Origin of the sequence: Flavobacterium panacagri, from assembly GCF_030378165.1 — a bacterium.
GTDB classification, from domain to species: domain Bacteria; phylum Bacteroidota; class Bacteroidia; order Flavobacteriales; family Flavobacteriaceae; genus Flavobacterium; species Flavobacterium panacagri.
In genome coordinates, this window is the sequence record NZ_CP119766.1 from 3,460,291 (window position 1) to 3,690,976 (window position 230,686).

181 protein-coding genes, 1 pseudogene and 1 riboswitch (2 of these 183 running past the window's edge) are annotated in these 230,686 nt (G+C 34.6%); of the genes and pseudogenes, 85 read left to right on the plus strand and 97 right to left on the minus strand.

The annotated features are described in order from the left end of the window. Together P2W65_RS15305 and P2W65_RS15310 are read left to right on the plus strand one after the other, a co-directional pair. Window positions 1-1,624, plus strand: the 3' portion of a protein-coding gene (locus tag P2W65_RS15305; RefSeq protein ID WP_289658756.1) for a heavy metal translocating P-type ATPase. 374 nt of this gene lie to the left of the window's left edge; the window shows 1,624 of its 1,998 coding nt (coding positions 375-1,998); the start codon falls outside the window, past its left edge; it ends in the stop codon at window positions 1,622-1,624. A gap of 90 nt (window positions 1,625-1,714) precedes the next feature. Beyond that, window positions 1,715-2,982, plus strand: a protein-coding gene (locus P2W65_RS15310; RefSeq protein ID WP_289658758.1) for an IS3 family transposase whose coding sequence is annotated in 2 segments (ribosomal slippage) — window positions 1,715-2,054 and window positions 2,054-2,982 — 1,269 coding nt in all. Because the reading frame shifts where the segments join, the coding sequence is not laid out codon by codon here. Between the two features lie 56 nt (window positions 2,983-3,038). Here the strand turns inward: P2W65_RS15310 and P2W65_RS15315 are convergent. The 15 genes from P2W65_RS15315 to P2W65_RS15385 form a co-directional block, all read right to left on the minus strand. Continuing rightward, window positions 3,039-3,437, minus strand: a complete 399-nt coding sequence (locus tag P2W65_RS15315) for a tautomerase family protein (RefSeq protein WP_289658760.1) — start codon at window positions 3,435-3,437, stop codon at window positions 3,039-3,041. A gap of 61 nt (window positions 3,438-3,498) precedes the next feature. After that, on the minus strand, window positions 3,499-4,149 hold the full coding sequence (locus P2W65_RS15320; protein ID WP_289658762.1) for a VOC family protein: 651 nt from the start codon (window positions 4,147-4,149) through the stop codon (window positions 3,499-3,501). Window positions 4,150-4,360: 211 nt separating this feature from the next. Then, window positions 4,361-4,975, minus strand: a complete 615-nt coding sequence (locus P2W65_RS15325) for a hypothetical protein (RefSeq protein ID WP_289658764.1) — start codon at window positions 4,973-4,975, stop codon at window positions 4,361-4,363. 91 nt (window positions 4,976-5,066) lie between these two features. After that, window positions 5,067-6,209 (minus strand): cytochrome-c peroxidase, encoded by a 1,143-nt coding sequence (locus tag P2W65_RS15330; RefSeq protein WP_289658766.1) that lies wholly within the window; start codon window positions 6,207-6,209, stop codon window positions 5,067-5,069. 222 nt (window positions 6,210-6,431) lie between these two features. After that, complete coding sequence (locus tag P2W65_RS15335) at window positions 6,432-7,898, minus strand: hypothetical protein (RefSeq protein WP_289658768.1); 1,467 nt, start codon at window positions 7,896-7,898, stop codon at window positions 6,432-6,434. Next, on the minus strand, window positions 7,885-9,345 hold the full coding sequence (locus P2W65_RS15340) for a RagB/SusD family nutrient uptake outer membrane protein (protein WP_289658770.1): 1,461 nt from the start codon (window positions 9,343-9,345) through the stop codon (window positions 7,885-7,887). The genes P2W65_RS15335 and P2W65_RS15340 overlap by 14 nt, the downstream gene beginning before the upstream one ends. A gap of 4 nt (window positions 9,346-9,349) precedes the next feature. Further along, window positions 9,350-12,703, minus strand: a complete 3,354-nt coding sequence (locus tag P2W65_RS15345) for a SusC/RagA family TonB-linked outer membrane protein (protein ID WP_289658772.1) — start codon at window positions 12,701-12,703, stop codon at window positions 9,350-9,352. A gap of 16 nt (window positions 12,704-12,719) precedes the next feature. Further along, a complete protein-coding gene (locus P2W65_RS15350) occupies window positions 12,720-13,826 on the minus strand; it encodes a FecR family protein (RefSeq protein WP_289658774.1) in 1,107 nt (368 codons plus the stop codon). A gap of 67 nt (window positions 13,827-13,893) precedes the next feature. Next, a complete protein-coding gene (locus P2W65_RS15355; RefSeq protein WP_289658776.1) occupies window positions 13,894-14,493 on the minus strand; it encodes an RNA polymerase sigma-70 factor in 600 nt (199 codons plus the stop codon). Between the two features lie 989 nt (window positions 14,494-15,482). Beyond that, window positions 15,483-16,835: a DUF3526 domain-containing protein gene (locus P2W65_RS15360; protein ID WP_289658778.1), complete on the minus strand. Its 1,353-nt coding sequence runs from the start codon at window positions 16,833-16,835 to the stop codon at window positions 15,483-15,485. Between the two features lie 2 nt (window positions 16,836-16,837). Further along, the gene (locus P2W65_RS15365) at window positions 16,838-18,280 is read right to left on the minus strand and encodes an ABC transporter permease (protein WP_289658779.1); all 1,443 of its coding nucleotides are present in this window, start codon (window positions 18,278-18,280) and stop codon (window positions 16,838-16,840) included. A 5-nt stretch (window positions 18,281-18,285) separates the two neighbouring features. Continuing rightward, the gene (locus P2W65_RS15370; protein WP_289658781.1) at window positions 18,286-20,583 is read right to left on the minus strand and encodes a TonB-dependent siderophore receptor; all 2,298 of its coding nucleotides are present in this window, start codon (window positions 20,581-20,583) and stop codon (window positions 18,286-18,288) included. A gap of 14 nt (window positions 20,584-20,597) precedes the next feature. After that, window positions 20,598-21,293, minus strand: a complete 696-nt coding sequence (locus tag P2W65_RS15375) for an ABC transporter ATP-binding protein (RefSeq protein WP_289658783.1) — start codon at window positions 21,291-21,293, stop codon at window positions 20,598-20,600. 192 nt (window positions 21,294-21,485) lie between these two features. Beyond that, window positions 21,486-21,836, minus strand: coding sequence for a hypothetical protein (locus P2W65_RS15380; protein ID WP_289658785.1), 351 nt, complete (start codon window positions 21,834-21,836; stop codon window positions 21,486-21,488). Window positions 21,837-21,974: 138 nt separating this feature from the next. After that, window positions 21,975-22,406: a DUF1810 domain-containing protein gene (locus P2W65_RS15385; protein ID WP_289658787.1), complete on the minus strand. Its 432-nt coding sequence runs from the start codon at window positions 22,404-22,406 to the stop codon at window positions 21,975-21,977. Window positions 22,407-22,801: 395 nt separating this feature from the next. On the opposite strand from P2W65_RS15385, the gene P2W65_RS15390 reads away from it, so the two are divergent. After that, on the plus strand, window positions 22,802-23,551 hold the full coding sequence (locus tag P2W65_RS15390) for a 4-hydroxy-tetrahydrodipicolinate reductase (protein WP_289658789.1): 750 nt from the start codon (window positions 22,802-22,804) through the stop codon (window positions 23,549-23,551). Between the two features lie 149 nt (window positions 23,552-23,700). Here the strand turns inward: P2W65_RS15390 and P2W65_RS15395 are convergent, their stop codons facing one another. From P2W65_RS15395 to P2W65_RS15410, 4 genes are all read right to left on the minus strand, one after another. Continuing rightward, window positions 23,701-24,447, minus strand: coding sequence for a succinate dehydrogenase/fumarate reductase iron-sulfur subunit (locus P2W65_RS15395; protein WP_289658791.1), 747 nt, complete (start codon window positions 24,445-24,447; stop codon window positions 23,701-23,703). A gap of 143 nt (window positions 24,448-24,590) precedes the next feature. After that, window positions 24,591-26,501 carry a fumarate reductase/succinate dehydrogenase flavoprotein subunit gene (locus tag P2W65_RS15400; RefSeq protein WP_289658793.1) on the minus strand — a complete coding sequence of 637 codons (1,911 nt, stop codon included), beginning with the start codon at window positions 26,499-26,501 and terminating at the stop codon, window positions 24,591-24,593. A 91-nt stretch (window positions 26,502-26,592) separates the two neighbouring features. Further along, complete coding sequence (locus P2W65_RS15405) at window positions 26,593-29,508, minus strand: PQQ-dependent sugar dehydrogenase (protein WP_289658795.1); 2,916 nt, start codon at window positions 29,506-29,508, stop codon at window positions 26,593-26,595. Window positions 29,509-29,701: 193 nt separating this feature from the next. After that, a complete protein-coding gene (locus P2W65_RS15410) occupies window positions 29,702-30,073 on the minus strand; it encodes a winged helix-turn-helix transcriptional regulator (protein WP_289658797.1) in 372 nt (123 codons plus the stop codon). Between the two features lie 105 nt (window positions 30,074-30,178). Between P2W65_RS15410 and P2W65_RS15415 the strand changes: the two genes are divergently transcribed. After that, window positions 30,179-30,790 (plus strand): FMN-dependent NADH-azoreductase, encoded by a 612-nt coding sequence (locus tag P2W65_RS15415; protein WP_289658799.1) that lies wholly within the window; start codon window positions 30,179-30,181, stop codon window positions 30,788-30,790. 177 nt (window positions 30,791-30,967) lie between these two features. Here the strand turns inward: P2W65_RS15415 and P2W65_RS15420 are convergent, their stop codons facing one another. After that, the gene (locus P2W65_RS15420) at window positions 30,968-32,245 is read right to left on the minus strand and encodes an acetyl-CoA C-acetyltransferase (RefSeq protein WP_289658801.1); all 1,278 of its coding nucleotides are present in this window, start codon (window positions 32,243-32,245) and stop codon (window positions 30,968-30,970) included. Window positions 32,246-32,487: 242 nt separating this feature from the next. On the opposite strand from P2W65_RS15420, the gene P2W65_RS15425 reads away from it, so the two are divergent. Continuing rightward, window positions 32,488-34,890, plus strand: coding sequence for a TonB-dependent receptor (locus P2W65_RS15425; RefSeq protein ID WP_289658803.1), 2,403 nt, complete (start codon window positions 32,488-32,490; stop codon window positions 34,888-34,890). A 381-nt stretch (window positions 34,891-35,271) separates the two neighbouring features. Here the strand turns inward: P2W65_RS15425 and P2W65_RS15430 are convergent, their stop codons facing one another. The 4 genes from P2W65_RS15430 to P2W65_RS15445 all read right to left on the minus strand — a co-directional run bounded on the left by P2W65_RS15430 (window position 35,272) and on the right by P2W65_RS15445 (window position 38,823). After that, window positions 35,272-36,294 carry an LLM class flavin-dependent oxidoreductase gene (locus P2W65_RS15430; RefSeq protein WP_289658805.1) on the minus strand — a complete coding sequence of 341 codons (1,023 nt, stop codon included), beginning with the start codon at window positions 36,292-36,294 and terminating at the stop codon, window positions 35,272-35,274. Between the two features lie 43 nt (window positions 36,295-36,337). Then, entirely contained in the window at window positions 36,338-36,745 is a 408-nt protein-coding gene (locus P2W65_RS15435; protein ID WP_289658807.1) for a DUF1634 domain-containing protein, read from the minus strand. Further along, window positions 36,732-37,568, minus strand: a complete 837-nt coding sequence (locus P2W65_RS15440; RefSeq protein ID WP_289658809.1) for a sulfite exporter TauE/SafE family protein — start codon at window positions 37,566-37,568, stop codon at window positions 36,732-36,734. The genes P2W65_RS15435 and P2W65_RS15440 overlap by 14 nt, the downstream gene beginning before the upstream one ends. Before the next feature lie 262 nt (window positions 37,569-37,830). Then, the gene (locus P2W65_RS15445; RefSeq protein WP_289658811.1) at window positions 37,831-38,823 is read right to left on the minus strand and encodes a helix-turn-helix domain-containing protein; all 993 of its coding nucleotides are present in this window, start codon (window positions 38,821-38,823) and stop codon (window positions 37,831-37,833) included. A 136-nt stretch (window positions 38,824-38,959) separates the two neighbouring features. On the opposite strand from P2W65_RS15445, the gene P2W65_RS15450 reads away from it, so the two are divergent. From P2W65_RS15450 to P2W65_RS15465, 4 genes are all read left to right on the plus strand, one after another. Beyond that, the gene (locus tag P2W65_RS15450; protein WP_289658813.1) at window positions 38,960-41,320 is read left to right on the plus strand and encodes a TonB-dependent receptor plug domain-containing protein; all 2,361 of its coding nucleotides are present in this window, start codon (window positions 38,960-38,962) and stop codon (window positions 41,318-41,320) included. Window positions 41,321-41,345: 25 nt separating this feature from the next. Beyond that, complete coding sequence (locus P2W65_RS15455; RefSeq protein ID WP_179003486.1) at window positions 41,346-42,611, plus strand: DUF4374 domain-containing protein; 1,266 nt, start codon at window positions 41,346-41,348, stop codon at window positions 42,609-42,611. Window positions 42,612-42,811: 200 nt separating this feature from the next. Continuing rightward, on the plus strand, window positions 42,812-44,731 hold the full coding sequence (locus tag P2W65_RS15460) for a tetratricopeptide repeat protein (protein ID WP_289658817.1): 1,920 nt from the start codon (window positions 42,812-42,814) through the stop codon (window positions 44,729-44,731). Between the two features lie 93 nt (window positions 44,732-44,824). Beyond that, on the plus strand, window positions 44,825-45,217 hold the full coding sequence (locus P2W65_RS15465) for a hypothetical protein (RefSeq protein WP_289658819.1): 393 nt from the start codon (window positions 44,825-44,827) through the stop codon (window positions 45,215-45,217). Window positions 45,218-45,292: 75 nt separating this feature from the next. Here P2W65_RS15465 and P2W65_RS15470 read toward each other — a convergent pair whose 3' ends face one another. The 5 genes from P2W65_RS15470 to P2W65_RS15490 form a co-directional block, all read right to left on the minus strand. Next, window positions 45,293-45,727, minus strand: a complete 435-nt coding sequence (locus P2W65_RS15470) for a DoxX family membrane protein (RefSeq protein WP_289658820.1) — start codon at window positions 45,725-45,727, stop codon at window positions 45,293-45,295. Window positions 45,728-45,908: 181 nt separating this feature from the next. Further along, a complete protein-coding gene (locus tag P2W65_RS15475) occupies window positions 45,909-46,958 on the minus strand; it encodes an alpha/beta hydrolase (protein ID WP_289658822.1) in 1,050 nt (349 codons plus the stop codon). A gap of 32 nt (window positions 46,959-46,990) precedes the next feature. Beyond that, on the minus strand, window positions 46,991-47,404 hold the full coding sequence (locus P2W65_RS15480) for an OsmC family protein (protein WP_289658824.1): 414 nt from the start codon (window positions 47,402-47,404) through the stop codon (window positions 46,991-46,993). Between the two features lie 77 nt (window positions 47,405-47,481). Next, the gene (locus P2W65_RS15485; RefSeq protein WP_289658826.1) at window positions 47,482-48,354 is read right to left on the minus strand and encodes a helix-turn-helix domain-containing protein; all 873 of its coding nucleotides are present in this window, start codon (window positions 48,352-48,354) and stop codon (window positions 47,482-47,484) included. A gap of 51 nt (window positions 48,355-48,405) precedes the next feature. Then, a complete protein-coding gene (locus P2W65_RS15490; protein ID WP_289658828.1) occupies window positions 48,406-48,966 on the minus strand; it encodes a GNAT family N-acetyltransferase in 561 nt (186 codons plus the stop codon). Window positions 48,967-49,511: 545 nt separating this feature from the next. On the opposite strand from P2W65_RS15490, the gene P2W65_RS15495 reads away from it, so the two are divergent. The 5 genes from P2W65_RS15495 (at window position 49,512) to P2W65_RS15515 (ending at window position 54,269) form a co-directional block, all read left to right on the plus strand. Then, window positions 49,512-50,525 carry a zinc-binding alcohol dehydrogenase family protein gene (locus P2W65_RS15495; protein ID WP_289658830.1) on the plus strand — a complete coding sequence of 338 codons (1,014 nt, stop codon included), beginning with the start codon at window positions 49,512-49,514 and terminating at the stop codon, window positions 50,523-50,525. Window positions 50,526-50,675: 150 nt separating this feature from the next. After that, the gene (locus tag P2W65_RS15500) at window positions 50,676-51,062 is read left to right on the plus strand and encodes a DoxX family protein (protein WP_289658832.1); all 387 of its coding nucleotides are present in this window, start codon (window positions 50,676-50,678) and stop codon (window positions 51,060-51,062) included. Window positions 51,063-51,373: 311 nt separating this feature from the next. After that, window positions 51,374-52,111, plus strand: a complete 738-nt coding sequence (locus P2W65_RS15505) for a CPBP family intramembrane glutamic endopeptidase (RefSeq protein WP_289658834.1) — start codon at window positions 51,374-51,376, stop codon at window positions 52,109-52,111. Window positions 52,112-52,392: 281 nt separating this feature from the next. Continuing rightward, the gene (locus P2W65_RS15510) at window positions 52,393-53,562 is read left to right on the plus strand and encodes a sensor histidine kinase (protein WP_289658836.1); all 1,170 of its coding nucleotides are present in this window, start codon (window positions 52,393-52,395) and stop codon (window positions 53,560-53,562) included. Next, window positions 53,562-54,269, plus strand: a complete 708-nt coding sequence (locus P2W65_RS15515) for a LytR/AlgR family response regulator transcription factor (protein WP_289658838.1) — start codon at window positions 53,562-53,564, stop codon at window positions 54,267-54,269. Before P2W65_RS15510 ends, P2W65_RS15515 begins: the two co-directional genes overlap by 1 nt. A gap of 381 nt (window positions 54,270-54,650) precedes the next feature. Here P2W65_RS15515 and P2W65_RS15520 read toward each other — a convergent pair whose 3' ends face one another. Then, window positions 54,651-58,577 carry a hybrid sensor histidine kinase/response regulator transcription factor gene (locus P2W65_RS15520; protein ID WP_289658840.1) on the minus strand — a complete coding sequence of 1,309 codons (3,927 nt, stop codon included), beginning with the start codon at window positions 58,575-58,577 and terminating at the stop codon, window positions 54,651-54,653. Window positions 58,578-58,967: 390 nt separating this feature from the next. On the opposite strand from P2W65_RS15520, the gene P2W65_RS15525 reads away from it, so the two are divergent. The 10 genes and pseudogenes from P2W65_RS15525 (at window position 58,968) to P2W65_RS15570 (ending at window position 72,802) form a co-directional block, all read left to right on the plus strand. Then, complete coding sequence (locus P2W65_RS15525; protein WP_289658842.1) at window positions 58,968-61,997, plus strand: SusC/RagA family TonB-linked outer membrane protein; 3,030 nt, start codon at window positions 58,968-58,970, stop codon at window positions 61,995-61,997. A 16-nt stretch (window positions 61,998-62,013) separates the two neighbouring features. Continuing rightward, a complete protein-coding gene (locus tag P2W65_RS15530; protein ID WP_289658843.1) occupies window positions 62,014-63,537 on the plus strand; it encodes a RagB/SusD family nutrient uptake outer membrane protein in 1,524 nt (507 codons plus the stop codon). An 85-nt stretch (window positions 63,538-63,622) separates the two neighbouring features. Then, window positions 63,623-64,798, plus strand: a complete 1,176-nt coding sequence (locus tag P2W65_RS15535) for a glycoside hydrolase 5 family protein (RefSeq protein ID WP_289658845.1) — start codon at window positions 63,623-63,625, stop codon at window positions 64,796-64,798. A gap of 292 nt (window positions 64,799-65,090) precedes the next feature. Further along, the gene (locus P2W65_RS15540) at window positions 65,091-66,125 is read left to right on the plus strand and encodes a glycoside hydrolase family 43 protein (protein WP_289658847.1); all 1,035 of its coding nucleotides are present in this window, start codon (window positions 65,091-65,093) and stop codon (window positions 66,123-66,125) included. 228 nt (window positions 66,126-66,353) lie between these two features. Then, window positions 66,354-68,162, plus strand: a complete 1,809-nt coding sequence (locus tag P2W65_RS15545; RefSeq protein WP_289658849.1) for a glycoside hydrolase family 2 protein — start codon at window positions 66,354-66,356, stop codon at window positions 68,160-68,162. 230 nt (window positions 68,163-68,392) lie between these two features. Beyond that, window positions 68,393-69,415, plus strand: a complete 1,023-nt coding sequence (locus P2W65_RS15550; protein ID WP_289658851.1) for a glycoside hydrolase family 43 protein — start codon at window positions 68,393-68,395, stop codon at window positions 69,413-69,415. A 24-nt stretch (window positions 69,416-69,439) separates the two neighbouring features. Beyond that, window positions 69,440-70,621 (plus strand): annotated as a pseudogene (locus tag P2W65_RS15555) (aldose epimerase family protein). Window positions 70,622-70,822: 201 nt separating this feature from the next. After that, complete coding sequence (locus tag P2W65_RS15560; protein WP_289666198.1) at window positions 70,823-71,806, plus strand: glycoside hydrolase family 43 protein; 984 nt, start codon at window positions 70,823-70,825, stop codon at window positions 71,804-71,806. A gap of 148 nt (window positions 71,807-71,954) precedes the next feature. Then, window positions 71,955-72,368: a 3-hydroxyacyl-ACP dehydratase FabZ family protein gene (locus P2W65_RS15565; RefSeq protein WP_179003502.1), complete on the plus strand. Its 414-nt coding sequence runs from the start codon at window positions 71,955-71,957 to the stop codon at window positions 72,366-72,368. 8 nt (window positions 72,369-72,376) lie between these two features. Continuing rightward, window positions 72,377-72,802 carry an MgtC/SapB family protein gene (locus tag P2W65_RS15570; RefSeq protein ID WP_289658854.1) on the plus strand — a complete coding sequence of 142 codons (426 nt, stop codon included), beginning with the start codon at window positions 72,377-72,379 and terminating at the stop codon, window positions 72,800-72,802. A 141-nt stretch (window positions 72,803-72,943) separates the two neighbouring features. On the opposite strand, the gene P2W65_RS15575 is transcribed toward P2W65_RS15570, so the two are convergent. Genes P2W65_RS15575 through P2W65_RS15590 form a run of 4 tightly spaced genes read right to left on the minus strand, consistent with a single transcriptional unit; the run spans window position 72,944 to window position 87,439 of the window. Beyond that, the gene (locus P2W65_RS15575; protein ID WP_289658856.1) at window positions 72,944-74,371 is read right to left on the minus strand and encodes an OmpA family protein; all 1,428 of its coding nucleotides are present in this window, start codon (window positions 74,369-74,371) and stop codon (window positions 72,944-72,946) included. 12 nt (window positions 74,372-74,383) lie between these two features. Continuing rightward, entirely contained in the window at window positions 74,384-74,872 is a 489-nt protein-coding gene (locus tag P2W65_RS15580; RefSeq protein ID WP_289658858.1) for a tetratricopeptide repeat protein, read from the minus strand. A 12-nt stretch (window positions 74,873-74,884) separates the two neighbouring features. Next, on the minus strand, window positions 74,885-75,808 hold the full coding sequence (locus tag P2W65_RS15585) for a PorP/SprF family type IX secretion system membrane protein (protein WP_289658860.1): 924 nt from the start codon (window positions 75,806-75,808) through the stop codon (window positions 74,885-74,887). 54 nt (window positions 75,809-75,862) lie between these two features. Further along, window positions 75,863-87,439 (minus strand): PKD domain-containing protein, encoded by an 11,577-nt coding sequence (locus P2W65_RS15590; protein WP_289658862.1) that lies wholly within the window; start codon window positions 87,437-87,439, stop codon window positions 75,863-75,865. A 367-nt stretch (window positions 87,440-87,806) separates the two neighbouring features. Between P2W65_RS15590 and P2W65_RS15595 the strand changes: the two genes are divergently transcribed. Beyond that, complete coding sequence (locus tag P2W65_RS15595; RefSeq protein WP_289658864.1) at window positions 87,807-88,193, plus strand: DoxX family protein; 387 nt, start codon at window positions 87,807-87,809, stop codon at window positions 88,191-88,193. A gap of 171 nt (window positions 88,194-88,364) precedes the next feature. On the opposite strand, the gene P2W65_RS15600 is transcribed toward P2W65_RS15595, so the two are convergent. The 3 genes from P2W65_RS15600 to P2W65_RS15610 all read right to left on the minus strand — a co-directional run bounded on the left by P2W65_RS15600 (window position 88,365) and on the right by P2W65_RS15610 (window position 91,531). Beyond that, the gene (locus tag P2W65_RS15600) at window positions 88,365-89,423 is read right to left on the minus strand and encodes a BamA/TamA family outer membrane protein (RefSeq protein WP_289658866.1); all 1,059 of its coding nucleotides are present in this window, start codon (window positions 89,421-89,423) and stop codon (window positions 88,365-88,367) included. A gap of 122 nt (window positions 89,424-89,545) precedes the next feature. Beyond that, complete coding sequence (locus tag P2W65_RS15605) at window positions 89,546-90,742, minus strand: FAD-dependent oxidoreductase (RefSeq protein ID WP_289658868.1); 1,197 nt, start codon at window positions 90,740-90,742, stop codon at window positions 89,546-89,548. Between the two features lie 30 nt (window positions 90,743-90,772). Next, the gene (locus tag P2W65_RS15610; RefSeq protein WP_289658870.1) at window positions 90,773-91,531 is read right to left on the minus strand and encodes a helix-turn-helix domain-containing protein; all 759 of its coding nucleotides are present in this window, start codon (window positions 91,529-91,531) and stop codon (window positions 90,773-90,775) included. 330 nt (window positions 91,532-91,861) lie between these two features. On the opposite strand from P2W65_RS15610, the gene P2W65_RS15615 reads away from it, so the two are divergent. Next, window positions 91,862-92,404 carry a hypothetical protein gene (locus P2W65_RS15615; RefSeq protein WP_179003511.1) on the plus strand — a complete coding sequence of 181 codons (543 nt, stop codon included), beginning with the start codon at window positions 91,862-91,864 and terminating at the stop codon, window positions 92,402-92,404. Between the two features lie 47 nt (window positions 92,405-92,451). On the opposite strand, the gene P2W65_RS15620 is transcribed toward P2W65_RS15615, so the two are convergent. From P2W65_RS15620 to P2W65_RS15630, 3 genes are all read right to left on the minus strand, one after another. Further along, window positions 92,452-92,916, minus strand: a complete 465-nt coding sequence (locus tag P2W65_RS15620; protein ID WP_434783340.1) for a transposase — start codon at window positions 92,914-92,916, stop codon at window positions 92,452-92,454. Window positions 92,917-93,051: 135 nt separating this feature from the next. Then, complete coding sequence (locus P2W65_RS15625) at window positions 93,052-93,429, minus strand: hypothetical protein (protein ID WP_179003513.1); 378 nt, start codon at window positions 93,427-93,429, stop codon at window positions 93,052-93,054. A 268-nt stretch (window positions 93,430-93,697) separates the two neighbouring features. Then, complete coding sequence (locus P2W65_RS15630) at window positions 93,698-94,330, minus strand: NAD(P)H-dependent oxidoreductase (protein ID WP_289658874.1); 633 nt, start codon at window positions 94,328-94,330, stop codon at window positions 93,698-93,700. Between the two features lie 109 nt (window positions 94,331-94,439). On the opposite strand from P2W65_RS15630, the gene P2W65_RS15635 reads away from it, so the two are divergent. Next, window positions 94,440-94,796 carry a winged helix-turn-helix transcriptional regulator gene (locus P2W65_RS15635; protein ID WP_167365435.1) on the plus strand — a complete coding sequence of 119 codons (357 nt, stop codon included), beginning with the start codon at window positions 94,440-94,442 and terminating at the stop codon, window positions 94,794-94,796. A 154-nt stretch (window positions 94,797-94,950) separates the two neighbouring features. On the opposite strand, the gene P2W65_RS15640 is transcribed toward P2W65_RS15635, so the two are convergent. The 3 genes from P2W65_RS15640 to P2W65_RS15650 all read right to left on the minus strand — a co-directional run bounded on the left by P2W65_RS15640 (window position 94,951) and on the right by P2W65_RS15650 (window position 96,718). Next, complete coding sequence (locus P2W65_RS15640) at window positions 94,951-95,424, minus strand: MarR family winged helix-turn-helix transcriptional regulator (RefSeq protein ID WP_179003516.1); 474 nt, start codon at window positions 95,422-95,424, stop codon at window positions 94,951-94,953. Next, window positions 95,421-95,912, minus strand: coding sequence for a GNAT family N-acetyltransferase (locus tag P2W65_RS15645; protein WP_179003517.1), 492 nt, complete (start codon window positions 95,910-95,912; stop codon window positions 95,421-95,423). Before P2W65_RS15645 ends, P2W65_RS15640 begins: the two co-directional genes overlap by 4 nt. A 212-nt stretch (window positions 95,913-96,124) precedes the next feature. After that, entirely contained in the window at window positions 96,125-96,718 is a 594-nt protein-coding gene (locus P2W65_RS15650; protein WP_179003518.1) for a hypothetical protein, read from the minus strand. Between the two features lie 219 nt (window positions 96,719-96,937). Here P2W65_RS15650 and P2W65_RS15655 point away from each other — a divergent pair, with 219 nt between their 5' ends. Next, the gene (locus P2W65_RS15655) at window positions 96,938-97,831 is read left to right on the plus strand and encodes a YybH family protein (protein ID WP_289658879.1); all 894 of its coding nucleotides are present in this window, start codon (window positions 96,938-96,940) and stop codon (window positions 97,829-97,831) included. Between the two features lie 31 nt (window positions 97,832-97,862). On the opposite strand, the gene P2W65_RS15660 is transcribed toward P2W65_RS15655, so the two are convergent. From P2W65_RS15660 to P2W65_RS15670, 3 genes are all read right to left on the minus strand, one after another. Next, window positions 97,863-98,282, minus strand: a complete 420-nt coding sequence (locus tag P2W65_RS15660; RefSeq protein ID WP_289658881.1) for an arsenate reductase ArsC — start codon at window positions 98,280-98,282, stop codon at window positions 97,863-97,865. A gap of 132 nt (window positions 98,283-98,414) precedes the next feature. Further along, window positions 98,415-98,885 (minus strand): DUF6428 family protein, encoded by a 471-nt coding sequence (locus P2W65_RS15665; RefSeq protein WP_289658884.1) that lies wholly within the window; start codon window positions 98,883-98,885, stop codon window positions 98,415-98,417. Window positions 98,886-98,940: 55 nt separating this feature from the next. Next, on the minus strand, window positions 98,941-99,267 hold the full coding sequence (locus P2W65_RS15670; RefSeq protein ID WP_289658886.1) for an ArsR/SmtB family transcription factor: 327 nt from the start codon (window positions 99,265-99,267) through the stop codon (window positions 98,941-98,943). A gap of 214 nt (window positions 99,268-99,481) precedes the next feature. On the opposite strand from P2W65_RS15670, the gene P2W65_RS15675 reads away from it, so the two are divergent. The 8 genes from P2W65_RS15675 to P2W65_RS15710 all read left to right on the plus strand — a co-directional run bounded on the left by P2W65_RS15675 (window position 99,482) and on the right by P2W65_RS15710 (window position 109,863). Continuing rightward, window positions 99,482-100,774: a thioredoxin-like domain-containing protein gene (locus P2W65_RS15675; RefSeq protein ID WP_289658888.1), complete on the plus strand. Its 1,293-nt coding sequence runs from the start codon at window positions 99,482-99,484 to the stop codon at window positions 100,772-100,774. A gap of 88 nt (window positions 100,775-100,862) precedes the next feature. Then, window positions 100,863-101,065, plus strand: a riboswitch (cobalamin riboswitch). A 109-nt stretch (window positions 101,066-101,174) separates the two neighbouring features. Then, the gene (locus P2W65_RS15680) at window positions 101,175-103,223 is read left to right on the plus strand and encodes a TonB-dependent receptor (RefSeq protein WP_434783341.1); all 2,049 of its coding nucleotides are present in this window, start codon (window positions 101,175-101,177) and stop codon (window positions 103,221-103,223) included. Further along, the gene (locus tag P2W65_RS15685) at window positions 103,220-104,365 is read left to right on the plus strand and encodes a YncE family protein (RefSeq protein WP_179003525.1); all 1,146 of its coding nucleotides are present in this window, start codon (window positions 103,220-103,222) and stop codon (window positions 104,363-104,365) included. The genes P2W65_RS15680 and P2W65_RS15685 overlap by 4 nt, the downstream gene beginning before the upstream one ends. Before the next feature lie 4 nt (window positions 104,366-104,369). Then, on the plus strand, window positions 104,370-105,653 hold the full coding sequence (locus tag P2W65_RS15690; protein ID WP_289658893.1) for a cell surface protein: 1,284 nt from the start codon (window positions 104,370-104,372) through the stop codon (window positions 105,651-105,653). A gap of 38 nt (window positions 105,654-105,691) precedes the next feature. Further along, a complete protein-coding gene (locus tag P2W65_RS15695) occupies window positions 105,692-106,930 on the plus strand; it encodes a PKD domain-containing protein (RefSeq protein ID WP_289658895.1) in 1,239 nt (412 codons plus the stop codon). 4 nt (window positions 106,931-106,934) lie between these two features. Next, entirely contained in the window at window positions 106,935-108,149 is a 1,215-nt protein-coding gene (locus tag P2W65_RS15700) for a hypothetical protein (RefSeq protein ID WP_289658897.1), read from the plus strand. Window positions 108,150-108,180: 31 nt separating this feature from the next. After that, window positions 108,181-109,128: a DUF4465 domain-containing protein gene (locus P2W65_RS15705; protein ID WP_289658899.1), complete on the plus strand. Its 948-nt coding sequence runs from the start codon at window positions 108,181-108,183 to the stop codon at window positions 109,126-109,128. 96 nt (window positions 109,129-109,224) lie between these two features. Then, on the plus strand, window positions 109,225-109,863 hold the full coding sequence (locus tag P2W65_RS15710) for an NAD(P)H-binding protein (protein ID WP_289658901.1): 639 nt from the start codon (window positions 109,225-109,227) through the stop codon (window positions 109,861-109,863). On the opposite strand, the gene P2W65_RS15715 is transcribed toward P2W65_RS15710, so the two are convergent. Beyond that, window positions 109,850-110,215, minus strand: coding sequence for a carboxypeptidase-like regulatory domain-containing protein (locus P2W65_RS15715; protein ID WP_289658903.1), 366 nt, complete (start codon window positions 110,213-110,215; stop codon window positions 109,850-109,852). The two genes, P2W65_RS15710 and P2W65_RS15715, sit on opposite strands and share 14 nt — an antisense overlap. Window positions 110,216-110,217: 2 nt before the next feature. Then, window positions 110,218-110,778 (minus strand): hypothetical protein, encoded by a 561-nt coding sequence (locus P2W65_RS15720; protein WP_289658905.1) that lies wholly within the window; start codon window positions 110,776-110,778, stop codon window positions 110,218-110,220. A 358-nt stretch (window positions 110,779-111,136) separates the two neighbouring features. Here P2W65_RS15720 and P2W65_RS15725 point away from each other — a divergent pair, with 358 nt between their 5' ends. The 5 genes from P2W65_RS15725 to P2W65_RS15745 all read left to right on the plus strand — a co-directional run bounded on the left by P2W65_RS15725 (window position 111,137) and on the right by P2W65_RS15745 (window position 117,044). Beyond that, the gene (locus P2W65_RS15725) at window positions 111,137-113,122 is read left to right on the plus strand and encodes a GAF domain-containing hybrid sensor histidine kinase/response regulator (RefSeq protein WP_289658907.1); all 1,986 of its coding nucleotides are present in this window, start codon (window positions 111,137-111,139) and stop codon (window positions 113,120-113,122) included. Between the two features lie 78 nt (window positions 113,123-113,200). Continuing rightward, the gene (locus P2W65_RS15730) at window positions 113,201-113,566 is read left to right on the plus strand and encodes a response regulator transcription factor (protein WP_179003532.1); all 366 of its coding nucleotides are present in this window, start codon (window positions 113,201-113,203) and stop codon (window positions 113,564-113,566) included. Continuing rightward, entirely contained in the window at window positions 113,566-114,780 is a 1,215-nt protein-coding gene (locus P2W65_RS15735; protein WP_289658910.1) for a YaiO family outer membrane beta-barrel protein, read from the plus strand. Before P2W65_RS15730 ends, P2W65_RS15735 begins: the two co-directional genes overlap by 1 nt. 1 nt (window position 114,781) lies before the next feature. After that, a complete protein-coding gene (locus P2W65_RS15740; protein WP_289658911.1) occupies window positions 114,782-115,603 on the plus strand; it encodes a hypothetical protein in 822 nt (273 codons plus the stop codon). A gap of 10 nt (window positions 115,604-115,613) precedes the next feature. Then, window positions 115,614-117,044: a glycosyltransferase family 2 protein gene (locus tag P2W65_RS15745; RefSeq protein ID WP_289658912.1), complete on the plus strand. Its 1,431-nt coding sequence runs from the start codon at window positions 115,614-115,616 to the stop codon at window positions 117,042-117,044. A gap of 109 nt (window positions 117,045-117,153) precedes the next feature. Here the strand turns inward: P2W65_RS15745 and P2W65_RS15750 are convergent, their stop codons facing one another. Together P2W65_RS15750 and P2W65_RS15755 are read right to left on the minus strand one after the other, a co-directional pair. After that, window positions 117,154-119,565 carry an ABC transporter permease gene (locus tag P2W65_RS15750; protein ID WP_289658913.1) on the minus strand — a complete coding sequence of 804 codons (2,412 nt, stop codon included), beginning with the start codon at window positions 119,563-119,565 and terminating at the stop codon, window positions 117,154-117,156. A gap of 4 nt (window positions 119,566-119,569) precedes the next feature. After that, the gene (locus tag P2W65_RS15755) at window positions 119,570-120,280 is read right to left on the minus strand and encodes an ABC transporter ATP-binding protein (RefSeq protein ID WP_289658914.1); all 711 of its coding nucleotides are present in this window, start codon (window positions 120,278-120,280) and stop codon (window positions 119,570-119,572) included. Between the two features lie 283 nt (window positions 120,281-120,563). Here P2W65_RS15755 and P2W65_RS15760 point away from each other — a divergent pair, with 283 nt between their 5' ends. Beyond that, window positions 120,564-121,913 carry a sigma-54-dependent transcriptional regulator gene (locus tag P2W65_RS15760; RefSeq protein WP_289658915.1) on the plus strand — a complete coding sequence of 450 codons (1,350 nt, stop codon included), beginning with the start codon at window positions 120,564-120,566 and terminating at the stop codon, window positions 121,911-121,913. 1 nt (window position 121,914) lies between these two features. Beyond that, a complete protein-coding gene (locus tag P2W65_RS15765) occupies window positions 121,915-123,258 on the plus strand; it encodes a sensor histidine kinase (RefSeq protein WP_289658916.1) in 1,344 nt (447 codons plus the stop codon). A gap of 478 nt (window positions 123,259-123,736) precedes the next feature. Here P2W65_RS15765 and ilvD read toward each other — a convergent pair whose 3' ends face one another. Next, a complete protein-coding gene (gene ilvD, locus P2W65_RS15770; protein WP_289658918.1) occupies window positions 123,737-125,428 on the minus strand; it encodes a dihydroxy-acid dehydratase in 1,692 nt (563 codons plus the stop codon). Between the two features lie 60 nt (window positions 125,429-125,488). After that, window positions 125,489-126,058, minus strand: coding sequence for a Crp/Fnr family transcriptional regulator (locus P2W65_RS15775; RefSeq protein WP_289658920.1), 570 nt, complete (start codon window positions 126,056-126,058; stop codon window positions 125,489-125,491). A 198-nt stretch (window positions 126,059-126,256) separates the two neighbouring features. On the opposite strand from P2W65_RS15775, the gene P2W65_RS15780 reads away from it, so the two are divergent. Together P2W65_RS15780 and P2W65_RS15785 are read left to right on the plus strand one after the other, a co-directional pair. Further along, complete coding sequence (locus tag P2W65_RS15780; RefSeq protein WP_289658922.1) at window positions 126,257-126,853, plus strand: biliverdin-producing heme oxygenase; 597 nt, start codon at window positions 126,257-126,259, stop codon at window positions 126,851-126,853. A gap of 5 nt (window positions 126,854-126,858) precedes the next feature. Further along, entirely contained in the window at window positions 126,859-129,138 is a 2,280-nt protein-coding gene (locus P2W65_RS15785; protein ID WP_289658924.1) for an ATP-binding protein, read from the plus strand. Window positions 129,139-129,243: 105 nt separating this feature from the next. On the opposite strand, the gene P2W65_RS15790 is transcribed toward P2W65_RS15785, so the two are convergent. Continuing rightward, window positions 129,244-130,131, minus strand: coding sequence for a DMT family transporter (locus P2W65_RS15790; RefSeq protein ID WP_289658926.1), 888 nt, complete (start codon window positions 130,129-130,131; stop codon window positions 129,244-129,246). Window positions 130,132-130,313: 182 nt separating this feature from the next. Next, window positions 130,314-130,832 carry a GNAT family N-acetyltransferase gene (locus tag P2W65_RS15795; protein WP_289658928.1) on the minus strand — a complete coding sequence of 173 codons (519 nt, stop codon included), beginning with the start codon at window positions 130,830-130,832 and terminating at the stop codon, window positions 130,314-130,316. A 250-nt stretch (window positions 130,833-131,082) separates the two neighbouring features. On the opposite strand from P2W65_RS15795, the gene P2W65_RS15800 reads away from it, so the two are divergent. Then, window positions 131,083-131,946: a LysR family transcriptional regulator gene (locus P2W65_RS15800; protein ID WP_289658930.1), complete on the plus strand. Its 864-nt coding sequence runs from the start codon at window positions 131,083-131,085 to the stop codon at window positions 131,944-131,946. Window positions 131,947-131,949: 3 nt separating this feature from the next. Here P2W65_RS15800 and P2W65_RS15805 read toward each other — a convergent pair whose 3' ends face one another. The 7 genes from P2W65_RS15805 to P2W65_RS15835 all read right to left on the minus strand — a co-directional run bounded on the left by P2W65_RS15805 (window position 131,950) and on the right by P2W65_RS15835 (window position 140,794). Continuing rightward, window positions 131,950-132,396 (minus strand): GNAT family N-acetyltransferase, encoded by a 447-nt coding sequence (locus tag P2W65_RS15805; protein WP_289658932.1) that lies wholly within the window; start codon window positions 132,394-132,396, stop codon window positions 131,950-131,952. A gap of 214 nt (window positions 132,397-132,610) precedes the next feature. Beyond that, on the minus strand, window positions 132,611-132,937 hold the full coding sequence (locus P2W65_RS15810) for a DMT family transporter (protein ID WP_109193059.1): 327 nt from the start codon (window positions 132,935-132,937) through the stop codon (window positions 132,611-132,613). Window positions 132,938-133,010: 73 nt separating this feature from the next. Next, window positions 133,011-133,571, minus strand: a complete 561-nt coding sequence (locus tag P2W65_RS15815) for a Crp/Fnr family transcriptional regulator (protein WP_289658937.1) — start codon at window positions 133,569-133,571, stop codon at window positions 133,011-133,013. Between the two features lie 161 nt (window positions 133,572-133,732). Then, complete coding sequence (locus P2W65_RS15820; protein ID WP_289658939.1) at window positions 133,733-135,211, minus strand: TolC family protein; 1,479 nt, start codon at window positions 135,209-135,211, stop codon at window positions 133,733-133,735. Between the two features lie 192 nt (window positions 135,212-135,403). Then, entirely contained in the window at window positions 135,404-138,520 is a 3,117-nt protein-coding gene (locus tag P2W65_RS15825) for an efflux RND transporter permease subunit (RefSeq protein ID WP_091495115.1), read from the minus strand. A gap of 49 nt (window positions 138,521-138,569) precedes the next feature. Then, the gene (locus P2W65_RS15830; protein WP_289658944.1) at window positions 138,570-139,661 is read right to left on the minus strand and encodes an efflux RND transporter periplasmic adaptor subunit; all 1,092 of its coding nucleotides are present in this window, start codon (window positions 139,659-139,661) and stop codon (window positions 138,570-138,572) included. A gap of 821 nt (window positions 139,662-140,482) precedes the next feature. Continuing rightward, the gene (locus P2W65_RS15835) at window positions 140,483-140,794 is read right to left on the minus strand and encodes a helix-turn-helix domain-containing protein (protein WP_289658946.1); all 312 of its coding nucleotides are present in this window, start codon (window positions 140,792-140,794) and stop codon (window positions 140,483-140,485) included. Window positions 140,795-140,945: 151 nt separating this feature from the next. Here P2W65_RS15835 and P2W65_RS15840 point away from each other — a divergent pair, with 151 nt between their 5' ends. The 10 genes from P2W65_RS15840 to P2W65_RS15885 all read left to right on the plus strand — a co-directional run bounded on the left by P2W65_RS15840 (window position 140,946) and on the right by P2W65_RS15885 (window position 154,476). After that, window positions 140,946-142,604 (plus strand): T9SS type A sorting domain-containing protein, encoded by a 1,659-nt coding sequence (locus P2W65_RS15840; protein ID WP_289658948.1) that lies wholly within the window; start codon window positions 140,946-140,948, stop codon window positions 142,602-142,604. A gap of 64 nt (window positions 142,605-142,668) precedes the next feature. Then, window positions 142,669-146,040 carry an RHS repeat domain-containing protein gene (locus P2W65_RS15845; RefSeq protein WP_289658950.1) on the plus strand — a complete coding sequence of 1,124 codons (3,372 nt, stop codon included), beginning with the start codon at window positions 142,669-142,671 and terminating at the stop codon, window positions 146,038-146,040. A gap of 7 nt (window positions 146,041-146,047) precedes the next feature. Beyond that, window positions 146,048-149,638: a DUF6443 domain-containing protein gene (locus tag P2W65_RS15850; protein WP_289658952.1), complete on the plus strand. Its 3,591-nt coding sequence runs from the start codon at window positions 146,048-146,050 to the stop codon at window positions 149,636-149,638. A gap of 5 nt (window positions 149,639-149,643) precedes the next feature. Continuing rightward, window positions 149,644-150,171, plus strand: a complete 528-nt coding sequence (locus tag P2W65_RS15855; RefSeq protein ID WP_289658954.1) for a hypothetical protein — start codon at window positions 149,644-149,646, stop codon at window positions 150,169-150,171. Next, on the plus strand, window positions 150,168-150,683 hold the full coding sequence (locus P2W65_RS15860; protein WP_289658956.1) for a hypothetical protein: 516 nt from the start codon (window positions 150,168-150,170) through the stop codon (window positions 150,681-150,683). Before P2W65_RS15855 ends, P2W65_RS15860 begins: the two co-directional genes overlap by 4 nt. A 202-nt stretch (window positions 150,684-150,885) precedes the next feature. Next, window positions 150,886-151,341, plus strand: coding sequence for a hypothetical protein (locus P2W65_RS15865; RefSeq protein ID WP_289658958.1), 456 nt, complete (start codon window positions 150,886-150,888; stop codon window positions 151,339-151,341). Beyond that, window positions 151,341-152,126, plus strand: a complete 786-nt coding sequence (locus P2W65_RS15870) for a toxin-antitoxin system YwqK family antitoxin (RefSeq protein WP_289658959.1) — start codon at window positions 151,341-151,343, stop codon at window positions 152,124-152,126. Before P2W65_RS15865 ends, P2W65_RS15870 begins: the two co-directional genes overlap by 1 nt. Window positions 152,127-152,372: 246 nt before the next feature. Further along, the gene (locus P2W65_RS15875; RefSeq protein WP_289658961.1) at window positions 152,373-152,822 is read left to right on the plus strand and encodes a UCP033725 family protein; all 450 of its coding nucleotides are present in this window, start codon (window positions 152,373-152,375) and stop codon (window positions 152,820-152,822) included. A 145-nt stretch (window positions 152,823-152,967) separates the two neighbouring features. Further along, a complete protein-coding gene (locus tag P2W65_RS15880) occupies window positions 152,968-153,327 on the plus strand; it encodes a nuclear transport factor 2 family protein (RefSeq protein WP_289658963.1) in 360 nt (119 codons plus the stop codon). Window positions 153,328-153,438: 111 nt separating this feature from the next. After that, window positions 153,439-154,476, plus strand: coding sequence for a succinylglutamate desuccinylase/aspartoacylase family protein (locus P2W65_RS15885; RefSeq protein WP_289658965.1), 1,038 nt, complete (start codon window positions 153,439-153,441; stop codon window positions 154,474-154,476). A 2-nt stretch (window positions 154,477-154,478) separates the two neighbouring features. On the opposite strand, the gene P2W65_RS15890 is transcribed toward P2W65_RS15885, so the two are convergent. The 11 genes from P2W65_RS15890 to kaiC form a co-directional block, all read right to left on the minus strand. Beyond that, window positions 154,479-156,206, minus strand: a complete 1,728-nt coding sequence (locus P2W65_RS15890; protein ID WP_289658967.1) for a tetratricopeptide repeat protein — start codon at window positions 156,204-156,206, stop codon at window positions 154,479-154,481. A gap of 306 nt (window positions 156,207-156,512) precedes the next feature. Further along, the gene (gene pgl / locus P2W65_RS15895; protein WP_289658969.1) at window positions 156,513-157,229 is read right to left on the minus strand and encodes a 6-phosphogluconolactonase; all 717 of its coding nucleotides are present in this window, start codon (window positions 157,227-157,229) and stop codon (window positions 156,513-156,515) included. Next, on the minus strand, window positions 157,210-158,751 hold the full coding sequence (gene zwf / locus P2W65_RS15900) for a glucose-6-phosphate dehydrogenase (protein ID WP_289658971.1): 1,542 nt from the start codon (window positions 158,749-158,751) through the stop codon (window positions 157,210-157,212). Before zwf ends, pgl begins: the two co-directional genes overlap by 20 nt. A 32-nt stretch (window positions 158,752-158,783) precedes the next feature. Continuing rightward, entirely contained in the window at window positions 158,784-160,193 is a 1,410-nt protein-coding gene (gnd, locus tag P2W65_RS15905) for an NADP-dependent phosphogluconate dehydrogenase (RefSeq protein WP_289658973.1), read from the minus strand. 954 nt (window positions 160,194-161,147) lie between these two features. Beyond that, the gene (locus P2W65_RS15910; protein ID WP_289658975.1) at window positions 161,148-162,224 is read right to left on the minus strand and encodes a calcium:cation antiporter; all 1,077 of its coding nucleotides are present in this window, start codon (window positions 162,222-162,224) and stop codon (window positions 161,148-161,150) included. A 321-nt stretch (window positions 162,225-162,545) separates the two neighbouring features. Next, the gene (locus P2W65_RS15915) at window positions 162,546-162,881 is read right to left on the minus strand and encodes a winged helix-turn-helix transcriptional regulator (RefSeq protein WP_289658977.1); all 336 of its coding nucleotides are present in this window, start codon (window positions 162,879-162,881) and stop codon (window positions 162,546-162,548) included. A 95-nt stretch (window positions 162,882-162,976) separates the two neighbouring features. Beyond that, a complete protein-coding gene (locus P2W65_RS15920) occupies window positions 162,977-163,381 on the minus strand; it encodes a response regulator (RefSeq protein WP_289658979.1) in 405 nt (134 codons plus the stop codon). A gap of 1 nt (window position 163,382) precedes the next feature. After that, on the minus strand, window positions 163,383-164,639 hold the full coding sequence (locus P2W65_RS15925; protein ID WP_289658981.1) for a sensor histidine kinase: 1,257 nt from the start codon (window positions 164,637-164,639) through the stop codon (window positions 163,383-163,385). A 1-nt stretch (window position 164,640) separates the two neighbouring features. Continuing rightward, entirely contained in the window at window positions 164,641-164,940 is a 300-nt protein-coding gene (locus P2W65_RS15930; RefSeq protein ID WP_289658983.1) for a circadian clock KaiB family protein, read from the minus strand. 3 nt (window positions 164,941-164,943) lie between these two features. Next, complete coding sequence (locus P2W65_RS15935; protein ID WP_179003574.1) at window positions 164,944-165,237, minus strand: circadian clock KaiB family protein; 294 nt, start codon at window positions 165,235-165,237, stop codon at window positions 164,944-164,946. A gap of 5 nt (window positions 165,238-165,242) precedes the next feature. Beyond that, complete coding sequence (gene kaiC / locus P2W65_RS15940; protein WP_179003575.1) at window positions 165,243-166,916, minus strand: circadian clock protein KaiC; 1,674 nt, start codon at window positions 166,914-166,916, stop codon at window positions 165,243-165,245. A 326-nt stretch (window positions 166,917-167,242) separates the two neighbouring features. Between kaiC and P2W65_RS15945 the strand changes: the two genes are divergently transcribed. Then, window positions 167,243-167,986, plus strand: coding sequence for an SDR family oxidoreductase (locus P2W65_RS15945; RefSeq protein WP_289658986.1), 744 nt, complete (start codon window positions 167,243-167,245; stop codon window positions 167,984-167,986). A gap of 355 nt (window positions 167,987-168,341) precedes the next feature. Continuing rightward, window positions 168,342-169,310 carry a hydrogen peroxide-inducible genes activator gene (locus P2W65_RS15950; protein WP_289658989.1) on the plus strand — a complete coding sequence of 323 codons (969 nt, stop codon included), beginning with the start codon at window positions 168,342-168,344 and terminating at the stop codon, window positions 169,308-169,310. Between the two features lie 113 nt (window positions 169,311-169,423). On the opposite strand, the gene P2W65_RS15955 is transcribed toward P2W65_RS15950, so the two are convergent. The 8 genes from P2W65_RS15955 to P2W65_RS15990 all read right to left on the minus strand — a co-directional run bounded on the left by P2W65_RS15955 (window position 169,424) and on the right by P2W65_RS15990 (window position 175,601). Then, on the minus strand, window positions 169,424-170,197 hold the full coding sequence (locus tag P2W65_RS15955; protein WP_091132399.1) for an alpha/beta hydrolase: 774 nt from the start codon (window positions 170,195-170,197) through the stop codon (window positions 169,424-169,426). A 176-nt stretch (window positions 170,198-170,373) separates the two neighbouring features. Further along, window positions 170,374-170,790: an OsmC family protein gene (locus P2W65_RS15960; protein ID WP_289658993.1), complete on the minus strand. Its 417-nt coding sequence runs from the start codon at window positions 170,788-170,790 to the stop codon at window positions 170,374-170,376. Between the two features lie 313 nt (window positions 170,791-171,103). Next, window positions 171,104-171,547: a GNAT family N-acetyltransferase gene (locus P2W65_RS15965; RefSeq protein WP_289658995.1), complete on the minus strand. Its 444-nt coding sequence runs from the start codon at window positions 171,545-171,547 to the stop codon at window positions 171,104-171,106. A 31-nt stretch (window positions 171,548-171,578) separates the two neighbouring features. Beyond that, window positions 171,579-172,955 carry a hypothetical protein gene (locus P2W65_RS15970; protein WP_289658998.1) on the minus strand — a complete coding sequence of 459 codons (1,377 nt, stop codon included), beginning with the start codon at window positions 172,953-172,955 and terminating at the stop codon, window positions 171,579-171,581. Between the two features lie 296 nt (window positions 172,956-173,251). Further along, the gene (locus P2W65_RS15975) at window positions 173,252-173,581 is read right to left on the minus strand and encodes an ATP-binding protein (RefSeq protein WP_289659000.1); all 330 of its coding nucleotides are present in this window, start codon (window positions 173,579-173,581) and stop codon (window positions 173,252-173,254) included. Beyond that, window positions 173,562-174,164 (minus strand): hypothetical protein, encoded by a 603-nt coding sequence (locus P2W65_RS15980; protein WP_289659002.1) that lies wholly within the window; start codon window positions 174,162-174,164, stop codon window positions 173,562-173,564. The genes P2W65_RS15975 and P2W65_RS15980 overlap by 20 nt, the downstream gene beginning before the upstream one ends. Continuing rightward, entirely contained in the window at window positions 174,151-175,119 is a 969-nt protein-coding gene (locus P2W65_RS15985) for a restriction endonuclease (protein ID WP_434783342.1), read from the minus strand. Before P2W65_RS15985 ends, P2W65_RS15980 begins: the two co-directional genes overlap by 14 nt. A gap of 254 nt (window positions 175,120-175,373) precedes the next feature. Continuing rightward, window positions 175,374-175,601: a hypothetical protein gene (locus P2W65_RS15990; RefSeq protein ID WP_289659006.1), complete on the minus strand. Its 228-nt coding sequence runs from the start codon at window positions 175,599-175,601 to the stop codon at window positions 175,374-175,376. A 466-nt stretch (window positions 175,602-176,067) separates the two neighbouring features. On the opposite strand from P2W65_RS15990, the gene P2W65_RS15995 reads away from it, so the two are divergent. The 6 genes from P2W65_RS15995 (at window position 176,068) to P2W65_RS16020 (ending at window position 181,511) form a co-directional block, all read left to right on the plus strand. Continuing rightward, window positions 176,068-176,481 carry a cupin domain-containing protein gene (locus P2W65_RS15995; protein ID WP_289659008.1) on the plus strand — a complete coding sequence of 138 codons (414 nt, stop codon included), beginning with the start codon at window positions 176,068-176,070 and terminating at the stop codon, window positions 176,479-176,481. 380 nt (window positions 176,482-176,861) lie between these two features. After that, window positions 176,862-177,848, plus strand: coding sequence for an alpha/beta fold hydrolase (locus P2W65_RS16000; protein ID WP_289659010.1), 987 nt, complete (start codon window positions 176,862-176,864; stop codon window positions 177,846-177,848). A gap of 106 nt (window positions 177,849-177,954) precedes the next feature. After that, window positions 177,955-178,365, plus strand: coding sequence for an organic hydroperoxide resistance protein (locus P2W65_RS16005; RefSeq protein WP_289659012.1), 411 nt, complete (start codon window positions 177,955-177,957; stop codon window positions 178,363-178,365). Between the two features lie 119 nt (window positions 178,366-178,484). After that, window positions 178,485-179,222 (plus strand): DUF1223 domain-containing protein, encoded by a 738-nt coding sequence (locus P2W65_RS16010; protein WP_289659014.1) that lies wholly within the window; start codon window positions 178,485-178,487, stop codon window positions 179,220-179,222. Between the two features lie 521 nt (window positions 179,223-179,743). Next, window positions 179,744-180,763 carry a sensor histidine kinase gene (locus P2W65_RS16015; protein WP_289659016.1) on the plus strand — a complete coding sequence of 340 codons (1,020 nt, stop codon included), beginning with the start codon at window positions 179,744-179,746 and terminating at the stop codon, window positions 180,761-180,763. Continuing rightward, complete coding sequence (locus P2W65_RS16020; RefSeq protein ID WP_289659018.1) at window positions 180,744-181,511, plus strand: LytR/AlgR family response regulator transcription factor; 768 nt, start codon at window positions 180,744-180,746, stop codon at window positions 181,509-181,511. Before P2W65_RS16015 ends, P2W65_RS16020 begins: the two co-directional genes overlap by 20 nt. A gap of 206 nt (window positions 181,512-181,717) precedes the next feature. Here the strand turns inward: P2W65_RS16020 and P2W65_RS16025 are convergent, their stop codons facing one another. The 3 genes from P2W65_RS16025 to P2W65_RS16035 form a co-directional block, all read right to left on the minus strand. After that, entirely contained in the window at window positions 181,718-182,116 is a 399-nt protein-coding gene (locus tag P2W65_RS16025) for a DoxX family protein (protein WP_289659020.1), read from the minus strand. Between the two features lie 480 nt (window positions 182,117-182,596). Beyond that, a complete protein-coding gene (locus tag P2W65_RS16030) occupies window positions 182,597-183,658 on the minus strand; it encodes an NAD(P)H-dependent flavin oxidoreductase (RefSeq protein WP_289659022.1) in 1,062 nt (353 codons plus the stop codon). A 7-nt stretch (window positions 183,659-183,665) separates the two neighbouring features. Further along, complete coding sequence (locus tag P2W65_RS16035) at window positions 183,666-184,040, minus strand: nuclear transport factor 2 family protein (RefSeq protein WP_289659024.1); 375 nt, start codon at window positions 184,038-184,040, stop codon at window positions 183,666-183,668. A gap of 259 nt (window positions 184,041-184,299) precedes the next feature. Here P2W65_RS16035 and P2W65_RS16040 point away from each other — a divergent pair, with 259 nt between their 5' ends. The 8 genes from P2W65_RS16040 (at window position 184,300) to P2W65_RS16075 (ending at window position 195,327) form a co-directional block, all read left to right on the plus strand. Beyond that, window positions 184,300-185,133 (plus strand): universal stress protein, encoded by an 834-nt coding sequence (locus P2W65_RS16040; protein WP_289659026.1) that lies wholly within the window; start codon window positions 184,300-184,302, stop codon window positions 185,131-185,133. A 34-nt stretch (window positions 185,134-185,167) separates the two neighbouring features. After that, on the plus strand, window positions 185,168-186,211 hold the full coding sequence (locus tag P2W65_RS16045) for a beta-ketoacyl-ACP synthase III (protein ID WP_179003588.1): 1,044 nt from the start codon (window positions 185,168-185,170) through the stop codon (window positions 186,209-186,211). Window positions 186,212-186,253: 42 nt separating this feature from the next. Then, a complete protein-coding gene (locus tag P2W65_RS16050; protein ID WP_179003589.1) occupies window positions 186,254-187,357 on the plus strand; it encodes a sensor histidine kinase in 1,104 nt (367 codons plus the stop codon). Further along, window positions 187,354-188,109, plus strand: a complete 756-nt coding sequence (locus P2W65_RS16055; RefSeq protein ID WP_289659030.1) for a LytR/AlgR family response regulator transcription factor — start codon at window positions 187,354-187,356, stop codon at window positions 188,107-188,109. Before P2W65_RS16050 ends, P2W65_RS16055 begins: the two co-directional genes overlap by 4 nt. A gap of 614 nt (window positions 188,110-188,723) precedes the next feature. After that, on the plus strand, window positions 188,724-189,857 hold the full coding sequence (locus P2W65_RS16060) for an efflux RND transporter periplasmic adaptor subunit (protein WP_289659031.1): 1,134 nt from the start codon (window positions 188,724-188,726) through the stop codon (window positions 189,855-189,857). A gap of 31 nt (window positions 189,858-189,888) precedes the next feature. Continuing rightward, on the plus strand, window positions 189,889-193,044 hold the full coding sequence (locus tag P2W65_RS16065) for an efflux RND transporter permease subunit (RefSeq protein ID WP_289659033.1): 3,156 nt from the start codon (window positions 189,889-189,891) through the stop codon (window positions 193,042-193,044). A gap of 2 nt (window positions 193,045-193,046) precedes the next feature. After that, window positions 193,047-194,456, plus strand: coding sequence for an efflux transporter outer membrane subunit (locus P2W65_RS16070; RefSeq protein ID WP_289659035.1), 1,410 nt, complete (start codon window positions 193,047-193,049; stop codon window positions 194,454-194,456). Between the two features lie 88 nt (window positions 194,457-194,544). Further along, the gene (locus P2W65_RS16075) at window positions 194,545-195,327 is read left to right on the plus strand and encodes a hypothetical protein (protein ID WP_289659038.1); all 783 of its coding nucleotides are present in this window, start codon (window positions 194,545-194,547) and stop codon (window positions 195,325-195,327) included. A 43-nt stretch (window positions 195,328-195,370) separates the two neighbouring features. Here P2W65_RS16075 and P2W65_RS16080 read toward each other — a convergent pair whose 3' ends face one another. The 10 genes from P2W65_RS16080 to P2W65_RS16125 form a co-directional block, all read right to left on the minus strand. After that, a complete protein-coding gene (locus tag P2W65_RS16080) occupies window positions 195,371-195,877 on the minus strand; it encodes a hypothetical protein (RefSeq protein ID WP_289659039.1) in 507 nt (168 codons plus the stop codon). A gap of 94 nt (window positions 195,878-195,971) precedes the next feature. After that, window positions 195,972-196,829 carry a helix-turn-helix domain-containing protein gene (locus P2W65_RS16085; protein WP_289659042.1) on the minus strand — a complete coding sequence of 286 codons (858 nt, stop codon included), beginning with the start codon at window positions 196,827-196,829 and terminating at the stop codon, window positions 195,972-195,974. A gap of 443 nt (window positions 196,830-197,272) precedes the next feature. Beyond that, window positions 197,273-200,068 carry a M16 family metallopeptidase gene (locus tag P2W65_RS16090; protein ID WP_289659044.1) on the minus strand — a complete coding sequence of 932 codons (2,796 nt, stop codon included), beginning with the start codon at window positions 200,066-200,068 and terminating at the stop codon, window positions 197,273-197,275. Between the two features lie 232 nt (window positions 200,069-200,300). Then, window positions 200,301-202,898 carry an alpha/beta hydrolase family protein gene (locus tag P2W65_RS16095; RefSeq protein ID WP_289659046.1) on the minus strand — a complete coding sequence of 866 codons (2,598 nt, stop codon included), beginning with the start codon at window positions 202,896-202,898 and terminating at the stop codon, window positions 200,301-200,303. Window positions 202,899-202,922: 24 nt separating this feature from the next. Continuing rightward, window positions 202,923-204,899 (minus strand): redoxin domain-containing protein, encoded by a 1,977-nt coding sequence (locus P2W65_RS16100; protein WP_289659048.1) that lies wholly within the window; start codon window positions 204,897-204,899, stop codon window positions 202,923-202,925. A gap of 11 nt (window positions 204,900-204,910) precedes the next feature. After that, the gene (locus P2W65_RS16105) at window positions 204,911-206,266 is read right to left on the minus strand and encodes a RagB/SusD family nutrient uptake outer membrane protein (RefSeq protein WP_289659050.1); all 1,356 of its coding nucleotides are present in this window, start codon (window positions 206,264-206,266) and stop codon (window positions 204,911-204,913) included. A 17-nt stretch (window positions 206,267-206,283) separates the two neighbouring features. Beyond that, window positions 206,284-209,844 (minus strand): SusC/RagA family TonB-linked outer membrane protein, encoded by a 3,561-nt coding sequence (locus tag P2W65_RS16110; protein WP_289659052.1) that lies wholly within the window; start codon window positions 209,842-209,844, stop codon window positions 206,284-206,286. Between the two features lie 176 nt (window positions 209,845-210,020). Then, on the minus strand, window positions 210,021-211,073 hold the full coding sequence (locus P2W65_RS16115) for a FecR family protein (protein WP_289659054.1): 1,053 nt from the start codon (window positions 211,071-211,073) through the stop codon (window positions 210,021-210,023). A gap of 75 nt (window positions 211,074-211,148) precedes the next feature. Beyond that, window positions 211,149-211,694, minus strand: coding sequence for an RNA polymerase sigma factor (locus P2W65_RS16120; protein ID WP_289659056.1), 546 nt, complete (start codon window positions 211,692-211,694; stop codon window positions 211,149-211,151). Window positions 211,695-211,988: 294 nt separating this feature from the next. Then, the gene (locus tag P2W65_RS16125; protein WP_289659058.1) at window positions 211,989-213,527 is read right to left on the minus strand and encodes a tetratricopeptide repeat protein; all 1,539 of its coding nucleotides are present in this window, start codon (window positions 213,525-213,527) and stop codon (window positions 211,989-211,991) included. 607 nt (window positions 213,528-214,134) lie between these two features. On the opposite strand from P2W65_RS16125, the gene P2W65_RS16130 reads away from it, so the two are divergent. From P2W65_RS16130 to P2W65_RS16170, 9 genes are all read left to right on the plus strand, one after another. Beyond that, window positions 214,135-214,596, plus strand: coding sequence for an isochorismatase family protein (locus tag P2W65_RS16130; RefSeq protein ID WP_289659060.1), 462 nt, complete (start codon window positions 214,135-214,137; stop codon window positions 214,594-214,596). A 100-nt stretch (window positions 214,597-214,696) separates the two neighbouring features. Next, window positions 214,697-215,068 carry a hypothetical protein gene (locus P2W65_RS16135; protein ID WP_289659062.1) on the plus strand — a complete coding sequence of 124 codons (372 nt, stop codon included), beginning with the start codon at window positions 214,697-214,699 and terminating at the stop codon, window positions 215,066-215,068. Between the two features lie 291 nt (window positions 215,069-215,359). After that, window positions 215,360-216,271, plus strand: a complete 912-nt coding sequence (locus P2W65_RS16140; RefSeq protein ID WP_289659064.1) for a hypothetical protein — start codon at window positions 215,360-215,362, stop codon at window positions 216,269-216,271. A 4-nt stretch (window positions 216,272-216,275) separates the two neighbouring features. Then, window positions 216,276-218,255 carry a TonB-dependent receptor plug domain-containing protein gene (locus P2W65_RS16145; RefSeq protein ID WP_289659066.1) on the plus strand — a complete coding sequence of 660 codons (1,980 nt, stop codon included), beginning with the start codon at window positions 216,276-216,278 and terminating at the stop codon, window positions 218,253-218,255. 5 nt (window positions 218,256-218,260) lie between these two features. Beyond that, window positions 218,261-218,629, plus strand: a complete 369-nt coding sequence (locus tag P2W65_RS16150; RefSeq protein ID WP_179003609.1) for a hypothetical protein — start codon at window positions 218,261-218,263, stop codon at window positions 218,627-218,629. A 250-nt stretch (window positions 218,630-218,879) separates the two neighbouring features. Further along, the gene (locus P2W65_RS16155; protein ID WP_289659068.1) at window positions 218,880-219,746 is read left to right on the plus strand and encodes an MbnP family protein; all 867 of its coding nucleotides are present in this window, start codon (window positions 218,880-218,882) and stop codon (window positions 219,744-219,746) included. A gap of 161 nt (window positions 219,747-219,907) precedes the next feature. After that, window positions 219,908-220,924 (plus strand): cytochrome-c peroxidase, encoded by a 1,017-nt coding sequence (locus P2W65_RS16160; protein WP_289659070.1) that lies wholly within the window; start codon window positions 219,908-219,910, stop codon window positions 220,922-220,924. A 192-nt stretch (window positions 220,925-221,116) separates the two neighbouring features. Continuing rightward, the gene (locus P2W65_RS16165; RefSeq protein ID WP_289659072.1) at window positions 221,117-222,601 is read left to right on the plus strand and encodes a DUF1254 domain-containing protein; all 1,485 of its coding nucleotides are present in this window, start codon (window positions 221,117-221,119) and stop codon (window positions 222,599-222,601) included. 104 nt (window positions 222,602-222,705) lie between these two features. Next, window positions 222,706-224,325 (plus strand): arylsulfatase, encoded by a 1,620-nt coding sequence (locus tag P2W65_RS16170; protein ID WP_289659074.1) that lies wholly within the window; start codon window positions 222,706-222,708, stop codon window positions 224,323-224,325. A 70-nt stretch (window positions 224,326-224,395) separates the two neighbouring features. Here P2W65_RS16170 and P2W65_RS16175 read toward each other — a convergent pair whose 3' ends face one another. Next, a complete protein-coding gene (locus tag P2W65_RS16175; protein ID WP_289659076.1) occupies window positions 224,396-226,000 on the minus strand; it encodes a class I SAM-dependent methyltransferase in 1,605 nt (534 codons plus the stop codon). Between the two features lie 398 nt (window positions 226,001-226,398). Between P2W65_RS16175 and P2W65_RS16180 the strand changes: the two genes are divergently transcribed. After that, on the plus strand, window positions 226,399-226,698 hold the full coding sequence (locus P2W65_RS16180; RefSeq protein WP_289659078.1) for a hypothetical protein: 300 nt from the start codon (window positions 226,399-226,401) through the stop codon (window positions 226,696-226,698). 18 nt (window positions 226,699-226,716) lie between these two features. Here P2W65_RS16180 and P2W65_RS16185 read toward each other — a convergent pair whose 3' ends face one another. Both P2W65_RS16185 and P2W65_RS16190 read right to left on the minus strand, forming a co-directional pair. Continuing rightward, complete coding sequence (locus P2W65_RS16185) at window positions 226,717-227,211, minus strand: hypothetical protein (protein ID WP_289659080.1); 495 nt, start codon at window positions 227,209-227,211, stop codon at window positions 226,717-226,719. An 86-nt stretch (window positions 227,212-227,297) separates the two neighbouring features. Then, a complete protein-coding gene (locus P2W65_RS16190; RefSeq protein WP_289659082.1) occupies window positions 227,298-228,143 on the minus strand; it encodes a chromate resistance protein ChrB domain-containing protein in 846 nt (281 codons plus the stop codon). A gap of 122 nt (window positions 228,144-228,265) precedes the next feature. Here P2W65_RS16190 and P2W65_RS16195 point away from each other — a divergent pair, with 122 nt between their 5' ends. The 3 genes from P2W65_RS16195 (at window position 228,266) to P2W65_RS16205 (ending at window position 230,488) form a co-directional block, all read left to right on the plus strand. Beyond that, on the plus strand, window positions 228,266-228,856 hold the full coding sequence (locus P2W65_RS16195; protein WP_179003617.1) for a Crp/Fnr family transcriptional regulator: 591 nt from the start codon (window positions 228,266-228,268) through the stop codon (window positions 228,854-228,856). Between the two features lie 65 nt (window positions 228,857-228,921). Continuing rightward, window positions 228,922-229,341 carry a hypothetical protein gene (locus P2W65_RS16200; RefSeq protein ID WP_289659086.1) on the plus strand — a complete coding sequence of 140 codons (420 nt, stop codon included), beginning with the start codon at window positions 228,922-228,924 and terminating at the stop codon, window positions 229,339-229,341. A gap of 49 nt (window positions 229,342-229,390) precedes the next feature. Further along, window positions 229,391-230,488, plus strand: coding sequence for a hypothetical protein (locus P2W65_RS16205; RefSeq protein ID WP_289659088.1), 1,098 nt, complete (start codon window positions 229,391-229,393; stop codon window positions 230,486-230,488). A 28-nt stretch (window positions 230,489-230,516) separates the two neighbouring features. Here the strand turns inward: P2W65_RS16205 and P2W65_RS16210 are convergent, their stop codons facing one another. Continuing rightward, a protein-coding gene (locus tag P2W65_RS16210; RefSeq protein ID WP_289659090.1) for a hypothetical protein crosses the window boundary here: on the minus strand, window positions 230,517-230,686 show its 3' end. 631 nt of this gene lie beyond the right edge of the window; 170 of the gene's 801 nt are visible here — the last part of the coding sequence; the start codon falls outside the window, past its right edge; its stop codon occupies window positions 230,517-230,519.

The following is a 230,686-nucleotide window of genomic DNA, read 5'->3' on the forward strand; positions in this document are numbered from 1 at the left end:
TGCCATTGGCGAATATCCAGAAGGTGTTGCAGTGATGCTGTTTTACACCATTGGAGAAACCTTTCAGGGAATGGCGGTGACTCGAGCAAAATCGAGTATAAAAAGTCTTTTGGACCAGCGTCCAGATGAGGTAAATGTGGTAGAAAATAATACTGCTGTAAAAGTTAAGGCAAAAGAGGTGCAGATTGGTGCGGTCATTCAGCTGAAAGCGGGTGAAAAACTGGCTTTGGACGGCGAATTAGTATCAGATTCGGCTTCGTTTAATACGGCAGCTTTAACTGGCGAAAGCAAACCAGATACGAAAAAGAAAGGCGAGACTGTTCTGGCCGGAATGATAAACGGAAATACCATTGCATTAGTAAAAGTAACAACCGCTTATAATGACAGTAAATTGTCTAAAATTTTAGAGCTGGTACAAAATGCCACTACCAAAAAAGCACCTGCAGAATTGTTTATTAGAAAATTTGCAAAAATCTATACGCCAATTGTAGTATATCTGGCAATTGCGATTTGTTTGGTTCCCATGCTTTTTGTAGACCACTATGTTTTTTCGGACTGGTTGTACAGAGCTTTGGTTTTTCTGGTAATTTCTTGTCCTTGTGCGTTGGTCATTAGTATTCCGTTAGGTTATTTTGGCGGAATAGGGGCAGCAAGTAAAAACGGAATCCTTTTTAAAGGGAGTAATTTTTTAGACAGTATTTCGACGATTCAGAATGTGGTGGTAGACAAAACGGGAACTATGACCGAAGGCGTTTTTAAAGTGCAGGAAGTCATTATAAAACCGGAATTGGATCAAGAGGAAATCCTAAAACTGGTTAATGCTTTAGAAAGCCGAAGCACGCATCCTGTTGCTACTGCGATTCATAATCATGTAGGACAAATTGATCCTTCGGTTGAATTGAAAGATATTGAAGAAATTTCTGGTCACGGATTAAAAGCTTCTTTTAATGGAAAAGATTTATATGTTGGTAATTTTAAGCTTCTCGATAAATTTAATATTCCATATGATATTGATCCTTCGTCAATAGTTTACACCACGATTGCCATTGCGTATGATGGAAAATTTGCAGGTTATTTAACTATTGCCGACGAAATTAAAGAAGATGCAAAAGAAACCGTTGCTAAACTAAAAGCGTTAGGTGTAAAACTAACCATGCTGAGCGGTGATAAAACCAATGTGGTTCAGTTTGTGGCTGAGAAATTGGGAATTACAAAAGCTTTTGGGGATTTGCTTCCAGAGGATAAAGTCAATAAAGTAAACGAAATTAAAGCCAAAAACGAAACTATTGCTTTTGTTGGAGATGGTGTTAATGATGCGCCTGTAATTGCTTTAAGCACGGTAGGAATTGCAATGGGAGGTTTAGGAAGCGACGCTGCAATTGAAACCGCTGATGTGGTGATTCAAGATGATAAACCTAGTAAAATTGCCATGGCAATTAACATTGGAAAACAAACCAAAAAAATCGTGTGGCAGAATATTACTTTGGCTTTTGTGGTAAAAGCTTTTGTATTAATTCTTGGCGCTGGCGGATTGGCCACCATGTGGGAAGCTGTTTTTGCTGATGTTGGTGTGGCGTTGTTAGCGATTTTCAATGCGGTTAGAATTCAGAAGATGAGGTTTTAAAAAATATAAAAGCCCAATTCAAATAAATGAATTGGGCTTTATTTTTCGAATGTCTCGTCCTAAAAAAAGTTGACTATAATTAAATAAATTATGTCAATAGAAAGAGAAGAATTAAAAAAAGTATGCGCCCCTAAAATTTACAGTGAGGTCTTCAAAAAACAAGTTGTAAAAGAATTTGAACAGGGTTTGTTCACAAAAGCGGAACTTCGCCGACGTTATAATATTTCTGGAAACAGCTGCATACCGCGTTGGTTAAAAAAATATGGTAAATTTACATATCAAGATAAATTAACCATCGGACGTCCAATGAAAGACCCTCAATCTCAGCGTATAAAAGAACTTGAAGCACAATTGGCTAAAAAAGAGCAGGAATTATTAGTCTTTAAAAAATTTATTGAAATAGCCGAACGTGAGCTAAAAGTCGAAATTGTAAAAAAGTCTGGTTCCAAGCAGTCCAAGAAATAAATCATATCTACAGGATTAGTCCATGTGAAATATGCAGATTGTTTGGATATAGTAAGCAGGCTTATTATAAAAGAAAATCACTTTTATTAAAATCAGATTTAAACCAGGAGAATCTCAGATGTTTAATAATGTCCGTGCGCCAAAAACTTCCAAAAACCGGAGGCAGAAAATTATATTACATGCTTAGGGATGATTTAAAGAAGCATCAAATAAAAATTGGCAGAGACAAATTATTTGATTTTCTACGAGGAGAATATTTGTTAGTTCCTAAAGTTCGAAGATATTATAAGACAACAAATTCAAGGCATTGGATGCGCAAATATCCAAACTTAATTAAAGAAGCAGAGATTAACAGACCCGAACAGATTTGGGTTGCGGATATTACCTATCTTAGAACTAGAGAGAAAACACATTACCTGCATCTAATAACTGATGCTTATTCCAAGAAAATTGTCGGTTACAATTTATCAGATAATCTAATGGCGAGTTCCACATTGGAAGCCTTAAAAATGGCTGTTGCCAATAAAAATAAAGATAGTAATCTGATACATCATTCAGATAGAGGATTGCAATACTGCAGTAAAGAATATACGGAGTACTTAATTAAAAATAATATTCTAATAAGCATGACTCAAAGTTATGATCCTTATGAAAATGCAGTTGCAGAAAGAGTAAATGGTATTTTGAAAGAAGAATTTGGACTGTTTGAAACCTTTGAAGATTTTAAAGCCTTAAAAAAACAGGTTCAGGAATCTATCTTGTTTTACAATCAAATCAGAGTACATTTATCAATAAATATGCTTACTCCAAATCAGGCACATTTACAAAATCAAGTTAAATTGAAAACATGGAAAAAAATAAATCGGAACAAAAGAAATCTTGTTCCGATTTAATTAATTTTATAGTATATAATCTAGTCAACCTTTTTCAGGACAACTCAGAATTTGGATTATTTTTTCAAATGCTTCTGTTCCTGAATTTCGCCATTTCCAAAAGACCAATTTTCCAGTCCATTATTTTCCAAAAGAATAATAATGACATTGTTAATTAGAATTGGTGTAGTCGAAGCAATTCGTGTCGCAATTTGATGGTATAATTTCTTTTTTTGCTCTAGTGTTCTTCCTTGTCCTGCCGTTATTTGAACATAAATGATTTCATCAGAATGTGAAATGCCAAGGTAACTTTCAGGATATTTGATTTGATGCGTTTCTAGTTCTTCAATTACATGAAAATAATCGGCCGCGGGAATATTAAATTCCTGGATTAAAGATTGATGAATGGATTCTGAAATGTTATTTTTTGTTTCCAGCGAAAGTTTTTTCGGAAGACTGATACGTACGAATGGCATTTTTGATATTTTTAAATTAGTTGTTTAGCGGAAGGCAATCTTTCAATAAAAATAAGAAATTTTAGAATTTAAGAGTAATACTATTTCCATAGTTTTGTAATCGAATTTCGGTTTTGTTGCTTTCAGAAGGCGTTTGGGTTGGATACCAATTTCGATTGGGTCTTACCATAATCAGTAAACCTTCATCGTCTCCAATTGCAGCAAAAGCTTCGCTATTTGTGTTTTTAGTAAAGAAATTTAAATCATATTTAGAGATCAATTCATTTCCCAATTCCAATGGATTTTCATTTACAATTCCGATTTCGCTAATATTTAAAATAGATTTAGAACTAAATGCTTTGTTCTCTGAATTATCAAGATCATGACGGGCAATGAACTCTAATAAATTACCGTTGTTATCATAAAAATAGATAGCATGAGCATTCCAGTTCTCAAAATTGGTAATAACATTTTGATCTTCAATTACGATTAAATCTGTTTTGTTACGGCACCATTCAACGGCTTCATCCAATTTGTTTTCAGGAATATTAAAAGCAAAATGATAAATAGATTGGAAGCTTGGTTCTTCGACGAATTTTAGAATGGAATTTCCTGCCTGAATGCTAACTGAACCTGTAGTTTTTTCTATGATGGGAAGTTCTAGAATATCTTGATAAAAAGCAGCTGTTTTTTGAATATTGCTGGTCTGAATTTGTATGTGTTCTAATTTCATAATGGAATTTTTTATAAAAGAAAGAGCTTCTTTTTTGTTACCATCAAATTTAAAAATTCGATGCATGACAATGATTAAACCATCATTTTATGCTTCGATGAAAGTATAGTAAATTACTATTTTAAAATAGGGTTGGAAATAAAAAAGCCCGTTTCAATTAAGAAATGAGCTTTAGAGATTTGCCTATTTTTGGGGCAATTTGCAAATCGATTTATTTTTTTTGTTTATTATGTTCTTTCTGATGATTGTTTTTAAGCTCCATAATTTCAGGATTATATTTAAAAGCAAGTGAAAGCAGTTGTCTTGTCGGTATCATCATTAATTCTTCTTTTCTATATTGCTCAAATAATTTGGTTCTAAGATTTTGGATTTCAGACGCTACTTTTGGATCGTTATTTAGAAAAAGTTCCTGAAGGCGGTAAGGCATTTTTATGTTTAGCTTTTTTGCTAATTCTAAAACTTCATTTTCGTTCATCCAGATATGATACCCCACTCTTTTCCACTCATAATTGATTCTGTGTCCTGAAATTCTCACGGTATCCCAATCATCAAATTCAGCCATTAAAACAATATCCAGAGAATCTTTGTATTTTTTTATTTTTTCGGGATTCAAGTTATAATCCTTAACTATCTTGGCATAAACCTCTTCAGGAATTTTAATTTTAAAAGCTTTGTCCAGATATTTATAATCATAACTTAGGAAATCAATTTTAGAAATAGAATCAATTTTTAAGTCTCTTTTCTGTGACATTTCTTTAGTAAATTCCTGAGCAAATGCTATGTTGCAAACTAAAAAAAGAATAATTACAATGTTTAATGATTTCATGATGAGATATTCAAATTAGTAATTCTAATAGATATTATTCTATAAAATGACTTTCTTTTTTGCTAAAGAAAATAATAAGAGGATTTACATTTTATTTAGGCATTTCAGGGTAAATAATTCTTCTCGTTGGCGTACTTAAAGTTTCAATAAATGCCAATAAATCACTTATTTCTTCTTTACTCAAATCCAATTTTTTTAGCATCGGATCTGATTTTGGAATTAAAGAATCTCTTGCTGTTCCAAGATATTTTTTCTGAACAGGAGAAGGATTTCCTAAATTGTACAATTCCACAACATCCAATAAAGTAGGGAAGTGTCCATGGTGCATCCAAGGTTTCGTGTTTACCACTTCGCGAAGTGTTGGTGTTCTGAATTTGCCGATATCTTTTACATCTTTAGTAACATTATAACGACCGAAATCTTCGTTTTTGGTACCAAATAAAGTCTGTCCGTCATTATGAAACTGATTATCGCTGAAATAAGGCGTATTATGACAATTGATGCATTGCGCCTTCGTTCTAAACAAATGCATTCCTTTTACCTGTTGATCGGTATAAATATCTGCTTTTCCGCTTACAAACTGGTCAAATTTACTTTTCGGACTGTTGATCGATCTTTCGAAAGTCGCAATGGCGTATTGTATTCGTTCTAAAGTCACTTTTTTATCTCCAAAAGCGGCCGTAAACAACGAATTGTAGCCTTTAATTTTGGCAATTTTATCAACAGCAATCGTCAATTTTTCATTCATTTCTAACGGATCAGCAACAGGAAACTGTGCTTGATCTTCGAGACTTGAAGCGCGTCCGTCCCAAAATAGGGAAGTTGCATAGGCCGAATTTAAAATGGTCATCGAATTGCGTTTTCCAGTCTGGCGATCGTGTCCAAATGAACGCGTTAAATTATCTGTCCATCCCAATTCTGGATTATGACAGGAAGCGCAGGCAATTTGGCCGCTTCTCGATAATCTTGGATCAAAAAACAAAATCTTTCCCAGACTCTCTTTTTCCTTTGAATAGGGATTATAAGCAGGATAAGGCACCGCAGGAAGTACGCCAATATCCTGAAATTTAGATTTATCAATACTTTCATGCAGTTCAGCGGCTGGCCATTTTGAAGCATCTCCGCTGGAATATAGTTTTCGTAACTCTTGAATATCAATATAATCGGAGCCTTCGGCTGTTTTGTACGCCGATAATGCGAGCAGGAATAAGATTGGTAAGATTAATTTTTTCAACTCTTTTGTTTTTTTGTTTTTATTTTTTTGATTTGTTTGAAGTTTCAGGTTTCAGGTTTCAAGTTGCAGCAGAACGTGAAACCTGAAACTTGAAACTTGAAATCTGAAACCTGAAACATTTTTTTTATGCCAAAAGCTTTGTCAAAGTTTTAAACTTTGACAAAGCTTGAAAAGTTCCAGACTGTCAACTGCGACTGAACACTAAAATCTGTACACTGAACACTAAAGCGTAACTTCTTTAGGACACGGAATACTCAAAGCAGCCGGTTTAGGATAAGTTCTATTGTTGTACATTCTGTATTGCGTAGAAACAGTTCCTCCAAAAAGTTTCTCGTTGGTTAATTTTAGTTCAAATGAGATTTCATACAAACCATTGCTGATTTCTTTATAAGTTCCATCACCAGAAATAGCGATTACATGTGTGTTTGTAGCGCTCGACCCAATTGTAATATCTTGTGGTATTACTAAAACCGTTCCTTCGGTTTTGCTTGTTCCATTTGCTGGGAAAAACTCTAGGGCAGAAGTAATATTAAATCCAGGAGAAATGGCGGCCGAGTTGCTTTCGTTAGAAAACCATCTTTTTAAACCAAAAGAGTTTACAGTATTGGTTCCTGTAGCAACGTTAAATCCAATTTTGAATGCATCATGATACACATCATCATTTGGATTTGCTGTTCCTTTATCACTGTACAAAATAGCATTTTCATTGTCTTTTGTCACTACAACTGGAAAAGTCAGAGCGTTAAAAGTCTGCCATGTACAATTTCCGTTATTATTAAACCAATGTTCTCCATAAGTCAAATAAAAAGCATTTGTTGGGTCTGTAAATTTAGAAGCCGGATTTGCTTGAATATCTCTTGGTGATTTTATTGGTTTTACAACAGTCAAAGTAAGATTACCTGTTGCATTGTAATTGGTTGTATTGACCAAAGTAATTTTGGATTCATAACGTGCATCGTCGTTTTGAATGTCTTCCAACAAAGTTAAATGGTAAGTTATAGAACTTCTGTTATCTCCGTAATCATCATGAGTCAAAGAATACTCGAAACCATTTTGAAATTTGAAGATCGAGACTTTTTCAATTTCTTCAGGAAAGAATCCATTTGGAAAATTTACTTTAAAATCGATAGTTTCGCCAACTTCACCTTGTACGACGTATTGGTTTACGGGAAAAGTATAGTTGGTTGAAATCGTTCCTAGTTCAATTTTAAAAGTATCATTAAGATATTCTGTGTTTCGATTTCCAATATGAATTTCAGGATCTGATACTGTTTCTAATTTTAAGGTAATACTTTGTTTTGCCGACCATCTTTTATCAAAAGAAACTGCAATAGTATCTGTTAGTTTAGTCCCTTGAAATGTTAATTGATTAACAGGGTTTACAGTAAAACTTTCGTTATCACCAGTTGACGAAACAGCACTAAAATTGGCAGTCACGGCATTTTTTAATGATTGCGCTGTTAAGGCTACAGGGATTTTTAATGTTTTGACAGAACTGTTTGTATAGGTAGATTGCGGCACCAAAGAACCATTTACCGTAGGATATTCTAAAGGTGTATTATCAGCTTTTACCAAAAAATTAAAACGGATAAATGGATCAATTTCAGAACCTAATTTATAATCGTCTTTTGAACAAGAAGCTAATAAAGATGCGGTAATTACTATTGCGAATGTCTTAATAAGATTCATTTTGTTTTAAATTAGGGTTAAGGTTAGTATTATAAGTTGGTATTGGCAGTACATATTTTAATGACGGATAAGTCAAACTACATACATTGGCAATACAGCCGTCATTTCTAGAAATGTCTCTATGGTTTCGGGCAATATCAAAAAACAAAAAGCCTTCAAAACATAATTCTTTTCTTCTTTCTAAAAAGATATTCTCTTTTAGATTGGTTGTATTGGTTAATAAACTTGCATTTGAACGAGCTCTGATGGTATTAATATCGGCCATTGCTAAATCTGCTCTGTTGGTTTCTGAAGCAGCTTCTGCACGAATCAAATACATTTCGCTTAATCTAAAGGCTACGTAACCAGCGTTGTTTTGATACTTTCTTGTGAAATTGTAATTAACACCTGTAAGTACACCATTTACCAGAGTTTGTAAGGACTGCGTAAGGAATAATTGTTTTCTTAAATCGTTGTTTTCGTATAAATTAATCAAATCATTTGAGGCAACATACTTTTGGTAACTTGTAGCAGAGGTATATCCAAAAACTTGTGACATTGAAGATGAGGCAGCGCCTTCTGTATCTTTTGGAGTAGAAAACTCCAGTAAAATTTCAGAAATAGGAAGATCAGCCTGCGCCCATTGCGCTACATAATCTGCGGAAGCAGATAAAGCAACACCTGAAGTTGTAATCACATCGTTTGCAACATCATAAGCATTATTCCAATCCCCTTTTTGAAGATAAACTCTAGCCAATAAAGCTTTTGTACTATTACGATTAAATAAGGAATAAGTCGCTCCCGGTAGAAGAGATGCTGATGAATAATCAGTAATAGCGGTTTCCAAATCTTTTATAATTAACGTGTATACTTCAGCAACAGTTTTTCTGGATGGATATTGGATTCCAGCTTTGATAGATGCTGTATTATAAACGATTCCTAAATGAGAAGCATCTGGAGTATATTTATAATCCTGACTGTAAACTAGTGATAACAGAAAATGTGTATAAGCTCTAATCGTTAATGCTTCGGCCATAATTTGATTTTTCTCTTCATCTGTTGCATCATTTAATCGAGGAGTGTATTCTAAAATCAAGTTCGCCTGATTGATAATATCATAACTTCCGTCGTAGAATGGTTTGAAATTACTTGTCAAAGCCAAGTCATCAAAAGAATAAACCTGCTCAAGATTTGCTGGTGGAGAAATCTGGCCTCTATTTCCTCCAGTTATTGTTGGCGTAAATTTTATATTTCCTCCTTGTAAGTCGGCATAAGCCGCATAACGTTCGCCTCGCAAATTGGCTTCAAGTTCCGTATAAAGTCCTGTCAAAGCTTGTAAAACACCTTTTTTGTTTTGTAAAAGTTCGTCTATAGAAGTTTGTGTTCCGGGTTCTTGTTCCAAAAAGTCACTACAGCTTTGTAATGAGAAAATCAGGAAAAATAGAGATAGATATTTTGAATATTTCATGGTCTTAAAATTTAGCATTAACTCCTAATGAGATTGTTCTTGCCTGTGGATAAGTAAAACGGTATTCTCGAATTCCGTTCATTCCTTTCGGAGCTTTCTCTTTGTACCAATAGGCCACATTCGTAGCATCAGCAAAAACAGAAAGATTGTCTAGGAAAGTATTTTTTAACGGTACATTATAGCTTAAATTAATATTGCTGATTTTGATATAAGTAGCGTCATAAACATATTTGCTTAAATTAGATAAAATAGGAGAGGATGTTACGGCAGATTGTGATACGATATCTCCTGGATTTCTCCAATGATCATAAGCATTTACAGAAAGGTTTCTGTTTAATGTATTAGAATATTTATCGACCAAAACATCAGAAACTAAGAAATCACCACCAATTTGATAATCCCCTCTAATAGATAAACTTAGATTGTTGAAAAATGTAAAGTTGTTGTAGAAACCTCCATACGCATCAGCTTGTTTGTCTCCAATTGGCACCCAGTCAGCAATAGTATACATATCATTGTATGTTTTAGCATCGTATATTTTACCATTTTTTTCGATAAGATCTCGACCTGTCGCAGGATCTACTCCAACCCATTTGATTCCCCAAATAGTACTGTTGCTATAACCAATTTTTTGTGCTAAAGCTAAATTGGCTAGAGAATAGTCACTTCCTAACCCTTTTAGATCTGTTACTTTACTGTCTACAGTAGAAATGTTGAATACTGTTGTCCATCTAAAAGCATTACTTTTTATCCATTTAATTCTTGTAGTCAATTCAAAACCTTTATTGTACATGCTTGCAGCATTTAATTGTACAGAGCTGTATCCTGTTTCAGTAGGAATATCTCTTGTCGTAATCAAATCGCTTTTGTCGTCATAATAATATTCTACTGTTAGTTCAATCCTATTGAAAATATTAAAATCAAATCCAGCATTGAATTTTGTGTTTTTCTCCCAGCTTAAATGACCATTTGGAGCTTCAGTAGGTGTGGCTCCAATTCCTCCATTGTATCTGTTTTGCACCACATTATACAATCCTTTAGATCTATAAGAACCAATTCTAGAGTTACCTGTAGTTCCGTAGCTGGCCTTTAGTTTTAAGAAATCAATCCATGAATTAGATTTAAGGAAATTCTCGTTGCTGATAATCCATCCAGCACCAAGCCCGCCATTATTAGCAATATCTGTATCGTCACCAAAAACAGAACTCTGATCACGACGATAGTTAGCTAATAAATAATAACGTTTTTTATAGTTATAATTTATCTGAGAAAACATTGAAACTCTAGAGTTATAACTAATTTCACTTCTATAGGATTGTCCAGCTTTAGATTCATCAACATTTGGCGTAGCAGGATTATCATCTCGAATAGCATCTGTAATTTTATTGATGGTCGCCGGATTTACGAATCCAACTCCAGACGAGTAATCAAAATTGGTTTTATCTTCACTTAATTCAAAACCAACAACACCGTCTATAGCATGATTTTCTGTAATATCTTTATTAAACAACGCTTGTCCCTGCCAGTTCCATTTTGTTGAATTTCTTTCGTTTAGAAGTCGGCGTCCCCAAGCAGGGTATAAAATTCCATTAAGCGTAAAAGAACCAGTAAACTGACCACTTTCATTTGCTCCAGAAAAGTAACGATCTTGATCCTTATCGCTGTAATCTATACCAAAAAGAGTAGAAAATCTAATATTGTTATTCAGTTTATAAGATAAATTTAAACTACCTAAAAGACCAAAAGTCTGAGTTTCATTTTTATTCTGCTCGATCGCCGCTAGCGGATTTCCTCCAGTTGAAGCAATTAATCCCATATTTGAATAGGAGCCATCTGCATTATAAGGCGAAATGGTTGGCAGATAAGCAAAGCTGTAAAAAATGTTTGGCGCATCTTTTTGTACAAAGCTTGGATTCAGCATTAAATTAATATCCCATTTTCCAGAGTTGTATCCTAAATTAATTCCAGCATTTAACTGTTTGGTCTCGTTACCAAGCTGTGGCTCATCAATTTTGGTATAGCTGACATTTGTTCGGTACGAAAATTTTGATGTAGAACCCGAAACGTTAAAATTGTATTTGTTGTAAATACCTGATTTATTCAATAAGTTAAACCAATCTGTATTAACACCATTGTAAGTTATTGGAGCATAATTTGTAGTGGTGTTTTTTAAGTATTCATTTCTGATCTCAGTATATTGTTCGCCATTTAAGTATTTAATTTGGTTAACAGCAGAAGAAACCCCTAACTGATTTGAGAAACCAAATTGTGTTTTCCCTTTTCTCCCTTTTTTGGTTGTAATTAAAATTACACCATTTGCACCATCAGCACCATAAATACCTACGGCAGCAGCATCTTTTAAAACCGAAATAGTTTCAATGTTTTCTGGTGCAATTTTCATTAAAGGATTGGCTAGATTTTCAGAATACATACCGCTTCCGTCAAAATCACCGCTGTCAATAGCGTATTCTTCACTCATTACAACACCATCAACAATAATTAAGGGCTGAGAGGAAGTACCTGTAATAGCACCATTAAGAGAGGATAAAGTACCTTGTCCACGAATATTAATTTTAACAGGGCCACCAACTCCAGAAGTATTTTCAACTAATACACCCGCAATTTGACCAGTAATCATTTTGTCAAAACTTTCAGAAGCTTGTTCTACAGCAATGTCTTTGGCTTGCAGAGTAGAAATACTTCCTACAATTTCTTCTTTTAGTTTTGTTGTACCGTAAGAAGAAGTAACTATAACAGGATTCAATTCATCGGTTACTTCCTGAAGGTAGAAAATAAAATCTTTTTTATATTCTGCCTTTATAGACTGCGTTTCCATTCCTAAAAAGCCAACTTCAAGCACCTGGTCTTTAATGTTGCTTCCTTTTAGTTCATAAACAAATTTTCCGTTATAGTCCGTTATAGCGCCCATTCCGGTTCCTTTAATACGGATTGTGGCTCCCGGAAGCGGCTGTCTGTCTTTTGCGCTGTAAACGGTTCCTTTTATAATTCGATCGGTTTCCTGTACATCCGAATTAGATTGGTCAACAGGTGTAGCATCGGTTAATAAAACTTGCTTTTTCTGAATATAATAGGAGATATTTGTGCCTTTTAATAACTTTTTTAAAGTAGTTTCCAAAGAAGCATTATCCACATCAATATCGGCTAACTGCTCTGCATCTATTTTTTTAGCATTATAAATAATTCTAAAATCAGATTGTGCTTCAATCGATTTGATAATTTGGCTTATAGGTTTGTTTTTGACATGTAAAGTAATGGTTTTGTTTTGTGCAAAACCTTTAAAACTGGATATAAGGAGGGCTAAGAAAAACAGAATTTTTCTTAAGTTATTGGGTATCATTAAAGTCATGTTTTATTTAGTTATGGAAAATAGGTGTAATCGTAATTGTTTTTTGTTCAATAGAATAATTAAAAGGCGTGTCACGTTTTAGAAGATCTAAAATGTTCTCGACACTAGACTCACTGATTTTAATTGAGCCGGTAAAATTCTGTTTGGCCAAAACAGCATTTTCGTTGATGATTTCAACGTCGTAGGTGCGCTCAATTATTTTTGTAATCGTAGAAAAGGGGGTGTTGTTGAAGGCAAGTTCACCTTGTGTCCAAGCTTCGTAAAAAGAAGTATCAACGCTTTTCGTTGTAATTTTCTTAGACTGATTCTGCCAGACAGCCATTTGGGAAGGCTTTAGCAAAACAGTATTTAAAGGATTTTCTTTTTCAGACATTTTAATGCTTCCTTCAACCAAAACACTGCTCACGGTTTTGTCTTCAGGATAAGCACTTACATTGAAACGCGTTCCAAGAACTTCAATTTCAACCTGATCTGAATGTACAATAAACGGATGCTGCTTGTCTTTAGCAACTTCAAAAAATGCTTCACCGGTTAAATAAACATTTCTATTTCCGCTTATACCAAATTGCTCAGGATAACGTAAAGTAGTTCCTGAATTTAAACTTACAAGGGTACCGTCTGAAAGTTTAAGTTTAAAAGTTTTTCCGTACGGAATTTTTAAGGTATTGTATAAAACGTCTTTATCCTGAACTTTTCCGAAATAAACAATCTGATCAGGGAATTTTCTGGCAACCAGTTCGCCTTTATCATTCACCAATGTATTCAGATTCTTTTCGGTAAAAAATTCTAAACGGCCATCGCCTAATTCCAGAACAATTTCTTTTGAAACAACTGTTCTTTCATTAAAATAAAAAGCAAGTTTTCCTAAACCAAATAAAACAACAAGAATGGCCGCGTATTTAAAATACGTTCTTATTTTATTTTTTGGTTGTAATGCAACAACTGGAACTTCACGTGAAATAGTTCCAGAAAGTGCTGTTAAGGCCAAAGTCTTTTTTAAAGTTATAAATTGCTTTTTGTTTTCTTCTGAGGCTTCAATCCACTCAAAAAGTTTTTCAACTTCTTGTTCTGAAGCTTCATTGGATAAGTATTTATAAATGAGTTCCGATGTCATAAATGCGTTTTTAAACTTCTCGCTATTGTTAGTACACTTCAGAATTAAAATACCCTACCTTTTATTCTTAATTATTATAAATAAGGATAAAAATTAAAAATAAATAATCGGATAATTTGGTCTTTAAAATCTTTAAAGCCTTTGTCATATGGGCTTCTACGGCTTTTAAAGTCACTTCCATTTCTTCGGCGATTTCTGCATTTTTTTTATTCTCGAAGCGTTTTTTGATAAAAACTTCGCGGGTTTTTGGAGGCAGTTCGCTGATGGATTCCTGAATAATGCGTTCTAATTCTGTTAATTCTAGAGTGTCAAATTGAAGAGAATTTAAAACTTCGATATCTAATTCTCTTTCTTTGTGGTTAAGGAGGTCATTCTTGAATTTATCTTTCACTTTGTTGTGACGAATTAAATTCAAGCATTTAGATTTGGCGTAGGTAAACAAGAAAGCTTGAACTCCGCCTAGAGATTCAACACTATCTTTGTTTTGCCATAGATGTAGCAGGGCTTCCTGAGCTAGATTTTCAGCTTCGTCTTGGTCATAAATAAACTGAACGCTGAAAGATTGGATTCTCCTAAAGTATTTGTCGTAAAAAAAAGTATAAGCAGTCTCGTCGCCTTCCTTAAAGGAAATGAAAAGATCTAATTCGAAACTGTTATTATGGTTCATTAAACAAAATTTACTTTGAAAAGCAATATTAAGTAAATTTTAAAAACTACTTGTATCTGCTAAGAAAGCGGCAAATATAAAAGTTTATTTATATTAATTCTAAATAAAATAAAATTAATGAATGTTTGAAGAAATTTTATTCAGAATAGGTTTATTTTAGAGTAATTCGTATGATACGTTGGGCTGATTTTACCGCAAAGTTCGCAAGGTTTTTTTGATAAGGTGGATGTTCTCTAAACGCAAAAGTTCGCAAAGCTTTATGTAGAACTTTGCGAACTTTGTATTTGAAGAATATAATTTAAAAACTTAGCGACCTTTGCGTATCCCGATAGCTATCGGGATTGTGCTCTTTGCGGTTAAAAAAAACTTTCGAACTTATTTTTTTGCCACAGATTAAAAGGATTAAAAATGATTTAAACCTGTGCTAATCTGTGAAATCTGTGACTAAATAAATTTAAAATGCAGATTGAAATTCATTGTGTTGATTTTACCGCAAAGAACGCAAGGTTTTTTTTGATATGATGGGTTTTATAGAAACGCAAAAGTTCGCAAAGCTTTGTGTGAAAAACTTTGCGAACTTTTTTGCCACAGATTAAAGGATTAAAATTTGTGTCTAAAATTAAGTGTAGGGCACAAATTCATTGTGTTGCGTTGATTTTTACCGCAAAGCACGCAAGTTTTTTAATATGCTTTACTTTATAAGAGCGCAAAAGTTCGCAAAGCTTTGTGCGATAAGCTTTGCGAACTTTGTATTTGAAGAATATAACTTAAAACCTTAGCGACCTTTGCGTAAATCTTAGCGCTCTCTGCGTTAAAAAAACTTATTTTTTTCGTTACAGATTAATATTCATTGCGAAGAAATTCTTTGCGTTCCAATGGTTGAAACCATTGGCTATGTTTACCATCTTTGTGAACTCTCACAACAAAGTTTATTCTCAAAGCTTAAGAAAAACTTTGCGACCTTTGCGTAAATCTTAGCGTCTTTGCGGTTAAAAAAAAGCTTTGTTGTTAAAATTCCGCCAACCAAAACCAATCAATACTAAAACGAAAAGCAATAAAGGTAAGAACGCTTTTAAAAAGCTGATTTCTGTTGCATCTTTAAATGTTTCAACTTTATAATTTCCCCATTTTTGTTGATTAACGGCTTCATTTTTAAATATTTTCGGATAAAAATGCAGACGAAGTTTTTCATGAAATTGCGTTGTTTCTTTTAAAAACAAAAGCTGGTTACGTAAATCCGATTTCGCAATATCGTTTAACTGAATCTGAGTATGAAGCGTTGGAATAAACTGTGCAATCAATTCGCTGGCACGGTTTCGCTGTTCCAATTTGGCGTACAATTCCTTAGACTGCACTGCCGATTCGTCGTCGCCCATTTGCTGCATGGCAAAATACCAAAGCCAGCTGAATTCTTTATCTGCTGGAATCTTATACTCCCGAAACTGCGGATAATGTTTATAAAACTTTTCCATCGTTTCATTTTTATCCATGTCCCACTTTTCATGATAGGCATTACGCTGTTGTATAGTGAGTTCCAGCGCTTCAGGAATTTTGTATTTATTTACAATAAAAGCATTAATTCCAGCAGGAACAATAATGATTAAAAACAGCCAGATTGTTAGTAATGAAACAGCATTAACGTTAGAATGCATTTGCAGGGAAACAATGAAAAAACAAACCGCAAACCAAAATAATATATACAGAATTCCGATTCCGAAGAAAATAAAAAAGGACTGATCTAACGGAATATTTAAGAACAAAACAGCAGTAAATAGCAAAACCGTAAACAAAGCGATCAAACTCAAAATCCTTACATAAAATAACTGCAAAATGTATTTGAAAGTATTCTCACTTTGCGTTGCCACAATTTTCCAGGTACCACTTTCTTTTTCTTCTGAAATTACATTATAAGAGAAAGCAATAATCAGAAGCGGAAATAAATAAATCAGCACAAAACTAAAATCGATATTTCCGGACAAAAGATTGTTTGGATTATTGAGTTCTGCATCGTATTTCTGACCTTCTAAACCGCGAATGGTAACGTTTTGAATAGAAGGATTAACATCGCGCTGTCCAATCGCTAAACTGTTTATAGGCAAAGTAGTATTGACCAAAGAAAATTTGATGTAATACAACAAAAGACCGATTTCGTCTTTATGAAACGCCGCATTTCTGGCAATATGTTCTTTTTGATAAATCGTTGCTTCCTGAATGCTTTTTTCTTGTTTATCCTGAAACTGTTTTCCAATTAAAAGACTAATAAAACCGATGCATAACAGGAAAAGCAATCCAATTTTGGTTCCTTTTGACCGAATGAAATTTTTGAATAATAATGACAGCATAATTATATAGCTTTAAGTTTATGAGACGCGATTCTGATTAAGATAAAAAGTACCGCAATCCAGAGCAAAATTGAAATAATGGAGACGATTTCGTTTTTAAGCACCGTTCCAATTTTTTCAGGTTCATAATGAAATTCTTCCACATCGGCCCAATGTTCTTTTCCAATAATTTTTGGCTTATCTGATTTTGTATTGCTGATGTATTTGATCTGCAAAGCATTCATTTTCTGAGCCATTGCATAACGATAATCTTCGGCTTGTTTCTGGAAATCGATATACGATTCGTAATCGGTATTCGACAATCCCATCGATAAATTTTTGATGGCGATATACGGATTCAGAAAAGAAACCGTCTTAGAAAAGCTATTTTGTTTTTTGTAAATCTTTAAAAGTTCGGCTAAATGTTCGTTGTAAATTCTGGAACTTATCTTTTCGCCTTCAGTCATAATGAATCCTGAATAATTGAACGGAAGTTTTTGCACTGAATCGACTTTATAAGCCGTAAGCAAAGAATCTTTAATTGCTTTATAATGAGGATCGTTCGGATTATGACTGTCTCCTTGTTTTAGAATATCTTTTTCGATATCGCTGTTAAACTGGATTTTAGAAGGCGCTTCGTAAATATAAGCACCAATGGCCTGCGTAGTTCTTGGCAGAATAATGGTAAAAAGCAGCCAAATACCAATAAGAGTAATCAAAGCTTTTTTGGATGTTTTGCTTATCGCCGAAATTAAAACAGCAATCACACAGAAGAATAGGAGATAAGCCAGATGAAAAAGGATAAACAAAATCATTTTTACCGTTTCGTCTGCTGTTATTGAAAAGTTTTGCAAAAAAAGCCAGACTAAAACTAAAACAATAATAGTTGGGATAAAAAGAAGCATAATAACGCTTGCAATTCCTAAAGTTTTTCCAACCAAAAGCTGTTTCCAATTGATTCCCTGAGTTAAGAGAATTTTTAAGGTTCCGTTTTCACGTTCGTAAGCAACGGCATTAAAACCTAAAAAGAAAATTAAAAGTGGTAATAAAACCTGCAAAACCATAGCAATACTGATTTCTCCGAAACGAAGCATACTGTTTGAAAAACCAGCTTCAGAGAAATTGGCAGTGTTTTGTTTGTGTGCTTCAAGGAAAATAGCATTTCCAAAGAAAGGTTCCATTCCGAATTCAAAAACACTTAAAGGTGTACTTTTTCTAAAAGCAAAATTGCCGTAATGCGCCATTCGATGCGGATTTTTATCTGGATTTTTTAACCAGTCTTCTCGAGATTCATGCTGGTATTTTTCGCTGGTTTCGTTTTGGCTTTTGTAATTGTCCCAGCCTGTAAATGCAGCGTACAAAAGCAAAATGCCAATAAAAATGGTAATAATATATACCGCAGGATTTTTAAAAACAGATTTTTTAAAATGCCTGGCTATAAGAATTTCGGATTGTAATATTTTCATATCAATTAAAATCTATAAGTTACAGTGAGATTTACGTTTCGCGGACTTCCCGGAAACAATCTCAAATAATTTTGTGCGCCCAGCCAGTAGGTTTTATTTAGAAGATTTCCAGCGTTTAAAGCAATCTGCATATTTCCTCCGTTAGGTTTGTAATAAAGAGCAGCGTCAAAAATGGTAAAATCGGGAAGCGTAAAATCTCTGGTAAACCAAGGCACTTTACTGCTTTGGTACTGCATTCCCAATCCAATTCCGAAATCGTCTAAAGCAGAATCAGAAGCAAAATTGTAACGTGTCCATAGGTTCGCACTGTTTTTTGGCGTATTCTGTTTTCTCTGACCAATTAATGCAAGATTGGCGTCATTAGTAATTTCAGCATCAATATAACTGTACGAAGCATTAATCTGCCAGTCTGGAGTAATGTATCCAGCGAGATCGCATTCGAAACCACGACTTCTTTCAGAACCTCTGGTTACTAACAAATCAGGATTTGCAGGATCATTCGCATTCATCAAAATATTACGCTGATTGATTTCATAAACGGCTGCGTTAAAACTTACTTTGTTATTGAAGAAAACCGCTTTCATCCCAAACTCTTTCAAATCACTTTCCAAAGGTTTAAAAAGACTTCCGCCAGGTAAACTTCCTGTTTGGGGCATCAAAGTTGTCGTATTCGATTGAGGCTGATAACCTTCAAGATAAGTTGTGTAAACATTTATGGCATTATTAACAGCATACGTAATCCCAATTCTAGGCAGTAAAGCCGATTTTTTAACCGTTAACTCATTATTGGTTTCGTAATTCGTAATATCTTCAAACCATTCATTTCTTAATCCCAATAAAAAAATGAATTTATTCCACTGAATCTGATCCTGAATATACACAGCATTTGTTGTAGTTAATGCTGATGGAAGCGCCGTACGAACATTTAAAACATAATCCTGCGTATTTCTTAAAGCATACGACGGATTGTTTAAATCAAAGAAATTGACATTAGGTTTTGGTAAAACAACGCCATTTACCGTTACAGTTTGATAATTGGAAGCGTTGGCAGGAACAAAAGTATTGGCAACCGTTCCATCGTTTAATAAATAACCTCTTGCTGCATTTTGTCCGCCGCCTTTGTTTTTATTCCAGCTGCTTAAATCATATCCTGTTAATAGTTTATGATTCAGCTTTCCTGTTTTAAAATCAAAATTGAAATAAGCACTCAAATTATCAATATCCCAATATTGCTGACGTTGCACAAACTGCATCATAGCAAGACTCGTAACAGGCTGATTGTTCATGTCTACGGCAAAAGCATTGTTAGTGCGGTGTTCCTGAAGATTTTCTGTCCAGGTTTGTTTCATGTACGAAGCATTAAAACCCACTTTTGAAGAAAATTTATGTGCAAAATTGGTCATCAAAATCATTTCTTTTGACTTGAAAAAATCGCCCGAAGCTCCTAAATTTAAACTGATTGGCGTTTTGTTTAAATCGGTTTTTCCAGCAACAGCACCAAAAATAGGCTGTCCGCGGTCTAAAACTCCAGTCATGTCGCTTAAAATCAATTCGGTATTAATGGCCGTTTTTTCATTTGGAATATAACTGAAAGACGGAGAAATCAGGAATGATTTATTGTTTACCAAATCACGATACGATTTTGCCTCCTGATACGCTCCATTGACACGATATAAAAGTGTTTTGGACTCATTTAAAGGCCCTGTAAAATCTAAAGTTCCTCGTAAAGTGCTAAAACTTCCAACAGAAAGGCTGACTTCTTTTCGGTCAACTGCCAAAGGTTTTTTGGTCACCATATTGATACTTCCACCTGGATCTACAGACGAAAATGTTGCGCTCGAAGGCCCTTTGATTACTTCAACACGCTCAATATTACTCGTTAAAGGCTGTAGAAAGTAATATTGTCTCGTTCGCATTCCGTTAATAATTTGCCCTTCTTCATTCTGGCTGATGCCTCGAATCGTATATTGATTGTAATAACTCGCCGGAATGACACCGCTTGTCATTTTTACAACGTCTGCCAGATAAATAGCGTTTTTATCCGCAATTAATTCTTTGGTTATAGTCGAAATGGACTGCGGAATATCTTTATTTAATGTTGCGGTTTTAGTTGCAGAAAAGGAATAATCGCTGTTGTACTTTCGCGTTGAGCGCCCAATAATTTCAACAGTCTGCAATTCATTTCTTTTAGATTCCAGTTCCAAAGAATCCTTAGAAATGCTGTCTCTGACTTTTCCGCCGTTTTGTGCTTTTACAACAGAAATGGTACTTACTATAAACAGTAAAGAAAGTGTATGTTTCATTGAAATATAGAAAACTAAACGGTTTGTAAATACAAATCTTCCAGCTCGTTAGCCGAAATTTTATCCGCTTCGATAACCGTTACAAGATTTCCCTGTTTCATAATTCCGATATGCGAAGCCACTTCACGCGCTCTGAAAATATCGTGAGTTGCCATTAAAATTGCCGTTCCGTCTGCCGAAAGTTCTTTTAAGATTTGAGAGAATTCATTTGAAGCTTTTGGGTCTAAACCGCTTGTAGGTTCGTCCAGCAAAAGCACTTTGGCTTTTTTGGCAATCGCAATCGCAATTCCCACTTTCTGTCGCATTCCTTTAGAATAACCGCCTAAATTTTCATCATGCGCTTTAACTTGTAACCCTGCTTTATTTAAGAAATAAGTCAGTTCTCCTTTTGAATACTTAAAACCTGCAAGCGAAGAGAAAAATTTAAGGTTTTCTAAACCCGTTAAGTTTGGATAAAGCATTACGGTTTCTGGTATATAAGCCACAAATTCTTTAGTCGTTTTTGCGTTTAAAGTAACCGGAATATCATTGATGGTCAAAAATCCTTCGGTAGGTTCTATAAAACCTAGAAATAAATTAATTGTAGTCGTTTTTCCGGCGCCATTCTGCCCTAAAAGAGCAAATATTTCGCCTTCTTTGATCGTTAAGTTTAGGGAATTTAAAGCAGTATAATCACCATATTTTTTGGTGAGATTTTCAGCTGTAAGCATATTTTTGTATTGAGTTTAAGTTTTAAATAAAAGTGGTTTCATGACACAGGTTTAAACTGCATCAATAAAAAATAATTAAGAAAATGGATTGAGGTTTACAGAGGTTCATTCGCGAAAGCGTAAAGACATTACTTTCCCTTTCAATCGAACAGAATGAAAAGAGTTTGGTAAACTTTATAAATCAAAGTAAACTTAGAATAGAGCAGGAGGAGCTCTTAAGGCAAATAAACTGCCTTTGAAGAAAGTTGAAACCGATTTGGTGTAAACGAATACAGGTTTGATTTCAATTTGTACTTTCTGAAAAATTACAGCTTCAAATGTATTCGGAATGTAAGTGCTGAATGCAAAATGACAAATATGACATTTGGTATCTACATCGTGGCTGTGGGTTATTTCCTTTTGATTGGCACTGATATGATGCTCGCAAGGCTTTTCTGAAAGCTGTTTAAAAACATGTTCATATGAATGTATGGTCTGAAATAGCATTGCACACAATACTATAAGAGACATCAAGAAATTTACAGTTAGAATCCTCTTCTTCATTCCAAATAAACAGCTGGTTTTTTAGTGGTATTAAAAACGCAACAGTGTTGCAAAGATAGAGATCTCATTTTGAAATACTGTAAATCCAACTTTATTTTTTTGAAAAGTTTGTTTGTAAACCCTTATTTCATGCCCGTTTTACAGGTTACTGTACAATAATTGCAGGGTGTGAAAATCAGAAGCCCCGTCGAAATACTTGTGCAAAACTTCCTGAAAAACAGGTTCGCCGTTCTGAACGCTGGCAAATAAAGTCATCGAAGATTTTAGGTTTTCAATATCATCATTTACAAATATTTCGTCGACCGTTTCCTCTTTTTTGATTAACTCGGAAGTGATTTCAACCAGATGTTTGCCTAAAATAGGATGTTCCAGAAAAGCAATCGCTTCATCGGCATTTTTGATTTCGTAAAATTTGGAAGTATCGCTGGAACCCATTCCTTTTATCTGAGGAAATACAAACCACATCCAAGGAGATTCCTTTTTACCATTTTTAATTTCGTCTAGAGCGGTCAAATATAATTTGTTCTGCGCATCTAAAAAACGAAGCAGTTCATTATTGTTGTAGGCCATTACTTACTGATATTTTTGGGTGCTATCAGGTGATAAATCTACTGAAAATATATTTACTTGTATGTTATGTAATTCTTTTTTTTAACAGTGTTTTCAACTAAAAAAGTTAAAAAATAATTATTAGAAATTTGAGGCTAAATTCTAACAAAATGAATTGGATTTAAGAAGAGCAGTTTTTCAACAATAATTATGCTTTAATAGAAAAAATCGTACTAATAATTTATTTTTTTGTTATAAAATATAGTTTTAATTCGTGATTCTGTTATGATTTTCCTATTTTTACTAGACTGGCAGTTTGATAACTGTTGTAATGAATTAAAATTTCAATTGATATTTACCACTTAAATATCAATTATTCTAATCGGGCAATTCGCTCACATAAAAAACAAATGCTTATGAAAATAGGATTAATCGGATTCGGAAAAACTGGAAAATCAGTAGCTTCAATATTATTAGAAAATAAAAATTTCTGTTTAGAATGGGTTTTAAGACAAAGTACCGTTTTAGAACACAGATCAGTTCCAGAATTTTTTGGAGTACAGTCAGACGAACCCGGCTTAATCTATTCTAGTTCCAAAACTTCTATAGACGAATTACTGGAAAAACACCCAGTTGATGTTATTATTGATTTTTCTTCTAGTGAAGGGATTTATACTTATGGAGAAGTTGCAGCCAAGAAAAATGTAAAAATCATTTCGGCTATTTCACATTACAAAGAGAAGGAATTAGATTTTTTGAAGAAATTGTCTAAGAAAACAACTGTATTTTGGTCGCCTAATATTACTTTAGGTGTTAATTTCTTATTGTTTGCATCTAAATTTTTAAAGAAAATTGCGCCATGGGTTGATATTGAAGTGAATGAAGAGCATTTTAAAACCAAACAAGGAACTTCTGGAACTGCTGTAAAAATTGCTGAAGCTTTAGATGTAGATAAAGAAAATATCAATTCGGTTAGAGCAGGAGGTATTGTTGGAAAACACGAGGTTATTTTTGGATTTCCTTTTCAGACTGTACGTTTAATTCACGAATCGATTTCGAGAGAAGCATTTGGAAACGGAGTTATTTTTGTTGCTGAAAATCTTAAAGAGAAGGAAAAAGGATTGTACAATTTTGAAGATATTTTGACGCCTTATTTTACGGTTTAGTTTTTTTTGGAAGACGCTAAGGCGCAAACTTTATTCTCATTTTTTGTCATTTCGACGAAGGAGAAATCACACTCGTATTTACACAAAGAGAATCGCCAATCTTTGTAGAGTTTCTAGTGTGATTTCTCCTTCGTCGAAATGACAAATAATTACTTCCTAAAAGCCAAAGCTTTCATATATTCTAAATTCATTTTAGCAATCGAAAGTACAGAAATTCCCTGCGGACATTCGATTTCGCAGGCTCGGGTGTCGGAACAGGCACCAAAACCTTCCTGATCCATTTTTTTGACCATTGTTAGGGCACGTTTAGATGCTTCTACTTTTCCTTGCGGTAGTATGGCTAAATGTGTTATTTTGGCTCCTACAAACAAAGCTGCGCTTGCATTTTTACACGATGCTACACAGGCTCCGCATCCAATGCAGGCTGCGGCGTCAAAGGCTTCTTCTGCGGTTTCGTATGAAATCGGAATGCTGTTGGCTTCAGGTGCTTGTCCAGTAGAAGCCCCGATAAATCCACCAGAAGCAATAATAGAATCAAATGCTTTTCGATCAATTTTTAAATCACGTAAAACGGGGAAAGCTTTGGCGCGAAAGGGTTCTATATAAATGGTGTCGCCATCTTTAAAACTTCTCATATGAAGCTGGCAGGTTGTAGTATTTCTTAAAGGGCCGTGTGCTCTTCCGTTAATCATGACACCGCATTGTCCGCAGATTCCTTCCCGGCAGTCGTGATCGAATTCTACTACACGTTCGCCTTGCTGGATTAGATTTTCATTTAAAAGATCCAACATTTCAAGAAAAGACATATGTTCTGAAACTCCATCAATTTCATAATCTGTCATTTCTCCTTTTGATGAAGCATCAAACTGCCGCCAAATTTTTAGATAAAGTTTCATGGTATTTATGTTTTTGGTTTGTTGTTTGTTGTTTGTTGTTTGTTGTTTGTTGTTTGTTGTTTGTTGTTTGTTGTTGCCCTTAGTTGTCAGTTTTAGTTTTTTTGTTGTTTATTTTTTTTTACTCTTAACCTATAACTCCTAACTTATTTATAACTTCTTACGGCAAGTTCAACTGCTTCGAAGACTAAAGGTTCTTTATGGAGTTCTGGTTCATTGTTTTGTCCTTTCCATTCCCAAGCCGAAACGTAGCAGAATTCTTCGTCATTTCTTACGGCTTCTCCATCAGGAGTTTGGTATTCTTCTCTGAAATGGGCGCCGCAGGATTCTTCACGTTGTAAGGCATCATAGCACATTAATTCGGCTAATTCTATGTAATCAGCAATTCGGCCTGCTTTTTCGAGTTCACTGTTTATTGTATTATCGCCTGTAATTCTGAGGTCTTTTTCGAATGAAGCTTTTAATTCCCTAATTTCAATTATGGCTTCTTCCAAATTTTTTCGGCTTCTGGAAAGACCGCATTTTTCGTATAGAAGACGACCGATTTTTTTATGAAAATAATCTGCTGAAAGTGTTCCATTGGTGTGCAAAAAACGATCTAATTGTCTTCTGACAGCATTTTCAGCTTCTTCAAAAGCAGGATGTGAAATATCAAATTTTGTTGCGTTTAATTCGCCAGCTAAATAATTTGGAATTGTATAGGGAGCAATAAAATAGCCGTCTACACAAGCTTGAAGCAATGAATTTGCACCAAGACGATTGGCACCATGATCGGCAAAATTAGCTTCGCCTAAAGCAAATAAACCCGGAATTGTAGTCATTAATTCATAATCGACCCAGAGTCCGCCCATCGTAAAATGTGCCGAAGGAGAAATAAGCATTGGTTCTTTATAGGCGTTTATTCCTGTAATCTTTTCATACATCGTAAAAAGGTTACTGTACTTAGCTTCGATTTTGTCTTTTCCCTGAGCTTTTATGGCATCTGAAAAATCTAAATAAATGGCATTTTTCATTGGCCCGACGCCATGTCCGGCATCAATTCTTTCTTTAGCAGCACGTGACGAAATATCTCTTGGCGCTAGATTTCCAAATGAAGGATAACGGCGTTCCAGATAATAATCTCGTTCTTCTTCAGGAATTGCATTGGCATTTCTGTCATCATTTGCTCTTTTAGGAACCCAGATGCGTCCATCATTTCGAAGCGATTCTGACATTAAAGTTAGTTTTGATTGATTTTCACCATGCTGCGGCAATGAAGTAGGATGAAACTGAATCCAGCTGACACCAGCCATAAAAGCCCCTTTTTTGTGCGCTCTCCAAACGGCAGAACTATTACAGCCCATTGCAAGAGTAGATAAATAATATACTTTTCCGTAACCGCCTGAAGCCAGTACAACAGCGTCAGCCACATGACGTTCTAATTTTCCTGTTTCGAGATTTCGGGCTATTATTCCTTTGGCTTTGCCATCGATAACAACTAATTCAAGCATTTCGTGGCGCGTATACAATGCAACTTTTCCTAAAGCGGCTTGTCGTTCTAAAGCTTGATAAGCACCCAATAAAAGCTGTTGTCCAGTTTGTCCTCTAGCATAAAAAGTTCGCGAAACCTGAACTCCACCAAATGATCGATTGTTTAAATAACCCGCATATTCTCTTGCAAAAGGAACTCCTTGGGCTACAGCATGGTCAATTAAAGCTGCAGAACATTCGGCTAAACGATAGACATTGGCTTCACGTGATCTAAAATCGCCGCCTTTAATGGTATCATAAAACATTCTGAAAGTACTGTCGCCGTCATTTTTGTAGTTTTTTGCAGCATTTACACCACCTTGCGCAGCGACAGAATGTGCCCGTCTAGGAGAATCCTGAAAACAAAAAGACTTAATATTATAGCCTTGTTCTGCTAAGGATGCCGCGCATGAAGCGCCTGCAAGCCCTGTACCAACGACTATAATAGTAAGCTTTTTTCGATTTGCCGGATTTACCAGTTTGGCTTTCGCTTTATAAGTATTCCATTTTTCTGAAAGTGGTCCTTGGGGTATTTTTGATTCCATCATTTTTAATGTTTTAAAATGAATTGATACAAAATTGTAAAAGCAACGATACTTTAGGGACTCTAATATACTATAAAAATCTTATAAAATAAAATTATTGTTTACTGATTATCATGGATTTAGTGATTACATCTGATTTTATAAAATAAACTCCAGAAGGATATTCAGAAAGTGAAATCACATTTCCTGCGCCTTGTTTAATTTTACTTCCAGAAACAGAATAAATAGTCCATTCCATTTCCCTTGACAAATGAAATATTCCTTTTGAAGGATTAGGATAAACGATGATTTTGCTGGATTCTTCATTAGGATTTTCCACTCCAAGATTACAAGTATGTACTTCGTAAGTAACTTTTTTAGTGTTATTTCCGTTTGAATTGTTTACGGTTAAGGAAACGTCTCTAGTTCCTTCTGTAGAAAAAAGGACAGTATGCGGTCCAATTCCAGCTGCGGTTTGCGGTTGTGCTCCAGTTCCAAAATCCCATAAATAAGAATCGACAGTACCAACTGAAACTGAGGTAAAAGTTACAGCAGTATTCAAACACCCCATTTGCGGACTGAATTCAAAATCGGCAATAGGAGCAGCGGTACTTCCAGAAAGCACGAACTCCATTTTATTGACATTGATATCATTTTCCTCAAAGTATAAAGTAATTACATGCGTTCCTTGTGTCAAAGTAACGTTTGGAATTGCAACAGTCTGCCAGTTCTGAAAACCTCCTGTATTGGGTATGTTGACAGTTCCTGTAACATTTGTGCCATCTACTTTCAAATGTAGTTTTCTGGTGTTGTAAGGAGTGGCAATTCTTAAATTTATCGTGTAAGTTCCTGTTGTATTTACTTTTGCGGTATATTTTAGCCATTCATATTTAACTACATACGCCAGATTGAAGCCACCTTCGTTACAAGCCTCAGTTCCAACGCGGTCGCCTGGTCTGTAAGCCGTATCTCCGCCGGCATTGATATCGAAAATAGCTTCTGGACCAATATCATAATTTTCTGCTTCAATTATGCCGGGTATCTGGGCAATTATTCCCTGATAAGGTGCATTTTGAAGAGTAGTTGGAGTATAAAATGCCGTATAAGTAATGGTTCCTGTCGCTGGCGCTTTAAAGGTTTGATTAGCCGTTCCGCCTTGACTCCAATGATCGAAATCGTAACGAATATTTCCAACATATTGTGGAGTTGGTGCGTTTAGTGTTTGTAAAGCAGCATTGGCTACCACTTGTTTTGTAGAAGGCGTCGTAATAGGTTTTTGATTGAATTCTAAATTAAGCGGTACTGGTGAACTAGTAGCTGTAACATCAACCAAATTCGGTTTAATATCTACAAAACTTGTCGCAGTCAATCCGTTGCTGTCGGTTACTTTTACCGTGAATCTATACCAGACATTTGGTGTTTTTTCGCCTTGGTTAGAAGCTGTGAAATTTCCTGATTTTATACCCTGCGGACTTGCTCCTGGATGTGAATGTCCTGCTCCTGGAATGTCTTCATGAAAAAGATCCATGCTCCAAGAAAAGGCACTTGCTGGAAGTACTCCGTCTTCAACATCGTTTGCTGTCGCTTCAAAATAAACAACATCGTCAGCATTCCATTTTAATGCTGTTAACGGAGAAGTGATAGATACTGTAGGTGCATTGCTAAAAGGAATTACGGTTAATACTGCCTGATTACTGGTTACATTTCCAGCGGTATTAGTAACCACAACTCTGTAATTTCCAGCATTTGCATTTGTTACACTTGGAATAGTATAACTCGCGCCAGTTGCTCCATTGATGTTAGCATTGTTAAACTGCCATTGATAGGTTAAACCAGTTCCACTTGCCGAAACCGTAAAAGTTACTGGTTTCGTTTCCATTATAGATTGAGAAAGAGGGTGATTTACAATCGTTGGCGCAGCAGTTGCTATATAATCCAACTTGATTAACGAACCGTTGTTTCCATAAGCACAATAATAAATGTAGCCATCATTTCCTAACATCATTCCAAGGGCTTGTTGTTGAGGAGCGGTAAAAAAGACTGCTGAAACGGGATCAGCTACATTTGGATCAAATGACCTGATTTCTGTTCGAACAAAATCTTTAATGATAAACTTACCTTCCAGATTTGGATAACGAGATATTGTCGGATTATAAAGCACGCCATTGGTCAAGGCATTTCCAATACTTCCTGTGGCATACGTAAAGATTGGATTAGTAAATAAGTTAGTTTCGGTTTGTTTTCCGTCGCCTCCCTGCGGATGTCCCCAAGCATAATTGCGAATAGTTGGATTACTGATTTCGTTTACTTCTTCCCATGAAGTTCCAACATCTAAAACATATAGTTTGTTTACAGTTTCATTAGGAACTAATCTCCAGGGGTTTCTGAAACCATATACCCAGATACTCTGTCTTTGTATAGAACCGCTTCCATAGTATGGATTTCCGGGAGCAGGCTGTCCATCTTCTGTTAAACGAAGAATTTTTCCTTTATAAGTATCTAAATCCTGAGAATTGATATTCAACTGGCTGTCGCCAACAGTTATATAAAGATATCCTTTAAAGAATTTTAAGTCACCACCATTATGAAATCCATCGCCAATTGGCTCCAAAAGCAAGATTTCTTGTCTGCTTACCACCTGATTGTTGGCATCAATCTTAATTCGTTCAATTCTATGACGAATTACGTTTGTATCATTTATGGAATAAAAAACGTAAATGTAGCCGTTTGTAGCAAAGTTAGGATGTAAAGTAAGTCCAAGTAAACCTTGTTCTTTGTCTGTAACGGTTGTTACGGTAAAAACGGTAGATACAGCATTGTTCTGAAATACTTTTACAATACCAGCTCTTTCGGCTATAAAAATTCTTCCATCAGAAGATTGTTCCAAAGCGAGTCCTTCTTTTATTACCGCTGTAGGAGCTAGGTTTTGTGTAATATATTGTGAGTAGGTTAGTGAGTAAACGAATAAAATAGCAATAAGGAATAAATGCCTAAATCGTTTTTGGGTTTTAAGGAGTAGATTTTTTTTCATAATTATTCAGAAATTTTATTGATTTTGGGGTAATCAAATTTAATTCTTTTCTGTATAATTGATTGAAAATCAAATGTTATGTTTTTTTATTATAGAAATTATGATGTATCCACTACCAGTAAATCAGTGGAATTACAATTTTTATGTAAAGTTTTTGTAGTGTTTTAAGTCCTAAATAAAAGACCATGAAAAACTATTTCCCGATGATTTCTTTTCGATGTAAAGTTCCCCACTCATTTAATGCACTAATGACTTTATATAAAGTATGACTGTGTTCTGTTCTGGCATATTCAACAGTTGGAGGGAATGTATCATAAACAGTTCTGGTGACCAGTTTATTGATCTCTAAATCTTTAAGTTCTTTAGAAAGCATTTTGTCTGTAATTCCGTTTATATCTTTAGAAATTTCCTTAAAGCGTTTTGGTCTGTTTGATAAGGCAATCAAAATGGGCAGTTTCCATCTGCCGCTTAAAACCTCCAAGGCATCTCTTACGGGTAATAATGCAGCAAGACATTCTTCTGGCTGACAGTCCATTTCTTTTGTTAGTTCGCTCTTTGTTTTCATATATACTGTTACTATCCTCAAGTATAGCACTATCCTCTAGGTTAGTACTATAAAATGGATAGCAAATGTAGATAAGTTTGTATCGTAAAACAAACAATATAAATTATGAGCCAGAAAATTCTACAAATAATTACCAGTACAAATGGAGAGAACTCGTTTAGCAATCAATTATCAAATGCAATTATTGAAAAGTTAGCTGGAATCCATTCAGTTACAGAAATACAAACACTTGATCTGACTAAAACACCATTGCCATATTTGACTAATTCACATATCAGCGCAGTTTATACGCCATTAGAATCCCATACGCCAGAACAAACAGCTGTACTAAAATATTCAGATGATGCCATACAAACTCTATTAGAATCAGACATACTTGTAATTGGAGTGCCGTTGTATAATTTTGGGATTCCAGCGGTTTTAAAAGGATGGATTGACCAAGTTGCAAGAGCAGGAAAAACTTTTAGTTACAGTGAAGAGGGGCCAAAAGGTTTGGTTACCAATAAAAAGGTCTATCTTTCAATTGCTTCAGGGGCGATATTTTCTGAAGGTTCATATAAAAGTTACGACTTTTCTGAATCTTATTTAAGAGCTGTTTTAGGATTTTTAGGAATGACAGATGTTACAACCTTCCGAGTTGAAGGAACAGCAATTCCTGATTTTGCAGCAAATGCTTTACCAAAAGCTTTGTCTTCTGTAGAAGAATTTGCTTTTTAAAAGTTTAAAGACTAATACTAAACCAGACAGATTTTTAAAATCTGTCTGGTTTGTTATAAAAAAGTAATCTGCCGGATCTGCTGAATCTGCGGGAGTATTTTTTTTTGGCTCACAGATTTAACAGATTTAGCAGATTATTTATAAAACAAAATGCTTTATAAGTAAAACAACTTAAGATTACTTCTCAATTATCATAGTTACTCCCTGGCCTCCGGCAGCACAAATAGAAACTAAACCTTTTCCAGAACCTTTTTCGTTAAGCAGTTTTGCCATTACACCAATAATTCTTCCTCCAGTTGCGGCAAAAGGATGCGCAGCTGCTAAACTGCTTCCTTTTACATTGAGTTTTTCTCTATCAATTGCCCCTAAAGTTTTCTTTAAACCAATAGATTGGCTGAGTTCGGGGCTTTCCCATATTTTAAGGGTTGCCAAAACCTGTGCAGCAAAAGCTTCGTGAATTTCATAATAATCAAAATCCTGAAGAGTTAAATCTGCTTTTTCCAGCATTCTAGAAACAGCAAATACAGGAGCCAATAAAAGATTTTGTTGATTTTTAACATATTCAACAGCTGCAATTTCGGCAAAGGTGATATAAGCCAAAATGGGAAGTCCTTGTTCTTTTGCCCATTCTTCGCTGGCTAAAAGAATACAAGAAGCACCATCTGTAAGAGGAGTAGAGTTTCCTGCTGTCAAAGTACCATTAACTTTATCGAAAGCAGGTTTAAGTTTAGCTAGTTTTTCAATCGTAGAATCTCTTCTTAAATTATTATCTTTTTCTAATCCGTTGAAAGGAGTAATCATATCATCAAAGAATCCTTCATCGTATGCTTTTGACATATTCAGATGGCTTTTTAAGGCAAATTCATCTTGTTCTTCTCTTGCAATTTTGTAATGTTTTGCCGTAATTTCGGTATGACCACCCATTGAAAGTCCTGTCTGGGATTCTTCATTTTTAGGAACAAGCGGACTTAAATCTTTTGGGCGAAGTTTTAAAAAGGTTTTAATCTTAGCGCCTAAAGATTTTGCCTGTCTGGCTTCTAAAAGAATTTTTCTAAGTTTTTCACTAACGGCAATAGGCATATCACTGATAGAATCAACACCTCCTGCAATTCCAGATTCAATTTGCCCTAAAGCAATTTTATTCGCAATATAAACAGCACTTTCAATTCCCGTATCGCATGCCTGTTGTAAATCACAAGCAGGAGTTGCAGGATCAAGGCTCGTTTTCATTACACATTCACGGATTAAGTTGTTGTCGTAGGTGTGTTTTATTACAGCACCACCGGCAACTTCACCTAATAGTTTTCCTTTTAAATTGTATTTATCAATTAGTCCGTTAAGAGCGGCTGTCATCATTTCTTGGTTTCCAACATTGCTGTAGGCGGTATTTGCTCGTGCAAACGGAATTCTATTGTAACCTACAATGGCTACTTTTCTTATTGTATTAGGATTCATATCGGTAAGGTATTGGTTAAATCTGTCTTTGGATTTTTGCAACATAAAGATAGAAAGAGAATTTGTTCTACAGCTTAATGTAGATTAATATTATCAAGAAATAACTTTAAAAATGGCTTTTGTTCTATTATTTTCTCGCTAATTGACTGTAAATTGTTATATTTATTTAGAATGATTTAAAATAATTTGGATAAGTTAAGATTTGAATATACTTTTGGGGCTTTAATTTTAATCAAACCAAAATGAAAATAGTTTTTAATAAAAAAGTGTATTTTTTTGCATTGCTTTTGACTTCATTAAACATGATGGCACAGGATTTTGGAAAAGTAGCAGGAAAAATTACTTTAAGCGGTAATAAACCCGCAGAAAATATTGCTGTTGCTTTAAAAGGAACAAAATATTCAGATGTTACCACCGTTTCTGGACAATATGAAATTACAAGAGTAAAACCAGGTACTTATACAATTGTGATTAGTGGTATTGGTATTCAAACAATGGAAGATAAAGTTATTGTTACTTCGCAAAAAACTACAACTAAAAACTTTTCACTTTCTGAAAGTCAGGAGGATCTTAATGAAGTAGTTATTACAAAAAATAAATACAAACAGGACAAACCTTCGATGTCTTTACGTCTTCAGACTCCAGTTTTAGAGATTCCTCAAAACGTTCAGATTGTAAGCGGACAAACCTTAAAAGATCAGCAGATTACCAGTATGAGTGACGGAGTAATTCGTAATGTGAGTGGTGCAGTTCGTTTGGAGCACTGGGGAGATTTGTACACTAATATCACTATGCGTGGTTCTCAAATTCAAGCTTTTAGAAATGGCTTTAACGTAGTTTCTTCTTTCTGGGGACCATTAACTGAAGATATGAGTTTTGTAGATCATATCGAATTTGTAAAAGGACCAGCTGGTTTCATGCTTTCCAGCGGAGATCCAAGCGGACTTTATAATGTGGTAACTAAAAAACCAACGGGAATTACAAAAGGTGAGGTAAGTGCTATTGTAGGAAGCTATGATTTCTACAGAGTAAGTTTAGACCTTGACGGAAAATTAGATAAAAAGGGAAAACTATTATACCGTTTTAACGGAGCTGCACAAAAGAAAGGTTCATTTCGTCCATATGAACATAATGACCGCTATGTAATTGCACCAGTAATTTCATATCAATTTGATGACAAAACAAAATTGACATTTGAGTACAATTTTCAGTATGCAAATATGACAGAGGTTGGTTCTTATTATGTATTTGGACCAAAAGCAGGCGGTTACGCTACTATGCCACGTAATTTTACTATGACAGCACCAGGTTTACCTGATACCAATATTCAAGATCATAGTGGTTATTTGCAATTTGAACATAAATTTGATGACAACTGGAAATTAACAGCACAGACTTCTTATTTTAAATATATTCAGCAAGGTTACAGTTCATGGCCATCCGCTGTAGGTCCTGCAACTACTGCAAATGGAGATATTGCAAACGGAGAAATTATTAGAAATGTGGGCATCTGGGATGCAGATAGTAATATGTTTCTAGGACAGATTTTCGTAAATGGTAAATTTAGCACTGGAGCGGTAAGTCATAAAGTTTTAGGAGGAATAGATTTAGGAGATAAAGATTATGCTGCAGATTGGGGACAATCTCATGATCTTGATACCGCTGCTAATCCTTTTAATATTTATAACCCAAATTACGGAACTCCATCAAACGGTTTCCCACAATTTGATCATGATACGCCACTTAGCCAAAGAGCTGGAGGACTTTATGGTACAAAATATGCTGCGGGTTACATTCAGGATGAACTTGGTTTTTTTAGTAACAGATTAAGATTAACCCTTGCAGCGAGGTATACATGGATTAGCCAGACTAGTAGCTATGAGACAGAACCAAACGAGGATAGTCATATAACACCTCGTGCAGGTTTAAGTTATTCTATTACTAACGATTTAGCGGTTTATGGATTATATGATCAAGCTTTTACACCTCAATCAGGGGTTGTAAGAGATGGAGAATTAAAACCATTAACAGGTAACAACGTCGAATTTGGTATCAAAAAAGATTGGTTTGATGGTTCATGGAATACTACCTTATCTGCTTATAGTATTCTGAAGAAAAATGAATTAACTTCAGATCCGTTAAGTACTCCGCAGAATCCAACTAAAATTGTTTTAGGAGAAAAAAGAGCTCAAGGTTTTGAATTTGATTTAAGAGGAAAAATATTTGATGGTCTTAACCTGATCGCAAATTATGCCTTTACAGAATCTACTGTGACGAAATCTAATGTAAGTGGAATTAATGTAGGCGATGTTGTTCCTGGATATTCAAAACATACAGCAAATGCTTGGCTGAATTACACTGTTCAATCGGGTAAAATAAAAGGATTAGGTGCTTCAATTGGGGGAACTTTCCTTGACGGACGTGAGACAGATACTTGGGGCGAAGGTCTTCAAAGATTACCTTCTTACTTTAAGTTAGATGGAGGTCTATCTTACGAAATCGGAAAAGTAAAAGTTACGGCAAACGTATTTAATATTTTAGATAAATATCTATACAGCGGTTCTTACTACGAGTGGTTGCAAGCTTACTACTGGCAGGCAGAAGCAGGAAGAAACTTTAGAGTTGGTGTGACTTATAAATTTTAAAGGTGCTAAGGTTCTGAGAAGCTAAGATTCTAAGGTTTCAAGGTTCAGAGGAACAAAAGAACAAACAATTGATATCTATAGATTTATGAATTGCCTCCAGTTTTAACTGGAGGTAATCGATAAATAGAGAGAGAAAGGCTTTAGCCAAACTAATAAAGTTTGGCTAAAGCCTTTTCTGTTTTCTTCTCTTTTTTTATCCATCTAAAGCTGGATGCTATTCAATTGTTGAAATAATAAATAGCTGCTTAATCTGCTAGAATCATTTTAATCCCGATAGCTATCGGGAGCGTAAAAATTTAATTACAAATATTATTAAAATAGAAATAAATAAAAAATCCTTTTAATCTATGTATCCCGATAGCTATCGGGAGTGGCAAAAGATTATCCCTTTCTAATCAATGGAATTAATTTTGTTCCAATTAATTCGATTGCGTTCATTAATTGTTTGTGTGTTAGTCCAGCATTGTCCATTTGGAAGGTAAAACGGTCAACTCCTCCAAGGGCTTCGCTGTGGCGAAGGATTTTCTCTGCAGCTCTTTCCGGACTTCCAACAATTAAAACGCCTAAATCATCAATTAATCCGTCAAATTTGCCTTTTGTTACGGGTGGCCAGCCTCTTTCATATCCTAATTTTGTCCACAATTCGGCATAACCTGGATAGTATTCTTCGATTGCACTTTCTGTTGTGGTTCCAACATAGCCAGGCGAGTGTAATCCTACTTTTAGTTCATTAGGTTTATAACCAGCAGCTTTTCCTGCTTCTCTATATAAATCAATTAAAGGTTTAAAACGATGTGTTTGTCCGCCAATAACTGCAACCATTAACGGAAGTCCAAGAGAACCCGCTCTAATGAAAGATTCAGGAGTTCCTCCAACGCCAAGCCAGATTGGTAGTTTTTCCTGTAAAGCTCTTGGATAAACTGGTAAGTCATTTAAAGCGGGACGAAATTTTCCTTCCCAAGTTACAAACTCATGATCTCTAATTTGTAAAAGCAGTTCCAGTTTTTCTTTAAAAAGAGCATCATAATCTCTCAAATCATATCCAAAAAGCGGATAAGCTTCAATAGCAGAACCACGACCAACAACAATTTCGGTTCTTCCTTTCGAAATCAGATCCAAAGTAGCAAAGCTTTGGTAAACCCGAACAGGATCCGCCGCACTTAAAACGGTGACAGCACTTGCTAAACGTATATTTTTTGTTCTTGCCGCTGCCGCACTCAAAATAACGGCAGTTGCAGAATCCAGAAATTCTTTTTTATGATGTTCTCCAATTCCAAAAACATCAAGACCAGCCTGATCTGCAAATTCAATTCTCTGCAATAACTGCTCCATGGCATCAACACTACTCAGCGTGTTGTTGTCGCCATACATTGCCGAAGCAAAACTGTCTATTCCTATTTCCATAAATGCTATAAAATTTCAATGTCAATATAAAATCTATAATTTTCTAATGAGAAAAACCGAATGAGATACTGATAATAATAATGACAATTACAATTAAAGTAATGCCTACATATAAATAATCTTTCTCCAATAAAAATGAAAAAAGCGATAGTAAAACTCGCAAAACAGGAGTTAAAAACAGTAAAATAATCCCTGTGAAGATTAAAGATGCACCGTCTCCGCTAATGGCTCCATGGTAAACTGCAGCGATTACTTCAAATATATTTCGGTCATTTTCTTTAAAAACAGAATAATCTTCAATCTGGCTTCCGTGGTTCATTAAATAAACAATTCCACCAATAAAAGCTACTGATAACGAAATCCAAACACCATAACGAAGTAAGTTTCCGATAATGGTCTGAAAGTCTTTTTCTCCAAATTTTTCTTCTTGTACCATATTAGATTTTTCCATTTAGTCCGTTATAAATCATGTTTACTGCCAAAACAAAAATCAGGCAGGCAAAAAATACTCTTAATTTTTTCGGATTTGTTTTCACTAATATTTTAGCGCCAGCCATTGCTCCAAACAAAACGCCAATTACAACCGGCATACAAATTCCAGGTTCGATATATCCTTTCTGAATATAAATTACGGAACTTGCCATTGCGGTAACACCCATCATAAAATTACTGGTTGTAGTAGAAACTTTAAACGGAACTCGCATAATATTATCCATTGCAATTACTTTAAAAGCACCAGAACCAATTCCGAGTAAACCAGACATCATTCCGGCAACGCCCATCATACTGAAACCGCCAATCACGTTTTTGGTTCCGTATTTTATGATTTCTCCGTTGTGTGCAGGATAAGTTCCATCCAACTTTAGTTTTTTAGCCAATGGACTAGATTCTAAAACAATGTGTTCTTCTTTCTTGCGAAGTGAATTAATTGCTGAGAAAATCAACGTTAGTCCAAATAAAACTGCAATAAATGAAGTAGGAGCAACGGTAGAAAGTAAAGCTCCACAAACTGCACCAATTGTAGTGGCAATTTCAAGAAAAATTCCCATTCTCATATTAGTAATTCCTTCTTTTACATAAGCAGCGGCAGAGCCGGAAGAAGTTGCAATTACCGAAACCAAAGCGGCTCCAATGGCATAATGAATATCGACTCCGAGAAGAATTGTGAGCAGCGGAATGATTATAATTCCCCCGCCCAAGCCTGATAATGAACCGATAAAGCCTGCTAAAAAGGCACCCAGAATCATAATCAGTGTAAAGGTAAGTATTGTCATTTAAAATATGTTTTTGTAATTGCTAATTTACGAATACATATTTGTTCATGACCTTAAATATGCCTTAAAAATGCTTATGTTTTTATAGGGATTTTTTTAACCGCAAAGGGCGCAAAGATTTTTTTATGCGAGGTTATAAAAAAACGCAAAGTTCGCAAAGCTGTATATTGACAAAGCTTTGCGAACTTTGCGTTTGTATTCGCAATCTTGAGTAAAAATCTTTGCGCCCTTTGCGGTTAAATTTTTGTTTGGAAATGCCTGACTAAACCTTCAATCTCAGCTTAGTAGGCGGATAACCAAATATCCTTTTAAAAGCAATACTAAAATTAGAAACATTCTGATACCCCGAGAGAAGGCTGATTTCCTGAATGGAAAGCGAAGTGTCTGTTAGAAAATGCCTCGCCTTATTCATTCTGATTTCCTGCAGGTAACCAAAAACAGTATCGCCAAAAACGGTTTTAAAACCTTCTTTTAGTTTAGTCTGGTTCACGCCGACTTTTCGCGCTAGTTCGACAATCGTAAACGGATTATCAATGTTTTCACGAATCAGCTGCGCGGCAAATTTTATTTTATCAATATCATCGCTGGCTAAGTTTCTGGATTGTTTTTCGATGTCTAAATTATGATGACTTAAAGCAATAAGTTCATAGATTTTAGATTCCATATAGATTTTTCGGGTCAGACCGCGGTAAAAACAGTTTTTGATGTCTTCTATAACGCTGAATATTTTAGCACTTATTTTGATTTCGTTTTTAGCTAAAGCGTTGCTATTATTTTTTTGAATATTATTAAGGAAACTGTCCATTACTTTAGATTCTCCTTCGTATTTAGTCAATACATTTAAAGGGAGATGAATGTCAAAAGTATTGTACACAATATCTTTTTTGAAGTCAATTTTGGCATGATTGTCTTCGGCAGAAAGAAAAGTAATATTACCCGACATCGGAGAAGCATAACCTTTTGAAGAACCAGGATTTATGTATCCGATTTTCTGATCTGTAAGGTTGAAATGCATCTCTAACAATGAAGAATCTCCATGCCCAGAAATCGCAACATCATCATGTAGTTGATAGTTTCCCTGAAGAATGGATAACTCTTCTGTAATAGTATGTTCGTGGAATAAAATATCGCCTTTAGGTGTGACAAATTTGATGTCTTTTTCGTGCTGAAGTACTGTTTCAGGCAGTTGTAGTTCTGGTTTTTTATCTATTTCTAGAAAATCCACAAAATCATCTGAGTCAATTTTAAATGCCATCCTTTATACTTCTAAATTCATAATTAAAACTTCCACTTTCATAAATGCATCGATTGGTAATCAAATACTTTTGCACTGCAAATATAATTTATAATAAGTTTAAATAAAAACAGCTTTGACATTTAAATTACACCTTATGTTTATGTTTCTGGTTGGCTTGTTCGGTGCAAATGCTTGTCCAGTATATATTCATATTGAAGATAATCTTGGAAATCCTGCTTCAGGTTTAACCGTTTTGGTTAACAATAAATCAATGGGAATTAGTAATAATTCCGGTGTTTTCGAACTTTCTCTATCCGACGGAAATTATACCATTGAAATCGTAAAAAATGATATCATAAAATCGAGAAAGACCGTTTCTGTCGTATGTGGTCAGGACAATCATTTTACATTTCAATTAGATTCATCCGACAGTGATTCGGCAAATTTAAAAGAAGTTACCATACAAAACAAAAGCGTAAAAAAACAGATTGAAGAATCTCCTTTTTCGGTTCAAGTAATTGATTTTAAAAAGCAGTATGATAAAGCGGGGGATGTCGGCGATTTTTTGAACCGAGCTTCGGGAGTAAAAATAAGAACTAACGGAAATATCGGCTCTCAAGTTCAGGTCAATCTGGGCGGACTTCAGGGAAAAGCGGTTCGTATTTTTAAAGACGGAATTCCAATTGAATTGTTTGGACACGGTTTCAGCCTTGGAACAATTCCTGTAAATATGCTGGATCGTGTTGAAATTTACAAAGGGGTTATGCCTGTTTATCTGGCTTCTGACGCTTTGGGCGGAGGCGTGAATCTGGTTACTAGAACTTCTAATAAAGATTTTGCTGAAGTATCGTATGAAATTGCTTCTTTTAATACACATCGTGCGACAGCCAATTTATATCTTCAAAATAAAAACAATTTCTACGGAGGTTTTAATGGTTCTTTTAATTATTCTGATAATAATTATAAAGTAAATGTCCCAATTCAAAATGCTACCAATGAGGAATTTAGAAATGTAAAACGTTTTCACGACATGACCAGATCCAATTATGGAGAAGCATTTGTGGGATTAAAAGAAAAAACATGGGCAGATGATCTTCGTCTGACTTTAATTTATTCTGATTTCTATAAGCAGATTCAAAACGATGCCAGTATGGTAAGTGTTTATGGACAGGCTTTCTCAAAAGAACAGAATTACACGGGAATGATCAATTACCGCAAGAAATTCTTTGATGATAAGCTTAAAGTAAATTTCCTGACGAATTACAGTCATTTTAATACCAAATTTATTGATACTACTACAGTTCGTTATAATTGGTTAGGTGAAGTGATTGCTGAAAACATGCAACCGGGAGAGATTAGAACAGGAAACAATCAGCGAATGAAATACAATTTTGTTTCTTCAAGATTGAACTTGGAATATGAACTTTCTGATCGTAATTTTTTAGAATTCAGTCAATTGTATTATTCCCAGAGAAGAAAAGGAAGCGATCCTCTTGGAGCAGTTTCTATAATCGACGGAGTTGATGTTTTGACCGTTCCGGCAACTTATCGAAAAGATAATATGGCATTCGCCTGGCGTTCATTATGGCTTGATAAGAAATTAGAAAGCATTGTAGCAGCCAAATATTATCATTATTATACAGATGGATACACAACTGATAATTACGGTTTTGCATGGAAATCTTCAAAAGATGACAGTCAGTTTGGCTATTTAGGAGGACTAAAATGGGAAGAGAACAATTATTTATTGAAGTTTTCTTATGAATATGCAACACGTCTTCCAGATGAATATGAAATTTTTGGAGATGCGAGATTAGTAAAAGAAAATCTAGATCTTAATCCTGAAAAAAGCCATAATCTGAATTTAAATGGTCAGTATTCTATCCTAAAAGAAAACAGCAGTTTGACCTTTTCTGCCAATTTATTCTATAGAAAAGTTCAGGATATTATTTTTCTAGAATTGGATATTCCGTTCAACCGATACATTAATTATGAGAATTCAGAAATAAAAGGTTTTGAGTTTGAAACCAATTATGCTCCAGCAAAATGGCTGAATACAGGATTTAATGTAACCTATCAAGACATTCGAAGAGTTGGAATTAAAGAAGCTGCTTTTAAATATTTAAATGATTCTAGAGTGCCGAATATTCCGTTTTTGTTTGGAAACTTTTGGGCGAATACTTTCTTCGGAAATTTATTCGAAAAAGGCGACAGCTTAAATTTTACTTGGAATGCTAATTATACACATAGATTTTTCTTAGTTGAAATTCCAAAAAATCAGGAACCGCCTTTATTTGGTTCCGTAAAAGATTTTCAAACCTCATTGATTATTCCGAGAGACGGCAGAATAGGGCAGTTTTCTAACGATGTTGGTGTTTATTATCATTTTGCAGATAAAAAAACAACGGTTTCAGCTGAGTGCCGAAACATTGGAGATGTCCGATTGTATGACAATTTTAACGTGCAGCGACCTGGAAGATCATTCCATCTTAAACTAGTTTATAATTTTTTTTAAATAAAACCAATAAATCAGATCAACTATGAAAAGAAGCAACTCACTTCGTTCAGTACTGGCAGGGATAGCTGCTTGTATGCTTTTATTTTCTTGCAGCAGCAATGATGATAATAATACTCCGGACAACGGAAACTCAGACGATACTTTGCCAAAAAATGAAACTTGGATTATATACAACGGTGCTGCTAACTGGAGCGGTGGTGTTTATGCCTTAAAAGACAATAAATCAAGAGAAATCAACCTTTCTGGATTACCGTTTTTACAGGTAACTTCTTCTTTAGGTGGAAGAGTATTTGGAAAAAGCCTTTTTAAAGTAAATGACGTTTCTAATGCAAAACAAGGAATTAATAAAATGGGACTTGATGCAACTGGAAAAGTGGTAGATCAAGGATTTTTAGCATCTCTTTCTAATGCTTACGAAACAAACTATTTAGTAGCAAGTGCAACAGAAGGTTACTATTGGGATAAAGTAAGAGGTGGATTAAAATTACAGAAATTCAATCCAACTACTATGGAAAGAACTGGGGAAATTGATTTTTCTTCACTTTCAGAAGGACAGCCTTTAGAATCTATCGGGCAATTAATCATTGCAAAAAGAGAAAATAAATTATACCTAGATTTATTATTAGGAGATAAAGCAGCAGGAAACTGGCAGGTAACTCCTGTAGTAAAAGAAGTAGCTATTGCAGTTTATGACTTGACTACAAACAAAATCGAAAACGTAACTAAAATGGGAACTACAACCAATTTAGGTGTATTTATTGACCACGTTTTATGGAGTTTAGACGAAGTTACAGGAGATTTATATTTTGCTTCTGTTGGTGATATGAAAACACAGCCAAGTGATTATTCTTCAAAAATCCTTAGAATCAAAAAAGGAGAAGTTAATTTTGACACTACATTTGCACTTGACATGAAGTCTTACCAATTCCCAGCTGAATTCAACAGACTTTTTGCTTATAACAATAAAATCTATACTACAATTCCATCAAGAGCGGTTTCTTACTATGGAGGTGGACAGCACGGAGTTAGATACAGAGACGATGTTTGGTTCTGGAATGAAATTGATGTAACGACTAAAAAAGCAACTCGTTTGAACATTCCACCAGATAATTTCTATACAACTCAAAATCCATTCTACCACAACGGAGATATCTATTTCTTATCCAACAGTACTTCAGATGGTTTTTCAGGAGTTAATCAATACAATCCTGTTACAAAAGAAATTAAAGAAACTTTCCGTCTAAAAGAAAGCGGAAGAATTCAAGGATTTGATATTATCAAAGACTAATTATTTTGCTTTAAAATATTAGCCCTAAATACTATTTTTTTTTACAGAAGTGATTTTTTTTAAGTCACTTCTGTTTTTTTTACCCATGACAGATTGAGCACAAAAAAAAATAATTATGGATTTATTAAATCACTATTTATAATGACATTCTACTTTTGACGAACTTCTACATTTGATTTTTCAATTTAAAAGAAAATCAAATGATGAAAAATTATCGTTCGTATCAAAAAGTTGAACCTGTTTATTTCAGTGGAGAAATATTCTTTCCTGTTGGGTTGCTTTTTGCTGCTTCTCTTATAACTTATGGGTTGCTTTATTTTACAGGATTTTGGCCGGCACTTTTTTTTAATGTGGTTATTGCTTGGTGCGGTTATTTTTATATGTATTATTTCGGAAGATCCAATTCTAAAATTACTTTTGAATTTATATCTGGCGTTTTTCTAATTATTGCTCTTTTACTTTTTGTCGATTATGGAGTATATGTTTTAGTACAATATCAAAAAACGAGAATTTTTAGCAGACTTTATTTTACTGTCTGGCTTGCAATTTTAATTGGAGTACCTATTAGTTATTACACCTATTATTTTGGTTCACATTATTATAAGAAAGTAAGTTTAGCAGATAGGTATTTTAAAACCTATTTCAGCATATATCATGACAGAGAACTTTTAATGCATATTGATTCTGTTGCATTTGTAAACCCTTTTAAAACACTTATTTCTGATATTAAAATTGAAAACAACAACTGTTTCTATTCTGATGAAGAACTGGCAGAAATGGATAGGGCTTCTAAATATTATTACTTGCAAAAATCAGCTTTTTCTGGATTGATTCATATTCCTTTTGGAGCAGATCAGTTTGAAATTTCGTGGTTTTCTTTTGTTGAAGATAAACAATACAAAGTCAATGTGCCGTTTCCAATTGAGGAGTTAAAATTGGAAGAAGAAAAATATCCATTAGACGAACCTAAAAATATAAGAGGAAAAAAATCTAAGCGAATTTATCTTCATATTTATCAAAAAGGAGCCTTTAAATTATATACAGAAGATCAGGTTTTACTGGACTTCATTTCATCAGAATCCATGGAAATTGATCAGGAAGAAAAGAAAGAAAAAGTTATAACAAATATCTATTCTCATAAATATTATAATAACAAAAAAAGGTTTTTTGAACTTTTAGAGTCTATTAAAAACTCAAATGCAATTGAAGAACGCTTTAAACTGAAAGACAAACAAGTAGTTTGGAATTTAGAATTATCAGGTTTAGATCAGCGCCATTATCTTGAAATTTTGGGTGCTGATTTTAAAACGATTAAAATAGAAAAAGAAGAGTTTTCACAAATTTTTCTCAGATCGCTTCCTAAAAGAATGACTTTTGTTTTTCGAGGATCATATTTGTTTCCGTGGCTCACCTTGCATATTGATATCCAAAAATTAAATCAATGTATAGAAGAACTTACGAGCTATAATTCAGAAAATGCTATTACTTTTTCTCTTGATTTTAAAAGTTTAGGTGCCGATTTAGCGTTTTATGTTTTTGGAAACAAAAAGAAAGTTCTATTTACCGATTGGGAAATGGTGATTGATGAAAATAGAAAAAAAGAAATGGACGAAGAAATTCTGGAAAAACAGGAAGATGAAACCAAAAGAAGACTTTTAAACGAAGGCTGGGATTTTGTTTTTAGTAAAAATTATAAAGGCGCTCAAAAAAAGTGCGAAGAACTTTTAGCACTTGATTCTAGTTATGGATTTGCTTATTTCCTTGAAGCACGATTATTATGGTATACAGAAGGTTTTGAAGCTTGTTACAGCAAGAGAAACTATTTTTTTGCGAAGACCGAACATGAACCTGCAGCTTTGGCACATCTCTACAATAGTTTCGGCTGTATTTTAGATTTGGAACTGTGTTATGAAGAATCGCTTCAGTATTTTGAAAAAGCAATTGAAATCAACCCGAAAGAACCTATTTATGTTTGCAATCTTGGCGAAATGTATTATAAACTTTTAGAACCTGTAAAAGCATTAAATCTGGCGAAAAGAGCAAAATCAATGGGATACGAATCGGATATGCTGACTGAAATATTGAACAATAAAGGAAAAATAGATTTGATTAATCATTAATTATAAATAAAATCAAAATCACTATAAATAGTGATGTACGACAAAAAAGACAGAAATACATTTGTCAGAAATAATTAACAATTAAAATCAGATATGGGATTAGCAGAAAAACGTTTAGCAGAATCTATTAAAATAGAAAAACTTCCAGCTTTTGAAGCAAAATTAAAGGAAAGAGCTGGTTATGATATTAAAGTAGATATTGATTGGAATACTTTTACAGCTTATGATGAATATCCGTTGTCACGATTGGATATTATTTTTGACGATGTAGAATCATTCGTTAAAAAAATCTGTTCTGATGATATGGGGAAAGAAGCACTGCAGGATAAAATGAATACTATTCATTTGACCAATTCAGAAAATAATGATGATGTTAAGATGGAATTGAAAGAGGACACTTTGTTTTTAACGGTTCAATTAGTACAGTCCTCTTTTAGTTCACAAACTGATTCACAAATAGCTAATTATGTAGAGGCTCTTTTATAAAGAGTTATGGTTTTTACATTTTTTGGGGGCGGAAGAGATAGAGCAATCTATCTCTTTTTTTATTTTGGAGGCGAATTATATTCTATTATCAACGGCAAAAGCTGTTTTACCAATATTAGCAAGCAAAAGTGCCGCAGCAACGCTTGTCCAAACCGAATAATCAAAAGGCGCTTTTACCGAAACAGAAACCGCCATTGCAAACCCGAAAAAGAATAATAGGAAAGCGGTTCCTAAAGCTGCTATTCTGGTTTTAAATCCAAACAATAACAACAGACTAAGTACAACTTCTAGAACTGTTGCGGCCGCACCTAAAATTTCCGCTGTGGCTTTGTTTGCGTAAGGATTTAATGTGTTGGTGTAAACTACAAAGTTCTCCCAATTTCCCCAAGCTACGCCGTTTGAGCCCGGCGCTCCCCAGATTCCAAATCGATCAGCTACGGCTGAAAGCATTGTGATGGCTAAAACTATTCTTAAAATTAAACCTGCTTCTAATATGGTTATGTTTTTCATTCTGATTATTAATTTTTATTTCAATTTTCTTCAGCAAATTTTATCTTAGTAAAGATAAAAATCGTCAAGTCATTTTTTTAATAACGACAGAATCATCGCCAAATTGTTTAAAATAAACGACAAAATGCATAAAAAAGGGATAGATGTTAATCTATCCCTTTTTCAATTTGCTTTGAAATTCTTATTTCAGTGTCGTTTTGATTACAATGCCAGCTTGTTGTACGGCTGTTTGAATAGCTGGTACATGGGCAATCGGATTTAAAAGTCCATAATCGTGGATCAAACCGTTATATCTCGTTAAGGTTACAGGAACTCCAGCTTCATTAAGCTTTCTGGCATAAGCTTCTCCTTCATCTCTTAAAACATCGTTCTCAGCAGTTTGAACTAGAGCAGGAGGTAAGCCTTTTAATTCTGTTAAACTAGCTTGTAATGGAGAAGCATATTTTTCTGTTCTTTTAGCAGTATCAGGTAAATAATTGTCCCAGAACCATTTCATCATATTTTTAGTTAAGAAACGTCCATTGGCATATAAATTATAAGATTCAGTTTCAAAATTAGCATCCGTTACAGGCCATAATAAAACTTGTAATTTAATATGAGGGCCTTTTTTATCTTTCGCCATTAAAGTAATAGCGGCAGTCATGTTACCACCCACGCTATTTCCAACAACAGCTAGGTTTTTCCCATCTACTCCAATTTCTTTTCCATTTTCAGCTACCCATTGTGTTGCAGCATAAATTTCGTTAATCGCAACTGGATATTTAGCTTCAGGTGATGGCGTATAATCAGGGAAAACTGCCACTGCGCCACTTTCTACAACCAAATCTCTTACTAATCTTCTATGAGTAGGATAATCTCCTAAAACCCATCCACCGCCGTGAATAAAGATAAATACTGGTGCATTTGCTTTTGCTCCTTTAGGTTTAGTGATATGAATTTTTACTTTTAAGCCGTTCTGAGAAATTACTTTTTCAGTTTCTTCTATACCAGAATAATCCACTTCTACTGATTTCTGAGCGCCTACTAAAACATTTCTTGCATCTGTGACAGATAATTGTTCTAATGGTTTTCCGTTACCTGAATTTAATGCATTTAAAAAGCTGCGGACTTCTGTAAAGATTTCCGGGTCATTTTGTCCTTTATATGGTCTTTCTTGTGCCATAGCTATTGTATTTAGAGTTAATAATGTAACTATAAATATACCTCTTTGTATGGATTGTATTGTTTTCATAATGTATGTTATTTGTTATAAGATTTTGATGTTTAGTTGATTAAATTTGCCTGTAAAACAATTTCGAAAGAAAAAGCCTGGCTTACCGGACACGTTTTTTCGGCGCCCTGAGCAATTTTTAAAAATTCTTCTTCTGTTATTCCCGGAACTTTAGCATTTAATACTAAAAGAGATTGAGTAATCTTTCCGTCGTTTAAAGTAATAGTTGATTGAGTGGATAATTCCTCAACTGTGAAACCTGCTGTAGTTAAGTCTAAGCTTAGTTTCATAGTGAAACAGCCAGCGTGAGCAGCTGCTAATAATTCCTCAGGATTAGTTCCGATTCCGTCTGCGAAACGGCTGTTGAAAGAATATTGAGTATTGTTTAATACGGTACTGTCTGTAGTAAGAGTTCCTTTTCCGGTTTTAATGTCACCGTTCCAAACGGCTTGTGCTTTACGTTTCATATCTTTATTGTTTTATCATATATAATTTGATAGGACAAAGATATGGCGGTAATAAGCCTCTGAAAATGGATAAAAGTCTATTCTAATTGTACATTTTTCCCTTGAAGGTATTTTTTCTTGAAATTAGACGGAGTGTCGCCAACTTTATTGGTAAAAAGTCGGTTAAAATACGCCGGATCTTCATATCCCAGCTGATAGGCAATCTCTTTTACACTTAAAGAAGAATACCCCAAAAGCCTTTTAGCTTCCAGAATAATGCGGTCTTTTATAATATCGTTAGGCTGTGTTAATTCCAAACGATTGAATTTGTTTGAAAGTGTTTTAGGAGCAACACCCAAAATATCTGCATAATCGGCAACGGTATGTTTGGTTCTGAAATGAATTTCAACCAATCGGCTGAAATCCCTGAAGAAATCCATTTCTTTAGTAGATTCTTCATTTAAAACTCCCAATTGCTGAATTTTCCAGATTCGCGTGGCTTTAATAATAAGTTGTTTCAAATACGTTCGAATCATTTCTTCCTGCGAAGAATCAGGCGAAACAAACTCTTCGTGAATCTGATTGAAAATGCCTTCAATAAACAAAACCTCTTTGTCTGGTAAAGTGGTCATGGGCATTTCGAATATATTATTGAATAACAATCCGTCGCAGGCTACTTCAGCATCATGAATCTGTACACAATAAAAATCACGATTATAGTACATAAAATAACCCTGCTTTTTTCCTTCCTTATTAATCTGCAGATATTGATTGCTGTTGATGAAAAACAGGGAAGGACTTTTGGTTTGGTATTGTTTAAAATCAATCGTAACCTGATAATCTTCCGGCAGATATAAGACCTTTATATAAGCTTTGTATTCGTCACTATTAATTTCTTCGACTGTTTTCTGGTTCAGAATCAGAAATCCCAGTTTTTTATAATTCGATTCAAATACAGTATTAAGGTTCATTGCGATTGGTTTTGGATTAAAAATACAGATTTTCTTTGGCAGAGCCGAATACTAATTGGGACTTATTTGAAGATGTTCGAGTCTTTTACCAACCAAAGTTTTTTCGCCCACAATTTTAAATCCGAGTTTCAGATAAAGATTTTTCGCCAACGGATTATCTTCTTCCACCAATAAACCTAAAGTCTGTTTGTTTTGATGGACATATTCATTAATTAGAAAAACAAGCAATTTAGAACCAATTCCTTTTCCCTGATGATTTGGGTTTACGCCCAAAGAATCGATATAAAATTCACCGGCACGTGTTTCAAATTCCGGATCAAATTCCGGATTATAATGTGCTCTAACGTATTCTATAATTGGATTTCGCAAAGCTTCTATATCAGAACCGTTGTAAACATTGACTGCACCAATGATTTCGTTGTTTTCCTCGGCCACAAAACAATTCTGATAAGAATACTGATTGCTTTCTCTTTCGATGAAATATTCCAGGAAGTCTTTCGCGGAAGCGTAATCTTTCTTAGCTAAAAATTTATAGACAATATCTTCCATTGCTAATAATAATATAGGTGCAATATATTTAGAATCGGATTTGTTGGCTTTTCTGACATTCATGTTAAGAAATTTAGATGTAACAAATTTAAAGTTTTATTTAAACACATAGAAGCTTAGCTTTCACCATTGCTGTTTTACACTCAATCTTCTCATCCTTCCTTCGTGATAAACAGTGGGGGAGACTATGTGTGAAAAAATATATTCTCCCGCAGATTCTGCAGATTTAGCAGATTAATTCTGGAAACATCTGAATAATCCGCTAAATCTGCGAGAAAAAGAATTCTATCTAAATAGTCAATATATTTTCACGTAGATTTATAAGGATTTGAGCAGATTAAAAAAGATCTATGTTTATCTGCTAAATCTGCAGAATCTGCGTGAAACAAAAAATCTTAGTCTCTTTAAAAAAAATATATTTCTCCCGCAGATTCGGCAGATATTGCAGATTTGAATTGGAAATATCTGCATAATCTACTAAATCTGCGGGAGAAAAAAACTTTAGCCCTTTGAAAAAAATATACAAATTTTGCCCCAACTTATACCAACATTAACATTCAAACAGCGACTATCTTTGTTACTATATTTTAAACTAAAAATTTAAAACAATGAAAGCAATAGGATTTAAAACCTCATTATCTATAGAAGAAAAAGACAGTTTCATGGAATTTGAAACTGCGAAACCAATACCCGGAGCACACGATTTATTGGTAAAAATCGATGCCATTTCAGTAAATCCGGTCGATTTTAAAATTCGCCAGAGCGCTGCAAAAGATACTATTTTGGAAACACCAAAAATTATCGGCTGGGATGCTGTCGGAATTGTACAGGCAGTTGGCGAAAAAGTCACTTTATTTGAAGTAGGCGATCTAGTATATTATGCCGGAGATATTACCAAGCAAGGAAGTAATGCCGAATTTCAGATTATTGATGAAAGAATTGTCGGTAGAAAGCCAAAAACACTCAGCGCTGAAGAATCAGCTGTAATTCCGTTAACCGCTTTAACGGCTTGGGAAATTCTGTTTGACCGAATCAGAATTAATGCTGACAAAGACAAAGGAAAATCAATTTTGATCATTGGAGGCGCTGGTGGAGTGGGTTCGATTGCGATTCAATTGGCTAAGAAAATGGCAGGATTAACAGTTATTGCAACTGCATCGCGTCCTGAAACTATTGATTGGTGCAAACAACAAGGAGCCGATTTTGTGGTTGATCATAAAGATTTAGTGGCATCGGTAAGAGAAGCAGGTTTTGAAAACGTTGATTTTATTCTGGATTTTGTAGACACCAATGCTTATTGGGATACCATGGTTGAATTAATTAAACCTCAAGGACATATCGCTTCGATTACAGGAAGTGCAGAACCTGTAGTTTTGAATAAACTGAAAAGCAAAAGTGTTTCTTTTTCCTGGGAATTGATGTACACCCGCTCTATGTATCAAACAGAAGACATGGTAGAACAACATAATATTCTCAATATTGTTGCTGATTTGCTGGACGATGGTATATTGAAAACAACTCTAAAAGAAACCTACAACGGACTTACAGCTGAAAATTTGAAAAAAGCACATCAGCGTTTAGAATCGGGAAAAACAATTGGTAAAATTGCCATTAAATTCTAAGAAGTTCTTTTTTAAGGACTTGCGTTTATTGATAAATATTATTTAGAATAATTTTAAATAGTATTATTTTGATGTCAACAATTTTTGTATTTTAGCCGAATTACAAGCCTAATTTGTATTTCATTTTTTAAAACCCAAAACAAAATTGTTATGATTTCAAAAAACACAGACCTTGGATTATTACTAATAAGAATCAGCGTTGGAGGTTTAATGCTTTTCCACGGAATTTCAAAAGTGCTTCACGGAATTTCTTTCCTTGTAGACAATATGGGCGCATTTGGATATGCTGTTTATATTGGTGAAGTTTTAGCACCATTAGCTATTTTAGTAGGTTTCCGTACTAGAATAGCAGCAGTTCTTCTTGCCTTTACCTGTATAGTAGCGATTGCTGTGGCACACGCTCAGGATATTTTCTCGATTAGCGAACACGGAGGATATGCTAATGAACTCTTGATGCTTTATCTTTTAGGTTCGATTGGATTATTCTTTACAGGAGCAGGAAAATATGCTGTTTCTAAAAATAATAAATGGGACTAGTTTATTCATTTTACAAATAACAAAAGCTCTAAATTTCGATTTAGAGCTTTTTTGTTTCAAGCGTGAAAAATTGTATTATAAAGATTTATATACAAAATAGAGAATCTTTGCAAACTTTAAAATAAAATGAACTACCTAAACCTTGCGTTCTTTGAGAAAATCTTTTGCGAACTTTGCGTTACAAAAAAACTAACTTCTATCGGATAAAATTACATTTTCACCGAGCAGATACTATGTTCTACCGATCACAATTTTAATTAATATACTCTAGATATACTTTTGATTCCAATTAAAACCTTAAAATCAAAAATATGTCACCATTATCACCGTTTATCTGGATCGTAGTTATTTCGCCACTTCTACTATTGGCCTATTTTAAAACAGAGAAATCAAACCTTAAATATGTAGCTTTTTTTATTCTTTATTTTTTGGCGGATATATTTTTACAACAATATGGAAAAGTAGTATTGCCACTTGATTTTATTGGTTTGAAGTTCAATTGGTCAGGAAAAATCCTGAGCTTAATTTTAGGTTTGATTGTTATTTTTTCAGTTTCCAAAGAAGAGAGAATCAAAATCGGATTTACCTCGAAAACCAATTCAAAAACACAATTAAAGTTTGGATTGCTGTTTTTTCTGGGATTCACTTTATTTGATTTCGTTTTTAAAATGATCTTATTTCCAAAAGGCGGAACATTCGATTTAGAAACTTTTCTTTTTCAGGCGACAATGCCGGGCTTAACAGAAGAAATTGCTTTTAGAGGGATTTCTTTATGGCTTTTAAATAAAGCTTTTGCGCCAAAATGGAAGTATCGCGGAATAGAATTTGGCTGGTCGTTTGTCATTATAACCGTTTTATTTGGAGTAGGGCACGGAATGGTTTTAGATCAGGATTTGCATTTAAAGTTTGATATTATAACCATAGTATATTTAACGCTGATTTCGTCTTTAAGCGTTGGTGTTTTAAGATGTTTTTCAGGGAATCTGATTTATTCTATTTTAGGACATAATACGATAAATTTGATAAATGCTTTAATTAGAATTTTATAATTTTTTGTGTGGATTATTTTTAAACACATAGAAACATAGTCATTTGTTTGTCTAAAAAAGAATAGAGAAAGAAACTAGTTTCTCACACATAGATGCACTTAAAGATAATGAAGCTTTGTCAAAGTTTAAAACTTTGACAAAGCTCTGTACGCAATACTATGTGTATTTTAAACAAGTGAAACGCCTTTAACCTAAAAGAAAAACTATGTTTCTATGTGTTTAATATTATACCAACAAGAAAAAAATAAATTATATTTGAAACTGCTTTACAACTGTATTACATGCCAAATACCACAACTGCTTCGGGCTATTTTTTAGATAAAATAGCGTCCTTAAACTTTGATCTGTTTTTTACCAAAAGAAATCGAATTTTACTACATGTTTTAATGTGGCTTGGATTTTCTGTTTTACTGTTTTTGAGCTATGTAATCGGTTATCATTTGGTTTATTCTGATGCCGTTCCGCTTACAATCAGAATGACTTTGGTTAATATCATTGTCTTTTATATGTTGTTTTATCTGTTGCTTCCAAAGATTTTTTCGGGAAGCAAAACCAAAATTATAGTGCTTTTAATCTTGGTTTTTCCGATTTCGATCTTTCTTTGGATGGCTTCAACGTACTTTATTTCCCTTTTGTATTATGCTTTAGGTCTTGAAGTTGATTTTGGAGAATTAAAAGGCGTAATCAAAATGAGTGCAGAACAGACTTTTTTGGAAGCTGTTTCCTTAAAAAGAATGCTTTCGCAGACGATCATTATTATCTCATTGCTTTCTCCTTTTTGCTTTGCTAAAATTCTGGTTGAAATTGTAAAACTCTACCACAAGAAATTTCAGGTAGAGAAAGAGAAAATGGCATTGGAAATTCAGAACATTCAAATGGAAAAGGATTTTCTGAAAGCGCAATTAAATCCGCATTTTTTATTTAATACTTTGAATAATTTATACGGATTAACGGTTAGGAAAGACAATCTAGCGCCAGAAATTATCCTGAATCTTTCGGATATTATGAGTTATACTTTGTATGAATCAAATACTGAAATCGTTCGCCTAGAGAAAGAACTGGATTTTATCCAAAATTATATCGCTTTAGAAAAGATGCGTTATGCTGATGAAGCCAATATTCAGGTTAATATTGAAGGAGAAAACCAAACAGCTGGACTTTTTATTGCGCCGTTACTGACTTTTACTTTCATTGAAAATGCTTTTAAATACGGATTAAAAAGCACTCAAAATGCCTTTGTAAAACTGGATATTAAGATTGAAAACAGCACGTTTTGGTTCAGTTTAGAAAATGATGTTGATGAAAGTTTTACAACGGATAATTTCGGCGGAATAGGAGTAGAAAACGCCCGTAAACGTCTGGAATTATTGTATCCGAATCAATACGAATTGGAAATTGAAAATCAAAAATCTTCCTTTAAAGTCGATTTAAAAATAGTTTTAAGAAAGTAATGGAAAAGTTGAAATGCATTGTCGTAGATGACGAACCGATTGCTAGAGATATCATAGAATCTTTTATCAGCGAAATTCCTTTTCTGCAATTGGAAGCTTCATTTGGAGAACCTTCAAAAGCTTTAATGCACCTGCAGGAAAATACAATTGATATTGTGTTCAGTGATATCGAAATGCCCAAATTTACAGGTTTAGAACTGGCACAAGCGCTTACAAATCCTCCTGTCATTATTTTTATAACCGCGCACCGCAATTTTGCTTTGGACGGATTTGAAACCGGTGCTTCAGATTATCTGGTAAAACCCGTTCGTTTCGATCGTTTTTTAAAAGCGGTAAATCGCGCCAAAGAATACCTTTCATTAAAGAAAACAGCTTCTGTACATCAAATCAATTCAGATCGCATTTTTATTAAATCGGAAGGAAAACTGATTAAGATTTTATTGAATGAAATCCTTTATGTAGAAGCGCAGGACGATTATTTGAAATTTGTCATTAACGGCGGATCTTACATGACTTTAGGGACTCTAAAAGCAATGGAAGAAGTTTTGAAACTCCCGATGTTCTTTCGCGTCCAGCGTTCTTTTATCCTAAATCTTGAATCGGTTAGAAGCTTAAATGGAAATAGAATCGAATTGATTGATGGAAAGAACATTTCTGTGGCTTTGAATAAAAAGGAGGAATTGTATTTGTTGTTAGGGATTAGATAATTTTTTTTAACCGCAATCCCGATAACTATCGGGGGCAAAGGATTTTCGCAAAGAAACGCAAGGTTTAGTTATTACATTTTATTTTAAGTTCGAAGAGAGATAACTAAAAGCTCCAATTTTCAAACATAGACCGCGGTTTCAACCGCGGGGACGTCCAGATATGCATTGTGTTATATACATTGTGTTCCTGCGGTTGAAACCGCAGGCTATATTTTAAAAACATTCTGTACTTAGTTTTTTATAACTCTTTACTATTCCTTAAAGTTTGTCATTGCAAGAAACTCAACAAAAATTGGCAATTAAACTATTGCTATGTGTTTTGATGTAAATGAAATGCCTTTTTGCGTTAGTAATATCTATGTTTCTATGTGTTTAAAATAATTAACGATTCGTCTGAATATAATCCGATGGCGACATATTGAAATGTTTTTGGAAATTTCGCCCAAAGCTCGTTTGTGATTTGTAACCTACCATTTCTGCGATTTCGTACATTTTATAATTTTCATTCAATAATAATTCCGCGGCGCGTTTTAAGCGAACAATATTAATCAGTTCGTTTGGACTTAAATTCGTAATATCCTTAATTTTTCGGTATAAAGTCGAACGGCTCATATTCATGATTTCGGCAAGCGATTCTACACTTAAATCCTGATCGGTGATGTTTTTCAGGATTTCATCGTCGAGTTTTTTTAGGAATTTTTCATCCGTTTTATTGTGTGCGATGCTTTTAATGTGCGAAAGGGGAGAACTCGCATAATAATTCATAATCTGTCTTCGGTTTTCGATTAGATTATTGGCCTGCACTTTTAAGTAATCCATAGAAAATGGTTTCGCGATATAAGCATCGGCGCCCACTTCAAGTCCGTCAATTTGTGATTTGAGCGAGTTTTTCGCAGTTAATAAAATAACGGGAATATGACTCGTTTCCAGATTGGTTTTAATGGTTTTGCACATCGTAATTCCGTCCATAATTGGCATGGAAACATCGGAAATTACGAGTTGGATGTTTTCGTTATGAATGATTTTCAGTGCTTCTTCGCCGTTTTCAGCCTTTAAAATAGCGTAAGTTCCAGCCAATTCAGTAGTAATAAAACTCAAAAGATCTTCATTATCTTCTACAACTAAAATCTGTGCTTTTTCGTTTTTGACTTCAACAGTCTCTTTTGGGATTTCGGTTTCTTCTTCCTCTTTTTTAGAATCGGCATAAAGCATAAATTCCTGTTCCTGATGTAAGGGAACGGTCAATTCAAAAATGTTATAATTTAAATCTTCAACTAATTTCAAATTTCCGTTATGCAATTGTGCCAGCGAATGCGCTAGCGAAAGCCCAATTCCAGTTCCCGAAGCTGTACTGCTGTCATCCACTCTAAAGAAAGGCTCGAAAATTTTATCTTTTAAATGAATCGGAATCACATTTCCGTCATTTTTTACAATTAGAGTCAGTTTCTTTTCATCTCGAAACAAAGAAATGATGACTTTTTCGTTTGAGTATTTGATAGCATTATTGATGAGATTGCTCAAAATCTTTTTGAAAGCTTCTTTGTCTACAAAAGCAAAAATATCTTTTTCGCCCAATTCCAATTCAAACTGAAGTCCCCGTTCTTCAATTAACTGACTGAATCTTAGATGAAAATTTCGAACCATCGACGAAATATTCGCTTCTACAAAAGTCAGTTTCAAACCGCCAATTTCCGATTTTCTAAAATCCAATAATTCGTTAACCAATTTCAATAAACGGGAAGTGTTTTTCTTCATGATCGAAAGATGCTGGGGTACTTCTTTCGATTCGTATTCCATGCCTAAAAGTTTCTCCAAAGGCCCTTTTATCAAAGTCAAAGGTGTTCTGATTTCGTGCGCTACATTCGTAAAAAAATCAATTTTAGCCTGATAGATTTCTTTTTCTTTTTCGTCATTCAAATGCTTGATTTTGCGGTTATTCTTAATCTGAGTCAGGTTTTGAGAATAACGAATGATGTAGTAGAATCCAGCGCAGATTAATATGAAATAAAGAATATAAGCCAAAGTACTCGCATAAAACGGTGGCAGAATCGTGATTTTCAGTTTCACTTCCTTACTCCAAACGCCAAAACTATTTAAGGATTTCACTTTAAAAACATAATCGCCCGGAGCCAGTTCAGTAAAGAAAACTTTATTGTTCCTGCCCAGATAAACCCAGTCGTTATTGACATTTTCCAATTGAAACCAATATTCGGTCAATTCTGGCGCGGTATAGTTTAAAGAAGCAAATTCGAGATTAAATGAAGACTGACTGTTGTTGAGTTCCAATTCGTTCAGAAACGAAATTGATTGCGAAATAGGCGAGTCGGGACTGTTTACTTCAATATCCTTATTATTAATCTGAAGATTGGTGATATAAATAAAAGGAGTGTATTTGTTCTTTGTAAAATGCTTCGGATTAAAACTGATCATTCCGTTGAGGTTTCCAAAATACATATCACCATTTGCATCTTTAAAAGCCGAATTGTAATTGAACTGATCGCTCAATAAGCCATTTGCAGTGGTAAAAATCTTGATGGTTTTATGATCCGGGCCAAATTTCACCAAACCTTTAGAAGTCGTCAGCCATAAATTTTTAGCATCGTCTTCTAAAATGGAATAGAAAACGTTGCTTGGCATTCCGTTTTTGGTCGTAAACTTGGTAAAAGTGTGTTTTTTACGATCCACCAGATTTAAACCGTTTTCAGTCGCAATCCATAAATTTTTGGAACTGTCTTCAAAAATAGCATTCATGGTATTGTTGCTAATTCCGTTTGGGTTTTTATAATCATATGTAAAAACCTCTTTCTTTTTGGTTTTTGGATTATAAAACAACAAACCGTCGCGATAACTTCCCGCCCAAAGATTACCATCGCTGTCTTCTTTAAAATTGGTATAATGAAAAGTCTCCGGAAAGAATTTCAGGATTTCAAAATTATCAGCCTGTTCATTATAACGGTAAAGTCCAGATGTAGTCACGACAATCAGATCGTTATTTTTCATTTCATAAAAAGAAAAAATAAAGTTGCTGTGCAGCCCGCTTCCATCATTAGCACTATAATGTTTTAAAACCTTGCCGGAATTTCGATCCAAAACATCTAGGCCATGCTCAAAAGTTCCGACCCAGATTTTATCTTTTCTGGGCATTAAAGCATGAATATTATAATAAGAAACAGGGTAAGACGTAAATTTTTGTGTTTTTGGATTAAAACGATTTACGCCCGCATCTTCCGTTCCAATCCACAAATCGCCGTGATCATCTTTGTGAATTTCTCTGACAGCGCTTCCGCTAATAGAATTCTGGCCTTCCTGCGGAAAGTATTTTTTAAACTGGGTATATTGTTTTTGATGGTAATTGACACCGCCAAAATAAGTTCCAATCCAGACACCATTTTCCTTATCAATTAAAATAGAGTAGGCCGCATTATCTGAAATTGCGTACGGATCATTATAATTCTTTTTAAGATTAATAACAGTTTTTGTCTTTAGATTATAAACATAAACACCGGATTCGCTGGCAATCCAAAGTTCATCGTTTCCTCTTTTTTTGAACTGACGTACAAAAACGGGTTCTTTAATGTCAGATTTAAGTTCGTTTGTCGTTTTGTTTTTTCTATTGTAAATCAGAATTCCGTCGTCTTGTGTTCCAATTACGATGTTTTCGGGATCAACAGCATAAATTACCGTAATTCTGAAATTAGCTTTATTCGCTGGCGGATTTAAGGTAATATTTTCAAAAGAATGATTTTCTTCTGAATAATGATAAATCTTATTTAAAGAAGAAGCCCAGATTTCTCCTTTATAATCTCTTGTTATAGAAGTAGAAACAAAATATTTATTCGGATTAAAAGTGGTCGTTTCTTTTTTATTTGGTGCATACTTATACAAAATGTTGCCAGAAATGAACCAAATGTTGCCTTTTAGGTCGTGATTGATGTCATTGATACGATCATTGATGGCTTCATTTAAAATGGAAAAATGATCTTGTTTTTTATCATAATGGTACAAACCTTTATCTGTTCCGACCCAAATCGTACCATTATTTTCATGAAGTGACTGAATATAATTGCTTCCAAGACTATGGATCGGGTCGCCATTGCTTCTATAGGTCTTAAAACGATAACCATCAAAGCGGTTCAAGCCATCTTTTGTCCCAAACCACATAAAACCGTCATTGTCTTGTAATGAGGTTAATACCGTATTATTAGAAAGTCCTTCTTCAACCTGAAAATGTTTAAAATAATATTCCTGAGCATTTGAAAAATGTATCGAAAAAATGCTGAAAAGTAAAAAAAGAAAGAATTTACGCATAAGCTGTTTTTTAAGGCTGAAATCAATGTTTCTGCAAATCGTCTCAATATTCTACAAAATGTTGCAAGGCTTGTTAATATTGACCTTTTTTGTACAATTTGAATCATTTGCGAGAGATATTGACACAAATGAAGCATTTTATTTTGAATAAAAAGCGCCTAATTTGAATTTTCAAATAAATGATATTGATAAAATTTTAAGGTTAAAAATATACTATCAATAAAATAAACTTTGAAAAATCGAACCATTAACAATTTTGAAACAAAATGAACAATTTAGTACTAGAAAAGAATATTGATTCTTTACTTGTTCGATTTCCGGACGATTAAAAACGCAATATTTCCAACCAAACCACAAAAAGAAATGAAACTATCTAAAATGCAAAAATCAATGAAAACAAAGCTCACTCACTTTTTAACGAAGAGATATTACCTCTTAGTTTTCTTTAGTTTATTACTGCAGTCCGCTTTTGCCCAACAGATCACGGTTACGGGAAAAGTCACAGCCGCTTCGGGAGAAGCAATTCCTTTTGCGAATGTTTTAATAAAAGGAACACAAAATGGTGCCGCTACAGATTTTGACGGAAGCTTCAAAATTGCAGTCGGCGGGAATCAAACATTAGTTTTCAGCTCACAAGGCTACAAAACGACAGAAATTGCAGTTAACAATAGAACTTCAATCAATATTGCTTTAGAAGAAGATGCCATGAAACTCAACGAAATTGTTGTGGTAGGTTATGGATCGCAGCAAAAGAAAGACCTTACCGGAGCTGTTTCTTTAGTGAAACCAGAAGAAATTCAAAAACGTCAAGTTACTACAGTGGCAGACGGATTGCAAGGTCTAGTTACGGGAGTTAAAGTTCGCGGTGGCGGACGTCCTGGGCAGGAAGCGAATGTAGAGATTCGTGGTCTTAAAAATCTTCAAAATACAAATCCTTTGTATGTAATTGATGGTTTAGTAACCACAGGGAATAGAGATTTTAACCCAAATGATATCGAAAGTATTCAGGTTTTAAAAGATGCTTCGGCAGCCGCTATCTACGGTTCAAGAGCGGCAAATGGAGTAATCATTATTACTACTAAAAAAGGAAAAAAAGGCCCGTTGCAAGTTGAAGTTTCGGCAAAAAGCAGTTTTCAAATCATGCCACGCTACAATTTGATGGGAACTGAAGAATTTGCCAAATGGAATAATATGGCCTATGATAATGCTAAAGCAGATAGTGGCGGAAATACTATATACGATAGGCAAAATCTTAACATGGCAGTAAATACGGATTGGCAGGATGCTACATTCAGAACTGGAATGATTCAGGACTATAATGCTAGTTTTTCTGGAGGAAACGAAAATTCTACGTTTTTTATGTCCGCAAATTATTTTGGAAATGAAGGAACGGTTATTGGAACTGATTTTGATAGAATTTCATTCCGCGTCAACTCAAGTGGTACAAAAGGAATTTTCAGTATTGGAGAAAACTTGGCTATCAGTAATTCTAAAACAGATGAAATGTCTGGGAATCCAATTATTGATGTGTATAGAATGACACCAACAATTCCGCTTTATGATGCTTCAAATCCAGGAGGATATGGGTACGGAAAACAAGGCGTTGCAGATACTTTTGGTACAAACCCTCTAGCAATTGCTGATTTCGCGAATACTACAAATGAAAATTTCAGAATTAGAGGAAACATCTGGTCTGAATTAAAATTTGCTCCTTGGCTGAAATATCGCTTCAACTTTGGCTACGAAACCAGTTTTGACTCTTATAAATTCATGAGAAAAGTAGGAAACTGGACTTTAAACCAACCGGTAGATCCATCTCAGACAGATCAAAACAAAGGAAGATCCCAGACTACGTTGTTCGAAAATACTTTGACTTTTAAAAAAGAATTTGGTAAACATGATCTAACGGTTTTGGTGGGTCAGACTTTTCAAAAAGACAAATACGATCAGATTTATGGAACAAAGAGAAATCTGCCAATGAATTCGGGTACTGGACAGTATTATGAAGTTTTAAATCAGGGAGATTCGCCGGTAGTTGGTGGTTTTATTAATGAAGCAGCACTTGCATCATATCTGGGAAGAATTGAATACAATTATGACAATCGTTATTTATTGAATGCTGTTTTAAGACGTGATGGATCATCAAGGTTCAGTGATGAAAACAAATGGGGTAATTTTCCTTCTGTTTCTGCAGGATGGAGAGTAAGCAATGAATCTTTCTTTAAATCTGAATTTATTAAAGATTTGAAGTTACGAGCGAGTTATGGAGAATTAGGTTCTGGTAATATTGGCTACTACGAATACAAAAGCTTTGTGAATAATTTTGGAGCCATTGTGTTAGGTAATGATCAGAATTTGTTTTCTTCTGCTGCTCAGGTCAAATTGTCGAATTCACAATTGCGTTGGGAAAAATTAAAGCAAACCAATTTCGGATTAGATTTAGCGGTTTTAAATAATGATTTACGTTTTACGGCAGATTATTTTATTGCCCGTACACAAGATGTATTGTTTGGTTTCCCGATTTTATTGACTACTGGAAATGATGGCGGAAATCCAATTTCAAATGCTGCAACTGTAGAAAATAAAGGTCTTGAATTGGAATTGGCTTATAACAAAAAAATCAACGAATTCTCTTTTAATGCTTCTATCAACTTTACAAAAGTAAATAACAAGCTGGTTTCGTTAGGAAATGGTCAAAATGAAAACATTTCTGGAAACACCATCACAAGAGCAGGTAATCCAGTTGGAATGTGGTATGTGCTGCAGACCGATGGATTGTTTCAAAACCAACAGGAAATTGACAACTACAAAAATGCAAATGGTCAGGTAATTATGCCAAATGCTGTTCCTGGAGACATTCGTTTTAAAGATGTTAATGGAGACGGACAAATTACCAGTACAGATAAAGCTATTGTGGGAAGTCCTTGGCCGGAATTTGAAATGGGTTTAAATGCAGGAGCAGAATACAAAGGTTTTGACTTTTCGATGAACTGGATTGCTTCTCACGGAGCAACTGTTTATAATGGATTTAGAAGTGTTGTCGATAGATTTGATGACAACAGTAACTACAGAGCTGGTATTCAGCCTTGGACACCAGAAAATCCTAATACCGATTTTCCTAGAGTAACAAAAGGGTCTACTTTGAATTCAAGAGGAGACAGTGATCGTTTCTTAGAAAATGGAGATTTTATCAGATTGAAATATATTGGATTTGGATATAATCTGCCTCAAAGTGTTTTAAAGAATTCAGGTATTTCAAGAGCGAGATTGACATTATCAGCGCAAAACATTCTTACCATCACAAAATATAAAGGTTTAGATCCTGAATTTACAAATAGTAATATTTTCGAAAGAGGTGTAGATAATGGCGCTTTCCCAAATCTTAAAACGTATTCACTTGGTGTTGATTTTAGCTTTTAATTAAAAAAATAGCATAATGAAAAAAATAATTATACTAACCGCAGCTTTTCTAGGTCTTGTTTTTACTGCTTGTGAAAACGAACTAGACCTGAACAGCCCTAATGATATAACAGTTGACCAATATTGGAAAACTGAAAGTGATGCACAAGCTGGTGTAAACTCTATTTATGCCATGTTTTACAAAGATGGTCTTTGGGCAAGATGGATGTATTTCCGTTTAGATTTGACTTCTGATGAAGGTTATAGTGTGAGTCCGTGGACGGAATTGGCAGATTGGACGAGGTTCAATTACATCAATTATAATTTTTGGGAAGGAAATGCGGTAACATGGAGAGACAGCTATAAAGCGATTTTTAGATGCAACCAAGTTTTAGCGAATGTTCCAAATATCACTTTCCAAAATGAAGATGATAAAAAGAAGATTATTGCTCAGGCTAAGTTTTTCAGAGCATTGCATTACTATTATTTAGCCGTGATTTGGGAAGATGTTCCATTGGTTTTAGATCCGTCTACACCAGCAGATTTGCCACAACAAAAAAAGGTGGATGAAATCTGGGCTCAGATTGAAAAAGATTTGAATGAATCTTTTGATGATCTGCCAGCGAAATGGGGAGCAGATCAGACAGGAAGACCTGATAAAGGAGCTGCAAAAGCATTTTTAGCAAAATTATACATGCAGCAAAGAAAATGGTCTGATGCGAAAACAGCTCTTGAATATTTAATAACAGGCCCTGGAGCAAGATACAGTTTGGTGGCGAACTACAGAGATAATTTTACAGACGTAAATGAAAACAACAGTGAATCTGTTTTTGAAATCCAGTTTGGAGACCAAAGAAAAGGAGGAACTGACGAAGCACAAAATGCAGCAGTTTCCAGTAACCGTTGTCAGTTTTTTGCGCCAAGAGGAATTGGATGGTCTGATGGACAAGCTCGTTTTTGGTTAGTGAATGCTTTCAAAGAAGAAAAAAACAAAGACGGCAATTTGGATATTCGTTTGAGATGGACTTTATATTATCCTGATTTATTGGCTGATTTTGGAGACAAAACCTATAACAGAAACTGGGAATGGAATAATAATGAAGCCTGGTTCAGAAAAGGAAGCCGTGATTATTATAGAGATAATGAAGACTACTACAGCCAGGTAAACTACAGATTGGTTCGTTACGGTGATATTTTATTGCGCTATGCCGAAGTTTTAAACGAATTAGGAAGTACTGCCGAAGCTTATCAATATGTTGATCAGGTAAGAGCTCGTGTAAATATGAATCCTTTAGCAACAGCGCATCCTGAAATTGGAAACGACCATGACAAGTTCCTAGAGCGTTTGAAAATGGAAAGAGTTTTAGAATTATGTGGAGAAAGTGTTCGCTGGGAAGATCTAAAACGTTGGGGAGATTTAAATACTCAGGCTGCTGTTGATAAAATTGCGCTTCGTGATTCAGATTTTAAAAACTTCAAAGTGGGGAAAAATCACAGAATGCCAATTCCGCAAAGCGATGTAGATAATAATCCAAATCTGGAGCAAAACTCAGGATATTAAAAAATGAATTTTTGAGGGAATCAGATTCGAAAGTCTGATTCCCTTATCATACAGAACGATTGTTCAAAAAAAAAACAAAATTGTAATGAAGAAAGTAAAATTGGGTCTGACAGTATTGTTGGCAGGATTAGTATTGCTAAGCTGTAACAACAAAAAGAATACTTCTAAAGAAAGTAAAAACGAAACCGCTTCGGTTGAAACAAGAGAAATCTGGACAAAAGATCAGGCCAATAAATGGTATGCAGAACAGCCTTGGTTAGTTGGGGCAAATTATTCTCCTAGCACAGCTATAAATCAGTTAGAGATGTGGCAGTCAGATACTTTTGATCCCAAAAGAATTGATCAGGAATTAGGCTGGGCAGAAAACTTAGGCATGAACGTTATGCGTGTCTATTTGCACGATTTATTACACGAGCAAGACGCAGAAGGTTTGTACAAACGCATGGATCAGTTTCTTGAAATTGCAGATAAACACCACATTAAAACACTTTTTGTGTTGTTTGATTCCTGCTGGGATCCGTTTCCAGTTTTAGGAAAACAGCGTGCTCCAAAACCACATACGCACAACTCAGGCTGGGTACAGGCTCCGGGACAAAAAGCGCTTCAGGATAAAACACAATATCCTCGTTTAGAAAAATATGTAAAAGAAACTGTAGCTCATTTTAAAGATGATAAAAGAATCTTAGGTTGGGATGTTTGGAACGAGCCGGATAATATGACAGGCCCTTCGTATGAAAAAGTAGAAATCAAAAACAAAGTCGATTTGATTCTGCCACTTTTAAAAGATGTTTTTGCTTGGGCGAGAGAAAGCAATCCATCACAGCCATTAACTTCAGGAGTTTGGGTTGGAGACTGGAGCGACGAAGCGAAAATGAAACCAATGCACAAAATGCAGATTGAGCAGTCGGATATTGTTTCTTTCCACAATTATGATAAACCAGCAGATTTTGAAAGAGTGGTAAAACAATTACAGCGCTACGGAAAACCATTGATTTGTACAGAATACATGGCAAGACCAAACGGAAGTACTTTCGAAGGATTTTTACCTCTTGCCAGAAAATACAATGTTGGTATGATCAACTGGGGATTTGTTGATGGAAAAACACAAACCAAATACGCTTGGGACAGTTGGACAAAAACATACACTGCTGAGCCAAAACTATGGTTTCATGATATATTACACACAGACGGAACGCCATATATCAAAGCCGAAACCGATTTGATTAAAAAGATGACGACAGAAGCGAATAAGGTTAATTAGATAATTAGATAATTGTTTTTGGCAACAGATTAAAAGATTTTTAAACACATAGGAACATAGCTTTACTTTATGTAAAAAGGCATTTCACTTATTTCAATGCACATAGCTATGTGTGAAAGCTAGCTTTTTCTATAATCTCGACGAAGAGCATTCGGAAATCTATGTTTCTATGTGTTTAATTTCATCAACAGATTTCATCATTTTAATCCTTTAATCTGTGGCAAAAAAAAACAATCAGCGGAAACCCGTTTCATCAGTTTAATCCGTGGGCAATAAACTAAAATGAACAGCAATGAAAACACACACAATAAAACAATTCTTTTTTCTAGCGGTGATTTTTGCCAGCTTTTCAACGAAAGCACAACAGCCAGACCCGCCGGGACAGGTAAAAGGAAATGAAAAGCCAAAAAATGAAGCCTATCTGTTTGCGCACATGACGCATAACGATTACGGAAGATTGTATTATTCCGTAAGTTTGGATGGATTACATTGGGAAAATCTAAATAATGGGAAACGCGTTTTTGAAGAATACAAAGGCCATCCTGACATCTGCAAAGGCGCAGATGGTAAGTATTACATCGCAGGAAATACAGGAGACGATGCCAAAAGCATTAATATCTGGATTTCGGATGATTTGATTACCTGGAAAAAACATTCCGATTATACGCCCGATTTAAAAAGTACACCGGATTATTCAAACGCTTTACAGCGAATTGGTGCTCCAAAATTATATTACGACAAAGATTCGCAAAAGTTTATCATGACCTGGCACACGCCACATTTGGAAGGAACAAAAGAAGATGGCGAGCGTTATTGGGCAAGTCAGCGCACTTTGTATGTTTTGTCTAAAGATTTGAAAACTTTCGAGGGAACGCCAAAACGTTTATTCGATTGGGATATGGGAACTATTGATGTTTTTATTCGTAAAGTCGGCGATTCCTACTACGCCGTGATTAAAGACGAAACGTATCCAACTTTGTATTGGACAACCGGAAAAACGATCCGAATTGCCAAATCAAAAAATCTTTTAGGCCCTTATTCTTTGCCCCAGCAATCTATCAGTCCAAACTTTAGAGAAGCGCCAATGCTGATTCCTTCTCCAGATGATAAAATATGGTATATGTATTACGAACAATACCCAGGAGTTTCATATGGATTATCTATCACTGATAACCTAAACGGACCTTGGTTTCAAGCCTCGGGCTACACTTTTTTCTCGGATTGGGATAAATACAGTCTCCCAGAAAAAGTACGCCACGGCTGCATGATTACAATCTCTAAAAAAGAATACGACAGTTTGGTCAAGAAATTCGGGAAGAAGAATTAAGATGGGAGTATTAAGGATTAAGGGATATGCTAAAAGTAAGTGAGGACTACTTAGAAAAAATCTTAATACTTAATACAATCTTGATACTCTCCAAAAATATGGTTAGTTAAGTTAGTTTAGTTCAGTAATTACCAGGCTTATGTGGAGATAAGTCTGGTAATTCAATTTTAGTTTAGAAAACACGATGGCATTTTTTTAATTGAAAATTGCCTCAAATATATATACAGCATGAAAAGAAAAAGTATCGTTTTTATCGCTTTATTATCTGTTTTGATGGTAAATGCGCAATGGAAACCTCAAGGCGACAAAATCAAGACCAAATGGGCAGAACAGGTGGATCCAAATAAAACATTGCCGGAATACCCCCGTCCGATTATGGAGCGTAGCCAATGGAAAAATCTGAATGGTTTATGGAATTACAGCATTCAAGAATTTGGAAAAGCCACGCCTTCAAAATATGATGGGCAAATTTTGGTTCCGTTTGCCACCGAATCAAGCTTGTCTGGAGTGATGAAAGAGGTGGGAGCTAAAAACGAACTTTGGTATGAAACCAATTTTTCAATTGAATCAGGATGGAATGGCAAAAACATTCTGTTGCATTTTGGTGCTGTAGATTGGAAAACAGAGGTTTTTGTGAATGATGTAAAAGTAGGATCGCATACGGGAGGTTATACGCCGTTTTCATTTGATATTACGCCATTCATTCAAAAAGGAAAAAATCAAAAATTGGTTGTAAAAGTTTGGGATCCATCCAATGACGGACCACAGCCAAGAGGTAAGCAAGTTAAAAATCCAGAAGGAATCTGGTACACACCTGTTACTGGAATCTGGCAGACGGTTTGGATTGAACCGGTAAACGCTAAACACATTACAGCTTTAAAAACTACTCCAAACATCGATCAAAACACCATCAGCATCAAAGCTGAGGTAAATGGATCAGAAAAGGGAGATGTGGTTGAAATAGCTGTTTTTGATAACGGAAAAGAAATCGCGAAAGAAAAAGCAGTAATTGGAGAAAGTAATGATATTGTCTTAAATTCTTCAAAATTATGGTCGCCAGAAAATCCGTTTTTGTATCAGACTAAAATTCGCTTAATCAGCAAAAATAAAGTGGTTGATGAGGTAAAGAGTTATTTTGCGATGCGTAAAATTTCTTCTAAAAGAGATGAAAACGGTATTTTGAGAATGCAGCTAAACAACAAAGATTATTTTCAATACGGACCTTTAGACCAAGGCTGGTGGCCAGATGGATTGTACACTGCTCCAACTGACGAAGCTTTGAAATACGACATCATAAAAACAAAAGAATTAGGTTTTAATATGATTCGTAAACACGTAAAAGTAGAGCCGGAACGCTGGTATACGCATTGTGATCAGCTGGGAATTCTGGTTTGGCAGGATATGCCAAGCGGGGACGAGCAGCCAATCTGGCAAAACAGAAAATATTTTGATGCAACAGAGTTGCAACGTTCTGCAAAGTCCGAAGAAATCTATAGAAAAGAATGGAGAGAGATTATGGATCATTTGTATTCTTATCCAAGTATTGTGGTTTGGGTTCCGTTTAACGAAGCCTGGGGACAATTTAAAACGGTTGAAATTACAGAATGGACAAAGAACCATGATTCAACCCGTTTGATTAATTCTGCTAGTGGAGGAAATCATTTTCAAACTGGCGATATTTTGGATTTGCATAATTACCCAGGGCCAGAAATGTATTTGTATGATGCAAGAAGAGTTACAGTGCTGGGAGAATACGGCGGAATCGGTTTGCCTCTCGAAGGACATCTTTGGAGAGCAAATGACAACTGGGGTTACATTAAATTTAAAAATGCAGGTGAAGTTACCACCGAATACATAAAGTACGCGGAAATGCTTCGAAAATACGTTAAAACGGGATTCTCTGCAGCGGTCTACACTCAAACAACCGATGTTGAAGGCGAAGTAAACGGTTTTATGACTTACGATCGAAAAGTTGACAAGATGGATTTTAAGGCGGTTAATAAGATTAATACGGAGGTTATTAATGCTTTGAATTAGAAAATATTTTTTTAAACACATAGAAGCATAGACTTTTTTGATTGAAAGAGGAAGAAGAAGAAACTAGTTTCCACACATAGTTTACGCAGTTTGTCATTCCTCGCTCCTCGGAATGACAAAACTGGATGTATTCTATGTTTATTTAAATTAAGTGAAACGCCTTTTTAAGACAAAGCAATACTATGTTTCTATGTGTTTAAAAAACCACGCCCAACAAAAAAAAATAAAAAATGAAAAAATACCTATTTCTTTTCCTGTTCACGACAATAAGTTTTGCGCAGCAAAAAACATTCACAAACCCAATACTGCCGGCAGGAGCAGATCCTTACAGCACGTATTACAAAGGTTATTATTACTATACCAACACCTTAGGAAATAAACTGGTTTTGTGGAAAACAAAAGACTTGTCGGATATTAAAAATGCTGAAAGTAAAGTAATCTGGACACCACCTAAAAACACTAATTATTCGGCAGAAATCTGGGCTCCGGAGTTTCATATCATTAACGGGAAATGGTATTGTTATTTCGCTGCAGATAACGGCGATAACAACAATCACAGAATGTATGTTTTGGAGAATAAATCCTCAGATCCGTTTAAAGGGAATTTTGAATTTAAAGGCAAAATCGCAGCTAAAACCGATAAGTGGGCAATTGACGGAAATGTGTTTGAACATAAAAAACAATTGTACATGATTTGGGCAGGCTGGGAAGGAGATACCAACGGTCAGCAGAATATTTATATCGCTAAAATGAAGAACCCTTTAGAAATTGATGGTGACAGGGTTATGATTGCTGCACCAACTTACGACTGGGAAATACATGGTGCCTTGCACGACGATGTGAATCCGCCACAGGTAAATGTGAATGAAGGGCCCCAGTTTTTGGAAAGAAACGGTAAAATTTTCATTGTGTTTTCGGCAAGCGGCTGCTGGACCGATTTCTATGCTTTGGGATTGTTGGCTTTTAATGGTGGAGATAATCTGCTTGATCCAAATGCTTGGAAAAAATCTCCTGAACCTATCTTCAAACAATCGGAAAAAAATAAAGTTTATGCGCCGGGGCATAATTCATTCTTTAAATCTCCAGACGGAAAGGAAGACTGGATTTTATACCACGCCAATTCCAATCCAGGAGAGGGATGTGGAAATAAGAGATCGCCAAGGATGCAGAAAATAAGCTGGGATGCTAATGGATATCCAGTTTTAGGTGAGCCAGTGAGTGAAGAAACCAAGCTCGCAATTCCGTCAAAATAATAACAAAATTTTAAAATTTGATAAATGAAAAATATTCAGATTACTGCGGTTTTAATATTGGCACTTTTGCAATTCAATTGTAAAGACAATAAAAAAGAAAATTCAGTTTCAAAAGACACCACTGAAATTGCTGCAGATTCGGTAAAAACAGTTTTAGAAACTAAAAAATTCGATACTATCATCGACGGTAAAAAAGTGGGTTTGTATTGGATTGAAAACAAAGGGATAAAAGCTGCGTTTACCAACTATGGCGGGCGATTAGTAGGTTTATGGGTTAATGATAAAAACGGAAAACCAACTGATGTCGTGGTTGGAATGAACAGTGTAAAAGGCTTTAAAACTTCAACTGAGCCGTATTTTGGTGCTACAATTGGAAGAGTAGGCAACAGAGTTGCATTAGGTAAATTTACACTGGAAGGAAAGCAATATCAAATTCCGTTAAACAACGGGAAAAATGCTTTACATGGTGGTGTCAAAGGCTTTCAGGATGTAGTCTGGAATGCCGAAAAGACAAACGAAAATACTTTGGTTTTTACCTATCTTTCGCCAGACGGTGAGCAAGGTTTTCCTGGGAATTTAAATGTAAAAGTAACTTATACACTTACCGACGATAATGCCGTAAGAATGGAATATGAAGCGACAACGGATAAAACCACCATTGTCAACTTAACTAATCATGCCTTTTTTAATTTAAACGGAGAAGGAAGCGGCACGATTTTAAATCACGAATTACAGATTTACGGAGATAAATTTACGCCAGTAGACGAAGGTTTGATTCCGACAGGAGAACTAAAATCTGTGAAAAATACACCTTTTGATTTTACTTCAAAACATACCATTGGTGAAAGAATCGAAACCAAAGACGAACAATTGAAATTTGGGAAGGGTTACGATCATAATTATGTTCTCAATACTGCTAAAAAAGATGGTTTTGTTCATGCAGCAACAATAAAAGGAGATATTTCATGTGTTACTTTAGATGTTTATACATAAGAAATTGGTTTACAGTTTTATAGCGGTAATTTTATGCAGGGTAAAAACACCTTTAAATCAGGTGCAAAAGACGATTTTAGGACTGCCTTTGCTCTTGAAACACAACATTTTCCAGATGCTCCAAACCAGCCAAAATTTGCTCCAATAACGTTAAAAGCAGGAGAGAAGTATCATACAGCTTCTTTGTATCAATTTTCAGCTGAAAAGTTATAAGTTTTAAGTTAAAAAGTTACAAGTAGAGAACCGTTTTTTGTAGAAGATTTTAGCACTTCTTTTTTACAAAATTAAAATAGGTTTTTTGAGTAAAATAGCTATTTTTTGCCTGAATTTCTATTATAGAGGTTTTCTATAGTTTCTATTTAACTATTTGATATTTAGTTTTTAAATAAAGTTAATTAAATAAAAAGTTTAATGATGATTATGAAAAAATATTTTAGCTTATTTGCACTATTTTGTGTCTTTTTTTGCTGTTCTCAAGAGAAAGAAACGGGCAAAAAAACGGCTCAAAAAGAATCTCCGATTTTGTTGGCTGATCCGACTATTTTTTTTGATAATGGAGTTTATTATTTGTATGGAACTACAACTGGAGAAACGCCGCTAAATGGAGAAGGTTTTATGGTGTACACTTCAACCGATCTTAAAAAATGGAATGGCCCTGCTGGTGCAAAAAATGGTTTAGCGCTTAAAAAAGGAGATGCTTTTGGAACAAAAGGTTTTTGGGCACCGCAGGTTTTTAAACACGAAAACAAATTCTACATGATTTATACCGCTGATGAGAATATTGCCATCGCAAGCAGTGAAAATCCAATCGGGCCATTTAAAAGCGATTCTAAGGCTCCAATGTTTAATTTGGGGAATCAGATCGATCCGTTTGTTTTTGTTGATGAAAACGGCGGAAAATACCTTTATTATGTACGTTTGACCAATGGCAACCGAATTTTTGTTGCAGAATTGAAAGATGATCTTTCGGGAATCAAAGAAGAAACGCTGAAAGAATGTATTTCAGGAATTCTGCCATGGGAAAATACGCAGAATGTTTCTTGGCCAGTTACAGAAGGCCCAACAGTGCTAAAACATAACGATTTGTATTATATGATTTATTCTGCCAATGATTTTAGAAACCCAGATTATGCAGTAGGTTATGCAACGGCTAAAAGTCCTTACGGCCCTTGGGTGAAAGCAACAGATAGTCCAATCATTAGTAAGAAAGAAGTTGGAATTAATGGAGCTGGTCATGGTGATGTTTTTTATGATAAGAAAGGAAAAATGAAATATGTGCTGCATACTCATTTTAGCGATAGCGGTGTTTCGCCAAGGAAAGCAGGAATTATTGATATTGATTTTGAAGGAACTAAAATCAAAGCAAACGCTAAAAGTTTTGTTTTACTGAACGAATAAAAAGCTTTGTGATTTTAGAGTTAATAACGTGAAAAGAGATGCCAATAGCATCTCTTTTTTAATGGAAATTGATAGTCATTCAGCAGAGATCGAATATTAGTATTGTCTATCTCGGCTCAGATTCGTACATTGTTCAAAAATAAAAATCATGAGTCAGAAGATAGAAGATTTAATTCCGCACAGAGCCCCATTTTTGTTTGTGGATGAAATTATCTCGTATACAACCGAAACAATCGTTGGTTTAAAGACCTTTACAGAAAAAGATGTTTGGCTTCAGGGCAGTTTTCCGGAATTAAGTTTTGTTCCAGGAACCATTTTAATTGAAGCTATGGCACAAGTCGGTGGCGCAGGAGTGAAGCTTTTGGGTGTTGCTGACGGCGTTTTTGGATTGGTAAGTTTAGACAATGTAGAGTTTTTTGCTGGCGTAGAATTCAAAAAACTAGTAAAGTTTGTCGTGAAGAACATTCGCTTAAGCGAAAAAATTATCAAACAAGCTGGAGAAGCTTTTGTTGATGATAAATTGGTTTTAAAGGGCGAATGGCTGTGTGTTAAACTTCAATAAGTAGAAAATTGAGTACGATCGAATTCTTAACGCGTCTTGTAGTAGCAGCAATTGCAGGACTGATTATTGGTTTTGAAAGACAATGGCATCATAAAGAGACAGGATTAAAAACCAATACACTTGTGGCAATTGGTGCTGCAGCTTTTGTTTTGCTATCGATTAAAGTAGCAGAAACAGAAGCCAATATTGACGTAACCCGTATTACTGCCCAAGTAGTAATGGGAGTTGGGTTTTTAGGTGCTGGAGTTATCTTTCGCGAAGGCGATAATGTTCATGGATTAAATTCAGCAGCGACAATTTGGTGCAGTGCCGCGATTGGAAGTATTGCGGCTTCAGGTTATTTTCTCGAAGCTTTGCTGTGTACGCTTTTAGTAATTTTAATTAATACCGCTATTGAACCTATTGAGAAATGGCTGAAAAATAGAAAAGATTAAAATTTAAATTGCTTCGCCCGTTCGCTATCGCTCGGGTCCAAATTCCAATTTGCTTCACTTGATTCAAATTCTAAAATATAAATCTCAAATCCTAAACGCACGTTTAGAATCTCAAATCTGAACTCTAAAAATTTAAAAAGTCTACATTTTAGTGATAATGAATTCGCTTCTTCGGTTCATTTGGTGCTGTGCATCGGTACATGGAACTCCATTTGAGCAATTATTGATTAATTGTGTTTCTCCGTAACCAATCGCACTTTCGATTCTTTCTGGTGCTACTCCCTGAGAAATCAGATAATCTCTTGTAGCTTTTGCTCTTCTGTCAGATAGTTCTAAGTTGTATTGATCATTGGCGCGGGAATCGGTATGTGATTCGATTTTAATGACAATATTGTTATACTGATGCATCAAGAGAACGACTTTATTTAATTCTATTGCAGCATCATAACGAATGTTAGATTTGTCTAAATCAAAAAAGATGATACCGATTTTTATTTTTAAAACACCATTTTCACGGGCGATTAATGCAGGATCTAAACCAATAAGAGCTTCGGTTTTTCCTGAATTGTTTGCTGTTATAATTGCCTTGATATTGTTATTGTAATTCTCTTTTGAAACTTCAATTGTATAATCGGTATTACAATTAACATTATTATTGAAATCATATTTTCCGTCCAGCTGAGAAACGGTTTCAGCAATTTTGATACCGTTTGCATTTTTTAGCGTTACCATAGCTCCTGCGATTCTATTGTTTGAAATCGCATCAAAAACATAACCGCTAATGGCTTGGTTGCAGGAACGTTCAAAAGAGTAAATATCATCATCACCTTTTCCTGTTTTTCTGTTAGAACATACAAAACCTTTATTGGTCGTTTCGTTCACAATGTAACCAAAATCATCTCGATTACTGTTTAATGGTGCGCCAAGATTGTCAGGAGTATCAAAAAAAACATTATTTATTCGGCTTTCAAAAACATCTAAACCTCCTAAGCCTAAGAATCCGTCAGAAGAAAAATAGAGTGCCTGATCTGTAATGTAGGGAAACATTTCACGGCCGGTTGTATTTATTTTCTCGCCCAAATTTTTAGGTTCAGAAAATTGATTATTACCTAAAATATCCACTACGAAAATATCTGTTGAACCAATCGTGCCAGGCATATCAGAAACAAAATAAAGCCTCTTACCATCTTTGCTTACGGAAGGATGTCCAACGGAATAATTATCGCTGTTAAAAGGCAGTTCTTTTATATCTTTCCATGAAACCGTGCCGTTGCTGTTCTCTGTAGCTGTAGCAGAAAAGATTTTGAGATTATTAATGCCTTTGCTGTCGCGTTTTAGTTTGCCGTTATAGTTATTTCGGGTAAAATAAATGGTTTTTTCGTCGGGAGAAAAGGCAATGCAGGCTTCATGATATTTTGTGGTTATGTCTTTCCCAAAACGCTCTTTAAAAGTAACATTAGACTGGGTTTCGCTAATTTTTCCCAATTGCATATTTAAGTATGGCTGATCGTTCCATCCGTATTTGTCTGTTTTTAAATAAGAAGAATCAATGGTTGTGGAATAAACCAAATCGCCTTTGTATTACATTGGGCCAAAATCGGAATACGCCGAATTAATATCTAGATTTTCTAGCAGAAAAGATGGTTTTATGTTTTCAATATCTTCCAGTGTTACGTTTTTTAATGAGAAGTTCTTGGCTCTGGCATCGGTTGATTTTTGTTTCTCGGCGAAAGCCTTCATCCATTTTTTTGCCAGTTCATAATTTTGAATTCCCTGTAAGGATTGTGCATAACGGAATAGATATTCAGCAGAAACCTCATTTGGGTATTCTGAAATTAGTTTTCCATACCATTTTGAAGCACTTGACATTCTGGTATTGAAATAATAAGCATCTCCAAGTTTTTGAAGTATTTCTTTTGAAGCATCTCCATTGTTTATAGAAAGTTCATACGATTTGGCAGCCTCAACATAATACATCTTATCAAAAAGAGCATCGGCAGTTTTGTTCTTGGTCTGAGAATAAGTCAGCTGTATGACCAATAATGCGAGTATAGTAATTGTTCTTTTCATAGAATGTCCATATTAAAAGAATCTGGGTGATTTAAGTCCTTTTTTGCGTGAAACCAGTTCAAAGCGAAGCATAATTTCATGCGTACCACTGTTGTAATTCTGCAATGCGGTTGTGGTGTAATCGTAAGCATAACCAGCCATAATCATTGGTGTAATCTGGATGCCAACCAACCCGCTTACAGAATCCGATGTCCGATAAGAAACACCAAGTGTCAGAGCATTATTAAACATAAAATTGGCTGAAAAATCGGCAATAATAGGAGCACCGGCAACATATTTTACTAAAACAGCGGGTTTGAACTTGGTATGTGCTGAAAGATCAAACACAATACCGCCAATAAGATATAAGTGCATCCTTTCGTTAACAAGATCATCGGCAATGTCGTCATAAGTATATCGCTCTCGGGTCATAAAATTAGGAATCGAAAGTCCGATATAATCTCTTTCTCCATGCCAGTATAATCCAGCACCCACAACGGGAAGAAATTTATTGGTTATGTTTTCACGGAATTGCACATCGGGATCTTTATGGCTTCCTTTAGACCAATCGATATTGATAACACGTCCGCCTCCTTTTATTCCGAAAGAGAGTTTGTGTGATTCACCAGATTTAATGGTATAAGAGAAATTAGCATCTAAATATTGTTCTTCGGTTGGACCAATTTCTTCGTTTACAATCGAAATTCCAAGACCTACATTTTTCCCAACAGGTGTATCCAGTGTAAAACTTTGTGTGTCTGGCGCGCCTTCAATACCAACCCATTGTGTTCTGTAAATTCCGGTTATGGCTAAATGTCCCAGCGAACCTGCGTAGGCAGAATTCACCGTGAGCGTATTGTACATGTACTGCGTATATTGTGGATCTTGCTGTGCAAAGGCTCCATATACTGAGAATAGAGTTAGTAGTGCGAAAACCTTTTTTATATTTTTAATCATAGCCAATTTATTTTGGTTAATCCTATTCTTAAATTTTTGTTTTTCCTGATGATTTTATTTTAGATAAACCCATCCAGATGTTTTTTTAGATCCATCTCCTAAATCAAGAATAAAGAAATAGGTGCCTTCTGGAAGTGTTTTGGCAGAACCGTCTGCTTTTCCATCCCAAGTATTGTTATAGCCTTTTTTGTAATACACCAGATTCCCCCAACGATTAAAGATCTCCAACTGATTGTTTGGATATCTGTCGATACAATCAATGTAGAAGAAGTCGTTTGTACCATCATCATTTGGCGAGAACTCATTGTAAATTTTCAGACAGTTTGGTGAAACTGTTGCGCTGTCTTGATTATTTGCCGAATTGGTGTCAATCTGATCCAGTTTTGTTAAATGTGCTGTATTTAAATAATCATTAAAATCAACCACTTTTACGACAATCGTTAGTGTTTGTAGAGTACCGCTATTAATTGATGGAATATTCCACATACCAGTTTTAGGATCATAAGTTCCTGAGCTTACGGTTGAACTGATAAATGAATATCCTTTTGGAAGTAAGTCTTGAACTTCTACATGAGTTGCAGTTATATTGCCAAGGTTTTCTGCTATTACTGTAAAGGTTATCTGAGTATCCATAGGAACATCTGCTTGATCTACTTCTTTTTTAATGGCTATATCAGTAGAAGGAATGTTGATAAATTCAGAATCTTCGTCGTCTTCGCTTTGATCGCCATTGTCATTGTTTGGTTTACTGTCTGGATCAAAATGATCGCTGGCTGTTACTTGTGCAATGTTGATATAATCCTCGCTTTCAAGCCCGAACGGATTCGCCACTGTTACCTGATAGGTTAAAGTAATGCCTCCGACAGGAACTGTCAGATTAACCCATCTTATTCTGTTATTGCTAAAAATACCGCCATTGTTAATATTGGAAATGTTTTTATAACCAAGTGGTATGATATCTTCTACTGCAACTCCAGTCGCTGTACTCGGCCCTTCATTATTCAGCTGTAAGGTAAATGTTACTACCTCATTTACATTTGCGTTTTTATTACTGACTGTTTTTTCTAAGCTTAAATCAGCCACAGCTACTTTGATTTGTAAGCTATCATAATCATCTTCCGTTGTAACACCATTATTTGGAGTAGAGTCAGGATCAGGAAGATTACTAGCAATGACTTCAGTTGTGTTGGTGTATTCATTTATCGCTCCCGATGGAGGATTAACTCGTGTATAAATATCCAGAGATTGGTCAGTTCCTGCGGCAACATCTCCAGCATTCCAAATTCCGGTAACATAATTGTATAAACCACTTGTTGGACTGCTGGTTAAATAGGTAAATCCAGGTGGCAGTAAATCCTTAACCATGACACCGCTAGCATCAGCAGGCCCGTCATTAGTAACTGTAACAGTAAAAATAACGGTTGAACCAACATCGTGAATAGCGGTTTCGTTGAGTGCTGTTTTTTTAATAGATAAATCTGCCATTACAATTACAGGTGTTACAGAGATGCTGTCGTAATCATCTTCCGTAGTGATGCCGTTGCCGGGTGTACTATCAGGGTCAAATTCATCAGATGTCATAATTTCGGCAATGTTCAGATATTCATTTGCAGCACCAGTCGGACTTTTTACATTAACGTTTAGTAATAAAGTATGACTGTTTCCTGGCAGAATAATTCCTGGATTCCATTCGCCGGTGGTACGATCATAAGCTCCAGAAGTCGAATTGTAAAATATATAATCATATCCAGAAGGAAGTATATCTCTTACGGTAACTCCTGTAGCAATACTAGGTCCTGAGTTGGTTACGGTAATCGAGAACGTAATTTGTGATCCTACATTTGGCGTAAGAATGTTATTAATTACTCTTTTCTCAATCGAAAGGTCTGCTACAGCTGGAACTGGATTTAGTAGTACAGAACTGATGTCATCTTCGCCACTGGCACCATTATTTGGTGTTGAATCGGGATCTAATTCATTGGAGGCATACACTTCGGCAATATTTTGATAGACACCGGTAGTATTCACTTTTGCAGAGATCAGTAAAGATTCAGAACTTCCGTTTGGAATCGATCCAATATCCCAGATTCCAGTGGTGTTAAAATACTGTCCGGCAGTTGAACTGTAAACGATATATTCATAACCGCTTGGTAAAAGATCTTTTACTTGGACTCCAGTTGCAGTTTGTGGCCCGCTGTTATTTACTGTTATTTCAAAAGTAATAGTTGCTCCAAATATCGGACTTAAATTACCTCCAACAACGGCTTTAGTAAGCGATAAATCGGCCATAGGAACGACAGGCGTAGTTATAGAACTTGCATAATCATCTTCTGTAGTAACTCCATTATTTGGTATTGAATTTGGATCAGGAAGACTGCTGGAAGTAATTTCGGTTGTATTTAAATAATTACCAGTTGCGTTTACAGTAGCAGTTAATTGTAATGTCTGAGAATCTCCGTTAACTAAAGAACCAATATTCCATTTTCCTGTAGTATTGTTATACGTGCCTTTTGTAGAAGTAAAACTGCTAAAAGTATAACCAGAAGGGAGTAAATCTGTAACTTCAACTCCAGTAGCATTTTGCGGACCTTTGTTGGTTAACACTATTTCAAAAGTTACAGAAGACCCAATTAACGGAGTAGGATTATTAACGGTTTTAGTTAAAGATAAATCTGCCGATTGTCCTAAAGGAGCAGTTGTAGCTGTTCCATAATCATTTTCAGTAGAAACTCCGTTGTTTGGAGTTGAATTTGGATCTGGCAGATTACTTGCTGTAACTTCAGCAATGTTTTCATAATTCCCTGTTGGATTTACGATCGCTGTGATTCTTAAAACTTGAGAATCTCCATTTAGAAATGAACCAATTGTCCATTTTCCAGTTGTGGCATTATAAACACCTTTTGTAACGCTGTAATTTAAGAAAGTATATCCAGATGGAAGTAAATCGGTTACTTCAACTCCAGTTGTATTTTGTGGACCGTTATTGGTTGCAATCACTTCGAAAATAACTGGAGAACCAACTAGAGGTGTTGCATTGTTCACTGTTTTGGTTAAAGCTAAATCAGCAGCTTGTGCATTTGGAATAACAGTAGCTGTTGCATAATCATCTTCAGTTATAACACCATTATTTGGAGTTGAATCAGGATCAGGAAGTGCGCTTGCGGTTACTTCAGCAACGTTTACGTAATTTCCTGTCGGATTTACTACAGCTAGAATTTGCAGAGTTTCTGATTTTCCATTAACTAAGTTTCCAACAGTCCATAATCCTGTTATTGGATTGTAAGTTCCCGTAGAAATAGTAAAATTAGAATACGTATAACCATTTGGAAGCAGATCGGTAACGGTTACGCCTGAAGTATCCTGTGAACCATTATTCGTTACAACCACTTCAAAAGTAACCAAAGAACCTACTAATGGAGTAGCATTGTTGACTGTTTTAGTTAAAGATAAATCTGCGGATAGTGCTGTTGGCGTAATTATAGCAGTTGCATAATCATTTTCTGTTGGAACACCATTATTTGGAGTTGAGTTTGGATCAGGAAGATGGGCTGCAGTTACTTCGGCAATATTTAAATAGTCTCCTGTGGCATTTACAATGGCAGTAATTTGTAATGTTTCAGATTCTCCGTTGTCAAAATTACCAATATTCCATATCCCTGTTGTCGAATTGTAAGTTCCTGTTGAAACCGTGAAATTGTTGAAGGTATACCCTGAAGGCAATAAATCTGTTATTTGAACACCTGTATTATCTTGTGGACCATTATTAGTAACAACAACTTCAAAAGTTACGAGAGATCCGGTTAGAGGAGTGGTATTGTTCACTGTTTTGGTTAATGATAGGTCAGATGATTGTGCTGTCGGCGTTGTTGATACTGCTGCATAATCGTCTTCTGTAGTAGTTCCGTTATTCGGAGTTGAATCAGGGTCGGGCTGACTGCTGGCTGTGATTTCTGCACTATTAGTATAATTTCCTGTTGCATTGACTACAGCTGTGATTTGTAAAGTATGATTGGATGCAACAGGAATGTTTCCAACTGTCCAAATTCCGGTTACCGCATCATAACTTCCAGCTGTTGCCGTGTAAGACACATAAGTGTATCCGGTAGGAAGTAAATCAGTAACGGTAACATTATCTGTAGCCTGAGGTCCTGTATTGCTTACTTGAAGACTAAAAGTTACTTGTGAACCAACAAGTGGTGTGGCATTATTAACTGTTTTAGTTAACGATAAATCTGCTGCTGTTGAAATTGGCGTTGTTGATACTGCTGCATAATCGTCTTCTGTAGTAATTCCGTTATTCGGAGTTGAATCAGGGTCGGGCTGACTGCTGGCTGTGATTTCTGCACTATTAATATAATTTCCTGTTGCATTGACTAAAGCTGTTATTTGTAAAGTATGATTGGATGCAACAGGCATGTTTCCAACTGTCCAAAGTCCAGTTACAGCATCATAACTTCCGGCTGTTGCGGTGTAAGACACATAAGTGTATCCGGTAGGAAGTAAATCGGTTACTGCTACATTGTCTGTAGTTTGTGGTCCTGCATTGTTTACCTGAAGGTTGAAAATTACTTGCGAACCTACAATTGGAGTAGCATTATTTACTGATTTAGTTAAAGATAAATCTGCTGATGTTGCAATTGGTGTTGTTGTCGCTTCAGCATAATCGTCTTCCGTTGTAATTCCGTTATTTGGACTTGAATCGGGATCGGGCTGACTGCTGGCTGTGATTTCTGCGCTATTCGTATAATTTCCTGTTGCATTGACTAAAGCTGTGATTTGTAAAGTATAAGAATCCGATATCGGCATATTTCCAACATCCCAAAGTCCATTTGCAGGATCATAAGTTCCTGTTGTAGCACTATAGGAAACATAAGTATATCCGGAAGGCAGTAAATCGGTAACCGTAACTCCATTTGCTTCTTGTGGTCCGGAATTCGTTACCTGAATACTAAATGTTACTGAAGAACCCACAAGTGGAATAGGATTACTTACGGTTTTAGTCAACGATAAATCAGCCGATGTTGGAACCGGAACTGTCGTAGCTTCTGCATAATCGTCTTCTGTTGTGATTCCATTGTTTGGAGTAGAATCAGGATCAGGAAGATTAGCTGCTGTTATTTCGGCAGTATTAGTATAATTCCCCGTTGAATTTACTCTTGCTACAAGTTGAAGCGTTTCTGAATCTCCATTCACTAAATTGCCTACAGTCCATAAACCAGTTGCCGAATTATAAGTACCAGTTGAGGCAGTAAATCCAGCAAATGTATATCCTGATGGGAGTACATCTGTAACTTGAACTCCAAAGTTATCTTGTGGTCCATTATTGGTTACTACAATTTCAAAAGTAACAAGTGAACCAACTAAAGGAGTCGCATTATTGACTGTTTTGGTTAATGATAAATCAGAAGACTGTGAAATAGGAGTAGTGGAAGCAGTTCCATAATCATCTTCTGTCGGAACTCCATTATTGGGAGTAGAATCAGGATCAGGAGTATCACTATTGGTAACTTCAGCAATGTTCACGTAGTCTCCTGTTGGATTGACGATTGCATTAATCTGTAAGGTTTCAGATTCACTACTCTCTAATATATCCAATGTCCATAAACCTGTAGTGCTGTCATAAGTACCACTTGTTGCATTAAAACTGCTGAATGTATAACCAGAAGGCAGTAAATCGGTCACCTGTACAAGAGCAGCATCCTGCGGACCGCTGTTTGTTGTGATGATGGTAAAAGTTACTGTTGAACCAACTAAAGGTGTTGTATTGCTCACGATTTTAGTTAAAGATAAATCTGCTGAAGGAAGTATTGGTGTTACAGCTGCATTATCTTCATCATCTTCGCTTTGGTCTCCATCATCATTATTTGGTGTGCTATCAGGATCAGGAAGATTACTAGCTGTAACTTGAGCTATATTGAAATAATTTCCGGTAGGCAGTACTCTTGCATCTAAAATCAATGATTCTGAAACACCAACATCGACTGTACCTACATTCCAAATTCCTGTAGCACTATCATATAAGCCAGCAGATGAACTGTAATTTACATATTGAAAACCTGAAGGCAGTAAATCGGTTACTTGAACTCCTGTTGCATTGTTTGGACCATCATTTGAAATAACAAGTTCAAATGAAACTTGACTTCCAACAACAGGACTTGTATTGCCTGCAACCACATTTTTAACTAAAGATAAATCAGCAGATGGGCCAATAAAAATAATTTCGGCATCATCTTGATCATCTTCAGAAGCGATATTATTATTTGGTGTTGAATCTGGATCAGGCAGATCACTGGCGGTTATCTGTGCAATGTTCAGATAATTTCCTAGTGGATTGACAAGGGCACTGAAAGTTAGATTTACATTAGAATTGGCGGGCAGATATAAATCTTTCCATTCTAAAGCCGCAGTTGCAACTTGATAAGTACCTCCAGTTGAAACGGATCCTGGAATAAGGGTATATCCAACTGGAATTAAATCCTGTACATCAACCCCAGTTGCATTTCCAGGCCCTCTGTTCAGAACATTTATCGTAAAATCGACTTGTTGTCCCGCTGCTGCGGAAGTTGGAGTTACAGATTTGGTAAGCTCTAAATCGGCAGGTTTTAATGATACAGTGGCACTAGCCATGTCATCTTCAGGCAGTCCATTTCCAGGTGTACTGTCTGGATCTAGTTGGTGTGCAGTTTGTATTTCTGCGACATTAATATAATTGTTTCCTGTTGAAACGACGTTTACTTTAGCCGTAATCTGTAAAGCAAGCGAGTTTCCATTGTTCAGATTGCCGACATTCCAAATTCCAGTAGTATTATTATATTTTCCAGCACCGTTATCACTTACATACGTATATCCAGAAGGAAGTTGATCTGATACTGTAATTCCAGTAGCATTATTAGGCCCGCTATTGGTAACTCTAATAGTAAAAATTACATTATCGTTGATACTTACTGTTGCTGGTGAGACTGTTTTTTGTAAAGACAAATCGGCTACATCCAATATTATTGAAGCATCATCCTGATCGTCTTCAGTAGCTATATTGTTATTTGGTGTGCTGTCAGGATCAAATTGGTCGGAAGCAATTATTTCGGCATTATTTACATAAGATCCTGTAGCTTTTATAACCGCTTGAAAAGTGAGATTAACTCTCCCTCCAACAGGAACTGTAAGGTTGTTCCATGTTATAGTATTGTCTCCTAAATTATAAATTCCTGCAAGATTTACAGAACCTGGCACTATAGTATAACCAGAAGGAATATAATCTCGTACAGAAACGCCCGTAGCTGTAACGGTTCCGCCTAATGAATTATTATTAAAAATCTGAAGATTAAAAGTAACCGTATCTCCTGCGCTTCCCGTAACCGGAGTCACTGATTTGGTTAATTCAAGATCAGCTACTGATAGAATAGTTAAAGTCATTGTATCCGATGAAACTGCACAATTTCCATTGCTTACTGTCCACTCTAATACATATATTCCAGCAACTGTACCTGTCACGGCTGTAGTAGGAGAGGTGGCATCTGTAAAACCTACTATACTGGGGCCAGACACCTGAGTCCAAACACCTGTACCAACTGTTGGTATTGCTGCATTCATGTTGACAGGAGAGAACTGTGGAATAATCTGATTTGGACCTGCATTGGCAGTTGATGGTAAATCGTAAATAGTTACGATAACTCTATCTTCAGAAGTACAACCTGTCGTTTCAATTGTCCAGCTAAACTCATAAGTTCCAGCGACTAATTGTAACATTAATGAATTAGGATTGGTTGGTGACGCTATAGTAGCGGTATTAGGCCCAGAAATTTGAGTCCATGTTCCTGTGCCAATAACAGGGGTATTGGCTGCCATAGCTACTGAAGCCACATCACATAACTCCTGGTCTGGTCCTGCATTTGCAACAGTTGGAGGGTCGTCGTTAAAGGTTATATCGACAGTATCTGAAGAAGGCTGGCATAAGGATGGATTTGTAAATGGACCATTTGTTACTGTCCATGTTAAAGTATAGATTCCTAAAACGGTAATATTTGAAAGAGTGGTAGTAGGACTATTAGGACTGTCTATAATCGCCGCGGCTCCTGCAGGTTGATTGGTGATAGTCCATGTTCCAATACCAACTGTAGGAGGTACAGCGTTCGTCTGATAAGTGGTTTGGCAGGCTGCGGCATCATCTGGTCCTGCATTTGCAGTACTGGGAGCCTCATTCATTACAATTCGAACTACATCTGATAGTGTTCTGCAAGACTGATTTTCGAAAACCCATTCTAAAACATAAAGTCCGGGAACCGTCAAATTTGTAACAGTAGTCAAAGGAGCCGATGGAGTAGTGATAACCGCAACGCTTCCAGTAGGTTGAAATGCAAAACGCCATTCAGCTGTAGAAACATCTGGAGGGGGCATATTGCCCTGTAATGTAGCGATACCTCCAACATCAGAAATACATAATGTTTGATCTGGTCCTGCATCAGGATCAATACTTGCCCCGCTGAAAATCGTAATATTTACATTATCAGCTGAACCAGGACAACTACTGCCGTTAGGGAAAGTTGTAGAAGACGTGGTATAAGTAAAAACATAATCATTCCCTGGAACTACGGTTGCATTGGCAATATAGCTGTTAGGAGGTGATTGTGTTATGATAACATCAGCGGTATTTCCTGTAGTACTCGTAAGTGTCCATGTTCCGGTTGAGTTTTCATTTCCTTTAAGCTGAATACTGGTTACATCACAATAGGTTTGGTCTGCTCCTGCATTAGCAGTAGGACTAACTACGACAATCATGTCGTCAAAAGTACCTTGACATAAGAAAATACTTTTGGCGGTTATAGTCCATCTAAAAGTATAAGTGCCAGCTACAAGTCCGTTGATTACAGTATTTGGATTGGTAGGATCAACAATAGTTGGCTGATTAGGTGCTCCAGTTAAAACAGACCATTGACCTGTTTCGAAAAAACTGTCATAAATACTTCCTGCCATAGTTACACTAGTGTTATTACAGATATTTTGATCTGGACCAGCAACGGCTTGGTGAGGCGGAATTCCAATTGTTAAATTAATATCGTCAAAAGCTTCACCGCAGACTTCGGCATCAACAGTCCATCTAAAAATATAGTAACCACTATAAGTAAATGTGAATATGGCATTCGGATCGTGTATGTCACTGATGGTGTAACCACCTACACCAGAAATTCTTGTCCAGGTTCCTACGGCACCACTGCTTGTTGTTGCAGCCATTGTTATAGTATTACCACAGATTTCTTGATCTGGTCCAGCATTTGCGGCAGGAGGAGTGTTTGCAATAGTAACCGAAACCTGACTTGTATTTGGTGCGCAAAGCCTTGTTATTGTTTCTATGGACCAAGTAAAAACATAAGTTCCATTTCCTGGAACTGTGACTAAAGTATTTGGATCGCTCGTATCAGCAAAAACAACTCCGGTAGATGGAGTAACAGACCAAAGCCCTACTTCAAGTATGCCTGGGGTATTACCACTAAGATTGAAAGAGCTTGTTCCCGCTGGATAACAAGCATCTGGTCCAGCATCAGAGTTTGATGCGGCAGTTGAATTATTAGTAATAATGGTTACCGTATCAGAAACAGGATCACTGCAAGAAGGTCCGGGATGAAGATAAGAAACTGTCCATTGTAATTCATATTGAGCTGTATTGGATGTAAAACCTGTCGCTGTAGTATTTGGATCATTAACATTGGAAAAAGATATTGTGCTTGGACCAGAGACTTGGCTCCAAGTGCCAATTTCGCCGCTTTGCACAGGTACTGCATCAAGTATTACTTGAGTATTGGCACAAACAACCTGATTGGGTCCAGCATCAGGTGCTGCTAATGAACTTCCAGAAACATGAATTGTTACGGTGGAAACTGAAAAGCCACAGGTTGCACCGCCGCCTTTTGTTATATATTGAAAAACATAAGTTCCTGGGATAAGTCCTGTTACTTGTGTGTCTACAGCAAAATTATCTGTAATTACAGCGGTGTTTGGACCACTAAGCTGACTCCAAAAGTGCATGCCGTCGCCAGTTATAACACCTGAGAGCAATGTGCTTGTATCACCACAAGGCAGACTTATGTCGGATCCTGCATTTGAAGGAGTTGGATCACCAGAAACTAGAATATTTAGGGTATCAAATCCTTTATTACATCCAACAGGCGTGCCATTCTGACTTCGTATAAATTCAACTGTGTAATCTCCAGGCGCTGTAAGGGTTAAAGTTAATGAATTCCCTGCATCTTGTAAAGCAGTTGGAAAAGGCGCTAATGGAGAAGTAGATGGGCCATTAACAATCCGATATTGATTTACTCCCGTTCCCGTCACGGTAAGCGGAATTGTAAATACTGTGGCATCACAGCTTCCAACTATATCATTACCGTTATTGGCTACAATGGTTCTTGTTGGCCCGCTATACTGAACATTATAATCTTTAGTTAAAATACAGCCCGTATTACTATTGGTTAATGTATATCTAAAGGTGTAAGGGTCACCAGAATCTGAAATATTAGTAACTAAAGTAGTTGGGTTTGTTGGAGAAACAATCATAGCACCTGGATCTCCAGCTATTTGTGTCCATTGTACAGTTTCTCCTGCGTAAAGTGGTGTTTGAGCTACAAGAGTAACCTGTGTAATGGTATTATCACAAAAGAATATATCTTCATTACCACCTGGCAGTGTTGTTACATCTTGTGTTGCAGCCGGAACAATAATTGTTACTAGATCATTTCCAGAAGCACATGGACCAGTAACAGTCCATCTAAAAGTATAAGTACCTTGTACAAGATTAGAGACCTGTGTATTATTTGATCCAGGGCTTCCAATAGTCGGTGTATTAGGCCCGCTTACAAATGTCCATTGACCGCTTTGTCCGTTGAGACCACAGCCTCCATAAGTTCCAGTAAGATTGGTAGATTGTGTAGTAGTATAACAATTACTTAAGGTTTGATCAGAACCTGCTGAAACTGGAGTAACACCACCATAATTAGTGACAGTAATCTGAGAAGTAGTTCTACAGCGTTGCCCTGGAGCATATTCTGGTCCTTCAATAACCCATTGAAGTGTAGTAACTCCACAACTAGTTGAAGGAAGGTTTATGGTTGAGGTTGGTAAATTGGGAAAATTAATTACAACTCCCGCATTATTGGCGCCCACTATTTCCCAATGGCCTGTTTCTCCTGTATTTTGAGGCGCATTTGCAGTAATGGATAAGTTTCCGGAACTATTAGGGCAACTTGTAATGTTGCCTCCTGCATTCGCAATTGTAATGGGTTGTACATTTACAACTTTATCTTGATAAGCCAAAACTCCATCGCCACAGGTTGCGCTATATCTAAATATATAAGTATTTCCTCCTGTATAACCTGTTATAATAGTGCTAGGATTGTTTGGTGTATCAATAACTACTGCTGGGCCAGATATCTGAGTCCAAGAAACAGTTCCGATAATAGGAGAAGGAGTATTTCCGGTTAAAACCAAAGCATCGGTTTCGCAAATGGTGACATTAAGTACTCCAGCATTTACGGTACAATTTTGAGCATTTATTTTGCTATTTAAAAACAATAAAATAAATGCTAAAAAAAGTTTCTTGGAAAAATTACGAAAAGTCGAGGAAACGTAAAATTGAGCCATAAGCAATCAGAATAAAAAAGGCAGACTGATGAATTCGAAAACCACCTTATATTAATAAATTGGGTTATGTATTAATTCGGAGTGAGGTTAAGAAAAACTAATGGGGTACTTCAAAATTAATTAATGTAGGCTATAGGGTTATCTGTTTCGATGTTGCATATTATAAAATGAAACAAGAAAACACATATTGAAACAACTTAAAAGTAAAAAATATCTCACTTTTTAGCTTTTTATGCTGCATTGGTCGACTTTATGTGAATATCTGTTTAAACTAGCTTGAAATTAAATAGTTACAGCAATATATTATTTTGTAGTTTAGTATCATCACAAAACCTAATTAGTATATTAATTTAAAAACTAGATTGTTATGATTTCAAAAAACACAGATTTTGGATTGTTAGTATTGCGTATTAGTATTGGAGGCTTAATGCTTTTTCATGGTGTATCAAAAATTTTACATGGTATTTCATTTTTGGTAGAGAATATGGGAACATTTGCTTATGCCGTTTATATTGGAGAAGTTTTAGCTCCATTAGCCATTTTATTTGGGTGGCGAACTAGAATTGCATCGGTCATTTTAGCAATCAATTGTATTGTGGCCATTGCTGTAGCGCATTCAAAAGATATTTTTTCAATTGGAGAACAAGGCGGTTATGCTAACGAATTAATAACACTCTATCTTTTAGGTGCCATAGCATTGTTTTTTACAGGCGCTGGAAAATATGCAATTTCAAATAATAATAAATGGGATTGATTCTAATATGAAATCAAACAAAAAAGCTCTAAATTTTTCGATTTAGAGCTTTTTTTAATAATAATGAAGTTTTACGTGATAGATTCTCTGTGTTTTATTACAAGTGAAATGCCTGTCTAGACAAAGCAAAACTATGTTTCTATGTGTTTAAAAAAAACAAAAGTATTAAAACTAAAATGCTTCGCCGATTCTAAAATAAACACCCCAGTCACCTTTACCAACCGCGCCATCCAATCCCACATTAAACTTTGACTTTTTAAAAGGATTATAACGATATCCAACACCAGCTCCGGGATACAGTTTCCAGTCAAAGTTTGGAGTATCAGAACCGTAGATTGTGGCAAGACCTGCAAAACCAACCAATCCCATTTTACCAAAATTATAACGATATTCTCCCTGAATATCCATTAAACCAGCTCCTCTGTATTTTCCCTCAGAATAACCTCGAATATCGACACCGCCAATGGTACTCTGCTGTTCAAAAGCCACATTTCCAAGTCCGAATTTTCCATAAAAACGAGCGGCAATAACATCTTTTCCGTCTCTAGTGGGGAAATATTTGTTGGCCTGAAAAGCAATCCGGTTAGAAGCTAGTTCGTTATCTAAAAAACTCGGATAAGTCGACCAATCCAATTTGATTTTATATCCTTTTGTTGGATAATATACAGCATCTCTTGTGTCATACAAAAGATTTATAACCAAAGCATTACTGTGTGAGACAGAAGAAGGAGAAATATTGTCCTCATAAGTGGTATTATAATGAGCATAAGTATAAGACAAACCGCCATAGAATTTACCAAAAATTTTACGCTGTGCGCCAATGCTTAAAATAGTGGTTTTTGTGCCGTAATCATAAAAATCGGGCTGATCGATATCATCAACAAAAAATTGTGAATTCTGATTCCCATTAAAAAAGAAGAATTTTAGCCGCCATTTATCTTCATTCAGATACCATTTATTAAAGAAAGCCAAAACATAAGACTTGTTTGTGGTATAAATAGCCGACATTCCAGACAATGATTTAGGAGAAATACTGTCGCTTTGATTGACTTTGTACATCATCATCGGAATAGCGCCAAACATAAAGTCAAGATTTCTATTGTAGCTCAAATAAGGCATTACTCTTAATTCTATTTTCTTTTCTTTTTTCGGAATGGAATCATTTGTTTTTTGTCCAAAAGAAAAAGTAACAAAAACTGTAAAAAAGAGTAAGAGTAGAAAATGCCTCATAGTATGTTTTTTTGAATGAAACGTTATATTTTGGCTTGTATATTCTTAAAAATCTGTCTTTGTGATACTTGTAAATTTAATTAAAATAAAGATAAGTTATTGAAAATAAACGCATTTTAGTTTTAAATGTTCTTTTTGAAGATAGAAACCAATCTTTCCAGTGCTTGTTCATTGTGCAATTGCTCGCTGTTTTCCAAAGTATCTTTTGTTGCTTTTGAAGCTCTTTCCAGCATTCGTTTTTCGAAAATGGAAATAGCAGTTTCAATAGAATTAAATTGATTATTGGTTAAAAAATCTGCCAATTCGAGAGCATCAAGCATAGCTAGATTGGCGCCTTTACCCGCAAAAGGTGGCATTCTATGTGCGGCGTCCCCAATTATGGTTAAGTTAGTTTGAGTTTCCAAGGTCTGATTCAATGGAAAATAATATTGCGGACGCGGTATAAAATACAGCTCTTCAGCTTGTAATAATTCATGCCATTCTGCACTCCAGTCTTTGTAGACTTTCTTAAACCATTCAAAAACAGCTTCATTATTTTTAAAATCTAAATTTCCTTTCCAAAGCCAACTCTCAGGGATTTTACTACTCAGTAGAAACATCAGGGAACCATCTCCTTTTGTACCGTACATTAAGGTTTGCTCGTGTCCAAAAGCAAGAACTTTTCCTCCTCTTGAGAATTCAAACAGCTTTGGTGCGTTTTCTTTGGCATTATAAATAGTGCCTTCAATTAAAGTAATTCCAGAATAAATTGGTTTTTCTGTACTTATATAAGGACGAATTTTAGAATTTGCTCCATCAGCTCCAATTACTAAATCGGCATAAGCAGTAGAACCGTTTTTAAAATGTAATTTCCAGCCTTCGTTTTCCTTTTCCATAAAATCGAACTGACTGTTCCAAACTATTGTTTCAGACAAAAGTGAGTTGAGAAGTATATTTCTTAGTTCAAAACGATCAATTTCTGGGCGTGGTTTTGAAATTGCGTCAAGCGAATTTATCTCAGTATCAAGATTTTTCTGTACTTCCTTTTTTTGCACAGAATGTTCATCAAACTTAAGCTGAAAATCTTTTGATACAATTCGGGCTTTACTAGCATTTGGACGAACATTTGCATAAAATTCATCAAGTAAATCGGCTTGAATTATGGCTTTCAAACCTGAATCTTCATGCAAATCAAGTGGAGAACCTTGTACGCGAACTTCTTTATTCAAATCTCTTTCGTAAACCTTTACATTGCTATTTTGCATTTGTAAAAGCCGGGCTAAAGTCAAACCGCCCATTCCGCCGCCAATAACAGCGACTTGTTTATTTTGTAAAAGCATAGTTTTTGGTTTTAAATCTATGCCACAAAATTATTTTGATGAAAGAGCTGATAATAGTATAAATCGGTCATTTTTGTTTTGAAACAATTCTTTTGGAAGCGAACCAGATATTTTCTTAATTTCTTTAATAAAATGAGTCTGATCTGAAAAGTTTTCTTCGGGAAATAATTTTCCTTTTGCTATATGCTCCAATGAAGCGCGAAAACGAAGAATCGAACAAAATCCTTTTAAAGAAATCCCAAAATACTGATTAAAATAACGATTGATCTGTCGGCTGCTCCAGTTGGATTGTTCTGCTAAATCTTTTACTGTCATAGCTCCGTTACTTTCATAGATGAGGTTGAAGAGCTTTTGTTTTCGGCTGTCCATTTCCTTTACTATTAAAGACTCTAATTTTTGAGAAGCTTTTTCACAAAACAATTCAAAGTTTTCTAAGTCCTTTTCTTTAAAACCCCAAAAATCATCTCCAAGTATTTTTGCATCATTTAGGAGAGTCGCAATAGGTTCATGAAAAATATATTCGACAGCTGGAAGTTTAAAACTAATAACAAAAGTCAGACTGTTGGCTGGAATTTTTCCTTTTTCATATTGATGTGTTCCTAAGCCTAAAAGTGTAATGCGAAAAGGTTCTTCAGAAGATTGAAATAAAGACAAATCAATTCTTCCATCTGGAAGACCGATTGTTTCTATAGTCTGTTCCGATTTATTATACATACACCAAAAACTATCGACAAATGCTGCAAGATTTTGCGGAGGAGGAATGGATTTGTATTCTAAATCATGGTGCATTGATATAAAGAAAGGATTTTTGAAGTTTAATTTTAAGCTAATTTATAGAAATTGTTAATCATTTTTCTGAAAACGTACAGGTTTCGATAGCTTATAGGAGCATTTTATCGCTATATAATTTAGCTATGAAAAACTTAACATTGGGTAACTAATTGTTATTTAGTTGTTTATGATTGTTTTTGTAGTTGAGTGAAAAACTTAACATTGGCGAATGTGTTTTTCGGTCTATCTTTGTTTATTATTTTTTGATGTTAATTTAATGATTTAATAACATTAAAAATTAGTTTATTACAAAGTAAATTTAATCAATTTCTTAAAATTAACAGAATAATGGCAAAAGAAGTGCTTACTAATGAAGTCGATCAAGAGGTGGAAGTTGCTCCGGTGATCCCTACTGAGGAAAACGAGCAGATTGATGCTCCGGCTTCAGAAACAGAATCAGTTGTGACTGATACTCCAGAATCAAAACCAAAACCAAAAAGAGCTCCAAGAAAAACAGTCGAAAAAGAGGCTGTTGTTATTGAAGAACAAGAAAAAACAGAAGAAGTTGAAGAGATTGTTTCGTCTGAAATCGAAGAAGAAACAGTGGAAGAGGATAAAGAGGAATCTAAAAAGAAAAGTAAAAAGATGAAAGAAAAAGAGAAAAAACAGGTAGCTGAGAAAAAAGAAAAATTGAAAAAGAAAAAAGCTGCTGTAGCTAAGAGAAAAGAAAAAGCGAAAGATAAAAAGAAGGAAAAAGCTAAAAAAGCAAAACTTAAAGCAAAAGCTAAAAAGAAAGACAAAGCTAAAAAAGCAAAAGATAAAGCAAAAGCGAAAAAGATTGCTAAGAAAAAAGCGAAAAGAACTAAAGCTAAAAAGAATAAGAAAAAATAGTTTACAATTAAATAGGATAGCAAAACTATTTAGATCAAAAAGTGCCTCTAATTGGAGGCACTTTTTGTTTTTTTCTTTAACATCAGTGTGTCTATTTTTTGAAGAAATTCAGGATCAAACTGAGAATAGGCTCTTAATCTGTATTTTTCATCCCTAATTTTCATGACCAAACGTATTTTTTGCACCATTAGCCAGATGGGTTCATATCTTTTGTGTCCTAATAAATATTGAATTTTAAGAATCGACATTTTTCGATGTGATAAAGTCATTAATTCTATGCAAATCATCCAATATCGAATGGGTAGATTTGAATTTTCCATTACGGTTCCAGATCGTAAACTAATACGATTACGGCATTTACGGCACTGAAATTTTAAATCATTTTGTCTAAAGGAATGCGAATCATGACCACATTTATTGCAAATGATGCCATTTTGCATGCGTTGGTTTTTAAGCTCTTCAATACAAGTAGCTTCGTCGTGATATTTTTCGAAATACGCGCGTAATTCCATTTAAGTGATTTGGGGATCCTTTACTTGTCGAAAGTATAAAATATTTTAAAGAAAAGAAAAGGCACTTGTATAAAAATAAAAAAGGAATATTCAATTTGAATATTCCTTCTTATTTGGGTAATAAAAATACGGGTACTACAGTTTTGTTGCGATTTCTTTTTTGTATTTATTTAAAATCGATTTTGTCATACCTAAATTAGCTTTAGTTGAATCTACAGCTAAATAAATAAAGTATTGTTGATTGTCAGAAACGTCAATAATGTGAATCTGTGAAGTCAGCGTAATCATAACATTGTCAACGACCTGACCTTGTAAATTAAGAGCCTTAATAGCGTTCATTTTTGCTTTAACCACTTCAAGGTTATAAGCTGATGCTAATTCAGGATCAAAATCTGCAACAACAGACTGAGAGTAGTATGACATACCGCTTGCGATTTCAGCTACAGATACAGCGATAAAACCTGGGACGTTTTTTTTTAGGTCTTCACCAAATTGAGTTAAAAAATCAGACATAGTGCTAGAAATTTAATGTGTTGTAATTAGAATGAATTGTTTTGGACTTGACAAAATTAGTTATACAATATTATTTAATTATCCGTTTTCTGTACCTTTTTTAGATAAGCATTAAAAATTAACAAAGTCTAATTTGGATTGTATTTCCTGATTTTTTGAATTTGTTTTTAATTAAGAGTTCAGAATGAAATATTTAAAAGAAAAATGCTCCTGAAAAAGCATATTCAGCAATTTCAGAAGCATTTTTAACAAAGTGAAAAAATAATTTTTACTTGATTTCTGTGATAAATTCTTCTTGCGGTGTTCTTACTTTTTTCAAGTTTACCAACCAATCGCCAGCTTCGTCTCTATAACCAAGCGGAAGAATCAAAACACTTTTAAGTCCTTGTTCATTTAATCCTAAAAGTTTATCTACTTCAGCAGGAATAAAACCTTCCATTGGCGTAGCATCTACTTTTTGTTCAGCAGCGGCAGCAACAGCTGTTCCAAGTGAAATATAAGCTTGCCTAGCTGCGTGGTTGGCATGCCATTCCTGACCAAGAGGTTCGTACATTCCCCAAAGTCTTTGTTTGTATTCATCCATTGCGCTTGCCGGAATACCTCTTTCTGCAGTTGTTCTTTCAAATACAGCAGAAATTCTTTCTAAACTGTAACCATCCCAAGCAGCCCAAATCAAAACGTGAGAAGCATCAGTAACTTGACTTTGGTCAAAACTTACCGCTCTAATTTTTTCTTTTAAATCTTGATTTGTAATAACAAAAATCTTATAAGGCTGTAATCCAGATGAAGATGGAGCTAGTTTTGCTGCTTCCAAAATATAATCTACTTTTTCCTGCGGAACCACTTGTCCGTTCATTTTTTTTGTAGCGTAACGCCAATTTAATGCTTCTATTAAGGCCATTTTTTTTCTAGTGTTTAAAATAATAATTCAAATGTAAAAACTTTAAGTGTATTTTTGTCATCCAATTACCAAAAGTAACTGTAACATCGAGGTAACTAACAGATACAGTATGATAAAAGAGGCATTACACGATAAAAATACTTGCAATCAAAGATTATTGGCAGTTCAGGATGCTATGGACGTGCTAAACGGAAGATGGAAAATTGCCATAATCGCATCATTATGTTTCAACACTTTAAGATTCACTGATCTTTTACGCGAAGTAGAAGGAATTTCAGGTAAAATGCTGAGCAGAGAATTAAAGAATCTTGAAGAAAACCAATTGGTTACGAGAACTGTTTTAAATACGCAGCCTATTACCGTAGAATATGAACTTACGCCATACGGACATACCTTAAAAGAAGTGATTGATTCTCTGGCGAAATGGGGAACAAACCACCGAAAAAAGATTACTGGAAGAGAGTAAATTGAAAAAAAGTTTTTAATTTGATTTTAATATACACAGCTAGATTTTAAAATCTCATTTTATCTGTTAATCTGCTATCCCGATAGCTATCGGGAGCGTGAAAAAAATTTTCCCGCAGATTTGGCTGATTCGGCGGATATTTTAAAAGCTAAACTTAGCCTTTCAATTCTAAGGCCCTTTGAAAAAATCCCTGACGAGTTAGGTTTTCTTCGGCCTCTTCAATTGCTTTTAAAAGATTGTTTTGCGTGTTTGTAATTTCGTTTAAGGCTTTCGACATAATTTCCCAGACAGGTTGCATTTTTTCTACCAGTTCTTTTCCTTTTGTTGTCAGTACAATAAGTCTTTTTCGTTCGTCAAGTTTATCCTTTTTAGAACTGATGATTTTTTGCTTTTCTAATTCTTTTAGCAAACTAATGGTAGATGGGTGACTGTAACCAATTTCATTGGCAATTTCGACCACACCCAGCATTTCTTTTACATGCAGTGTATAAATTACAGGAAACCATTTTGGTTCAAAATCAATATTGTTATAAGCATAAATCTGTGCGCCGTCTTTGCGCAATTGTTCACTCAAACGCTGCAATCGGGTAGATATGGCAAGTATGCCTATTTCATCAATTATATTCATTTTGTTGGTTTTAAAGTCAATTGGCAGAATACATTATCAGGTTTCATTAATGGAAAATCAGACGGAAGCGCTTCTTTTGGAATAGTAATAAAATTATTTTTTTCGTAAAAACGTAATGCCGCCTGTAATATGGTTACAGTTCCTAAATATAGATTTTTAATTCCGTTTTCTTCACTGTAATTAATTAGTTGTTCCAATAACTGCTGTGCAATATTGAATTCTTTTCCTCTATATTCTTTCTTTACAAACATTTTTCTAATAGCTCCAGCTTCAGGATTAAATTTTACTAAAGCAATAGTTCCCACTAATTTATCATTGATAAATGCACCAAGAAAAATACCGCCTGGCTTAAAATAGAAATTCTCAATATCCAATAAATCGGGTTGATCTTCTAAAGTCACAGGAACATTAAATTCTTTTTGCTGAATGTTTAAGATTAAATCTACAATCTCTTTTTCGTACTCGTTTTGTATAGGTTGAATTTGCATTTTATTTCTAATAATTAAATATGAGTACAAAACTACGTAGTTAACTACATATACACAAACAAAAAACTGCTGAAGACAGCAGTTTTAAGTGTTTTTTATGATTTTTAGAATGATTGATTAAATTGAAAGGACGCACAACTATGTGTTTTGTTGAAAGTGAAACGCCTTTTAAAAGCTATGAAAATCTATGCTTCTATGTGTTTAAAAAAAGATTATTCTTTAACCAAAACAATAACAGCCTTATAACCCGTTCCAACATTCCATTCGCTTGACGAAATAACATTTCCTTTGTCATCATAAACCTTAAATTCGGCTGTGTTTGGAGAAGCAAAACCTTCGTTTAACGCTTCAATATCAATCTTGTTGATTCCTTTTTCGAGATTTATTTTCACGCTTTTAAAGTCACCAGTTAGAAAAACTTCAGGTTCAATTACTTTATCATTTAAATATACTTTTACTTTATCGCCATCAACAAAAGCAGCATCACGATACATAATAGTAGAAGTAACCGCAGTAGTGTTGAAGTTTCCTAAAAACTGGTTTCTTCTGTAAAAAATGCCTTCAACATTTGCTTCCTGTTTGTATCTATTGGTGTCTTTAAAAAGATCATCCGGATTCACCTGCAACGGTACTGGTTTTTCTACAGGTGCCGGCGGATTTTCTTTCGGAGCTGTTTCTTTAGGTGGCACAACTTCTTTTTTTTCAGCATCTTTTGGTGGAATGGCTTTGAATTTATTGTTTAATTCCTGAGCGTAAATCTGCGCTGAGAAACAAGTAATGGCAGTTATCAAAAATATTTTTTTCATGTTTTATATTATTAATCTAGGGATATTGATTTTTAAAAAGATTAGACTTATTCGATCTTTATATATAAACATTTTATAAAAGCAATTATTGCCTTCTTAAGTATTTTTTGTCTAAAAATTAACGTATTTGATTGGTTTTTGTAAATTGATTTTTTGTTTTTAAAATAATGATTTTCAATGTTTTATATTTATATTTGAATAGATAAAAAACAAATTGTTATGAAATTGAGTGTTACCTTTTTTCTTCTGGCAATTGGCATGTTTGCTCAGGAAAGCAGAATCAATACTAATCTTCGTAAAAAGATTGAAGATTATAATACTTCTTTTGCCGCTTCTTTCATTAACGGAAAAACAGAAGATTTGTTAAAAGCATATACAGACGAATCGATTTTGATGCCGGAACACAGCAGGCAGAGAATCGGTAAAAAAGAGATTGTCGATTTCTATAAACAATGGAAAACCCAAGCCGTTATTACTTCCTATCAAAAAGAAATTATTGACCTGCAAGATTTTGGAAATTACATTCTTGAAATTGGAACTTTTAATGAAGACCTCAATGTTAAAGAACAAGAGCCTTATAACTATTCTGGAAAATATATGGTTTTGTGGAAGAAATCTTCCATGACAATTGCTTCGGAAATATGGGGATCCAACACTTATTTTGACGATAAACTGATTCCGGAAATTGATGATAGTGCCGTTTCTCCAACTCAGGAAGATACGGCTTCGGATAAGCTTACACTGGAAGTAAAAGAACGAAATAATAAGATTAAAGAATTGGTTCAAAAAAGGCTAGGAGAGGAGCATGCTAAAATGTTCCTGCCAAATGCGATGTATTTAACGTATTATACGCCAATCCTTTCAGGAGAAAAAGAGATAACGCCTTATTTTACAGAACATGAAAAGCCTGGAACTTTAGTCATTGAACAGATTTCAATTAAAACATCAGGAATTATTTTTGCACAAAAAGCAATTGTAGAATTCGGTTTTTACAGCGTAGATTGGAAAGATGGTGACAGCAAAGGCAACGTAAAAGGAAAAAGCGTGAATGTCTGGCAAAAGAATGATAGTGGAGAATTAATGCTTTTTAGACAAATGGTAAATCATGATTAAAGTAAACCACTCTTGCAAGAGTGGTTTTATTTTACTTTAAATTATTGTCAACAAAAGTCTTGCAATATTCTTTTATAAGATTTCTCACGTTTCTAAATTGTTCTTTTATTTCAGAATCTGTTCCTGTTGCTTTGGTAGGATCGGGAAAATTGTAATGAAATTTTTGTGCCTTAGTTGGAAAAAACGGACATCTTTCTTTGGCATTGTCACAAACAGTAATAACATAATCAAAATCAATATTATAGTATTCGTCAATGTTATTTGAAGTGTGATTCGAAATGTCAATTCCATCTTCTTTCATAATAGAAATGGCTTTCGGATTTACGCCGTGTGTTTCTACGCCAGCGCTGTAAACCAACGCTTTATTGCCTGCAAAATCCCTCATATAGCCTTCTGCAATCTGGCTTCTGCAACTATTTCCGGTACACAATATTAGTATTTTCTTTTCCATAATTTAAACGAACAGCCAAATGATATTGATGATGCAGAATTTTGGATCGAATCCAAAAATAAGCTGTAACAACATAACAGAGCTGGTAATAATAATTGGTTTTTTATATTGAATAATTTTGGCTTTCATTGCTTAACAGCATCCTGAATCTGGCGTACAACAAGAAGCGTTATCCTGTAATCCTCTTAGGGCTATTTTTTGTTTTTCAGCTGGAATCCCGCACGAATCCTGAGCTAAACAAGCTGTTGTTTTGTTTTTAAGAACAAAGTTTTTTCCGTTAAAATCCAAATCATATTTCCCGATGGTTTGGTTTTGGTATTCTACTTCAATTTCAAGATTTTTAATACCCAGTTTATCTTCAGAAAGCTGAATAATATGCAATAATTTGTTTGGTTTTAAGCGATGTTCAAAATCGTCAGCATTCCAAAGCTGAAAATTTACAACTTCTTCATTTCTAATGACACCACCGCAATCAATAAAATTTTTAGTAATCATTCCGACTTCCGTTACATGGAAATGTTCGGGAACAAAAGTTCCGTTTTCCAATTGAAATTCAACATTTTCTAATGTGGGTAAAATTTCTTTAATTTCTGATAGTTTCATATTATTTATATTTGTTAATTGCAATATTACGATATATGTTTTCAAAAAAAATGCCTTAACAGCATTCTGATTTTGAAAGAGTTTGAGTGATGTTTAAAAAATAAGCATTTAGAATTTCTATTGCTTTTTCATCAATACAGTAACATATAGAGTTTCCTGAGATGTTGCCTTTGATGATTCCGGCATTTTTAAGTTCTTTTAAATGTTGAGAAACGGTTGGCTGTGCTAGTGGAAGCTCATTTACAATATCACCGCAAATGCATTCATTTACTTTAAGTAAGTATTCTAAAATAGCAATCCTTGCAGGATGTCCCAATGCTTTTGCAATAGTTGCAATTTGGTTTTGTGCATCAGTAAAATGTTCTGTTTTAGTTGCTCCCATTTTTTTTATAAATTTAATATTGCAATATTACGATATAAAGATTTGACGGCAAAAGAAATTCTGATTTTTTTTATATTTCAATTATTTTTAGCTTAAAAGTAATTAAGAATATTCTTATCAATTAGAGTGAAGTATTTATATTTACTTAAGATTTTAAATACTTGACCACAAAAGTTTTAAAATAAACTAACTAACCAAACCAACACAAAACAAGATGTCTAAACTAAAAAATGCTCTTTTATTTTTACTGATTTCTATAGCTTCATTTGCACAGCAGATTACCATTAAATATGTCGGAAATAAAGAAACTGTTATAAATCTAACCTCACAGTCAAGAGAAAATATTTATGACCGCGCAGTTCTGAATACAAACAATCGGGAGTTAAAAGTGGATAATAATTCGACTATATCTTGTAACGACATAAATAGAGCAACTTCTATCTATGCTCTGCCAAATGAAACCATAGAATTTGATCTCGACGATAAAGGATTGATTCATTATTATTGTAATGAAAATCCAATCCGTAAATCTGAATCGGAATTTTTAAATGAATCTTTTACAAAATACGGTTCAACTAAAAATCTTCCAAGTTACAATCAATTAAAAATTATTATGGCATCTGCCAAACTCAATTCTTATTTTGATAAAGATTACATTAAGCAGAAAGAGTTATTAGAAACGTATTATAAAGAGAATAAACTTTCGAAAGAGTTTTACGAATATTTTACTACTATGTATTGGAGTTTGACTTTATACAATGCTCTAGAAGCTCAACCTTTAAATCCAACCACATTTACCGCAATAGAAGAGAGTTTTGATCAGGCTGATGTTTTGCTTGATGTGCAGGCTTACAGAGAACTTGTTGAGAATTATGTCAAAAAACGAATGAACTTTTTAGGTTTAAAAAAGACTCTTCCTAATGTATTGAACTTTATTTCTGTAAATTTTAAAAATCAGGCTATTATTGATTATTTATTGTACATCAATATGTATTATCCTGTAAACAATAGAGACCAAAAAGTTGTTTTTGATGCAAAAGCACTCGAAATATTTAGAAACAACTGTAAAAATCAAGCTTTTATTTCCAATATAGAAGAGGAGTTAAAACCAACTGCAACACCTTTATTTTTAAAAGATATAGTGAAAAAACACGAAGGAAAATTGGTTTTGATCGATTTCTGGGCTTCATGGTGTATGCCTTGCCGAGAGGAACTTCCGAGTGAAAAGAAACTGATGGAAAAGTATAAAGACGTAGCTTTTGTATTTATTTCTATTGATAAAAGTGCAACGTCATGGAAAAAAGCAATGTTACAGCACAAAGATATTTTGAATACGGAAAACAGTCTTCTTATTGCAAAATCTGAAAAAGATGAATTGCTGAAACAAATAAATGTAACTACAATTCCACGTTACGTATTACTGGGGAAAGATGGGAAAATTATTCATAAAGACGCGCCAAGACCTTCTACGCCTGAAATTGAAACTTTGATTGAGAAGTATTTATGATGTTATAAAGTCTTTCTCATTCGTACCGATAAACTTTTTATTTTGTAAAAAAGTTCTTTCGAATTTGCAGACCCATTATATGCGCCCTATATTTGCGTCTGATTTTGGTCTGTTTTTTCATCAGAAAAAATAGTTAAAAGGGAATCAGGTGCAAATCCTGAACAGACCCGCTACTGTAAGTTCTACATAAAGTCTTTGAACATTACTAATGCCATTGTCCCGTCTTGCGGGGTGAGAAGGCCGTTTAAAGAAAGAATAAGTCAGGAGACCTGCCACGATCACATAGTTTAAAACTTTCGTGGTATGAAGTTGATGACAAAGATAATGACTAGCTGTTTTACAGCGGGGTCAATTCTACGTTTGTATAAGCATCACAGAAAGTTGATTTAATTCAATTGTGATGTATAATTTGAAAAAAACTTTACTTACCGTTTTTATTTTAGGTCTTCCTTTTTGGCTTCATGCACAAACGGAGAAAGATAGTTCGCGTGTTTTAAAAGAAGTTATTTTAAAAGGAAAACCATATCAGGAAGTGATTCCTGTGCAAAGTCTCTCGGGCGTTCTGCTCGAAAAAATGGCGAGTCATAATGTGGCCGATGCGCTTCGTTATTTTGCCGGAACTCAAATTAAAGATTATGGCGGAGTTGGCGGACTAAAAACTGTTGATGTCCGCAATATGGGAACACATCATGTTGGTGTTTTTTACGACGGAATCCAGCTTGGAAATGCCCAAAACGGTGTTACAGATCTCGGAAAATATTCTCTTGACGATATGGAATCGCTTACCATGTATAATGGACAAAAAAGTGAAATTTTCCAGTCGGCTAAGGATTTTGCTTCGGCTTCAGCCATTTATTTAAAAACGAAACGTCCTGTTTTTGTTGGCGATAAAAAGACAAATTTATTGGTTCGGTATAAAACGATGTCCATCAATTATCATGATCCGAGTTTTAGATGGGAGCAGAAACTGAGCGACAAAGTCAGTATGAGTGTCAGTTCAGAATACATTAAATCTAACGGGCAGTATAAATTTAGATATAAAAGAAAAAATCTGGACGGAACTACTGCTTATGATACCACAGCCACGAGATGGAACAGCGATATTGAAGCGTTCCGATTTGAATCGGGTCTTTACGGAAAAATAAACAAAGGTTCCTGGGATGCCAAAGTGTATTATTATGATTCTGAAAGAGGTGCGCCCGGAGCTATTGTAGAAAACAAATTCAGAGACGGATTCCGACAGTTTGATAAGAATTTTTTCGGACAGGCTTTTTTAACGAAAGACGTTTCAGAAAAGTATAAATTTCAATTAAAAGGAAAATTTGCTTACGATTACACGCATTACATTGCAAGAGATACAACCAATGTTTTAGGCGAAACCGTAACGGAAGGCGTTCAGTCTGATGACAGCTATTACCAGCAGGAAACTTATTTTTCGGCAGTCAATATGTACAGCATTTTACCTACTTGGGATGTTTCACTTTCAACCGATTTTCAATACAATAAATTAAACGCAACGAGAAGAGGAATCCAGACACAGTTTTCTTTTCCAACACGTTATACCGCATTGGTTTCTTTGGCAACTTCCTATCGATACGAAGGTTTTAAAGTTTTAGGAAATGTCTTGGCCACAAGAGTAATTGAAGAAGTAAAATACAACACCAAAGCACCCAATAAAACCGAATTTACTCCTGCATTATTCCTCGGTTATACTCCTTTCAAAAAATACGATTTTAATCTGAGAGCGTTTGCCAAACGTATTTTCAGAATGCCCACCTTTAATGATTTGTATTACACCATGGTCGGTTCAAGCACTTTGCGACCAGAATATATGAATCAGTATGATGTTGGTTTTACCTATAATTTTCCTGTAAAAGAAAGTTTTCTGGATAAGTTTTCCATTCAGGCAGATGTTTATTATACCTATACGAAAGACAAAATTGTAGCCGCGCCGACAGGAAATCTATTCCGCTGGATGATGACGAATATTGGTCAGGTAAAAGGAAAGGGAATTGAAACCGTTGTGAATTTGGGAACGCATATTCACAAAGTAAATCTGGATGCCAATTTGACTTATACCTATTCTCAAAGTCAGGATTTTACCAAAGTTTCTGGTTTGCAAATGTCTTCTTATGGCGATCAGATTCCGTACACGCCTTGGCACAGCGGTTCAGGAATTTTAAATGCGGGTTATGAATCCTGGAATTTCAATTACAGTTTTATATACGTTGGAAAACGCTACAACGGAAACGTCAACAATATCAAAGTAAACGAAGTACAGCCTTGGTACACACATGATATGGCCGTTCAAAAATCTTTCCTCCTCAATAAATACAAATTAAATGCTACGGTAGAAGTCAATAATGCATTCAATCAGCAATACGAAGTGATTTACAATTATCCAATGCCGGGCAGAACGTTCAAATTTATAATTGGTTTTGAGTTATGAAAAAGGGTTTTATAAAAATAATAATTAGCTTATTTACAGCTATAGTATTGGTTTCCTGCAGGGAAGATGAAACAATATTTCTGTCTTCAGATACGAATGTTGCCGTGCCTACAAATGACGGCAATATTGAAGGTTTTTATCTGCTGAATGAAGGCAATATGGGAATGAACCGAGCGAGTATTGATGTTTTCAATTACAGAACAGGAAATTATACCACTGATGTTTATTCCGAAAGAAATCCTTCAGTTGTAAAAGAATTGGGCGATGTTGGAAACGATATTCAAATCTATGGTAATAAGGTTTATGCCGTTATAAATGTCTCCAACAAAGTAGAAGTTTTAGAAAAATGGACGGCAAAACGAATCAAGAAAATTGATATTCCAAATTGTCGTTATGTGACTTTTTACAAAGACAAGGCTTATGTAAGTTCCTATTCTGGGCCAGTTGCTATTAATCCGAATGCTGAAATTGGTTTTGTTGCCGAAATCGATACGACTTCTTTAGAAATAAAAAGAAAAGTGACAGTTGGTTATCAGCCAGAACAAATGGTCGTGCATAACGGAAAATTATATGTAGCGAATTCAGGCGGTTATCGTGTTCCAAATTACGATCGAACGGTTTCGGTTATTGATTTAGAGACTTTCACAGAAATTAAAAAAATAGATGTTGGCATTAATCTCTACAGCATGGAGATTGACAGCCGTGGCGATATTTATGTGAGTTCACGAGGCGATTACTACAATACACAACCCAACCTTTTTGTGATTGATACCAAAACAGACGAGAAGAAAATGCAACTCGATATTCCGGCTTTAGGAATGTGTCTGGTTGATGATCTACTTTATTATTACAGTGTTTCTTGGAGTTATCTCACGAACAGCAACAAGATTACGTATGGAATTTTGGATACCAAAACCAAAAAGATAATCAGCGATAAAATCATTACGGACGGAACCGACAAAAAAATCATGATTCCGTATGGACTTCAGGTCAATCCCGAAACCAAAGAAATTTATATAACCGATGCCCAAAATTATGTGGTAACGGGTTATATCTATTGTTTTACACCAGACGGCCGATTAAAATGGAAAACTACAGCGGGAAATATTCCTGCGCATATTGCTTTTATAACCAAAAAATAAAGATATGAATCAGAGATTTTTAAAGTATTGTCGATTAATAGTATTGGCTTTTGTTGCGTTGCTATTTTTAAACTGTTCAGGCGGAGATAATGACAATCCGGATTCTGGCGGAGAATCGGTAACGAACGAATTTAAAACCACGCGTTTTTCAATTATTAGTTTGAGTGCTAAAACAAATGTGAGCGCTGATGCCCTTTACAATTGGACAGTTGAAAGTGTTTCTTCAGAGAATTATTCTTTGGTCAACACCACTTCAAAAGAAGCTTTGTTTGCCTCAACTGCTGAAGGAACGTATGAATTTAAAGTTGTTATTACAGATAAAGGAACAACTCAGACTCAAAAAGTGATGGTAATTGTCACGGCTGAAACGAAAGAATTAAAAACATTTATTTCGAAAGTGTTCGAATTTAAACCTGCGCCAGGGCAATTTGTAAATGATCTTCCTGTGGCCAATGACGGCGACACGGCTGATAGAGTTTTAACAAGAGCCAATTCGTATTTGGCAAAGAAAAACGGCGATCTTATTTCGCTTGGTGCTTTTGGCGGTTATGTGGTTTTTGGTTTTGACCACAGTATTGTAAACCTAAAGGGAAAACGTGATTTTAGGGTTTTAGGTAATGCTTTTTGGGCAGAAGCCAATCCGAATCAGAATGCGGAATTACGCGGCGGAAGCAGTGAAGCGGGAGTTATCATGGTTTCTTATGATAAAAATAAAAATGGACTTCCGGATGACGAATGGTACGAAATTGAAGGTGCCGGCCATAAAATGGAAAAAACAATCCGCAACTACGAAATAACGTATTACAGGCCAGATCCTAATAAAATTCCAGTTCCGGGCGGTGGAACAGGAACGGTAACTTTTACCGATTTGGAATACATCTACTGGAAAGACAATCAGGGAAAAGACGGTTATCTGGCACAGAATAATGCTTACAATCATTCCTTGGAATATTGGCCGAAATGGCTGAAAGATCAGGCTTCTATTACTTTCAAAGGTACAAGATTGCCAGATAATGCTGTTGATGAAAGCGGTAACGGAAGTTATTATGTTCAATATGCCTTTTTATACGGTTATGCAGACAATGCTCCCAATAATGATGACGATTCGGCAATCGACATTGATTGGGCAATTGACAGCAGTGGTAAAAAAGTACAGCTTCCGGCCATAGATTTTGTAAAAGTGTACAATGGACTTAATCAGCAGGCGGGCTGGCTTGGAGAAACTTCAACCGAAATTATGGGAGCAACTGATCTGCATCTTTCAGGAGAAAATATTCCAACGAGATAATTTTAACTAGTATCAAATCAATTTATTATAATCATTTTATGAAAAAAAAAGTTACCCAATTTTTATTGCTGGGATTTGCATTCGCCTTTATTGGATGCAGCAGTGATGATAAAGATGAAAACGCTAATGTGATCGACATTACGCTTCAAGAAAAATATGAAACGCCAACCTTTACGGTTTTAGATATTACAGCTTCGGATGCTGGAGCCACTGCTAAATACGAGTGGATTATGACTAAAAATCCAGTAAACCAAGTAACAGATTCAATTGTTGGAGATACAAAAGATTTAAGGTTTACAGCCATTTATGCAGGTTCTTATGAATTTACATTGAACGTAACAGCAGATAATAAAAAAGGAAGTAAAAGTACAATTGTAACAGTTGTCAACGAAGCTTCAAATTTCAATCCGTACATCACTAAAATTTTTGATTTTGATCCCGCTCCTGGAATGCTTGCCAACGATATTTACAAAGATGGTAATTCTAAAGAAGATGTAATGAAAACAGCTTTAGGAAGAATCAACGAAACCAATGTAGGCTATTTATTAGACTTAGGCGGTTTTGGAGGTTCTATCGTTGTTGGGTTTGATCATACAGTTGTGAATGTTCCAGGAACAAGTGATTTTAGAGTGTATGGGGGAGATGTTACAAATCCGACAGTTGCAAAAGCCAATCCGCCTGCACCAGGATTGATTTATGTAGCTTATGACAAAAATAAAAACGGAAAACCAGATGCAGACGAATGGTATGAAATTATCGGAAGTCAGAATGCTAAATCAACTACCGTTAAAAACTTCAAAGTTACTTATAACAAAAAAGCGGCTGGAGAACCTTTGGTTACTTCAAGTGCTCTTTGGACAGATTACGAACATGTTTATTGTGAAAACAGTAAAGGAGACAAGTATTATCTGGAAAGACCAAGAGGTAAAAAAGAATTTTATCCGTTATGGGCAACGCAGACTTCAGTAAGTTATGAAGGATTAAAACTCGATGTAGATTTTAAAACAGCACGCGCAGGCCAAACAACATTATGGTATTCAACACCTCCAGAATGGGGTTATGTAAATGCTGTAAATCCAGATATCGATATTGACTGGGCGGTAGATAAAAACGGAAACAAGGCCAATCTCCCAGGAATCGATTTTATAAAAGTAGTCAACTGTGTAAGCGAACCAATGGGGCGCTGTCTGCAGCAATCTTCTATGGCAACTGTATTTGCAGGTGCCGCAGATCTTCATATAGTAAAAAAATACAATTTAAAACAAGCTAATAAGTAAGACCATGAAAAAGTATTTAAAGTATAGTTTAGTGCTAATCACTCTTGTTAGCTTTTATGCTTGCAGTAACGACGATTCAAAACAGGAAGAAATTGTAGCACCAGTTAAAGATCCTTCGATTACTATAAAGCTAGCATCAGATTTTGCAGTGCCACAATATAATGTTGTAGAAATAGCACCGGAAGTAACATTAGAAAATGCAGAAGGAAAAACTCCAGCTTATCAATGGTCTGTAAAAGTTACAAGTAAAGATGGTGCTGTTAAAGATTCAATCATCGGCGAAAGCAAAAACTTATTATTTATTACGCCAAAAGCAGCAGATTATGTTATAGGTTATAAAGTAACAGTAGATAAAATTGTAAAAGAAGCCTCTGCTAAAGTTACGGTTTCTGAAACCGGAAAAACGTATACTGCTAAGGCTTTAAAACTTATCGATTATTTGCCTGCACCAAATTACGCAATGGAAAGTTATGCAACAAAAGAAGAATCTTTGCAGGCAGTACAAACAAGTTTAAACGAAGAAAGTTCAGTTTATTTAGGAACATTTGGCGGATATATTGTAACCGCTTTTGACCATACAGTTGTGAATGCGTATGGCCAACGTGATTTTATTGTTCAAATGGAAATGGGAAGTGCTACTGTTAAATATTCTCCAGTAAGTATTGCCGTGGCTTATGATGCCAATAAAAATGGGAAACCTGATGAAAATGAATGGTATGAAATCGCAGGAAGTGAGTACTATAAATCAACAACAGTTAAAAACTACGAACTAACGTATAAGAAACCGAATGCAACCGCAACTCCAGTAACGGGAACATTAAGCTGGCAGTACGATACTGCTTATCTTCCTTGGACTGATAATAAAAATGCTTCAGGTAACATTACAAGAACCAATACTAGAAGAAGAAGTAATTACTATCCGGCATGGGTTGGGGATTCTTATACTTTAAAAGGAACAAAAGTTTTTATACCAACAAAAGATGTAAGCGATGGATCGGGTACAAGTTACAACGTTGGCACTTTTGACTGGGGTTATGGCGGTATTAAAGATCCTTCAATTGATATTTCTTGGGCAGTGGATAAAGAGGGCAAAAAAGTGCATTTACCGGGAGTTGATTTTGTAAAAGTGTATGTGCCAACATTTACTGCTTTAGGATCCAGCGATTTGTTGATGAGCATTTTTAAAGAAGTTTCGGATTTAAATTTTCCGAAGAAATAAAATGGAATATTAACCCTAAATTTTATAAATAATGAAAAAAGTAGTTTATTTTTTGACCTTAGGTCTAGTGCTTGGATTTTCATCTTGTAGTAGTGATGAGGATGTTTTAAGCAGTGAAAGCGCTAATTCTGTAGTAAATTCTACATCGAAAACAGCAAGAACAGCGGTTACAGATCCTGCAATTGGAACCACAACAACGCTTAACCTAACAAGCGCTTTATTAAGCAGCGGTATTACCACGACAGGAGGAAAGTACTGGGAAAATACCTATGTGGCTAACACCAATTTAAGTGTAGATATTTTTACATTTTCTCACACTGGTACATCGGCTGGTTACAATTACTGGGACGGATTTATTGTGTCTAACGTAAATGATATTACCAATTACGGTTCTGGTGCAGGCCCAGGCGGATCTGACGGATGGGTGCCTCATCAATGGGGGACTATGGCAGGAAGTGGTTTTGGAACTTCGACTACAATTACGCCTGGAACACCTGGAACATCTGGCGATCCATATATTGTGGCTTATTGGTCAAGTTATTTAGATCCTGTTTCTCCACAAGGAACAACTTTTAGCGAATCTAGTTTTTCTAACTGGATTAAAGTTGGAAACACTGGAATTTATGAAGTGCTTGGATTAAAAATCAACATGCATCCTTGGCCATATTATGGTTGTTTGAGTGGAGACGGGTTTGCACGAGCTTTTTCTTCAGGAGATCATTTTGAATTGCTGATTTATGGTGTTGATGAAAACGGAACTATTTCAAGTCCGATAACACAGTCTCTGGCAGATTATACAGGTTCATCTTTAGTTATGCCGACTGGATGGATAAATGTGGCGGCAACTAATCTTCAAGCTTTAGGAGATGTTCAGTACTTGGTTTTCCAAATGGCTTCAACAGATGCAGACCCACTTTATGGAATGAATACAGCAGCTTATTTCTGTTTAGACAAACTTTCTGTTAAGAGAGTTGATTAAATAAAATAGAAGCTAATTTTTAAAGAAACCCCTTTGCAAATTTTGTAAAGGGGTTTTTGATTAAATGAGTATATTTACTTGTAAAACAATTGAATTATGAAAGCATTGGTAATTGGAGCCACTGGTTCTACAGGAAAAGAATTGGTTGATAAACTTTTAGAAGATCAAGATTATACTTCGGTTGCTGTTTTTGTGAGACGTCCTTTTGGAAAATCCCATCCAAAGCTTACCGAACATATTGTGGATTTTTCAGATGTAAATTCGTTTCAGGATTTAATTAAGGGAGATGTGCTTTTTTCCTGCATTGGAACAACCTTAAAAGATGCAGGTTCTAAAGAAAAACAATGGAAAATCGATTATGATATTCCAGCCGATTTTTCTGAAATTGCTGTTAAGAATCAAGTCAAATCTCTTGTTTTAGTTTCTTCTTACGGCGCTTCAGCTAAAAGCAATGTTTTTTATTCTAAAATGAAAGGAGAACTAGAAGAATATATTAAAAAACTTAATTTTCCTCAATATATTATTTTCAGACCAGGGCCGTTAATTCGTAAAAATACAGATCGTTGGGGCGAAAAAATTTCTATTAGAATTATTAAAGTCTTCAACGCAATTGGACTTTTTAAAAATTTGAAACCCATTTCAACAGAATTTTTAGCTGGGAAATTGGCAAAAGCTCCAAAAGTAATTTCATCAGGAACGACAACTTTGGAATTGAAACAGATTATTGAACTTTGATTTTTTGCGTTTTCTTTTTTCTGAGATCTGGTGTATAAGGCAATTCATCGAGAAGTTTTGTAGGATCAATTTCTAAAACAACGTTTATTTCTTCTTTATCAGCAGCGACTTTTTGAGTTTTAAAGCCAACATAACTAAATATTAGATTACTATTTGGATTAATTTTTACAGTGTAATTTCCATCGAAATCTGTTGTTGAAGTGGTTTTGGTCTTAACTCCTTGAATAAGAATATTGGCATAGGGAATAGGAGTTCCAGTAGAGTCCGTAACTGTTCCGCAGATTATTTTTTGTTGTGTAAAGGACAATTGCCAAAACAGTAAAAAGAACAATATAATACTCCAATTTTTCATCTTTAAGATTTGTTTTTAATATAATCGTTTAGATAAAGTGCAATATGATTAAGATACTCTTTTTCAACATTCAGCATTAAAAAAACTTGAGGCTCTTTTAAACTTGTTTCCAAACATAATTCGGCTGTATTAAAAACTCCTTTAGGAATTACTACATTTTTTAAATCATCTCGATCTAAAGATTCAAATTCGTTAGAAGTATAAAAACGGTAAAGGTTTAAAAGTTTGAGTTTTCCAAAATATTTCTGTCTTTTAAAAAGTATTTCATCTTTGTAAACTATTAATATAGGGAATTTTAAGATGTTTTGTCGGAGATAAAAAGAAGAGTATACCAAAAAAGCGCCTAAAGCAAATACTAAAGTAAAAAGATTAATCCTGAAAGCAAATAGCAATCCAATCAGGGCTTTTATACTGATTATCATTACGAGAATTCCAAAGATTAAGACTCTTTTAGAAATTTTTCTAATTGTTTTGGGATCAGAACCAAATATTTTTTCTGCATTTCGATAGGTTTCTTTTATTTTCGGATCTATTTCAAATTGGTAATTGGGGTTAAAATTCATAGCAGATTTGGTTTTTATTTTTTTTGGAAATTGCAGCTAATATAAAAACAATCCCAATATTTTTGTTAAAAGCGATAATAAATGAAATTGGAAATCAAAAAAGCGTCTCTTTAAAATAAGAAACTGCTTTTTCTTTATAAATCGAAAAACAAACTATTTTTTATCTTCAGATATAATTAAAGTCGATGGAATATTAGTTAACCAAGGACTTTTGGTATTCCTCTTTGAAACAAAAAAGGGCAATCCAAACTGTAATACTTAAGTCACATTTGTCATAATTCTGCAATAAACTCACTGCAAAACAAGTGTTTTCACTTAAATTGATTTACCTTTGCCTGCTTTTCCTACTGTAATAAAAATGAATAACGATTACCCAATCCCAGATAACGAATTACAACGTTTAGCTGCTTTAAAACGTTACAATATACTTGACACACTTCCTGATCACGCTTTTGACGATGCTACAAAATTAGTTTCTTATATCTGCGGTGTTCCTATTGCGCACATCTCATTTATAGATGAAAACCGACAATGGTTTAAATCTGAAATTGGAATTGGAGTTTCTGAAGTTCCAAGAGAAATAACTTTTTGTAATTACACCATTTTAGACACTAAAATTGTAGAAATAAACGATACTCATTTAAGTGAAAGGTTCAAAAATGATCCTAATGTTACGGGTGGTTTTAATGTTAGATTCTACGCCGGTGTGCCTATTACAACACCAGACGGCTATAATATTGGAACTTTATGCGCTGTCGATCATGTAGTAAAAGAATTGAATGAAAACCAGCGTAATGCACTTTCTATTGTAGCCAAGCACGTTATGGCGCAATTAGAAATTGGTACAAAAAATATTCAATTAGATGCACAGAGAAAAATTGCAGAAAAAGCAGTTCTGGCAAGAGATAGTTTTTTGGCTAATATGAGCCACGAAATTAGAACGCCTTTAAACTCAATCATTGGTTTTACTGATCTTTTGGCACAGACTGAATTAGATGAAGTGCAGCGCGATTATATTGAAAGTGTTCAGATTGCGGGAGAAAACCTATTGCTGATTGTAAATGACATTCTGGATCTTTCCAAAATAGAATCAGGAAATTTAGCGATTGAATCAGAACCATTTAATTTAAAAAAGACATTAAAGCACGTTTACAATCTGTTAAAGGTAAAAGCGCAGAAAGAAGTCGATTTTAATCTCTTTTTAGATGCCGAAATGCCGGATAATGTAGTGGGAGATCAAGGAAGATTGAATCAGATATTGGTTAATTTGATTGGAAATTCTTTGAAATTTACAAATGAAGGAGAAGTAACGGTTTCGGTAAAGAAACTGGAGGAAACAGAAGATAATTACACACTTAAATTTTCTGTAAAAGACACGGGAATTGGAATCCACGAAGATAAATTAACTACTATTTTTGAAAGATTTACGCAAGGCGAAGAAAGTACTACCCGTACTTACGGAGGCACTGGATTGGGACTTAATATTGTAAAAGAATTGATAGAGTTACAGCATGGCGAAATTCATGTAAAAAGTACCCCAAACCGCGGATCTGAATTCTTTTTTATCATCTCGTATAAAAAAGGAAATCCTACTCAGCCTGCCGTTAAATCTATGTCAATAAATAATTTAGGAAGACTTAAAATATTGCTTTGCGAGGACAATGCCTTAAATCAGAAATTAGCAAAAAGCGTTATCAATAACTTCGGATTTGATTTGGATATTGCCCAAAATGGGGAAGAAGGTATTGAACTTTTATCTCAGAATAAATATGATTTGGTTTTGATGGATTTGCAGATGCCTGTCAAAGATGGTTATCAAACCACAGAATACATTCGAAACGAGATGAATTCAACCATCCCAATTATCGCAATGACAGCGCATTCTTTGGTAGGAGAACAGGAACGCTGCTATAAAGTTGGAATGAATGCTTATGTGCCAAAACCTTTTAAGCAGGCGGTTCTTTTGAAAGCGATAAAAACAGTTATGAATCCGAATTTTGAGCTTACGCCGAAACGTATTATAGATCTATCTTTCTTAGATGAAATGGCGTGTGGCGATCTTGAATTTAAGAAAGAAATGATTAATCTTTTCATAGAAAAAATTCCAAGTCAGACAGAACAGTTAGAAGAAGCCTTCCATAAAGAAGATCACGATACGGTAAAAATGTTGTCGCATAATATGAAATCGAGTTTAGATATTTTTATGCTTGAAGATCTAAGTAATTGTGCCGCTATTATTGAAGAAGAAGCTACAGCACGAGAATTTACTACTGAAACTTTAGATAAAATGAATGTACTGCATTGTGGAATCACTGAAGTCGTTAAAATTCTAAAGGAGCTATGATAAAAGAGAAATAAGCCCTAGCTTTACAAATAGGATGTTATAATAAAGTTTGCCCCCAAGTTTAAAATTTGAAAAAAAATGAGAATTATTTTAGCCGAAGATAATGATATCCTACGCAAATCGTTATCTTTTTTCTTAGAATCAAAAGGATTTACCGTTGACCAATTTTCGGATGGAAAAGATGCCTTAGACGCAATCGAAACCAATAATTACGATTTAATCCTCACGGATATCAACATGCCGGGTAAAAGCGGTATGGAAATTACCCAATACGTAAGACAAACTATTAATTCTGAAACTCCCATTATTATATTAACTTCTTCTGGAGTAGAACAAACAGAATTGGATTCTTTTGATATAGGCGCAAATGAATTTATTGCCAAACCTGTAAGTCCGGCCGTGCTTTTAGTGCGAATTAATAAACTGCTAAAAACACGTTTCTAATGAAGTATATTTATTATTCAATAATACTGCTTTTTATTTCTTCCGTTGCTATTGGACAGGAAATCAATGTAGAGGAAACTTTATCAAATGTTAAGCGCGAGGTTGAAAAACAAAACTACGACAAAGCATTATCGCTGATTGAACCTTTGCGAGCTACATTCCCTCAGGACGAAGATATTCAAACGTATACAGGACGTATTTACAGCTGGAAAAAAGACTATAAAACGGCGATAAAAATTTTGTCTCCAATGACAGATAGAGTCAATCCAAATCAGGAGGCTTTGCAGGCGATAATCAATGTTTATTTTTGGACAGAACAATATGAAAAATGTGTCGTTTACTGCGATAAATATTTGGTATTGGATCCCAAATCTCTTGAGGTTTTAAAAATAAAAGCAACTTGTCTAGAAAAGCTAAACAGAGATCAAGAAGCTTTAGAATTAATAGAAAAATCGGCCTATATAGACAATAGCACCCAAGCTTTTAAAGGAATACGAACGCTTATTGGGCATAAATCTAAAAATGCGCTTTCTGTTTCTTACTTAAATGTTTCGACCTCAGAACCGGGACAGTCTCCGTTTCATTATGGTTATGTAGAGTATTCGCATAAATTCAGTAAATCTGCAATTGTAGGTCGTGCCAATGTTGGAAATGTGAGTAACGATACCCAAGCCTTATTTGAAGCCGACTATTATCAGACATTCTCCAACAAAAGCTATTTGTATGCTAATGGAGGTATTTCTACAGGCGAAACGATATTTCCTGTGGCAAAAGCAGGTTTAGAATATTATTTTAAACCGCATAAAAAGTTTGATTATTCCCTTGGAGCACGATTTATGCATTTTGAAAGTGACGATATTACATTGCTTACAGGACAATTGGCTTATACAGCAGGAACTTATACTGTTGCTTACAGACCATATTACGATACTTCAAATGAATTGTTTTCTCATGTTTTAAGTTTGCAGAAAGTAAATGAAGAAAAAGAAAGTCTGCTAAGATTTGAACTTCAATATGGAAATGTTCCGTATTTGTATCTGTACAATAATTTTACAACGCCATTAAAAGCCTATAGAGCTGGAATTCAATACCAGCATCGTTTAGGCGAGTCCTTTTTTGTACGTCCAATATTTCTTTACGAAAGAGAAGAATATATTCTGGGAGAATACAGAAACCGATTCAATGTTCAGTTAATTGTAACGAAACGTTTTTAGTATGGAAGAAATCTGGGAAATCTATAAAGGCGGTAAATGGGTGGTAACCTTTCTCACTTTTTCGATCTACTTTTTCGTTGCAGCTTCTTTTATCTTGTATCTATACATTGTAGGAAGTCGAAATAAAAAAATCAGAAGGGAAAGACTAAGTATTGAATACAGCACAGAAATCGAAAAAATAATGTCAGCTGTGATTTTTCAAGACACAACGTTTACTGCTATTAAAGAAGATAAAAATTTTTTAGTTCTTTTTGACACTTCTTTTTTTAGGGAAGTGTTAACCGAATCCCTCATCAATCTGCATAAAAATTACGAAGGTGTTTATGCACAAAAGCTAGAACATTTTTATAAAGAATCTGGTTTGATAAAAGATTCTTATAGAAAGTTGAAAAGCATCAAATGGGAAGTAAACTGTAAAGGAATTACAGAACTTGCGGAGTTTAATATTAACGATGCTTACGATAAAATTATAACGTATTCCAAAGCGAAAAATAAGACTTTAAAAATTACAGCTTTAAATGCTTGTATTAAACTTGCTGGCACAAAAAGTATAGTTCATTTGGTAGAGCATTCTGATCCTATTGACGATTGGACACAGCTGAATATTATTGGAGCTTTCAAAAAACACGATATTGGCGATACAAAAGGCATTGAACTTTTACTGGAATCCCAAAATACAACAGTTATCACACTGGGATTAAAGCTTATAAAAGAACTAAAACTAACACAGAAAGTTCCTTTTGTAGCACAATTGGCAGCCAAAGCTCCAAATACTACAATTAAGTATGAAGCGCAAAGCATTTTGCAGACACTAACGGTTTAATTTATAAGGAATGACTTTTTTTACAGACGAATTGATATGGTTTTTGGATGTATATATACTCTTGATATTGGGGTACGCCATATTAATCATGTCTTCTTATCTCGTTTTGGCCTATCTTTCTACAAAGGAGTTGAGAGGATATTTGAAGAAAAACAGCTTTGTAGATTATGATGTGCTGTTGACAAGTGAATTTGCGCCAAAACTTTCTCTGATTGCGCCTGCTTATAATGAAGGTTTAACCATTGAAGAGAATGTAAAATCATTGCTTTCGCTTAATTACAATAATTATCAGGCAATCGTAGTAAATGATGGAAGCAAGGACAATTCCATGGAAATCTTGATTAAGACCTATGATTTGGTTTTATCAGACCGTGAATTTCATCCGCAGATTGAAACCAAAAAGATAAAAGGCATTTATATTTCCAGAAATGCAGCCTACAAAAAACTAATTGTAGTTGACAAAGAAAATGGAGGTAAAGCCGACGCTTTAAACGTAGGACTTAATATTGCCGAAAATCCTTTTGTAGTCTGTATTGATGTGGATTGTATTTTAGATAAAGATTCACTTTTAAAATTAGCAAAACCATTTTTAGAATCTCACGGAAAACGTATTATTGCCACTGGTGGCGTTGTGAGAATTGCGAATCAATGTATCATCAAAAATGGACGTTTAGTTGAGGTCAATATTCCAGATCGCATGTTGCCTAGAATTCAGGTTTTAGAATATTTAAGAGCTTTCCTTTTAGGAAGAATGGCTTGGGGAAGATTGGATGGCTTATTACTGATTAGCGGTGCTTTTGGTGCATTTGATAAAGAAATAGCCATTTTATCAGGCGGTTACAGTACTAAAACGGTAGGAGAAGATATGGAGCTGATTGTGAGAATGCGTCGTTATATGCTGGAGAATAAACTGCCTTATGCTGTAAGTTATATTCCAGATCCTCTTTGCTGGACAGAAGCTCCTGAAGATTTTTCAATCTTTAAAAAGCAACGAAGCCGTTGGATGAGAGGAACAATAGAAACATTAAGTTTCCACAAAAAAATGTTCATGAACCCAAAATATAAGTTATTAGGAATGCTGAGTGTACCATATTGGACCTTGTTCGAATTTCTAGCACCTGGAATTGAGTTTATCGGATTGGTGATAACGGTTTTATTTATCATTTTTGGACTTCTTCATTGGCATTTCTTTATATTGCTTTTGCTATTTGTTTATACTTTCGCCGTTTTCTTTTCGGTTATTGCTTTGTTCAGCGAAGAGAAAACCTATCACAAATACCCAAAACAAGCCGATTTTTTCAAACTGTTAATGGCCGCTTTTATAGAACCATTTTATTTCCATCCGCTGACAGTCTATGCAGCTTTAGTCGGTTACAAAGAAAAAATCATGGGAACCAAAGGCTGGGGCGAAATGACCAGAAAAGGGTTTACGAAGAAGTAGGGGGAAAGTTATAGGTTATGAGTTAGAAGTTTGATATTGACATTGAATCGATTTGAAATTATAAAAAAAGCGTTCGCTATGGCGAACGCTTTTTTAGTTGATTACTACCTTATTCGTATTTTAAATAACGTAAAACATCCACTTTTGTAGCTTGATAAGCTTTTCCTAAAACAATGGTCAAGGTGAGAAATAGCAAAGACACAAAAGATAGAATAAAAGGCAGGAATGGAATATCTATTCTAAAGGCAAAATTCTCCAGCCACTTCTGTAATAAAATATAGGCAGGAATAATTCCGATTAGAAAACCGATAATACAGAAAACTAGATATTGTTTTGATAGTTCTTTTAATAGGATATTTGTTTCGGCTCCAAGTGTTTTCCTGATAGCAATTTCGCGAAGTCTTCTTTCCATAGAAAAAGAGGCTAGAGAAAATAATCCGAATACAGCGATCAAGATTACAATGATGTTTAGCAAAGCAAATAAATCTCTTTGGTTTTCATATTTCTTATATGTTTTTGCATAGTTTTTATCTACAAAATTATACTCGAAAGGATATTCAGTATCTACTTTTTGTACCCAGAATTTATTAATGGCAGTAATAGTTTCCTGCACATTATCCGTCGAAATTTTTACAAAAACATGTCGAATGTCATCTCTAACACCATTAATTTTTGTGACATAGAAAAAGATCATTGGAGCAATTCTGCTTTCCATGCCGAAGTAATTAAAATCATTTACGACTCCCACAACTTTTACTTTTTGATCTCTCCAGTAAAGTATTTTGTTTAATGGATCTTTTTCTGGAAGTAATTTGGCCGCTTCCTGATTTAGCATAACAGATGAAATGGTATCGGAAGAAAAGGCAGGGTTTAATTTTCGGCCTTTCAAAATTTTAACATCGAGCATATCCAGCATTTCAAAATCCATCCCCATTTCCTGTATCAAAAAGGGTTTGTCATTTTTGTAACTGGCACTTGACCAAGAATTTTCCATCGATCCCATTGCAAATAATGCGGTAGAAACGGCTTCCACACCTTTTATTTTACTGGCTTCCTGTTTGATTATTTTATACCGTTCAAATTGATTTTTATCTTTTTTGGCTTTAAAAGTAATATCCAAAACCTGCGCTCCCTTAAAGCCTAAATCTTTCTCTGCCATGAAATTAACTTGTTTGTAAACAATGATGGAGCCAATGATAAAAAAAGCGGCTACAGAAAACTGTAAGACTAACATTCCGTTTCGAAGCCAAATACCTTTTTTACTTCTGCTAAAGTTTCCTTTTAAAACTTTTAAAGTTTCAAAATTGGAAACATATACAGCAGGAAGAATACCCGATACAATAATTACCAGTATTGTAATTAAAATGAGCTGGATGTAAAACTGAGAGCCAATTAAAACTAAATCTTTGTCTAAGAATGCATTATAAGAAGGAAGAGAAATTTCGACAATAACCAAAGCTAGTAGAACAGAAAAAATCGTAGTTAAAGCAGTTTCAAAAATAAATTGTACTACAATTTGTCCTTTGCCAGCTCCAGCAATTTTCCTAACGCCAATTTCTTTGGCTCTTTTTATAGCATTTGCTGTCGCCAGATTGATGTAATTTACAATAGAAAGCGATAAAATAAGGATGGATAAGCCCATAAGAATTATGAGGTACTGCAATTTTCCGCCTTCTTCTGGAAAAGGAAAATTTCCTTTGTATAATCGTGCTTCAGGTAAAGGAAGTAAGCTTGATTTTACTGGTTCTCCATATTTTTTAATGAATTCAGCAACAGTCAAACCTTCCATTTTTGCATACACTTTGGTACAGTTTTCAAAAAAAAGCCGATCTAAGGTTTTTACTATTCCAGCGGCTGCTTTTGGATTTTTAAATTTAAGAATAAGTCCATAATGATAAGTCCATTGGTCTTTTGTTCTTTTTAAATCATCTTCAATTATTGTTGTAATTGCATTTGGCATGACCGATGATTTTTCAGAAATTTTAAATACACCGCGAACTGTAAAAATCTGATCTTCATATTTTACTAGCTTTTCTAACGGATTTTCGTTTCCAAATAAACGTATTGCAGTTTCTTCAGATAATGCAATGCTGTTTCGGTCTTTGAGTGCAGTTTTTGCATCTCCGTAAACAAAATGAAATGGAAAAAAGGAGAAAAAATTACTTTGTGCTGTAAATATTTTGCTGATCATTTCTTTTTTGCCATTATAAGAAATAACATCTTTAGCATAATCGGCATAGAAATAACAATAACTATCTAATTCTGAGGAAACAGATTTTAGTAAAGGGCCTGTAGTTGCAGGGTTTGATGTCCAAATATTATTTTGTCCGATGTCATTTAGAACAGAATAAATTTGGTCTCTTTCAGGATTCCATTGATCATAAGAATGTTCGTCATTCCAAAAGAGAATGGCGAAAATCAAGGTCGCCATCCCAATACTCAAACCTAAAACATTCAAAGCCGTAAAGAATTTGTTGTTTTTGATGTGGTATATAAATATGTTGATATAGTTTTTTAGCATGATTTTAGTTTTTAGCCGTTACTAAAACATCAACATTTCTGTGATTTACCTTTTCAGAAAGAATCATTCCGTCTTTCATTAGGATAGTTTTTTGAGAAAAAGAAGCATCATATTCAGAGTGCGTAACCATCAGAATAGTCGAACCGCTGGCATGAAGATCAGTTAAGAGTTCCATCACCTCATTTCCATTTTTACTATCTAGGTTTCCCGTTGGCTCATCGGCTAGAATAATTTTCGGATTATTGATTAAAGCTCTAGCTACAGCCACACGTTGCTGTTGCCCGCCTGAAAGTTGTTGCGGAAAATGTTTCAAACGATGTGAAATGCCTAAAATAGACGCAATATCTTCTACTTTTTTCTTTCTTTCAAAAGAATGAATTTTGTTGTAAAGCAATGGAAGCTCAATATTATCGAAAACCGATAACTCATCAATTAAGTTGAAGTTTTGAAAAATGAATCCGATGTTTTGTTTTCTGGCTTTTGATTTTAAATTTTCTTTTAAACCGACCATTTCTTGATCGAGTAATTTATAACTCCCATCTGAAGCGCTGTCCAAAAGTCCGATAATGTTAAGCAAAGTCGATTTCCCGCTTCCCGATGGCCCCATAATCGAGACAAAATCGCCTTGATTGATCGTTAATGAGATTTCACTTAATGCTCTTGTTTCTAATTCCTCAGTTCTAAATACTTTTGAAAGTTTTTTAATTGTAATCATAATTTGACTGTTTGTTTTTTGATTGATTTTCTTTTAAAATTTTATGCCTTCGGAAATGAAAGAAACAAGTCTGAAAATTAAGATAATTTCGATGTAATTTGTACTTAATTATTTTGTTATTTTTACTTCCGAAAGCCATTAATTATTAATGATTTACCAGTTCTAATGTGATTTTCGTGCCAATAATTTAAACCTTGTAAACAGCTTGTTTTTAATGGTTTATTTATGCAGTAAATATCGAACTGTCCATTAATGGACACCTTTCGTCCAAAACCGAACAACAATGAAAAAAACAAACGCATCCATTTTAATCATAGACGATCAGGAAGACATCCTTTTTGCATCAAAAGTGTATCTGAAAAAGTATTTTGAGAACATTTATACGCTCAATAATCCGAAAAATATTGTCGAATTATTGGCAAAAAATACCATTGATGTCGTTTTGTTGGACATGAATTACAGAATTGGTTTTGAAGATGGGAGAGAAGGTTTGTATTTGCTGAAAGAAATAAAAACGCTTTCGCCGAAAACCGTTGTGATATTAATGACCGCTTTCGGAAAAGTAGAAACCGCCGTTGAAGGATTAAAATCAGGTGCTTTTGATTATATTTTAAAACCTTGGGAAAACAAAAAGCTTTTAGAATCGATAAAACAAGCCGTTGACAAAGCCCGAAAAGAACAGAAAAAAATAAAAGAAGTTGAAATCAAAAATGACTTTTTTATTGGAAGTTCAGAAACCATTAAAAAAGCTTATTCTCTTGCTGATAAAGTAGCCAAAACCGATGCCAATGTTTTAATTCTAGGGGAAAACGGAACAGGAAAATTCGTTTTAGCGCATCATATTTATTCGCAGTCGGAAAGAAAAGAAAAACCTTTTATTGCAGTTGATTTGGGTTCGCTAAATTCAAATATCTTCGAAAGTGAATTATTTGGTTACGCAAAAGGCGCTTTTACAGATGCCAAAACCGATACGCCGGGACGTTTTGAAATGGCGCAGAATGGAACTATTTTTTTGGATGAAATCGGAAATGTACCGCTTCAATTACAATCGAAACTCTTACAGGTTATTCAGACCAAAACTGTAACACGTTTGGGAGAAACAAAAGCAAGACCTCTAAATGTCCGAATTATTACAGCAACAAATCTGAATCTGAAAGAAGAAGTAGTTCATAAAAACTTCCGTGAAGACTTGTATTATCGCATTAATACGATGGAAATTGTGTTGCCACCTTTACGAGAAAGAGATGAAGATAAGATTCCGCTGGCAGAATATCTTCTTGAAAAAATGATTGAGAAGTATGGAAGAGATGAAATTGTTTTTGATCCAAAAGTATTAGAACAAATTGAAAAACACGCCTGGAACGGAAACATTCGTGAAATGGAAAATAAAATTGAGCGCGCTGTGATTCTTTGCGAAAATAACAAAATCACAGTTTCTGATCTGGATTTAGAAATTATAACTCCTTACGAAGAAAGTTCCGATGATATTCAACTTTCTGCTGTAGAAAAGTCAACCGTCGAAAAAGCACTTTTAAAAAACAATAATAATATTAGTAAAACGGCAGAAGAACTGGGGCTTTCAAGAGGTGCTTTATACAGACGTTTAGAAAAATATAATATCAATATTAGCTGATATGTTTAAGACATTACAAACTTATAAACTACTTTTTCTGCGATTAATGCTAATTGTTGCGGGAATTGAACTTTCTATTTATTTCTTCAAAATAGGATTATTGTTTACAGGCATATTCGGACTCTGCATGGTATTTTTGATTGTGCGTGAAATGTATTTTTATGTCCGAAATTTTGTTCTGATTTATGATAAAACGATTGCTTCCATTTTACAGAATGATTTTTCATCGGATTTTTCCAAACACAAATTCAATAGAACTTATAACGATTTATTTCAGTTATATGAAACCTTGAAAAATAAGGAAAATGAACAGATTTCTAAAGACATTATTTATCGTTCGATTTTAAATAATATAGAAACGGGAGTTATCATTTTACAAAAACAGGAAAACGATTGGAGTATTTTTTTAATGAACGATTATTTTTCAAATCATTTTAATGTGCCTAAAGTTTCAAAATGGAGATACCTTAAAAATCAATTGCCTTCTTTATGCGAGATTATTGAGAAAGATGATTTTCATGAAGTTAAAACTTCAATCGACATCAGTATTAACGAACAAAGCAAACAGACATTTGTTTTACAGGCTTCGCGCACCGAAATTTTTGAGCAGGATTATTTTATCGTTTTATTAGATTCGATTCAGAATGTGGTTGAGAAAAAAGAAAAAGACGCCTGGATTAATTTAATGAAAGTAATTTCGCACGAGCTTTTGAATTCCATTACACCAATTCGTTCGATCTGCCAGAATTTACAAGATTTAGTAGAACAAGATTCGCTTTCTGAGGAAGATTTGGAAGATATCAAAAACAGTGTAGAAACAATGCTGAGACGAAGCGATCATTTACAGAAATTTGTTGAAGGCTATCGTAAACTCGCAATGCTTCCTTCTCCCAAAAAGGAAAAAATAGAATTAATTAATTTGATAGAAAATGTACTTCAGATTATGAATCCATTATTGAGAAAGGAGAATATTGAAGTGATCAATTCGATTGAATATAATTATCATATTAATGTTGATCAACAGCAGTTTGAGCAAGTGCTAATTAATTTATTGACAAACTCGATTAATGCGTTATTAAACCAAAATAGTCAGAAGCAGATTTTTATTTCGGCTGAAGCCAAAGAAAATCGGGTTTTCATAAAGATTACCGATAACGGAAAAGGAATTGAAAAAGAAATAGAAGATAAAATCTTTCTCCCATTTTTTACCACTCGAAATGAAGGCGCGGGAATTGGTTTAACGCTTTCTAAAAACATTGTAGAAGCGCATGGTGGTTATATTCTTAACAAAAATGAAAAAGGAAAAACAACTTTTGAAATTTGTCTGGTAGAAGATTTAAATTGAGAAAATATTTAAACACATAGAAACATAGATTTTTATTTTAAATCTGCCTAAGATTTTAAAAAATGACTAGTCATTAACACATAGCTATTTGTATTAATCCAAGTGAAACGCCTTTTAATAGTAAACTGAATTCGATTATTAATTAGTTCCTGCAAGGTTTTTAAAACCTTGTAGGTATCCATACATAAAGAGAATAATACCGACAAGGTCAAAAAAGACCTTGCAGGAAAACCCTCTGTGATAAATAACTGGAAATAATAAAACTAAAAAATATAGTAATCGAAATCAGTTTGAAATAATCAAAAAGGTAAGTCCCAGAGGGACGTAATATGTATAGAAACCCCAATAGGTGAACGAAAAAGAGCTCCAGCGGAGCGAAATATTTTTTAGGCAATGCTACTATATTTCGCTCCGCTGGAGCTTTGCTATTAATCATAAATAAAATTTCTATAAATATTTTGCTTCTCTGAAGCAGTTTCTAATCTAAATCAGTTTTCAAAACAGCACCAGTACTCGCGTTAGTTACAAGCGCACGATATTGACTTAACCATTTAGAATTTAAAGGTTTTTTCAAAGGTTTAAAAGTTTCTCTTCTGGTTTTTATTTCTTCATCTGTTAAATTAACAGACAAGATATACTGATCCACATCGATATGAATTTCGTCTCCATCTTTAACAAGACCAATCATACCGCCTTCAGCTGCTTCGGGAGAAACATGTCCAATTGAAGCACCTCTGGTTGCGCCACTGAATCTTCCGTCAGTAATTAGGGCTACGGAACTTCCTAATCCCATTCCCATAATTAAACTGGTAGGAGAGAGCATTTCCTGCATTCCAGGGCCGCCTTTTGGGCCTTCATAACGAATAACTACTACGTTTCCAGCTTTTACTTTTTCCATCATAATTCCGGCAATGGCATCGGCTTGACCGTCAAAACAAACCGCTTTTCCTGTAAAAACTCTTCCGCCTGTAAGTCCAGCAGTTTTAATTACAGCACCTTGTTCAGCCAGATTACCATATAAAATGGCCAGTCCGCCCACATTACTGTACGGATTGTCTATAGTGTGAATAATGTTAGTGTCTTTGATTTCGGCATTGGCAATTTTTTCCAGTAAAGTTTCTCCGCTGATTGTCAGATTATCAAACAAAACACCAGAACCTCTTTTGTTCATTTCTTTCATAACTGCATTTACACCGCCGGCCCGATTAATATCTTCCATGTGAACCGTGCTCAAACTCGGAGAAATTTTAGCAATATGAGAAATGTTTCCGGAAATAGTATTGATGTCTTTCAGTTTAAAATCGACATTAGCTTCATTTGCAATCGCAAGCATGTGTAAAACGGTATTACTGCTTCCGCCCATTGCCATATCAACGGCAAAAGCGTTTCTTACGGCATTTTCGTTTAAGATATTTTTCAGTTTGAATTTTTCAATTTCCTGCTGATCTTTGGCGATAGCACAAATTCTTCTTGCCGCTTCACGGTACAATTGTTCGCGTTCTGGAGTTTGTGCCAAAATAGTTCCGTTTCCAGGAAGAGCAATTCCCATCGCTTCCATCAAAGTATTCATGGAGTTTGCGGTAAACATTCCAGAACAGCTTCCGCCGCTCGGACAGGCATTACATTCAATATCGTATAATTCTTCGTCTGATATTTTTCCTGCTTCGTGTTTTCCAACGGCTTCAAAAGCAGAAGCCAAATCAATCGCGGTTCCGTTTTTGGTATACCCTTTTGACATTGGCCCGCCACTCACAAAAATAGTCGGCACATCTACACGAAGTGCGCCCATAATCATTCCAGGAACGATTTTATCACAATTTGGAATCGCGATCATGGCATCTAGTTTGTGTGCATTCATCACGCTTTCAATCGAATTGGCGATAATTTCACGGCTTGGTAAGGAGTATAACATTCCGTCATGTCCCATCGCAATTCCGTCATCAATTCCGATAGTGTTGAATTCGAAAGGAACACAGCCATTGGCGCGAATTTCTTCTTTAATGATTTCCGATACTTTATTTAAGAAAAAATGCCCCGGAATAATCTCGATAAAAGAGTTTGCAACTCCAATAAAAGGTTTGCTGAAATCTTCGTTTTTTAAGCCTGTAGCACGCAATAGGGATCTGTGAGGCGTTCGTTGAACTCCTTTTTTTACTTCATCACTTCTCATGATAAAAAATGTTTTTTAAGGTTGTTTTTTTGTTTTTTTTGATAGTTAACAGACCCTAAATTAGATCTGTGATTTTATTCGACTCAATGTTTCGGGAGAAATATTAAGATAAGCGGCAAGATTGACGTTGGATAATCTTTGCACAAGTTCTGGATTGTTTTTAAGGAGATTGCGATAACGTTCGGCAGCGTTTTGAGTCAGTAAACTGCTTAGTTTAGAAGTGATTACTGTTAAACCGTATTCAAGTATATAAATATACATTTTATCCCATTGCGGAATGGTATTTCTAAGTCTGAAAAAATCGTCATAAGAAATAGCTAAAAGATCAGATGTTTCAACGGCTTCAATATATTCTGCGCTGGGTTCTCGGGAAATAAAACTGACAATAGAAGTTAGAAATGTACCTTCAAAAGCCATAAATCGCGTTGCAATGGTATGATCTTCGGTACTGTAATATAAACGCAGACATCCTTTTTTGATAAAAAATATTTTATCGGCTACGGCACCACTTTTCAGTAGTTGTTCATTTCTTTTTACTTGTATTAATTTAAAGCAGGAAAGAATGGTGTCTAGTTCGTTATTTTTTAATTCTAATTTGCTTTTAATTAAAGTCTCAAGTTCACTTATCATTGGTCAGTTTTTAATCAATTTCAAAATTAAAGCTAATCTCGCAGAAAAACATTGACGAATGTCAAAATCGTAAAAATTACGTCTACTTTAACTTAAAATGTAAAGGACTATTTTTTATTTTAGTACTACCATTTTTTGTTTAAATTTGTGATAAGAGCTTAAGCAAATAAAGCTCATAAACCACACACAATTTTATAAATGAGTACACATATAAATTCTGCGATAGCTTCGGATTTCCTTCAAAATCTAAAAACGCAAACAGCTGATTCTCATCAAAAACTGGAAGACCTTTCGGTGTCGAAATCGATCATGTCGCCAAATATGGAACTCGAAGATTATACTCATTATTTGAGTTTAATGCACGATGTTCATAACGATACAGAAACTATCATTTTTCCTTTTTTCTCCAATCTTATCGAAGATTTAGAACAAAGAAGAAAGAAACATCTTATAGAAGACGACCTTTTATTTTTAAATTCTAAAAAAACAGATTCGGCTACAGTTTTTCATAAAGATGAAATGTCAGTTCCTTTTGCACTTGGGGTTTTATATGTTGTGGAAGGTTCAACATTGGGCGGGCGATTTATCTTGAAAAATGTTTCAAAACGTCCTGAACTTTCAGGAGAAAAAGGTGTGTCTTATTTTAGTGGTTATGGAGAAAGAACAGGAAGTTTTTGGAAAGCTTTTCTGAATTTCCTATCAGAATACGAACAAAAGCACGAATGTGGAGAGGAGATTATAGAAGGAGCAGTGTTTGCTTTTGACAGTATTTACAAACATTTTGAGGGCAGGTAGAGAGAATGAAGTTTAAAGATATAGTTAATCGCGATATCGTCACGTTAACCAATTGTGAGCACGAACCCATACACATTCCTGGTCAAATACAGCCACATGGTTTTTTAATTGGTGTTACTCTCGATTGGAAAATAGACTATTGTACAGAAAATATAACTGTATTTTTAGATATTACTCATCATCAGGTTTTAGGAAAAGACTTTGCCTCTGTTTTTGGTGCAGCTGTAGAAAAACAGATTTTGGATTATATTAATGAAGATAAAATTCAAAACGTCTTTCCGCTTCAGATTGAATTATTTGGTAAACTATTTCAAATCTCGATACATAAAAGCTTCGATATTTATGTTTTAGAAGCCGAACCACAGTTTTCTGTAAAAGAAAAACTCGCAGATGTTTACACACAAACAATTCAGTTTGTGACTCAAATGAACAATACCAAATCGCTTAAAGATTTGTGTGCACTTGTAGCACAGGGAACACGAGAAATTACAGGTTATGACCGCGTAATGATTTATCGCTTTGACGAACAATACAATGGTGAAGTTTTTGCTGAAAGCTGCAGAGAAGATTTAGAACCATTTTTAGGATTGCATTATCCGCATACTGATATTCCAGCTCAAGCGAGAGAATTATACATTAGAAACCAATTGAGACTTATTGTTGATATTGGTTATAAGCCTGTTCCTATTTTTACTGTTGATGATGACAAAGAAAATAAGAATTTAGATTTGAGCCTTTCAATTCTTAGAAGCACATCGCCAATTCATGTCGAATATTTGAAGAATATGGGAGTTGGTGCAACACTTACTATTTCGCTAATTCATCATGACAGATTATGGGGATTGATTGCCTGTCATCATTATTCAGAAAAAAATATTTCGCCTGAAATTAGATTGGCTGCCAAGCTTCAAGGACAATTTATTACTTCTCAAATTGATATCAGGCAATCCAATGATGAGAATATCAGTGCACAGAAAACAAACGCAGCGTTAGAACAATTGACGGGACTGGATCTGCCGATTTCGCAAGATTCATTAGAAACGATTATTGCTACACCGCAATTACTGGAAATTTGTAATGCGGCTGGCGTTTCGATTGTTTCAAGAGGAAAAATCTATAAAAACGGATTAGCACCTTGCGATGAGAAGATTTTTAAATTGATTGAAGAAATTTATGCCAAAAGCGAAAATGAAATTTTTACAACCCATAAAATTTGCGATGAGTTTCCTGAAATAGCACAAGACTCTAATTTTGCGGGGATTATTTATCATTCACTTGGAAATGGAGATCACATAATATGGTTTAGACCAGAAACTGTTACTGAAATTAATTGGGGTGGTGATCCCGAAAAAAGCATCATAAAAGACAGTAAAGGACTTCATCCGAGAAACTCTTTTAATATCTGGAAACAGATCGTTAAAAACCGAAGCAGTATTTGGAAACAGTATGAAATAAACGCTGCGGTTCAATACGCCCATGCTTTACACAATCAGCTTATTTTGATTATGCTGAGTGAGGAAGAAGAAAAGTACCGCTATCAAAGTGAAGTGCTGAAAGAAACAAATTCGGAGCTTGAGAATATCAACTGGATCAGTACGCACGATTTACAGGAACCTTTGCGTAAAATTCAGCTGATTACGTCTAAAATGCTGTCGGAACTGGATGTAATTTCAACTGATTCAATTTCCGATTCATTGCAACGTGTTTCAAAATCAGCTGGTAGAATGAGAGGACTGCTGGATGATATTCTAAAATATACCCGCATTAAAAATACCAGAGATACTTTGGAACAAGTAGATTTAAATGAAATTTTAGAATCTACGATTAAGGAAATGCAGGAAACCATTTTTGATAATGAAGCTTTAATTGAATATGAAAGTCTTCCAGAAGTTCACGCTATCAGCTTTTTAATGCGACAGCTGTTTATCAATATTATACAGAACTCATTAAAATATGCTTCGACCGAAAGAAAACCTAAGATTACGATAACCGCATCACAGGAACCGGTTTTGATTCATGATTTATATAAGGTCTATTGTCATTGGGTTCGTTTTTCGGATAATGGAATTGGTTTTGAACCGCAATATGCACAATCTATTTTTAAAGTATTTACAAGACTTCACACGCAGGAGCAATACACAGGTTCGGGTATTGGCTTGGCATTATGCAAAAAAATTATGCAGGCTGTTGGAGGAGACATCCGTGCCGAAGGAAAACCAAATCAAGGAACCGACATTATTATCTATTTCCCTTGTGATCCTGAAGATTCACTTACAACTTTATAAGTATTTAAAATATTTACTCCCTCAGATTTAGCAGATTCGACAGATTTTTTTTTAACTAAATCTATTGATTTTATTGAATCTGCTAAATCTGCGGGAGTAAAAAAATCAACTCCTTTTAGTCAAAATCCTAAGTTTAGGACTTTTAAAATTGACTTCAGAAATAATAGTTCCTGCAAAAATCAGGCTTCCGCCTAAAAGCAAACGCCACGAAAGATCTTCTCCTAGTATAAAGAAAGCACCGATTGCCCCAAAAACAGGTTCAAACAAATAAATCACTGCCACACGTTCTGCCGATAAATAACGCTGCGAAATATTAGAGACGGTGTACATATAAGCGGTGGAAAACAAAGCACAGTAAACCACACCAAGCCAGAAAGTATCATTCTCTGGTAACCAAACTGCTTTAGCATCTGTAAGTGCAATACAAAAAGTGAATAAAGCACAAAAGGCAAACATAGGAACAATCGAAAACAAAAGATTTTTTGAAGCCGAATGCTTTTCAACTGCAATCAAATAAACTGCAAAACCAAATGATCCCGCAATGGTAAACAAATCACCAACGTTTACAGTAAATTTATCTTGTATGGCGATAACAAATAAACCCGTTAAAGCGGTAAAAGCGGCAATCCAGATTTTTAGAGAAGCATTGGTTTTATAAAGTCCCAATTTCATTAGCGGAATAATAATAACGGTTAATCCCGCAATAAAAGAACATTGTGAAGCGTCGGTATATTTAAGTCCGATTGTTTGTAAATGAATACCTAAAAACATTGGGACGGCTAAAATAAATCCTGTTTTAACCGCTTGTAAATTGATGTCTTTGACATATTTCCAAAAAATAATAGAAAGCACAATAACAGCCAGTAAGAAACGGTAGAATAGGAAAGTGGCAGGAGAATAATTCCCGATTGCCAGTTTGGTAACCGAATAAGAAATGCCCCAAAAAGCTGTTCCTATGATTAATAAGATTAGTAAAAGTTGTTTTTGTTTCATTTGGATTTTTGTAGCTTTTTTATTGTTATTTTAAAAATTTCCCCCAATATTGTCATTCTGACGAAGGAAGAATCTTCACAAGAAACTCCGCAATCAGGATCGACAATCTTTGTAGAGCCACTTACGGAGATTCTTCCTTCGTCAGAATGACAAACTAGACAGAAAAGAAACTTTTTCAAAGTTTACAAAGTCTTTTTCATCAATAAATCGGTTTGTTCATCATCTCCCAATCGGAAAATATGAGTATCGAATTGAATAAAACCATTCTTGGTATAAAAACTTACGGCTCTAAAATTCTTTTCCCAAACGCCAAGCCAGATATAAGTAGCTTTCAGTTTTTCAGCAGTTTCTAAAGCTTGTGCATACAATGTCTGCGCAACCTTTTTGCCATGAAATTCTTTTGCTACATATATGCGTTCGATTTCAAGAGCATTGCTGTCTTGTTTTTCAGTTTGTGCATTTCCAGTATTTAGTTTTAAATAGCCGATAACGTTATTCTCTAAAACAGCTAAGTAGAAATACGAATTAGGATTATTAAGTTCTGCTGTTAATTTTTCATCAGCAAAGCTTTCTTCCAAGTATTTGATCATATTTTCTTCGCTGTTAACGTCTGCGAATGTTTCTGAAAAAGTTTGTCTTCCAATAAATTGAAGGGCATTTAAATCTTTTACAGTTGCTTTTTTTATTTCTAATGAATTCATTTTTTATTCTTTAATGCATGAAAACTTATTTTTGTCTGCTTTGTTATGTTAATTTTAAACACATAGAAACATAGATTTTAATAAAGTTAAAAAGCGTTTCACTTATTTTAAATTCACATAGTTTAGCTATGTGTGGAACCTTGTTTCTTTTGATTTCTTTTTAGACACAAAAAAACTATGTTTCTATGTGTTTAATTTTTTGATGCATCTAATAGGTTTTTATCTTCTAATAAATGCGTAAATTGCATCAATGGATTTACAGCAAATTAAATATTTTTTAGTCTTATCACGTGAACTTCATTTCTGGAATACAGCCGGAAAAATGAATATCACACAGTCAGCTTTGAGCCGTCAGATTCAGTCTTTGGAGAATCAGCTTGGTGTTCAATTGTTTGAACGAAATAAACGCAATGTCAAACTCACAGCTGCCGGCCAGTTTCTTAAAGAAAAATGGGAGGTAGAAATGAATAAACTCGAATTTATTCATCAATCAGCTCGTCAGATTCAGTTGGGCGAAAGCGGAACCATTACCATTGCACATCCCGATTCTATTTCGGCTTCATTGATGCCTGATATTTTATCCCGTATTTCCGATGCTTTTCCGAAACTGAAAATCAAACTGGTTCAGGTATTGTACGAAAATCAGCAGGAATATCTTCGCAATTATAAAATTGATTTAGCGATTACCAGAGATATTAATACTTCAAAAGATATTCATTCTGAAAAAATCCATACCGATCATCTTGCTATTGTTGTTCCCGAAAATCATCCGTATCGAACGCCTGAAGATCTGACAAAAGAAACACTTGCTTCTCAAAAATTCATATTGCCAACAAACGATGAAGGCAGCAGTTACAGCGATTTGATTCAGCGACTATTCAATTCTTTTGAAGACGCTCCGGAGGTTTATCTTCATTCTGAATTTGGCTCCGCTATTATTGCTTTGGTTCGAAAAGGCCTTGGAATTGCTATTCTACCGGATTCTTACGTTTACCATGAAATATCAGGAATCCGATTTATCACTTTGCCTCTGGAAACGGATCTGTATATCAATTGGAGGATAGAAGACCATAATCCTGTATTGGCGAATGTTTTAAAACTGATTATTCCGTAATCTCTAAGCTCTCAGCATGGAGATATGTGGAATTCCATCTTCATCATAAACTTCGCCTTGTTCTGCAAATCCCAATGACTGATAGAATTTGGATAAATGGTATTGCGCACTAATCCGAATCGGCTCCTTTCCAAATTTTTCTTCACAGCCCGCAATCGAAGCTTCCATTAATTTTACTCCTAAACCTAATCCACGATGTGTTTGAGCAATTACAACTCTTCCTATTGAAATTTCTTCATAAGATATTCCTTTAGGAAGCAAGCGGGTAACGCCTGCCAATTCATTATCAACATAATATAGTAAGTGAAAACCTTTTTGGTCTTTGTTGTCTAAATCCTGATAAGGACAGTTTTGTTCTACGACAAAAACTTCGCTTCTTAAACGAAGCATAGCATACATTTCGTGATTGGTTAATTCGTCAAATGATTTAATGGAATGGCTGAATGTCATGTTTTAATTTAATATTTATTTGATGACAAAGATAGAAGAGAGAATAATGTGGTAAAATGCTATTTTTTTATCATGTGATGCTAAAAACGCATTAATGAGGTTGGGCAAAAAAATAAGCGAAATGTTGTATTTCGCTTATTTATCTAATTTTTACTTGAAGAACTTTGTCAAAGTTTCAAACTTTGACAAAGTTTTACGCTTATATAGTTTTCAATTAATGAGAAACCGCCTTTAATCCCACAATAGAACCAACCAAAGTAGCTAAAAAGAACAATCTCCAAAAAGCAGCAGGTTCTTTAAAGATAAAAATACCAACCAAAACTGTTCCTACAGCACCAATTCCTGTCCAAACTGCATAAGCTGTTCCTAGTGGTAATGTTTCTGTAGCTTTCATTAATAAAAGCATACTAACAGTTAGCGATATGAAGAAACCAATATACCAATAGTACATTTCGGTTCCAGTAGTTGTTTTTGCTTTTCCAAGGCATGAGGCAAAGGCTACTTCAAAAAGCCCTGCAATGATTAGAATAATCCAGTTCATAGAGTTAAATTTTTATGGTGCAAAGTTCCTCTTTGAAATGTAGAAAAAATTTAACAAATGATAAAAAATGAAATTATTTTAGTTCAGCCCTGATTCTGCTAAGACTGACTTGAGTAATACCAAGATAAGAGGCAATATGTCCTAACTGAACTCTTTGAAGCAATTCAGGATGATCTTTCATCAATTCGAGATAACGTTCAGAAGCATTTTTGAATTGTTTCGAAATCAATCGTTCTTCTGTTTTTATTAATTCTTTTTCGGCAAATTTTCTTCCCCAATTGGCGATATGAACGTCCTGTTCGAAGAGTTTTTTTAGATTTTCTGTTTTGAGTTCATACAATTCACAGTCTTCCAATAGTTCGATGCTTTCATATCCTGGTTGTTCTTCTACATAACTTTTCATAGAAAGCACTGTTTCGCCCTCTTTTCCAAACCAGAACGTAACTTCGTTATCACGATCTACAAATGCTCTTACTAATCCCTTTTTTATCAAATAAATATTCGATTCTACTTTGTTGGCTTTTAGTAAAATATGTCCTTTTGAGAAAGCAATTTCTGTGACATTGTTTTGCAGTGCAAGTCGGGATTGCTCTGGTAGTTTATAGATGTTGTCAAGAATAGTAGAAATATCCATCTGAACTATTTTAGGAATTTGGAATAAAGGTAAGTGTTGTTATGCGGAACAGAAAATTTCAATCAAAAAAAATCCCATCCGTTGGGGGCGGATGGGATATAAAATTGCCAGCAAAGTGAATTAATTAAAAAAGCGCAAGCAATTTTTAACCAATATATAAACTAATTAATTCCACCTCCTAAAGCTTTGTAAAGCAACACCTGAGAGTTTGCATTTTTCAGCTGAATGTCTACAAAATCAAGTTCTGCCTGCAGTTTGTTTTTCTGCGCATTAATGATTTCAAGATAATTGGCATAACCGCTTAAATACAAATCGTTCGAAACATTTACAGCAATTTCTAAATGATCAATTTCGTTGGTTTTATATTTCAAAACCTCTTCAAAAGCTTCATTTCTATGCAATAAAGCGCTCAATTCGTTATAAGCTGTCGTAACCGCATTTTGATATTGTAGAAAAGAAATTTCCTGTTTTCTGTTCGAAACGTAATATTCTTGTTTGATTTGTCCTTTATTAAAAACAGGGGCTGTTAATCCGCCAAGAATCTGCCAGGCAAAAGATCCCGCGTCAAAAATGGTATTGAAAGAAAACGAATTGAAACCTGCATAACCTCCCAAGTTTACAGTCGGGAAGAAGGCTGCTCTTGCAGACTTAGCATCTGCGTTGCTGGCTAATAATTCGAAATAAGCCTCAGACACATCCGGTCTTTTGTGAATAATAGAATCGACACTTATTTTCTGATTTAAAACTTCTAAATGACCTGCCAAGAAATCACTGCTTCTCTCAACAGTTCCTCCGTATTGTCCCAAAAGTGTCAATAAAGCTTTTTCCGTTTGATCAATGCTTAATTTTAGTTCCGAAGCTTCGGCATGAATATTATTGTTTTGTGCATTAAACTGTTGTACAGCCAATTCCGTAGCCTTTCCAACCGATCTTTGTGCCGAAACAATTTCTAATGCTCTTTCTTGTGTTTTAAGGTTGTTATCGTAAATCGCAGCTTGTTTGTCTAAGGCGATTAATTTAAAATACAAATCGGCAATATCGCTTAAAAGTCTAGTCTGCAAAAGCCTCATTCCTTGTTGCGAGGCAAAAAAACGTTGCTGCGCTGCTTTTTTACGATTGCTTAGTTTTCCCCAGATATCCGCTTCCCAAGAGACTTTTCCACCTAAAAAAAGGTTAGGAGTGACGTCTTCATTGATTCTTTGTTTTTCGGTAATATTTTGCGAAAAGTTGGTATCGTAATTTCCAACACCGTCCATTGTGTATTTTCCATAATGAGTACCCGAAAGATCTGCTGCAAGATCTAGAGAAGGAAGAAGCGCCATTTTCGCTACTTTTAAATGCGAATTGGCAATCAAAATTCTTTCCTGCATAATTAAATAATCAGGATTTTGAGCCACAGCTTTTTTTAATAACTGCTCCAGTTTTGGGTCTTTAAAATAGGTTTCCGTTTGCAGCGGAATAAAAGGTTTAGAAGTATCAGAAGTTCGTTTCGCATCAAATTGTTCCGGTAGTTTTGCAGCAGTTAGTTTATCACTGACTTTAGGTGCAGCACATGCTGTTAAAAGAAGCGTTCCGGTTAAAACAAAAGCACTAATCTTATTCTGATTTAAAATTTTATATGGATTTAATATCTCTTTCATTGTTTAATTTATTTGTTCAATCCTGTTTTGCGATTTTTTTAATTTTAACACATAGAAACATAGATTTTTCTTGATGGAAAAGGAAATGGAAAGAAACTAGTTTCTAACACATAGCTATGTGTATTTATGCTAGTGAACCGCCTTTTTAGATTATCTAAATTCTATGATTCTATGTGTTTAAAAATTACGCAATTAAGATTTGCTCATTCGTTTTTCAAGTTTGGCAAATACGATGTAAAGTCCTGGAATAATCACCAAACCAAACACAGTTCCAATTAACATTCCGCCCGCAGCGGCCGTACCAATAGAACGGTTACCCACGGCACCTGCACCTGTAGCGATACATAGCGGAATCAACCCAGAAATAAAAGCAAACGAAGTCATCAAAATAGGTCTGAAACGAAGCCTTGCGCCTTCAATTGCAGCTTCGACAATATCACGTCCAATTTTGTTCTGCGCCATAGCAAATTCTACAATCAAAATGGCATTTTTGGCGAGCAGACCAATCAGCATGACGAGTGCTACCTGTGCATAAATATTATTGTCTAAACCAACGGCAACTAATGCAAGATAGGAACCAAAAACTCCAACAGGAAGACTTAATAATACTGGGAAAGGAAGTAATAAACTTTCGTATTGTGCTGCAAGTAATAAGTAAACAAATAGTATACAAAGCGCAAAAATGTAAATCGTTTGGTTACCCGATAGAATCTCTTCGCGGGTCATACCGGACCATTCTACTTCAAAACGGCTTGGCAGTTTTTCTGCCGCAATTCTTTCTACGGCAGCAATAGCTTCTCCGGAACTATAACCTTCGGCTGGTTCTCCGTTAATCATAGCCGACATGTACATGTTGTAACGTGTTAAAACTTCTGGGCCGTATACTCTTTCCAATTTGATAAAAGTAGAGAATGGAACCATTTCGCCTGCTTCATTTTTCAAATACATATCCAAAATACTTTCTGGATTTTTTCTAAACTGCGGACTTGCCTGAACCATTACTTTATACATTTGAGAGAAACGAATAAAGTTGGTCGCATAAAAAGATCCTAACATTGTCTGTAAGGTTGCCATAGCATTGTCTACAGAAATTCCTTTTTTGGCTGCTAAATCATAATCAATATGAATTAAATACTGCGGAAAAGTAGCATCAAAACTGGTAAAAGAGTTCTGTATTTCTGGTGAAGCATTTAATTCTTTAATGAAGTTTTTGGTCACTTCATCTGTATTTGTAATGCTTCCTCCAGATTTATCTAATAATCGAAGCTCAAAACCGCTTGTATTACCAAAACCTGGAACAGTTGGCGGTGCAAAAATTTCGATTTGAGCATCGGTAATTCCTTTTGTTTTTTCGCCAAGCTGGGCAATAAAATCGGTTACAGAAATATCACGATCACTCCAGTCTTTTAAGTTGATCATTCCCATACCATATGATGCTCCGGCAATTTCGGTTACAATGCTGTATCCTGCAAGGGTCGTAACATTATCAACTCCTTTAATTCCTTTTGCAATTTTGGTTACTTCGTCTAATACTTTTTCGGTACGTTCAACGGTTGCTCCTTGTGGCGTTGTGACACTCACATAGACCATTCCCTGATCTTCAGACGGAATAAATCCTGAAGGCAAAAACTTGCTTGTTCCCCAAGTTAGAAAACAAAAGAGTACTAATAATCCAATAGTTACAGCACCTCGATCAGCAAATTTTACCAAGACTTTAATGTATTTCGAAGTCACATTATCAAACCAATGATTGAATCTGTGAAAAAAGCGATCGATTAATGATTTCTTTTCTTTGTTTGGATCGTGTGCTTTCAGCATAATGGCACAAAGGGCAGGAGTAAGGGTAAGCGCGTTAACCCCTGAAATCACGATACTAATGGCCATTGTTAAAGAGAACTGCCTGTAGAAAACTCCAACTGGACCACTCAAAAACGCTACCGGAATAAATACCGCAGCCATGACAATGGTAATCGCAATTACAGCTCCGGTGATTTCTTTCATAGCGCTGATAGTAGCATCCATAGGCGACATATGCTCTTCGGAGATTTTAACGTGAACGGCTTCGACGACGACAATGGCGTTATCCACCACAATTCCGATGGAAAGTACTAAAGCAAAAAGTGTCAATAAGTTGATCGAGAATCCCATCATCGACATAAAAGTAAACGAACCAATAAGCGCAACAGGAACTGCTAATACTGGAATTAATGTCGATCTCCAATCCTGCAGGAAGATGAAAACCACAAAGGCTACCAGAATAAATGCTTCAATTAATGTTCGGATTACTTCATGAATCGAAGCATCAAGAAAACGGGAAACGTCGTAAGCAATATTGAATTCCATTCCCGGAGGAAAAGAAGAATCTTTCAATTCAGCCATTTTTGCTTTTACGCTGGCAATTACTTCAGAAGCGTTAGAACCCGGACGTTGTTTCAACATAATCGAAGCAGAAGGTTTTCCGTCGGTTTTAGAAACCATTCCGTAACTCATTGCACCAAATTCGATGTTGGATATGTCTTTTAATCTTAAGATTGTTCCGTCTGGATTGGCTCTTAAAGCGATTTCTTCGTATTGTTTTGGCTGGAAGAATTTCCCGCCGTATTTAATTACATATTGCAGTTCATTATTCAATTGTCCTGAACCTTCACCGACTTTACCCGGCGCAGCAGAAATATTTTGTTTTTGAAGGGAATTAATTACTTCGTTTGCTGAAATATTATAAGAAAGCATCTTTTGCGGATCCAGCCAGACACGCATCGAATATTCTTTTTGTCCCATGATTTCGGCACGACCGACACCATCAATACGTTTTAATTCCTGCAGGATATTTATATCGGTAAAATTGAAGATAAACTGCTCGTCCTGAGTTTTGTCTGTACTTGTAATGTTCAAGTACATCAACATACTATTTACCTCTTTTTCGGTGGTAACTCCGGCACGAATTACCTCTTCTGGAAGTTCGTCCAGAATCGTGGTTACTCTGTTCTGAACGTTTACGGCAGCCAGATCGGGATCGGTTCCTACTTCAAAGAAAACCTGAATAAGTGTCAGACCATCGTTGGAAGTTACGGTTGACATATACGTCATTCCGGGAACACCATTGATAGCTCTTTCTAATGGAAGTGCAACGGCATCTGCTGAAACTTCTGCGTTGGCACCTGTATATTTTGCTGTTACCGTAACAGACGGAGGTACAATGTCGGGGAATTGTGTTATGGGAAGCTGGAACAACGCCAGTAATCCCAAAAGTACTATCATTACCGAGATGATTAATGACAATATTTTTCTTTTGATAAATAACTCTATCATTGGATTTTTTTTAGATAAATAATTAAATAACTGATATTAAGCCTAAAACCTACATTTGTTTGATGTTGATTTTATCTCCGTCTCTTAATGACTGCGTGCCTTCCTGAACGATAAGGTCATCGCTTTTTAGTCCATCGTTTAAGATGTACACATCATCAAGAGTACTTTCAATGCTTACATTAGTCATTTTAACTACTCCATCTTTTTGCACCAGAAATACATATTGTTTGTCCTGAATAGAAAAAACGGCTTTCTGCGGAATCAACACGACATTTTTCTTTGGTTCTGAAATAATCAGTTTACCCGAAGTTCCGTGTTTGATAAACCCTTGCGGATTGTGAAATTTTGCTTTGTATTGAATAGAACCCGTTTGTCTGTCGATTTCTCCATCGGCAGTTCTCAATTCTCCTTTTTGATCGTACACCATTCCGTTTGGCAATACGAGTTTAATATCGCCTTGTGTATGAAGGGTTTTGTCTTCCATCATTTGAAAATAGGTGTTTTCAGGAATGGAGAAATAGGCATAAACGTCGTCCAGCTGAGAAACCGTTGTTAGTAACGAACCGTTTTCTACCAAACTTCCTTCTTTAAACGGAATTCTGTCAACTGTACCATCAAAAGGTGCGCGGATAGTGGTAAAACTAATCTGCTGGTCGATGGCCTTTTTTTCTGCGGCTGCGTGAGCCAATTTAGCAGAAGCAGCTTCATGTTTTGCTTTAGATAATTCTAATTCTTTATCCGCAATTACTTTTTTGTTGAATAGCGTTTGAGCTTGTTCCAATTCTACCGTTGCAATTCTTAAATCAGCTTTTGCGCTTTTAAAAATGGCTTCGGCTTTTAGGAGTTGTATCTGAAGTTCGACATCGCTTATTTTGAATAAGATTTGTCCTTTTTTTACTTTTTGTCCTTCGCTTACGTACACCTTGTCTAGTAAGCCTGGAATTCTCACATGTATTTCTACATTATTTTTAGCATGTACATCGGCAACAAACTTGCTCGAAACTACAGTGTCTTTTAGGGTAACTTTGTAAACAGGAAGTGTTTTGATATTGTCTGAATTCTTTTTTGATTTATCGCCGCACGAGACCAAAACGAACAGGGATAAAGAAAACAACAGGAATGTATTTTTATAGATATTCATAATTAGATTTGTAAAATTTAGATAAAATTGGTGTTCTTCCGTGCTTATTTACAGGAAGTTTGAATGATTTTGGATAAATAAACAGAAATGTTTTTGGTTGCTTTTCTGTTTCTTGAAGCACCGTTTTTAAGAAATGTTTTTATAGCCGAATACCTCATTTAGGCAAACGAAAGATTGGTTCAGAATGATTTTCTGAAAATATAAAAACACTAAAGAAATTACAATCTAGAATAATTGATACAAGTGGAGATGAGTGTGTCTTTCAATCTGGTATATCGAAGCAATACCATAAATTAAGCTCTTCTTGTAAAGCTTGAAGTTAATTAAATTACTAAAATAAGGAGCTTTGATTGTGCTTTGTTCCTCATTAGTCGCTCTGCCTTTAATCTTCTTTTTAGCGATACAATGAAGATCAATAGTTTTGGAGGTCGAAAAATCGGAAGAAAAGTGCAGTACATCGTCAGCTTCCACACTATCCAGCGTAATACAAGGATTCAGTTCAATAGGCAACGTATACGTTTCGGTGCCTCTAAAAAAAGAAAGCAGCGATAGTAAAACGATATATATGAACTTACTAGGTTTCATTTATAGCAAAATAGTAATTAATTTTTGTTGCTGAAAATTTCGACTTTAAGTCGCGTATAGTGCGTCAAATATACTATTTTGAAAAGTAAGGATTCTTAAAATTTTCTAAAAACCGTTTAAAATTAAAGGTTTGATAATAATCGAAGTTGATTTTTAGGGTTTTGATTTTTTAGGGGTAGGTATAATTGGACTTTGTAAATAGAGATTTGCTATTTTATAAAAATCTATTGTCCGTTTTATTTGGTATCGTTTAATTTCTTCTTGTATTCGTTTGATATTCTGCTTAATTCTTCTAAAATTTTTTCAGTTGAAATATCAATATTAAAGTTGTCCAGAATTTTTACTGGATCCTGCTTCTCCTGGAAATAAACAAAATCTTTATTAAAAAAAGCACAGACTTTCCCCATAAGATGGAAATCAATTTTTTTGGCTTTTCCATTTTCAATCTTGGACAACTCACTTTGCGAAATGTCTAATTGTATAGCCAATTGTTCCTGCGTTAAATTTCTTGACTCTCTTAATTTCTTGATTTTAAACCCGATATCCATGCGTGAAATAGTTTTTAAGGCGATTAGTTAAAAACGAATATATAATATTTTGTTTTAATTAACAATATTTAACTTATATAAATATGTTTGGTTAATTTAAAAATGAAAGATTTTTACTGGTATTTTCTATTGCTTAAAAAAACATCTAGTTATGAAAAAACTGTACTTCTTATTTCTTATGAGTATTTCGGTTAGTTATTCCCAAGACATTCTATGGGAGAAATCTTATGGAGGAATTCACTCCGATTATCTTTTTGATGCACAGCCTACAGCCGATTACGGTTTTATTCTGGCAGGAAGTTCACTCTCTAACAAAACGGGGAATAAAACCGATGATAATAGCGGGGATTTAGATTATTGGATTTGGAAAATGACCGAAAAAGGGGAGCTGGACTGGCAGAAAAGTTTTGGAGGTTCAGGTTTTGATTTGCTCCAAAGTATAAGAAATACTAGAGACGGTGGCTTTATTCTAGCAGGAAGTTCCAGTTCTGGAAAAAACTTTCAAAAGAAAGAAAATTGCAAAGGACTTACTGATTTTTGGGTAATAAAATTAGATGCTACGGGTCAAGAACAATGGCAGAGAACAATTGGAGGAGAGGGACAAGACGACTTGGTATGCGCTTTCCAAACGAGAGATGGAGGTTTTATACTGGGAGGATCTTCGAGTTCTAATCCTGTTTCGGAGGCCAATATTAGAATTGAGGGAAAAACTTCTGAAATCCCAAAGACAGATTTATTTAGCAAATCTGAAGAATGTCGAGGCAATCTTGATTACTGGATACTAAAACTAGATAAACAAGGAGCAATTGAATGGCAGAAAACCTATGGAGGAAAATATACTGACATTCTAAGAAGCATGGAACAAACTTCTGATAACGGTTATATACTAGTAGGTTACTCTAATTCTCCAGTATCGGGAGATAAGACAGAACACAACAATGGATCTGGCGATTATTGGATTTTAAAACTAGATGATCAAGGCAAAATTCAATGGCAGAAATCGTATGGGGCAGATGGAGACGACCAGCCTTATGTTATTCATCAAACAATGGACGGCGGTTTTGTTGTAGGAGGAAATTCTAATAGTAAGAATCCTTTAACTCCATTGGGAGGTATTGTGAGTAAAGGAACGGATTTCTGGGTTTTAAAACTAGATTCAGAGAGAGGAGTAGTTTGGAGCAAAACCTACGATTTTGGAGATGTAGACATTTTAACTTCACTGGTAGAGAACAAAGATCAAACCTATCTAATTGGCGGCTATGCCAAGACAGAGCATAAACAATCCTTAATTGGAAATGCATTGAAGAAAGTTGCAGTTGGAAAAGATAAAGACGGAATCAACGATTATATAGCAATGAAAATTGATGAAAAAGGAGAAGTAATCTGGAATAAAACCGTAGGAAGTGCAGGAGATGATATTTTAAGAAAGTTAATAGAAACTCGTGATGGCGGTTATTTGATGGCTGGAACTTCAGATTCTGGAGCTTCTAAAGATAAAAAGTCAAATATTGGCGGAAATGATTTTTGGGTTGTGAAACTAAAAGACAAAGCAAAAGTAGAAAAAGTTAAGGCAAGTATTGAAGCAATTCCTAATCCTGCAGTAACCTATACCAATGTCATCGTTGGTTATGATTTTAAAGAAGGGACTGCCTCTGTTATAGATATGCTGGGAAGGACATTACAGCGATTCAGTATTAAAAGCCGCACAGTTCCTGTAGATATGAGCCGTTATGCAGAAGGAGTTTACATCGTAAAAATTCAGACAGATGTGAAAACGGAATCGGTTAAGGTTATTAAAGCGTTTAGGTAATTCAAATTTTTCTAATATTATGTTTAAAGTTTTCTCCCGTAAGTTTTTTGTAATAGCAGTGGCTATGTCAAATATAGTTTGTGGTCAAATAACAAAAGACATTCCTAACTATTTTCCAGTAAGTCCTAATGCCGCTTCGTTTGCTAAGCAAGGCTTATTTCCTGTAGATTATTCAACGGGAAAAATTAGGATCAGTATTCCTCTTTATACTATTAAAACTAAAGAGTTAACTGTACCTATTGATATGAATTATAATAGTGCTGGAATTCAGCTGGATGAGCTAGCCTCATGGGTTGGTCTCGGATGGAATCTTAACGCTGGTGGAACTGTCGTTAGAAATGTAAAAGGAATTCCTGATACAGGAAACGCTGTTGCTGATATAGTTAATTTACCTTTTACGGCAGTAGGTTATGACACTTTGTTTTATCAATGTAACCCATATTGGGCAGGAAAAGCATATGATACTGCATATGATGAATTTATAGTTAATGCCCCGGGCTTATCGGGCACTTTTTACTTTGTTAATAATCAGGCTGTATTTAAGGACTTACAAAATACCGTAGTTAGAACCTCCTCTGTTAGTAATAAATTATTAGTTAACACATTAACTTTAGAAGTCATTAAAGATGATGGAACTACATATCGCTTTGGGCAAAGTCTAGATGGATATAATGCAAATGAAATTATACATAACGACACAAATACAAGTAAACCTGACTATATATCTTCTTGGTTCCTAACTGAAATTATACCGGCAAATAGTAAAAGTACAAATGATATTATATATTTTAAATATAAATTTCTTGACAATACAACAGATTATGCAATAATAGTAGGGGAGCAATTAATAGATAATAATATTTCAGTTAATCATGCTCCTGCATTAAGATCAATTGTACCAGATATAACTCGTTCAAATAAACAATTTTTAAAATCAATCAATTTTAATAATGGAATAGTTGAATTTTCATCTATACAGGATAGATTAGATTTAATAGAAGATTATAAATTAAGTAAAATAAGTATCTTTTCTTTAAAAGGAACTGTTAAAACTCTTATACAAGAATATGACTTTGTTTATGATTACTATTCAAGATCCGGAGGATTTATTACAGGTTATAATATACCATCAAGTTATTACAGTGATAAAAATATCAAAAGCAGAACGAAATCATTAAAGTTAACTCAAATTGCCAATAACCTGTTAGGTGTAAGTCATAAGTTTGAATACGAAAATACTCAATTGCCTGAACGAGGCACTACTAAAAAAGATTATTGGGGGTATATTAATGGAAATACAGGTAATCTTTCGCCGCCTACTGTCATTCAAAGAGAATCGGAATGGGTGCCACAGCGTGTTACTTACAATGTTGGAAATGGTATAAGAACAGCCGATGAAAATTTAATGAAATCTGGAATTCTACAAAAAATAATTTATCCAGAAGGCGGCTATACTATTTTCGAATATGAAGCCAATAGATTTATCGAAAATGTAACTACACAAACAATTGTTTCAAAAAGTGCTTCGGTTATTGCTTATGGAAGTGGCTGTAATTCAAATTATGGGCCTAACATAAAAAGCACAGCATTTACTCCTGTGAATTATGTTTCTGGAAGTGGTAAATTAAATATATCGTTTATGTCTGCTACCCAAGAATCAGGAGGAACAACAAATGTAAAATATGATATTGAAATGTGGCAGAGACCATTACCATTTACAGCAGGTGGTTCATTTGAATATTCAAGAGAATTTGGAAATTTAACTCACACATTATATGCAGCAGAATATCGATCTGGTAAAATTGGTGCCTATGGGTGTCCATTAACCACGATTACAGCATCATGGAAAGAAAACTCAGGAAGTACAACTACTCCAACTACAAAATTTATTGGAGGTTTGAGAATTCGATCAATTAAAAATTATGATAACAAAAATATTTCTATCCCTTCATTTACGAAATCATTTCAATATGAAGATCCTAATGTAATTGTGAAAGAGGGTAATGGTAGTTTTGTAAGAGGAGTTTTTGCTATAAATACCAATTCGGATGTTTTACCAATCTTTTCAACTTCTGCGGTATTTGATAATAATACTGGAGGCTCTCCTTCGATAACCTATGGAAAAGTAACAGAGTTCGATTCTAATGCAAACAATAGTGCAAATAATGGAAAAACAGAATATTTTTTTCAAAATGTTCCACTGGCACGTATATTTGATATTAGCGCAACAAGTCTCCCAACTGTTTACAAAAGCCCTAGTTTTAATCCAATCATATGGGGAGGAGCTGGAGCAAATATATCACTTCCATTAAACTTTTTAACAGAATTTGCATTCTATAAAAATGATCAGTGGAATCGAGGATCATTGTTGAGGACTAATATTTATAAATCTGGAACAACTCCAAATACTTATAAAATAATCCGCAGTATTGTTAATCAATATACAATATTGAAGCAATCAGCCTTACCTTACAACATCGTATTTAATAATTTCCCTTCTCAAATAAATCCAGGAGACGAACCTAGCTCATTTTATATTCCTTATAATCAAAGTGGTGATTTTCACTCGGGTATGTTTTATTATGCTGTTGGACAGACTTCTCAAGGAAAAAAAGAAATTACTAAATCAATTGAGACAGATTACGATGATAATGAAAACCCAGTGAACCAAAGAATAACAACTTATAATTATGAAAATCCGCTTCATTATCAAGTTACGAAAACTGAAAGCACTAATAGTAAATCAGAAACATTAAGAACACAGCTAAGTTACCCTCAGGATCTAGTTTCTACAGGACAAACAGCAGAAATGCAAGATTTAATAAATCAAAATAGAATTGACAAACCAATAAAAACAGAAACTTTTGTCAATGGTGTACAAACATCAGAAACAATTATTAAATATGAACAGAGTAATGCTACGGGAAACTTATTATTACCAAAAGAAATTCACTCTTCAAAAGGATTAATTGAGACATTTCCTTTTAGTAATTCAAATAGGAAATTAAACTTTAATTTATATGATACCGATGTTATCAATGGAAGTACATCTGGAAACGGGAACGTTTTGGAGTATTCTCTTGAAAGTGGCGCTCCAGTTTCAATTATCTGGGGTTACAACAAAACGCAGCCAATAGCTAAAATTGAAAATGCATCTTACAGTGACGTTTCAGGTTATGTTTCCAACCTTCAGACCCTTTCTGACACTGGAACTGAAGCAAGTTTAATCACAGCATTAAACAATTTAAGAACTGCACTTCCAAATGCTATGGTAACTACTTATACCTACATACCATTAGTAGGAGTAAGCACTATTACCGACCCTAAAGGAGATATTATAACTTACCAATATGACACTATTGGAAGGCTCGAACTTGTAAAAGACAAAAACGGAAATATCCTTTCAGAAAACCAATACCATTATCAAACCAACTAATACCAAAATGAGAAAGAAAATAATACTTTTTATAGCATTTTTTGCATGTACTCTTTTGGGATATGCACAAAGTAACAGTTCTAATCGTACTGTCATCGAAGGACCAGACCCATTTCCTCCGTTAGGACCTGGTGATCCAGGTATTCCTTTAGATCCTCTTGACCCTTTTGCTCCAGATCAAGGAAATAACGGAGGAGGTTCAGGAGGAGCCATAAACCCATCAAATCGTAATTACATTATTACCAAAATCTATAAAAAGCCAACGACATCCGTTTTAGGCTCTCCATCCTTGGATCAAGTTCAGACTAATATCACCTATTTTGATGGATTGGGCAGACCCATACAGCAGATTGCAAACGGACAATCGGCATCATCAAAAGATATTATAACTCATATTGCCTATGATGGTTTTGGAAGACAGATTAAGGAGTACATGCCATATGAAGGTTCATCTTCTTACATTGCTTTTGAACCGAATGCTGAAACTGGAACACTAAATTTTTACAATACTGCTAAATATGACAATACTGCAAACCCGTTTTCAGAAAAACAAATTGAAGCTTCTCCTTTAAACAGGACACTAAAGCAAGCTGCGCCTGGAAATGCATGGGCGCTCACCAGTGGACACGAAATAAAAGTAGATTACCAGACTAACAACTCCAATGAAGTAAGACTGTTCCAAACAAATACAGTTTGGGATGCTGGATTAGGCTTGTATGATATAAGTATTTCAGATCAGGGATTTTATCTGCAAAATCAGTTATACAAAACCGTAACTTATGACGAGAATACAACACCAGGAACCAATAAAGGAACAGAAGAGTTCAAAAACAAAGAAGGGCAGATTGTTTTAAAAAGAACCTATGATTCAGGCACCAAACATGACACTTATTATGTATATGATATTTACGGAAACCTGACCTATGTACTACCGCCAAAAGCAGATGGAATTATTACTGCCGCTATTCTCGACGGTTTATGCTATCAATACAAATATGACAACAAGAATAGGCTTGCCGAAAAAAAGCTTCCGGGCAAACAATGGGAGTTTATTGTATACGACAAACTCGATAGACCAGTTGTAACGGGGCCGGTAAATTCGCCATTTAATAACGATGCTTCTATTGGCTGGCTTATTACCAAATATGATGTTTTTGGCAGGATTGTGTATACAGGTTGGATGAATCAGTCTGCCAATTCACAAACTAGAAATTCATTACAGACGGCTCAAAACAGCGCCGCAGTTTTGTATGAAACTAAGCAGACTTCTGGAACTATTGATGGAATTCAGGCGTATTACAGCAATAGTATTGCACCAACTAATTTTAAGCTCTTAACGGTAAATTATTATGACAATTACACCTTTCCAAATGCACAATCTCAACCTTCATCTATAGAAGGGCAGACTGTTTTGGCTAATATAAAAGGAATAGCTTCAGGAAACTGGACAAGAGCTTTAACCACACCATCTTCTACAGCAGGTGAAACCAACACCATTTTTTATGACGAGAAAGCCAGACCTATAAAAATCTACCTTCAAAATTATCTGGGTGGTTATACATCCAGCGTGAGCAGTATTGATTTTGCAGGCAAAACCCTCTACACCATTACTAAACACAAACGCACGTCCAGCAGTGCTGAAACAACGATAAGAGAAGAATTTACTTATTCAGACCAAGATCGCCTGCTTACCCATACGCATCAGATAAACGGCGGAACAATAGAACTGCTGGCCGATAATAAATATGATGCTTTAGGACAGCTCGAAAGCAAAAATGTAGGGAATACTAAAGCAAGCCCGCTGCAGAAAATAGATTATAAATACAACATTAGAGGCTGGCTCACAGCCATAAACGATGTCAATAATTTACAACAGAACTCAGATCCTTTAGATTTGTTTGCTTTTAAAATTAACTATAACAAACAGCCGTTAAACACACAAGTGCAGGCATTATTTAACGGTAACATTGCCGAAACTTTCTGGAAAACAGCCTCAGACAATTCCCTGCGGACTTATGGTTATGTGTATGATGATCTTAACCGTTTAAAGAGTGCTTTGTATGGAAAACCAAACGATGCTATCCCATTCTCTGGGGCTTATAACGAAAGTTTAAGCTATGATAAAAATGGAAATATAAAATTTCTGCACAGATACGGAGACAGTGATGCCTCTTCTATCGTATTTAAAATAGACGATTTAACGTATGATTATTTAAACGACAATTCCAACCAGTTAGCCAAAGTTACAGAAAATCCGTCTGGCAACGACAACTCCGGATTTATAGATGGAAACAAAACAGGCGACGATTACAGTTATGATGATAATGGAAATATGACTGTTGATAAAAATAAAAACATAACTCTTATTGCCTACAACCATTTAAACCTGCCCAAAAAAATAACATTTGGAACAGGAAATACAATTGAGTACATTTACAATGCAGCAGGATTAAAACTGGAGAAAATCGTCACTCAAAATGGTAATGCCACTACAACCAATTATCTAGGAGGTTTCCAATACAAAAACAATACTTTAGAGTTTTTTCCAACCGCAGAAGGCTATTTTGATGCTGTAAACCAAAAGTATGTTTACCAGTACAAGGATCATTTAGGGAACATTCGTGTTATTTATGCTAAAAATGCAGGCAATGTTCTTGAAATTATTGATGAAAACAATTATTATCCCTTTGGTCTCAAGCATAATGGGTATAATGGAGGAGTGGCTTCTACAAATTCAGGACAAAAGTATAAATACAACGGCAAGGAGTTGCAAGATGAGTTATCACTAAACTTGTACGACTTCGGAACAAGAAATTATGACCCTGCTTTAGGGCGCTGGATGAACATTGATCCTCTGGCTGAACAAATGAGAAGATTTAGTCCTTATAATTATGCTTTTAATAATCCTATGCGATTTATTGACCCTGATGGGATGGCTCCTTATGACGTGACAATAAATGGCGACAAAGCTCAGGAAGCCTTAGCAGAGCTACAAAAAGCTGTTGGTGATGGCATAACATTGTCTTTGAAAGATGGAAAAGTTGGATATGAAAGAAATGGACAAGGCGCTCTAACTAAAAACGCGAGTGATTTAGTAAATGCAATCGATGATCATTCTGTAACAGCAAGTATTAATGCCTCTGGTAAAGATTATGCATCCAATGGGGATCCATTAGTAGGAAACCAAATGGGAGCTACTTTAAATGATAACGGTACCGCAACAGGAAATCAGGAGATAAATCCAAGTGCTTTAAGTGAAATGGATGCTATTAATGGCAAACCTGGACAAACGACATTACATGAAACAATGGAAGCTTTTACAGTAGGAAAAACTGCTTTAAGTTCAGGCCAGAATATAGCTCCCGCCACATGGGCAGATGGTTTAAATCCTAATAGCCCTTATAGATTAGCTCATGATAATGTAACTCCGCAATCAGGAGAAATTAGAATTTTTGATCAAAAAGGAAATGAAACTTTTAATCCCTCTGATAAAAATAATTGGTCAAAAGTTAAAAGCAATGTTAACGAATTGAACTATGGAACTAGAAAAGAAGGAAGTACAACTCCTTTTCGATTATTTCATACTATTAAAAGATAGAAAAAATGAAAACTCTTATCTATTATTGTATTATTTTATTTTGTTCAAATTCTATTTTATTTGGACAATCAATAGCTTTTCCTAAAGATACAGCGGAGTATTATAAACAAATACGAAATAAGACCAATAAATTGTTAATTAAAGATTCTTCTTACTTAAATAAAAAGGAAGATAATGTAAAAAAAGATACGGTCAGTGTTTATATTATAAAGCTTATTGAAGAAAGAAAAAAATTCTACATTATTCATGCTTTAAAAGATGACTATCATTTTAGAATAAAATCTATGAAAAACAGTAATGAAGTCAATTCTAAAAATGGTTTATATATTATTAAAGGAAGAACTTATCAACTTGATATTAGAGATTTTAACAATATAACAAGAAGGACTTTTTATTCTTCAAAATTTAAAGACACAGAAGAATGCATGTCATATTTAAGCGACGGAGAATACTTATGTGGCTACAATCCGAAAAGTGAGGAACAATATAGCCAGGTATTAAATCTTAAGGGATTGTATTTGATAGAAAAATGAAAAAGATATTCTTATTTACTTTTTTAATTTTTAGTCTTAAAAGTTTTGCTCAATTAACTATTTCATTGGATACTACATATGTTAAGATGTCTAAAGGAGAATACGTTAAGCTTAAAAAATATAACGATAGTATTTCTAAAATTAAAATAAGCCCAGATACAACTTCATACTATGAAATATTAAAAATTGAAGATTTAAAAACGTTTTATATAATCTATGCGAAAGGTATAGCAAATGATAAGAATGAATATTTTTATAGAATTAAGAGTTTAAAAGTAAAAAATAAAGGTAATTGTGAAGATTTAATAAAGGCTGGTAAAAGCTATCAACTTGATTTAAGAGATTATAAAAATCATAATCAACGCTTGCACTTTATTCCTGGTGTAGCTTTAAATCTTATTACTCATGGAGGATTTAGTTCTTTTGATATTATTATACATTTAGATGAAAAATTAACGAAGGATGAATTTAATGTAGCACTCAATTTGCAAGGTTTATGCATTGTAAAATAGAGATGAAATTACCCCGCTCCCGCACGAATCCTTTCGTGTGGTATTATGGAATTGAGTCGATGTTTAAAATGACTTAATGCTTAAAAAAATGAGCAGGAATTACAAAATTTATAATCCTGTCTGTTTAACCAGAACGTACCACACGAAAGGATTCGTGCGGTAGCGGGGGATTTCTAGTAAATATGATTCTGCGGTTAATTCAATGCAGAAAACAATATCAAATGTAATAAAATCAATTTCAGTGGGTACTACAACAGAGAAACCGTCTGGTGCTGGAAAAGATGGAATAGCGTTTTCTGATGGAGGAAATAGCCAAAATCCAAGTGCTTTACCTGAAGGAGGTAGAGATGTAATGTGGTTTGACTTTGGGAAATCTTTAGAAGTTATGACAACTGTAGCAGCTTTCGAATTAGGTACAAATGGTACTGCCAAAGGAAAAGGAACAAATGGAGGAAAACCAACTATAGAAAATAAGGCAGATGATGCGATAAGTGCTGTTGACAACGGAGTCAATGCTTTTAAGGCGGCAATACAAGAAATAAAAGAAGCTAAAAGTGACCAAGAAAATAAGCAAAAGGTATCAGATTCAGTAACGGTTCTTACCTATGATAAAAACAAGGGTATATTAGTCAATGAAGAACGTAAAAAAAATAAATAATGGATAAGAATAAAATAAGAACAATATTAATTATTTGTGTTGTTTTAGTTTTAGCAATAGTTATTTCAGTTTTTTTTAATAATGAAGAGAAAACATATGTTTTAAAGAAATACGATTCTAGAACAAAAGAAAAAATAACAATAGAATACATAATAAAGAATCATGATACTATTTTTCATGGGAAATTTAATAGTTATAATGCCAAAGGAAAAAAAATATCGGAGGGTAATTTTGTAAACGGGCACATAAAAGGAAAAAGTATCTATTATTTTCACAATGGAATTATAGAATCAATACACTATCGTAAAAACAGTAAACTAATTGTAGAAAGCATTTATAACTATTCAAATGGTAAAGCAAGGAAATATTTAATGTACGATGATTTTGGAATACTCGATTTTTTGATTACTTATGACGAATTTGGTAATGTGAAAAACTATCAAGGTTTACCTTTAATTGAAATTTATCAATATAAAATAGCAAACAAACAAAAATTTAAGTTTAAAACAAATCAAGTTTTAAAAATAGGAGATACTTTGAAACAACAATATTTAGTGGCAAATATTCCAAATGCAAAACGTATTTTTAAAGTAGAGAATCTCAATGTTGATAATAGTAAAGTAAAAAGAACATTTGAGCAGGTAATGCCAGTTGGTATTAATGTAAAAGAAGTATTAACGAAAGCAGGAATTAATAAAATAAGAGCTATTGTTAAGTATGAATTTAATGATAACAAAAAAACTGTTATTAATGATACTGTTTCCTTTGATGTCAAAGTTAATTAAAAACTTAATGAATAAAATTGGAGAAAATTATTACTCAAAATGGTAATACCACTACAAACCCGATCGCTCAGATATGTAGACAACGATAGCGCGGAAATTTTTTCCGTGCCCATAAAGTATATCTACAAAGTGAGAGAAAAAAATGTGAAAACCAATAAGATTTGACAATTGTAACTGGCACGGATTGCAAATCCGCGCTATCGGGTTTGCTATTAAGATTTATAAAAAGCAAAGTAATAGTTAAGAATGATGAAAAGAGGTCTATATGCCAAGCACAGAGGAATACATTGCAGATTCTGGAAATCAGGCAATAGTTACGTTTTACAAACAGATTATAATGAGCAACTATTAGGGAAAGGCTTTAAAAAATATGATGATATAGAATTAAAAAATAAAGTATATAAAGAGGTTGCTTTTATTGATATTGAAAGTGCTTTTGAAGTAAGTACATTTTGCACTTATAAAGGTTTTAAGTTTTTCGTTGAGAGTATATTAGATAAGGGAATTTATGTAATTAGACCTTTAGCAGAAGCACAGATTCATTTTAAAGATTATGAGCGTCATGGCTATGATCCTGTTTATGAAGTAGAAGAAAGTGAAATAGAAGAAGTATGGGAAGAACGAAAACCTATAGATGAATTTTTATTTGATACAGAACCAGTTGTTTATATTAAAAAGATAGGGAAAATAAAATAGTTAAACTCCTTTTGTATGCTTGGTTTTATCAATAACCCGCTCAAATTGATAACCAATTTTATAACTCTAATTTTTTCAACACTATATTATTTTGATAAGAAATATTTCTACTTTAGTTAGATAGAAAAACGTAAAGAATAAAATCATGTTAAATCAGCATAAAGAAGTAATTAGAAGGGCATATAACGCTTTCAACGAAAGGAATATCGATAACTGTTTGTCTACCATGCAGGAAGATGTTCAATGGTCAAAAGCTTGGGAAGGCGGGTACATTAGCGGACACGAAGAAATCAGGGAATATTGGACAAGACAATGGGCTGAAATTAATCCGAAAGTAGAACCTATAGGTTTTGTAGAAAGAGACAACGGAAGTCTGGAAGTTCTGGTACAGCAAAATGTAAAAGACCTGCAAGGCAGTTTAATATTTGACGGATTGGTAAAACATGTTTATACTTTTGAAGATGGTTTAATCAAAACTATGGATATTGAATTAGTGGAGAATTAATTTTATGATCATAATTTAAAGATGAAACGAAAACAGTAAACTTCTTTATCTTTGCGTTTTAAAAACAAATGATAGAAACTCCTTGTTTTTCCTATCAAAATAGAATAAAACGTGAATAACTTAAAGCTTTTTGCAATACCATTACTGCTGATTATGCCCATAATTAGTTTCAGTCAAAATCTAGACAAAATACTAAAAGAAAATACAGGCAAACGAACCGATACATTAGTTTACCTCAAAACCGATCCGCCTTACAATTATATTCCATTAACTATTATTTCAGGAAAAGACAAAGGGCCAGTTTTTACCATTGTTGCAGGAATTCATGGTTACGAATATCCACCAATAACAGCCGTTCAGGAATTAATTAAAGAAATTGATGCTAAGAAATTAAAAGGAACTCTAATTGTGATTCCAATTGCGAATGTAGCTTCATTTTACAAAAGAACACCATTTGTAAATCCGCTTGACGGAAAAAATCTAAATAATGCTTTTCCAGGTTCAGATTCGGGAACTATTACGGAGCAGATTGCGAATTATATAACGAAGCAGATTATTCCGTTTTCAGATGTTTTTCTAGATATACACGGAGGCGATGCCAATGAAGATTTATTGCCCTTTGTCTGTTATTACAACAACACATCAGAAGAAAAGAAAACACTTTTGAGTAGTAAGCTTTCGGAGATTTCGGGAATCAATCATATTGTTTCGTATCCTTATACCATTACCAAAACAGAACCTGCAAAATATGCTTTTAAACAGGCTTCTCAGGACGGAAAAACCGCTTTAAGTATCGAAGCAGGAAAATTGGGAAATGTTCAGGCAAAGTCGGTTAATTTGATAAAAAATGCCGTTTACAATATGCTGCATTATATGGAGATTTATTCAAGTGAAAAAGCTCCCGTAAAAAATCCCTCAGCTGTTTATTTGAACAATCAGGAATATGTAAAATCAGAGTATAACGGAATTTTCCACAGCAGTCTGAAAAGTGGCGATTACATTAAAAAAGGGGATAAAATCGGATATATTTCAGATGAATTTGGTCAGCTTCTAACAGAAATTAAAGCTCCAGCAACTGGTGTTGTTTTGTATAAAATTGGTACTCCGCCTGTAAATAAAGGAGAAACTGTTTTTTGTATTGGGTATTGATTTTAATCCACAATACTGGAAGAAGACGCAATCTGTAAATCAGCAAATTTCCACGAATTATCAAAGGAGGTTTTAATTTTTAAAGCTTCCTTTTCTTTTTTCTGCAGTGTTAAAGCATTATAAAGCCCGATTAAGGAAAAGCCGTTTTTAGGTAGTGTTTTTAAATCTTGTTTGTATATTTTTTCAGCTTCGGCATATTTTCCAGCTTTTAATAAAACAGCTCCTAGATAATGTCTAACAGAGAAAAACCAATCTGGTGGTTCGTTATAGTTTAAATGACCTTCAATTGCTACAGCTTTATATAAAAATGAAATAGATTGGTCTAAATTATTCTTTTTGGCTTCAATTGCGCCCGAAAGTACATTAAACGCAATCTCAACAAGATCATAAGTTGTATTGATATTCCAAATAGTAATCTCTTTCAAAGTTTTATCTTTCGCTAAAGAGTGGAGAGCATTGAGTTGTTTTTCGGCATTAACGACATCATTTTTTCCAAGATACGCCATTCCTTTTGCATAATGCCAGATTGCTTTTGGATAAACGATATCGTCTTTAGGCTCTGGAAGTCCCATAATCTTGTCCCACATGGAGAATTTTACGGCTATATAATACGGAATACTGTAATAATGCTGTAAAGTGCCCCAGCCAGCCTCACGCATGATTTTTGGAGAAATATGTTCCTGCAGCTTCAATGCCGATTCCCAAGCCAATTTTGAATGTCCTTCTAAAGCCGCGGTTGCCGTTAAAAAATGATAATTATGCGGATAATAGGCAAGAGGATAAGCGCCTTGTGCATGACAGGCAGTTGTATAAAGACTGTCAATTCTAATGGCTTCAATGTTTGAAAGAGTTCCATCATGATAATCTCCGGTACGAATGTAAATATGAGAAGGCATATGTATCAAATGCCCAGATCCAGGAACTAAAGTTTCCAGCAATTTGGCACTTTGAATCGCTTTTTCAGGATGCGAAGAAGCTTCTAAAGCATGCACTAAAAAATGATGTGCTCCGGGATGTTTCGGATTCTTTTTAATCAATTCGTTTAAAACCAGAAGTATCTCCGGAGTCCATTTTTTAGGGATTTCGGTATTTTTTTCATATAAATCCCAGGGATGCAGATTCATTAAAGATTCGGCATAAAGTGCTCCGATATCAGGATAAGAAAAAAAATCAGCATAAACTTTTCTCATGGCTTCCGCGTAAGCGATATCCAAAGGTTTTCTGTCAGCTGGAGGTTTTGCAGCGTATCGAGTAGTCAGTGCATTTATTAAGGCAATCTCTTGAGGAGTACATTTAGCAGAAAGGTTTTTGGCTTTTTGCACAGCATCATAAGCTCTTTGAAAATTATCTTCTTCCATTCCGCCATTATAATTTGGGCCTAAAACATATGCAAAACCCCAATAGGCCATAGCGCAATTCGGATCGATTCGTGTGGCTTCATAAAAAGACCGTGCGGCCTCGGCATGATTAAATCCGTACGCCAGCATTAATCCCTGATTGAAATATTCCTGAGCTTCCGGATTATTGGTGGAAATTTTAAAAGCCACACCATCCAAACCTTCAAATTTAGGTGCTTTTTTGTTCTGTGTATACCAATCTTTATCATTGGTTTGGGGCACAAAACAGCTTTTTACAGCATTTACTTTATCAACTGATTTGGGTTCAGTGTTTTTATCTTTACAACAAGTCAAAAGAAGAAAAACAGCCATTAGGGAGTAATTATATTTCATTGCAAAATGGATTTGAAATTATATAATCAGTATAAAAGCCTTGAAGAATAAAAATGGAGGTGTATAATCTAAGATATTGAATAGGAGTACATTAAAACAAAATTAAGGAAAAAAAGAATATATTTTGTAAATAATTGTTTTTCAGTGTTTTGTGTTTGTTTAAATGTTTTCTCCCGCAGATTTAGCAGATTTTGGAGATTAAATAAAAAAAATCCGCTGAATCTGCTAAATCTGCGGGAGAAAATAAAAAAACAAGGTCTATGCTGAAAAGTATAGACCTTATTGATATTTTTCGAAAATAAATTCTTAGTTTGTTCCAGCAGCCACTTTATCTACCAAAAACAATAATTCACCAGAAATGGGCTTAATCAATTGCATTGGATATAAAGTTGGATTGTATTCGCCAGTTGTAACTTCTTTCAAGGCGTGAATTTTCTTTTCTCCAAAAGCTACTACTACAATCTTTTCAGCTTTGTTGATTAATGGAGCTGTAAGCGTAATACGATACATTTTCTGAGGAGCTAAGTAATAAGCATCAACCCATTTGGTCTGCTCTTGCAAAACCGCTTCGCCTGGGAAAAGAGAAGCTGTATGTCCGTCGTCTCCCATTCCTAATAAAATCAGGTCAAATTTTCCTTCTTCACCTAAAACAGTTCTGATAGACTTTTCGTATTCAGCTGCATAATTTTCTGGTGTAACACCATCTTTATACATTTCAAAAATGTTTTCCTGCGGAATAGGAACGTGGCTTAATAAAGTCGAATAAGACATCTTAGCATTGCTCAAATCATCATTAAGCGGCACCCATCTTTCGTCTCCCCAAAAGATAAAAACCTTGCTCCAGTCGATTTTATTTTTGTAAGCATCAGAAGCTAATAATTTATAGATTCCTGCAGGAGAAGAACCTCCTGTAAGAACAGCTGTAAATTTGCCTTTTGCAGCAATAGCTTTTTGGGCCGATTCTACAAAAAGATTTGCCGCTTCAGTATTAATTTCGTCTGTGTTATTGTATATCTGTACCATCTAAAACTTCTTCTTCTTTTTTAACGTTTTGTGTGTTCGGAATCCATTTGTGTCCTTGGCGTGCCAATAATTCATCGGCTTCTTCTGGTCCCCAGCTTCCAGCTTTGTAATTTGGGAAATTGGTTGGAGCAGTCGTTTTCCATACCTGCTGAATCGTGTCGATTGCGTCCCAAGCTTCTTCTACCTGATCCCAACGCATAAATAGAGTAGGATCTCCTGCTAAAGCATCTGCCAATAAAGTTTCATAAGCTTCTGGCGACATGGTAGAGCAGGCAAAATAATCAAATACCATTTCTGCCGGTCTTAAAGACATGGATAAACCTGGTTTTTTAGTCATAAACTGCAGCTTAATATCCATTGCAGGTTGAATATTGATAATCAGTCTGTTTGGAGTCATGCCGCCTTTTCCGTAAGAAAAAGCAGAATGCGGCACTGGTTTAAACTGGATAATAATAGAAGATTGTTTTTCTTCCATTCTTTTTCCAGAACGCAGATAGAACGGAATTCCCTGCCATCTCCAGTTGTCCAAATAGATTTTCATGGCCACATACGTTTCTGTATTAGAATCTGGTGCAATTCCTTTATCTTCACGATAACCCGGAACTGGTTTTCCATTGATTTCTCCAGCATCATATTGACCTCTCACAATATAATGATCAACTTCTTCAGGTTTGATACGGCGAATCGATTTTAAAACATCTGCTTTACGATTTCTAATGTCGTCTGCTGCCAACGAAGCAGGCGCTTCCATAGCCGTCATACATAAAATCTGGAACAAATGGTTCTGAATCATATCTTTTAAAGCACCGACACCTTCGTAGAAACCGCCTCGTTCTTCAACGCCGACTTCTTCTGCTACAGTAATCTGAACAAAATCAATAAAATTACGACTCCATAAAGGTTCAAACATTGAATTTCCAAAACGGAAAGCCAAAATATTCTGAACCGTTTCTTTTCCTAAATAATGATCGATTCTATAAATCTGCTCTTCTTTGAAAGTCTGCGAAAGCATTTCATTCAATTCAATTGCAGAAGTTTTATCGTAACCAAATGGTTTTTCAATAATAATTCGGTCTTGTTTTGCATTCGCTGCAAGGCCGATTTTTTTGATATTGCTCGAAATAGTGGAGATAAAAGAAGGCGTAATCGAAAGATAGAAAAGACGATTGGCACGTTCTCCAAAAGAAGCATCCAGATTATTGATTTTTTCGTTTAAACCGATATAGGATTCTTCTTTATCAATATCTAAACTATGATAAGTGATGTGATTAAGGAACTTTTCAGTTTCTGCGTCCGAAAGACCTTTTTTTCTAGAAAAAGTATTTAGGTTTTCTAAAACATAACTGCGAAATTCCTCATCGCTTTTTTGAGCTCTACCCAATGCAATAATCTGAAACTTTTCAGACATGCGTCCGTCAAGGTACAGATTTTGAAATGCGGGAAAGAGCTTTCTTTTTGCTAGGTCTCCGGTTCCTCCAAAGATTACAATAATCGTTGGATTTATATTTTTATTTTTAGTCATTGTGTGTGGTTGTGTTGTTTTTTTCTGTTTGCTTATTCAGCCCATTGGGTGTGGAAAACACCTTCTTTGTCGATACGTTCGTACGTATGTGCACCAAAGAAATCACGTTGAGCCTGAATTAAATTTGTTGGCAGATTAGCAGATCTGTAAGCATCAAAATAAGAAAGTGAATTCATTAATCCTGAAACTGGAAGTCCTTTTTGAACTGCAAACTGAATTACAGCACGCATTCCGGCTTGGTTTTGGGTTAATTTTGAAGCAATTCCATTATCCAATAATAAGTTTGGTAAATCTGATTTTGCTACATATGCTTTTCTGAAATCTTCTAAGATTGTTGCACGAATGATACAGCCACCACGCCAGATTTTAGCAACAGTTTCCAGATTTAATCCGTAGTTGTATTCTTTAGAAGCCGCATGAAGCTGTGCTAATCCTTGTGCATAAGTAACCACAATAGAAAAATATAAAGCCGATTTTAAAGCTGCAATTGCTTCGCTTGCATTTACGTCAGCTGTATTGGCATTCCAAACTAATTTTTGAGCTGCTTCAATTCTTTCTGGTTTGGTTTTAGACATATCGCGCATGTTAACCGCTGCGTCGATAGTTGGAACTGGAACTTGTAAGTCCATTGCATTTTGCGAAGTCCATTTTCCTGTTCCTTTTGATTTTGCCCAATCCGAAATCTTATTAATTAGAAGGCTTCCGTCTTCGTCTTGTTGTTTTAAGATTTTTCCAGTGATTTCAATCAAATACGATCTTAAATCATCCGTTTGGTTCCATTCTTCAAAAGTTTTCTGAATCGTAGTATCATCTAAGTTATAACCTCTTTTCATTAAGTCATAAATTTCAGAAATCAACTGCATGATTCCGTATTCGATTCCGTTATGAACCATTTTTACATAGTTTCCAGCAGAACCGTTTCCTAGATATTCTACACAAGGCTCACCTTCAACTTTTGCTGCAATTGCTTCAAAAATTGGACGCAGTCTTTCATATGCTTTTTGATCACCTCCCGGCATCATAGCAGGGCCGAAACGAGCTCCTTTTTCACCACCTGAAATTCCCATTCCAAAGAAGTGGATTCCTTTTTCAGACAATTCTAAGAATCTTCTGTCTGTATCTGTAAAAAAAGTATTTCCACCGTCAATTATAATGTCTCCTTTATCCAAGTGAGGCAGTAAGCTTGCAATGGCGCTGTCAACTGGTTTTCCCGCAGGAACCAATAACATAATTGCTCTTGGCTGCTGAATAAGCTCTACAAAATGTTTTACATCTGTAGTAGCTTCAATAGTGTGGTTGGCATCGGCTTCTTGTTGAAGAGAGTTGACTTTTTCTGTGTCTAAGTCTAAACCTGCAGCCGCAAAGTTATGGCTGGCGATATTTAAAAGTAAGTTACGGCCCATTACACCGAGTCCTACAATTCCAAAATCAAATTTGCTCATAGTTTTCAATTAACTAAATTATTAGAAGAAATGTTTTAGCAGCAAAAAAGTAAGAGAAAGTATGGTAATTCTTTTTCATTCAATGTTTTGCAGCAAAACAAAGTTTATTTTAATCTTACATTTCAAAATGTAGAGCGCTAAGTTAGAGAAAAATGCTGAAAAATAAGGGGTAAAATCGTTCACTTTTGGTCTTTATTGTGATACTTTTATAGGTGTCAAAAATACACTTATAAGACTGTTTTTGAACTATATCGTTGTAATTAAAAAATGGTATACTAATTTTTTAAACACATAGAGACATAGTTTTTTGGAACGCTTAAAAAGGCATTTCATTTTTCAATAAATAACGTAGCTATATGTGTTTATCTCAATTGCCTTAAACTTTGTCAAAGTTTCAAACTTTGACAAAGTTTTATAACGCCATATATTTTTCTCGCAGATTCAGCTGATAAAGCAGATTTTTGATCTGTAGAATCTGCAAAATCTGTGGGAGATTAATTTTAAAAGTAGGATATGAATTTTTCTAAAGAATTAGAAGCTTGCTTAAAAAAAAATGTAAGGGCATTTTATTTGTTTAAATAAAGATAGGTTTATCATGTTAAACTTTGTCAAAGTTGGCCTCGTAAACACAAAGCTATGTGTTAGAAACTAGTTTCTTTCTGCATTCTGTTTTTATATAAACAGAAGATAAATTCTATGTTTCTATGTGTTTAAAAGGTTTAGCCACGAATTTCATGAATTTCCACAAATTATAATTCGGGAAAATTGGTGCAATTTGTGGCAAAAAAAATACACAGTTTTAAAAGAATCTTTTTAATCCTTTTATCCTGATAGCTATCGGGAGTGGGAAAAGATTAAGCTTATACCCTTTATCTATGTGTTCAAATCTAGATTTGTTCCTTACTCTTTATTACAGGTAAAAAAAATCTATGTTTCTATGTGTTTAAAAAAGAATCAAGGATAAATCATCAAAAACATAAAAGCAAACAAATTCACTAAAAGCACAACACCATAAACAATATTCGATTTTCCTTTACTGAGAGAAAGCATTACCGTAAAAACAGACAAAGCCAAAAGCACAATCGATTTAATATCGAGTCCTAAAACAATCGGCATTCCCATAATAATACAAACTGCAGCGACACTCGGAATTGTTAATCCGATACTGGCTAGGGCAGAACCTAAAGCTAAGTTTAAACTCGTCTGCAATCTATTTTTTCTGGCTGCAATAATAGCTGCAATCGCTTCGGGTAATAAAATGATAATCGCGATAATAACACCAACTAATGATTTTGGAAGATTATAGCCTATAATAATAGTTTCAATTGTAGGCGAGAGCGTTTTGGCTAACAAAACTACAATTCCTAAACTGACTAAAAGAAAAACAAGACTGGTATAAAATGTTTTATTATTGATTTCGATTGGATGTGTTTTCGATTCATCTTCATTTGTTCCGTTCGTTAGAAAATATTGACGGTAGCCTTTTGTCTGTGCGAATAAAAAAGAGCCGTAAATAACCAGACAGGCAATAGAAGCAAAGATTAATTGAGGTGTTGAATAATAAGAGCCATGGACACTTTCGGTAAATGTAGGAAACACTAAAGTAAAGACAATAATAGAAATCAATGAAACCAAACCAATAGTTACTGAGGAAGTGGAGAAATTCTGTTCGTAATGTTTAATGCTTCCAATAAGAAGACACAATCCGATAATACCATTTAAAATCAGCATAGTAGCGGCATAAACGGTATCTCTAGCTAAAGAAGCGGCTTCTGATCCTTCAGAAAGCATTAAAGAGACAATTATAGAAACTTCAATTACAGTAATAGAAATAGCCAAAATTATGGTTCCGTAAGGTTCTCCCACGCGTTCTGCGATGATTTCTGAATGATGAACGGCTGACATTACACTAAGAATAAGCAATATACTCGCAGCAATTTGAAAAATACTGCTGTCTTTTATCAGCCCGCTAAATAGGAGAGCCCACGAGAGGATCGGGATAATGATGGTCCACTGTAATAATTGTTTCATTTTTTGTAGTTTTTAAAATTGATAGCAATAATGCCGATAGGGCCAACAGAATCGGCTTTTGTCTTTTCTGTAAGATAGGGCTTTTATAGCTAAAAATCATAAAAAACTACATTTTTAAGCACTTTTTAAGTTTTTTACATTATGCTTTTATTATTCTTTAGTCAAAATGTTGTTGTGCTTTTAAGAGCTCTGGATGATTTAATTTCGGTACTAATTTTTTTATTTAGGCTATGCGTATTTCTCCCGCAGATTCAGCTGATCAAGCAGTTTTTTTTTGACTTGTATAATTTGCGAAATCTGCAAAATCTGCGGGAGAATATTTTAAGAGTTTCGAATTATTTCTTCACGATGCGATTTTCCCCATTTTATCATTTCTTCGATTACATGAGCAAAAGATTTACAATATGGTGTTGATTCGTATTTAACCTGAACTTCAGCATCGCGGTCTTCGGTTCTTTTAATGAGCATATTGAGTTCCATTTCTTTCAATTCTCTCGAAAGCATGCGCGTTGTAATTCCGGGAATACTACGTTCAATTTCCCTGAAACGATTATTTCCGTTGCAAATGGAGTTGATAATCGGTAATCGCCATTTACCGCCTAAAACATGTAAAGTGTCCTGAAGCGCCTGTACTTCTTCTTTCTGATTTCTTTCCATAACAAAACAGCATTAATTTAAAATATTCTGATTACAAAGTTATACCATAATTTTAAAATAATGAGAGAAAAGTTATTTCAGGACTTGAAACAAATTTACGCTTCAATAATACTTAAAATAGTTTTCGGAATTTCAGCGAAAGCTTCAAAAGAATATGGTTTAATCAGATACGCTTTTACACCCAGATCATCACATTTTTCTTTATAAGATGGATTAATGCTCGTTGAATACACAAAACACGGAATGTTTTTTAATTCGTTAGTATTCAAAATCTGCTGTAAAGCTTCGATACCATCAATAATAGGCATATTGATATCAGTAAGAATCACGTCGGGATTTTCGTTAGAAGGATTTTTGAGATAATTCAGCAGTTCTTCGCCATTGGCAACAAGGCTGACTTTGCTAAAATTGGGATTATTGGTAAAAGTTTCTGTGATAACATCGGCGTCGTCCATGTCATCTTCGGCAATTATGATATGTAAGTTGTATTTTTGTGGCATTTTATACGATTGGGAAGTAAAGATTAAATGTTGTGCCCTCGTTCAATGTGCTTTCAACGGTTATGTTACCAGAATGGTTTTCCATTATCTTTTTACAGATCGCGAGACCAATACCGTTTCCTGAATATTCATTTCGGGCATGCAGACGCTGAAAAATGATAAAGATTTTAAGCAAGTGGTTTTCTTCCATTCCAATACCATTGTCTTTAATCTGCACTTTTACAAATCTAGCATTTTGATTTGGTATTTCAGCATCTAAATTTTCTTCCTGCAAAATTTCTATTATGGGAGCAATATTGGCTTTGCTGTATTTGATCGCATTTGAAATAAGATTCGAAAAAAGCTGTCTCATCTGTACTCTGGAAGCTTTGATTATGGGTAGTTTTCCAGTTTTGATATGTGCTTTTTTATCTGCTATTACAACTTCAAAATCCTCAATAACCTGAGCAATTATAGTTTCCAGATTTATTTCAGTGCGTTCTTCCTGTGCCGTATGGGACGAATATTGAACCAAATCATCGACAAGCGAATTCAAACGCAAGGCCGATAATTTCATCACGTTAATGGCTTTTGCATCGGCTTCTTTAAAATAACTTCCATCAATTCTGCTGGTATTCATGACGATTTTCCGCAACGGTTCTTTCAAATCGTGCGAGATCACATGAATAAACTCTTCAAGATTTCGATTGGTTTTGTTGAGTTCGTTTATTTTTTGTTCTAATTCTTTCTGATGGCGGAATAAAGCTTCTTCGTGCTTTTTCTTCTCCGTCAAATCGGTAATTACAATTCCAATCGCTTCTACAGCAGGTTCAAGGTCAGTTAAGGCAATATAAGCTGGAAAAGTCTGTTTTTCGTTCTCCGATTTAAAAAGAATTTCATGCGTTGTGATACCGTATCGTAATGCTTCAATTAACGAAACAAACTGCTCAGGATTCACAAAATATTCATTTAGGTAATTCCCTATTATTTTTTCTGACGGAATACCGACTAATTTCGAAAAATATTCATTGCAATATAATATAAGTCCTTTTCTGGTAATGCTTAATGCGCCCTGTCCAAATTTTTCAATAAGAAGACGATAGGTGTAATCGGCAGTTTCCAGAGAATAAATCTCGGGAACTCCGTTACTGCTTACCACAAGCGCATCTACATCTCCTTGTTTTATGGCATTAACAATGCTGTTTGATTCATAAAGTTCTTCCTTTAATGATTCAATTTCTGCTAATAAATCGGCTATATCTTTTTTATTCTCCTTCAAATTACTGGCTTAAATTAAGTATGTATAATACTTTTTCTTTGTCTGATAAATCGCCGAGAATAATCCTTTTGGGTTCTGGCTGTGTTTTTATCAATGTCGGAATGGCTACAATTTGATGAATTACAGCTTGTTCTTTATCACGACCGATATCGACAATCTCTAATTCATAATTGTTTTTAAGATAGGTATCGCAGATTTTGCGTAAGTTTTCGATTGCATGTCCTGATTTAACAGACATACCGGAAACAAAAAGTTTAAACTTATGTTTGGTTGTACTTGTGCCATCAGATGAATCTTCCATGATTTAAGATTTTATAGGTTTAATGTTAAGACCTACAAGCACTCTTTCTTCATTAGAAAGGTCACCTATAATTTTACGAATAGGCTCGGGAAATTTGCGCACCAAAGTAGGTACGGCCAAAATCTGATCGCCTTCTGCCAATTGCGGATTCTTCAGCAAATCGATAATCTCGATGCTGTATTTTCCTTTTAAATGTTCCTCGGCATATTTCTTTATGTTTTCGAGCGCCTTGATCGATTTTGGCGTTTGCCCTGCGATATAAAGCAATAATTGCCATTCGGCTATTTCTTTTTTCATTTTGTTTACTTTTTCTTAGAAGACAGTTTTTCCTGCAATTCTTCTGTTGCTTTTAGGATACTCAGTTCTTCTTCTGCCGATTCAAATTCATTTCTTAAAGCTTCAATATTAGCTTCAAGAACTTTGCGTTTACGTTCAATTTCCCTGTCTTTTCTGCTGATTTCGTTTTGAAGCTTAATGTCAGACATGGTTTTTTTGAATTGATAAGACTGTCTCGCGGCACCCGTTAAAATTCCCTGCGGTCCCAATTCTACATCTAGTAATTCGATTCCGTTACTGGTAATCACAAATTCTCTTACTTGGTTAGAATGTCCCATTCCGCGGGCTTTAATGATAAAAATACCACGGTTTCTTTCGCCAATTCCTTCCATATCGCGAACCGTAATCCAGGTATCGACCAACGATGAAACCGATTCTTCTGCCAGATCTGGTCTAAAATTATCCGTCTGTTTGTTCAGAGACGTAAACATGGCCGTAATATTATGGGCTTTCAGCATATCAATTAATCGAACAAGCATAGAACGGACTTCATGTTCGCTTCCTACCGAAATCAGATTACTAATCGGATCAATGATAACAGTAGTAGGCTCAAACTCTTTGATTAATTTTCTAAGCGTAAGCAAATGCAGTTCCAAACCATTTAATGACGGACGGGAAGAATGAATTTGCAAAATGCCTTTCTTGATGTGTTTTTCGAGATCAATTCCGATTGATCTCATGTTGCGTACCAATTGATGTGGTGATTCTTCAAAAGCGAAATAAATCGTTCTTTCGTTCTTTTCGCATTGTTCATTGGCAAAATAACAGGCAACTGTTGTTTTAGCCGTTCCGGCAGTTCCAGAAACCAAAATGTTGCTGCCGCGATAAAAACCGCCGCCATGAAACATTTCGTTGAGTCCGGGAACACCTGTAGAAATAATATCTGAAGAAACTTCATTGTCCAATTTCAAAGAAGTAATTGGAAGTACCGAAATACCATCTTCATCAATTAAAAACGGGTATTCGTTTGTTCCATGTGTTGAACCTCTGTATTTTACAATTCGAAGTCTTCTGGTCGAAACCTGTTCAATGACACGATGATCGAGAACGATTACACAGTCCGAAACGTATTCTTCCAAACCTTGACGCGTTAAGGTCGCTTCACCTCGTTCTCCTGTAATAACGGCAGTTACGCCTTTGGTTTTCAGCCAATGAAATAATCTTCGTAATTCTGCTCGTAAAATAGCCTGATTATCCAAACCAGCAAACAGCGATTCGATGGTATCCAATACAACACGAGTCGCTTTTATAGAATCTATGGCATGTCCTAAGCGAATAAATAAGCCGTCTAGATCATATTCGCCTGCTTCTTCAATTTCCGATCTTTCCACACGGACATGATCTACAACCAATTTTTTATCTTTTTTAAGCTGTTCCAAATCAAAGCCTAATGATTTAACATTTAGCGTAAGATCGTCCGAAGGTTCTTCAAAAGACATGAAAACTCCAGGTTCGTCATATTCTGTGATCCCTTTAATAAGGAATTGCATCGATAATAATGTTTTGCCGCATCCAGCGCCGCCGCAGATTAAGGTTGGTCGTCCTTGCGGAAATCCTCCTTCCGTAATCTCGTCTAATCCGTCGACTCCAGTAGGAGTTTTTGGAAATATAAAACTATGTGATTTTGTTTTCTCTTGCACGATAATAAATTTCTGTATTACTCAAATATACCTTTTTCTCCAGAATTTTCAATGAATTCTTATTAAGATTTAACAGGCGTTTAATGAAGTTTTAAAAATAAATTAAGAAAAATGAGTTGTAAATCTGAATAAATCGAAGAATTTTAACTAAAAAAATAAAAAATGCGAACTCCATATTTAACATAAAAAACTAGCTTTTGCATAAAAATGATTTTTTGATGCCTTTTTAATGTTAAAATGCACTTCTGGTATACTCTATGATACTGGTTACAAAGTTATACCATTTTGAATTTACCTTTGTCTTATCAATTTAAAACACAAACAAAATGGACAATTTAAAAAATAAAGTGGCAGTAATAACAGGCGGTAACAGTGGAATAGGATATGCCACAGCGCAACTATTGAAAGATCAAGGTGCAAAAGTAATTATTACAGGAAGAAGAAAAGCCGCCATAGAAAAAGCAGCTTTAAATTTGGGTGTTAAGGCCATAACAGCCGACCAATCGAATATTTTGGATATCGAAAAACTGGCAGAAAAAGTAAAAACCGATTTCGGTTCTGTCGATATTTTGTTTGTTAATGCAGGAATTGCGGGCTTAGGAACAATTGAACAAACTACAGAAGAATTGTACGACAATATTATGAATGTGAATCTAAAGGGTGCTTTTTTCACTTTAAGTAAATTTATCCCGATTTTAAAAGAGGGTGCTTCGGTTGTATTTCTTTCTTCGAATACTGCGAGTATGGTAGGACCGGGATCTTCGGTTTATTCGGCGAGTAAAACGGCTTTGAATTCGTTTATGAGATCGGCGGCTTTAGAATTAGCGCCAAGAAAGATTCGTGTCAATTCGGTTAGCCCTGGGCCGACACAAACTGAAGTCATGAACAAAGTAGGGTTAGACGAAGCCACCGTAAAAGGCATCATGGATGTTGTAGTAGAAAAAGTCCCGCTCAAACAAATGGGAAGAGCAGAAGATGTGGCTAGAATGGTTTCTTACCTGAGTAGTGAAGCTGCAGTGTTTATGACTGGAGCTGATGTTATTATGGATGGTGGGATGGTTTTAGCATAAATTAAAATCAGTTCTTAATTAAGCAAAAAGAAAAAGCGATCGGTTAGGTGATCGCTTTTTTGTTTCAAATTAGTTTACTTTGAAAAAAAACTTCATTCAAGAATGATAAACTCAATATGCTCCAAAAACTACTCCATTTGAATTTACAGCATTCTCTTAATCCGTTTTGTTAATGTACGATAAATTGGATAGTATGGATTCAGTTTTCTATGAAAAAGATGATAATTATTTTGATTCTAAATAATTTATGCTTTTGAGAGACCATTGTCAAAGTTTCAAACTTTGACAAAGTTTTCACTATAAAAACTCAACAACTTAGTACCTTAGCATCTTAGTACCTTAGCACCTCAAAAGAATGACCATTCAGCAGTTAAAATATATAGTAGCTTTAGACGAAGAACGCCACTTTGCGAGAGCGGCCGAAGTTTGTATGGTAACTCAGCCCGGGCTTACGATTCAATTGAAAAATCTGGAAGAAGAAATCGGAATCAAGATTTTTGATCGGAACAAAGTTCCGTTAACTCCAACTGTTTTAGGAATTGAGATTATCAATAAAGCCAAAAAGATTCTTCGTGAAGTCGATGAAATTCGTGATTTTGTAATCAACGAAAAAAATCTGTTGGAAGGAGAGTTGAAGCTCGGTATTATTTCGACTTTATCGCCTTATTTGATTCCGCTTTTTATTCAGGCCATGAAAGAAGAGGCGCCAAAAGTGCATTTTATTATTAAAGAAGGTTATACCGGACATTTAATGAAAGATCTCGAAACGGGAGCTATTGATGTAGCGATTATGGCAACCCCAACAGGAAATCCAAATTTAATTGAGCATGTTGTTTTTAAAGAGCCGTTTGTAGCCTATTTAAATCAGACGCATCCAATGGCGAATGAAGAATTTTACGAAATGCAGCCCGGCGATAAAACCGAATTATTGCTCCTGCATCACGAATATTGCTACAATGCACAATTGCTCGATATCTGCGGACTAAAAACATCCGATAAAATAAAAGAGCAGTTTACCTACGATATCAATTCTATAGAAACCTTAAAAAATCTGGTTCGAGCACATTTAGGATTTGCGATTATTCCAAAGCTTTCTACTTTAAACGAATCGGGCGCACTTTTTAAACCTTTTAAAGAACCCGTTCCCGTAAGAGAAATAAGCCTAGTAGTTTCTGATTCTTTCTCTAAGAAATTATTACTCGAGAAAATGAATGAAGCCATTTGGAACTGCCTTCCTGAATCGCTCAAAAAAGATTTCAGTTATAGAAAAATCCGCTGGAACGATTCGCCTTATTTTATTAAGGAGGTTAGTAAATATCGTTAGAAATTCCAAAATAAAAAATTCCAAATTCCAATTACTGTATAGCTTGGAATTTGGAATTTTTTATTTTGGAATTTCCCCAATCGATTGGAATTTGGAATTTAAAATATTGGAATTTAATTTTTAGATGCTTCAACAATCACATTCGCCACTTTCTCTGGCTGAGAAATAAACACCACATGGCTTCCTTTAATTTCAGTGATTTTAGTGTTCGAACGCTTGTACATAGCGTGCTGAATGCTCGGAACAATACTTTTATCTTCAGTCGCTACAATTCCGTACGAAGGTTTAGTTCTCCAGGCTGCTTTTGTAATTGGCGTTAAAAAACCTTGAGCATAAAAAGCACCTTGTGAAGCAAACATAAAGTCAGCGTCTTCTTTGCTTAAATCTCCTGCAAAACCAGCGTGGAATTTTGCTTTATCATAATAAGCGATTCCTTTATCGTCTGGATTCAATACACCATTTTCAGGAGCTGGAGGCGCAGTTTGCAACCATTGAACCGAATTTTCGCCATTATCAGGCTGTAAAGCCGCTACATAAACCAAAGCCGCTACTTTTGGGTGATTTCCTGCTTCGGTAATTACAGTTCCACCCCAAGAATGTCCCACTAAAATTGTTGGTCCGTCTTGTTTGTCCAAAGCCAAATTGGTTGCCTTTACATCATCTTCCAAAGAGCTCAACGGATTCTGAACGATCGTTACATTATAGCCTTTTTTAGTTAAAACCTGATACAAACCTTTCCATCCCGAACCGTCTGCAAAAGCGCCGTGCACCAATACTACGTTTTTAATTTTTGGAGCTGTTTTTTGCGCGTTTACCTGAACTGATGTAAGTAATAAACTAAAAATTATTGCTGCGAATGCTAAATAGCTTTTATATAGTGTTTTCATTTTATTTTAGATTTTAAATTGTTGATTTTAGATTTTTCTCGGTTTTGTCATTTCGACCGAAGGGAGAAATCACACAAGAAACTCCGTACAGAATGTCACCAATCTTTGTCGATTAGCGTGTGTGATTCCTCGTTCCTCGGAATGACAAGAATACGTTGGAATTTTATTATTAGAAATTAGTTTAACGTTACAGCCAAAGTAATCTCAGTGTTCAATAATTTAGAAATTGGACAAATTTCTTTTGCTTTTTGAGCGGTTTGCTGAAAATCTTCTTCAGAAATTCCAGGGACTTTTCCTGTAAGTTCTAAAGCAATTAAAGTGATAGTTCCGTCTTCAAAAGTTACTTTGGCCGTTGTGTCTAAATCTTCTGGAACAAAACCAGCTTCAGACAATAAAAAGCTTAACTGCATGGTAAAACAGCCAGAATGTGCAGCTGCGATTAATTCTTCAGGGTTGGTTCCAACACCTTGTTCAAAACGAGTTTTAAAAGACAATTGTGCATTATCTAAAGTCGTGCTTTGTGTACTAATGGTTCCTTTTCCTTCCATTCCTGTACCTTTCCAGTTTGCGTTTGCTCTTCTTGTAAATTTCATGATTGCTAGTTTTTTAAAGTTATTTTTTAAGATGTTCAAATCATTTCTTTGATTTTGATGAGACAAAGGTATAGGGAAGGTGTTTATTAATCAAATTAATAATTTTTAGTAGTTATTAAAATAATTTATAATTATTGATTTTTAATGAGGAAGCGGAGTGTAAAATAAAAAAGCGCAAACTCTAATGGAGTTGCGCTTTTTTTGCATCATCAAGTACTAAAATTTATATTCTTAATAAAAAATGCTATGAAAGAGATGCTTGCAAACAAGATTGAAAGGTTTCACTAAACTTTTATTGTAGAGCAATATTATTTTACTTATTAATTGAACTCAATTTTAAAAGGACATTTGAAAATTCCACGTTGTCTATTATCAAAGATTTATCAATTACTTTAAAGCCTTTTTCTATAAAATATTCCTTTGCCTTTTCTTCAGACGATTTATAATAACCAGTCAACCTTATTTTTTTTTCTATTTTAGCAATTTCAATAATTTTATCTAATAGAAAATCTGCTAGTTTCTTCCCTCGCATTTCAGGTTTGATAAATCTTTTTAAATTATCATATGTATAGTCTTCATCTGATACACTAGCTATACCAATAATTTCATTTTTATTGTCAATAATTTTAAAAAATAATTCATTTTTAAAATCAAATTTTAAATCTTTTTGTTCGGCATAAGAAAAATTAGAATAAAATTTTTCCAAATCGTTAATATCGTTTTGGTCTGTTACTTTCAAAACTTTATAATCATTCATAGTTATTTTTATTTTAAATGAACTGAATATTTTAGATACTTATTTTCTTTAGAAGATAATCTGTTTTACTTTTCATTTCATAATTAATGTACTTTTCTAATTTATCTCGATCGCTTTTTAATTCACTATAAGTTGTTAATATTATCTGCGCTTCATTTGATGGAATTTTTTCCATTTCTTCTACACAGTTTATTAATGAATCATTATCTAAATTTTGTTGTTTTGGTTCATCCAAAATGAGGATATTTGGAAACTTTATTTTAGTATTTGTTTTGTATTCTAATGATGTCTGTAAAAGAGAGAGATAATAACTTAATATTATGCGTATATTATCACTGGAGCTAGAAATATTATAAATGTCATAATTATCTAGATATGGAGAGTAATTATCGTTTTCGTCAATTTTAATATCATTTATTAAATTTTGATTAGATTTAAAAATCCCTAAAGCTTTTAAATTAGTGTGAATATTGTCTTTGATACTTTTAAGTATTTTAGAATCATTATTTGTTTGAGCATATTTATTGATTTTTTCTTTTATTCTTTCAAGTTGGGTATTCAATTTATTTAATTCTTCTCTTGTTGGATTTAAATTTTCCCATCTTTCAGTAATTCTTTTATATCGTTCAAACTCTTTAAAAATTGAATCTACTTCTAGTATTTTCTCTCTTAAAATTGCAAATTCTTTTCCTGCATATGTTTGAGTTTGTTGGTCCAATTGTTTCTCATAAAGTAATATTTTATCTTTTTGCCTATTTCTTAGTTCTTCTATTTTTTTTCGATCTAGATTTCTTTGTGCTATTACTTTCTTAAAAGTATTTTCTTCATCTTCCAGAAAAGATAAATTCTCTTCTGGAGAAGATATTTTTTTTCTTGTATCTGAATGACATAAATGACATTCATCTTCTACATTACGATTTAGAGGATTCTCACAAACTGGACAAGTGGTAATATTTAATTCAATTGATAATTCTTGAATTTTTTTCAATTGCTTGTTTTTATATTTGTTTTTTTGAATTCTTTCTAGATAATTCTGATACCCATGAATTTCTGTAGATATTTTTTCTATCCGATTATTCAAAGTTCTTAATTCATAGTCAAGCCTTTTTAGATTTTCCCTTAATTGGGAGTTACTATCTTCATAACTTTTATTTTGACTAGTGATTGAATTAATAGTTTTAGTTTCAGTATTGTATTTATTATGCAAGTATTTTATGTAATCGTAAATACTAGTTTTACCTATTGGGCTAGAATTAACAATAAGAATTCCATCAATTTTGTTTGCATTTGCAATAATTGATAGATTTTCTTCTTTTTTTTCTAGTTCGTCAGATAATTTTTTGATTTCTGCGTCAAGTTGTTTCTTCTTTATCTCTATAAGATGTAGATTAAATTTGTCTAACCCCATAATGTACTCGAAAACAACTTTTTTTATATCGCGGATATTATATCTGGTAACTTGCCTAGCTTGTATTTGAGACCACCCAGCTCTTTGTTCTACGAAGAAAAGGGGGAGAATATTTTCGAAATATAGTTTAGAGAACTTTTGATCGTAAGTAGGTAATTCGACAATATTTAATTCTAAAAAATCAAAAAGAAATTTCTGAAACCCTTTTTCAGAAAATACACCTTCCCCATTAACTATATACCTTTTATGATCGTTACTTTTATTAAAATCCTTCGCTTTTGCTTCTTTAACCGCTACTATATCAGTTTTCCTCCTTTTATATATCTAAAAATTGAATACTCTTTTATTCCATTTGATATTTCCAATATCAAATAAGACTTTGTTACGGTTTTTCCTTCTATTGATTTGTAAAATTCAGGTTTAAATGGATTTTGATCAGATTTAAAAATTCCTAATCCTTTTTCCGATCCAAGGCCATATATTATACCAGTAACGATGCTGGTTTTTCCCACTGAATTAGGTCCGAAAATAATATTAAGTCCTGGATGAAAAGGAACGTCAGCACCATACTTTTCATTCTCGGTTTCGACGGTATAAATTAATCTGTTAATAATCAATTTCGGCATTTTGTTTCCAATATGAGTTAGGTATAATCTCAGTTATTATTTTTATAGTTTTATTAGTGTCCATTCTTTTTCCAAATAATGATAAGAAATTAACTTCTGAAGGGAATATACTTTCTAATAAATTAAAACTTTTAATTCCCTGATCACTTAATTTGATTCTAGTATTTTTATTGTCTTTATCAACTTTGTAATCAATTAGGTCTCGTATAAATAAATACATTAACATGTCGTTAAATCTTAAATCCCAAGGAACACTTTTATATTGAACAATATTAAAATCAATTTCAATTTGATTTGTTTTTTCAATAGTATTGAGTTTATTTAAAACGTTTTTTTTCCCTGCATAATATTCTAAAATAAACTTTGTTTGAAAATGTTCATTTCTAAGTAAGAAATCCACACATGAAATTATTTCTTTACTTAAGCCATTATCTGTATTAAGTTTTCCTAAGATAATAATTAATCTCATTGCTCTGAATTGAATTCTGTCTTCGGGTTGGACATAATTTGGTCTATCCAAATTTATACTAGGTTCAAGCCCTTTTTGTGTAATTGAATTTATTAAATGTTTAACTATTTCCATTTTTTCGCCAATCTAAAGGACATTGTGCTGCCAATTCAAAAACAACTCCATTTAATAACTTTTGTTTGTCTCCTTTTAATTCAAAATCATTACAAAAAGTTAGCATTTCTTTTTCTGCCTCATCAAAAAAGTCATAAAAAAAGTTTTCAGCAGTATAAGTGTGGTCAATTTTGAATTTTCGAGTTAATCTATCAGCTTTTAAACGTAAATCAGATTCCCATAAAAGAAGATTATTTCTTAATTCGGTATTTAAATCTTGCAGACTTTCTAGATAGACTTTATAATTAGCCCTTGTTTTGTGGTATTCAATTCTAATAGTGTCGTCTTTAGATATTATTGAATTTAATTTTTCATCTAAATTTGTTTTTAAAGCAATATCTTCTGAAGGTTCATTAGGAGAATCAGTAATTCTGATTGTGTCTAAATATTTTAAAGAATCTTTTTTATTCAAAAGCATATTGATTTTAATTTTTAAAGATTCAAGTTCTTTTTCCTTATCCAATATTAAATCAAAGGTAGGTTTGTCGTAGACCTTTTTATATAGTTCTTCATCAAATGCAAAGAAAGTTTCTACTTGTTTATCTGGCGTCCAAAACTCTACAGGGAATTTAAAAAGTTTAATAGCCTTAGCTTGCAAATCATGATCTATGTTGCTAAGATTTCTTAATGGAGATAATAGGATAAAAGCTGTCGCAGTTTGATTGGAAGCTTCAAGTTGAAGTTGTTTATTAAATATTTCTGACCAGTTTAATTGGGATGTTGTATAATATTTACATTCTATGAAAATTTCTCTTTCTTTCTCATTTTCATCAAAGAAAAGTACACTAATATCAAAACCATTTTGTGTACCAGAATCTTGTCTTCTTACTTGAATTACTAAAAAGCCCATTTTGGTAAATAAAGTTCTGAAATAAGGCTCCACCAATTTTTCGAAATCCGCACCTGAAATTGCCATATTTTATTATTTAGAATCTATAGTTTATTGATTTTAAAAAGACATCAGAATATCATTGTGTAATATTAAAACGATTTTCTATTATTTAATTACGGTTTACCGTAATTATGTATTTTTTTAACAAGAGTAATAATAATTAGTACTCTAAACAATAAGTATTTGTACGGTATTTTCTAAAACTAAACAAAAAAACAAAACCCTCAATCTCCAAAAAGACCAAGGGTTTTAATTTTTTTCAAAAAAGACTAAACCTTTTACTCCAAATCCAAATAAGGATTTAAAGTTTCGGCTAATTCATTCAGCCAGATAAAACTGTCTCGCAGTGTTTTTTCGGGAGCGAAGTTTTGATCGTTCATGACATTTAATGCGAGATTGAAATTGACCATTCTTATGGCTTTTGCCATATCGTCTGGGGCAATTCTGTCGTTGAAGAAATTCATCAGCCTAATTTCGGCTTCTTTTGAAAGGGTTTTGGTACTCATAACTCTGTAATTTAGGAAATATAAAACCCACGTAGCTTAGGTGTCCTACGCTTACAGAAGCGTTACGGTTGTTTCCAATGCCGCCACCATACCACATGGGCAAGAAGTTTTTTAAGTATCATATATCTGTAATTTAGGAAGCGCAAATATATTAAAAAACAAGTTGCTTTTAATAAGATAAAAAGTAATACAATTCCTAAATAATAATTTCCCGAAAAAATCCTTTTGAAAATGAGTGCCCTAGCCCCTATAGTAGCGGCATCCTTTTGTGTCTCGTTTTTTAACGAGACATAAAAGATATAGCGGATAGCGGGAAATAGCTCCTCATTAAAATCTACACCAAAAGCCCTGTCCACTTCCCCCATTAATCTGTCCGTTTCGGCTATTTTCTGATTTCGTAAGAAGGGTTATCGAAATACTTTTGACGAAGAAATTAACAGAAAACAACTATTTAAAACTAGAAATTATGGAAAAGAAAAAACAAAAAACTTGGGTTATAATCGCGATTATCGTTTTGGGAATCATTGCCTTTTTGGTTCCAAATCAGATTGCGGCACAGACAGGTGTTAAACGTATTGATTTGCAAAAACATGATCTAAGTGTTCCGGGACGCGAAATGGTTCAGGCACGAATCGATTTTGACGAGCATTCGGCTTTCGGGAAACACTATCATCACGGCGAAGAAATTATTTATGTCGTGGAAGGTTCGCTGGAATATCAAATTGAAGGTAAAGAGCCGGTAACCTTAAAAGCGGGAGAAGTACTTTTTATTCCGGCAGGCGTGGTGCATTCGGCTAAAAATAATACGAATGTTAAGGCTTCGGAACTGGCGACTTATATCGTAGAAAAGGGAAAACCGATACTTGTAATGAAAAACTAAAAAAACTTTATGTTAATTTTTTACCGCAAAGCACACAAAGGTTTTTCGCAAAGTACGCTAAGTTTTTTGAGGTAAATGTTAAGAACATTAAGGTCGCAAAGCTTTGTGCTGATTTTTTATCGCAAAGCACACAAAGGATTTTCGCGGAGGACACTAAGTTTTGTTTGAGATAAATGTCAAGGACATTAAGTTCACGAAGCTTTGTCTTTAAAACTTTGCGACTTAGCTCCTTTGCGAGATCAAAACAGCATTAATCAACACAAAGCTTTGAGTTCTTAGTCCTCTCTTTTAATAAAAAAGCTTAGCGCACTTTGCGAAAACCCTTAGCGTCCTCTGCGTTACAAACACATCTAATAATTAACATCTCACAAAAAATAATTATGAAAACACTATTCAATATTCTAATCGCTATTCTTTTTATGAATGCTTCATTTACTAATGCACAGACTTCACAACAAAAAACAATTGAAGTAAATAGTTCGCTTGGAACTTTAAAACAAATCAATGCCGGATTATTAAACGTTGGCTATACCGAAGCAGGGCCATCAAATGGAACTCCTGTGATCTTGCTTCACGGCTGGCCTTATGATATTCACAGCTACAATGAAGTGGTTCCGATTTTGGTTGCAAAAGGCTATCACGTTTTTACGCCTTATTTACGCGGATTCGGGACAACGACTTTTTTATCGAAAGATACTTTTAGAAACGGTCAGCAGGCAGCTTTGGCGAGTGATATTATCGCTTTTATGGATGCGCTGAAAATCGATAAAGCCGTGATTGGCGGATTCGATTGGGGAGCGAGAACGGCTGTTGCAGTATCGGCGCTTTGGCCAGAACGTGTAAAAGGTTTGGTTTCGGTAAGCGGTTATATCATAGTGAATTTGGAAGCGAACTTAAAACCGCTTTCGCCAACGGCTGAATTGGGCTGGTGGTATCAGTATTATTTCGCAACCGAAAGAGGAAAAGAAGGTTATACTCAAAACACTTACGATTTCAATAAACTAATCTGGAAAATCGCTTCTCCGTTATGGAATTTCGATAAAGCCACTTATGATCAAACGGCGCAGTCTTTTGATAATCCAGATCATGTGGACATCGTAATTCACAATTACAGATGGAGACAATCTCTCGAAGCGGGTGAAACAAAATATGATAATCTGGAAAAACGTCTTGCTGTAAGACCTGTTATTAAAGTGCCAACGATTACAATTGGAAGCGATTTTGATGGCGCTTTCGCGGATGGAAAAGCATACGCAGATAAGTTCAAAGAAAAATATGAACACCGAGTTTTAAAAGGAATCGGACATAACGTGCCACAGGAAGATCCGAAATCATTTGCTCAGGCGATAATAGATGTATCTAAATAAATTCCAATTTTTTAAATCCCAAATTCCAAAATTGAATGGCAATTACAATGTCAAAATTCAATAACAATTAAAATAATTAAAAATCAACAATTTAAAATTTGAAAACATGAGTACAAAAGTTTTATACACAGGAAAAACACATACAACAGGCGGCAGAGAAGGAGCTTCTCAAAGTTCGGATGAGCAATTGAATATTAAATTAAGTTCGCCGGGATCTTCGCGTCCGGGGACAAATCCGGAGCAGTTGTTTGCTGCGGGATGGTCGGCTTGTTTTATTGGGGCGTTGGGAATTGCAGCTTCGAAATTAGGCGTGAGACTTCCGGCTGAAACCGCTGTAGATGCCGAAGTAGATTTATGTGTTGAAGAAGGTGAATATTTTCTTCAAGCACGCTTAAATATCAGTCTTCCGGGTTTGGATTTGGAAACAGCGGAAAAACTGGCTTCTCAGGCGCATCAAACTTGTCCGTATTCTAAAGCGACAAGAGGAAATATAAATGTTGAGATTAATATTCTTTAATTTCTAAGTTGCTTAACCTGCAAGGTTTTCCAAACCTTGTAGGTTTAATTATAGGTTAAAATCTTAAAAAAACATACCTACAAGGTTTGGAAAACCTTGCAGGAGAGAAAATAGAAATCATGAAAAAAATAAAATTATTAACTAGCTTTTTAATGTTGTTTCTTTTGGTTGGAAATGGCGTTTTCAGTCAGAACGCAGATAAAAAAGATTTTGCACTTTTAGAATTATATACTTCAGAAGGCTGTTCGAGTTGTCCGCCTGCAGACGAATTGTTAGGCAAAATTCAGAACGAATACCGTGATAAAAATGTTTTTGTTTTGGCTTATCATGTAGATTATTGGGATAAACAGGGCTGGAAAGATATTTTCAGTAATGCCGATTTTACCAAAAGACAATACGATTACGCTCAGTTTATGGGAAAAGAACCAATTTATACGCCTCAGGTTATCATTAACGGAAAATCAGATTATATCGGTTCTCAGGAAACGAGCCTTCGAAATGGAATTAAATCGGCACTATTGAAACCTGCTTTGGCTAATTTAAGTTTAGAAACTTCTCAAAACTCGAATATACTTTCGGTACAGTATCATGTGGAAAGTACTTCAAAAAATAGCCGTTTACTGATTGCCATTGTTCAGAAAGAAGCAAAAAGTAATGTTCGAAGAGGGGAGAATGCGAATCGGGTTTTATCGCATTATCAAATTGTACGTCAATTGCAGTCGGTTAATTTGAATAAAGGCAAGAAAGGAACGACGACAATTTCTCTTCCTAAAAATTATAATGCACAAGGTTTTGAAGTGATTGGCTTTGTTCAAGATGCGGATTCTGGTGTTATTTTGGGAGTTAAGAAAGCTTGATTTTTTTTCACGCAGATTTGAAAAGGATTTTAGCAGATGCGCGCAGATTTTTTTTAATCTCGCAATCCCGATAGCTATCGGGAGCAGAGACGCAAAGTTTTTATTCTCATTTTTTGTCATTTCGACTGAAAGGAGAAATCACACTAGAAACTCCGCAAAGAATGTCGCCAATCTTTGTCGAATCCCGAGTGAGATTTCTCCTTCGTCGAAATGACAAACTGTGTGCGAAACTGGAACAAAAAAATCTGCGCGCATCTGCTAAAATCATATAATCCCGATAACTATCGGGAGCGTGAAATCTTTTTCAATAAAACTATACTAAAAAATATACTCTAGCAGATTTGGGAGATTTAGCAGATAAAAAAATCTCCTAGATCTGCTAAATCTGCGAGAGAAATTTAAAAAGACTATTGTTTATTTAAATTAAGTGAAACGCCTTTAAACACAAAGTGAAATCCTATGTTTCTATGTGTTTAAAAAAAATGAAAATAAAACTATCTTTGACTATATAAACTACAATTATGGAAAAACCAAAACGGTTTCAGGTTTCGCTCAAAGTGATTTGGGGAAGTTCGATTGCTCTGGCGGTTATGGCTTCGATTCCTAAATTATTTGATGCCGATTCTACACCTGGGGATCTTATTATAAACTCTTCGATTACGCTGTTGTTTTCCCTTTTTATATGGTATTACAACATTTACAGCTTACCGAAATTTTCCTCAAACCGAACAACCAAAAGTCTGTTTAACTGGAAACTTTTACTGAGTGTTGTTTTAGGGATTCTGTTAATGGTCATTCTGGTTATCGCGCATCAGGAACTTTTTCAGGTTTCGAAAATGGATGCTCCGATTATGTTTGAACTCCGAGGAGTTTTAATTAATCTGATTGTGTATATGTTTCTGCATCTGCTTTTTCAAAACTATCAAACCCAGCAAATGGGAGTCGAATTGGAACGCACAAAAGCCGTTAATCTTGGTGCTCAGTACGAATTGCTGAAACAGCAGATTAACCCGCATTTTCTTTTCAATAGTTTGAATACTTTGAAATCGATGGTGGATATGAACGACGAAAATAGTTCCGATTTTATCCTGAAATTATCTGATTTTTATCGTTTTACTTTAGAAAGCCGAAAACTCGATTTGATTCCGCTTCGGGAAGAAATTCAGATTCTCGATTCGTATGTTTATCTGCTGAAAGCTCGTTTTGAAGATGGTTTTGTTTTAGAAAATGAAATAGACGAAAAACAGTACGAATCGGTTATTCCACCTTTTGCCTTGCAGTTGTTGATTGAAAACTGTATCAAACACAATGTCGTTTCTTTAGACAAACCTTTAAAAATTAAGCTTTACAGCGAAAATGATTTTCTGGTAATCGAAAACCCGATTCAGTTGAAGAGAGGCGCTATAGTTTCTACAGGCGTTGGGTTGGATAATATCAATCAGCGCTTTATGCATTTGGTGCACAAAGAAATCGAAATTGATAAAAACGAAACCACTTTTAAAGTAAAAATACCACTCATTTATGACCATCGTAATAATTGAAGATGAAGTAAAAACGGCCAAAGCACTTGGCCAGCTTATTCTGAGTATCAGACCCGATGTTCAGATTTTGTCTTATATACAAAGTATTGACGGCGCTGTGAGTTATCTTTTAGAAAACGATCAGCCCGATTTGATTTTTATGGATATTCAGCTCGCAGACGGGCAATGTTTTGAGATTTTTAAAAATGTTGAAGTGTTGTCGCCTGTTATTTTCTGCACTGCTTTTGACGATTATGCGATTGAAGCCTTTAAGTCAAATGGAATCGATTATGTTTTAAAGCCTTTTTCCAGAGAAAGCATTTCTCAGGCATTAAAGAAAGCGGGAGAACTGAAAAACTTCTTTCAGCGCAATAAAAAAGCAATGCCCGATTTTGATTATTTGTTGACCAGAACTGGTGAAAATAAAGGAAAAAGCAGTTTTTTGGTTTTCAAAAACAACAAATACCAAACGGTTTTAACGGAAAATATTGCCTTTTTTTATATCAAAAATGAAACGCCAACGATTATGACTTTAGATAAAAACGAATATCCGTTAACGCAGTCTTTGGATGATATTCATAAACTGTTATCACCAATTCAGTTTTTCAGGGTCAACAGACAGTATTTGGTTAATTTTTCGGCTATTAGAGAAGCAGAACATTATTTCTCGAGAAAGATATTGGTGAAATTAAGTGTTCCATCGGAAGAAAAAATATTGATTGGAAAAGAAAAAGCAACGGCATTTTTGAGTTGGTTAGAAAATAGATAACCAATTAATCTATCGATGATTCAAATAAATTAATTGGTTTAAAATTATAATCCAGGAAACATAAAACAGCTGATAAAAAACAAAGCCGATAAAATGAAACAGAGAATGAGAATGACTTTTTTCATTGGAAGTAATTAAGGTGAAATTAAATTTTATAAAAACGCCTAATAACAATTATTAGGCGTTTTTAATTTTTGATGTCTTCCTCAAAAGTTTACAGAAGACGGAGCATAAGTAGCTGTATATAATTTTCTATACATAGCATAAGTAACGCTGACCATTACAAAAGCTATAATGGCATCGGTTGTTGCGCCAAATCCTAAAACGGCTATTTTAGAAAAGAAAGCAAAAATGATGTCGAACAATACGCCTGCGAAAACCCATTCTTTCAATCGTAATAATTTATTCGGAATTAAAAGTGTAATAACTCCTGCTACTTTAAAAACGCCTAAGATGTAGATAAAATGTGCAGGATAACCCAATTGCTGTGTGATTCCCCAAACCAATGGATTATTTGTTAATTCGAAGAAACCGCTTGCGCCGAACCATAAAGAAGTTAATACTGCGCCTGTCCAATAGATAATTTTTGTTGTTTTTGAGTTCATGATTTTGATATTTAAAGTTATTTAACGGTACAAATGTGCGTTGAAAGCGATAAAAACGAAATCAGAAACTTGTTGAAACGGACAAACTTTGGAGTGAACTGGACAGGTTGCTGGGTAGTGTTTTTTAACGCAAAGTGCGCTAAGGTTCTTTTTTATATAAATGCTGGAAATTTTTAAGTTCGCAAAGCTTTGTGTGTAATCTCATAAAGTGGTAGGGTCGCAAAGGTTTTTATTTTTAAAGCCACAGATTAATAAGATTAAAAGAATTTTGTTTCACGCAGATTCTGCATTTTTTTAGCAGATTTAGTTTTTAAGATTTAAAAAATCTGCGTTTATCTGCTTAAATCATTTAAAATCTGCGTGAAATAAACTTTTGCGACTTTGCAGATTATAAACCACAATATTTGTACACAAAGCTTTGCGAACTTAAAAACACAATCAAAGACAAAAAAACTTAGCGCACTTTGCGGTAAAAAAAAGCTAAGCAGACATTTCGGTAATTAAAGCCTGTATCAATTCGCTGGCCTTATGATGTTTCAAGTTGCTGGTGTTTTGCCCTGACCAAAAATTAACCAAATCAATTCTTCCTTGTTGTAAAGCAGCTGTTTTTAAAGAGGCCATTAATCGGGTTTGAAGCGGAAAAGGAAGTACTTCGGTTTCAAAAAGAACAGCATCTGATATAGTATTGTGGATCATTCGCCCCATTCTTCCAGTCAATGATTTGGAAACTGTAGTAGAAATGTCGGGTTGGGAAAAAAGTATTTCTTTATGAATTGGCAAAGCTGCAGATTCGTCGGTAACCATAAAAGCGGTTCCTAGCTGTACGGCATCGGCTCCTAAAGTCATAGCGGCTTTTATTCCTTTTGCATCGATAATTCCCCCAGCGGCAATTATTGGTGTTTTGGTTTTGGCTTTGAGCTGTTGTATCAATGTAAACAAGCCAGTAAAAGAATCTTGTGCAGGTTTTAGGAATGATGGTCTGTGTCCGCCTGCTTCAAATCCTGCGGCAACAATGGCATCGACTTCGGCATCTTCGAGAGCAAGTGCTTCTTCTAAAGTTGTGGCAGCTCCGATAGTTTTGATTCCTAACTTTTTACTTTCTTTCAGGATTTCTTTGGATGGAATTCCGAAAATAAAACTAAAAACAGCGGGCTTCAATTCGAATAGTACTTCTACTTGTTTTTCAAATTTTGAAGGAATAGCAGTAGAAAGATCAGGAAGCGGAATTCCTAATTCATCAAAATAAGGTTTAAAAAACAGTTTGATTTTTTCCAGTTTTTCTGGTGCATAATTTTCGAGGCTTTTATCAACGTCATTTACCCATAAATTGATATTATAAGGTTTGGAGGTTGCGAGTTGAATCTCTTTTCCAGCTTCGCGAATTTCATCTGGAGTTAAAGTATAAGCCCCAAAACTTCCTAATCCGCCCGAATTGCTTACGGCAGCCAATAGAGAAGCAGTCGAGAAACCACCGCCCATTGGGCCTTGCAAAATTGGATATTCAATACTTAGTAATTTTGTTATTTTGGTGGAATTCCACATTGTATTTTTAATTTACTTTAGTTGCTAATTTATTACTGATTACCCATTTTCCATCCACAACAATGAGACTTAACAGGTCATAATAATCAAATTCAAATATAGGAACCTGTACTTTTGCCACAGCTGTGTTATTGATGATATCTAAAGATAGGATTTTCATTTTAAATTCTTCTCCCAGTTCATGCGGACTTTTACGGTTTTTTACACCTTCTAAGTATTGATTAATGGTTTTAAAATGAGTGTCTCCTTTAATATCAAAACCAATGATTGCCTGTGGATGAAAAACACTTTGCAGCAAAGGAACATCTCCATTATAAATTCCGTTAAAATAATTTGTAAGCAAATCTATGATTAGTGCTTCATTTACAGCAGAATTTTCCATGATTTTAGATTTTTAGTAAGTGCTAAAGACGTAGTGTGACAGTCGTCTAAATTACTAATTTCTCTTCTATTTTTTTATATAATGCCACTATATTAAACTTAATTAGCCGTTTTTAAAATAATAAACAAAAAGGCAAAGCCAGTATTTTCGGCAACGAAATTTTACGGTTGGGTCTTAAAAAATGATCTTTCAGTAATTTAAAAATTTAAACAAGTGTTTAATTAGCCAATTTTGCGAAAAAAAGTTTAATTACTATTATATGATTCCACAACTAACTATAATCGCCGCGACCAATTTTTCTGCAATTGCTAGCAATGCAGTGCATTATGCTGCAGGACTTGCCAAGACTACAGGAGCAAAATTAGTTTTATTTAATTCATTCTCTTTGAGTGTTCACAGCGCCAATTCGCATATTACAGCAGATGCGATGCAGAAGCAGATTGAAAAAGCAATTTCAAGACTGGAAACTTTAGCAAAAGAAATAGCAGATTCATTCAAAATAGAAACAGAATCGATTTGCACTTATTCTTTTTTAGAAGACGAATTGCCTCGTATTATTGATGAAACTAAGGCAGATGTAGTGGTAATGGGAATGGCAGAACGTTCTTTTGAGCAGGAATTATTGGGAAATTCAACTACTTCTGCTATAAAAAACCTGCATATTCCAGTATTGGCTGTTCCAGGAAAAGCACGTTTTCAAAACATTCAAAAAGTGCTTTATGCCTGTGATAGTTTAAGTTTTTCGGCAATTAAAAAATTCAGCTGGATCAAAAATACTTTGGGAGAGCTTGGAGCAGAAATTGAATTTTTCAGTGTAGATGAAAAATTGGACGATTTAAAAGAAGAACAGCACAGGATTTTGATGAATTCGAACATTGAAAAGGAGTTTGAAGACGTGAAATACCTTTATAAAACAGTAAGGTCAAATGCAGTTATTAACGAAATTAAGAAAGAAATTACGAATTATGAAGCAGATATCTTAATTATGGTGCCTCAAAAGTATGGTTTTTGGGATTCTTTGGTACATAAAAGTAAAACTAGAATATTAGCTGCAGGATTAGATATACCATTGTTGTCGTTTCCAAATTATTAGTGTTATTTTTGTATCCGTTAAAAAAACTAAAAACATGAATGCAGTAATAACAGCTATAGGTGGTTTTGTGCCATCATCAATCCTTACCAATAAAATGATTTCGGAGACTGTTGATACATCTGACGAATGGATTGTAAAAAGAACTGGAATTAAAGAACGAAGAATCGCAGACGACGATACGGCAACTTCTGATCTTGCCGCTGCTGCGATTGAAAACCTAATTGAAAATTATAATGTAGATCGTGGCGAAATTGAAGCTTTGCTTGTAGCAACAGCAACTCCCGATCACATTTTGGCGCCAACTGCCAGTATTGTTTGCGAGAAAAGCGGCCTTACAAATGCTTTTGGAATTGATATGAATGCAGCCTGCAGCGGATTTTTATACGCGCTGGAAATGGGAGCAAACATGATCGAAAGCGGCCGTTACAGCAAATTAATTATTGTTGGAGCAGACAAAATGAGTTCGATCGTAGATTATGAAGACCGTAATACTTGTATCCTTTTCGGAGATGGAGCAGGAGCGGTTTTACTAGAAAGAACAGAATCTGAAAATGGTTTAATGAAAACCATTCTCAAAACAGACGGAAGCGGTACCTCTTCTTTGGCTGTTCCAGCTGGAGGTTCAAGAAACCCAACTTCTATGCAGAGCTTATTGCACAGAACACATTATTTAAAACAAGACGGTGCTTTTGTATTTAAAAGAGCGGTGGCTTCAATGGGACAGGTTTCTCAAGATGCTTTGGTAAAAAATGGATTACAGTCAGACGAAATTGACTGGGTAATTCCGCATCAGGCAAACTTAAGAATTATCAATGCCGTTGGAGAAAGTTTAAATATTGAGGCTTCTAAAGTAAAAGTAAACATCGAGCGTTACGGAAATACCACTTCTGCAACAGTTCCGTTGTGTTTATGGGACTTTCAAGAAGATTTTAAAGAAGGTCAAAACTTATTGATTACCACTTTTGGCGCTGGATTTTCATGGGGAGCTACTTGTTTGAAATGGGGAGTGATGCGTGAAAAAAAAACAGTTCAAAAAACTAAAGATTCGAAAGCAGAAGAAGTTCTGGTGGCACACTAAATCGAGCTGAGCAGATTTTCGATTCAAAATAGAGATGATTTAATGGGAAGACAGAAACAAAATAAAAAATCAGGGAAAAACTTTTTCTATAAATATTACAGAGTTATAGTAATTCCTGCGGTTTTTTTAGTGTATTTGTCTTCTTATTACTTCTTAAATCCCTACCGAAATTTTAAAGAAGAAAGTTTGCTGGATTTGGATCAGACTTTTGATATTTTTATCATTTTACTGTACTGCGCCATTCTTACGGAGCTGACGCTTTTTGTTGGCAGAAAGTTAAACAACTATATACGCTGGGAACAAAATCCCTTTTTTAGAGCAATAGCGCAGTTTATCTGTTTAATTGCCGGAAATATACTTTTAAATTACTTTTTCTCCTGTTTATGGGACTATTTATACCCTTGCACAGCTTTAGAAGAAAATGATTTAGTTACCATTTGGCAGTCCAAAATTATGGCTGCCATTATTTCTCTTTTTATCAGCGCAATTCATACCGGTATTTTTCTATTAAACCGTTGGCGTGTAAATGCTATAGAAACAGCCGAATTAAAAATTAAAGCTTCTGAACTTCAGGAAGCCGTAACGCGTTCAAAACTGGAATCCTTAAAAATGCAGTTAGATCCGCATTTTGTTTTTAATAATTTTAGCACCTTGACTGAGCTGATTTATGAAGATCAAAAAGAAGCGGCATCGTTTTTAGAAAATATTACGAGAGTATATCGTTATATGATTTCAAACTCGAATAAAGACACTATTACTGTAAAAGAAGAAATTGAATTCCTAAACGCTTATTTTTATCTGCTAAAGAAAAGACTCGGCGATAAAATCGATCTTAAAATTGACCTTGAACCTTCTTGTTTGTCGTTGCATTTACCTCCCTTAACACTACAGTTATTGGTTGAAAATGCTGTAAAACATAATATGGCAACTTTAGCCAATCCATTGACTATTTCTGTTTTTTGTGATTCGAATGATATTATTGTCCGAAACAATTTGCAGCGAACAGCAGGAAAAAGTCTGGTTTCTACCGGAATTGGGAACAAAAACATTGAGTTTCGTTATAAGATTTTATCTGAAAAAATGCCCGTTTTCAAAGAATCAAAGGACTTTTATGAAGTACGTCTGCCATTAATTGAAGTGTTATGAAAATTTTAATTGTAGAAGATGAAAGTATAAACGCCAGTCGTTTAAAAAGACTGCTGGAAGAACTTGAACCTAATTGTCAAATTTTAGGAATTATTGATACTGTTGTCGACACTGTTGCTTGGTTGAAATCAAATCCTGCACCCGATTTAATTACATTGGATATTCGCCTAGCCGACGGATTGAGTTTTTCAATTTTTGATGAAATCAATATCACTTGTCCCGTTATTTTCACTACAGCTTATGACGAATATGCCATTCGCGCTTTTAAAGTCAACAGCATTGATTATTTGATGAAACCAATTGATAAAGGCGAATTAGAATTTGCTTTAACAAAATTCAAGTCTTTATCTAAAACCGAAACCAGTGTTTCTAATATTGCTGGAATTTTAAAAGACCTTATTCATAAACCAATTTATAGATTACGTTTCTTAGTAACCTATCGAGATGGCTATAAAAGTGTAGATGTTTCTGATATTGACTTCATTTATTCGGAGTTTAAAACGAGTAATTTATTTCTAAAATCGGGTACAATTATATCGATTCCACAAACGATGGAAGAACTGGAGCAGGAACTAGATCCTAATATTTTTTTTAGGGCAAACCGACAATTCTTCATTCGTGCGGAAAGCATTAAATCTATTGCGAATTACTTCAACGCAAAACTTAAAGTCCAACTGAAACTGGATCCTGAAAGAGAAGTGATTATCAGTCGCGAGAAGACACCGTTTTTTAAACAGTGGATGGATAGATAAGTTACTAAGGTTCTGAGATGTTAAGATGCTAAGTTTTTAGGTTCAAAGTTACAAAGAGACAAAGTGACAGAGGTTTTTTTCTTTTCTGGCGAAAAGATTTCTTGTGCTTGTTTTTTGTCATCCTTGACAAAACTGTGTGTAAAAAAACTTTGCGACTCTGCTCCCGATAGCTATCGGGATTGCGAGATTAATTCTGCAAAATCTTCATAAAAAAGAACTTTAAAATACTTTTAATCAGTGGTATAAAAAAACTTTGCGCCTTAGTGCCTTTGTGGCAAAAAAAACTTAGCGTCTTCGAAATAAAAAATCTGTGAGATTATATTTCCCTCTTTCCAAATCAAATTTGAATTAGAGAAAATTCGTGAATTCGTGGCAAAAAAACTTTGCGTCTTCGCGAGATTAATTCTGCACAATCTTCGTAAAAAAAATCCTTTAGAATCCTTTTAATCTGTGGCATAAAAAAACTTTGCGCCTTAGTGCCTTTGTGGCATAACAAACCCATACGTTTCAGTATCAAAAAATGCCGTTTGGGTAAATTTCTCCCCTAAAAATGCTGTTTTCAGCCGTTATTTTGCGGCCAAATATGAGGTAATTCATTTAAAATGAAAAGTAAAATGACAAAACAGTTTTTTCAAAATAACACAGCAATTGGCAGGATTGCGGTTTTATTGATTATAATTTCTTTTTCTTCCTGCGGGAAAAGTGCGGATGCCCAGATGGCACCTCCAAAGCCGGAAGTTGACTTTCTGCAGACCACTTCAGTAACAGGAGATGTGGAAAAAAAATATCCAGCAACAGTCGAAGGTACTGTAAACGTTGATATAAAAGCACAGGTTTCAGGATATCTTGAAGCTATTTATGTCAAAGAAGGAGACTATGTAAACAAAGGACAATCCCTTTTTAAAATTAAAGGCGATGTATATGCCGAGCAGGTAAACAACAGCCGTGCCGCTTACAAAAGTGCTTTGGCGAACCAAGCCAATGCCAAATTGGAAGTAGAAAAAATCAAACCGCTTGTGGACGGAAAAGTTTTCTCTGACATGCAGTTAAAAACAGCGCAGGCCAATTTAGAAGCTGCGACAGCACAAGTAGCACAGGCTAAAGCCGCTTTAGGATCATCTCAGTTAAATGCCGATTTCTCTTTGATTAAAGCTCCTGTAAGCGGCTATATTAGCCGTATTCCAAACCGAGTTGGAAATTTAGTAACACCAAATGATGCTGTTCCTTTAACAACACTTTCTGAAATCAACAACGTATTTGTTTATTTCTCTTTGACAGAAGCAGATTACTTAGCTTTTTCTAAAGATTCAAAGGCCAATCAAACCGTAAGTCTAATTATGGCTGATGACAGTGAATACGATCAAAAAGGAAAGTTAGAAGTAGCCAGCGGAAACATTGATCGTGCAACGGGAACAATTGCTTTAAAAGCCATTTTCCCAAATCCGAAAAAGATATTGCGTTCTGGAGGTTCAGCAAGAATTGTATTGAACAAAAGTTTGTCATCTGTAATTACAGTGCCAATGGCAAGTGTAAAAGACATTCAGGATAAATTTTTCGTCTTTGTTTTAAAAGAAGGAAACAAAGTAGCGATGGTTCCAATCGAAATTGCTGGAAGCGCTGGATCAGATTATTTCGTAAAAGCTGGATTACAATCTGGAGACAAAGTGGCTTTAAACTCTATTGATGTTCTTTATGACAGCATGGAAGTGGTTCCTAAAACCGCTGGAAAAGCCGTAAGCAGCAAATAATTTTTGATTTAAACATATAATAACATTTTCCATGTTAAAAAAAATAATAGACAGGCCGGTATTGGCCACAGTGATCTCTATTGTATTGGTAATCTTGGGGATTATAGGTCTTACGAGATTATCGGTAACGAGATTTCCAGATATTTCACCGCCAACTGTAATGGTAAGCGGTTCGTATCCAGGAGGAAATAGTGAAACCGTTATTCGTTCTGTGGTAACGCCACTAGAAGAACAGATTAACGGAGTTGAAAATATGCAGTACATTAAATCGACTGCCAGTAATGACGGATCGTTTTCGATCAGTGTTATTTTTAAACAAGGTGTTGATCCAGATCAGGCTGCGGTAAACGTACAGAATAGAGTACAGCAGGCTACACCAAAATTACCACAGGAAGTTGTCCGTATGGGACTTACAACTTCGAAACAGCAAAATAGTATGATTGTTATCTTCAATTTGTATACAGAAGATAATGCTAAATATGACGAGTTGTTTTTGCAGAATTATGCTAATATCAACTTAGTGCCTCAAATGAAACGTGTTCCCGGAGTGGGACAGGTTCAAATTTTCGGACAAAAAGATTATTCGATGCGAATCTGGCTGGATCCGCGTAAAATGGCGAATGCAGGTTTAGTTCCTTCAGATGTGACGCAGGCAATTGCAGAACAAAGTTTAGAATCGGCTCCAGGGAAATTGGGAGAAGAATCAAAAGCGGCTTTAGAATATGTAATTCGTTACAAAGGAAAAAAGAACAAACCAGAGCAGTATGAAAATATTGTGGTTAAAAATAACGGAAGTAATGTTCTAAGACTTAAAGACGTTGCGAGAGTTGAATTTGGTTCTATTTCATACAGTGGAGACAACAAATCGAATAGTAAAAATGCTGTGACGATGGCAATTTTACAGACATCAGGTTCGAATGCAAACGATATTGAAATCGGAATTAATAAAGAAGTAGAAAGACTTTCAAAATCTTTTCCTCCCGGAATTAAGTACGTGAACGTAATGAGTACCAAAGAACGTTTGGACGAAGCAACTGGGCAAGTAAAATCGACTTTGTTTGAAGCTTTTATTCTGGTTTTTATCGTAGTATTTATATTCCTGCAAGACATTCGCTCGACGATAATTCCAGCGATTGCAGTACCTGTGGCGATTGTAGGAACGTTTTTCTTCTTATTGGTTTTTGGATTTACCATTAATATTTTAACGCTTTTCGCTTTGGTACTCGCAATCGGAATTGTGGTCGATGATGCAATTGTTGTCGTCGAAGCCGTTCACAGTAAAATGGAAGAAGATGCAGGAATTTCAGCCAAAGAAGCGACTCACGGTGCCATGGCAGAAATTACTGGAGCTGTAGTTTCGATTACTTTGGTCATGTCGGCGGTATTTATTCCGATTGGATTTATGACGGGATCTTCGGGGATTTTCTACAAACAATTTGCTTATACTTTGGCGATTGCAATTATTATTTCGGCTGTAAATGCCTTGACTTTGACTCCCGCCTTATGTGCATTATTACTAAAGAATCATGGAGATAAACACGGAAATCACGAGCATAAAACCAGTTTTAAAGATCGTTTTTTCATTGGATTTAATACAAGCTTCAACAATTTTACGGGAAGATATATCAAAGGCGTTCGTTTCCTTATCGGAAGAAAATGGATCGCAGCAGGATTGGTAACAGGGATAACAGTTCTTGCGGTTTATATGATGATGTCAACGCCAAAAAGTTTCGTTCCGTTAGAGGATGACGGATTCATGGTGTACAGTTTATCAATGCCTCCAGGAACAGCGCTTGATCGTACGACTGAAGTAGTGGAGAGAATGGAGAAAATCTTGGAAACTGAAGAAGCAATTGATGTCAATACCAGTATTACTGGATTTAATATTTTGAGTAACAGTGCCAGTACAGCTTACGGATTGGGATTTATCAAATTAAAACCTAAAAAAGAAAGAGGTGCTGTTAAAGATATTAATGAAATTTTGAACAGTGTTACAGGCAAATTATCGACAATTAAAGAAGGTTCGATTATGGTATTCAGAATGCCGCCTGTTGAAGGATTTGGTGTAACGAGCGGTGCTGAAATTGTGTTGCAGGACAGAATGGCAAGAAGTCCAGAAGTTTTAAAAGCAATGTCGGATAAAGTTATCGGACAAATTATGCAGCAACCGGGCGTTCAATATGCGTATACGACTTTTAGAGCCGATTATCCGCAGTTAGAATTGGAAGTTGATGAAGATAAAGCCCGTCAAATGGGAGTGAATGTAAAAGACCTTTTAGGCAACATTCAGACCTATTTTGCTGGAGATCAATCTTCAGATTTTACAAGATTTGGGAAGTTCTACAGAGTGAATGTAAAAGCTGATGGAATTTTCAGAATGGATCAGGATGCGTTTAATGAGATTTTCGTTAGAAATGCGGATATGCAGATGGTTCCAGTAAAATCAATTGTGAAATTCCATAAAGTGTATGGGCCAGAATCGGTAAACCGATATAACCTTTATAATTCGGTAAATATTACTGCAATGGCATTGCCAGGTTATAGTAACGGTCAGATTATGGGGAATTTAGAAAAAGTTCTAGATAAACTTCCTGCCGATTACAGTTACGAATGGACAGGTTTAAGTTTGGAAGAAAAAGCAGGAGGAAACCAGACAATCGCCATTTTTGGATTATGTCTCTTGTTTGTCTTCTTCTTATTGGCTGCACAATATGAAAGCTATTTGTTGCCATTGGCCGTTTTACTTTCAATTCCGACAGGAATTTTAGGAGCTTTCGCTGGAGTAAAAGCAGTTGGTTTAGATAACAATATTTATGTTCAGGTCGGATTAATCATGTTGGTCGGATTGCTCGCTAAAAATGCCATTTTGATTGTGGAGTTTGCGCTTCAAAGACGTCTTTCAGGTTTAAGTATTGTGGAAGCAGCAATTGAAGGCGCAAGATCAAGGTTGCGACCAATTATCATGACTTCATTAGCTTTTATTGTAGGTATGATTCCGTTGATGTTTGCTTCTGGAGGAACTGCTGTTGGAAACAGATCCATTAGTGTCAGCGCTGCGGTTGGGATGTTAAGCGGTGTTGTTTTAGGGATTTTTGTAATTCCGTTACTTTTTATCGTATTCCAATATTTACAAGAAAAAGTTTCCACTAAGAAAATCGCAGTTGAAGTTCAAACGATAAAAGAATAATAATGAAAACACTATATAAAATTGGAATTGTTTTACTTACTGGAACCGTGATGACTTCATGTGTGGTAGGAAAAAAATATTCCAGAGAAGATTTAAAAGCGCCGGAAAAATACCGTGAAGAAATTGCGGTTACGGCAGACACGGTTTTACTGCCGTGGAAAAGCTATTACAAAGATCCTTTGTTGGTTAATTTGATTGAAAAAGCCCTCGTTAAAAACAACGAGGTGCTTGTTGCAGTGAAAAGTATGGAACAGCTTGACCTTAGTTACAAACAAGCCAAGCTGTCCTTACTTCCAACACTTGATTTTGATGCAGGAGCAAGCCGTTCGTATCAATCAAAAAACTCTTTAAACGGCTCATTAAGCGCTCAGTTTATTGGTAAAGATTATATGGACGATTACAGTGCTAACCTTCGTATGTCATGGGAAGTAGATATTTGGGGAAAAGCAGCCATGCAGAAAAGAGATGCTAAAGCAGCTTATTTCGCTCAGAAAGAAAATCTTTCGGCATTAAAAACCAGAATTATTGTTCAGGTAGCACAGGCTTATTACAATCTTTTAGGTTTAGACGAACAGCTAAAAATTGCAGAGAAAAATATTGAATTGAGTACCAGTACTTTGGATATGATGAAGCTGCAGTACAATTCGGGTTCCATCAGTTCTTTGGCAGTAAACCAAACAGAAGCACAAAAGAAAACGGCTGAATTATTAGTGCCTTTAGCGAAAGCGAATATTGCAGTTCAAGAAAATGCTTTGCAGATTTTGTGTGGCGAATATCCAAACAGCATAGAACGTGCAGGAAATATTGATGCCGCTGAGATAAATGTTGTTTTTCCAACAGGAATTCCAGTTTCACTTTTAAGCCGAAGACCAGATGTAAAAGCAAGCGAATATGCTGTAATGTCTGCCGCAGCAAAAACAGGTTTGTCAAAAGCAGCGATGTATCCAGCTTTAAGTTTAAATCCGTCGATTGGAGTGAATTCATTCGAATTTGAAAAATGGTTTGATTTCCCAGGATCGATTACTAAAACTATTGCAGCAAATCTAGCACAGCCTATTTTCAGAAAAAAAGCATTACGAACGGCTTATGAAGTGGCAGTTTTAGAACAGGAAAAAGCAGCAATTCAGTTTAAACAGTCTTTTATTACAGCTGTTGGCGAAGTAAACGATGCAATGTCAAGATTAAAATATGCTGATGAAAGAATTGTTTTGGCTAAAGAAAAAGCGACGTCTTTAGACAAAGCCACTTCTGATGCTTCATTACTTTACAAAAGTGGTATGGCCAATTATTTAGAAGTGATAACAGCCCAAAATAGTTCGCTGCAAAATGACTTGGATGTTGTGACCATAAAACTAGAAAAACTAAATGCAGCAATTAATCTATACCGTGCCTTAGGAGGTGGTGTAGAGTAGAAGCCAATAATTTATTACAATTCGCTATCTCTGTAAGGAAACTTTAGAGGTAGTGAATTTGTGTTTTAATTGATTTTGAATTACTGAGATGGACAAAATTACTTTTACCCGTTCAGAACTTTATGATTTAGTTTGGAAATTTCCGCTTGTACAAATTGCAAAGCATTATGAAATTTCTACAATGGGAATCAAAAATGCCTGTACTAAATTGGAAATTCCGCTTCCTAAAACCAAACATTGGACTAGACCTGAATACAAGCGAATAAATACTCCAAAATTAACTTTAGACTATAAAGGAAATAATGAAATTAGTATTTTCAAAAAAAGGTATGAAATGCAGTTTAGAACTACTTCTAAACCTACACCTTTACAAGAATTGGCTGGAAAAATAAAAAGTGACGAAAACGGACCTTTACAAGTTTTTAAAAAGCTGAAAAATCCTGTCGCTATTGTAAAAATAACAGAAAAACATTGGATCAGTAAATCATTAAATGATGGGATTTATGAACCTAAATCTAACATTTTAGATTTAAATGTTTCTGTTGACAGTATAAATCGGGCTTTACTATTTATGGATGCTTTTATAAAATTGATAGAATACCGCGGTCATAAATTTGGAAAAAGTGAAGACGGTTTTGATACCGTTTTTTTCAGCAACGGAATTGAAATCAAAGTAGATTTAAGAGAAGCTTTAAAGCGAATTACAGCAAACGGTTTAAGAGAAACTACAGAATATGTTTTTACAGGCGATTTTATTTTTAGGGTTTCAAGAGAATCTGATAAAAAAGAATGGCGTGATGGAAAAATTTTGTTAGAAGATAATCTAGCTATAATTATAGCTAAATTAGAATTAATGGCGCTTGAAGAATAATAATAACCTGCTGGAATTAATCACATTCAGCAGGTTTTTTTGTTTAATGAATTTCCTTTTTTAAGAAAAGTTGTTTTACAGGAAGATTTTCAGCTACAGCTTCTGAATAATTGAATATTATATAGCCCATTTCAATTAAAGTATCTTTCAAAATCAAATCAGTTTCAAAGATTTTTACCCAAATAAAATCGTGTTTTCTTTGTTTGGCGATTTCTTCAGCACGATTAAAAAGCAGCTGAATTTCTTCAACATTTAAATGAACGATATGTTCCATGCAGATCGGTTTTGAAGCCTCGACTTTTTCATTAAAAATTCGGGAAGAATTTAATTGAAGAAAAGAAGCTGGAGTTTCATTTTCATGAATCATCAAAACTTCAATATTAAAGTCATTCTGCACTTTAAAAAGTTCCGAAATAGAAAGTTTTTCAGAAACGTATTGTTCGCCAATTTCTTCGGATAAAAATAAATTAGAATAAAACTTTTTGGCTTTAGCTTCCATATCGGTAGCTGTATCTAGTATTATAACTACAAATTGTGCTTTTTTAGACATGTTTTCAGGTATTGAATTTCAATACAAAACTGCAATTGTTTGTTTGGTAAGAAAAGGGAAAAAAGTCTGAAATGTTGGTCAGAAAGTCGGTTTGTTAAATAGTGTTTCGGTATTCTAAAGGAGAAAACTGTGTGTAGTTTTTAAAGAATTTTCCAAAAACTGATTGGTTCGAAAAATGTAAAGTATCGCTGATTTGATTAATGGTTAACGATTTATTCTGAAGCAGTACTTTGGCTTCTAAAATAACCATTTCATCAATCCATTCGCGGGTTGTTTTACCGCTGTTATTTTTAATCACTTCTGAAAGGTATTTTCGCGTCACGTTTAGATTTTCTGCATAATAGGATGGAGCACGATGTTTGATAAAATCTTTGACCAAAAGTTCTTTAAATTTTTCAAACAAAGGATTTTGAATTTCTTTCTGTGGCAGATTTTTTTTCATCGAATCCAGTTCAAATATCAAAACATACAAATAACTTCTGAGAATAGAAGCCTGATGAAAATGATTTGTCCGAAGATTTTCCTGAATTAAACTAAAAAGCTGTTCGAATTTGGTTTTGTTCTTTTTCTCCAAAGGAAAGACGTGCATTTTACTGTTTTCGAAAAAATCATATTGAGAAAGAAAAAAGACATTGGTTTGAGTTTCTAGAAAAAATTTCGGTTTAAAAAAGATAATATCCATTAAAATGCTCTCGCTGTCTTTGCTGAAACTTCTAATAACATTGGGCCCAAGAGCCAATATTGCCGGTGCTTTAATCACGATTTTATCCAATCGCGTCTGCAATATGATGCTTCCTTTTTTCAGAAATTCAATAGCATAACTTTCAGCCCGATACGGAATATCAATGTACGGATGTTCTTCAATCTGTACATAAAAATATTCTTTGTTATCATTTTCGTCTGTAAACAGACTTTTATGATGCTCGAGTGAATAGGTATCGATTTTGCTCATTTTCTATGGAGCTTTTATGGAAGTTTAATTTCTCAAATATAATCAAAATTTCATATTTCGCAGAGAAATGAACCGTTCCTACGGAACTCATTTGATTGCGGTTAATCTATTGTTCCGTAGGAACATTTCATCGGTAGAATAAATGAATGATGATTGTTTTACGTTCCGTAGGAACGTTTGATATTTTGGCAAAAAACGTATAAATTAAACGTTCCTACGGAACGAAAATCTGGCATGTCTATATTTTTTTCTACCAACGAAACATTCCTACGGAATGATGGTTGGATATAGAAATGATAATTTTAATTAGTAATAAACGAAAATGATTAAAGCAATAAAGGCTGTCTTTTGGACAGCCTTTAAAAACTAATTAAAATAAAAAAAATAAAAAAATCGATAAGAATATTTTAAACCTTGGAACTAATGTGGTCTAAAATTGATTCTTATTTTGCTTTCATCAGCACTTGCACACTGTTCGATTTTTTCAAGGCATTTGTTGTAAATTCCTTTAAATCTTTGGCAGTGATTGTGCTTAATGTATTTTTAAGAAGTTCCATGTCAAAAGGTGTTTCATCGTTTCGAACATACGATGTCAGTACGCTCAGCCAATAACTGTTCTCTTTGATCTGCTCCTGATAATTTTTGATTATAGATTGTTTAATGTCTTCCAGCATATTCGCGGGAATGGTTTCTGTCTGTACTCTTGTCAATTCCGCGTGAACAATTTTTACCAAGGCATCGGCTTTGTCCGGATTACAGTCAAAATTGATTTCTAATGAAAACAATGGAGAAGGGGACTGCGATAAATCGGTTCCAACTTGTACGCCGTAACTGCCGCCTTCTTCTTCACGAATGGTTTCCAAATAACGTTTAGTCAGCCATTCCGAAACCATATAACTTAAGATTTTGTTCTTTTTAGAATAGGTTACGTCTTTGTTTTCCAAATGAAGATAAACGGTTGTTTTTGGTGTATCCATTGTTCTGAAAATCGTTTTTTCAGTCTTTCCGTCTTTCATGAAAATTTTATGGTCAACGTATTTTTCTGTTTTTGGAGTTGACAGAATATTGCCTAAATAAGTATTGATTAAAGCAATATCTTTCTCAGAAATGTTTCCAACGAATAAGAAGGTAAAATCTCCTGCATTAGAAAAACGCTCGGTGTAGAATTTCTTCGCTTTATTCAAATCAAAAGCATTGATGAAATCCTGATTCAATAACCAATTGCGTTTGCTGTAATTCGTGTTTAAAACTGAAATCGTATCACTTAACGCTTTTTCGTTGCTGTTGTGAGCATTATTCAGTTTGTTTTGGTACTGTTCTTTGATTTTATCAAAAGTGGTCGTATCAAATCTTGGATGCTGGAAATAAAGGTATGTCAACTGCAATAAAGTCGTTAATGATTCTTTGTTGCTGCTTCCATTAAAACCTTCGTATAAACCTCCAATATACGGACTAACACTAGCCGTTTGACCTGCCAGTTTCTTTTTTAAATCGGTAAACTTATAATCGCCCAATCCTGAATAAGCCGCTACTGCCGTTGCAATTTGTGTTGATGGAAGATCCTGCCAGTCTGCTAAGGAATTTCCTCCTGCGCTGTAAGCAGAAAACAAAATTTGGTCTTTGCTTAAGGTTGTTGGATAAATAATCACTTTTGCGCCGTTTGCTAAAGTGTATTGTTTTGCATTTGCGAAAGCTTTAATGTCGCTGGTTTTTGCAATCGCTTTTTCTGTCAATTGCTCTTTAACTAAAGAAGCCGTTAATTCTTCTTCCTTGTACGCTTCCAATTTGCTGTTTGAAATGGTTTTCATTGCATTCCAATAGTCGTTTGCTTCCGGAAATTTAGTCGCAGCATCTTCTGGAGCAGAAACCGATATGATTAGATTTTGTTTTGGTTCTAAAGCTCTGAAAGCACTATTAACCTGTTCCAAAGTCACTTTATTTAGAAACTCGTTCATCCATTTGTATTCCTGGTCTAAAGTCATAACCGGATTGGCTTCTAAGAAATACATCTGTAATTGTTCTGCCCAATATCCGTTGCTGATTTTGTCTTTGTTTGCCAGACGATTATCATAATTGCTTCGCATTTTGGTTTTTAAACGGTCTAATTCCTGCTGTGTAAATCCGTTTTGGATAGCTCTTTCATATTCTTTGTAAGCTTCACTAAATGCTTCTAAGAATTTACCTTTTTTAGGTGCGATGTTCAATGAAAATTTACTGTCTAATCTCGAAAGATTATCATTTCTTACACCAAAAGATAAACCTGCCGTTTCATTGTTAATGATGTATTCTCCAAAACGAGTATTCATTAACTGCATCGCAAGACTTTCCTGCATGCTTTTGGTCATTTCGGCTTCATCTTGTACTATTGGTTTTGGCATGGTGTACGAAAGCGAAATCCCAGAACGCTGTAATTCTTTGTCGGTTGCCAGTACATAACGGTTTTCTTTTTGTACCGGAATTTTTTCGTATTCTCTTTTGTTGATTTTCTTTGGAGTCGGTATCGAACCGAAAATCTCTTTAACCCTTTTTTCGATTAATGCCACGTCAATGTCCCCTACGATGACGACAGCCTGATTTTGCGGTTGATACCACTTTTTATAATAATCTCTTAAAACCTGATATTTGAAGTTGTTGATGACGTTCAAATCGCCGATTACATTTCGTTTGGCATATTTAGAACCTTGAAAAACTACTTTGTCGATTTTTTCTCCAGCTCTGTAATCGGCATTTCTTCTGGTGCGCCATTCTTCACGAATCACACCTCTTTCTGCGTCGATTTCATTATTAGCCAAAAGCAAAGAACCTGACCAGTCGTGCAGTACGTACATGCAAGAATCCAATAAAGTTTTATTGTCTGCAGGAACGTTGCTGATATTGTAAACCGTTTCGTCATACGCCGTGTAAGCATTGATGTCTTTTCCAAAAGAAACACCTTGCTTTTCTAGCATGTTGATGATGCCCTTTCCTTTAAAGTGTTCTGTTCCGTTAAAAGCCATATGTTCCAGAAAGTGCGCTAATCCGTCCTGATCGTCGTTTTCTAGAATCGCCCCGACATTTTGTACGAAATAAAAATCGGCTCTGTCTTTTGGCCATTCGTTGTGCATGATGAAATATTGCATTCCGTTTGGAAGCGTTCCATGTGCCACTTCTTTGGGCAATGGAAAAGTAGTTTTAAACTGCGCCGAAACCTGAGTTAAACCCAAGAAAAGAAAATGCGCTAAAATTAATTTTGTTTTCATTTTTGATCCTTATTGTTCTTTTTTTTGATTGAATTTTAGTTGGAATAGGGTATAAGAAGCCCCTGCTGTTTATTTGAAATCTTCAAAAAACAGTTGTAATGGGACACGGATTAAACGGATTCGCTTCCGCGAAAACGCTGATAAAACGGATTTTAAATGTTTTTATCTGTGTAAATCCGCGTTTTCGCAAGGCGAATCCGTTTAATCCGCGTCTAATTTTAAGTTATTGTAATTACATCCAGTCTGGTTTTGCTGCACCTTTTAAGTAGTAATCAAAATACAGTTGCATTTTGAGTGTCCAGTCTTTTCTGTTACTGGCATCGTCTAAAGTATGTCCTTCTTTTTTATAGTTTATTAATAAAGCAGGTTTTCCTAAACGACGAAGTGCAAAGAATAAAGATTGTCCTTCCTGATAAGGAACTGCGCGGTCATTATCATTATGGAAAATCAAAATTGGTGTTTTGATGTTTTTCGCAGAAAATAGAGGCGAGTTTTTAATATATCCGTCCAAATTATCATGCATTGAACTTCCCATACGGTATTGATCGGCTTCGTATTTAAACATAGTCGAAATTCCATTGGATCTCATAACAGGATAGTTAGCCGTAAAGTTGCTTACTCCAGAACCCACAATCGCACAGCTGAAAAGATTTGTTTTAGTTGTTAAGAAAGAAGTTTCGTAACCGCCAAAACTGTGTCCTTGAATTCCGATTTTACCTTTTTCAGTAATACCATTTGCGATTAAGTACTCAACACCACTCATGACATCATTGTAAACGCTGTTTCCGACATCGCCGTAAACATAATGTACATCTGGTTGAAATACGATATAACCTCTGCTTAAATAGGTTGGAATATTAATATTCGAAGAACTTACTTCCGGTTGTTGGTAGGTATTAAAATCAGTTGTATGTTTTTCATAAAAATGGACAATTACCGGATATTTTTTTTTGCTGTCGTAATTGTCCGGAAGATATAAGTTTCCTTGATTTTCTTTTCCGTTAAAAGTCTTCCAAGTCAATACTTTTGCAGTTCCCCAAGCATATTCTTTTTGCTGCGGATTGATATCTGTTATTCTAGATTGTGATCCAAAAGCAGAAGTTCCCCACCATAAATCCGGGAAAATAGTATAACTTGATTTTGAAAACAAAACACTTGAATTATCTCCAGAAACAGTTTCAATTCTAACACTGTAATCTGGATTTGCAAATATTTTTGTTATCGAATTATTGTTATTTAATTGGAAAACTCCGTTGGATTTATGATTGAAATCAAAACCAACTAAAGTAACTGTTTTTTTCTGATCCAAATTACCTATAAAACCTTGTTCTCCGTATCGAAGTTCCACTTTGTTTTTTCTTCCGTAACCTTGTGTCAGCGAATATGCCTTTTTTTGATTGGTAAGATCAATAGCCCACAAATCAAACTGATCGTACAAAACAACTGTATTTCCGTTGTTTAACCAGCCCGCTATTCCGTAAGCTGTATTAGCCGATTTCATGTCTACATTATCATCTGAAAGTGGAAAAGGAATCTGAGAACTAATGTTTTTAAACTGCATAGAAGCAGGGTCAAAAATAGTCCATACTTTTTCTTTTTCGTCATAATAAACAGCAAAACTTCCCTGTGGATTCCAAGTTGGATTTCCAAAAACGCCAGTCAGTACTTTGGTCGATTTTCCTGTTGTGGCATCAATCCAATATATATCGTTACGTTCGTTAAAAGTCCAGTCGGTTTCTACTGCATACGGTTTTTTATCACTCGCAAAAACACCTTTGTAATTTCCGGATTCGGGAATTAAAACTTGATCAAATTCGCCTGTTGAAGCAACTTTAATTACTTTTTTATTTTGGATATCATAAAGAAATTTTTGTTCGCTTGGAAGTGTTTTAGAACTTCTTAATAATTCCTGTCTGCGTTCCATAGTTCCCTGATTGGATCTCCAGATTTCAACATTCGATTTTGCAATCTGAGTGTTTTCAGGACGTTTGTTTGAGTTTACTAATAACGTAATGAAATTGCTGTTTTCGTTTAATCCATACGCCACTTTAGAAATGGAAAAATCAGGATTATTCAAATTGATTTCATCATAATTGAATACTAAATGAGTTTTATTAGTATTCAAATTGAAATAATAAACCATGTTGAAATCAGAGCTGTTGTTTCCTTTTAAAGTAAAAGTACCGCCGTTTTCTTTATCATTTAATTGAAAATCACCAAAATCTGATGCTTTTCCGCTGTAAACTGTTTCTTGTTTGCCGCCGATTGCTCCGTGTTTTAGAAAAACCTGATCTTTTTCAATCTGCACATACACAATCGATTTGTTCTTTAAAAAACGAGACGACTTAATGTTGCTTACAAAAGTACTGTCATTACTTTCTAAATTATAACAAACCAAACGCTGTAAAAAGATTGCTCCTTTTGGAGTTTCCGGACGTGTGTAATACAAGAAATCTGTTCCTTCAAGCGGAGTGGTGTAGTGGTTGGTTTTCCAAAGTTTTTTAACTCCGGTTTTTAAATTCTGCACCAATGTGCTGTCGTTTTTACTGTACTGAATCCAGTCTTTTTTTCCGATGAATTTTAAATCACTGCAATTCTCCAAAACCAAACGTTTTCCTTTTGGAGCTTCTTGAATAATGATCTGTTTTTTGTTTTCCTTTTCCTCATCCTGAAAAACGGTGCTGTAAGACATCCATTTTCCGTTGTATGATAAAGCTTTGCTGTTGATTCTTTGCCAAGATTGATAAGCCGATTCGTCTACTGCTTTTTTCTGTGCAGATAAACTATGTACACCCAAAGCGAGTGTACATAGCAAAACAATTTTTTTCATATTTTTTTGATTTTCAAGAAGCAATTATTCGTTCTTTAAAGCGTTGATAACATCTGTGAGTTCATCTACTAATTGTCCTGGATTTCCAGAATATCCTTCAGATGTAAAACGGATTTTTCCGTCTTTAATCACTACTTTTCTTGGAATACCACTTGATTTAAAGATCTGAGCATAGTTGGTAAAAGAAGCGTTGTTTGTACCGCCACCTTTTTTAACCAAATCAAAATAGGTATTGATTTTTAAACCTTTTTCTTTTAGATAAGCCAAAGCTTCTTTTTTGTAGCCTTCTTTAGTCTCCTGAGTGCTGATAAAATATACTTCAACTTGTTTGTCATCTTTAAAGTTGTTTACCAATTGCTGCATTGCTGGGAAAGCTTTTTTACAAGGTCCGCACCAAGTTGCCCAAAAATCAATTACGATAATTTTACCGCTGTTTAAAGCCAAATCTTTAGTTTTTCCGTCAGCTGATTGTACTTTAATTGCAGGAGCTGCGATATCAATCAGGGCGATTCTTTCTTCCGCTTTGTTTTCTTTTTTCAATTGCTCTAAATAAGCAGGGAAATCAGCTTCTTTTTTCCCTTCTTTTAAATACAATTCTTTCAGTTTTGCAGTAGCTCCTTCAGATAAAGTATTGGCTCTTGCCGCATTTTTCAAAACCTCTAAAATTGGTTTGTTGAATGCTTCTAAAGCTTTGATGTGAATATCGTTAATACTTGCTTTTTCGTAGCGTTTTTCGAAAGGAAGTAAAGCAAAAGTTTCTAAAACTTCGTTGTACTTTTTCAAAATATCGTACATACGAATCTGAATCACCAATTCGTTATTAAGCTGCGTTTTTGCATTTTCTGTTGCCTGATTTGGCGACCAGTAAAGTCCTGACATATAAGACATGTCATTTACTTTTTGCTGCATCTGCTGTATCATTGGCACCGCCATAGTTTCGATTACAGCTGGATCAACTACTTTTAAGTATAATGCTTTCGAAATATTCTGGTGGTAAGCATCGTTTAAATTAGCAAAATTCATTGTTGGAATCATTGCCAAAATAGTTTTGTAGTCTTTCGTTTCAAAATAGTATCCAAACTGCATTTTTACGATATTGTCATAAAAATATTTTTGATGTGGCGGTACTTCTGAATTGTTTGGGAAATCAGCTAAAAACTGGTTGATTACCTTGTTTCTTTCTGCCGCATCCTGAATTGGCATAATTTTTTGGTATGCTTTGAATCTTACGTGGCTTCCTTTTGGAAATTGTTTTTCGATTACCGCTTCAAGAGAATCTGCCTTTGTTTTATTTTTCAAATCAAACAAATAAATGTGATGTACTTTTGTGTATACTTCTTCAGGTAGTCCTTTCATATTCTTTGTAAAGTCAGCTAAAAACTTGCTTCCCAATTCCTGAAACTTTTCAGGTTTTTGTTTTTTCAATACATCGAAGTACGTGTCAAAAAACTCTGGAAATCGGTCTCCATGATCTTTTACTTCTTTTTTAAGCCAATATTCTGTAGCATCTCCATCAATAGAAAAATCTTTGAAGTAACCGCCAAACTGACCGTTAAAGTCTTTGTTTCTAAAAGTTGCCCAAGCTAAATCTGCGCCCGGCATTTTTACTTTTGGTTCTTTAAAAGCCACCAGCATATATCCTGTATCCTGATTAGTGTCGGTAACTAATCCATTTTCGGTGTTGCCGTAGAATTTGAAAGCCATAAAAGCACAGTTTTTTGGAACTGTAAAATCGGCACTGTAAACAGCGCCATTTTTTTTCATTTTCAGGTCTTCGATTTCCCATCTGTAATCATTGAAAACATAAGCATAACCGCTGATATCTTTAACGTTTTCTAATGGCCCGCCTTTTGGATCATAAGTCATGCTGAAAGATGCTCCCGGAATCGGAATGTCTACCATTCCTTGTAATCTCGATTTAACTTCTTGACTGGTAACTTGTAAGGTAAAGGCGCAGAACGCCAATACCAATAATTTGATATTTTTAATTTTTGTAAACATTGTACGTTTTTTTATTTCCCTAATTCAGGGTTTAGATCGATATAATTTTGGTGGATTGGGAATACATATCCAGCGCTATTAGGAGCTAGAGTAAAGGTTTCGTTTTTGAAAACCCTTGTATAGGTTTTCTGGAAATTTGGATCTAAGTTTAAACGACGCTGATCGAACCAACGGAATCCTCTTCCAATGAATTCTTTTTGTCTTTCTGTCAAAACTAGATTTAAAGCTTCCGTATTGGTAGTTGCACTTACTTGATACGCAGAACCTGTTTTGTATCTTTTGGCTCTTAAAATGTTTAGGTAATCGACCGCTTTTTGAGGTTGTCCTAATCTGGCATAACACTCAGCGGCAGTTAAGTACATTTCAGGAACAGAAACTCCAATGTTGATTCCATTAGTAAAGCTGTACGTGGCAATTCCAAAACCTCTTCCAGTATGCGAAGGAAAGAAGTTACTTCCTGCAATGGTGTAATAGTTGTAACGTAAATCGTTACTGCTGAAACTATTCAATAAATCTTGAGCTAATGGTGCTCCGTTGTAAGTCGTCAGTAAGGTTTTAGAAAAAATCACTTCTGGATTGCTTAATAAAACCGGGTAGCTGTAAGCCGTAGCAAAAGAGTTTAAATCGATTAATCCGTTTTGCATGTTTAAGGCTTTTTCGGCATTATCCAAACTCAATTGGTATTGTCCCATGTACAAATACGTACGGGCTAAAATTCCATAAACAGCTTTCTTTGAAGGTAGTACGTTGAAATCTGGAGTATCTACAAGATCGTTTGCTAAAGCACCTTGTAAATCAGAAAGGATTTGTTTGTAAACGACATCAACAGAACTTCTTTCTAATGACGAAAACAATTCTGGCGTCACTAAAAGCGGTACAGCTTTTTCAGAGTTTGCAGTAGCTGGGTCAAATTGAGGGCCGTAGATATTTACAAGCTGTAAATAAGCAAATGCTCTGTGTACCAAGGCTTCTGCATAGATTTGTTTTTTCTCTGCTTCAGTTCCTTTTTCGCTTGTCATTACACCTTTAATGATCGCATTATTGTAATAAATAGTTCGGTATAAATTGATCCAGTCAGAGTCTCCCTGAGATTCATCAAAAATTCTAGATTTCCAGGTATAACTGTTTGCCCAGATTGTAGATACCTGATTTTGGTAAGCTGTAGGAAAGTCTACATCGGCGTTAGAAAGAAGATACATTCCTCCAGAACCACTGTAAGTGCTGTAGCCATTTACTAATGCTCGGTAATCTGATGTGTATTTTAAAACTCTATTGTTTCCAACAGGTTCAACTTCAACATAATCCCTGCAGGAGTTTAGCAGCAATAATGGTAAAATGATATATAATGTGATTTTCAAAAATTTCATAATAAGTTCTTTTTTAATTAAAAGCTGCAATTAAATTGTAACGTATACGTACGCTGTGGAGCAAGAGTGTTATAATTGTTTGAAGAAAGATATTGCGGGTCAATTCCCTCGTCATTTCTTACCCATAACAATCCTAGGTTTCTTGCTGCAAAATTGAAACTCAACGATTTGAAAAATGTTTTTTCCAACCACTCATTTGGTACTGTATAACCCAATGAAATTTGTTGCAAACGAATATTATCAGCAGATAAAACATTAATATCTGAATTTTGAAAACGATTCAAACTATTATAGTTAATGTTTGTCAATCCAGGGACATTTGTTGTCGCTTCATCGCCAGGCTGTCTCCAACGATCTGCAATAATTTCATCTTTAGCAACTGCACCATATTGAACACCGCTGTAAGATGGATAGTTCTGCATTAGTTGATTTCTAAATACAGCTCCCATAAAATACGTAACCTGAACTCCTAAATTGAAATTTTTGAATGAGAAGTCGTTCATGAATCCTCCAAAGTAAGGTGCAACTGTAGTTCCCATATATTTTAGGTCATCTTTGCTTACAGCATTAATTCCTTGAGAAGAATTTATAATACTACCGTCTTTAGCATAAATCTGAGATTGTCCATTACTGTCTAATCCTGCCCATCTGTATGCATATAAATAACTCACATTTAGTCCTGTAATAGGGGAGCCTCCAAAATACTGATTGGCAGCTGTTGCATTAAATCTAGAATCGGTAACTTCATTGTTAGTGTAGGCAAAATTAAATGAACTGTTCCATTTAAATTTTCCATTGAAAATTGTTCCGCTTAATCCTAAGTCAACACCATTCCCATCTAGAGTTCCTGCATTATATCTTAAAAAAGCCCATCCGTAAGTAGGGTTAAAAGGAAGATTTGTAATGATGTCGTTTGTCTTTTTGTAATAAACATCAACATTACCGCGAAGTCTGTTGTTAAAAACACCGTAATCTAAACCAACGTTAAAAGTAGCGGTAGTTTCCCATTTGATGTATGGATTTTCTGGTAATGATATTGTTCCTGTTGGCAATTGCGTATAAAAATCAATACCTCCTAAACCAATAATAGCATTATTGCTTCCATATCCTCCCGCAGGAGCGCTTCCAGCTTTACCATAAGTGACACGAGTAGAAAGAGTGCTTAACCAGCTGACATCTTTTAAGAAACTTTCTTTGTTAACATCCCATTTTGCCCCAACAGACCATAATGGCAAAGCTCTATTTCTTCTAGAAGCACCAAGTAAATTGTAATCGTCAAAACGAACACTTCCAGAAAGGTGGTATCTGTTTTTAAAATCATAAGATCCAAGAGCGTAGTAAGACAAATAGCGGTCTCTGTATTTACTAATACTAGTGTCAAAGTTTCCTATATAAGTTGACCAGCCGTAAACGGTATTGTAATATTGTGTTGGGTTTACTGCTGTGTTCGAATTAGTATCGGTATTATAACCATAACGTGTTTGTGTAGAACCTTCTCTGCGTTCTTCTCTAGTTTCGGCGCCAGCCAAAAAGTTTAAAGAATTATTTTCATTGAATGATTTATTAATGTTCATTTGAAAACGTAAACTCTGCGATTCATTCTTTTGATTGGTATCTCCTAAAGTAGCACCAAGAGGAACTCCATAAACTAATTTTCCATTTGCTATAGAAGTAGCTTCGTTAATCATGTTTCTGGTATAGTAACTTTCTAATTCGTTCAGTGTTCTGGTTTTACTGAAGATAGAAGTATACATACCTGAAGTTTCTACATTTAACCAAGAGGTAATAGTTGCCACTAATCTTGCATTCAGTCTGATATTTTCGCCATTTGTATTAACATTAGAAAAACCAAGCTGATCGATATAATTATACGTCCAAGGAAGATATCCTTTTGAATCAAAATCCTGAATTACTTCTGGTCTAAATTTGATATAATAATCTAAACTGTTTCCATTTTCGTCCACCAACATATCATAAGGTCTCAATGCAGAAGTAGAAACATTTGATAAAGCTTCATTTGCAGTAATGTTTGTCTGGTATTTTGATGAAAGGTAATTAACACCCGTTTCTAATCTTAAGAAACTCTTTAATTTGAATGTGTTGTTTAAGGTAACGTTATACGATTTAGAGTTGTTGGCCTTCATTGCGGCATCGTCTTCATTATAACCTAAACCTAAGTAATACGTGCTTTTATCAGTTCCTCCAGAAACAGAGAAATCGTATTGCTTTGTGATCGAATTTTGAAGCAGATATTTGTTAATCTGACCTAAATTATCTCTTTGAGAAAGCGATGACAGCATTTGGTCTCTTTGTGCTGTGGTAATTTCGCCTCTTTTTTCTCTAAACATAATTTCCTGTGCAGCACTTGGGTTGGCCGCCTGCCAGTTCGAGATATTATCAGCAACAAATCCTCCGTTTACAAGGTCTTTTTCATAATCGACATATTGAGCGGTATTCATGACTCTCAATTTAGAAAGATCCATTTTTTCGCCAAAAGTTGTGGTTGTACTGAAGCTTACAACGGGTTCTTCAGATTTTCTTCCTTTTTTAGTAGTTACCACAATAACTCCGTTAGCGGCTCTCGAACCCCAGATAGAAGCTGCCGCAGCGTCTTTCAGAACAGTAATGTTTTCAATGTCATCAGGATTTAAGAAACTCAAAATTGAAGATCCAGAAACACCTCTTCTGCTAAAAGCAAAATCATTCATGGACTGCGGAAAACCATCAATAACAACTAGCGGTTGTGAAGTGCCACTGTAACTAGTTGTACCTCTAACGCTTATGTTTCCAGTTCTTGGATCAACCATAACACCAGCGATTTTTCCTTCTAATCTTGCATTAATATCTACAGTAGGAACTTTAGCAATATCTTTGGCGCCTATTACTTCTATAGCACCAGTAGCTCTTTCTTTTGGAATTTCAGTATAACCGTTAGAAGCAGGAATTTCAACAGAATGAAGTTCCATAACATCTGGTACCAGTGTTGCGTCGATCACTCTTTTATTGTTAACGGCAACCGTTATAGTCTTATATCCTAAAGAACTGAAAATAATCGTATCATAAGGAGAAACCATCATTCGGTATTCACCTTCTTTTCTTGTAATATCCCAGCTTTGTTTTCCTTTTAAAATTACGTTTACACCAACAAGCGGTGCACCCTTTTTATCGGTTACTTTCCCGGTTAATTCATATTCCAGTTGTTCTGCTTTCTTTTTATTTTTTTTGACAACAACTTGTTTATCAATAATATCAAAAGTAAGATTGTTGCTTCTTAAAGCATTATTTAAAATTTCTTCTAAAGTCGCATCTTTGTCCAATGTAATCGTATTGGCAGATTTAAGCACGTCATCATTATAAAAGAAGACATAATTAGTCTGTTTTTCTAGAGTAGAAAAAACTTCAGTTAGTGGCGTGTTCTTGAAACGAACATGTATTTTATTTTGTCCTAAAGAAGGGTTCGCATATAAACTACACATACTTATCCAGATAAATGCAGTAACAGATCTCATAAGCAGCAGATATAGGTAATAGTGGTATCGTCCAGAAAAATACTTTTCTGAATTATGTTTTTTATTCATAATTTTGTTTTGAATTTAAGAGATAGTCAATTAGCGTTGACTACAGTTCTACAATGCCAAAAGATGGTTCCAACATCTTTTGGTTTTTTTTTGGTTAGTTTTTACAAATAAGGTTGATATGTTTATTTCTGGTCTTATATCATAGGCTTTGGTGGTTTTAGAATTGACTTTTTTATTTATTTAATTGTAATAGTTCTTTGGTTTGCGTTAACAGTACAGTTGCTGTTGGTAATACTCGCTAAAGTACTAGCCAGTGAATTAAGGTTTTCATTTAAAGCAAATGAGCCGGAGTAATTGGCGTCAAGATTTAAATTTTCTCCTTTTATAAATTCAATTTTATAATATTTTGAAAGTTTCCCTAAAATGGTATTCAAAGACTGGCTTTTGAAAGAAAAATAACCTTCTCTCCAAGACAATATCGAAGCCACATCTTTTCGCTCAACTTTAAGCTGTTTTTGATCTTTATTGATTGTGGCAATCATTCCAGGCGTTAAATCTTCCTGAATTTCTTTATTGTTTAACAGTCCTTTTTTGTTGTAGGTAATTCGGACTTTTCCTTGTAATAAAGCGGTTTGAATCGTTTCGTCTTCAGGATAAGAACTCACATTGAAAACTGTTCCCAGTACGCGCACATTGCATTCTTTTGTTTTTACAAAAAAAGGTTTGGCTTTATTATGTGCTACATCAAAAGCGGCTTCACCAGTTAAATACACTTCACGAATCGATCCGTCAAATTGAGTTGGGTAAATTAAAGAAGAACCTGAATTCAGCCAAACGGTTGTTCCGTCAGTTAAAACGATTTGAGTTCTTTTTCCGTAAGGCACTCTAACCGTATTAAAAGAAGAACTATTCGAGTTGGTATTGATAGCTTGTTCTCCAACCGTCACTTTTTTACCGTTTTTTTCATAGCTGATGATAGAACTGTCTTGTACAGCAATAGTTTTCTGATCTTGCAGTACAAGAGAGATATCTTCTAAGTCTGCATTAGATTCAGTTGTTGTTCCTTTTTCAGCAAAAAGCTCTAAATCGGTTTTAGGTTTGCTTTCTGGAGTTCTGTTTATGAATAATCCAGCTAGAAGCGCTACACTTGCAGCGGCAGAAAAGGCGATTAATCTTTTCTTTTTCCTGCGTCTGGTTTCTTTTTGTTCCAGCTCGATTAGTCCGTGACGAATTTGATTCTTTAAAGAATCTTTTTCATCGTTCGATATTTTATTAAAATTAATTTGCAAGGCGATGTTTTTATGGGGTATATAATACTAAGAGAACGACTCTTGTAAAACATAGACATAAAAAATAACCTTTTTTTAAAGTTTTTTTCTTAAATCTTTCAAACACCTGTATATCAGTGTTCTGCAAGACTCAATAGAAATGCCTAAAATAGAAGCAATTTCTTCATAAGGTTTGTCTTCGTTAAATCTGTAGAATAAAGCTTTACGTTGTTTATCGGTAAGTTCTTCCATCGCAAAGGCTAGTTTGGAGTTTAGCGCTTGATGGTTTTCTTCCTCAATTAAAGTGTCTTCAAAAGAGAGTTCTTTCAAGATAACCGAATCGTAATCAGAGCTTAAAGAGAATATTTTCTGAGAAGCTTTATGTTTTTTTAAAACATTTCGCTGTGTGATTTTAAACAAATACGATTTTACATTGACACTTTCGGCAAGACCGCTTCGGTATTTGTAAATATCTAAAAACACATCATGAATAGCATCTTTAGCAATCGAAGTTTCGTTAGTATATTGTAAAGCAAAAGTAAGTAAAACATCAGCATAGCTATCATACAGCTTCTCAAAGGCGGTAATGTCACCTTTTTTAATCTGCTGCCATAATAAAATATCTGATGTGGTATTCTCCATTTAAGGAATAAAATTGCTATTGTTTTTGGAGCAAATCTATAACTTTTATCAGTTGATTGGATAATATTTCGAATTTTTCGCATCATTTTGAAGAATATGGTCAAAATAATGGCGATAATTTTGTTAAAATCAGTTTTAGCAAATTCTGTTGATATCTGTAATGAAAGAAAAAGATTTCGTAATTAGAAATGATCTTTTCTTAACACTATTTCCTTGCCTAAATACAATAATAAGCAATATAGAAAAACACTCTAAATTCTTTATAATGAATCATTCTCGGTAAATAGTACAATCTTATTCTTCGTCAGTATTATTTTGTAGATAAGTAATAAAAGCCAAAGGAGAAACCCCGGTAATTTTCTTGAAAGTAATAGTAAATCGGGTGTGCGAAGCAAAACCTGCCTGATCTGCCAGATAACTAATTTTATATTTTAAATAACTTGGATCACTTTTTAAACGATCAACAATATAATTGATTCGTAATTCATTGATATATCCAGCAAAATCTTTTGATTTATGTTTATTAACAACATAGGAAAGATAACGATGGTTAATATTCAATTCTGATGCAACCGAATTGAGAGACAGGGTTTTATTAAGGAACGAATAAGAGTTCTCAAAATCTTTTATGTTTTCTAAAATCGCATTTTCAGTAGCTTCAGACATGTATTCTTTTGAGGCATCTTTTTTCGTTTCTGTCACATTTTCAATGATAGATGAAGTATTGCTATTTTCAATAAAAGCTTTGATTTTTTTATGATCTTGTTTTCTCTTAAATATGTAGACCGTTATTGTCGCTAAAATAAAGAAAACACAAATTCCGATGACAATGAATTTATATTTTTGATATTGTGTTTTACTGTCTTGATGACTTTTTCGAATCGATTTAATCAAATCATCAGCAATAACTTTTTTATTATCATTATCGGCTTTGGTCAGTTTTAAGTTCTTTTCATTGTAAGTGATATATTTTTTAGAATCGGTCTTTTTGTAAAATTCCATCATCGAAGTGTAAACCTCTTGTTTTAATGCCGAATAATCTGATTTTTCAGCAATTTCTTCCGCTTTTTTATAATGAGTTAGTGCTTTTTTATAGTTTTTCATTTCAAGATATACATTCGCCATTCCATTATAAATGAATCCTTTTAAAGGATTGTCAAAAGATAAAGATTCTTTCAGCTCTTTATCAGCTTTTTCGTAATGATACAATGCAGAATCTGTTTTGTGCAGTTCGAGATAGTTTCGGGCAATAAGTTCGTCATTGATGGCTATTTGATAATTTTTGTCACTTACCTTTGCCGCTTTTTCAAACAATTGAATTCCTTTTTTGAGATGTAAAATGGCTTTCGAATAATTAGAATCAAGTAACTCATAACAGGCAAGTTCTTGAGATAAATTCCCCTGAAAACGATACATTTCACTTGGGGCTTTGATTTTTTTACTAGTAGCTACAGCTTTATTAAGATAAGTTTTTCCAGTATCATAAACTTCACTTTCACGATAAAGTGATGCCATGAAACCATATATTTTTGCTAGGAGGGCAAAATCTTTACCCCTTAATGCCAAACTATCTGCTTGCTTTAGAGCATTAATAGCTTCATTATTAATTCCGTACTGATACAAAATATGCGCTTTCAGCATACGAGTTTTTATTTTGTCTGAATTATTTTTTGCGATATTGTATAAATAATCCGTATTGTTCAAAGCCTTTTTAGGATTTGAACTCAATAAAACCTGATAAGTTTCGGTATAAATATTTTCAAACGAATCTTGGGAATAACCCATATAAAAAGAAAAGAAAAAGGCAAAGAGGAGCGTATTTTTGAATTGCATGTGGTATTTAGTTATAATTTAGAACGAACAGTTTTATATTAAAAATATATATTCTGTTTTGTCAATATAATTTTAGTATAGTAAAAAGGGAAATGTAGGTATAATTTTTCAAAATACAGTATGGTATTTGTTTTCTTAACAACATTAAATTTTTATGTGTTATTAGTTTTATTGATTTGCATCAAATAGAAGAACTTTGACCTGTAATAGGCATTTTAGACCCCAAAAAGGTGATTGGTTTTTAAAAGGTTTTAATTCAGTTGTTTACGATTTTTCTGCCAGAGAAATATTTTACTTATTACGTAATTGGTAAAGAAACACTCGATTTTTACCTCTTTCAAATGACTAGTTTCGCGTCTAAGTTTTTGAATAGAAAGGATTAGTTTTTGTTTTAAAGCTTTTTTTGTTGGGCTGCTGGTTTCGTCAAAAGCTGCACAATTTCTCCCAATTTTTTATTTCCTTAAATACATTAAACCAATCCTGTTCATGGCAGGCTCTAGAGGGGTCCGGAGTATATTTGCTTTTTAATGTATGTAATAGATTTGGATGGAAGTTAGCATCTGGAACCAGCAGTATTTTTTTAGATTTTAAAAAGTAATATACTGTAATGAAAAGAAAATATACCAAATCGGCATTATTGCTATTGGACATCCAAAATGATTATTTCTATAAAGGTAAAATGGAGTTTCAAGGAAGTTATGAAGCAGCTTCTGAAGCAAAAAAGGTTCTGGACATATTTAGAAAGAAACGAAGAACCATTATTCATATCCAGTATATTGCAGTTCATAAAAATGCATCTTATTTTGTTTCGGGTACTTACGGAGCCGAAATATATGAAGAGGTTAGACCTTTAGAAGGAGAAACAGTAATCGTTAAAAATAATCCCAATAGTTTTATAGAAACCAGTTTATACGACTTCTTAAAGAATAACCAGATTGAAAATCTAACCATTATGGGCATGATGAACAATATGGCCAACGATCCAACTGTTCGAACCGCTAAAGACTTGGGCTTTAATGTGCAGCTGGTAGAAAGTAAAGCCGCTGAAATTGTACTAGATAGCTTATAGAACAACTTTTTGACTGAAGTTAAATCCAATAAAAAAACAGTTTTAGTTAAAACAAATATAAAAATGATGTATTTTTGCGCTCAAAACAAGTAACAAGCAGTTGAAAAGGTTAATTATCATAGCACTTTCTATATTAATTTTATCTCCTTCCTTTGGAAGCTTGTTTGTATATGCTTCTTTCAAAATCAACCAGGAAGAAATTGCAAAAACGATTTGTGTACAGCGCAAACAGGTTTTTAACAATTGTAACGGTCGATGTGAACTTCAAAAAAGCATCAAAAAATATTCTGATAACGAAAAGAAAATGCAGGACAGCCTAAAAGAAAAATTAGAGCTTGTTTATGTTCAAAACACGGCTGAAGTTGTGATCAACACAGTTCCTGTTATCGAATCAAAAGAAAATACTTCTATTTTGTTCGAAAAGAAACCTATCAAGGCTTCTAATCTTACTTTTCATCCTCCGCTCGTTTAATTCGAGATCATTTTCTATTTTTAAATCCTAATGGCATTGTTTTTTTTTGGAACGATGTAAAAAGAGGCAATATTTTGTATTTCTTACTATATTTTAAATATTGTAGAAATTCAGTTTAATACTTGAATCTGCGTTGGTTTTTCATACAAAAATTGATCTTATCCCTTCAATTGAAAATGCTTTAAATCCATTTTCAATTCAAAACACCATTAAAATTTCACGGCATTTGGACTTTCCTAATTGGATGGTTTTATGCTGCATTTTAAAACGTTTTTCAAACATTCATTACCAATGAAATTTTTTAAAATTTTAGTGATTGCACTATCGGGCGCGATTACTTCCTGTACAATCGACAAAACAGATTATGAAGCTGAAATCGGTTCACAAGTTCCAGAATATTATGAGTTTAAAGAAGCTGTTTCGTTAACCAGCGGGAATTATAAAATTAGCATTGAAGCTTTAAACGGAACCTTTTATAAAGGTTATAACGAACTTCATCTAAAAGTTAGCAATACACAAAACAATCAAAGTGTAAGTGCATCTGAAGTTACTTTTTTACCAATACTAAATACTTCGAGTTCTTGTCCGCACAAATACAATGTATCGTATGATGCGACAAACAAATATTTTGCCGGATATGCTGTTTTTACGAGTGAAAGCGCTTCTTTAAATAGTTGGAAATTATATATAAGTTTTAAAGCTGACAATCAGAAATATGAAATAAATAAAGATATTTCGGTTGAAAAACAGAGCAATAAAAACTTGAATATGACCACTTTTACAGGAAAAGATAACGAACAATATGTAATTGCGTTAATTTCTCCGCAGAAACCAAAAGTGGCCGAAAATCCATTGATTGCAGGTATTTATAAGTATAATAAACCGACAAGTCCAGCTGGAACTTTTCCAGATCCAACACAATTTTCGTATTCAGAAGTGAGTGGTTATACTTTGAAATTAGATCCAAGAATGCCGGAACCTTCAATGGGAAATCATTCTTCGCCAAACAATCAGGATTTAACACAGCAGAATGATGGTTTGTATCATGGTGTTGTCAATTATACCATGACAGGGAATTGGACTTTGAATTTAATCCTAATGAACCAAAACGGATTGATTTTGAAAGGAACTGTAGTTCCAACCGATTTCACGCCGGGAGTAGAAGGCGTGAAGAGCGAACTATATATTGATACTTTATTCTAAAAACATGAAATATATAATAATGTTACTTTTTTTGGGAATGTCAGTAAAAGCTCAAAATTCTCATGCACATCACGACAGTATCAAAAACTTAGAAGAAGTAAAAGTAAAAAGTGCGGCCAAAAAGAAAATTGAAACCGAAATGAAAATGGCGGTTTCTGTAGATGAGTATTTGTCTTCGGCAGATAATATCAGTTTTATCAAACGTGGTGCTTATGCGTGGGAACCATTGTTGAACAATATGAGCACAGAACGTTCTACAGTAACCATTGACGGAATGCATATTTTTGGAGCTTGTACTGATAAAATGGATCCCATTACGTCTTATGTAGAAAGCAATAATCTTTCGGCAATTGATATCAAATCAGGACAGGAAGGAAGTTTACACGGTTCTACTATTGCTGGAAGCATCGATTTAAAAAGAAAAAGCACAACTTTTGGTCTTGCTAAAAAATGGAACGGAGCTTACCAAAGCGGTTTCGAATTTAATAACAAACAATTTTTCAATCTTGGAAATGTAGCTTATTCAGGTGAAAAATTTGTTGCTGAGGGAAGTATTTCGTATCGAAAAGCAGCTGATTATTATGACGGAAATGATGATGAAGTAAAACATTCGCAATATAAAAAGTTCAATACATCATTAGGTTTTGCTTATAAAACAAGTGATTTATCGGCAGTTAGATTAGATGCTATTTTTGATATGGCAAAAGATGTGGGATATCCAGCACTTCCAATGGATTTATCGCTTTCTCGTGCCTTAATTACATCTGCTTCATACAAACAATTATTTGAAGATGGTTTGGTAAAAGTGATTGATTCCAAAATTTATTTCAACGCGATCGAACATTATATGGATGATACAACACGTCCAGAAAATCTAGTTCACATGGATATGCCGGGCTGGAGTACGACTTATGGTTTGGTTTCGAAAGCCAATTTGAAAAAGAATAGTTATTCGTCTGAAATACAATTGAACGCCTACGATAATCTTTCGATTGCAGAAATGAGAATGTATCCGCAGGATAGAAGCAAAAGAACGATGTTTGCTTACAGTTGGCCTTGGGTTACCACTCGTTATGCAGGACTTTCGATGAATAACTCTTGGGAACTTTCGGAAAAAAGTCAGGTAAATTTAGGTGGTTCTTTGGGTGTGAATTACAATTACTCTAAATATGTCGAATTCAACTGGATTTTCCATCCGGGAGCACCTCAGGAAAAAACAAGATTTTTACCGAGTCTGCATGCTGGCTACAATTTGAATATTGATCAATTTAATTTTTCAGTCGGAACGGGTTACGGACATAGAGCGCCGTCTGTTTCTGAAGGCTATGGCTACTATATTTACAATAGTTTTGATCGCTACGATTATATCGGAAATCCTGATTTGAAAAATGAAATTTCGTATGAAGGAAATGCATCGGCAGGTTTCAAAAACGAAAGATTAAGCATTCAAGGAAAACTGAATTATTTCTACATAGAAAACTATATTATTGGTAGAATACTTAGTATGGGAAGTCCGATGAATTATCAATCGGTTGGAGTAAAAGGATATACTTCATTAGATTATGCCAAGCTTTTGAATATGTCGATTAATGCCAGTTATGATATTTTAGAACATTTACATTGGAACGGAACTTTGACTTATGCTCGTGGCATGGATAATAACGGCGGGAATCTGCCTTTTATTCGTCCGTTGAGTTATTTGACTTCACTTCATTTTATGCATAAAAATTTCGGAATCCAGACTTCTGTAAATGGCGATTTTGAACAGATCAATTATAGTCCAGAATATGGAGAGGATTTGACAGGAGCTTATGTAATCTGGAATCTTTCTGCGAATTATTCATTCAAAATAAATCAAATGAAGACCGTAGTTCAGGTCGGAGCAGAAAATTTATTAAATGAATACTACAGCACTTACGCCGACTGGGGAAATATTCCGAGAATGGGGCGTAATATTTTCACTTCTTTAAAATTCAATTTCTAATAATAATGAAAAAAGTTTTTAGTATCACAATGATAATCTTGCTGCTGTTGGTTTCTTTCCAGCAGGCATTGATTATTGTGCACTTTAAGCTGAATCAAAAGAATATAGAAAAAGAATTCTGCGTCAATAAAGCCAAACCAGAATTGCAGTGTCACGGTAAATGTCATTTGAAAAAAGAGCTGGAAAAATCAGACAATAATAGTGATTTAGAACTAAATAGCATTAGTAAAAACATCGACATTATTTTGACTGCCGAAATTGAATTTACATTGAATATTATTAAAGAAATAAATTCTAAAAAAGTATTGATTTACAAAGAGACAGGCCAAACAGAACCTTGCCTCGAAATTTTTGTACCACCGCCTATTTGCTGATTAGCTCATCAAATTAAAATTAATTTAAACACATAGAAACATAGTTTTTCGGAGTGTAGAAAATAGGCGTTTCACTTGTATTAATACACATAGTTATTTGTTAAATGACGTGTCATTTTTATTTCATCTTTATCAGGTCAAATAAAATCTATGTTTCTATGTGTTTAAAATTATTATAGTTAGGATGGAAAAAGATGTACCAAAAGCATCTTTTAGGCATAATTAATTACAAAAATTTAAATATCAAAAAATGCAAAATTTAAAAAAATACTTTTTATTATCCCTTGTTTCTTTGGGATTCGTATCGTGTTCAAGCGATGATAACAATCCAGTAGCGAATAATGTGACCTTAGAATTCAATAATACTTTCAAAAATACTACGATTGTTTTAGGGAATGCAGCTTCGACTTCGGCTACAGCCAATACTTCTGCAGCTGGGCAAGTACATCATTTTTCGGAACTAAAATATGTCATCAGTAATATTCGTCTGGTAAAAGATAACGGAGATGAAGTTCCATATAATGTAAACGATTTGGACAAAGGGGCAACAGTAATCGATCAGGCAAAAACAGCTTCTTTAAGTTATGTTTTAAGCAATGTACCTTCAGCAACTTACAAGCAGATTAAATTTGGTTTAGGGATCAAAGCAGAGCAAAATACTTTAGATCAGGTAAGATTTCCAAATTTCTATGCTGCGGCAGGTGCAAATGACACAGCGATGATGTGGGAATGGGGAAGTGGTTATCGTTTTACCAAAATTGAAGGTTTTTATGATGCAGATAATAAAGCAATGTCTATTCATACAGGCAGCACAGTCGAAGGAACTGCTCCAAACTATACACAAGGTGTTAATGCTTACAGAGATGTGACTTTAAACCTGACGACAAATGCAGTTGTGGGAAGTGTAGCTCCTAAAATCAAAATTAAAGCCGATTTTGACAAATTGTTAAGCGGTAAGACCAATACAATAACACTTTCTACAGGAACAGGAATGAACGATAATGCCACTCCAAACGTTCACACGGCAGCTCAAATGGTAAAATTTGTAGATAATTTGGGAGGAAACGGATCAAGCGATATAACAGGAATGTTTTCTGTGACTGCTGTAGAAAACTAAAAAAGGGTATGCGGATAAAACGGATTTACTTCGTAAAGTCACGGATAAACACGGATTTTTAAAATCCGTTCAAATCCGCGTTTTCGCGATAGCGAATCCGTTTAATCCGTGTCCTATTTCCAGAGCTGTTTAAACGGTTCAATTTTTAAAATTCATTTAAAATGAAAAAAATACTAGGTTTCGTAATAGCAATATTGTTTCTGACTTCCTGTAATAACGAAGATTCGGAAATGCTGGCTATTGATAATCCTGAAATTGATTTAAAAATTCCGGCTGATTTTCCGGAACTGAATGCTTTTGTAAGTCAGAACAAACCCACTCAATATGGTGTAGAATTAGGAGAAAAATTGTTTTCAGACAAAAGATTCAGTGCAGATAATACGATATCCTGTTCCAGCTGTCATATTCAGGAAAATGCTTTTACAGATCAGAAAACACAAGCAGTTGGAATTGAAGGCAGAATCGGACTTCGTAATACACCTTCGATTCAGAATTTGGCTTTTATGAAATTCTACAATTGGGACGGAAGTAAATTACAGCTTGAAACACAGCCTTTAGTTCCTATTATCACACATGAAGAAATGGATTCTTCGATTTTGGAAGTAATTGGTAAAATTAAAGATGATGCATCATATAAAGACTTATTTAGAAAAACTTTTGGTGATGAAAACATTACTCCGGACAGAATTTACAAAAGCATCGCACAGTTTGAATACACACTGATTTCTGCCAACAGCAAATATGATAAAGTAAAACGAAAAGAAACCTCTTTTTCAGAAAGTGAATTAAAAGGCTATCAAATCTTTCAGCAGAAATGTGCGAGCTGCCATGCAGGAGAGTTATTTACGGATAAGAGTTTTAGAAATATTGGTTTTCCTTTAAATACGGATACTAATGAAGCGGGACGTGCTAGAGTAACAGGAGTTTCATCAGACTTTATGAGTTTTCGAGTTCCGACTTTAAGAAATATCGAATATACGGCTCCGTATGGAAGTTTTGGCCAGTTTTCAACTTTAAAATCTGTTTTAGATTATTTTGATGATGGTGTTTTAGATGCCGATAATTTGGATCCGATTTTTAAAGAAAATGGAAAAAAGATGCCACTCACAGAAGAAGAAAAGATAAATCTCATTGCATTTATGAAGACTTTGAGTGATACAGAATTTGTAAAAAAATAATAAAACATCAGGTTTATAAAAGGCAAAAAAAAAGCTAAACTGAAAAGTTTAGCTTTTTTTTTGCCTTTTAGATTAAAAGTTTGTTGCAGATTATAATTTGAAACCTAAATATCTTATAAAAAGTAATATGATTCTGATATCCATCCTAAATTTGATTTTGGTTTTATGTATAATTATCTAATAATCAGTTTTATGAAAAAAATAGTTTTATATCATGTTTTATTATTGTTTGTAATTAGCGCCTGTAAGAAAGAATCTGAAATAAAAAAAGATTCTAACACTCCTGCTGTTTCTAATTCAGAACAATATGAATTTGTTGGCGGTTATCCGACAGAAGCTACCATTAAAAAAGCTTATGATGATGCCGATCTTACTCGTGCTATACAAGTTTATAAATTTTTCTATCCAACGGTTTCAGGAGAAGCAATAGTAAAAGGAAATGACAGTATTAAAATAAAGTCTAACAGCTCATTTGGAACTTTGGATACAAAACCGGGGCAAATTGGATTTACATTAAATTCAGATACTCCTTATGGCCCTATACCAATTGATCTGTCAAAAGGGCCAATGGTCATTGATATCCCTAAAGGTCCACTGATTGTTGTTGCAATGGATGTTAACCAGCGTTGGGTAGCAGATATGGGGATTCCAGGACCTGATGCAGGAAATGGAGGAAAACATTTACTGCTTTCACCAGATTATAAAGGCGTTGTGCCTGCGTCTGGATATCATGTCTGGAAATCATCTTCAAATAATTTAACTGTTGGAATTCGTTCTCTTCCTGTTGGAGGAGATGTTAAAGCGGCCATGGATCGAATTAAAACAGTAAAAGTATATCCATTAAATAAACCAACAGATTGGAAAGAGCCAGATTGGCTGGAATTGAGCAATAAACCGCAAAATACAACACCCGTTGCTTGGGAAAATAACATCAAATATTGGGAAAATCTAAATGATGTAATACAGCGTGAGCCTGCTTTTGAAGGTTACAGAAATTACTATGGAGATCTTGCTGTATTGGGTATCAAAAAAGGACAGGCTTTTAAACCTGATGCGAGAATGAAAGAAATTCTTGAGAAAGCTGCAAAAATTGCCAATGCTCAAATGAGAGTACAATCGTTTGCCGATCGCCGTCCAGACCGAATTGTCTGGAAAGATCGCCAATGGGAATGGGTAGCACTTCGATTTGAGGATGGAGATTTTAACACTACTGACTATGTAGATCTCGACGGTCGTGAAACTTGGTTTTATCAGGCAATTGGGGCATCTCCTTCAATGTTTAGAAGAAAAGAAGGCTCAGGTTCATTATACTGGCTTGGACTTAAAGATAATACAGGAAAATATGTCGATGGAGGTAAAAATTATAAGTTGACTATTCCAACACCAGTTCCTGCCAAATTATTCTGGTCTATTACTATCTATGATGCAGAAACCCGCAGTCAAGTTCTTACAGATCAAAACAAAGCCGCTTTACGTTCACTATTTGAATTAAAAGATAAAATAGGTGGAAAAAGCATTGATTTGTTTTTTGGACCAAAAGCTCCTGCAGGTAAAGAAGGGCAATGGATAAAAACACTGCCAAACAAAGGTTGGTTTGCTTATATCCGTATATATGGACCAGAAGCTGCAGCTTTTAACGGTACTTGGAAACCAGGAGATTTTGAAGAAGTAAAATAATTTGTTGATTCTTTACGACGCACAAAAAAATCCCCATCTATACGCCTGCAAAGTTTTATATGCCATTTTTCAACTCATTTTTTAATCAATTAAATTTAAAAATCATGAAAAAAAATGTCTTACAATTAATTTTTGCGTGTTTGTTTTGCCTCAGTTTTATTGGCTTAATGAATGCCCAAACAAAGAAGAAACCAAATATCATTATGGTAATCTCAGATGATACAGGATGGGGAGATTTAGGCGTATACGGCGGTGGCGTAGGTCGTGGAATGCCAACTCCAAACTTAGATCGAATGGCCAAAGAAGGAATGCAGTTCTGGTCTTTTTATGGACAGCCAAGCTGTACGCCGGGAAGAGCCGCCATGATTACAGGAAGAATTCCAAATCGAAGCGGAATGACAACAGTTGCTTTTCAAGGGCAAGGTGGCGGACTTCCAGCTGCTGAATGGACTTTGGCTTCTGTACTAAAAAAAGCAAATTACAAAACCTATTTTTCGGGAAAATGGCATTTAGGAGAAGCAGATTATGCCATGCCGATTGCGCATGGTTTTGATAAAATGCAGAATGTTGTTCTCTATCATTTAAATGCTTACACTTATTGTTTTCCTTCGTGGAATCCAGATATGGCTCCAGAAATATCTGCTTTTATCAAGAAATCTACTAAAGGAATTTTAGAAGGTGAAGCTGGGAAACCAGCACGTGACACAGGTCCAGTTACAGAAGAAAATATTGCGGAGCTGGATATCAATATGGTGGATAATAATTTAAAACAGCTTGATGAATATGGTAAATCAAAAGATCCGTTTTTTATGTGCATCAATTTTGCTAAAAACCATCAGCCAAATCTACCATCCAAACAATTTGCAGGGAAATCACCAGCAAAAAGTAAATATGGTGATGCCGTTGTAGAAATGGATTATAATGTAGGCCGCATTATGGATAAAATTCGCTCACTTGGAATTGCAGATAATACAATCGTGATTTATACTGTAGATAATGGAGCTTGGCAAGATGTGCATCCAGATGCGGGATATACGCCTTTTAGAGGTTCTAAAGGAACGGATAGAGAAGGAGGAAGCCGAGTTCCTGCTATTGCTTGGTGGCCAGGACAAATTGAAGCAGGAAGCGTAAGCCATGATATTGTAGGTGGTTTAGACTTAATGGCAACATTTGCAGCTCTTGCAGGTGTAGAATTGCCTAAAAATGATAGGGAAGGAAAATCTATGGTTTTTGACAGCTACGATATGTCGAATGTTTTATTCAAAAAAGGAAAACCACTTCGTGACAGATGGTTTTATTTTACAGAAAATGAACTGTCTCCTGGGGCAGTACGCATAGGAAAATGGAAAGCGGTATTTAATACAAGAGGCGATAACGGAGCACAGGCAGGAAGCGATACTCCTGGACAGCAATTGGGCTGGAGAGGTGATCAGACTTATATAGCAACGGTTCCCGCAGTATATGATTTATGGCAGGATCCGCAGGAACGCTATGATCTTTTCATGAATAGTTTTACAGAAAAAACATGGACGATGGTTGTTTTCGATCAAGTTATTATGGAACTTATGAAAACTTATGCTGCAACTCCTCCAAGACCACAGCAAAGTGGTTCTTATGGCGGACCAATGGAAATTGGAAGATATAGAACTATCGAGCAGGCGAAACAATTACTGAATAGTAAAGAATTATCTCTGCCTCCTTTGAGTGTCGATCCTAAACAATAGAAATAAGTGTTTTAAATTTAGTAAGCTGAAAACCCCTAAAATTATTTGATTTTAGGGGTTTTCTTGTGAGTTAATTACCTCTCAATAAATTAATGCTGACCGTTGCAGTATCCGCATCTGGAAATCGTTTAAAAACCGATTGATCGGGAAACAATCCAGCTTCTGCAGCAATTTTGTTGAATACATCAATCTCAACAATATATTGATCCGAAAAACCATGAGTAGCATCGTAAGCCGTAGCGGCAGTTTTTCCTAAATTTTCAGCAGTTAGTTTTGGATTTATGGTATGCAGTTCTATTAAGAGTAAACCAAATTTATGAACATAAGGTGACCATTTTTTCAAATGTTCTAAAAGATTATCCTCAACCAAATTGTTGCTGATTCTTTTTCCTTTTGATGCAAAAGCGCCACTAGAACTACTGATTCTGTCTTGGTTAATAATTTCAGGTTCTGTCCAAATTCGATTGTGATCTAGAAATGTTCTGACGTTCAAAAGGTCTTTTAAATCGATATTGTAATTTTCTTTTAAATCCTTTGATAAAATATCTGGTCTTCCAATATCCCCCCAAATTACTTTTGCCCAAATATCTGCTTTGATAAGATTGGCTCTTGTAACTTTTAGTGCAGTTTGGTTATAATCGGCACCAACTAGAAATAATGGATATTCATCGAGCATTTTACCTCGCAAAGTTTGTCGGTCGATTACTTCAAAAACATGCTGTAAAAAAGCACCGTTCCCACATCCCATATCTAGAATTCCTTTGGGTTGTTCTTCAATTGGGAGATTAAAAAGTTTGATGAGAATTTCGTCTACTACTTTGAAATACGTATCGTGAGCACCTCCGCTTCCCCAAACATTCATTTCGCGATCCACGTGAATTTCTGTTTCGTCTTCAGCAGTTTGTAAGATATCAGGATTACCAAAAAGCAAATCGTCCATTTTAGCAAATGTCGGAAGATAGGAAACGGTAACACCATAAGCGCTGGCTCTTTTGGCAAAATACAAACCTGCTTCAGTAAACTGGTAATTGCCATTTTTTTCTAAAAACCATCCCAAATGAACAAAAAAGTCTAAAATCTTTTTAAAGTTTTCGGGCGATTTATGAAACTCTTCCGGACGGAAAGAAGTTTCCATAAAGTATTTATGAAACATTCCGTTCATCGCCAGACGAACAATGGTTGGGCCAATTAAATAGCCTTCAATATGTTTTAAAATCTGATTCTGAATTTCATTAGTCAAAGAATCATTTGAAAGTGTAATTCCGTATCCCTTTTTATATTTTTCAAAAATAAGATCGAGTTTTTCAAAAGGTTTATCATCAAATTGTCTCGGATGAAACTGCGTGGATAATTTCAGTAAATCTACCACATCTTCGTATAGATAGAATAACGAAAAAGCCGTTTTGGTTTTCTCGTTTACCCCAATTGTAATTTCCTGTGTTTGATTATTGACTTTATATTCCAGAAAACCCTGTGAAGCCAAAAGTCGCAAACCAATATTCAGATAGCCTTCGTTGGCTTTGAAAGCATTTGTAAGTTCTGATAATGAAAGCTGTTTTTTCTCTAAAATAAACTCTAAAACTGATTTTTTCTTAAGCGCTATTGCAACTGGAGCAGTAACTAAGCCGTCAAGATGCCTGAAAATAGAACTTAAAAGTTGTGATTTATCGCTCATAGTGTAAGAGTGAAGGTTTAGTTTAAAAATAGTGAAAATTTTTGAAACTAGCCGTATTCAAGTTTGCTACAGAGGAGCAAAATATTTATAGCAAATGAAATCACAGGGAGAACAAAGGTCTAGCGGAGCGATATATTTTGAAAATCTCATTTTTTTTTTATGTCGTTATTTTCAAATATAACCTGTGGTTTCAACCACAGGGACACAATGAAAAACGATACGTTTCCCGTGGTTGAAACCACGGGTTATGTTTATGCAGATTGTGTTAGCGAGATATTCAAACTTGCGAAAGAAATTATGTTTCGAACGAAAAAAAGCAGTCAAATATGACTGGATATATACGTTCCTCTTTTTTCAATTCCTTACCGATAAATTTGTTGAAAAATAAAGCTATGGACATGATTGAAAAACTAGAAAATCTTAAAAAATTAACTGCGCTATATTTAAGTACTTTGAAACCTGTATCTGAAGAAAAGAATATGTATGAAGCAAAAATCAAATTGTCAAGTTATACCGAATTGAGTTCTATCATTACACAAATGCTAAAATCATGCATTTTGGTTCTGGAATTAAATGCAAATAAAGATTCAGATATTGCTTTAATGCTGGAAATGGTTCTTCAGTTACTTCCTGTAGATGAATTTGAATTGCTGGACAGAATAAGTGAAATTGTAAATGTTCAGAGTTTGGTAGAATAAGAAGAAAATCAAAATATTCTAAAAAGCTATTCCAAATTGAAATCCTGCGGTAAATGAAGCAGGATGATCATTACCAAAACGAACAGGTAAAGGTACTGCGGCATAATAGCTCACACTATTTGTTTTGATTAATGTTTTATTGAATACAGGTGTAAAACCGTATCTTCCATTACTGTCGAAGGCAACTCGTCCTGCAAAACTATATCCTTTTCCCAAAGCAACTAGAATTCCAGGATGAACTAATAAACTTGTAGTTTTACTAGATCCGTTATCGTCTTTAATGTTCGGAACAATTTCAAACGAGAAACCTATTTTACTGTTTTTCCAAATGTTGATTCCAGTAGGAAATGATACAGCATAATAATCTCTAAAATTAACGGCAGTTTCATCTCTGCTTACAGTAACAATTGGATGCATAATACCAAAATAACCTGTAATTTTTGGGTAAGTAGTTTGAGAAAACGAAAAGGAACTAAAGAGTAATACTAAAAAAAGAAATGTGTATCGAAACATGGAGTTTTGTTTTATTGGTTGTAAAAACAAAATTAGCTCCCTGTGTTTTCCCTAAATAGAACGCTTTTTACGTTTTTGTATAAGGATTACTTTTTACGGATTTTTCTGCGATAGGCGGAAGGATTATTTCCAGTATGTGCCTTAAAAATCCTCGTGAAATGACTTTGATCAGAAAAACCAGTCATATAGGCAATTTCAGTGAGGGTGTACGAAGAATTTTCGATTAGATTTATAGCCTTCTCAATGCGTTGTTTTCGAACATATTCGCCAAAATTTAGATCTTCAAAATGTTTAGAAAATTCCCTTGATAAATAGGACGGATTTAGGTCAAGTTCGCTTGATATTTTTTTTAAGTCAAGAGTAAATTGTGCATCAATTTGATCTTGAATAATTTCTTTAAGATCTTTAACCCATGAAGGAGTTTTGGCATTGTTTTTTTTATCTTTTAAAAACTTATTGTAAACTTCATGAAGAAGATTTTCAAAAGGACTGTTTTGTAGATGTTTTTGCTGGTACAAATGAGTTGCCCAGCTGTAAAGAGCATCATAAAGCAGTATTCCGGTTTCTAATAGTTTGTAATCATCGGTAATATTATAAGAAAGACCAGCTGATATTGCCCAAAGCCCAGCCGATTCTTTGGCAATTTCATGACGGTCTGTATCCGCTCCACGTACGATGTCGGCAATAATGAATATGGCGGGATCTTTTATTTCATGTTTTTTCACGAAATAATCAAAAGTACATTGTTCTTCATAATGCGTGTATTCTACATCCGGAATATCAAACGGAACAGCATCTAATTCTTTCGCTTTTTCTAAAACCTGAGCATAAGGTACATATATAAATTCCGCATCAGAATCTATAAATTTCCTTATTAGCCACGGACAGGCGATTCGATCTATTTTAGGTCTTTCTCTGGTAATCCATTTCATTACTGAAAATTTTAATATTGGCTAATGTAAATTTTATCTTTAATTATTTTGTTTTTCCGAAACACTTAATGATGAGTTTCCTTAATTTTATACTTCAATAACCAAAAAAAAATCAAAGAAGTATGGAACCAGCAATAGAAGCATTTCTAAATTCCGTCAAAAAAATATGTCCTAAAATGACTGATGACGAATTGGCTTTATATGCTACAAAACTTACTATTGAAGAGTTTTCTAAAAAAGAGTACTTTCTTCAGTTTGGTCACGTACAAAAGAATATTGGTTTTATTGCAAACGGTTTAGTCCGCTCTTATTTTATAGATAAAGATGGAGATGAAATTACGGTAGGTTTTTATGCCGAAGGCGATTACGCTACACATTATTCTGCCTTTATAGAACAACAGCCCAGTAAATATTACATTCAATGTTTAGAACCAACAGTTATGGTGTGTCTTTCTCACGAAAACATGCAGTGGGTTTATGATAACATTCCTAACCTGGAAAGATACGGAAGATTGATCGCAGGCGAAATTCTAAAACGTCAGCAGGAACGTATTGAAAGTTTTATATTTCAGACTGCCGAAGAACGTTACATTGATTTTGTAAAACACCATTTTGGTATATTTAATAGAATCTCTATTTCTCATTTGTGCAGTTTTTTAGGTATTGAAAGACAGACATTGACCAGAATTCGTCAAAAAATAGCGCATCAGTAGTATTTTACTTAAAAAAATAGACTAAATTCAACCCTTGAAATAATACCATTTCTTCAATAAACCTCATGTGCGAACACGGAAAAGAAATTAAATTATGTACTTGTATCATTAATGATAACGATACTGTTATTAGTCATAAAAGATTCACGAAGTATAAAAGTAAAAAGCGTAAAGAATATATTTGGGTTCTCAAAAGATATGTTGGATATGCCAATACAACCATGGACGGAATGATTATTTTTCCTCTAGATGCTTTAACTGAAAATTTTTCGACTGAGAAAATGTTGGAAGAACTTAACAGCAGGAATTGTTTTGATTTTGAGTACAATCCGAACGAAGGGGATAATCTGGAAATTTTTGCACCCAGCAGTTACGACAGAAAGTTATCGTTTATTTACAGAAATGGAGAATGGACAGCTGATTTTTATAACGGTTTTTTGTATGAAACCGAAAAGATAAATTTTGGCAGAGTTACTTTTGACTAGAAGCGATACTAATCTGTTCTAAATTCCCAAACCAACAAAAAAATCCTAAATGAAACATTGCTTGATCTGCACTTTATTTTTAACACTTTTCATTTCCTGTAAACAGGAAGCTCCGAAACAAACCAAAGTTCCTAAGAAACATACGGAAAAAACAGAAGTAAAGAAGCCGATTCCTATTTCAGCAGAAGAATTTAATCTGTTAAAGAAACTTATGACTGATGAGTATGAAATTTACAAGGCAAATGAAGGGACAAGAATGGATTTAAGAGAATATCCGTTTGCACTGAGTATTACAGATGAGGCAGAAAGCAGGTCAACAATATATTATTCCATTTTAGCGAAGGATGATTTTAATACTGATGGGATTACAGATTATGTTGTAAGCGAAAGTTCCGATTCGATGGCTGGTTCTCGTTTTGTGTTTGTTATTATGAAAGACAAGAAAAACATTAAAGAACAGCATGATGTTTTGGAATATGCACCTTTTTCTTATAATAATTTAGATGAAACGAAATATAATTCAAAGAAGATTACCACAGTTGCCACGAAGAACTGGAGAACTTATGATGTGACTGAAGATGAAAATAACGAATCTGCCAATCTGGTTTTTTCGTATCAAAATGGTAATCTTTATGAAGAGTCTTATTTAACTAAATGTAAGCTCGCAAAATTGGAAAGTAAAACTATTTTTAATTCAATACCGAATATTTCCAGAAGAGAAAGAAGTATAGATATACATAATTATACAGAAACGATTAGTGAGACCTATAAGGTAAAAGATACGCTTATTCATGCAGATTTGTCTGGTTGTGATAATCCGCTGTTTGAGTTTGAATTTACCATTCCAGTAGCAAAAGAACAGTTGAGTAATCCTGATTTTTTTAAGCATCAGGTGGTTTCTGCTTTGGCTTTTTTGGCAAAAAATACTCAGTTTTCTAATGATATTAATCCAATTATAGCATATTATGAGGAAAATGAAATAACAGAGGAACAGACAACAATAGATCATAATTTGTTATTTAATGTTTTCGCCCGAAAAGAGGATTACAATAGAAAGAAAAAAACATTTTCGATAAGAATTAATATTGAAAGACGATATAATTCTCATCAGGCAGAAAACTGGGAAATAGCGACCCGTAGGAAATAATCTTAAATAAAAAAAGGTTTTACAGGCTTTATCTTTTAGTCCTTTTTATAATTTCTTCCAGAGTGAGCCATTGTGCTTTTTGTATATCATGATCTCCGCTTTCCTGAGTATGATGTCCTGTAAAAAATAGTACAGGCATCTGCTTTTGGTGTTTAGGATCATATTCTTCGTTTCCGTCTCTTATTATTGTATGGTTTA

What these genes read in the sequence shown, in the direction of transcription:
- P2W65_RS15315 (WP_289658760.1), bottom strand. Translation starts at nt 3,437, where the DNA reads ATGCCATTCGTACGTATCAGTCTTCCGAAAAAACTTTCGCTGGAAACA.
- P2W65_RS15320 (WP_289658762.1), bottom strand. Translation starts at nt 4,149, where the DNA reads ATGAAATTAGAACACATACAAATTCAGACCAGCAATATTCAAAAAACA.
- P2W65_RS15325 (WP_289658764.1), bottom strand. Translation starts at nt 4,975, where the DNA reads ATGAAATCATTAAACATTGTAATTATTCTTTTTTTAGTTTGCAACATA.
- P2W65_RS15335 (WP_289658768.1), bottom strand. Translation starts at nt 7,898, where the DNA reads ATGAATCTTATTAAGACATTCGCAATAGTAATTACCGCATCTTTATTA.
- P2W65_RS15340 (WP_289658770.1), bottom strand. Translation starts at nt 9,345, where the DNA reads ATGAAATATTCAAAATATCTATCTCTATTTTTCCTGATTTTCTCATTA.
- P2W65_RS15345 (WP_289658772.1), bottom strand. Translation starts at nt 12,703, where the DNA reads ATGATACCCAATAACTTAAGAAAAATTCTGTTTTTCTTAGCCCTCCTT.
- P2W65_RS15350 (WP_289658774.1), bottom strand. Translation starts at nt 13,826, where the DNA reads ATGACATCGGAACTCATTTATAAATACTTATCCAATGAAGCTTCAGAA.
- P2W65_RS15355 (WP_289658776.1), bottom strand. Translation starts at nt 14,493, where the DNA reads ATGAACCATAATAACAGTTTCGAATTAGATCTTTTCATTTCCTTTAAG.
- P2W65_RS15360 (WP_289658778.1), bottom strand. Translation starts at nt 16,835, where the DNA reads ATGCTGTCATTATTATTCAAAAATTTCATTCGGTCAAAAGGAACCAAA.
- P2W65_RS15365 (WP_289658779.1), bottom strand. Translation starts at nt 18,280, where the DNA reads ATGAAAATATTACAATCCGAAATTCTTATAGCCAGGCATTTTAAAAAA.
- P2W65_RS15370 (WP_289658781.1), bottom strand. Translation starts at nt 20,583, where the DNA reads ATGAAACATACACTTTCTTTACTGTTTATAGTAAGTACCATTTCTGTT.
- P2W65_RS15375 (WP_289658783.1), bottom strand. Translation starts at nt 21,293, where the DNA reads ATGCTTACAGCTGAAAATCTCACCAAAAAATATGGTGATTATACTGCT.
- P2W65_RS15380 (WP_289658785.1), bottom strand. Translation starts at nt 21,836, where the DNA reads ATGAAGAAGAGGATTCTAACTGTAAATTTCTTGATGTCTCTTATAGTA.
- P2W65_RS15385 (WP_289658787.1), bottom strand. Translation starts at nt 22,406, where the DNA reads ATGGCCTACAACAATAATGAACTGCTTCGTTTTTTAGATGCGCAGAAC.
- P2W65_RS15390 (WP_289658789.1), top strand. Translation starts at nt 22,802, where the DNA reads ATGAAAATAGGATTAATCGGATTCGGAAAAACTGGAAAATCAGTAGCT.
- P2W65_RS15395 (WP_289658791.1), bottom strand. Translation starts at nt 24,447, where the DNA reads ATGAAACTTTATCTAAAAATTTGGCGGCAGTTTGATGCTTCATCAAAA.
- P2W65_RS15400 (WP_289658793.1), bottom strand. Translation starts at nt 26,501, where the DNA reads ATGATGGAATCAAAAATACCCCAAGGACCACTTTCAGAAAAATGGAAT.
- P2W65_RS15405 (WP_289658795.1), bottom strand. Translation starts at nt 29,508, where the DNA reads ATGAAAAAAAATCTACTCCTTAAAACCCAAAAACGATTTAGGCATTTA.
- P2W65_RS15410 (WP_289658797.1), bottom strand. Translation starts at nt 30,073, where the DNA reads ATGAAAACAAAGAGCGAACTAACAAAAGAAATGGACTGTCAGCCAGAA.
- P2W65_RS15415 (WP_289658799.1), top strand. Translation starts at nt 30,179, where the DNA reads ATGAGCCAGAAAATTCTACAAATAATTACCAGTACAAATGGAGAGAAC.
- P2W65_RS15420 (WP_289658801.1), bottom strand. Translation starts at nt 32,245, where the DNA reads ATGAATCCTAATACAATAAGAAAAGTAGCCATTGTAGGTTACAATAGA.
- P2W65_RS15425 (WP_289658803.1), top strand. Translation starts at nt 32,488, where the DNA reads ATGAAAATAGTTTTTAATAAAAAAGTGTATTTTTTTGCATTGCTTTTG.
- P2W65_RS15430 (WP_289658805.1), bottom strand. Translation starts at nt 36,294, where the DNA reads ATGGAAATAGGAATAGACAGTTTTGCTTCGGCAATGTATGGCGACAAC.
- P2W65_RS15435 (WP_289658807.1), bottom strand. Translation starts at nt 36,745, where the DNA reads ATGGAAAAATCTAATATGGTACAAGAAGAAAAATTTGGAGAAAAAGAC.
- P2W65_RS15440 (WP_289658809.1), bottom strand. Translation starts at nt 37,568, where the DNA reads ATGACAATACTTACCTTTACACTGATTATGATTCTGGGTGCCTTTTTA.
- P2W65_RS15445 (WP_289658811.1), bottom strand. Translation starts at nt 38,823, where the DNA reads ATGGCATTTAAAATTGACTCAGATGATTTTGTGGATTTTCTAGAAATA.
- P2W65_RS15450 (WP_289658813.1), top strand. Translation starts at nt 38,960, where the DNA reads ATGTTTATGTTTCTGGTTGGCTTGTTCGGTGCAAATGCTTGTCCAGTA.
- P2W65_RS15455 (WP_179003486.1), top strand. Translation starts at nt 41,346, where the DNA reads ATGAAAAGAAGCAACTCACTTCGTTCAGTACTGGCAGGGATAGCTGCT.
- P2W65_RS15460 (WP_289658817.1), top strand. Translation starts at nt 42,812, where the DNA reads ATGATGAAAAATTATCGTTCGTATCAAAAAGTTGAACCTGTTTATTTC.
- P2W65_RS15465 (WP_289658819.1), top strand. Translation starts at nt 44,825, where the DNA reads ATGGGATTAGCAGAAAAACGTTTAGCAGAATCTATTAAAATAGAAAAA.
- P2W65_RS15470 (WP_289658820.1), bottom strand. Translation starts at nt 45,727, where the DNA reads ATGAAAAACATAACCATATTAGAAGCAGGTTTAATTTTAAGAATAGTT.
- P2W65_RS15475 (WP_289658822.1), bottom strand. Translation starts at nt 46,958, where the DNA reads ATGAAAACAATACAATCCATACAAAGAGGTATATTTATAGTTACATTA.
- P2W65_RS15480 (WP_289658824.1), bottom strand. Translation starts at nt 47,404, where the DNA reads ATGAAACGTAAAGCACAAGCCGTTTGGAACGGTGACATTAAAACCGGA.
- P2W65_RS15485 (WP_289658826.1), bottom strand. Translation starts at nt 48,354, where the DNA reads ATGAACCTTAATACTGTATTTGAATCGAATTATAAAAAACTGGGATTT.
- P2W65_RS15490 (WP_289658828.1), bottom strand. Translation starts at nt 48,966, where the DNA reads ATGAATGTCAGAAAAGCCAACAAATCCGATTCTAAATATATTGCACCT.
- P2W65_RS15495 (WP_289658830.1), top strand. Translation starts at nt 49,512, where the DNA reads ATGAAAGCAATAGGATTTAAAACCTCATTATCTATAGAAGAAAAAGAC.
- P2W65_RS15500 (WP_289658832.1), top strand. Translation starts at nt 50,676, where the DNA reads ATGATTTCAAAAAACACAGACCTTGGATTATTACTAATAAGAATCAGC.
- P2W65_RS15505 (WP_289658834.1), top strand. Translation starts at nt 51,374, where the DNA reads ATGTCACCATTATCACCGTTTATCTGGATCGTAGTTATTTCGCCACTT.
- P2W65_RS15510 (WP_289658836.1), top strand. Translation starts at nt 52,393, where the DNA reads ATGCCAAATACCACAACTGCTTCGGGCTATTTTTTAGATAAAATAGCG.
- P2W65_RS15515 (WP_289658838.1), top strand. Translation starts at nt 53,562, where the DNA reads ATGGAAAAGTTGAAATGCATTGTCGTAGATGACGAACCGATTGCTAGA.
- P2W65_RS15520 (WP_289658840.1), bottom strand. Translation starts at nt 58,577, where the DNA reads ATGCGTAAATTCTTTCTTTTTTTACTTTTCAGCATTTTTTCGATACAT.
- P2W65_RS15525 (WP_289658842.1), top strand. Translation starts at nt 58,968, where the DNA reads ATGAAAACAAAGCTCACTCACTTTTTAACGAAGAGATATTACCTCTTA.
- P2W65_RS15530 (WP_289658843.1), top strand. Translation starts at nt 62,014, where the DNA reads ATGAAAAAAATAATTATACTAACCGCAGCTTTTCTAGGTCTTGTTTTT.
- P2W65_RS15535 (WP_289658845.1), top strand. Translation starts at nt 63,623, where the DNA reads ATGAAGAAAGTAAAATTGGGTCTGACAGTATTGTTGGCAGGATTAGTA.
- P2W65_RS15540 (WP_289658847.1), top strand. Translation starts at nt 65,091, where the DNA reads ATGAAAACACACACAATAAAACAATTCTTTTTTCTAGCGGTGATTTTT.
- P2W65_RS15545 (WP_289658849.1), top strand. Translation starts at nt 66,354, where the DNA reads ATGAAAAGAAAAAGTATCGTTTTTATCGCTTTATTATCTGTTTTGATG.
- P2W65_RS15550 (WP_289658851.1), top strand. Translation starts at nt 68,393, where the DNA reads ATGAAAAAATACCTATTTCTTTTCCTGTTCACGACAATAAGTTTTGCG.
- P2W65_RS15560 (WP_289666198.1), top strand. Translation starts at nt 70,823, where the DNA reads ATGATTATGAAAAAATATTTTAGCTTATTTGCACTATTTTGTGTCTTT.
- P2W65_RS15565 (WP_179003502.1), top strand. Translation starts at nt 71,955, where the DNA reads ATGAGTCAGAAGATAGAAGATTTAATTCCGCACAGAGCCCCATTTTTG.
- P2W65_RS15580 (WP_289658858.1), bottom strand. Translation starts at nt 74,872, where the DNA reads ATGAAAAGAACAATTACTATACTCGCATTATTGGTCATACAGCTGACT.
- P2W65_RS15585 (WP_289658860.1), bottom strand. Translation starts at nt 75,808, where the DNA reads ATGATTAAAAATATAAAAAAGGTTTTCGCACTACTAACTCTATTCTCA.
- P2W65_RS15590 (WP_289658862.1), bottom strand. Translation starts at nt 87,439, where the DNA reads ATGGCTCAATTTTACGTTTCCTCGACTTTTCGTAATTTTTCCAAGAAA.
- P2W65_RS15595 (WP_289658864.1), top strand. Translation starts at nt 87,807, where the DNA reads ATGATTTCAAAAAACACAGATTTTGGATTGTTAGTATTGCGTATTAGT.
- P2W65_RS15600 (WP_289658866.1), bottom strand. Translation starts at nt 89,423, where the DNA reads ATGAGGCATTTTCTACTCTTACTCTTTTTTACAGTTTTTGTTACTTTT.
- P2W65_RS15605 (WP_289658868.1), bottom strand. Translation starts at nt 90,742, where the DNA reads ATGCTTTTACAAAATAAACAAGTCGCTGTTATTGGCGGCGGAATGGGC.
- P2W65_RS15610 (WP_289658870.1), bottom strand. Translation starts at nt 91,531, where the DNA reads ATGCACCATGATTTAGAATACAAATCCATTCCTCCTCCGCAAAATCTT.
- P2W65_RS15615 (WP_179003511.1), top strand. Translation starts at nt 91,862, where the DNA reads ATGGCAAAAGAAGTGCTTACTAATGAAGTCGATCAAGAGGTGGAAGTT.
- P2W65_RS15620 (WP_434783340.1), bottom strand. Translation starts at nt 92,916, where the DNA reads ATGGAATTACGCGCGTATTTCGAAAAATATCACGACGAAGCTACTTGT.
- P2W65_RS15625 (WP_179003513.1), bottom strand. Translation starts at nt 93,429, where the DNA reads ATGTCTGATTTTTTAACTCAATTTGGTGAAGACCTAAAAAAAAACGTC.
- P2W65_RS15630 (WP_289658874.1), bottom strand. Translation starts at nt 94,330, where the DNA reads ATGGCCTTAATAGAAGCATTAAATTGGCGTTACGCTACAAAAAAAATG.
- P2W65_RS15635 (WP_167365435.1), top strand. Translation starts at nt 94,440, where the DNA reads ATGATAAAAGAGGCATTACACGATAAAAATACTTGCAATCAAAGATTA.
- P2W65_RS15640 (WP_179003516.1), bottom strand. Translation starts at nt 95,424, where the DNA reads ATGAATATAATTGATGAAATAGGCATACTTGCCATATCTACCCGATTG.
- P2W65_RS15645 (WP_179003517.1), bottom strand. Translation starts at nt 95,912, where the DNA reads ATGCAAATTCAACCTATACAAAACGAGTACGAAAAAGAGATTGTAGAT.
- P2W65_RS15650 (WP_179003518.1), bottom strand. Translation starts at nt 96,718, where the DNA reads ATGAAAAAAATATTTTTGATAACTGCCATTACTTGTTTCTCAGCGCAG.
- P2W65_RS15655 (WP_289658879.1), top strand. Translation starts at nt 96,938, where the DNA reads ATGAAATTGAGTGTTACCTTTTTTCTTCTGGCAATTGGCATGTTTGCT.
- P2W65_RS15660 (WP_289658881.1), bottom strand. Translation starts at nt 98,282, where the DNA reads ATGGAAAAGAAAATACTAATATTGTGTACCGGAAATAGTTGCAGAAGC.
- P2W65_RS15665 (WP_289658884.1), bottom strand. Translation starts at nt 98,885, where the DNA reads ATGAAACTATCAGAAATTAAAGAAATTTTACCCACATTAGAAAATGTT.
- P2W65_RS15670 (WP_289658886.1), bottom strand. Translation starts at nt 99,267, where the DNA reads ATGGGAGCAACTAAAACAGAACATTTTACTGATGCACAAAACCAAATT.
- P2W65_RS15675 (WP_289658888.1), top strand. Translation starts at nt 99,482, where the DNA reads ATGTCTAAACTAAAAAATGCTCTTTTATTTTTACTGATTTCTATAGCT.
- P2W65_RS15680 (WP_434783341.1), top strand. Translation starts at nt 101,175, where the DNA reads ATGTATAATTTGAAAAAAACTTTACTTACCGTTTTTATTTTAGGTCTT.
- P2W65_RS15685 (WP_179003525.1), top strand. Translation starts at nt 103,220, where the DNA reads ATGAAAAAGGGTTTTATAAAAATAATAATTAGCTTATTTACAGCTATA.
- P2W65_RS15690 (WP_289658893.1), top strand. Translation starts at nt 104,370, where the DNA reads ATGAATCAGAGATTTTTAAAGTATTGTCGATTAATAGTATTGGCTTTT.
- P2W65_RS15695 (WP_289658895.1), top strand. Translation starts at nt 105,692, where the DNA reads ATGAAAAAAAAAGTTACCCAATTTTTATTGCTGGGATTTGCATTCGCC.
- P2W65_RS15700 (WP_289658897.1), top strand. Translation starts at nt 106,935, where the DNA reads ATGAAAAAGTATTTAAAGTATAGTTTAGTGCTAATCACTCTTGTTAGC.
- P2W65_RS15705 (WP_289658899.1), top strand. Translation starts at nt 108,181, where the DNA reads ATGAAAAAAGTAGTTTATTTTTTGACCTTAGGTCTAGTGCTTGGATTT.
- P2W65_RS15710 (WP_289658901.1), top strand. Translation starts at nt 109,225, where the DNA reads ATGAAAGCATTGGTAATTGGAGCCACTGGTTCTACAGGAAAAGAATTG.
- P2W65_RS15715 (WP_289658903.1), bottom strand. Translation starts at nt 110,215, where the DNA reads ATGAAAAATTGGAGTATTATATTGTTCTTTTTACTGTTTTGGCAATTG.
- P2W65_RS15720 (WP_289658905.1), bottom strand. Translation starts at nt 110,778, where the DNA reads ATGAATTTTAACCCCAATTACCAATTTGAAATAGATCCGAAAATAAAA.
- P2W65_RS15725 (WP_289658907.1), top strand. Translation starts at nt 111,137, where the DNA reads ATGAATAACGATTACCCAATCCCAGATAACGAATTACAACGTTTAGCT.
- P2W65_RS15730 (WP_179003532.1), top strand. Translation starts at nt 113,201, where the DNA reads ATGAGAATTATTTTAGCCGAAGATAATGATATCCTACGCAAATCGTTA.
- P2W65_RS15735 (WP_289658910.1), top strand. Translation starts at nt 113,566, where the DNA reads ATGAAGTATATTTATTATTCAATAATACTGCTTTTTATTTCTTCCGTT.
- P2W65_RS15740 (WP_289658911.1), top strand. Translation starts at nt 114,782, where the DNA reads ATGGAAGAAATCTGGGAAATCTATAAAGGCGGTAAATGGGTGGTAACC.
- P2W65_RS15745 (WP_289658912.1), top strand. Translation starts at nt 115,614, where the DNA reads ATGACTTTTTTTACAGACGAATTGATATGGTTTTTGGATGTATATATA.
- P2W65_RS15750 (WP_289658913.1), bottom strand. Translation starts at nt 119,565, where the DNA reads ATGCTAAAAAACTATATCAACATATTTATATACCACATCAAAAACAAC.
- P2W65_RS15755 (WP_289658914.1), bottom strand. Translation starts at nt 120,280, where the DNA reads ATGATTACAATTAAAAAACTTTCAAAAGTATTTAGAACTGAGGAATTA.
- P2W65_RS15760 (WP_289658915.1), top strand. Translation starts at nt 120,564, where the DNA reads ATGAAAAAAACAAACGCATCCATTTTAATCATAGACGATCAGGAAGAC.
- P2W65_RS15765 (WP_289658916.1), top strand. Translation starts at nt 121,915, where the DNA reads ATGTTTAAGACATTACAAACTTATAAACTACTTTTTCTGCGATTAATG.
- ilvD (WP_289658918.1), bottom strand. Translation starts at nt 125,428, where the DNA reads ATGAGAAGTGATGAAGTAAAAAAAGGAGTTCAACGAACGCCTCACAGA.
- P2W65_RS15775 (WP_289658920.1), bottom strand. Translation starts at nt 126,058, where the DNA reads ATGATAAGTGAACTTGAGACTTTAATTAAAAGCAAATTAGAATTAAAA.
- P2W65_RS15780 (WP_289658922.1), top strand. Translation starts at nt 126,257, where the DNA reads ATGAGTACACATATAAATTCTGCGATAGCTTCGGATTTCCTTCAAAAT.
- P2W65_RS15785 (WP_289658924.1), top strand. Translation starts at nt 126,859, where the DNA reads ATGAAGTTTAAAGATATAGTTAATCGCGATATCGTCACGTTAACCAAT.
- P2W65_RS15790 (WP_289658926.1), bottom strand. Translation starts at nt 130,131, where the DNA reads ATGAAACAAAAACAACTTTTACTAATCTTATTAATCATAGGAACAGCT.
- P2W65_RS15795 (WP_289658928.1), bottom strand. Translation starts at nt 130,832, where the DNA reads ATGAATTCATTAGAAATAAAAAAAGCAACTGTAAAAGATTTAAATGCC.
- P2W65_RS15800 (WP_289658930.1), top strand. Translation starts at nt 131,083, where the DNA reads ATGGATTTACAGCAAATTAAATATTTTTTAGTCTTATCACGTGAACTT.
- P2W65_RS15805 (WP_289658932.1), bottom strand. Translation starts at nt 132,396, where the DNA reads ATGACATTCAGCCATTCCATTAAATCATTTGACGAATTAACCAATCAC.
- P2W65_RS15810 (WP_109193059.1), bottom strand. Translation starts at nt 132,937, where the DNA reads ATGAACTGGATTATTCTAATCATTGCAGGGCTTTTTGAAGTAGCCTTT.
- P2W65_RS15815 (WP_289658937.1), bottom strand. Translation starts at nt 133,571, where the DNA reads ATGGATATTTCTACTATTCTTGACAACATCTATAAACTACCAGAGCAA.
- P2W65_RS15820 (WP_289658939.1), bottom strand. Translation starts at nt 135,211, where the DNA reads ATGAAAGAGATATTAAATCCATATAAAATTTTAAATCAGAATAAGATT.
- P2W65_RS15825 (WP_091495115.1), bottom strand. Translation starts at nt 138,520, where the DNA reads ATGATAGAGTTATTTATCAAAAGAAAAATATTGTCATTAATCATCTCG.
- P2W65_RS15830 (WP_289658944.1), bottom strand. Translation starts at nt 139,661, where the DNA reads ATGAATATCTATAAAAATACATTCCTGTTGTTTTCTTTATCCCTGTTC.
- P2W65_RS15835 (WP_289658946.1), bottom strand. Translation starts at nt 140,794, where the DNA reads ATGGATATCGGGTTTAAAATCAAGAAATTAAGAGAGTCAAGAAATTTA.
- P2W65_RS15840 (WP_289658948.1), top strand. Translation starts at nt 140,946, where the DNA reads ATGAAAAAACTGTACTTCTTATTTCTTATGAGTATTTCGGTTAGTTAT.
- P2W65_RS15845 (WP_289658950.1), top strand. Translation starts at nt 142,669, where the DNA reads ATGTCAAATATAGTTTGTGGTCAAATAACAAAAGACATTCCTAACTAT.
- P2W65_RS15850 (WP_289658952.1), top strand. Translation starts at nt 146,048, where the DNA reads ATGAGAAAGAAAATAATACTTTTTATAGCATTTTTTGCATGTACTCTT.
- P2W65_RS15855 (WP_289658954.1), top strand. Translation starts at nt 149,644, where the DNA reads ATGAAAACTCTTATCTATTATTGTATTATTTTATTTTGTTCAAATTCT.
- P2W65_RS15860 (WP_289658956.1), top strand. Translation starts at nt 150,168, where the DNA reads ATGAAAAAGATATTCTTATTTACTTTTTTAATTTTTAGTCTTAAAAGT.
- P2W65_RS15865 (WP_289658958.1), top strand. Translation starts at nt 150,886, where the DNA reads ATGCAGAAAACAATATCAAATGTAATAAAATCAATTTCAGTGGGTACT.
- P2W65_RS15870 (WP_289658959.1), top strand. Translation starts at nt 151,341, where the DNA reads ATGGATAAGAATAAAATAAGAACAATATTAATTATTTGTGTTGTTTTA.
- P2W65_RS15875 (WP_289658961.1), top strand. Translation starts at nt 152,373, where the DNA reads ATGATGAAAAGAGGTCTATATGCCAAGCACAGAGGAATACATTGCAGA.
- P2W65_RS15880 (WP_289658963.1), top strand. Translation starts at nt 152,968, where the DNA reads ATGTTAAATCAGCATAAAGAAGTAATTAGAAGGGCATATAACGCTTTC.
- P2W65_RS15890 (WP_289658967.1), bottom strand. Translation starts at nt 156,206, where the DNA reads ATGAAATATAATTACTCCCTAATGGCTGTTTTTCTTCTTTTGACTTGT.
- pgl (WP_289658969.1), bottom strand. Translation starts at nt 157,229, where the DNA reads ATGGTACAGATATACAATAACACAGACGAAATTAATACTGAAGCGGCA.
- zwf (WP_289658971.1), bottom strand. Translation starts at nt 158,751, where the DNA reads ATGACTAAAAATAAAAATATAAATCCAACGATTATTGTAATCTTTGGA.
- gnd (WP_289658973.1), bottom strand. Translation starts at nt 160,193, where the DNA reads ATGAGCAAATTTGATTTTGGAATTGTAGGACTCGGTGTAATGGGCCGT.
- P2W65_RS15910 (WP_289658975.1), bottom strand. Translation starts at nt 162,224, where the DNA reads ATGAAACAATTATTACAGTGGACCATCATTATCCCGATCCTCTCGTGG.
- P2W65_RS15915 (WP_289658977.1), bottom strand. Translation starts at nt 162,881, where the DNA reads ATGGAAAGAAATCAGAAAGAAGAAGTACAGGCGCTTCAGGACACTTTA.
- P2W65_RS15920 (WP_289658979.1), bottom strand. Translation starts at nt 163,381, where the DNA reads ATGCCACAAAAATACAACTTACATATCATAATTGCCGAAGATGACATG.
- P2W65_RS15930 (WP_289658983.1), bottom strand. Translation starts at nt 164,940, where the DNA reads ATGGAAGATTCATCTGATGGCACAAGTACAACCAAACATAAGTTTAAA.
- P2W65_RS15935 (WP_179003574.1), bottom strand. Translation starts at nt 165,237, where the DNA reads ATGAAAAAAGAAATAGCCGAATGGCAATTATTGCTTTATATCGCAGGG.
- P2W65_RS15945 (WP_289658986.1), top strand. Translation starts at nt 167,243, where the DNA reads ATGGACAATTTAAAAAATAAAGTGGCAGTAATAACAGGCGGTAACAGT.
- P2W65_RS15950 (WP_289658989.1), top strand. Translation starts at nt 168,342, where the DNA reads ATGACCATTCAGCAGTTAAAATATATAGTAGCTTTAGACGAAGAACGC.
- P2W65_RS15955 (WP_091132399.1), bottom strand. Translation starts at nt 170,197, where the DNA reads ATGAAAACACTATATAAAAGCTATTTAGCATTCGCAGCAATAATTTTT.
- P2W65_RS15960 (WP_289658993.1), bottom strand. Translation starts at nt 170,790, where the DNA reads ATGAAATTTACAAGAAGAGCAAACGCAAACTGGAAAGGTACAGGAATG.
- P2W65_RS15965 (WP_289658995.1), bottom strand. Translation starts at nt 171,547, where the DNA reads ATGAATGATTATAAAGTTTTGAAAGTAACAGACCAAAACGATATTAAC.
- P2W65_RS15970 (WP_289658998.1), bottom strand. Translation starts at nt 172,955, where the DNA reads ATGGGGTTAGACAAATTTAATCTACATCTTATAGAGATAAAGAAGAAA.
- P2W65_RS15975 (WP_289659000.1), bottom strand. Translation starts at nt 173,581, where the DNA reads ATGCCGAAATTGATTATTAACAGATTAATTTATACCGTCGAAACCGAG.
- P2W65_RS15980 (WP_289659002.1), bottom strand. Translation starts at nt 174,164, where the DNA reads ATGGAAATAGTTAAACATTTAATAAATTCAATTACACAAAAAGGGCTT.
- P2W65_RS15985 (WP_434783342.1), bottom strand. Translation starts at nt 175,119, where the DNA reads ATGGCAATTTCAGGTGCGGATTTCGAAAAATTGGTGGAGCCTTATTTC.
- P2W65_RS15990 (WP_289659006.1), bottom strand. Translation starts at nt 175,601, where the DNA reads ATGAGTACCAAAACCCTTTCAAAAGAAGCCGAAATTAGGCTGATGAAT.
- P2W65_RS15995 (WP_289659008.1), top strand. Translation starts at nt 176,068, where the DNA reads ATGGAAAAGAAAAAACAAAAAACTTGGGTTATAATCGCGATTATCGTT.
- P2W65_RS16000 (WP_289659010.1), top strand. Translation starts at nt 176,862, where the DNA reads ATGAAAACACTATTCAATATTCTAATCGCTATTCTTTTTATGAATGCT.
- P2W65_RS16005 (WP_289659012.1), top strand. Translation starts at nt 177,955, where the DNA reads ATGAGTACAAAAGTTTTATACACAGGAAAAACACATACAACAGGCGGC.
- P2W65_RS16010 (WP_289659014.1), top strand. Translation starts at nt 178,485, where the DNA reads ATGAAAAAAATAAAATTATTAACTAGCTTTTTAATGTTGTTTCTTTTG.
- P2W65_RS16015 (WP_289659016.1), top strand. Translation starts at nt 179,744, where the DNA reads ATGGAAAAACCAAAACGGTTTCAGGTTTCGCTCAAAGTGATTTGGGGA.
- P2W65_RS16020 (WP_289659018.1), top strand. Translation starts at nt 180,744, where the DNA reads ATGACCATCGTAATAATTGAAGATGAAGTAAAAACGGCCAAAGCACTT.
- P2W65_RS16025 (WP_289659020.1), bottom strand. Translation starts at nt 182,116, where the DNA reads ATGAACTCAAAAACAACAAAAATTATCTATTGGACAGGCGCAGTATTA.
- P2W65_RS16030 (WP_289659022.1), bottom strand. Translation starts at nt 183,658, where the DNA reads ATGTGGAATTCCACCAAAATAACAAAATTACTAAGTATTGAATATCCA.
- P2W65_RS16035 (WP_289659024.1), bottom strand. Translation starts at nt 184,040, where the DNA reads ATGGAAAATTCTGCTGTAAATGAAGCACTAATCATAGATTTGCTTACA.
- P2W65_RS16040 (WP_289659026.1), top strand. Translation starts at nt 184,300, where the DNA reads ATGATTCCACAACTAACTATAATCGCCGCGACCAATTTTTCTGCAATT.
- P2W65_RS16045 (WP_179003588.1), top strand. Translation starts at nt 185,168, where the DNA reads ATGAATGCAGTAATAACAGCTATAGGTGGTTTTGTGCCATCATCAATC.
- P2W65_RS16050 (WP_179003589.1), top strand. Translation starts at nt 186,254, where the DNA reads ATGGGAAGACAGAAACAAAATAAAAAATCAGGGAAAAACTTTTTCTAT.
- P2W65_RS16055 (WP_289659030.1), top strand. Translation starts at nt 187,354, where the DNA reads ATGAAAATTTTAATTGTAGAAGATGAAAGTATAAACGCCAGTCGTTTA.
- P2W65_RS16060 (WP_289659031.1), top strand. Translation starts at nt 188,724, where the DNA reads ATGACAAAACAGTTTTTTCAAAATAACACAGCAATTGGCAGGATTGCG.
- P2W65_RS16065 (WP_289659033.1), top strand. Translation starts at nt 189,889, where the DNA reads ATGTTAAAAAAAATAATAGACAGGCCGGTATTGGCCACAGTGATCTCT.
- P2W65_RS16070 (WP_289659035.1), top strand. Translation starts at nt 193,047, where the DNA reads ATGAAAACACTATATAAAATTGGAATTGTTTTACTTACTGGAACCGTG.
- P2W65_RS16075 (WP_289659038.1), top strand. Translation starts at nt 194,545, where the DNA reads ATGGACAAAATTACTTTTACCCGTTCAGAACTTTATGATTTAGTTTGG.
- P2W65_RS16080 (WP_289659039.1), bottom strand. Translation starts at nt 195,877, where the DNA reads ATGTCTAAAAAAGCACAATTTGTAGTTATAATACTAGATACAGCTACC.
- P2W65_RS16085 (WP_289659042.1), bottom strand. Translation starts at nt 196,829, where the DNA reads ATGAGCAAAATCGATACCTATTCACTCGAGCATCATAAAAGTCTGTTT.
- P2W65_RS16090 (WP_289659044.1), bottom strand. Translation starts at nt 200,068, where the DNA reads ATGAAAACAAAATTAATTTTAGCGCATTTTCTTTTCTTGGGTTTAACT.
- P2W65_RS16095 (WP_289659046.1), bottom strand. Translation starts at nt 202,898, where the DNA reads ATGAAAAAAATTGTTTTGCTATGTACACTCGCTTTGGGTGTACATAGT.
- P2W65_RS16100 (WP_289659048.1), bottom strand. Translation starts at nt 204,899, where the DNA reads ATGTTTACAAAAATTAAAAATATCAAATTATTGGTATTGGCGTTCTGC.
- P2W65_RS16105 (WP_289659050.1), bottom strand. Translation starts at nt 206,266, where the DNA reads ATGAAATTTTTGAAAATCACATTATATATCATTTTACCATTATTGCTG.
- P2W65_RS16110 (WP_289659052.1), bottom strand. Translation starts at nt 209,844, where the DNA reads ATGAATAAAAAACATAATTCAGAAAAGTATTTTTCTGGACGATACCAC.
- P2W65_RS16120 (WP_289659056.1), bottom strand. Translation starts at nt 211,694, where the DNA reads ATGGAGAATACCACATCAGATATTTTATTATGGCAGCAGATTAAAAAA.
- P2W65_RS16125 (WP_289659058.1), bottom strand. Translation starts at nt 213,527, where the DNA reads ATGCAATTCAAAAATACGCTCCTCTTTGCCTTTTTCTTTTCTTTTTAT.
- P2W65_RS16130 (WP_289659060.1), top strand. Translation starts at nt 214,135, where the DNA reads ATGAAAAGAAAATATACCAAATCGGCATTATTGCTATTGGACATCCAA.
- P2W65_RS16140 (WP_289659064.1), top strand. Translation starts at nt 215,360, where the DNA reads ATGAAATTTTTTAAAATTTTAGTGATTGCACTATCGGGCGCGATTACT.
- P2W65_RS16145 (WP_289659066.1), top strand. Translation starts at nt 216,276, where the DNA reads ATGAAATATATAATAATGTTACTTTTTTTGGGAATGTCAGTAAAAGCT.
- P2W65_RS16150 (WP_179003609.1), top strand. Translation starts at nt 218,261, where the DNA reads ATGAAAAAAGTTTTTAGTATCACAATGATAATCTTGCTGCTGTTGGTT.
- P2W65_RS16155 (WP_289659068.1), top strand. Translation starts at nt 218,880, where the DNA reads ATGCAAAATTTAAAAAAATACTTTTTATTATCCCTTGTTTCTTTGGGA.
- P2W65_RS16160 (WP_289659070.1), top strand. Translation starts at nt 219,908, where the DNA reads ATGAAAAAAATACTAGGTTTCGTAATAGCAATATTGTTTCTGACTTCC.
- P2W65_RS16165 (WP_289659072.1), top strand. Translation starts at nt 221,117, where the DNA reads ATGAAAAAAATAGTTTTATATCATGTTTTATTATTGTTTGTAATTAGC.
- P2W65_RS16170 (WP_289659074.1), top strand. Translation starts at nt 222,706, where the DNA reads ATGAAAAAAAATGTCTTACAATTAATTTTTGCGTGTTTGTTTTGCCTC.
- P2W65_RS16175 (WP_289659076.1), bottom strand. Translation starts at nt 226,000, where the DNA reads ATGAGCGATAAATCACAACTTTTAAGTTCTATTTTCAGGCATCTTGAC.
- P2W65_RS16180 (WP_289659078.1), top strand. Translation starts at nt 226,399, where the DNA reads ATGATTGAAAAACTAGAAAATCTTAAAAAATTAACTGCGCTATATTTA.
- P2W65_RS16185 (WP_289659080.1), bottom strand. Translation starts at nt 227,211, where the DNA reads ATGTTTCGATACACATTTCTTTTTTTAGTATTACTCTTTAGTTCCTTT.
- P2W65_RS16190 (WP_289659082.1), bottom strand. Translation starts at nt 228,143, where the DNA reads ATGAAATGGATTACCAGAGAAAGACCTAAAATAGATCGAATCGCCTGT.
- P2W65_RS16195 (WP_179003617.1), top strand. Translation starts at nt 228,266, where the DNA reads ATGGAACCAGCAATAGAAGCATTTCTAAATTCCGTCAAAAAAATATGT.
- P2W65_RS16200 (WP_289659086.1), top strand. Translation starts at nt 228,922, where the DNA reads ATGTGCGAACACGGAAAAGAAATTAAATTATGTACTTGTATCATTAAT.
- P2W65_RS16205 (WP_289659088.1), top strand. Translation starts at nt 229,391, where the DNA reads ATGAAACATTGCTTGATCTGCACTTTATTTTTAACACTTTTCATTTCC.